The sequence below is a fragment of the Chryseobacterium jejuense genome (assembly GCF_900100075.1).
Taxonomy (GTDB): Bacteria; Bacteroidota; Bacteroidia; order Flavobacteriales; family Weeksellaceae; genus Chryseobacterium; species Chryseobacterium jejuense.
Window position 1 is genome coordinate 807,401 of the sequence record NZ_FNEG01000001.1, and the last position, 230,686, is coordinate 1,038,086.

A 230,686-nucleotide genomic window follows, 5' to 3' on the forward strand; every position below is an offset into this window, starting at 1 on the left:
TCTACAATAAGTCCCGGTCTGTAAGAATACTTGTCATACAGTTTACCATGTTTGTTGTAGTACGCTTTTTTCAGCTGATACATGGCTTCATTCATATTATATTCAATGTCCAGATCAGAGAAGTCTTCACCATATTGTTCAGGTGTTATCTCGTTGAATGCCTGGAAGTAGTTCCAATCCGAATCAAATTTATATTTACCGTCAATAATATCAAAACCCAGCATATCTGATTTCGTAAACTGAGTATGGTACTCTTCACTTTCTTCTCCCACACAGCCGTCATAGATTTCTTTTACAGAAACAATATGAAGCCATTCATTTTTAGAAGGCTCAAGCAGTTGAAGATTAAAAGAGCAAATAGGGAGGAAGTATTTCTTATGGTTTTCCAGGTCATCATAAAAAACATCTTCATAATCCGGGAAAAGTTTGATGAATTCACTCATAGAGTTGAAATTAATTTTTTAATAATTTAGTGTGTTCAAAAATACAATTAATTACAAGGATTCAGGAGGATTAAAGTTTGATTTCACTCAAAATCTTACTTAACAGATAATTAAATTGTTCAAGCTCAGCCGGACTAAGTATTGCCGTAGTTTGCTGGGTAATTTTTTTGCGGAATGTTTCAGAGTTTTCAACTACAAATTTCCCTTTTTCAGTAACGGAGAGTATGAATTTTCTCCGGTCATTCTCATCCTGTTCCTGAGTAATAAAATCATTGCTAATGAGAGGTTTCAGTTGCTTTGAAACGGCTGCTGGGGTGATTTTGAAAACAGAAGAGATCTCTTTTCCAGTTGTTCTTTTTTTTCGCAGAACGAATTCAATGATGTTATAATGGGAAGCCGTTATACCATTGATATCTCCTCTGTTCATATGAGCGAGAATAAGGCATTGGAAATCGGTAAACGTATCAAAAAATTCTTTTTCAATGGGTTTCATGGAATGAATTTTGATTAACTTAGTTAACTATTAACAAAGTTAATAATTTAAAATGGAAAACATAGAAATTACCCATGCAAGACAGAATAATCTCAAAAATATTTCCATAAAAATTCCAAAGTATAAGATCGTAGTTTTTACGGGAGTATCAGGTTCAGGGAAATCTTCACTGGTATTTGAGACGATAGGAGCCGAGGCCCAGCGGCAGATTAATGAAACACAGAACAGTTTTATCAGAAACCGGCTGCAGCATTACGGGATTCCGGATGTAGATAAAATTGAAAACCTGAATGTTCCAATTATTATCAATCAGAAAAGATTGGGTGGAAATGCACGGTCTACTGTAGGAACTGCGGCAGATGTTTATGCTTCTCTGAGGCTTTTATTTTCAAGAATGGGGCATCCCTTTGTAGGGTATTCTAACGTATTTTCATTCAATAATCCGCAGGGAATGTGTCCCGAATGTGAGGGGTTGGGGTTTGTACAGACAGTAGATATTAATACCCTGATTAATCAAAAGAAATCATTAAATGAAGGAGCTATACAGTTTCCAACATTTCAACCCGGAGGATGGCGTTTAACAAGATATACACAGTCTGGCTATTTTGATAATGATAAAAAGTTGAAAGATTTTACTTCCCAGGAGTTAGACATTTTGTTATACGCAACAGAGCATAAACCTAAACATCCGGATGAAAATTGGGGGAAAACTGTAAAATATGAGGGAATTATTCCCCGGATTGAAAAAACATTTCTTAAGAAAGACTCCAAAGAAAACCTGACAAGAAAAGATGCTTTGCATAATGTGGTGGTCACAAAAGCCTGTCCATCCTGTCAGGGAAAACGGCTAAATGAAAGGGTTTTAAGCTGTAAGATAAAAGGCAAAAATATTGCAGACTGTACAGCACTTTCCATTGATGAGCTGCTGGAGTTTATCAACAGTCTGGAATCAGAAGCTTATGAAGTCATTATTAAAGAACTTTCCGGAAAGCTGCAGAACATCATGGATATCGGTTTACGGTATCTTACACTGGGGCGAAGTACCAATACACTTTCAGGAGGCGAATCTCAACGAATAAAAATGGTGAAAAGTTTGGGGAATAGCCTGGTAGACTTACTCTATATCTTTGATGAACCAAGTATCGGTTTACACCCTAAAGATCTTGAGAATATTAATCACATCATACAACAGATCAAGGATAAAGGCAATTCTGTTTTGGTAGTGGAACATGATCCGGATCTTATTAAAAGAGCAGACTGGATCATAGATATGGGGCCGGGCTCAGGAAAAAATGGGGGCGAAGTGATCTATGAAGGGAATTTTATTAATTTAAAAAAATCTAAAGGAAAAACAGGGGCTTATTTTAAGAAAAAAACAACTGTTAAAAGCCTGTGCCGAATGCCTAAAAGTTATCTTGAGATAAGGAATGCTAATTTACATAACCTTAAAAATATAAGTGTTAGTATACCGGTAGGAGTTATGACGGTTGTTACTGGTGTAGCAGGTTCCGGAAAAAGTACTTTAATTAACCATGTTCTTCCCACATTTTATCAGGATTTAACCGTGATAGACCAATCGCTTCTTACAGCAAGTAGCCGCTCAAATCTTTTAACCTATTTAAACCTCTCTGATACTGTTCGAAAACTGTTCTCAGAATGTAATCATGTTTCGGAAAAGCTATTTAGCAGGAATAGTGAAGGTGCCTGTAAAAACTGTAAAGGATTAGGAGTGGAAAAAATAGATCTGGCTTTTATGGACGATATAGAACAGCCATGTGAAGTATGTGGAGGCTCCGGTTTTGATCCGAAAGTTCTTCAATATCAATATCATCATCAAAATATTGTAGAAGTGATGAATATGACGGTATTAGAGGCAAAAGATTTTTTCACAGATAAAAACATAGCCAAAAGTATTGATCTTCTGATAAAACTGGGGCTGGATTATCTAACATTAGGGCAACGGATGGATAGCTTTTCCGGAGGCGAAAGGCAGCGTTTGAAGCTCAGCAGAGAACTGAAGAATACAAATCAGATTATTGTGCTGGATGAGCCAAGTACAGGGCTTCATCCAAGTGATACTCAAAAACTGCTGTCTTTTTTTAATGATCTTGTAGACCAGAATAATACATTAATTGTTATAGAACACAACCTGGACATCATTGCTCAGGCCGACTGGATCATTGATATTGGTCCCGGTGCCGGAAAATTTGGCGGAAAAGTTCTGTTTGAAGGAACACCTGAAAAACTATTGAAAAATAACATCTCATATACTGCAGAATTTCTGAGAAAACATATTGAATAAAAATAAACCATTAAGATCTTAAAGAGGAGAAGAAAAATTAAGATTAAATAATTTGATTTCAGGTATATTTCTACCTTCAAGCGAAGCTTATCTTAATCCTTCTTAAACCTTTATTAATCCTAATGGTTTGTGGGTATTATCTAAACAAAAATTTAACTACGAATATTCATTAATTCTGATGCAGAATCCTTGTGCTATTGGTGAGAACATTTGTGTTATTTGTATTTAAAAAAATTACTGTTTTGTCTTTATAGCGGCTTGAATTCTCTCCTCAATAAGCCTCCAGTCATACATGTGAAAAACCCGGCCGTTGCTCATGGCTACAAAAACTCCTTTTGGGAATTTTGGACCTAAATTTACATTCGTTACTTCCGAACCATCACTTTCAAGGGTAGAAACAGGAATGGCAGCAATTCTTCCTTTTGCCGGATTTTCTCTCAGATAAACATTAAAAGAATCATTCTGTTGGTCGGAAACCAAAATATATCCTTTACCTTTCGGAGTAGGATAGATGGATATCCCTTCCACATCAGAGGTGAAATCGCCCTTTCCAAAAACAAGGAGTTCTTCATTTCCTTTTGCCGGATCTGCATAATATTGGTGAACACCAAACTGTTCATCAGAATAATAAATATATCCCAATTCATCGTCTACTGCGATACTTTCTATCTCTTTTAAACCGCTGTATTTTCCAAACTTGCGGACAACATCTCCAGTGATACTTCCATTCTTTTCAGAAAGTTTATATTGCCATAAATAGCCGTCTTTGGGTCCGGATTTTCTTCCTGCAATCACAAAAATTTCTCCTGTTTCCGCGTTTTTATACATGGAAACTCCCATTGGTGCACGTTCTGTTTCTCCTTCGAATACCGATATTTCGCCAACCTCTTTCAGTTCAGGAAGAGAATACAGCTTTACTTTATTGGTTTCGCGTTCTGTAACCGCTGCGATGTCTGTCTTTTTACCATTTAAAACAAAACCATATTCAATATCCACGTTATTGGGGCGTTTCAAGCCTAATACTTTATGGGTGATTTTACCATTCAGATCAAAGGCATACAGCCCTCCATCAGTATCTTTATCTGTCCCGATGATGATACTTTTTGATACATCTTTGGGATTGATCCATATGGCCGGATCATCAGTATCATGCACCACAGTTTCTGTAATAACGGTTGGCTTTAATTTTTCTCCTGCTTGAGTCTGTCCTTTGCAACTCATTACAAAAGGAACAACAGCAAGTGCTGCGATATAATATGTTATCTTCTTCATGTTCTTAAAAATCGAATTTTACTCCTAAGGTAAATCGTGGTCTGTAATATTCAGCCTGTGCCGTTCTGCTTGGAATACCCTGGTAATATCTTAACGGCTGATTGGTGAGATTATTGGCTTCTGCAAAAACTCTTAACTGGCTTGTAATTTTGTAGGAAGCATTGGCATCCAGGAAAAACTGTTTGTCATAATAACGGTCATCAAAAGATTTCCCACCCAGTTCGTCAATATAGTGAGACGCATAGTTCATAGAAACTCTTGCAGAAAAACGTTTGTTTTCCCATGAAAGTGATCCGTTGAACATATGAGGAGCAGCGCCCGGAAATCCTACATCCGTTCTTTCAATACCTTCTTCATTGGTAATTCCTTTAGCCTTTGAATGGGTATAAGTATAGTTTACATAGATTCCCATACCTTTCCAGAACGCACCCGGAATAAAATCCAATTGTCTTTGTAAAGCGACTTCAAAACCATAGATATTTACATTATCTCCATTGCGCTGCTGGGTAAATTTCCAGTTGCTTTCTCCTGCCGGAATAGGATTGGATTGCCCTGCGAAATCGCTTGCAAAGTCATTCGCAGTATAATTTCTTCTTGAAAAAGTATAAATGAAGTCTTTCAGATTTTTGTAGAAAATACCTCCGGAAAGGATTCCCACAGACTTAAAGTACTTTTCTGCCATGAAATCGAAATTGTAAGCGTAGGTAGCCTTCAGGTTAGGATTTCCTGCTGAAACAATTTCATCTTCTGAAATAACATTCAGATAAGGAACCAATGAATAATAGTTCGGACGGGCAAGGGCAGTGGTAAATGCTGCACGGAGTACAAGATCCTGAACCGGAACATATTTGAAAGACAAGTTCGGAAGTACATTGGTGTAGGTATTGGTATTATTTATTTTTCCTACCAGATCACTCTCATTCATGACGTAGTTTCCGGTATAATCAATCTTGGTAGTTTCCACACGTGCTCCTACAATCATGGAAAGTTTATCATTGAAATCCTGGTCCCAACGGATATATCCTGCATAAATCTGTTCTTTTGCACTATAGTTGTTGGAAAGGAATTTTGAAGGTTTCGATTTCCCATTGAATAAAGCGGGATTAAACAGATCCAATCCACCTAAATAGGCAGGATCAACAAATGCTCCCGGAACATAATTTCCCGGCTGAAAGTTATGCCCGTCAAGATATTGTGTAGGTACAGACAGAAGGCTTCCCATGCTGCTCGTAGGTGTAAATGCATAAAAATCATTCTCTCTTTCTTTCTCTTTCAAACGGAGCCTTGCACCGGTACGAAGTCTTCCTTTTTGACCATCAATTACAGAAAACGGGAAACGTACATTCACTTTAGCTCCAAATTCCTTTTCCTGAGTATAGCTATTAGCATCAGAAAGATCGCTTAGTTTATAGCTTCCCAGGTTGTCTGCTGCAAGAAGATTGAACATAGGAGTTCTCGGGTTGCTAAGGTCCGGAGAGAAGTTCATCTTACTGTTCTCAAATTCGATATATCGCTGATGGGGTTTATCTTCACTTGCAAGAGCATAATTCATAGACCAATCGAGGTCAACTTTGGAACCCAATAAATGTTCTCCTCTTAAGGCGTAATTCTGAACTTTTTGCTTTTCAAGGCGGGTATTGTCATTAGCGGCATCTCCGCCTTTGTTTTGCCTTGTGATGCTGCCTTTCCAGTCTATAATTTCAGATTCATCTCCATTGTAAACCGGTTTTATTTTGTAGCCTAATGCAAATCTGTTTTCCTTGTCATTTCTGAAGTTGTACATCGCAGAAGCATAGATCTTGTTTTTGGAATTAAATTCATAATCCATATTCAAGTCAAAACTATGTCTGATGCGGTGTTCATTGTAATGACGAACTCCCATTTTACTTACATAAACAGTTTGAGCTCTGTCATTAGCCTGGCTCCATACAGGCTCTATATTGTCTGAACCAAAATTATTGTTGTTATAGGAAAAACTGAATACGGCTCCTAGTTTTTTATTCAGGAAACGGTTTCCATAGACCAATCCTGCAGTATAATTTCCTTTTTCACGGATGGGATTGTATCCGCCAGCTAATGTTGCAGAGATCCTTTGTCCGTTAGGAGAAGCTCTGGTAATCAGGTTCACTGAACCACCAATGGCATCGGCATCCATATCAGGAGTAAGGGTTTTATTAACTTCAATGGTAGAGATCATATCAGAAGGAATAAGGTCCATCTGAACATTACGGTTATCGCCTTCAGCAGAAGGAATCCTGTCTCCATTTAAGGTCACAGAGTTTAGATTGGGAGCAAGACCTCTGATGATAAGGTTTCTGGCTTCACCCTGATCGTTCTGTATCGTAATCCCAGGGACACGTTTTAAGGCATCTCCGATATTGGCATCAGGAAAACGTCCGATTTGATCGGAAGAGATCACATTCGTGATGTTGGAGTTGTTCTTTTGCTTGTTTAAAGCTCTTGCCTGATTCTTCAACGTAGCTCCGGAAACCACAATTTCCCCAATACTTGTTTCCTTTTTGTTGAAAATAATGTTCTGTTGGGTATTTTTTTCAGATGAGATAATCACATCATACTGATGCGTACCATACCCCAGATAATCTACCTTCATCGTATAAGTTCCAGGTGGAACATTCAGAAATACAAAATTTCCATGTTCATCGGATGTTGTATAGATGTTACCCGGATTTAAGGAGATCTTGGCTCCTGGTAGGGCAATTTTAGAGTCGTCATTGATGTTTCCGGAAAGAGTTCCGGTTTGTGCATAGAAAAATAGAGAAGCACAAAACAAAGCAGATGTAAAAATTTTCTTCACTTTCTTGTCATTAGATAAAAATCACAACAAAATTAAACGTCTGTTTGGGATATGCTTTGAAGTTAAAATTAACATTGTTTTAAGATTTGTTAATACTGGAGCAGGAATGCAGGGATTTATCAAACTTCAGAACCTAAATCTTTTTCTGTATGATTACCCTCCAATAGTAAAGTCAGTTCATCACATCCTATAATCTTACCTTCCTGAATGGTGAACTCTGCCAGTACTTTATGCCGTACAATACTGCCGTCTTTTAATACTGATTTTGCAGTATGATGGGTAAAAATGGTATTCCCATTTTCAGCGTAGTTAAGAATATCAATCTTTTGTTCAGCAACTTTTTCTTTGAGTTTTTTGATGTGCAGAATGAACTCATCATAATTGAGCTGGTGATGATCTACCAATTGGATATAGTCTTTTGAGAAATATTTTTCAATTAATGATAAATCAAATACCGGATTTTCTAAAATACTGCTGAAAACCTCTTGGATAATATGTTTCATAGGATATTATTATGACACAAAATTATACCTAAAGTTGATGAGTAAACGATAACATTTGTAAACAGTTTATTGAAAAAATAATCCTACAGATTCTTGAGGTAGCCACGCATTTATAAGTAAAATTGTGCACATCTGATTTCACAGATAAAATCTATGTATCTATTTTTCTGAACCACATAGATAGGCTTTATTGTTATGATATTTTTATAATTAGCTACTAATGCACGAATGAATTTTTCAGGTATTATTATTCGTGCATTCGCGGCCTTTAAATTATTTAGTTTCTATAGAAGGAATATTGGTGATAACCTGCCATTTTCCATTTTCATTTACACAGGTAATGAGGGATGAAAACCGTAATGTTGAACTCTCAAGAGAAACCTGTGCATAAGCGATATTATTTTTCTGTTCCAGAGAATGATAGGTGATTTGACGGGGCTTTCCACCAAATATTTTATCACGTACCAAGCCGATGTATTCCTGTTTGGGAATAATGAAGATTCCCGGTTTGTCAAAAAAACCATCCTGAATATTCTGATAATTTTCGTGAAGGATTTCTTGCAAAAGGGCTGTATCACTATTGTCGCCACCTTTAATAAATTGTTGAATGGCCTGTTTAATCTGTTCCATAATTAATTGAGGTGTTTTAAAATTTCAGATTGTTGTAAAGCGATTTTCTCTGCATTGCTGATCTCATCTACCACAGTGCCATTCAATGGGAAATAACAGATATCAGTAATTCCCATATGATTGAATAGCAGGGTCAGATGGTTTTCCAGAGGGTTGTGTGTTCCGGGACTCATACCACCCATTGAAGAAATGATATATGCTTTTTTATTTTCCAGTAATCCTTTAAGGGAAATATTTCCTGTAAAGGTTTTTTTCGTTCTGATAACGCTGTCAAAATACGCTTTTAATGAAGAAGGAATGCCATAATTGTACATGGGACAGGTAATCAGAATTTCGTCACATTGGTATAACTCATTAATCAGTTCATCGGATAGATGAATGCTTTCTGTATCAGGGTTTTCACTGAAGAAAGCATTGACCGTCTGTTGGGTGATATGAGGAATAAGCTGTCTGGTAACATCTCTTTCCTTAATAATTCCATCAGGATTTTTTATTTTCCATTGTTGAATAAAATAATCGCCTAATGTTCGTGAGTAAGATTGCTCTGTTCTTAAGCTGCTGTCGATTCTTAGAAGTGTGTTCATACTTTTTTATTTAAAGACACAGCAGATTCTTGAAACGTGACAGATTATTGCAATCTTTTTAGTTTTTCAGGGTCTACAATAGAATAAATTTCACGGATCATTCCCTCAGCATCAATATCCAGGATATGACAGTTATAAATACGGCCGTCCTGCCAGAAACAAATTGCAGGCTGATGATTGAAAATATGGAAAGTATAAGGTTTTTTTCCTAAAAACTGCTGTTGTACATACGCCAGAAGCTGTGCTGTAGCAGATTTTCCAACTTCTACAGCTTTGATAACACGCACACGTTTTCCTCCGTCTGCGGACAGTCTTATCTCATCAATAAGCAACTTTTCAATATTGGGAATATCACCTTCACTTAAGGCCAGTTGATATTGCTGAAGAATATCAGTGTGAATAGAGGTATTGACGCTGTCCGGTTTGTATTTTATATCCTGTAATTGCTTTCCTGCACGGCTTAACAGCTTTCGGGAATTTTCTACTGAAATATCAAGGGTTTCTGCAATTTCCTGATGAGAATAATCAAAGGCTTCCTTTAAAATGTATACTGCACGTTCTCTGGGATTCAGTTTTTCTAAAAGAACAAGCAGGGTATAGCGGGCAGTTTGTTCTTTAATCAGTTTATTTTCTGCATTTTCAAAAGAAAGAGGTTCGGGAAGCCATTCGCCATACACCATTTTTTTACTGTGCCTGTTTTTAAAATTAATCGCATGATTAATGGTGCTTTTGATGAGAAAATTGGCCTCATTCCTGATCTCAGATTTATCCAAAGAAATATATTTTTCTATTACATCCTGTACCAGATCCTGAGAATCTTCATAAGAACCGGTAATATTATAGGCATAGGTAAGCAGCCTGCTGTAATTTCCCTGCATGATATTTCTTTTTAAGACAAACTTAGTGAAGAAAATGTGACAGATAAAAGATAAAAGATAAAAGATAAAAGATAAAAGATAAAAGATAAAAGATAAAAGATAAAAGATCTTGTCGTTAAACAACTATTGGGCATACAAATATCCACATCAATAGGGGCGGGCTTTAGCCCGGCCGCTGAATAATTAAAATAATCAAATTCCATTGGCTTTAGCCAAAACTTATTGTATTTAAACCATTAAGGGAATTGAAGAAGTTAAGTTTCATTAAGAAGATCAACAGATCTTTAAGAGAGTTGCTTAATAATCTTAAAGGCTTATAAACTCTTAATGGTTTTAAAAATTTAAGATATATATCCATAAATAATCAGCGCAATCTGCAAAATCAGCGAGAGAAAAGATCTTTATCAAAAACCTAAAATATACATGCTTCAGTCTAATTGTAAATTATTTTCCCCAATTTGCATATCAGAATTATCAAAATCAAAAATTACCTCAATATGAGCACATTTCCGGAGATCTTAACAGATGAAAATGCCAAAGAAAGACATCCAGACTTTAAAAAAGCATTATTTGACCTTAACACTAAGAATGTTACCGCTGAAAACTGTAGTCATCTGATCCGGATTTATACAAATACCAAAGAGATTTCTTACCGTAATAAAATCCTGAAATTGCTTTATAACCATCAATACCCTGAACTTCAACCATTCTTTGAAATGGCATGTAAAAAAGAAAGGTATCTTGATATGAAAGTACATGCTCTGCGTGGATGGGCACAGTTCGCAGAAGAAAGAGAAATCGTAAAATTGGTTGATAAAATGAAAATTTCATTGGCAAAAACTGAAAAAACAACTCCCTATAATTACCAGGAATATGAGCTGCTGAGAGGAAAAAATGCGCTTCCTTTTCTAGTAGAAAAATACAATTATGCTTCATTCAAAGAGTTTCTAACACAGGTGAATGAACAATACGAAAGAATGCCGGATGCCTTTAAAGGACATATTACAACCGATGAACATGGGGAAATTGTTCTTTTGAGAAGCCCCGGTGAGGGTTCAAAAATGATAAGGGATTTTTTTGATGGTCTGAAATCCAACACATAAAAAACCGCATTGAAAAGATTTCAATACGGCTCATGGTTATCAGTTGGTTTGAATGAATTTCTGATTCGTTTTACTCATTGTCTACTCTGATCCATTTTCCATTTTCAATGCCTTCGTAGAAATGGTCATTATGGTAGATGATAGCACCCTGAATATGGGATTTATTGGTGGGAAGGGTAAGCGTTTCCGGTAAAGCATTGCTATTTCGGATCATAAATACTTCATTTCCTTCTTTAATGACAATTCCTGTTCCTGAGATAAGTCTCGTTACTCCTGCATCTGAAGGTGGATTGAGTACTGTTATAGGATTTAGTTCAGACAGACGTCTTGCTCCCATATCAGAAGTACAGCCTCGAAGAATATTATCCATGAGCATCATTACACCTGGAGTAGGACAATCCGGATTGATGTTCACTACAATTTCTTTATTGCTGATGGTAACAGGACAAGCTTCTCCGGTAGCAAAACGGATACTTTTAAGACGGTATACCACCGTTCCTGTCTGGCCTTTAGAATGAAGAATAATTGCTTCTCCGTTTGGTGCAGAAGTTATCGTCTGATCCGGACCATTATTAACGGTATAGGTGAAAATATACGTTTGAGCAAGCGAACCTTTAAACTTTACCTGCATATCTCCTGAAGACTGTTTTGCTGCACTCATAGATGAAGAGGTGGTATTGTCTGCCGGTAAAGCAATAGAGGAGATGGTGAAGTCTTCTGTAATATTACATCCGTCCTGGCTATATGTTACATTTACTCTGTAATTTCCCGGTTGTGTAAAGGTTACTAAACGCCCTGTACCGATCACTCCTGAATTAGGATTATTAAGCTTAGTCCAGGTATAGGAAGCATTAGGATCCGTACCGAATAAAGTAGAAGCATCATAGGTTTTAGGGAATTCTGATGCACATATCGCTTTGTTTCCTCCAAACCCTGCGGCCTGAACATCTGTAGGAATGATGGAAAGATTGGCTGTATTTCCCAGATCCTGGCTATTTCCATAAGCACTTACAGCACGGGAGAAATTCATATCTCTGATGGAAGCATAAAACATGGTGTATGTTGCTGTAGGATCGAGATTAATTGTATTTTGTCCTGCTGTAGACCTTAGTACAGAAATTCTGTTACATGGAGTTCCGGTCATAAAGAGATTTTCAGTAACAGTTTGGTTGTTATCAACCTGATAAGATCCTGGATTGAAGTACAGTGTTTTGTACTTACCTGAAGAACTCAAAGTACTTACACTATTGGCAGTAGTACTTCCAAGAAAGGTCATTTTGTTGAAATTCCAGACTCTTGTTCCTGTATTTACAATTCCGTCCTTCCAAACTGTTAGGTCTCCAAAATTGAAAGCTGTGGGAGTATTGGTAGTAAAATATCCCATATCGGCTTTCGCAGCCTCAGCATTTAAAGTGAGTGGATTATTACCCGTAGTAATAAAGAAATAAGGACTGTAAAAATTATAGTACGGAATAGATGCCATATAATAATTGGCAGTACCAGAACTGTTCGTTCTTGTACCTGTAAGAACAGACTGCCCAAGATCCACAACCGGATTATTGTTAATAGATTGATTCCAGCTAAAATTCACCAATGTCATAGGATGGCTATTGGTTTTGAATCCTGCCGCATTAAGAAAGTTAATATCCCCCTGATAAGGACTTTTCAGTTCAAAATAATCCTGAGCATTTACATTCAGATGGGTGAAGGCTCCTTTTGTATCAATATACCGTGTTTTTCCGGTAGTAGTTCCCTGAGCCATAATGATATTTCGGGTCAGGCCAAAAGTGGACATCGGAACTATAATTTTTACATCACTCTGTAAACTAAGATTTCCATAAACGCTTAGGTAATAAGGATTCCCACCATCTGTAGTAAAATCTAGAACAGGCTGGTTAGTTGCATTATTGAAAGTAATATTATTAGCTTTTGAAAGATAATTTCCCCTGATCTGTATTTTATTCAAAGTAGATGTAAATCCTGAATTTTGATCAAAGAAAACATTATCAACTGCAGTCGGAATATCACATGCTCCTACAGGAGTTCCACCTGAAGTTAATGACCAATGCTGAGGATCTCTCCATTGTCCCTGTCCTCCAATCCAGTAAAGATTTCTTGAAGTAGAAGGAATAACATCCAGGAAATTAATTCCATTATTTCCGCCAAGGTCCGTACTTGATGTAGCGGTATAGGTTTGTCCACTAGAAGAAGAAATATACTTTATCTGCACTTTATCCAATACATAATTGGATGGATTAGAGCTGTAATTAGGAAGTATTAACGTTCTTAACGGCGAGCCTGATGAAGCTAAAGTAATACGGTCTAAACAGTCTCCCAGGATCTTTAATGATTGATTAACCTGTAGATTACCTTCTAAAGAAACATTATTATTCTTCTCTATGGTTAGATTATTGACGGACATAGGGGTTTTAAGAATAATTGAAGGGTTTACTTTATCAATTCTTGGGGCTATTGCTGAGTGGATGATGAAATTATTGATGACCCCACCAGGAAAATTAAAAGAAATAATATAATCCGTATTAGTTGTTGTATTGGTGTATTCTATTCTTTCAAAATAATGATTTACATTACTGAAGGCAATGTCAAAATCAGAACCACCGGTAGATCTGAATAATTTGATCACACTGTTAGCCGTATTTACAACAGGTTGCTTGGTATTGATTGCAAAGCCGTTATTGACCGTAAGATCTGCATTATCCATTATTAGTTTTGAACCGTTTAGATTAAGGCTGTTGATGTTCATTACAGTACCGCTTATATCCAGGCTGTTACCAGAAATATCAGTTTGGGTGATATTTGAGCTGCTGCTAAGGTCATTCTGTGACGTTCCTCTGTTTATTTTCCACAGGGCATCGCCTGAAAAATTTAAAGAAGTTGCAGCTCCATTGGGAGTTACACTTTTTAAAGTTCCTGTAGGTTTACTAATGTTGACCAACGTAAATCCACTGAAGTATCCGGCATCATAGTATCCAGGATGCAGCACCATATTTCCGTTAACATTCATTTTGTAGTAATTGTTATTTCCTGCAAAATAAGATCTTGCCCCGGGAGTTAATCCACTGAATGTAATATCATTTACTGAAACATCATTGGTCATCTGTATGGCTGTAATGCCAGTAGTAGAGAAACCTGAGTATTGGTCAAAGAAAACATTATCGTTAATGGTAGGAAGACCGCAGTTTGCTGTTGTTCTGGTGCTTGAAGGGTCCAGAGACCAGTGGCTGAGATCGTTCCAGTTTCCATATCCGCCTTTCCAGTAAAAGTTTTTAGAAGTGGTGGCCTTGAAATTAATCCCTGAATTATTCCCATTGTCAATAGAATTGTTGGCATTGATAGGTTTAGCACCTGCAACAGGAGTGACGTAACCAGCATTAATTCCTGAGATATTCATCCTGTTCAGCTCAACAAATCCATTCCCATTAATATTGTTCCCAAAGATCAGATTATTTCCACCCTGACCTGTTAAATTGAGGATAAGATCACAGTCTGTACGATTGAATAACCAACTGTCAGTAATCGTCAATTTTGCCGTAGTATCAAAAAAAGCAATATTGGAAGCTGCATTGATGGCTACATTTTTTGTCTTATTAATTCCAAAAAGCCTGATATCACCACTATTTACCTGGAAGGTATCAGTATTCAGATACTGTATGCTTCCGATACTGCTTCCTTCCTTATAGGTTTTACCAAAAAAATGATTGGTATTTCCTGAGCTATAATATCGTCCATTATAATTTTGGAAGTATACAGAAGTATTAGGTGCGGTAATGGTCTGTTTGGTTAAAATATTCAGGATACCCTGACTCAATAAAGCATTATCAATATTAACATTGTTCCCGCCCAGCCAAAGTTCACCAGCTTTTATCTTTCTTCCATCTGCATAAAGGTTACTGGTTAAAGCATTGTTATCAAAATTGAAAACACCGCCCACTTCTACATCATAGGGAGTTCCTGAATTAGAAGGCATGAGATAGAAATTATCACTCCCATAGATAGCCAGTTGATAAACTTTCTGACCTTCAAAACTCATATAACGATTGGCTGCTGGATCTGTTGCATTATATTTAAGAAAATTAACTGACACAGGAAGGGACATATCTTTCTGAAGATAAAGATGACCATACAGAGTTGTGTTAATATTCAAAACAGGATTGGCAGGAGCATTACTCCAGGTCATATTTCTTATCATGGCAACGGTTCCTCCATTATTGATGGTATTGTTTCCTGAGGTAAACCCTGAGTTTTCATTAAAGATCACATCATCATACATGATAGGAGTACAGTTGGCAGAAGGCCCTCCTGATGTGAATGACCAGTGGGACGGATCATTCCAGTTCCCTCCGCCACCTATCCAGTAATAGGTTTTTGCAGCGATCCCGGGGTAAGTGATACTCCCTGTATTATTTCCGCCATCTATACCTGCGGTTACAGCGGCGGCTCCTGTAAGTTTTACAGCAGCAAAATTATAGCCATTAAAAGAGGCTGTTCCGTTTCCATTGATAGTACCCGGAAGAATCAGGTTTATGGGTAATGTAGGTTCTACAGCCCCAAATTTTGGGATGCTTCCGTTGCATGGAATATTGGTGATAAGAGTTTGATTAACCTGAAAAGAGGCATTGGCAACAGTCTGCCGAAAATTGTACTGTCCGCCATTCAGGATAAGATTATTAATATCAAACTGTGTGGCTCTCAATATATTATTTCCCTTCCCAAGGGTCATATTCTTTACTTCAAATCGGGTTCCGGCAAGGTCAGCGCTTCCATCGCCCAAAACCATATCATTGCCTTTAAATAAATTGGCATTAATGACACAGGTATATAAATTAATTTTGTTAATATTAAATTGAGTTCCGGTAAAACTACCCCCTGCAGTACCTACTCCTGTTACCTCATCTACTGTAAGAAGATTTCCGCCTGTTACTTGGGAAAAGCCTGAAGCCGTTAGCACTATTTTTTTGATATTCTGAGTAGTTTGTATAGTCAGCATAGGAAATGAAATAGTAGCCTGAGTAAGATTAGCAGCTGAATTTAAGGTCATCGTACTCGTGGTAGTTACCGTTGAAGATCTGAAATTTGAGGCTGCTGTAGAACTATGGCTGAATACCATAGCATTGATATTTTTATGATCAGTATCTAAAAAAGCACTGTCATTGACATTGAAAAAGAAAAAGCCATTGCTCGTAAAATTTTTAACAAGCTTAAAGGTTCCGTTTCCATTAAGATTAAAATTAGATTGGTAACTGCCACTCAGATAGGACGGATCAATCATATTATCAGAAATGTCAATCAGATTGGGTGTCGGATTGGAGCTGTCTGAAAAGAGATTCATTGTAAGACTATACAATGCAGTGGCATTAGAGTTCCATTTCAGATTTCCATAGATATTAAAAACACTTGCTGATGGAAAATTCAGCTTGGTAGTAAATGAATCATCTATAATAAAATCTTTACAGGTAGCTGATGACGGAATTGTTAATGTACCTCCAATAGCAGGAAATCCACTTCCTGAAGTAATATAAACATTATCATACCGCGAAGGAATAATAGTGGCAGTCTGTCCTGATGCTGAACCTATACGCCAATGGTTCAGATCACTCCAACTACCAGCGCCGCCTACCCAGTAATAATTATTCTGGGCAAAGATACTCTGGCTGATCAGAAAGAGCAGGATGAGATATAATTTAATTTTCATGTTTTTTTTGAATTACAAGATTAATAATGAGCTGAGACAAAATGCACAGCTTCAATGAGATTGAATGTGTCAAAACCATTACTGTCGCAGGTTATTTTGACGGTTTCAGGTTTTGTACCTCTCTTTGTAATTCTTCAATTTTTTTACCTTGTTCTTGAACAGTTTGTAATAGGATGGGAATTAATTCATTATAATTAACAGATTTATAGCCATCATTATCGGTACTCACGATGTTTGGAAGTACTTTTTCCACTTCCTGAGCAACAAGACCATACTGAAGCTGGGCATTTCCACCTTTCTTTTTTCCGGTTTCATTCCAGAAATAAGAGACTGGTCTTAGCTTATTGATAATTTCGTGGGAAGATTGTAAGGCTATGATATTTTGCTTCAGCCTTTCATCAGAATTGTAATCTATAGCACTGGCCTTTACGGTTCCGGCAACATCCAGTTTAGCAGAGGCAGAAGGGGAGGTTCCAATCCCTACACTGCCAGTTCCGGAAAAGACAAGGTTTTTCCCATTAAGATCTACATTTCTGGAAGCTAAAGGGGTAGTGATAGAGCCATCTGCGGTATAAATATTAGAATTTACCCCCATACTTTCCCAATCAGTTCCATTCCAGAAATAATAACCCGGTTGCGTAATTTTTGAAACTTTTGCAGTGGGAGAAATTGGTCTGGCAGTGGCATAAATCATCAGCGATTCGGTTCCGGGCTGGATGCTTGCTGTCATCGTTTGAATCTGATCTCCGGTAAGTCTGGGAATCATAAGACCTTCAGCCTGTGAACTGCCATCTGTTTTAGCGGTGATGTCTAAGGTAGCTTTAGGATCTGGAGTGTTCATCCCGATTCTGCCTCCGGTTTGGGAGTACATCAATGAGCTGATGGTGATGCTTCCAACAAGGCACAGTCTGAACATTGCAGAATGAGTTTTCTGCACAAAAGTAGAGTTTTGCATAGTTTTTTAATTTTTTTTAGTTGGGTATATTTATTTCTTCCTTAGTGTGAGGGATGAAGTATATTTTTAATAATAGTTTTGGAGGTTTCAATGAGTTCGTTTGACCGATAGAGCTGGCTGGTAAGTATAGAGCTTTCAAAGAGGAGATAAGCATGTGCTGCTACTGCTTCATTCTTAATTTCATCATTGAAGAATATTCTCAGCTTATTTTTATGATAGCGGAGAACAGAATGAATTTCCTCTTTATCAGAAGGTATTTCAGATAAGATATTCCAAAAGCTGCAGCCTCTGAAATCCTCTTTTTCATTCATATAGATTAGGAAATCAAAAGACTTAAGGATCTTTTCTTCAGGAGTAGAAGTACTGGAGATGAATTTTTCCAATTCAGATACCCAATAATCATATCTTATGTTGAGAAATTCAATACACAGCTCATCTTTTGACTTGAAATGCTGATAAAAGCTAGCCTTTGAAACCTTGGCTTCTTCAATAATCTGATTAATGCCGGTACTGTTAAAACCTTGTTGATGAAACAGAAGCAAGGTCGTGTTTAATATTCTTTCGCGAGGTCGAGACATTCGTTGATAATTTTCACAAATGTAATTAAAAAATGAACAGACTGGTATGTTTGTTAAAAAAACATATGTTTTACTTTATTATTGATGTTAAAATGATAAAATTCAGCCATGAAATTTCAATGCTGTTCCACTTATCCAGATTTAAATGGGATATTTTAAATTCAATAGATGATAGAATTCATAGGTGTTCTACCCATCAAATAATTGTATGATCCTGAAGATTAGAAATAGGAGAATTATTATACAAACTCCATTGTATAATAAAGTTGTATAAGAAAAAACAGTAGGGTAAAGAACCATACTACATAAGGATGATAACGGAAATTTTCCTTCAGAATATGATGAAGAGCTTTGAATAATTTTATCAGCCCAATGATTGCTATAACAAAAAATATAATGAAAACAATAAAAAAGGTGTAATCCCTGGATCTATAATTGCCAGAGCTTGCGAGCTTGTCAAGATGATCCAGATAAGATTGTACATTTACGGTCTGCCCAAGGAACATCGCTGAAAAAATCAGGATAAAAATAGGAGTAGAAGTATAAACGGTAGTATAGATAAAAGAAAAAAGTAAGGTACGGAAAGCTGCAGTATTCACTTTTTCTTTTTTATACCATAACAATACAACACTGAATACTACTGCTGTAAAATTGTTTGTCAGGAAAATAAATAAGGCTTTTTCTAACATGCTCAATCCCTTAATCTTCGAAAGAAAATTCTGCTCTCCGCCATAATCCATTAGAAGAACAGAAACAATCACTGAGGTATATACCGAAAGCTTAATAGGCGACAGATAATCATGAAAGCGTTCTGTTTCTTCCTTTTCCATTTCATGAATGGGCAGGTAATAGCAGCGGCGGGAGTCCTGAAACAATTTAAAAATAGTTACCGGCACCAGCAGTATCTCAATAATAATCTGAATACATAGCTTTTCAAAGCTATCAATTAATTTTTCGAACATATACAGGCATTAAGGGAACGGGTTCACGATGCAATTTAATCATTTTTAAATTGCATACCATATAAAACCAGTGAAGTAGATGTAATTTATTTCGGAAGTCCCTTTTTCAAAGCTATATTCGCTCTTTCAACAGCTTTTCTTTCCTTCCAGTCCATATATCTTTTTTTATACCTTCCTTTCATGAAGTTGTCAAAATTTCTTTGAACAGCAAGATTCCATAGAGAATGTGCTTTTACAGCCCAGCTTTTATCCCATGCACGAAGAGAAAGAGAGAATGAACCATCCAGATATTTCATCCAGTGCCACCAACCGGTTGGCATGAACAGGGTATCCCCATGCTCAAGATAACATTCAATACCTTCAATACCGTCAAGGGCCGGGAATTTTTCAAAATCAGGATTGGCAATATCATAGTCTTCCAGGGCATATGTTGCATAAGGAAGCTTATACAAACGGGTTTTCCACTTATATTCGAAGAGAAGAACATGTTTTCTTCCGTTGAAATGAGTATGGAAGATATGTGGCATATCAATATCATAATGAAGGAACGTTACCGAACCTTTACCACCGAAGAACATACTCGGATATTTATCTAAAAATCCACCCATCAGATTCTTGGGCGGGATATAATCATCCAACAATTTAGGAGCAAACTTAATGGGATCAAAAAAGAAAATTCTAAGATCTGTAGGTTCTCTTTGAATCAGGTCAACGTATTCACCAAATGGCATTTTGGTTGTGGGAGTGTTGATGGGAGCTGCAGGATCAGCCTTAGCGCTGTCGTATAAAGGAACAACAACATCACCAACTACTTCTTTCATATACTCCATGGTCCATTTCTGATATGCAGGCCAATTTCTTGCCATGTTTTTGATTACCACTGGCTTGCGAGGCTTCAGATATTTTTCACGGAAATCTTCTTGTGAAATGTCATCTACAATATCAATTGGTTTAAGGAGTATGCCCATTCGTTTTAAATTATCCTGCTAAATTATTAATAATTTATGATAGTAAGTGAAAATAATTTCGTTTATCTGGAATTAATATAAATAAATAAAATAACAGGATCAGGTATTTTTTTGTAACGTCTTTATTGATAGAGTTATTTGTCTGTTTTTTGTGTAAATATATTCAATTCCAAGAAAAAATATTAGGGTATGATGAGATCATTATTTAAAGCTTTATGAAAGCGAATAAGTAAAGCTGTTTATGCAATAATAAAAGAGAGTGCAAGAAATTCTGGATCTTGTGGAATTTATGAAATATTGATCTTAAATTAGACCTTGGTAATTTGAAATATAATTGAATGATGAGAAAAATATAATAAAGCCTTTTATTTTCAACATAATACTGCTGTCTGTATTAGCATGTGTTTTAGGGCTTACAGACAGTGCTTTCCAGCAGGTTTATCCTTCTCATACTATTTTATCTTATGGAATTAACTCTCTGAAATACTTTCTGTTTTGGGTACTCCCTTATTGGTGGTTCATTATCATAGTAGGTGCTGTAGTATTGACTTTTTTATATGCGGTATTTAGAAAGATAAAGAGTAATTTTGAATGAGAAATATTAAAATATGCATTTGGAGAAAGGAAAGGTATACATTATAAACGATATCAATTCTGGAAAATTAGCTCATATGAAAGATGATGTTAAAAATCATTTTGATACGTACACATTCTTGAATTTTCCGGATAAGAATTCTTTAAAAATAACTAACTGTTATAAAAAATTAAAGAATCACATTATTGAAGAGGCAAAAAGAGAAATCAGCCATATCATTGAAGAAGATTTTGGGCTAGAAGATGCTGAAAATTCTGAAAAAGCGATGATTATTTCATACCTCTTATTAAAAGAATATGATGTTCTTGCAGTGAATACGGCAGGGATGTCATTTTACTCGATAGATTATTTTAAAGAAAAGTTCACGAAAATAACAGTTTTTTTAGATCGGATATTAATATTATATAGCGATAAATGATAGTTAAAGGTTTATTATCTCAAAAGTGGTTCTACATTGTAATGATAGGTCTGTTGATCATTTTTATTCAGAATAGTAAGTTGATCCTGCATATGCACTTTACAATCAATGTGCTGCTATTCATGATTCCTTTTCTCTCCATATTTTTTTATTTATTATTAAAGGGCAGAAAAGATAAAACATACAGTTTAAAGGAAAACTTGATTGATGCCGGAGGAATTGCATTTTTTATATTGTTTATTCTGAAAATAATGATCAACTTTTATATTAAAAGCTATTCAGAAGATCAAAAGATACTAATAATGAGGCTTCCTGTTAGTAATTTGACTTCAGGCAGACAGGATCTTATCTACTTTGAGTTTGAAGGAGAGAAATACAGCCTGAGGTATTCTAACCGAGATTTGGAAAAGCAGGATGTTATTAATAATTATAATATAGAATTAAGCTATAGCCCTTCAGTTTTTGATACCTATGTTGTTAAGAATTATAGGATTGTACACAAATAGATTTTTATGATTTTCCCTACGTTGAATAGACGTATAGTAGTGCCAAAAATTATTGTGATGATTATAAGGAGATATTGGAAATAAATAAGAATGTATAAGTTTATTAAGAAACATGAGCTTGAAGCTTCCGTCATAGAAAGGAACTAGGTTGAAGCTCAAACTATGGAGAAGTATTGGATAGCAGCTACTTTTCTTAGTAGTTTTAAGAAAAAAAAAATAATGCAAGAAGAAGTATATCTATTTATTGGAAATGAAGCTAAATTTCCATCCGGTGTTTTTACAACTATAGAAAATGCAAAACAATGGATCGAAAAATATTCTTTAAGCGGAATAGTAAACAAATATCCTTTAGATGAAGGACTTTATGACTGGGCGATAAAAAAAGATTTTTTTACAGCTAAAAATGAGCATCAGAAAGGGGCAAAGTTTATTCAAAGATTTACAAGTGCATCAATGGATCATTGGCATTTTGAAAATGGTCAACAGGTATAACCGAATATAATGTTTTGCATCACAATCCCAATTCTTATATTTGATGTATGAAAAAAGTACGTCTGTTAGCATTATTTTTAGTTGTTTTCAATACAGGTTACCATGCACAAATGAAATCTTTGCCCAAGATTGAATCTGGGGTTTCGTATGAGCTGGCTCAGTTTAGAAAAAGTACATTAAGTGAGATTAAATATGAACTCAGTCTGAAAATTCCTGAAAACAAGTCGGAAAGGATTTCCGGAGCTGAAGTTCTTCGTTTTCAATATAAAAAACAAAACGAATCTCCTTTGCTGATTGATTTTAAAGAAGATCCTTCATCACTTTTATCCGTATCAGTGAACGGGCAGGTGATAAAACAGGTATTGGAAAATGAACATGTGGTTATTGATGCCCAATACTTAAAATCAGGATCCAATCAGATTAACTTTAATTTTTTAGCAGGAAATGGTGCGCTGAACAGACGTGACGGATACCTATATGCTCTATTTGTACCGGATCGTGCCAGAACCATGTTTCCATGTTTTGACCAGCCTAATCTGAAGGCTAATTATTCTCTAACGTTAACTATTCCTGAAAAATGGAGTGCAATATCCAATGGGAAACTGAATGATACCACTGTAGAACAAGGACAAAAGACGTTGAAGTTCAATCAGTCAGACCTGATTCCTACCTATCTGTTTTCTTTTGCGGCCGGAGATTTTAAAAATCATACGGAGAAAATCAGTCAGCAGGATTCCAGAATCCTATACCGTGAAACCGATACTGCAAAAATTAAGAACAGCATGGACTCTATTTTCACGCTGTATCGTAATTCTCTTGCTTATTATGAAAAATGGACAGGCATCAAACATCCTTTCCAAAAGCACGGAATGGCGGCTATTCCGGATTTCCAATTCGGGGGAATGGAACACCCTGGTACTATATTATTTCAAAATTCTACGTTATTTTTAGATAAAAATGCGACACAAAACCAGCTGAATAACCGTTCCAATTTAATTGCCCATGAAGTAGCTCATCTTTGGTTTGGAGATCTGGTAACAATGGATTGGTTTAACGATGTTTGGATGAAAGAAGTTTTTGCCAATTTTATGGCAGATAAAAGTACCGGAGCATCTTCAGATAGAAGTATTTATGATCTGAAATTTTTAACTACTCATTTCCCTGCAGCTTATTCTGTAGACCGTACATTGGGAGCGAATCCTATCCGTCAGATTTTGGATAATCTGCAGAACGCAGGAATGATGTATGGCCCAATTATTTATAACAAAGCTCCGATTATGATGCGACAGCTGGAATTATTGATCGGAGAGGAGGATTTCAAAAAAGGAGTAAGTGAATACCTTACAAAATATGAATATAATAATGCAAGTTGGCCGGATCTTATTGCTATCCTTGATAAGCATACCCCAAAAGATCTGCAAAGCTGGAATAAAGTATGGGTGAATGACCCCGGGAGACCTACTATTGATTATAATGTAAAATATAAAGGTGACAAAATAGAACGATTTACCATTGTTCAAAAGCCGGAATATGGAAAAGAACAAAAATTGTGGCCGCAGGAATTTGAAATCAGCCTTTTTTATGCCGACAAAATTGAAAAAGTAAAGGTAAAACTGGATGGTAAGCAACAGGAAATTTCAGAATTAAAAGGAAAAGCAAAACCTCTGTTTATCTTACAAAATTCCTCTGGAATAGGATATGGAGTATTTAAAACAGACAGAACAGTCATATCAAACTTTGCTTTGATAAAAGATCCTATCAACCGTGCCAGCGCCTATATTTCGTTATATGAAAATATGTTGAACAGTTCCGGAGTTGAAACGCAGGAAGTATTGAGTTTCTTTACAGAACAGCTCCCTAAAGAAACTACAGAACTGAATCTTCGTTTGATTACAGGTTATATTTCTTCTATGTACTGGAATTTCCTATCTGAAAATACCAGACTGAAGGAATCCGGAAATTTGGAAGACAGGCTATGGAAAGCATTACAGGTGCAGACGGCAAAAAATAACAAAAAGATTATATTTGATGGTTACCAGAGTATTTTCCAGTCTAAACAGGCATATGATAATCTGTACACGATCTGGAAGTCTCAGACGCCACCACAAGGAGTATCACTTAATGATGAAGACTTCACCAACCTTGCTCTTGCGCTGTCATTAAGAAATTCAAATAATAACGAATTGTTGCAGGAACAGCTGACAAGAATTAAAAATCCGGATCGGGTAAATCGTTTTAAAATTATTATGCAGGCTGCTTCATCAGATCAGAAAGTGCGTGACGACTTCTTCCAGGGATTGATGCAAAAATCAAACAGAGCTAATGAATCCGCTGTTGGTTCAGCATTGGGCTATCTGCATCATCCATTAAGACAAAAGACTTCTATCCACTATCTTCCTAAATCTTTGGAGATTTTACAGGAAATTCAGAAAACCGGAGATATATTTTTCCCGGATAACTGGCTTCGTTCTACGTTCAGCAGCTATCAGGATCCAAAAGCTCTTGAAGTGGTGAATCAGTTTCTTCTGAAAAACCCTGATTATAATGCTATTTTGAAAAATAAAATTCTACAGGCTACAGATAACTTGAGAAGAGCTCAGGAATTAATAAAGAAATAGAAACGTATTCATTAAGAGAAAAACAAGATGAAGTATTATGCAGATGTAAATAATGATTACTTAGCAAAATATCTTGATTCCGGGATATTGGACCAATTTACAAGTTCATGGTTCTTTTATGAAAAAAATGAAGAATTCAGGCTTGAAGAATTATTGGATGCAGAAGGAAATGTTTTCTCTTTTTTATGGGAATACTCAGATGATTCTTTGTTAGAAAAGATAGATCAGTGGAAGAGAGCCTTGAAAAGAAATCATATTGAGTTTTCTTCAGATGTGAAAATCCGTCACCAAGACTACTTATTTTCAGAAAAGAAAGTGTATCTAGATATCGTTAAAACTGATTTTAAAGGCGCTGATGAAGCATTTAATGACTTTTCTGCATTTAATATTGCCAGAAATTTAACCCAGTTTATTGTTGATGAAAACATGCAGATAGATGATCTGAATTTAAGTTTTCTTGACGTTGATGATCCTTCAATCCGATTTACAAACTGTATAAAAATGACAGATTCCAAATGGCTACGAGCCATTGTTCTAAATGGATATCATCACAGAGGAGATCTGATAAAAGTATTCATTCACAAAAAGGATGATCGTTTCTTACCTGAAGAGAATCAACTTAAGTATGAGGTTTTTGAAAATATATATGTAGCCAATTCTCTTTGCTGGAAGTAGTTTTTTGTATTTAATGTATAATACTGCTTGGGAGCAAAGTCCTCCCATTTTTCAAAAAATGGTTATCTTCGGCTTCATAAAAAAAATGATATGCAAGTATATGAAGGGATTTCTGTGGGGTTGTATCTGTTATTAATGATAGGTATAGGCATATATTCTTATAGAAAATCAACAAACAACTCGGAAGAGTTTTTAATTGGAGGAAGAAAAATGGGACCTGCTGTTACAGCATTGTCTGCAGGGGCTGCGGATATGAGTGGCTGGCTGCTGATGGGAGTTCCGGGAGCAATGTATCTCTCCGGTATTTCCAGCTCTTGGATTGCGATAGGGCTAACACTTGGAGCATTTCTTAATTACATTATTGTGGCACCAAGGCTAAGGATTTATACTGAAGTCGCCCAAAACGCCATTACATTGCCCGTATTTTTTGAAAACAGGTTTAAAAATAAAAACCATCTTTTGAAGATTACTTCTTCTATCTTTATTTTGGTATTTTTTACCCTGTACACCTCAGCAGGAATGGTATCCGGTGGAAAACTTTTCGAATCAGCTTTCGGAATGGATTATACTGTAGGATTACTATTGACAAGCTTAGTTGTAGTTTTATACACCTTTTTAGGCGGATTTCTGGCAGTAAGTCTTACGGATTTTGTACAGGGAACCATTATGGTGTTGGCATTGGTTATAGTGCCTATTGTAGCCATTATTCAGATTGGAGGTGTAGGAGAGACTTTATCACTAATTGAGGCTAAAGATCCAAAATATCTGGATTTATTCAGAGGAACGACTACTGTGAGTATTATGTCTTTACTGGCGTGGGGATTAGGATACTGTGGTCAGCCACATATTCTGGTTCGTTTTATGGCTATTGATAAGCCAAAAGATCTGGTGAAAGCAAGAAGAATTGGGATTACATGGATGATCTTTACCGTTGCAGGAGCTTTAGCTATTGGTTTGGTAGGAATTGCTTATCTGCAAAAGTTCGATATAGAAACTATGATGAAATTCGATGGATCAAAGACAGAAGCAGAAACTATTTTTATTTACTTCTCCCGTATTTTATTCCATCCGTTTATTGCAGGATTCCTATTGACGGCGATTTTGGCAGCAGTAATGAGTACCATTTCTTCGCAGTTATTGGTAACATCAAGTTCATTAACAGAAGATATTTATAAAGCTTTCCTGAATAAAAAAGCAACACCAAAACAGCTTTTAATGGCGAGCAGAATTTCTGTTTTATTGGTCGCAGTAATTGCCGGGCTTTTATCATTAGATCCAAAAGACAGTATTCTTAACCTGGTAGGAAATGCTTGGGCTGGTTTCGGTTCCGCATTCGGACCATTGATTCTTTTGTCTCTTTTGTGGAAGAAAACAACATGGCAGGGAGGTTTCGCTGGAATGTTGGTAGGTGGAGTTACGGTGCTGGCATGGGTATACCTTCAGCATCCATTGAAAGACTGGTATGAAATCATTCCGGGATTCATCCTTTCTTTAATAACTAATATCATTGTTTCTCTAGTAACCTATAAACCTGATACAGTTATTGAAAGTGAATTTAATGAGGTTAAAAAAATTATGCAGGAGCCATAATGATAACCATAATCTAATATAAAAAACAAACCCTTGCCAATAAGCGAGGGTTTTGTGTTTTTTATGAGGTAGGAAGCTGGGAGCTGGAAGAGGGAAGTTATTAAAGTCTTGGAAGTAAAGGTGATCTTCTTATTTTATGCAGAGGATTTAATTTGTTTACTTTCATGAATTATAGGCAGAAGAGTAACTTCCAGCCTCCCGCTTCCCGCTTTCTTATTCTATGATACAACTTGACTTTTTGCACTGTACTTTGTAAACTCTTCACGGTCATGATATCCGAAGACTTCTACTTCCGGATGCTCTTGCATCAGGGTTTTTATTTTCTCCATAGATTCAAGGCGTTTGGTGTTATCATCGGCTCTGGCTTCAGCCAACTGACCTGCTGGATTTTGTTTGTCTTCAAGTTCTGCTCTCAGATAATAGGCATCTCCAATGTAAAAGAACCATTTTTCTTCCCATTCTAGAGCAATTCCGCAGTGTCCTAGCGTATGTCCAAACAGCGGAATGAGATAAATTGGGGTTTTCAGGGAAGTATTCACTTTTCTGGCTTCAAATCCAAACCATTGTTCATCAGCTATTCCATATTCTTTAATGGAAGGGTTATGATCTAAATGACTTTCAATATACCGTGGATTATCACTGTAGAAATTGATAAGTTCTTCTGCGGAAACATGTACGGTGGCATCAGGAAAATCGGCAAGTCCTCCGGTATGGTCGGCATCCAGGTGGCTCAAAATACAATCTTTTACATGGGTCGGGTTTAATCCCAATTTCCGGATTTGATGAAAGGCTGTAACCTCCATGTCAAATTGAAACCCTGCAAGCTCAATTAATTCATTACCAATCCTTTCGTTTGGGTGTTCCACATCCTTTATTCCCACTCCGGTATCTATCAGCAGCAGATTGTCATCCTCTTCAATCAACAGGCAATGTCCAATGACATCATCATTCATAGGGATGGCTATTCTCACACAGTTGAGGTGATGTATTCTCTTCATATTTTCATGGATATTTTAAGGTTAGAATTTCATTGACAAATTACAAATTATAAGTAGAATATCCTTTTCAGTTTCTGATGAATACGGTGTCTTTTAGCTGTATTGATGGTCTATTGTGAAAAGGTTCCGGGATTTTGAAGGGAATTTAATTATCTTTAAATAATCATAAGTTAAAATGAAAAAGAATATACTCCCTATTTGTTTTTCTCGGATAAAAGTCTCAACTTTCAGCTCTTTACAACCAATCAGAATAAATTGTATCTGATAAAGCGTATTCGATAAACTTTATAAGATATCAGTAGACCTTTTTGAAAGCGTAACAATAAAAAAGTATTATGCCTCAGTTTTTCCACGATAAAAGATTGTATTATACCCCAATTGAATTTGCTTTAAGCCATATTGGCGGAACCTGGAAGATGCCTATATTGTGGAGATTACAGGAAAAACCACTTCGTTTCAGTGAGCTGAAAAAGGATATTCCTCATATCACAGACAAAATGCTGGCCAGCCAACTTCGGGAGCTGGAAAGTAGGGAAATGATTCATCGTGAAGTCTTTCCTGTTGTTCCTCCAAAAGTAGAATATAGCCTTACTGAAAAAGGGAAAAAAGCAATTCCTGTTATTGAAACCATTATGACGTATGGATATGATCTGATCCAGGATGCGGGAATTACCTTTCCACCCAAGGAATAGCTGATGCTTCATTTTTCATTTTCATAAAAATAAATTAACTTTACAGATATTCCTTGTAGATTCACTATTTCTTAGAGTTTCTATCGGAATTGTACCCTTATTCCGGAAATATTCTGGGTTTATATATCCTTTTTCGGACATTCTTCTATACCTGACTTTACAATCTCAGTATTCTTTCCTATTTACCAATGTAAGCAGAAATGACTTTTCTGATGTAATTTTCTCAATACAATCCTGAAAAATTATGTAATCCCATTAAAAATTGAAAATGAATAATAACAATACAAATCAAAAACTCTATATCCTTACCGGAGGTCCTGGAGCTGGCAAAACCACTTTGCTTAACGGGTTAAATGATATTGGATTCATAACTGTAGCAGAAGAAGGGCGAAGAATTATTAAAGAACAGCTTAGTTCCCATGGAAATGGGCTGCCATGGATTGATAAAGGCCTTTTTGCAAAATTGATGTTTGATTCTTCTATAAAAAGCTTCCAAAAAATAGTCCGGATTTCTGGGAATGATCCTGTTTTTTTTGATCGTGGAATATTAGATACGATTGGCTATCTCAAGTTAGAAAAGCTTCCTGTTCCTGAAGAAATGGACATAACAGCCCGTGAAATGATGTATAACAAAAATGTTTTTATCCTTCCGCCCTGGAAAGAAATCTATGAAAATGATCCTGAAAGAAAGCAAACTCTGGAAGTGGCTGAACATACCTTTGAATGTATCTATGAAACCTATCTGGAATATGGTTATCACGTTATTGAAGTTCCAAAAGTAACCGTAGAACAACGAATTAGATTTATTCTTGATCATATTGAAAGAATGCAATAAAATACAAATTTTACAAGGCTATTTTTTGTAATTTTAAAAGACTTATATCTGTCAAAAAAATAGTAAAACAATGGCTTATCCATTTGAAAAAGAATTAATAGATCTTGCAGAATATGATCTTGCGGTAAGAGAAAGATTGTCTGCTGAAGGAAAGTTAGCAAGAGGGTACCACCCGGAAATGGAAGCTGTGCATAAAAGCAATGCCCAAAGGCTTCGGGAAATCATAAGTGAAATAGGATTTCCAACGATCTCTAAGGTCGGTCAAAAAGCAAGTGATGCTGCATGGCTTATCATTCAGCATTCTATTGGTGAGCCTAAATTTATGAAGGAATGCTACAGGATGATGATGGAAAACAGTCATGACATTAATCCAAAAAATAGGGCATATCTCCATGATCGCATCCATGTTTTTCAGGGCAAACCTCAAAAATATGGAACTCAGCTTATTGCCGGTGGAATTCCTTTTCCAGTGGAAGACAAAGAAAACCTGAACAGAGAAAGGGAAGAAGTCAATTTACTTCCATTATCAGAAAAAGAAATTAATCAAATTCCAGATCTGGAAGAAATTCCTGAAATAGACAGCAGAGATCAGGAATATATCTCTTGGAGAAAGAAAGTGGGATGGATGTAAGGTTCAATGTTCAAAGTTTGGGTTAAGATGATGATTTGAGTATTTTTGATTACTCATTACTCATTACTCATCGGTCTATATCCTAAAAAAACGGACCGAAGCCCGTTCTATTGCATATTTGAGATCACACTCTGGGTTCGAAATCTATAATTATAATTTTCTCAACCAGTTTTGTTTATTTGAAGAGGCTTGAAATAAGTAGCCCCGCCAGATATAATCCAATACCATACATAAGATGTGCTTGAAGACTCCGCAGTCTGGCAATGGTAGGGTTAGGGAGTTTAGAAGCCGCAATACCAAAACCAAAAGCAGGCTGCATCATGAACCATGGAGCTATGGTGGTGGCAAGGCCAATAAATACAGGTGGAAAAGCCGTAGGATGCACTAGCCAGTCTTCACCCCAAATGAAAAGTAATAGATAAGCGAATACAATCCCGATGGAGTAGTGAGCTATCCATCCGATAGCTTTTTCTCCCTCAATAGGAGTGGCCTGTATAATATTAGGATGGCTGAAAGTTCCATCTTTGAAATGTCCGATCCAACGTCCTAAAATACGATAGTCGAGGGATGGGATATTCCAGAATTTCTTGATGAGAAGAGCGTACACATCCATAAAGATAGTCGCTCCTACACCAAGTAACACAGCATCAATTAACACATTCATTTTTATTCAGATTTATTTTAAACTGATTAGTTTGTCTTCTAATACTGATTCCGAAAGCACTCCAGAGCTGCGCCAAACCTCTACATTGTTTTTTAACACCACAAATGTAGGAACAGATCTGATCCCGTATTTAACGGCTAGTTCCTGTTGTTCATCCACATCCACCTGATGTACATTCAACCAGTCTTCCAGTTTTACTTTTAATGTATTCACTACGGGCATCATCATTTTGCATGGATGGCACCATTCAGCATAAAACTGAAAAAGCATCAATGAATCAATTTCCTGTACGTTCTGATTTCTCTCTGTCATTGTTATAAAATTTATTGATACAAAATTAGAGTTGCCTTATGCAGTTTTGCTGACACAAATCAGGGTGAAAATGGTACAAATCAAAGATTTTTAAGAGAGGGAAGCTGGGAGCGGGAGGCTTGAAGTTACTAGAGTATTTTATAACGGGTTGTATTTATTGATTGTAAATGATTTATATTTTTAACCTGTTATTTTTCGCATTAGCATTTCTAGAGGACCCTGTTTGAATTTTTTGCCCCAAATCTTACTGAAATACATACTGAGAAGAAAAAATACTACAGAGTACAGCAGAATATAAAGAGGTTCCAGCATATTTTTTCCATCCATCACTTCCGAATAGTTTTTCCCCTGAAATAAAGCCAGTACAATAAGTCCGATGCTTAAATGAGATACATAATGAGTAAGCGTCATCTGCCCGGTTCTTGCCAGATCTATCGCCCATGATTTTTCAGAAATGTATTGACTGATCACCATAAAACCTGTAATAAGCATCATTCCAAACCCAATTGTATTCAGGAGAAAAGGCAAAACAGGCGGAATATAATCTGCATAGATGAATTCGCGGGTTTCTGTACTCAGATTCATAAAACTACTTCCATAGCGAATTCCTTCAACAAGGAGATATAAAATAAGACCTGTAATGAAGATCTTTTTTTGAGTCTGCTTCAAGTTCCAGTCAAGTCGTCCCAGATAAAGCCCGATTGCAAAATAAGCAAACCATGGAAATATAGGATTCCAGCCATTGTAAAATGTATTTCTGATAAATCCGGAAATTGTCCAGAAATCCGAATATTCAAGAGTCACCAGATCCCATCCGGTTTCAAACGGAATCATCAGCAGCAAAAGATGAAATATCACCATAACAATTGCAGCAGCAATCAGATAATACTTTTTATCCATAAATACCAGCAACGCACCTATACTCATATAACCACCATAAAGATGGAGAATATCCGCAGGCCACCACAAACAAAATAACATCCCGAATATAAAAAGGAAGGCTGCTCTTTTAAGGATGGTATAACGGAGCCTTTTCCTGTCTTCCGGAGTATACTCCGGAAGCCTGTTGGTCATCAGTGCTACACCCATTCCTGCAAGGATCACAAATACAGTGCTGGAATGTCCGCTGAAAAGAACCAAAAACTTTCCAAGAAGAGAAGAATCGTCATGACTCCCGAATACCATATTAAAATTGACAATAAACATCCCGAAAATAGCATACGCCCGGGCCAGATCAAATCCGATGATTCTTTTTTTCATACTGCATGATAATTTGCAGCAAAAATCAAGATTAAGGTTGGGGATTCCTTTGATAAAAGTCAAAAAATAAGGGAAGGTTGGGAAGGTATTGAGGTTTATGAATCTATGATTAGCTTCAATTAATTCAAAAGATGTACATAGGTATCAAACCTATATAGAACTTCCAGCCTCCCGCTCCCAGCTTCCATCTCATTCACTTTTTCGCCCGGATTCTGCTCAGTGTTTCCAAAGAAATTCCGAGATAAGAAGCAATATGGGTAAGTTTAAGGTGATGAAAATATTCCGGAGATTTTTTCAGAAGTTCTTCATATCGCTCTGTTGCATTCAGGGCATGGAAGTTAAAAAGTCTGTCCTCCAGCCAGATGATGTATAATTCTGTCAGAAGAATATCATATTCCATTAATAAAGAAAACTTTTGTTTTGCGATTTCAAAGGCTTTATAATCTACCGATTCTACCATTACATCACTAAGACATTCAATAACCTCTTTACTGGGATTCTGATTGATGTAGCTTTTAAAGGAAATGGCAATATCATCTTTAAAGAAAAACTCTGTAGTGAGTTCCTTTTTATCAGCGTAAGTAAATTTTCGGGCAACCCCATCAAGAATGAGATGGCTTTTTCTGCATACTTCTCCTTGATTTAAAAGAATATCTCCTTTTTTAAGCTTTTCTGTAATGGTTATTCTGTCAAGAGCTTCAAGTGTTTCTTTGTCAAATCGGGAAATAAGAGCCTGAATTTTTTCAATATGTTCTGTCATAGTAGTAAGCGTTCCCCAGTTATAATTTCTCGATAGATTCAGGTGAAATAAAATTCCATTTGGCAAATAAGCTCAAATTCAGTTTTTTAGCCAGTGCAACAGATGCTGTATTATCCAGCTGACAGCGGTATTGTGGTTCATAACCCTCTTCTAATGCTGCTTTTGAAATAATCGCGACAGCCTGTTTAGCATATCCTTTTCCTCTGAACTGATCTAATGTAATAACACCTATATCAGATAATTGAGTATCCTGCCAAGGGTACATACTTGTTGCAGCAACCAGTTGATTATTTTCGAAAATTCCATATACTTTCCAATGATCAAGTTCTACAAAAGCGCCATCCAGATCTTCTTCCGTAGATAAAGATTCAAACATAGAAAAATGTTCAGCATCATCTTCTGTTAAAGGACGGGTGTTCTCCGATGAACCAAGATTTAGAATGTTGGCTTTCTCCTCTTCAGGGAAATAAAAAATATAGTCTGCTCCGTATAGAAAGATTTCTTTATCCTTTAAAGTATTGACAAATTTTTCAAAATCAAGAGCAGTAAGATTGGTATTTTTGAAATAACGGGCCGCTTTTGAATTGATAGTTGCCCAACTGATTCCGGATGGAAATTCCAGGGTCATAATCTGGCTGTCTTCCTCCAGATCATCATTCAAAAATAAAATGAAAGTAGAATTGTTGCAGAGAATTTCTCCCTGAAACTGATCTTTCCAGTATTCCTGAACAATGGGAGAGGTGATTTTGCTGGTGTGCATTCTGTTTAATTGGATTAATGTTTATGGTTTTTACGGTATTGAAGTGGGGTAATACCGGTTTGTTTTTTAAAAAAGCGTCCAAAGTAGGAATCATCCGTAAAGTTAAGCTCCATGGCAATCATAGATACGGTATCCGTGGTTTGGATAAGTCTTGACTTGGCTTCCTGGATCAGCTGCTTCTGAATAAAATGACTGGCAGGAAATCCGGAAACCTCTTTTATCACATCGTTAAGGTGGTTGGGATGTACATGCAGAAGTTCAGCATAGTCTGAAACCTGCTTTTTATCCATAAAATGCTGGTTGATTAGTAATTGAAACTGTGCTGCCAGCTGGTCTTTCCTGGATAAAGAGAAGGCATCGGGAGAGGTTTGTTTATTGTAAATACGTTCTGCTTCCAAAAGGATAACATTCAGAAACATGCGGGTTAGAAGATCATCATTGAAGGTGGTTTTTTGACATTTTTCGCTGTTTAATTTCCAGAAAAGATGCTCCATCATTTGGGTTTCCCTTTCTGAAAGCTTGATGAACGGTTCCTGATTGACCTGAAAGAAAGGAAACTGATTGAGCTTAATCTGATGTTTAATACACAGCAAAAAATAATCGGCATCAAACATGCAGAAAATTCCTTTCACATCATTGCTCCATCGCTCCACGGCATGAAGCTGATTTTCTCCGATGAAATAAAGGGTTCCAGGTAAGAAGTGATAGAGATTATGGCCAATATTTTCCTCTATTTCTCCTTCTGTAAGCAGGATAACGCTGTAAAACTTCCGCCTTGTCTGTTTTCCTTCTATAGGTTTTTGTCCTTTTTTAAGTTCTTCCAGTTTAGCGATTTCCAGAAAGCCGCTTCCATGGGTATACGTAATATTACTACATTCTTCGCAGAAGGAAGCAGGGGCATCATTCAGATAAAAATCTTTAAAATCCTGTTCATTTTTTAGTTCCCTGATCTCAGATTGTTTCATATTCAATTATTAGTTTTCCTGGAAGGTTCAGTTGCCCTAAAGATAGGTATACATCCCGGTTTTTGTATAGTAAAAGCATCTATAAATTCCATAGAAAGTTTGAATAAGGCCGCCATTCCTCAGGAATGGCGGCCTTATTATATACTATTTGAAAAACAATTACTGCTCGTTCAGCAATGATCTTGGATCAAATACTACTTTTAAAGAATGGATCTTGCCATCCGTAATCTGATACCATCCTGAAGCCTCTATGGTTTTATTTCCCATATCAATCATATACCAGAACGAAACATCTTCCCCTGCGGTGAAGGTTTTCATAATCTGATACTTAAATTTCATCTGCCTCATGTCTTTCATATACACTGAGGCTCCCTCTCTTGTTCCCAGGACACCTAGAAATTTAAACTCAGGATCAAGGCAGCTTTCTGCTTTGTCGAAATCTTCCTCATTTAAATACTGAATAAACTGTTCTGCGACATTTTGGATTGTATTGTTCATAATATTGTTTTATATAAGCAAAATTAAAGGATCAGGAGCGATCTTCTTTGTGATGATCGTCACAAAATAATTGTAAATCTAATTTTTTTCAACATTCATAATCACAATAGGAGGACGGTGGATATGTTGTTCAAAATCAGGCCGAAGTTGTAAAAGTTCTTGAGCAGGGCTTGGCTCTTCCAGGTTTTTTAAGATAAAACCAGCTTTTAATAGGGCATTGACAATCGTACTTAATTGATGATGATATTTTTCTACATTTTTTACAAACCAGTCCTGTTTTCGGAGGGTCTCTTCAGAATAATGGTTGATTGGCCAATATTTTTCACCATTCAACTCTTGCCAAGGCTTTAATGCGGCTGTGCAAATGGGATGTTCCATCGAAAATAAAAATTGTCCGCCAGCGTTTAATCCATCATATATTTTTTGAAAAAGAGTATCCAGATTTTCAATATAGTGTAAGGTCATTGAACTTATAACAAGATCAAATCTGTTGATACCAAAATCAAAATCTTCCAGTGCTGAACATACCCATTCTACAATAGAAGATGAAGTTCTGCTTTGGGCTTCATTCAGCATTTTCTGTGAAATATCCAATCCTGTAATTTGTTTTGGATTTTGTTTCAATAACTCCCGAACCTGATGGCCCAGACCACATCCCATATCCAGAATGGTTTTATCCTTAATAGGCTGCATTAATCTCTTTATTACCGGTTGCTCCAATAAATCATTCAATCCTTTGTCTCCGTCACGGAGGGCTTTATATCCGCTGAAAAACTCTGGGTTGTCATAAATATTCTGCTTCATAGTATGATCTTAAAATTATTGTGATAAAAAATTATCTTTATTACGTTTTATAAAGTTTTTCTGTAATAGTATTTTTCAAAACCTTTGGGAAAATCATGCTCAGTTCCTATTTTCTCAAAACCCAGTTTTTCATAGAACTCAGGAGCCTGAAAACTGAATGTATTTAATGCAACATACTCACAGTTTCTTACCCTGGCTTCCTCTATGGCTGCATGAACCAATTGCCTTCCCAACCCTCTGTTTTTGTACTCTTCAGAAACAGCCAATTTTTGGATTTCCAAAGTACCCCAGATGGAACGGCCATACAAACCTCCTACTACCTGTTTGTTGTCATTGATTATGATTTCCAAAGGCTTGTTGATGCTATCAATTTCTTTGGTGTGTTTTAGATTATGCTTGTAAAGAAGCTCAGATACTACATCATAATATTCTTCTGTAATCTTGTCTTTCTGGGTTAGTTTCATAGATAAATAGTAATGTAATGACTTTAGATTAAGTCGGATGGATTAAAATTCCGTTTAAATTACAAAAAAGTCTGTGACAGAAGCTTGAAAAATTGCAATTAAAATGTATGAATGTATAAAAAGAATGATCATCGATAAAATTTTTACATGTAAATAACAAAACCCTGCATTTCTCTGAAGTACAGGGCTTTTTAATAAAGTGTTCTGAATTTAAATATACTTGAGGATATCATCAACTAAATGATCAATTTCATTAATGTTATCGTTAACACATTGCTCTGTAGTATTGGTTTTGATACCGTTTTCCAATTTGGATTTTAAGCCTAGGATAGGGAAATACATAAAAAAAGGAATTTTTGAAACGATATGGGGATCTAATCCTTTATGGTTTGAATTATATTTCTAAAGATAGTTAATTTTGTAATTTTAATGAATAATCTATTGCAATTCAGTGTTTTAATGGGTGTTTTTTTAGCGTAGCCAATTCAAGTTAAATATGTAAATTTGGCCATTACACCTGTAACTATGAATATGAGAATACTTTATAACCGATTAAACTGGATCTTAATCCCTTCATTTATTATCATTTGCAGTTGTTCAAAAGAAAAAAAAGAACTTTCCCAAACTAAAAATGAAGCTGTTTCTGCAAAAGCAAATACAAATGACTCTGTAGAAGTTTTACATACAGTTGTTGACACAAAAAAGGATCCTGCTGATTTTGTTCCAAAAGGGTATAAAATTTTTGAAAAATCCTATGGTGATCTCAATAAAGATGGATTGGAAGACTGTATGCTCATCATCAAAAAAATAGATGCTGCTAATATTGTAAACCATGAATCCCGAGGGAAGCTGGATATGAACCGTCGTGGTATTATAGTACTTTTTAAAAATCAGAATGGTTATCAGCTGGCTGCTGAAAATGACAGTTGTTTTTCCTCTGAAAATGAAGATGGAGGCGTTTATTATTCTCCGGAACTTCTTGTAGAAGCTGAAAAAGGAAACCTGATTGTTCATTATGCCCATGGGAGATATGGATATTGGCGGTATATATTCAGGTATCAGAATGCTGGCTTTGAACTGATTGGATATGATGAAAGTTCCAATAATGGGCCATTGGTAAACAGTGCAACCAGTATCAATTTTTCAACAAAAAAGAAACGGAAAGATACCAATACCAATGAGGAAGCAGTAGGCGGAGACGAAATATTCGAAACCACCTGGACCAATATCAAAATTACCAAATTGCTTACCCTTACGGAAATCAAGGATTTTGACGAACTGGAAATGTCATATTAAATCTGATATCTGAAATTAATGCAATTCACAACCATACATAAGTTAAAAATTAGACTTTTGTCATTCTGAGAGCAGCGAAGAATCTCTTTAAATTATTTTACGGCAAGCAGAGTAATTCTGTCCCGAGCATAGGAGATCTGTTCTTTTTCCTTTTCCTGATCCGGATTGTTCTTAAGGTACAAATGATAGTAGGTTACAGCATTTTTAGGCTGTTTCAGATTAAGATCATATAAAAGGCCTAAACGATAATAAATAATATTGCTGGCGCCAAAGGTTAGTCCTCTTTTATAAGCTGTTACTGCATCATTGTACTGGTTTTTAGCTTCGTAAATTCCTGCCAGCGCAGCATAATAAAGAGTGGTGTGGTCTGAAATGGCTTCATCAATTGTTTTCTGGGCGTAGATTGCAGCCCTATTATAATCTTTCAGTTCGCGATAACTTAATGCCATGTAATATAGTGTTCCTTCATTCTGCATTCCCAGATCTTCCAACACTTTATAAAGCTCAACGCAGCGCTGGTAATTTTTTACATAGAAATAAGCTTGCCCCATTTCATTCATGACATTAGCATCCGCATGAACTTTTAATAACTTCTCACCAGTTTCAATAACCTCGTGATATTTACCCAAACGGTTGGAGATAGGGAGTTGGGTCTGTTGCAATGTAAAGTTTTCCGGATCGGCAGCGATGGCTGTTTTCAAAACATCATAAGCTGGCTGAAACTGCTTGAGACCATTGTAAACCATGGCCAGATCATAGGCAATATCAGGATCAGTAGCATTCAAACTGTTGGCTTTTTTAAGGTATTCAAGTTTGGTTTCAGGAGTATCCGTATAAGCTGCCATTTGTTTGTAAGCAGTGAAGTTTTGGCTGTCTAGCTGAATAATCTGTTGAAGATACGTTTTGGCATTCGTAATATTTCCTCTTCTGGAATTGATATTGGCCAGACTGAAAAGAACAGGAATACTGTTGGGTTGAAGGGTATTCACTTTTGTATAGCTTTTTTCTGCATCCGGAAGTTTCCCGGCCATCATTTGGCAATAAGCGATTTGCGTCAATGCTTTTATATCCTGTGTATCAGCAGGATAAATACTTTGTAGATACTGGGCAGCATCTGCATACCGTTGATTCTCATAATATTCAAGCAGCTTCTCTGTATCAATTTTCGGGGTCTGGGCCATTACCGTTTTGAAACTTAGGCCAATAAGAAGGATAGAAAGCCATATTTTCATCATTATTAATTTTTATACCTAAAATATTAGTTATTTATTATACCTGCAAATTTTATCCTCACTTGTTAGTGATTTTTTTGAAATTTTAACAAACAAGTGTGATAAGAGAAAAATAAATAGTTAGGATTTCTTATATTCACAATAGACAAATCATTAATATAAACCTTTAGAAATGGAAATTACATCTGTAGCATCATTCATAGATTATTATGAAAAAATCAGGGCGAGAACCAACAAAATTATTGAAATTGTCCCTCCAGAACATATTGATTTCTCTTATAAACCGGGAAAATTTACCATCGGGGATCAGATAAGGCATATTGCAACTATAGAAAGGTATATGTATGGTGAAACCATTTCAGGAAGAGAAAGTGCTTATCCGGGATGTGGAAAAGAACTGGCAGACGGCTATGAAAATAGTGTAGCTTTTTTCAATGAGATGCATAACCAGACCTTGGAAATTATTAAAGGGCTTTCAGATGAAGATCTTAACCGTAAATGCCTTACCCCAGCCAATAATCCAATCTCTATATGGAAATGGCTTAGAGCAATGGTAGAGCATGAGATCCACCATAGGGCAGAACTCTATATTTACCTCAATCTTTTGGATATCAAGACGCCTCAGATTTTTGGTTTTTCAGCAGAAGAAGTTCAGGATTTAAGTGTGAAGCTTTAGATTTCAGCATTATCAATGGTCTGGAGTCATTAAAATGATGACGGGTAATTTGTATATTGCCGTTCAAAAATTAATAATGACCAAACCCTTTATAATTCCTTTATTGCTGCTGGTAAATTCTGTATACGGACAAACAGATATTGAATTAAAACCGGGCGATACGTTAAAATATTCTCCACAATCTCATAAGCTGGGATGGGTTACTGTTCAGTCAAACAATGCTAATGTTGCGGTAGCCCTGTTTATGAATGGTAAAAAAATAAAGGAACAGGATGACTCCAGAGGGATAAAAAGTGTGGAAAGGCTTTTTTATACTCCTGAAAAAGGAAAGAAATATGAACTGAAGGTTTGGGCAAAATCTTACGTTGAAAAAACAAAACCTTCTACAATTTCCATTACAGAATCCAAAACGGTTCCTATCCTGGATGAACAGCTTACTTCAGCTCAGTTTGTGGAAGACTTACGGGTTTTCCGTTCCATCAGAGAAAAGGCAAATTCAGGATTGTATGTTTACAGAAGCAGACAGCAGATAGACAGCTTATATCAAAAAGCAGAGGAAGCAGCAGCGAACAGTAAAAATATTTTCGATTTCTATAAGATAATAGCCAAAGTTACAGGTTTTGAAGGCAGCTGCCATAATTATACGGATCTTCCTAATCATGCTTCTTATTATTTGACTCAGAAGCCCGAATACCTTCCCATCACTCTGAAAAATATTGATGGCCATTTGCTGCAGGATTCAAAGGATAATATAATTCCGCTTGCTGCCGAAATTATTTCCATTAATGGGATTCCTGCCAAAGAAATGATTAATCGTTTTTCCCAATACTATTTTTCTGATGGTTTTTCTATGCCTTACAGGGAAACAGCAGGCTTTGAAAGGGGAATGCTGGATAAATTTTATATAGAATTCGGAACCCATCAAGAATACAGCATCAAATATCAGTGGAATGGCCATACTCATGAGGCTACTTTACCAGGAATTTCATTGGAAGCTTTTAAAAAACTTCAGGAATCAAGACATTCACTTACCCTGGATAAAAAACTGATGGCTGAAAAATACAGCCTTACCAAAGAAAGTGATAAGGTATACCGTTTATCAGTAAGAGGATTTGATTTTGCAACAGGTAAAGAAGATCCGGCGTATAACAAATTCAGTGCTTTTCTTGAGCAGATGATGGATACTTTGGAACGCGATAAAATAACCAATCTTATCATTGATCTGAGAGGAAATACAGGCGGAACCGGAGCACTTTATGAAAAAGTTTTTACTTATCTCACCCAAAGGCCTTTCCGAGACAGTCATTATGCTTATACCTGGTTTAACGAAGTCCCCATGGAAGAAAAACTGGTAATTACCCCTCTTTTCCTTTCCAATGGAGTGAAAGATAAACAGGGAGTCAATGCTTACCTTAAACAGCTTTATCCTAAAGAGACTCAGGGCAAATATTATTGGGCAGACGATAAAAATCCTTTAATTTTACCTAATGAAAGAACTTTTAAGGGACAGCTTTATCTTCTGGTAGATCAACGTGTAGCTTCCGCAGCTTCTCATTTGGCCTCTTTAATAAAATCCTATACCAACGCTATTGTGATTGGCAAAGAAACGGTTGGTGGATATTACGAACATAACGGTCATCTTCCGTTAGTGTATGAGCTTCCCAATACTGGTATTCAGACAGGATTTTCTATCGTTCATGTTATTCAGGATGCTCAAAACCTTCCGGATCAGAAAAAAGGGCAGGGGATTATTCCATACTATGAAATACAGCCAACCCGTCAGGAATTTTTAGATCAAACAGATGTTTATCTGAAAAAAGCATTGGAACTCCAGAAACAACATAATCAATAAAATAAAATGGCTGCAGAGAATTAATCTGTAGCCATTTTATTTGAATATCTTGAAAAAGGTTGATTATTTCCCATGTTAGTGTGAAAATTTAGTTTTTTATAAATGTATTTTTTCTTTGGTATGATTTTAAAATAGAGGTGTTTACTGGTTTTTATATATCTAAAATGATAGAAATATAATGCAAAAGTCGTAGAACTACTACAAATTTTCAGATTGAGGTCTTAAAATTTTTTGAATATAAATAACCGCTTTATATTTGTTTTACCATCACACAGAACAAAGTATTATTAACGACTAAAATTTACAGACTATGACAGTAATTAAAAAGGACTCTTAATATTCTAAGTGGGAAAAGAACAAAAGCTATTCGGTTAGTATCTGATCCCCAACATTTACAATTATCCATTCATTTTAAACTATTTTCTGAAGCCTTTGTTTCAGAAGGTATTTGTTAATGCCGAAAAAGAACTGAATTAAAAATACTAATAATATGGACATTAATCATTTTAAGGAAACAATTAAGCCTTTTTTCTGGGTAGAACATGCGGGTAGCTTTTCGGTATGTCTGGATGTTGGAAGTTATAAGCAGGAAGTCTTTAATACCAGAGCAGATGAAGGTTTTGAAGGAAATGGCTACGACTGGGGTTCTTTAGCTCAGGTTTTTCTGGCTGAGAAAAGACCGGATCTAGGCGAAAGTATACGATTTGATCCTGAAGGAGGAATGTTTTGTGCTTATTCTTCAGAAGGAAATAAGTTACAGGATTTTATTCTGGATTTTAAAAAAGCCTGTGAAGATGAAGCTGTGATAACAGATTTGTTTTCAAGAGCAGAACTGGATTGATTCTCAATTAAAAGATAATACGCTTGCTTTTGGGGATGAGGTCTATCGGTATCTAATAAAAAAGAGATAGCCGGATTTGGCAAACAATATTTTAAACCAATCTAATAAAAAATAATATGAAGAAAATATTTTCAGAACTCAAAGGTTTTGTCATATACAGCCCGGAGCTCTTAGCAAAATATCTGCAGGATCATAATCTGCCGGGAAATAATATCCTGAAATATTTTGTAGAAAATGAGCATGGAGATGTAATAACAAGATCAGGAATTGCTATTCCAGTGATAGGAGTAGAAGACGATTATTATTCATTCTGCATTTCTGCTAATGAAGATCGGGTATTGGGAAATGAAGAGGTTGCTGCACAGTCTGATGGCTGGATATTTCAGACTTCCAATAACGAGTTGAGAGTGGTTGGCATTGGTTATTTACGAGATATTTCTACCATTAACGATGAAAACAGTATCCGCCTGAATTTGGAAAACGGATGGTTTTCATTAAAAATACGTGCCGGCAATAAAAATGGAGAAAGACTTTTTGAACTCAATACAAGGAAACAGGAAAACCAACCTGATTTTAATGGAGATCTTACTGCAACGTATTATTTTAATTAATCATAATAGGTTTACATTGTCCTGGTATTTTTAATATTGGGACAGCGTTTTTTAGTTTAGCAACTGTTCAAAACCTATTTATATTATTTTTTGAGGGAAAATTCATACAAAGGAATTAAAAACCAAATAATCCGCTAAAAATTATAAAACAATAAATAGCAAACGCTAAAGCAAGATTAATAGCGGTTTGTTCGTATTTTTTCTTAGCATATAACACAATAGATTCAATAATAGTATAGATTAAGGTGGCATATCCTAACACCATCATGCCTAAGTACAGTATATATCCAGTTCCCCAATCCGTATTCTGTTCTTTAAGAAACCATTGGGAAAGAATGGCAGTAAGAAGGAAAAGGCTAAGAATTCCGAGTCTTATTAATAAATGTCTTTTAAGTTTGTTTTCCGAGGCAATAGGGCGATAAATCAGCATATAGGCTCCGCAAACATATACAGCTAATAGAATCAGACCAATGATGGAACGGATCTGATAGGGCACAGGTAACATATTGTTTGTAAAAATGAAACCTGCTATTAAAAATGCGAGGAAAAAATATTTGATTTTTTTGAAATCCATATATCGTTAATTAACCTAGTCATGGTATACTGTGGTTTCTCAAATGTATTTAATATTTTCCTTGTGTACAACTATTATATTTTCAAAAGGTTATATTGTTTCTGAGATTGTGTTTTAGCTTTGGTAAATAATTTCATTTGAATGCATGAGTCTGCAACAAAAAATAAATGCTATCCCAAAAATGAATAGTTTTATAGCCTTGAAAATAATTGTATCATTCAAAACTTAAAAATAAAAATGAATAAATTACTTCTTTTAGCAGGTATCATTCTTTCCATGAGTTTATATTCTCAACAAAAAATTAATTTTGAGCGGGCCGGTTATTATTTTGATTTTATAGAATTGAGTTTTGAAATGGAGGATAAACCCAATGACAAGTTTCATTTAATAAAATTTGATACCATTACGGCCACAGATAATAAAGGAAACCTTTTGATAGATAACCATAATGTCTTTAACATCTATAGAAGGGCTAATATTCTGGCGCGGTATGAAGCCCCCAAAAAACAATTGAAAAGTGTAAATGCTAAAGGAGTCGTCAAGTATTTTCAACCTTCTAGGGAAAACAATTCTTACTTTATTCTGGGAAAAGTAAAAGAGGTAAAGAAAGATGCGAATCTTATTGACAAGAATGTTCTTGCTAAAAGTTCAGGGCTTTATTTTGGTCTTGTATCTGTAGAATCAGCCAATAAAATTTTTAAAGACTTTATCAACTACAAGGCCAGTAAGGGTGAAAAGATAGATTTTAATGTTTATGATCTTATGATTGCGAAAACAAATAATAAAGAGCATGATATTATACCTGTAGTACCCACAATAGATGATGGACTGGATTTCAGTTACAATACTATTACACTGAAAGACCCTAAAACCGGAACTATCTATACATTCTATAAAATTAAACAATCAATGACGGCTGAGGAAAGGGGAAATATTCCTTTGGAACTGTTCATTGAAAACGAAGAATCTGTACAGAAAATCCCTTTCGATTTTAAAAATTTTCAGGTAAAACAGTAAATTACTGTTTCCATTCATTTTTTAGGGTAATTGTATATCACTATATAAGATAAAAATTATATTTTAGAGGAATAACCATGACAATCTTTTTATGTACAGACTCTATTTCATTTTTGTTCTTATTCTCATATTTATTTTTCAATGGACCAAAGGGCAGAGAAAGTCTGTTAGGAATGCAGCTGATATAGCTGACGGGAGCAATAATGCAAATGAAAACTGTATGGGAAGTGAAAACTATTGTTGTAACTATGCTGTAGTGAAAACCAATAATTATCTGGATGAAAACCATGAACAGCTTGTGAATAGTTCAATACCTTCAGATGGTAATATTTATTTTGGTCCCATATTAATTATCATCAGCCTGTTGGTTTTGAGAGCGCTTTCAAAAAGAGTGGAAGAATAAGCACATGATCGTTCTAAAACTGCTTTTAAAAAAGATTCAAAAGATGTGAACTTTGTTATCACTTAATCATATTATTTATTCTTGGCTCCTTTTCTGTTTTTAATCCAGCTGATTGCATATTCAACAGGTTCAGCAGAACGTGAAAATGCAGTATTGTGGCCTAAATCCGGATACAGTTTATATTCATATTTTTTTTTATCAGCGATTAATCCATTAAGGTATTCAATAGATAGGTTAACCGGAACTTGTATATCTTTACCCCCGAAAATCCATAGTCCAGGAATTGATAATTGAGAAAGCGTATCAAGAGGATCGGTATCTGTAAACTCATATCTATCCGGATCGGTCATGATGTGTTTCCGTGCATCTTCTTCCGTATGGGTATCCCAAAAACTTGAATTTCCATTAGTATAAAACTGAAAACGAAGTTGTTGTTTAACCGGAATAAGAGCTCCACTGAATATCGTCATGAATTTGATTCTCTTATTTTTTTGAGCTGCTAAAGGAATGATCCAGCCTGCTTGACTGCCACCCATCAGGCCAATTTGTACCTTATTGTTTCGTAAATCCTCAGATAATGCATTTACAGCGGCACTTGCATCTAAAGATAATAGATTAAGATTTAGAGAATCTACATTATTGGTACCTACCTCCGGTCCTGCATACACACCTCCGGATTCACCAACGCCACGTTTATCATAAGTTAAAACAGCAATACCGTTTTTAGCCAAAAGTGTTGCGAATTCTATCATTCTTTTCTCTTGCCCGGACCCATGCACAAGTACAACCGCACCAGAAACATTATCAGGTCTAAAAATTGTTCCGGAAAGTGATATTCCTTCGCTGCTAAACTTTACATCTTTAGTCGTAAAATGAGTTGGAATTGCTAATAATGGAGTATTACTACAAAGGCATAAAACCAGAAGAAAATTTATGAAAAAAAATCTAGTATATGTAGAATTATTGAGAACAGTCAGAATGCTATGTTTCATTTTATTATTAGTTTATTTTTTCTCTACTAACTTGTAAAGATGTGCTGGGTTATATTTTGTGAAGCTAATGTACAGAATTTGATTAGATTAAGGAAATGTAAATAGAATTTTACAAGATGTTATATTCAAATGCTTTTTTTACTCATAGGTTAAAGTCTTCAATAGTATGACAATGAATTATGAAAAAAAATACTGTAATCAGCAGGTTTTAAATTTTTTGCAGAGAATGAGTTTTTTTTATTGAACTTATCATTCCTCTTTTAACAATTTTGAATGCGATAAAATAATTATTTTACAAACAATATAGTCTCTGGAATTAGAATACAAAGAGAAAATGTGAGTGTTTTAAAAATTATCTATGTTCACAGTAAATTTTAGATTAAAAACAACAATATAAGCTTTGCTAGCGATCTGGGAAAAAAAATTATAATGAAATTTTGTCTACCAATTCGGAAAGAGAAATATCAAGAGCATAAGCAATAATAGAAATTGTAGATAGGCTAGAAGAAACTTTACCATTTTCGATCTTACTCACATACTGTCTGTCTTTTCCGATCAGATCACCAAATTCTGTTTGCGAAAGTTTATTTTTTTTGCGGAATAATTCAACCTGTTTGCCCAATGCTACAGGTATCCTTGTTTTTAATTCCTTGATTTTATTTTCGTCAACATTTCTCACTTATGCAAAGTGAATCATAAAATACTACATTTTTGTAACCTTATAATACTACATTTTGTATATTTGTGAGCAACTATTTTTATTAAAGTCCTTAAATTTCAATTGAAATGTTGTAGAAAAATCCCTGTCTATAAGTGTTTAATGATATGTAGTAGAAGAAATTAAAAATATGGGGTTTTCCCCATTGTGTGAAAATTGGAATGCTTTTATTTTTGGCAGATCAAAATACAAATGACTATGAAAAATATTTATTTGAAGCAGCCCCCCTTTGCTATAGGGTTTCTAAAAGGTTTATGGCATTATGTCAATACCATTACAATTTTAACAGTTGGATTATACTTTCAATACGTCCTGTATATTTTGGTACTAAACCTTAGATTATTTCAGAATAAAATTGAATAAACATATTTTACGTCATGTTTTGGCGCTATGCCTTTGTTACTTTGAATAGAATATTATAACATCTTAAATTATATAATATGAATACATTAGAACTATCAGGTTAATATATTTTGACCAACCTGAAGAAAAGGGTCCTTCCCAAAGACTCTAAAATTTTAAGCAACCAAAAAACATTAAATTTTATGAAAAAGAAAATTGCAAGTGCATATCTTATATGCTTTGCCACGGGTCTTTTTGCCCAGGAAATTCTCTGGCAAAAAGATATAAAATCCTCAACTCAGGATTTTCTAAGCCAGGTCACCACTACCATCGATCAACAGTATCTCATTACAGGAAGCTCAATACAGAGCGACAAACTCCAACAAGGAAACAAACAGAATAACGGGTACGATTTCCATCTGATTAAATTGAATCAGCAGGGAGAGCAGGCCTGGGAAAAGTATTTCTCAGGAAATAATCACGATTATTTATCAGGGGCAGTAACTACCCAGGACGGAGGTTTTCTTGTAGCCGGAACCACCTATTCAGGAAAAGGATTGGATAAGAAAGATGATTCCAATGGCGGATCAGATATCTGGCTCATCAGGATCAATGAATTTGGAGATGAACTGTGGCAGAAAACGTTGGGAACTTCAGCAGATGAAGAAGCCAAAGCGGTCATTCAAAGTACAGATATAGGCTTTTTTATAGCCGGAAATGTCCAAAACTCATCCAAAGGATATGGTTCTAAAGATGTCTGGATCACCAGACTGGATAAAGATGGAAAAGAACTCTCCCAACAGATTTTAGGCGGAAAAGGTTTGGATGAAGTTGAAAAAATGATTCCAACAAAAGATGGGGGAGCCTTACTGGGAATTTACTCAAGAAGTTCCGAGGTTGGTAATGCGGGAACTGGAGTTAGAACTCCTGAAAAACCTGCTACCCACAACCTGCTAACTGCTACCTCCAAACAAACTGAAAACTTTGGCGAAGGCGACTACTGGATCATCAAACTGGACAAAACAGGAAAAGTAGAATGGGAAAAGAACTTTGGGGGTAAAGGAGACGACCATGTAAGAACGCTGGCTTTAACTGCAAACGGCTATATCATCGGTGGAGAATCCAGATCCGAAAGATCCGGAAACAAAACCGTAGGAATTGAAGAAGGCACAGATTTATGGTTGATCTCTTTGAACGAAAGAGGTGATGAGCAGTGGCAAAAATCCTACAATTTCAAAAATCGGGATATTCTGATGGGAATGAGCGTAATCCATTCTGCAAATGATAGATCTTCAAAAGGAATTTTATTAGGTGGTTACACCCAAGCAGAAGGAAGAATAGAAAAAGATGATGAAACCTTCTGGATGTTGTATTTAGACGGCAACGGAAATGAACAATGGAGAAAGCACGTGAGTGGTGAATCCAGACAGAAAGAAGAGAGACTTTCAGACTTAAAACTGAATAGAGATGGTTCTATTGTTTTAGCAGGAACCAGCGCCAAAGAACTGGGAAAAGAAAATTGGAAGATTGTCAAATTGGGAGATAAACAAGTGAATGATCTGATTGAAAAATATGATATTAAGATCTATCCAAACCCTGTATCGGATTATGCGTATGTAGAAATCGGCTTTGATTTCAAAGAAGCTGATATTATGCTGTATGATATGAGCGGAAGACAGCTTCAGAACTTCAAAACCAAGAATAGAGTGACAAAGATCAATACCCAGGCTTTGGTACAGGGAGCTTATTTAGTGACTATAAAAACAGATAATAATAAAACAGCGAATGCAAAGCTGATTAAGAAATAAAAAAACATCAATCATGAAAAAAGTAATACTTCTGGCAGCTTCATTGTCAGCCATGATGACTTTGGGTCAAGCTTCTTTAGATCCCGGAACAAAAAATGATATTCAAAAGATATTTCCCACTACCCCTGAAACATACAGCATGTTCAAAGCAGGAGACTTCCCGGTAGATTATAGGACTGGGAAACTGAATGTCTCAGTTCCATTATATGAAATTAAAACCCGGTACGGAGTAACGATTCCTATTAGCCTAACTTATAATACAGGAGGAATTAAAGTCGATGAAACTTCAGGAGTGGCAGGACTAGGCTGGTCTTTATCCGTTCCGAATAGTATTTCAGTAGAAATGCATGGAAAGGATGATCTTGAAAATGGAGTATGGTTCCCCCAGCAACCTGGAGATTATGCTACCGGGGATTTAAATACCTTTCCACCAGATGTTTTCTACAAAATGACCAGTATTAAAGAAGGGGTCATGGATTCTCAACCCGATATTTATCATTATAACTTACCTACTGTTTCGGGTTCATTTATCAAAGATGCAACCGGAAATTTCAGAACCATTCCTTATGAGGATGTGAAAATTTCCTATGTGGATAATAAATTTATCATCATAGATTCTAAAGGTGTTATTTATACATTATCAGAAGGAAACTCAACCAATACTATTAGTACAGGCAGCTTTGGTGAGTCTTATACTTCTTCATTTATTCTTGAAAAAATTAAATTCCCCAATAATGAGGAAGTAAGCTTTAGGTATGGAAAAAAAATGTCTTATAGCAATATTACTTATAGTTTTACAGATATTTATATTCCTATAGAACAGAATATTGCAGATTGTGCAAACTCCAGAAAGAGTCAGCATGTAACAACCAATAATATGTACATGGATGATTTGCTTACCGAGATTATTCACAATGATGAAAAACTCACTTTCAGTTATGCCAATACTATTCAGGGTGTACAGGGTAGGAAAGATCTGGATGGAGCGGCGTCCGGTACTTATGCACTCAATGAAATTGTAGGAACGTACAAAGATAGAGTCATTAAAAAAATGGCTCTTGAACATAGTTATTTTGAGACTGATGGTGGAGATCAGCCTTATAAAAATTTCAGACTGAAATTGAATAAAGTCAAGAATCTGTTAGATAATACAGAATATTCTTTCGAATATGATGAAAGTGGTAAGCCGTTTTTGGGAAGTTTTTCTCAGGATATATGGGGGTACTATAATGGTCAGAGTAATTATGGACTGATTCCTAATATGCAGTATTATAACAGGAATTATACACAAGGCGGAAATCGTAATGTATATCCGGCATATTCCCAGGCTTACGTGCTTAAAAAAGTACAATATCCTACCAAAGGATCTTCTTCATTTACTTATGAAAATAACAATGTTTGGCAGACGCTGATTGTTCCACAGGAGGAAACAACTCCAAAATCAAATGTAATTGGCGTATTGAATACCGGGGGAGCTTCTACAGAGAACACTTCATCTGAGTTTTACCTTAATGAGAATACGAATGTACCAGGAGAAAAGATAACATATCTTGTGGATTGGATAAACAGCTGTGCCAATAATATGCCGGGAAATCCGGGATCCATACAGAATAGCAATGGATATGGTTACCTGGAAGAAAAAGGGCCAACGGGGGGCTGGAATATAGTAGCACAATTTCAGAATGATGCTCAGGGTCCCATTCTCGAAGCCCCGAATTCCCATAATCCTGCCTATAAAAAAAGATTGAGAGTGATGTTACAGTCCAATGATCCGGAAGCAGGTTGTTCCGTGTCATTTTCTGTTTCAATGAGACGGGTTTATAAGACTACGGTTAATCAAAATGCAATTGTTGGAGGATTAAGGATAAAAAGTATTAATGACTTCGATGGCCAGACCAATTATACCAAAAGAACTTTTGAATATAATAAACCTGGTAACTTAAGTACTCAGTCTTCAGGACGTATTGCATCCCCATTGGAGTTTTTAAAAACCCATTATAGCGTGACAAAACCTTTTGGATCTACCCAGCAAATTATGTGTAGTAATTACGCTTTAAGTGCAGATCAGGCTGTTAACTCAAGTCTTTCAGGAAGAGATGTGGTTTCTTATGAATATGTGACGGAACATACTTTAGGAAAGGGTAAAAAGATGTATCAATTTTCTGCCATTGGAGATAATTTAGATATAACAGTTCCTGATATGGGCTGGAACCCTTATCAGTTTCTGAACAGGAATGTATTGAATGAAAAATCATATTCAGAGACCGGAGCACTGCTTCAGGAAAAAAGCTACGAGTATGAAAACATCCTGCTGAAAAATCCATTGTCTTCAGATCATATTCCTAATTCACCTTATAGCTTGGCTCTTTCTACGTCATTTGCTTTCTTTGAATTGAATAGTCAGACTTTCAGTAAAATTAATAATTTTTATGTTGTAGAATCCGGTAAATGGTTATTGAACAAGGCTACCCATAAAACGTATCTTAATAATACCCTTACTTCGGAAACAAATAATACGTATTCCATTAGTGATATTAACAAACCTGTTAATCTTGTAAAGACTGAAACCCGTTCTTTTGACGGCTCAGCAGCAGAGGCTACTTTCCAGTATGCAACAGATCAGAACAATACCGATATGATATCGGCCAATATGCTAGGTATTCCAATCCAAACGGAGGGTACAGAAAACGGAAAGGTGATTGCCAAGAACAAAACCGTATATGCTAAAAACTTAGCTACCAATAATATGATCTTGCCGGTAGCCACTCAGAAATTTGATAAAGACAATCCAGCTTCAGCAAAAAATACGGTTGATTATAACCAATATGATGTCTACGGAAATGTACTGCAATATACCACAAAAGGGAGCACTCCAACAGCTATCATATACGGGTATAACAACAGCCTTCCGATTGCAAAGATAGAAGGAATTACTTATGAGAAAGCGATGAGCCTGGCTGCTGATATTATTGCAAAATCTAATGAGGATACGGATGCTGGTAAAGAAGGATTATTGATGAAGGCCTTGGATGACTATAGAAATCAGGCTGCTTTTGTGAACTCCAGTGTTACTACCTATACCTACGATCCGCTTATTGGGGTAACGAGTGTTACACCACCTACAGGGCTAAGAGAGTTTTATAAATATGATACAGCAGGCAGATTGCAATCTGTAGTGGATGTTAATAACAATATTCTGAAAGAATTAAAATATAACTACAAAAACTAACACAAACCATGAAAAAATATTTGCTTATTAAAATGATTTTCCTGTTTGCTTTCCTACCGTTAAAGGCGCAGGATCTTACGCAGACAGAGAATTATGTGTACAGCAGGGTCTATCTGGAGCCTGTAGTCTCTTCCAGCAGTACCGCAAAACAGATACAGCAGGTAAGCTATCTTGATGGTCTGGGAAGATCTAAACAAAACATTGCCATTAAAGCAACTCCTTCTGGGAAAGATATAGTCACCCCGGTGGAATATGATGCTTTGGGAAGACAGGTTAAAGATCTGCTTCCATTACCACAGCAGGCTACTCAAAATGGAGGATTATTTACCGCTCCGGATATGACGGGAGCTGTCTCTGTCTACGGAAATGCTTCTAATTACTATGCGGAAAGAAAAGTAGAAAACTCACCCCTTCAACGGCTTCAGGAACTCGCTGCTCCCGGAGATCCATGGAAGATGGGATCCGGGAAAACCCAACAATATCAATATGAATCCAATACCCACTCTGAAGTAAAGAAATTTGTAGTGAATACCTCATGGGCTACTGTTTCAGGAGTGGCAGTTGGTACGCCGGCATTAAGTCTTTCCACAGAAAATACAAATTATGTATCAGGGGGCTTTTACAAAGCCGGGACTTTGTATAAAAATACGATAACCGATGAAGATGGCAATAAAGTAACCAAATTCACTAATGGCAAAGGACAAGTTATTTTGGTAAGGAAAAATGATGGAATCCAAAATGTAGATACTTATTACGCTCACAACGAGTATGGGCAGCAGGCTTTTGTCATTCCGCCTTTGGCTGTAAAAGCGATTGAAACAGCAGGAAATGCAATACCTGCGGAAGTACTGGATAATTTATGCTATCAATACCGCTATGACAATCAGGACAGGCTGGTAGAGAAAAAATTTCCGGGGAAAGGTTGGGAATTTATGGTGTATGACCAGCAGGACAGATTGGTACTCATCCAGGATGCTAACCTGAGGACAACCACCAATAATTTTGGAGTGAAAGGCTGGATGTTTACCAAATACGATCTATTTAATAGGATTGTATACACCGGATTCTTTGCCAATACCTCTACGAGGCAAGTCATGCAGAATGCCTTGAACAGTATGACATCCCAGAATATAGAAAATAGAGCAGACAGGAGTCCTATAGTGCAAAACGGGGAAAATATTTATTATACAAAAAGTGCCTTTCCTACAGGAAGTATGACTATTCTCTCAGTTAGCTATTATGATTCTTATCCGCCGGGTATTAATGTTCCTGCAAGGCCTGATAATATCTTAGGACAAAATACTCTTGTCCCATCTGCAACGACTATGACCGTTAATGGAATTACTACCAGTAGAACTAGTAATGGGCTTCCTACAGCCAGCTATGTAAGGAATATAGAAGATACCGGCTGGACTAAAGATTATTTCTGGTACGATACAGAAGGCCGATCTATCGGAAGCCATTCTATTAATCATTTGGGAGGCCTGACTAAAGTAGAAACTGAGCTTGATTTTACGGGAGTTCCTAAACAAACCATCACTTACCACAAAAGAAAAGATAATGAGATAGGGATAACCGTAAAAGAACGTTTTGAATATGATACTCAAAACAGGCTTATAAAGCACTGGCATCAGGTAGACAGTAGGTCTGAGCAACTATTGGTTGAAAATTCATACAATGAATTGTCACAACTCATCAATAAGAAAGTAGGGAATAATCTTCAAAGCATTGATTATGCCTACAACATCCGTGGCTGGCTGACAGATATCAACAAAAACCAGATGTCGGTAGCCGATTTGGGAGGAAAATTATTTTCTTATAAAGTAAAATATAACCAGAAAGACGGTATCGAAAACCCTGATCCTGCACAATTCTCAGGAAAAAATGTAAAAGCAAAGTATAATGGGAATATTGCAGAGATAGACTGGAGAACCGTTGAAACGATAGGGGTAAATCCTTCTTTAACACCAAAAAGATACGGCTATTCTTATGATCCGATGAACAGGTTATCTGCCGGATATTACCAGAACCCAAATAACCCTTACAGCAAGGAGAATACGGAATCGATGGACTATGAGCTCAGTGGGAATATTAAAAATCTGTACAGGACCGGGGTAATAGGCAGCGGCAGCAATACCGCAACACTCATCGATAATCTTGAATATATCTACACAGGGAACAACCTTACTAAAGTCAATGATTATGCCCATAATCCGACAGGCTATGGAGGTGGGGGAAATATAATAAGCTACGATGGAAATGGAAATATGCTCAGTATACCGGATAAGGGGATTTTCTCTATCAAATACAATTACCTGAGCCTTCCCAACTCAATGGAACTCAATAAAAACGATATTGAGAATATAACCATTACTACTAAGTACGGAGCCGACGGAACCAAGCTGAGAAAAGAGAATACCACCATTCTTTCAGGATACAACGGTACCATAACTACCAAGAAAACTACGGATTATCTCGATGGGTTCCAGTATTTGGTAACTCAAAGTCTTAATACTGGCGGAGGTATTGAAACACTGATGGCTTCTTCTCTTTCAAGAAGAGCGATGGAACCGGAGGCTTTTACCCCTATTATACAAGATCCAACCATTCAGCCTATTGGTGGAAGGTTAACTGCCGACCTTAAAACTCCTGACCTACAATTTTTCCCGACAGCAGAAGGGTTTTATGATTACCAAAAAGATCAGTATATTTACCAGTACACAGACCTCATGGGAAATGTGAGGGTGAGTTTCGGGAGAAACAGCGCAGGTGTTCTTGAAATTGTCGATGCCAATGATTATTACCCTTTCGGGATGAATCATCTGAAAACGGGTAACGCTTTCTTTGGAATGGGTTCATATAAGGCCTATAAATTCTTAGGAAACGAATTGCAGGAAACAGGGCTTTATGATATGAATGCCCGTTTCTATATGCCGGATCTGGGAGTTTTTGGGCAGCATGACCCATTGAGTGCTTCAACACTGGATCCTTATGGATATGCTTACAATAATCCTATCCTTTTTGCAGATTCAACCGGATTGGAAGGAGAACCTGTAAATGGAGGCTCTGGTCCCGGTGGGCCAGCAGTCATAGGTACAGTAACAAGTCCAATTGATGTGGGGGAAGTGGTAATTACTGTTAAGACGAGTGCTATGGATAAAATCTTAACAGCACCATCTATTCATTCTTTTACATATGGAGTTGGCTTAACTTCAAAAATGCCTCCATTAAAAAAACAAGGGGTTGATCCAAGATTTGCAAACTGTTCTCAATGTAATGATGGACCATTAAGGTATATTGGTGGGGCTGGAGATCCTTGGGGTGTTTGGGAAATTTTAGGTATTGTATTATCTTCCAGTGAAGATTCTAATATCAAAATGGCGGCATTACCTCTTTTGGTAATGACGAGAAATACAGATGATGCATTAAAACTTTTAACTGTTGAAAAAGAAATTTTAAAAAAGCCCTATAGTAAAAGCCGACCGTCATATGGCAAAGATCAAGTAGATGAGGTTTGGGAAGCAGCAAAACAGAAGAATGGCAAAGTCTATGATCCCAATACAGGAGAAGAGCTTATTTGGGATAAAACAGTAAAACCTAGGTCATGGGATATGGGGCATCTACCAGGACATGAATATAGGACATTGCATCAAAAATATATGAGTGGACAAATAACAAAAGAGGAGTTTTTAAAAGAATATCGAACCTCTAAAAATTATCAACCAGAATCAAAATCAGCAAATAGAAGTCATAAATATGAACAAAAATAGCATTAATGAAGTTTTTCATATGGTCGAACTTAATAATTTAGAAGACCTGAAGGAGATTGTAAATGAGAGCAATGTCAATCTTTTTGTAAATGAATTTGGACAAAATCTTTTACATATGGCGATTACAAGAAACTCTCCTGAGGTATTTAACTACCTTTTATATTGTGATATAGATGTAAACAAATTGGATAATGATGGTAAAACTCCATTACATTACAGTACAGCTTATAATAATTTTGATTTTACAAAATTATTGTTAGACTCTAAAGGAATTGAAAAAGGTATAAAAGATCGATACGGTAATAATCCGATGTGGGTTGCAGTTTTTAATTCACGTGGATACTATGATGTAGTTAGATTATTAATGGAGCATGGGGTTGATGCTATCTCTAAAAATAATAGTGGTAGATCTGCATCGGATTTTGCAAAACAAATTGAAGATGAAGAATTAATAGAAATTCTTGGATCCTAATGTTAACAATTTAAAAAATTCATGAAGGTGTCTAAAATGGACACCTTCTTTTTAGAAGTTATCCCAAAAATATATGCGATTTGAAAATGATTATATACAAAGAAATTGCAATAGATGTAAACAATAATAATGTTGAAACCAAAGGTTTAAATTCCTATTTGAATAAAGAAATCAGGTTGCCTATCAGAGATCAACACAAAGAAGATTATGTAGAAGTTATTAAATACATTGTTGATTATATCATGGATAGTAAAGCGATTATTTCTGAAAATCAAAATATAGGATATTATTCATGGCTTTTACAATTTAGATTGGATGAAGAGAACTATTATGATTTATATGAAGCAAACTCCGATGGTAGCGACTTTAATAAAGGCTGTGATACAGCAATTTCAATTGTAAGGCAACAAGGGGAAATGTGTTGGCAACAAAATCTTATTCCTCTTTTTCCAAATTTCAATCAGTCGGTAGTTATATCAGATGGTGTTTACGAAGGAAAAGATATTGAAGGAATTAGATATGAAGCACCTCAGAATGAGAGTGGGTGGTATCTTATCACAGATGATTATAATGAAGATATTAAGTCATTAAAAGTTGTGCATTTTTATCATGTCGCTTTTGCACGACCTGATATTTTGAAATATTTAGCTATACCATTTGGCCATAGATTTCGAATGGGAAATGGGGATATTAGTGTTTCTAAAGATTAAATAACATAATAGAGGGTGCTGAGTGAAGCACCCTCATTTTTTATTTTATATTGAAATTAAATATTCTATTCTTAGAACGGTAAATGGTCTTGCCATTTTTCTTAAATGGTTTGGTAAAGATTTTTGCAAGATTCTTACCGTTTTTTTGAAGACTATCATTGTTGAAGAATTAGATTTAACAAAATTCTTAAACAGCAAGCATCGCGCTTGTGTCAGACTAACGGCGGACACGGGCAAGATGCCCACACCAGCAAGGAAAATTATAAAAAATCTTTAGAATTCAATCCTGAAAATACTAATGCCCAAGACATAATTTTCAAAATCAATAATCTTATCAAATAGTAAATTACAATGAGCGTTTGTAAGTCAGGTACTTACGTGTTTTTTTGGAGAAGTAAAATAGGATATTGAGCTTGGTTATTATTACATAACCAACCAGTAGTGAGATATTGGTAAATAAAAAAGGGTTAAGTTTATAAACTTAACCCTTTTTTGCGGAGAGTGAGGGATTCGAACCCCCGGACCTGTTACAGTCAACAGTTTTCAAGACTGCCGCAATCGACCACTCTGCCAACTCTCCCTAAACTCCGATGGTATCGTTGTTTTCAGTGGTGCAAATATAGAAAAAATTATAATAAGTCCACAAATAAAAAACAAACTAAAATCTATCTGTCGGGTTATCAGTAATATTATTTTTATTGATGCTCTGAATTGAGGTATTCAACCTTAATTTCAGTCCTGTTTTACCTCATTTTTGTCGGTTGCAAAACATTATATCAGAAAAAGCTGAATGGCTGAAAGATTAAACTTGCTATAAAATACAAGCACAAATTATTTCTTTTCGGTTTTAAATGATATTTTATATTCTCCTGTAGCAAAAGGGTAGCCATCTTCAGATTTTGTGGTTCTGTCTGTGATATAAAAATCGTATTCCGTATCAGAATTTAAGTCAGCTGTTTCTAAGGTTAGAATGGTTTTAGATTCATTTAAACCTACAATATTTTTTAGCGGAAAATGTTCTTTTCCATTTTTTGAAAAGTTAATAGATACTTTTTCATTCATTGGTTTTGAGAATACAATCTGAATTTTTTTAGTATCCACATTTACATTCTGGCTGCCATTTTCAAATTCAATGATCTTTGTTAATTGGGGCTGATGGTCTTTATATTCAGAAAGTATTTGTTCAGCGCTTTTTTTATCTTCAAAATAATCTGATGCTGCTAAAAACTGACGTACATCACCTTCACTATTGAAATCTAACTCAATAATGTTCTTAATTGCAGCTTTCTTATCTGCTGAGTTTTCATAATATCTTTTGGATATCACATATCCTACGAAATACCCAAGATCAGGGTTTTTAGCGTTACCATTATAAAACCAGTTCTCCAATTTTTTACTAAACATGTCACCTTTAAAATCCGACCTTACTTTTTCGTAATTTTTAAACCCATAATCAAGATAATGAGCTGTGAATTTTTTGTTTAAAGCGAGTTCTGCAATAAAATCACAGGAGCCTTCTTTGATAGCCTTTGATAAAATATTGATTTCACCATCTTTCTGAAAAGTATGGATGAATTCGTGTACCGTTACCTGTTCCAGCTGTGAGGGGTTCGTGAACAAAAACATTTTCCGGAGATTTTCATTTTCAAATTCCGAAACAATAGTATTCTGATTTCCTGTTATTTTTTCTACGCCTAGTAGTAAATTTTCTTTATGGGTTGTTCCGCCGGATTTCAGCGCTCCAATGGTATAGTAAATATTTCCTTTGGAATTATTGGGGTAAAGTTTTCCCAGTTTCTTGAAAGCAGTATTGATGGTTTTAATTTTTTTTGCATCTATGAAGGTATTGGGTCTGATGGAGTTCCAAAAATTAGGGTATTTCTCAATTGCATTTAAATAATCCTCTTTTCCAAATTTTTTAATTTCCATGAATGCTTTTAATCCATCTGTTTTCTTGGTAAGGAAAAGGGTTTCAAGAATTTCGCTTTTATGACTTTTATTTTTCTGGATACTGTCATAAGCTACCCAAAAGTTATTGATATCTGTACTAATAATTTTTTGAGCGTTTGAACAATTGAAAAATGCCAAAACGGCTAATGCAGGAAGTATGCGTTTTATAGATTTAGCTTTCATGGGCGGGTTGGCATTCAGTTTTTATAATGAAAAAAGGTACAAATCATTTGATTCGTACCTTTTTCTGCGGAGAGTGAGGGATTCGAACCCCCGGACCTGTTACAGTCAACAGTTTTCAAGACTGCCGCAATCGACCACTCTGCCAACTCTCCCTAAACTCCGATTATATCGTTGTTTTTAGTGGTGCAAATATAGGGAGTTTTTAATTTCTGACAAAATATTTTTCAATAAAATTTCTTTTTTTTTGAATAGGCCGATGGGTGGGGCTTTCAGATGAATCCATTTTAAAATTGAGAAGATTTTAAAATGATTGTTAACTAGTATTTTAAGTGACGGAAAAAACAATAATAAGATTTTTGATGATGAATGTATCTTTTATAATACAAAAATAAGGATGAAGATACGAAAGGTAGAAAAGGTTCAGAGTCTGGTAGAAAATCAATCCTTCACAAGAAAAAAAACTGTAATTTTATCAGGAGTAATCATAGAGATGGGGGTTGAAAATTTGAATTGTAAGCCTTAACTCTATTGCTATTCTCTTTAATCTGTTTCAGGTTAATAACTATTCAAATTGAGTGTATGATTGAGTTTCAGCAATGTGTCCTTGAATCGTTTTATAAAAAAATGGGACTACACAGAGTCAGCCTTACCGATCAGGAGGAGGTTAATTCTGAAAAGTATAAGTCTTATATTAAAATTGTATACTTACCGGAAGCCTATACGGTTACTGTAGATTTTAAACGGTACACAACAGATACTCCAACAGTTTTTTTTATCAATAGTAATCAGCATTTCCATATTGAAAAGACAGGTACAGAACCTGGGCTTATGATTTATTATAACCGGGATTTTTATTGCATTCAGATCCATGATGCAGAGGTAGCTTGTGATGGCCTTTTGTTTAATAATCTCAGCAATATGCCGATGATTACTTTAAACTCCACAGATGCTATTGTTATCACCCACATTTTAAAGGCTATACAAGATGAATTTAGAATAAAACAAGCCCAGCAGGAGGAAATGTTAAGAGTATATCTTAAACAAATCATCATCCTTTCTACAAGGATATGGAGTGTAGAACATCTGGACAAAGTAAATGATGGTATTGATTATGACACAGCATTCTATCGTCAGTTTAGCCTGTTGGTGGAAAATCATTACAAAGAAAAACATACGGTTGCAGACTATGCGGATATAATGGGTATTGCTCCCAAAACGCTTACTCATAGACTGAAGAGAATGAATATGTCTCAGCCCAACGAAGTCATCAAGGACCGCATTATCCTTGAAGCCAAAAGGCTGCTGATTCACACTGCGATGAGTGCTAAACAAATTGCTTATCAGTTGGGATATGAAGATCCCGCTTACTTTAACAGGTTATTTTCTTTAAAAGTGGGGGAGACCCCTTCAAATTTCAAAAAAAAGTATAACGAGGGAAAAAAGTACAATTAATATGGTTTTTTGTGTCTTACAAAACTACTTCATGGGAAGTAGCTTTGCAATATCAATTTATCATTAAAGTTCAGAACACTCAAGCGGTATATTTTTAAATGCTTTAGGTTCTTTTTATTAACATTAAATACAAATATCATGGCACAGCAAAGACCTTACAAAGGAGAAAATGATCCTCAGATTTTTACTGAAGTACGCACATTTTTACAGGCATTAAATTCTGGAGACGGAACGCCTATGGAGCTTTTAAGCCCGGAAGAAGCCCGTCAGATTCTGATAGGAGCTCAGAAATCAGTTGAAGTTGACTATTCAGGAATTGAAGAAACTGAACAGGTAATCAGTCAGAATGGCTATGAAGTTAATATTCACATTACCAAGCCTAAAGGAAGTCAGCCTAATGCACCGGTATTTATTTTCACTCATGGCGGAGGATGGGTGTTGGGAGATTATCCTACCCACCGCAGGCTGGTAAGAGATTTGGTAGTTGAAAGTGGGGCAGTAGCAGTATTTCCAGACTACACGCCTTCTCCAGAAGCAAAATATCCGGTGGCTATTAATCAGATTTACGCAGTAACACAATGGGTTGCTGAACATGGAGCGGAAATTGGTGTTGATGGGAAAAACCTTGCTGTTGTTGGGAATAGTGTAGGGGGAAATATGACCGCTGTAATAGCATTGATGGCAAAAAATAACAATGGCCCGCACATTAAACTACAAGTGTTACTATGGCCTGTTGCAGATGCTGATTTTGAAACTGTTTCCTATAATGAATTTTCTGAAGGCAGATTCCTTACAAAAAATATGATGAAATGGTTCTGGGATAATTATTTACCAGATACAGAGAAGCGTAAAGAAATATATGCTTCACCGCTGCAGGCTTCCTTAGAACAATTAAAAGGATTACCTCCGGCTTTAGTTCAAACGGCAGAAAACGATGTACTTCGCGATGAAGGAGAAGCCTATGCAAGAAAATTAAATGAAGCAGGAGTAGAAGTAACCCTTACAAGATATAGCGGGTTAATTCATGATTATGGATTATTAAATCCTTTAGCAGATATACCAGCTATACAAACGGCAATTTTGCAAGCTGCTGCCGTTATAAAAGATAAACTTAGTCAATAGATTATCAAAATAGATTTAAAACGATCCAGTTCAAAATGAGCTGGATCGTTTATCACATATGCTGTTAAATATTTTCTTAGATTCGATGAATATGTTTACCATTTGTTTTTTCTTTGAAATACAAAATAAACTATAATTGCACTAATAGCTATTAATACTGAAGCCAGGAAGAAGGGTGCTCCCGAAAATCTGAAAGGAGCTTCGTCATGCGTAAAATAATAAAATAAATGAGTCATTATCGGAGGTCCTATGATAGAAGTGGCACTCACTAAACTTGTTAATGCTCCTTGCAGCTCACCCTGTTCATTAGAAGGAATGTTTTTAGTAATGACTGATTGCAATGCCGGGCCGCAAATTCCCCCTAGACTGTATGGAATAAGGAAGATAAACATCATCCATCCTTGAGTAGCAAATGCAAATAATAACAATCCTGCTGCATAACATAGTAAGCCATAATATATGCTTTTCTCTTCTCCTAATTTAGGAGCTGTCCATCTTATCAGAACGCCCTGAACCAATCCTAATAATAGACCAAGTACACCAAGGGAAATTCCTACCATCCGTTCAGTCCAGCCAAATTGATACATTGTAAAGAAATGCCAATTGCTTTGCACAGCATGAATTCCAATATAAATTAGGACCAAAGCAATGATTAAACCGGAAATATTATGATTTTTTCCTAAAAATAGGAACGATCCAACAGGATTAGCACGTTTCCAGTCAAAAGGTCTACGTTTATGTTTATCAAGGCTTTCTGGAAGAATAAAGTATCCATAGAGAAAATTGAGAAAACAAAGACCAGCTGCTGCATAAAAGGGAATTCTTGCTCCGTAATGCCCCAGTAGTCCGCCAATAACCGGACCGATAATAAGCCCCATTCCCAGAGCTGCTCCAATCATACCAAAATTTTTAGCCCTATCTTCATCAGTTGAGATATCAGCAATATATGCACTTGCTGTAGATAGGCTGGCTCCAGTAAGTCCTGCAATGATTCTTCCTAAAAATAACCAACCAATAGAAGAGGCCAGTGCTAGGAAAATATAGTCTACAGCAAACCCTAAAAGAGAAATTAAAATAACAGGCCTTCTCCCGTACCGATCACCGAGGTTCCCTATCAGGGGAGAAAATATAAATTGGGTGAAAGCATAGGTAAAGCCCAGCCACCCTCCATATTGAGCTGCTTCAGTGATGTCCCCTTGGATAAGTTCTTTAATCAGCTTAGGGACTACCGGAAGGATGATTCCCCATCCTGTAATGTCTATTAGCAAGGTTACAAATATGAACCCAATTGCTGTTTTTTTTGTTGAATTTTTCATGGTGTAAAAGTAAAATCAGGAGAGCTGAATTTCTTTTACACTTTCATGGTGCTTATCTACAATTTGTAAGGTAATATGATGGAGTTAATAGATGTTTTTCGGAAATATATCTTTATAATAGCCAAATGGATGTAGTTTATAATCTGTTTCTAAAAGCTAATGGTGAAACCCCAGTAATCTTTTTAAAAAACCTACAGAAAACACTTGAATTTTCAAAATTTAACTCATGACCAATCTGTTTGATGGATAAATTCGTTGATTTGAGTAAGGTTTTAGCATGTAGAATCATGGCATGGTCAATCCATTGCAATACAGATTTTCCTGTTTTTTGTTTCAGGAAAGTAGACAGGTATTGTGGTGTTAAATGAAGTTTTTCTGCATAAAACTTAACACTTCTTTGTTGGGTGGCATATTGGGAGATTAATAGATAAAAGTCATCAATAATTTCATGAGTACGGTTCTTCGTGAAATTCTTCTGATCTGCCAAACCGGAATAAGCTTCGGAAATCATACACATCAAGACAATCACAAGGTGACGAAGCATTTCTGTTTTTCTTGGGCTGGGATTTTTATGGTAGATATTTTGAATTAATGCTATCAATTCTTTTTGCAATCCTATTTCTTCAGGTTGAAGCCTGATAACCGGCTGCCATCGTATCTGACGGTTCATAACAAATTCTCGAAGAATAGGAAATGCCGCAATAAAATCTAAGGAAAGCCCAATAGTTACTATTTCTGCATCTTCACTCAGAGATTGGGTATCAATCATTAATTGTGGTTGTAAAACTGCAATATCATCTGCATTGAGTTCATACTCAGTGAAATGAATCTGAGCTTTCATAGATCCCCGTATCATAAATCCTAACAATAGACCATCAAATACGCGGCTGTTCTCTGTATATTCCTTTCCAGAATGATTCTGTTGATGCAGAATAACAATGCCTTCCATCTTGTTTGAAGGGTCAATATTGTACAGCTTATAGATATTGTCAGAAGTTAAGAATAGAGCCATATTCAAATTTCGGAAAAAATGCACATTTATTGCAAAAATAATGGGTTGATATTTAATAGGATATTACAAATTGTATGTAATTACCATTAAAAAGTAAATAAATGTCAGTGTTTGGCGGAAAAAATAGCTGACTTATGATGTTTTTCCATTTTTCATCACAAAAAAACAAAAAAAACTAATCACCTATTCTCACAGACATCTTTAAAGGGCATCTTTACAATCTCAGAATAAATCAGACAGAAGAAGGCATTTTAATTCTTCGGCCGTTTCTAAGATGTACAGTTTGGAAAATAGCTATTTTTGCTAAAAAGTATTCATCAACATAATGATAACAGCAAGAGAATTTATTACTAAAGAAATTGATAGACTGAGCAGCTTAATAAGTAACGGAATAGATAAAGAATCTAATCTGCAGTTAAAGAAGGAGCTATCAGATGCTATTCATTTGCTGGAGATGTTTGACTACTATCAGATCAGTAAAAAGACGATTGATATGATTTTGGAACTTCCGGATTCCCGTACCGGATATTCCGATTACAGAATTATGAATGACTGTGAATCGGATGATCCAGCTCAATGGATTGAACTTAAGATAAACGATAAAAAGATCAAACTGTCTGAAGGTGATATCATTATTAAAAAGAAATAACCATCAGATTTTCCATTATTCTAATAAACTTTTACGGTTGTTATTGAAGATGTCCGGAATATTGCCCTCTATCAATAAGTCAAAAAATTTACCGTAACCCTTTTCTATTTTATATTCCAGTTCATTTTGGTAGAGTGGGAAGAGAGTGTGTAGGGTAATGATTCTGTCATCGCTGGTGATCTGCATAAAATCATCATCAAAAGTGGCAGAAGGTAATAAAATACAGCTTGTAAACTGAGTATTTTCGTCATAAGGCTCAGAAATATCACTCCAGGCCTGTAGAGAATGACCTTCTGTTAGGAACGTATCCTGATGATGTGGAAATCTTGCCATATCTTTTATCATGCCGATGATCCAGTCGTTTTTTCCTTCACTAGGAAATATTTTTTCAAATTTCAGATCCTTAGGAAGCAATATTAAAAGTTCAGCAAAAGTATAGTCTTCTTTGTTGGGGATAGTATCAGGAACCTGCATTTCCAGCAAACTCATACCGGAAGTTATCAGGAGATTAAAGTCTTCATCTTCAGGTTGAATAAAATAAACGTCAAGATGAAAATCAAGAGACAACATCTCATGAAAAACAGTCATTTCCTCACTTTTGAAATGTTGATCCAGGTGTTTTTCCAACGCCTCGACATTTTCATAATAATGCTTTTTATTCTGTATTTTTTTGATGAGTTCCTTGTCCATATTCGTTGTTTTTAATCTCTTTGCGTTCTGCGTTTAAATACTGTTTTTTCTTCTAACTTGTTGTTATTTATTATATTTCCCTGGTTGTCCCAAGTGACCTGCTTCACTCTTAAGTGTAATTTCCCTTTTATGACTTCCAGTTCTATATAATCATTTTGATGTTGTTTAGCAGGGATAATTAATAGGTTTCCTTTCACCAGGGCTTGTAGGGTTCGGGGAGGAGCTTCACCGGTGCCAATATCTTTGAAAGTTGCAAAATCCTTTCCCGGTTCAAAATCAATGACTACAGAATTGGTGAAATATTGGGCCTTATACATCCAATATCCCTTAAAGGCATCTTTCGTACTTTGGGGAACTTTATGGGTTTGCGCATTGAATATTCCCGTTAATGGAAATAATAAAATAAGACACAGCTTTTTCATCATTTTCAGGCATAAATATTTTCAGGATTAGGCCGTCTTTTCCAGTAACAGAAGTGTTTCACTGTTTGGAATATTATATCTTTAAATATAGCACTATTTTTCAAACCCAACTTCAATCAGTATAAAAATTGACTGCTTTACTGTAAACAGGCTCAGCATGCTAATTAATTGATATCAAAATATACTTAAGCTGGCAGATTGAAAGTAGAAAACAATATTTGTATACATTTGTTGCCGGGATTGAAAATCTTACATCAATAATAGAACAAAATAATTACACTATGGAATTCTCACCATTTAATAGTATCGTTAAACTCTGTATCAAGGGAATGATCATGGAAGAGCAGGACAAACCAGAAGAAGCCGAAAAGTTATTTGAACAAGGCTGGGTTGAAGCAACAGACGATGTTGAAAAATTTCTTGCAGCTTATTATATCGCCCAACATCAGAAAATATCTTCGGAACGGTTAAAGTGGTTTGAAACGGCCCTTCAATATGTTCTAAAGGCGAATGATAACACTGCAAAAAGTGCTTTTTATTCTTTGTATATAAAGATTGCTGAATGTTATGAAGAACTTTCAGATCCGGAGAAAGCAAAAGAGTATAATGAGCTGGCCATCTCTGTAAAAGATAAAATCTTCGATAAAGGTCCCTTTTATCATGGAACAAAGGCGGATTTGCAAATAGGTGATGAGTTAATAGCTGGAGGTAATTCCAATTATAAGGCCGAACTCAAAATGAACCATATTTACTTTACGGCATTGGTAAACGGGGCAGGACTGGCCGCTGCATTAGCGAAAGGAGATGCGCCTGAACGGGTATATATTGTAGAACCAACGGGTGTTTTTGAAAATGATCCGAACCTGACCGATAAAAAATTTCCTGGTAATATGACCCGTTCTTATCGTTCAGAGGCTCCCCTGAAAATTGTCGGAGAAGCGGTAGAATGGAGTAAACCAAGCCCCGAAGAACTTCAAAAATTCCGTGGAAAACTGGATAATAATAAAGGTGAAATAATCAATTAACCGGATAAATCAGTTATATCAAAGTAAAAAGCGATGAGACATAAGTTTCATCGCTTTTATATTATTAAGGTAAGTTAATTCTTTTACCCTGTTCCGGGAAAATATATTTTACCTTTAAAGGGTTGTTTTTCAGTAACTCTTGTTTAATAATCTCAGGATTGTTTCCTGTAGGTTTTCTGTGGGTAACCACGATATTAAGACCTTCCAGATCTTTACGTCCTGTTTTTTCCTTCAGTTTTTCCAGTTCTTCTGTTAAAAGGTTAGGTGTAAGGTGGCCAAAAAGTAAATGTTCAGGCTGGCTGTTTGGGAAAGAAACTTCGATCAATATCGTATTTAGTTGCTTTTTCTGTACCAATGGTGCTACATTTTTCCAAAGGCTGTCCATACGGTCAGATTTCTCAATTCTGTCTGCTCCGGTATCACCCAGATAAAGAAGATAATGGTCTTCATTTCTTACAAGAGCAGCGCTGCTTTTATATGGGTTCACGTGGCTCAGCTCATATCCTGTTAAGAAAAAAGAAGTTTTCTGTGTTGGGATTTCCACTCCGTCCTGAAGTTCATTATAATGATACTTCCCAAGGATAGGCTTCTGACCCTGATCAGCAAAATTGATCCAGGTATCTGTAATAAAATAATGATTCTGCAGAATTTGAACTACCTGCGGGATGGCGAAAATATCTTTTTTAGAATCAGCCGGAGAGTTGATGATAAGACCCGCTAAGTGGTCTAAATGACCGTGGGAAATAAAATATCCTTTAATTTGATCCTTCAGAACCTTTTCTTCCGGGCCATTAAGGCTTTTCTGTTCAATAGCCTTTCTGATTCCGGTGTTTACCGTTCCTGCATCAAGGCAAAGAAAAGTATTATCCTGGGTTGCCCCTACCAAATAAGCAGATAAATTATCTTCTTGTTCCCCTCCATAAATTCCTAATGGAATAACGTCAAAATTTTGTGCCTGGCAAGCCATATGTAACAAAAGCGCCAGTAAAGAAAATGCTGTTTTTTTCATTATATTAAAAAGTAAAAACCTAACCTTTGCGGTATGATAAGGCAAATTTACATTATTTTTCTCCGGTTTCGCCTATCAATAACCGTTCATTATTGATCTGAAGAAGAGCTTGGAACTGAAAATAGGAAATTATCGGGTTGAATCAAAGGTTCCATTTTGCATCCTCCAATTTCCTACTTATTCATTCTAATTTTAATATCTTTAGACCCGAAAAATCATCAAAATAATTACTATGAAAATACAACCATTCACCTTAGTTCTTGCAGTACTTTTTCAATTTTTAAGCGGTACTGCATTTTCGCAAAAATCTGCTGCTCTGAATTCTTTACTGGATAAAAATTCTGAATTTATTTTTCCACAGACAACGGATAAAATCTCGAAGGCATTGAATGCAAAAGCTGTATTCTATGAAGATGCTAACGGTGAAAAGTATGCTAAATGGCTTACAAAATCAGGACTGGAACTTTATACAGATCTTGGAGGAAATAATGGTATTAATGAAATGTTTTTTGATATACCTGATCATAAACCATTAATCGTCAATGGCCTGCCTTATGGTCTTGTCATGAATAAGACAACATTAGAAAACGCAAAACTTCAATTCAAAAAATATGATGCAAAGATTCAAAAGCTTGATGATGGTAGTGAATTTCCGGAAGGAACAAAACTTATTTTCAAGAGAGGAAAGCACTTTACAACATTGTTTTTTGATAATAAAAATCTTTTAAAATCCATAGGAATCACAACTGAACTTGTTGATCCTGCAGCCAACTAACAGAATTCTGCAAAGATTTTTAATTTGTAGAAGGTAAAACTTTTGTAAGTTCGCAGAACTTCAAAAAAACTAAAAAACAATAACCATGGCAGAGAAAGAATTAAATGAGTTAACCGATCAGGAGCTATTAGAGAAAAAGAGGAAATCCAAATCCGATAAAATAACCAATGCCGTTCTTATAGGGCTTTTTATTGGGGTTGCTGTATATAGCAGTGTAACCCACGGAATCGGATTTTTCACATTTTTTCCGTTAGTCTTTGCTGGTTTTTTGGGCGTTCAATGGAACAGACGTAATCAGGCGTTAGAAAAAGAGTTGGAATCCAGAAATCTGAAATAAAGATTAGGATAAGAAAACAAGCCTGCCCATGTTAAACACATGGGGCAGGCTTTTATTTGATTAAGCTTTCATACGTGAAAATTCTGTCCTCTTCCCTGAACATATTGGATAATAGGACCAGATCATGGGTTCCGTATTGCAACGCTTTTTCTTCAAGCTTTGATTGTATGGTATCCGGAGTACCCATAACAACCTTGTCCAATAGAGTATTGAAGAGTACTTGGTCTTCACTCTCATTAATAAGAGCTTCTACTTCTTCTGAAGGTTTTAATACACTTGGGGCTAAAATTTTTCTCGATTCAAGAAATTGATACACCATTCCGAATGCGTTATAACGCGCCTGTTCTGGGGTCTCTGCAACAGAAACTGAGATAGCCACTTGAAATGAAGGTTGGTTTCTATAGCCAGACTGATTAAATTCTTCCTGGTATATTTTCTGGATCTCAGTATTGGATCCGTCTGCAATGAAATCAGCCATGGAGTAGGATATCCCGTATTTAGCTGCTTCTTTTGCTGAGTTTTCTCCGGAACCCAGCCAGGTGATTTCCGGGAGTGTGGAAACATGAGAAGGCTGAGCAAACAGATCGGTATCCTTATAGTTTTGTTCTTTTAGGTAGGCTATAATTTCTTCCAGCTTTTCATTGATATTATTAAGGATTGGAAGTTTATGACCATTCAACGCCAATACAGCATCTTTCAGTCCTCCGGGAGCTTTTCCAAGGCCCAGTATAAAACGATCAGGGTAAAAGGTAGCGAGCATTTTAGCCCATTCAGCAATTTTAAATGCAGAATAATTACGAAGCATAATTCCGCCTGTGCCCACCTTAATGTTTTTTGTGTTGGCAAGAACTGTTGCAGCCAGAATTTCCGGGCTTGAACTTCCATAGGCTTCCACACCATGATGCTCTGAATACAGAATGCTGTGATAGCCTAATTCATCAGCCATTTTTGCTAATGTCATGCTGTTTTTGAGTGCCAGAGCAGCATCGCCGCCTTTCATAATGGGAGTCTGATCGAGGATGCTTAATTTCAGTTCCATTGTCATAATTTATCGTCTATCAATTTAAGACAAAAAAAGGGAGACCTTCAAAAAGATCTCCTATTTTTTATGATGAATTTTATGCTTAATTTAGTTGATCTCCACAAACAGTTCTTCCTTTGATCTTCTCACTCTGTCCAGTTTTCCCCACCAATCTGTTTCCTCATCTTTATAGCCCAGAGCCATTAAAACTGTGCTTTTTAAACCTTGTTCAGGCAGATTAAGCAGTTCATCTACAGCTTCGTTGTTAAATCCTTCTATGGGCGTTGCATCCACTCTAAGATCTGCAGCAGCCAATAGTCCAAAACCTAAAGCGATATAGGTTTGTTTGGAAGCATTCGTAAAATGTTGATCTTTACTTTGTTTTTCCAGCATTCCCAACAGATTTAAACGATAGTCGTCTGTAGCAGCATTGGGAAGATTTCTTACCTGATTGCTGAATTCAAAAAATGAATCCACTCTTTCTGTGGTATATTCATCCCAGGCAGCAAAAACGAGGATATGAGAAGCCTGTACAATTTGATCCTGACCACAGGAAATAGGCTGTAGTTTTTCTCTCAGCTCTTTATTTTTGATAACTAAAACTTTAAAGGGTTGTAATCCTGAACTTGAAGGAGCAAGACGAATGGCTTCCAATATCTGTGCAAGCTTTTCATCTTCAATGGTTTTCCCATTATAACCTTTGGTTGCAGATCTCCAGTTGAGTGTTTCTTGTAGTGACATAATTGTATTATTTACTTACTGATTGGTGATGCAAAGTTATATCATAAATGGTTGCCATAATATATCTGTTACCCAAAGGTAACCAGTTACCTAGAAGTAACCAGGTGTCATTATTTTTGAAAAATCATCTAATTTTGTACTTTAATTATTCAATATGAAAAAGGAGAGAGTAGAGCTAGGTCCGGAGTGTAAAAATCATATCCGTGGTGTAAAAGATACCGTCTATTTGTTGGAAGGAAAATGGAAAACCATTATCATCAGCCATCTGTATTTTGAAGGCAGAATGCGTTTCATGGATCTGAAAAGACAGCTTGAAGGGATTGCTGCTAAAACCCTTTCAAAGGAACTTAAGGATCTGGAGATGAATAATCTCATCATCAGAACCCAAAATAATACAATGCCTGTAACAGTAGATTATGAACTTACAGACTTTGGAAAAAGTCTGCATGATATTATTGATACCATGGCCAAATGGGGAATAGAATACAGAGAACAGCTGCTTAAAAATTAAAAAACAGCACAGATCAAAACCTGTACTGTTAAAAACAAAAATTTCAGCGGCATACAATCCTCTTCATTCTATGTATTTACTATCCCCTCAGATAATAAAATATTTTTAATTTCTATTCTTTACCAGAAGCCATCCTGTATAAGTGACAGGTTCCTGGATATCTTTTTCTTTCCATGATATTTCATACCAATAGGTTCCACTGTTAACAGGAGTTCCTCCAATGGTACCATTCCATTTGAAGTTCTTGCTTTTATCTGATGCATACATAAGTTGTCCATACCTATTGAAAATACTGAATTTCAGGTCTTGTAAATAAGCAAGCTCATTGTAATCCAGCGTATCATTGATGCCATCTCCATTAGGAGTGATTGTATTGATGAGATTAGGAACAACAATCTGGATCTGAACAGCTTTACAGTTATAAGAATCTTTTACATAAAATGTATTTTTACCGCGAGGCAGATCTGTAAAGACATTGGAATCCTGCCATATCATTTCATCTCTGGAATACTGATAAGGTGGAACACCGTCTCCTACGATAAGAGTGACTGTATTGTTCTTAATATCCACCCGTTTAATTTTGGGAGGTGGAACAGGCAGTACTTTTACAAACTGCTTGGTCTGGCAGCCGTTATGAGTAAGGATAACCCAATAACTTCCAATAGGAGCTGTTATGGATTGGGTTGTTTCTCCAGTGCTCCACTCATAGGATGTATATCCGGGACCAGCATCCAATGTAGCACGTGCACCTGGACAGATGTACTGATCCACCAGAAGGTAAGAAGGTTTTGGTGGAATAACTTTCAGGGTTATTTTAGCAAAATCGAAACATCCATTAGCATTAATGACTTTAACATATACGGTTGTATTTTGAGAGATAAAAGCGTCAGGTGTAGTAATTTCATTAAGATCATGGATAGCGTCATCCAATGTTGGATAGTACTTTTTAGTTACCGGAACTGTAGTTGTAACAATAGCATTATTCAGGTTAAATGTTCCTGTACTGGGTTTATTGGGTAGTGAACATCCGGTAAGCTCTGCATCTGTTACCACAGGTTTAGGATGGTATTCAAGAGTGATCTTTGCAGTGGCTGTGCATCCTTCTACTGTAGTAACTTTTACATAAACACTGGCTGGCATTGATGACGGATAAGCATTTGCAGAAATAATTTCGTTGGTACCGGCAATCAGATCTGCCATACTTGGATAGTATTTTCTGACTGCATTGGCAGGGCCGCCAACATTGGCTGTTGTCAGATCAAAGAAACCAGTTCCATTGGATTCGCAGGTTTTTACCGTTGTATCTGTTAATGCGAGTGGTTGTACCGTTACATTTACCTTTACCTGTTCACAATCTGTAAATTCAGGGTCATTTCCACAGAATTTATAAGTGAAGGTATCCGTTGTGGTTCCTGCATTGGCGGTATAAGTTAATATACCCGTCGCAGGATCTACTGTTAAAGTCCCGTTAGCCGGAGGAGTAATAATCTGCACTGTTCCCGGAACAGGAGTTTGTGTTGAATTGGTAAAAACAGGCGTTATTTTAGTAGGCGTTTTTGCACTACATATATTTAATGCTTTTACAGTATTCACCAGACAGCTTTGCACCTTGTAAGGATAGGTTGTAAGAGGCTTACAAGTCCCTTTTGTAATAGATACGGTATAATTACCGGCCTTTGTAGGAATATAAGTATTTGAATTAGCCCCAGGAATAGGGTTTCCGTTGAGATTCCATTGATAATGGTCAAAACCATCTTCCACCTTCAGAACAATTCCGGGCATACAATCTCCGGAAGTTTTACTGATAACAGGAATGGAGTTAAATCCGGCAAAATAGCCACCATATCCTAAATTTCCACTTCCTCCTGCAATACCCGCAGTAACGGCTTTGGTAGAAGTTACGGTAATATTTCCGGTGATATTAGGAATAGAGTAGGAAACCCAATCATTGGTTCCCGTTACAGGAAAAGGACCCTCTGTTGCTGCGGGATTTATTCCATTTACAGCTACCGTAGCACCTGTCTGGGTTAAGATATTAAGTTTTACAAAAAGAGGCGGATTAAAGGTCGTATAATAAGGAAGTTCTCCTATTTTTCCAATTTCATCAATCACATTCGGAAGAAAACAATTGAGAGGCGGGATATAATTAAATCCTTCTGTAGCATCATTGTCTTCAATACCGGATAAAAGCTGATAAACATATATATTTTTGGAAGATTTAATATACATATTATGATGAGCAGGCCCATTGAGTACATAGTTCATCGCGCTTACACGGTAATATTGTCCTGCATTTAAGGTAGCTACAGGAGTTGGATTGTTATTCAGCCTTATTTCCGTATTATTTTCAGTAGCAACAATCACCGCACCTTCAATTTCCGGAATAAGATTTCCTCTACCTTTGATAATGACAAATTCATCGCCGAGACGTTCCACAGGAACCGATTGGTCCATAATAATATCTTCTCCGTTATAAGGCGGAGCCATCCCAAATTGTCCGTGATAATTTCCATTAGTAACAGATACGGGTTTGGTAGCTTCTATTTTAGCCCCGATAAATCCATCCTTATTTCCAGGTTTATTAGCATTTCCTGCAAATATATAAGATTGCCCTTTGTTCAGGGTTATGGTGATGGAAGGATGGGTAAGCCCATTAAAATTATTATAAAACCAGGTCGTCATAGCATATCCTGAAACTTTAACCTGAGTATTATCTTCAGTCGCCAAAATAGCGCAGGAGAAGTTTTGTGAACTTTGATTGTTCATCAAAGGAGCATATACTGCATAAAACAATTTGCCAATTCCGGCTTTCCCTTTAGAGGTCAGAATTTCTCCATGATTGACTTCTGAAAACCGATAAGTGGCAAAAAAAGGAAGATCTCCGTGCAGATAAAGTCCACGTGTCTTTACACTCATAGCATCAGTAGTATTCTGTCCCACCATAAGGTTAAGAGGAACATCAAATGTCTGCGGATTTCCTTTACTGATGGTTACTGTTCCTATCACCGTATTATTATTGTAAATGGAAACCGGGAAGGGAACATTGCTGTCTGTAGATAGATAGAGAGCCTGTTTGGGAGATCCGTTACTACCACTTGCCACCATTGGAGCAAACCAATGATCCGTATCTCTTTGGGCCCAAATTACTGCAGAAAAAAGTGACAGTATTAAAGTAAATATGATCTTTTTCATAATGTATAGAAAAAATGAGTTAAATAGATCATCAGGAAGAGCTGTATTCTTCACTGATGATATTGAACGTAAGTAACAGTTGAATTTTTTAGGAGTTTTTTAATAGAATCCATCCAGTATATTTAATGATAGCATCCTGTAATGCAGGTTCCTTCCAGGTGATTACATACCAATAGGTTCCCGAAAAGACTTTCTTGTTTCCGGATCTGCCATCCCAGGTATAATTATTAAAACGGCTTCCGGTGAAGACGTTATTTCCATATCTGTCATATACACTGAATAATAAATCTTTTTTATACCCAAGATCTGCATAGGAAATAGTATCATTGATGTTGTCACCGTTAGGAGTAATGGCATTGATAATATTGATAATGATTAATTCTACTTTTACAGGATCACAATTGTAACTGTCTTTTACATAGAATGTATTTTGTCCGTTTGGAAGCCCTGTAAATACATTGGATTTTTGCCAGTTTACCTGATCTAAAGAATACATATAGGGAGGATTTCCGCCAATTACGGTAAGAGTTGCCTTGTTGTTCTCAATATCCACATTGCTGATGACAGGTAGTGGAGCTATTTTTACACTAACATTCTGTTTTGTAAAACAATGATCGTGTTCCAAAATCACCCAATAGTCTCCTGGGCCTGCGGCTATAGAAGATGTAGTGGCTCCGGTGCTCCATTGATAGGACTGATAACCCGGTCCCGCATCTAAATTTACAGTAGAACCAAAACATACTAACTGATTTTTTAGAAGAGCAGAAGGTTGTGGCGGAGTGACCACAAGGTTTACAATGGCAATAGCTGAACATCCCGAGGCATTAATCACCTTAATATATATTGTGGTATTAGAAGATGGATAAACGCTTGGATTAATAATTGCATTGGTTCCGTACTGGGCATCCTGCATTGTTTTGTAATACTCTTTGGTAATTCCCGTTTCATTGGTGACCTGTGCTTTTGTAAGATCAAAACTTCCTTTATTCGGATCTGAATCTGTATGACAAGACGTTAATGAAGTATTCTGTACTACAGGAGCAGGACTGAATTGTAAGCTGATTTTTGCCTGAGCAGAACATCCCTCCAGTGTGGATACTTTTACATATACATCCTTAGGTGCGATAGAAGAATAAGCATTTGCCGAAGTAATTTCATTGGTTCCAGCCTGAAGATCAGCAGAAGTAGGATAGTATTTTTTGATACCTCCAACTGGTCCACCCACATTGGCCGCCGTAAGATCAAAAAGTCCGGTTCCATTATTGTTACAGGCTGTAACAGTTGTGTTGTTTACCGTAACAGACTGAACCTTTATATTGACTTTCACTTCTTCACAATCTGAAAATTCAGGGATATTGCCGCAGAATTTATAAGTGAAAGTATCTGAAGTAGTACCCGTGTTAGCAGTATAAGTTAATATACCTGTTGCCGGATTTACTGTTAATGTGCCATTTGCAGGCGGAGTAATGATTTTTACACTGCTTGGCAGAGGAATCTGCGTTGATGTAGTAAATGTTGGTGTAATGGTAACAGGAGTATTAGTAGAGCATAGAGTCAGAGACTTTGTCGTGTTGGTTACACAACTGAATACTTTATAAACAGGCGTTGTAGCAGGCGGACACGTTCCACCCACGGAAACCGTTGCCGTATAATTTCCGGATTGTGTGGGAGTATAGGTATTGGTGTTGGCTCCCGGTATTGGACTTCCATTAAAGTTCCATTGATAAGAAACGTAGCTGTCATCCACTTCCAATACCATATCTGGAATACAGGAACCACTTTTTTTAGCAATAACAGGAATAGAGGAGAAGCCTGCAAAATATCCGCCATATCCCACGTTTCCGTCTCCGGCAGCAATTCCTGCGGTAACTGCTTTGGTAGATTCAACAGTAACATTTCCGGTGACATTAGATAATGAATAAGAAACCCAGTTGATATTTCCGGTTACCGGAAATGGCCCTTGTGCAGGTAACATAGGATTTCCGTTAACAGTTACAGTTGCTCCTGACTCCGTAATGATGTTTAGCTTAACCGCTGGAGTAATCGTTGTATAATAGGGTAGAACATTAATCATTCCAATCTCATCAATCTTTTTAGGAAGAAAACAACTTAATGGTGGAATATAATTGGCACCAATGGTAATTTCTACAAATGAAGTTGAGGTTCCGGCCATCAGCTGATAAACATATACTTTTTTGGTAGTACGAATCCGCATATTATAATGTCCAGTGCTGTTTTGATTGACGTATGAAGAAGAACCAATACGATAAGACTGTCCCTCATTTAAAGTAGCAATAGGCGTTGTACTGTCATTGACGTACACCTGTGTACTATTCTCTGTTGCTATAACAACAGCACCTTCTACATCTGAGGCAATGGGTGCCATTCCTTTAACAAGAACAAATTCGTCACCCAAACGTTCCACAGGAATTGACTGATCCATCATAATATCACTACCATTATTGGAATTAACGATCTGACCGTTAAAATTTCCGTTGGTTACTGTTACCGGTTTATTGGATTCAATTTTAGCGCCTATAAAACCTTTTTGATTGGGAGTTTGGTTACCAATACCTTCCACGATATAGGATTGTCCTTTGTTTAAAGTGAAAGTCATGGTAGGGTTAGTAGCTCCGGTAGATCCATTGGAAAACTGAACAGATGAGCTGTAATTGGAAATGTTTACAGAAGTATTATCTTCTGTAGCTAAAACGCCACACGTAAAATTATTGCTGGCCGCCAAAGTAGCCAAAGGTCCATAAGAAGCATAAAACTTGGTGCCAATTCCGGCTTTGCCTTTGGAAGTAAGGATCTCACCATGATTTCGGGTAGAAAATCTGAAAGTACAGAAGAAAGGTTTTTCACCTTTTACATAAAGTCCGCGGTTGGTTACCTTGAAAGCCTCTGCTTGTGATGCCGTAATCATATGGTCCATAGGAACTTCAAAAGACTGTGGATTTCCCTTACTGATGGTTACCGTTCCTATCAGGGTATTATTGTTGTAAATATTGACCGGAAAAGGAACATTGGAATCTGTAGAAAGAAATAAAGCCTGCTTGTTGGAATCATTTGATCTGGACATCATTGGGGCAAACCAATGTTCCGTATCTCTCTGTGCCGAAATATTACCTACACTAAGAAGAAATATAAGACTGAATAAAAGCCTTTTCCATACTACAGACCAAAAGCATGTCTGAAGATAAATGTTTTGAATCATAAGGGGATTTTTGTTTTTAATATCAGGAGGCTGCTGTTTTTAGAATTTCAGGAGTTCCTGATTTTGTTTTTAGATCATAAGAACATCTAACTGTGTTTTTTGAAAAAGAGGGAGAATAATAAGTAGATTTTTTTCATATAAAGTATAGATATGAAGCCTTTAAGAAAACTGTCTCAAAAACGGCGAAAATAAACCCGCCGCTTTTGTATGACAGTGACAACATATTATTTTTTTACAGCCTTTATTGTTTTAGCTGTTCCGTTTTTAAAGATCACTTTAATCAGGTAAACTCCTGATGGAAGCTCCCTAAGAGAAACCGAAGCTGATGGATTGATAATTTCTCTTGTTAATTTTCCTGAAATATCATAAACCGCCATTGATGACACCTTTTGATCTGCGGAAATATTGATGGTATCTGTAAATGGATTAGGATATACCATAAATTCCGGTGCTACAGAAGCTTCAGCTGTTCCTAGGGATGCTGTTTCCCAGTATAGGTCATCAATATAATAAACAGCTTTGGCACTGGTTTCAAAATCACTGCGGATAGCAAGTCTTGCATTGAAAGGAGCCGTATTAGGAATGCTTACCGTATAATAATTGGTATTGTAAGAAGTATTGGTAACATCCAGCTGTTGGATTAAAACAAATGAACTGGCATTAGCCGGGTCTGTTACATATCCTACCTTCAGTTTTCCTGTTGCTAAAGTACTGTATGCTTTAAATCTCAACTGATGAGTTCCTGCATTTACATTACTGAATTCCGGTAACACAGCAATAGCAATATCTCCACTAGAGATAGATCTAAGACTGATATGTCTGTTTCCAGATGCTGCAGGTGTGTTTCCATCAATATTACATGACGCAATAACCCCTACAGTTAATTTTCCCCAACAAGGAGCATTCGTGATTAATCCGTTGTTATAAGAGTCAAAGTTTTCGAATAAGTTGGCAACAGGAGCACAGGCCGTCAGTATAGAAGTGATAGAGCTCCATGGGCCCTGATTTGTACTGCTGCATCTTGGCCTTACCCAAATATAATAAGTCTTGGCGGAAGCAAGGTTGGCTATAGTATAAGAATTTCCTGCTACATTGGTAATACTAGGCGAGGTAGTTGTTGTTGGTGGAGTATTATTCAAGCTGTAATAAATATCATAACCTGCAGGAGCCGAAACAGAGGCAGTCCATGCCACATCCACAGATGAACTTGTGATATTCGATGTGCTAACATTGCTAACAGGAAGACAGGTTGGCTTAGGCTCCCAATACACTTCATCCCAGTATATGTTGACAGCTGGTACCCCATTATGTCTTATAGCAAGTCTTGCATTAGCGGGTACCGTATTAGGAATTATGACATTGTATTCATAGCCGTCATATATCTTATTGCTGATATTAACTGACTGTACTGTAGTAAAAGTTGAAGTATCTGTATCATTCGTAATATATCCTATATTCAATATCCCTGGATCACTGCTTACTTTAGCTTTAAATCTCAACCAATGAGTTCCGGCATTTATATTACTGAATACCGGTAGAATAGCAATGGAAGGATTAGCAGAACTCGAAGCACTTTGAGTTACTCCTTTAGAATTATTTGCACCAGCCCCATTGCTGATAGTCATATAACCTGTTCCAAGCTTTTCCCAGCAGCTGGCATTAGCCCCGCTAGCAACACTTTCAAAGTTTTCAAATAGTGAGGTCATAGGATCACACTTTGTTTTGAATGTTCCTCTTAGAGACCATGCACTTTTATTGGAAGCATCACACACTGATCTGGCGTAGATATAGTAAGAGGTAAAAGACGCCAATCCACTAATGGGTGCTGAAGTCTGGGTACTTGTTCCAGATGCCGGTGTAGATACCGAAGGGGGAGTAGCCGAGGACGTATAGTAATACTCATATCCGCTTCCCGGTAAGGCAGAAGGCTCAGTCCAGGAGATAACCGCTGTAGAATTGGTAATATTAGAGGCTGTTAAGGCTGATGGAGCCAAACAGGTGGGAACAGTATCAATTTTTAGACTGAAATCCACAAAACCACCATAGTTATTAGGTCCACATGGGTTTACAGGACTTGGTAAAGAAGATCCGGATTGCACTCTTATTCTATATATTCCCGGAACCTGACTTGGCGGAATAAAAAATTGTTCATCAACAGTATTGAAGTTAGAAGGTGATATTGGGTTTTCATAAAAATCATCAAAATCACCATCCGCATTCCAATCTACCCATACATAAGATTTGACTCCTCCCATGCTGTGTTCCAGATGTACATCTACTGTTCCTCCCGGATAAGAGTTCACCATCTGGGCTGAATTGTCTACATAAGCCTGATAAGAAGTGGCATCATAATAAAGAGCTCCCTGGTCAGAAAAAATAGCGTTTTTCAGGTAATTGGCCTGGCTTGATGCTCCAGCTGTAGGAGTGCAGTAGGTCTGGGCACTCAGTTGCCAGGATGGAAGGAGTAATGCCATCCATAATAGGTATTGCTTTCTCATTTTTATAGTTTATATGTTAAAAGAATTTATCATTGTCAAGGGTTATTTTTCAGTGAAAATCCAATTGAAATTGTAGGATAGGCTGATAAAAAAGAGAGTATTTTTATCAATATTTATTCAGTTAAAATCTAAAAAAGGGATATTTTGTTTTTTTTAATGATAACCTGTTATAAGTATTATTTTCTTCAATGAAAATGCAGATAAGTCTAATATTTTGAATCTGTTTTATGCTTGGAGCAATATTAACGTTATATTTGCGCCTGGTAAAAGAATAGGCTTGCAGAATTCATTGAATTTACAAGGATTTAAAATGTAAGATGCTGTTAATCAATAGATTGTTTTTATTGATTAACAGTGGTGATAGTGTTGGGAATATTGGAGAAAAGCAAACGAAAAACAGGTGGTTTCCGGAAAATGATAAAAAAAAATAATACACTGATATTGTTTTTTATACTGCTGTGTCCCTTTTTTATGAAAGGTCAGTCTGGACCTGATTTTAGTATTTTAACCGATAAAGCTTTTCAAAAATTATATCAGAATCCTGAAGACTGTATCAGATATTCTCAAAGCCTTTTGATTAGTGAGAAAAATATTGAACATAAAGTTGTTCTCCGGAAAATCATTTCATGGGCCTATGCAATGCAGGGGAATTATGTGCAGGCTATTACTACTTCCAATCAGAAAGAAGAAGATGGTCAGGATGTAAAACAGTCTCGTTTTTCAAGATTATTTGGAGATTTTAATCTCGCAGATCAATACCAAAACTTAGGGCTGTATGATCAATCCAGGAAGATTATTGAAGGCATTCTGGCAGATCCTAATCTTCAAAACACACGGAATTTGCAGGAAAGAATGACGCTTTCAAAACTCTATCAGCTTCAGGCGATTAACGATGGTGTTTCCGGTAAATATAATGAGGCTCTGAAAAATTTTGATAAAAGCGATCAGTACCTCGATCATAACAATGAAGAAAACACAATTATAAGACAGGAAAATAGTATTTTCCGTTCGTTATCTTTAATGAGGAGCAATAGGCTGGAAGAATCCAAAAAACAGCTCGATCTGGTCATCCATGAGATTGAAAGTGAAGGAAAATCTCCTTTTCTGGCGGCCTTTGCCTATGAAGTACTTTCACGCTATTATTTTCAGAAAGAAGAGTATACAACAGCCATTTCATATCTGGAAAAAGGGTTTGCAAAGATTGAAAATATGCCGTACAATGACATGAAGCTCATTTTTTATGAATTGTTCACCCAAAATTATCTGGCACTTAATAACACTGAAAAATACTCCCATTACAATAATCTTTATACAGATTTAAAATCAAAGCTGGATTCCAATAGAAAAGAAGGAATACAATATATTGCTAAGCTGCTGGAAATTTATCACAAAAAAAATATTGAGTATCAAAAGCAAAGTAAATTAAGACAAGTACAGCTGATTATTGGTAGTATTTTGCTGCTTATTATTGGAACGTTGGTTTGTTTTTATTATGAATTAAGAAGAGCTAAAGACTTGAAAAAGCAACTCGTGTTTTTTGAAAAGCAAAAGCAGGTAATGGTTTTGGCAGCGCATACTACAGCTTCTAAAGAACCTCTTACAAAAGGAAATAAAGTACAGGATAAAGACTTAACGAAACTCTCGGAAGAAAAAGAAAATGAAATTCTGGAAAAGCTTAAAGAGTGGGAAAACTCCGGGAATTATTTAAGTAAAAACATGTCTATTTCTATTCTTTCTGCAGAAACAGGAATCAATCCCAAATATCTATCTGAGGTTATCAATAGCAAAAAAGAAAAGAATTTCAACGGCTATATTAATGATTTGAGAATTAGTCATATAGCATATCTTCTAAGAACAGATCCCGCTTATCTTAATTATAAAGTAAGCTATCTTGCAGAATATGCAGGTTTTTCTTCCCATGGAGCATTCACCAATGTATTTAAATCCATTACAGGAATGTCTCCCAATCACTACATTCAGGAAATTATAAAGAATAAAAAACCATGAATAGAGTTGCCCGATTTGTTTTTTTTCTGTTTTTATTCTGTCAGATTAGTCTTTCCGGACAAAAGATTTCTGATGATTCCCTGATGAAAAAAGCCAATCAGGAAATCTATAATAATCCGGAGAATGCCATCCGAATCGGGAAAAAATTGCTGCAGAAAGAAAAAGATGTTAAAAGACGGGTTAGAATTTATCTCGTTCTTTCTACAGCAAATATTGCTAAAAGAGACTTTGATGGATCTTTAAGGTATCTGCTGGAAGCAAGGGAATTGGTAAAGAAAACTGATGATCCGGTTATAAAAACTAGAGTGTTAGTGGCTATTGCATTCCAGTATCAGCAGATGGATTTCTACAGTAAAAGTTTAGAAACAATAGACGAAGCAGGAGAATACTTATCCCAGTTTCCCGAAGGTGATCTCGATAAATATTTTGAAACAGCAAGAAGTTATGCTTTGCGTGGAATGATCCATAAAAGCCAGTCTAATCCCGAGATTGCTCTACAGGAGTTTCTGATTGCAGTTAAAAATTTTGATAAGATAAAAGAGAAAAAGACCTATTTTAATCAAAGTATCGTCTATTACAATATTGGTTACTGCTATCTCTTTCTCAATCAGCTGAAAAATGCAGAGCTGGCCTTCATGAAGTCAATGGAATTTGCCCGCCTTATCAAGGCCAATAGTTTGGAAGCTTTTGCGCTGAAGGGATTAGCTGAAATGAATAAATATAACCATCAGAATCAGACTGCATTAGATCAACTGTTAAAAGCACAGCATTTATCACAAGATATAGGGGATCTTACCTTGAATGAGGGAATTTATAAAGAAATGTCTGATAATTATTTAGCCATGGGGAACCAGCAGCTTTATAAATTCTATAATGGAAAAGCTTTTGAGGTAAATGCTAAAAGAGAGCAAAACGAGCTAAGTTCCATTAACCACGCGATTGATGTTCATAACAAAGAGATGGCGAAAAAAAGCAGAGAAATTATTGATGATTACAATATCCTTACTACAGCTGTGATAATGGCAGGTTTACTGATGACAGGTTTGTTGCTTTATGCTGCTTTGAAGATCAGAAAAAAGAACAGGAAATATCAGGATGAAATTCAGAAACTTATTCACTTTTAATGTGATGAGGTTGAGAGGACGAACATAGGTACTTCTTAAGATGAGGAAACTATCTCTTAATAAATTAATAAGACAAAGCTTTATTAATCGTGTTTTTAAACTTTGATGGACTCACTTTGGTGAGTAGCAGTGATTCGCAGCCATTAAAAGAGGCAAAACGTTTTACAGCCTCGGCAAAAGAGGGCAGCCAAAGTTCCGGAGCAATGTCTGTATTCTCAATATGCAGATGGATCAGTTCAAATTTTTTATCCTTTCTATGAGCTTTGCAATCCACTCTTCCTATAAATGTGTTTCCAAATAAGATAGGCAGGCAGAAATAGCCATATTGTCTTTTTTCCTTGGGAACATAACACTCAAGACGGAAATCAAAATCAAAAATCTGCTTAACACGGTCCCGATGAATAATGGAATTGTCAAACGGCGACAACAACCTGACATCTGATTCTATGATATCATCAGATCTTTCAAGTAAATCACTTTGGATAAAAACAGAAGAAAACCCTTCAACAGAAACCTTTTGAATGTCACCTTTCTCAAGTAAAGATTGTAAAACGAGATTCACATTTTTTTTCAATAGATCACCTTTCCTGAGATGGGTTATCTGTTTTAAACTTGTAAAACCATAAGCACGAAGAGTTGTTTTTACCAGATATTCAGCAAGTTCAAGTGGGGTAGGTTCTGTTATATTGATAGATGATGGTAATACCCTTTCTGCAAGATCATAAGTTTTTTGCATACCGTGACGACCGCTTATCATCAGATCTCCCTGCATAAAAAGCCTTTCAAGAGCCAGTTTTGCAGGCTTCCAGTTCCACCAGCTTCCGGTTTTATCCTTTTTACTTTCAAAATCTCTTGCCATTTTAGGACCTTCGGCTCGGATAGTGTCTACTACATAGTCCATGACCTTTTTGTCTGCATTATAATAATGAGAGTCGCTTTGTTTTATATGAAACATTTGAGGCAATACATATCGGAAATCCTGCATTGGAAGATAGGAGGCAGCATGAAACCAGTATTCAAATACTTTACGTTCCTCCACCAGCTCTTCCAGATAATTGGTCTGAAAATCAGGAATTCTTGTCCATAAAGTATGATGATGTGCCCTTTCCACCACAGATAAGGTATCAATCTGTATATATCCAAGATGCTCCAAAGCGGTAAGCACGGCATCTTTTCCAGTTCCGAAAGGAGAGATGTGCGTTAATCCCTGACGCTCTAATGTGATAAGCTGTAATGTTTGTAACGAAGGTATATTTTTCATATCAGTAGGATTACAAATGTATTGAATTAAAAGAGACAAAACTGTCATCATTCTGTCTGATTTTTAGCTTTTCAGGGAATTGAAGTTCTTTGTATTTTAGCTTTATTCCCAATCTGACAAACACGCACGAATGAATCTAAAAGTGAAATTCTCTTTTTTCGAAATATATGGAATAAAACCCTACATGAAAATTAATTCATGCAGGGTCTGTTTTTAATTCAATATTTAAAATATTGTTGATTTTTATAAAAATGAATTAATTTTTAATAAACAATTGTTTTTCAGTTATTTAAATTGTTAGCTTTGATGGTCAACGTATCTGTGACGTATGTATTTATCAACTTGTAGTGTATCTGTAGCGTATTGATTTTCTTGGGCTGAGTGTGAAATAACTCTAATCTTGCATTAAAATTTTAAACAATCAGGATGTCTTCAGAGAAAACAGCTAGACTTATAAAAAAGTATGCATATGACTCTTTTATCGTACTGTTTTTATGAGGAGATCTGCTCAAATATGCATTGGAAAAAGATCAAAAATAAATAACATCTACTTACAGTTGGAAAAGGCAATTTCTCACAATTATGTAAAAGAAATTTTCTTGACTAAAAACCATTTTAACAATCAATTTAAATACAATAAACACAGAATGAAAAAGTATTTTCTTCCATTATTTGTAATGGCTTATTCACTCAACTATTCACAGGTTGGCATCAATACATCTAATCCTCAGGGAATTTTTAATATTGATGGAAAAAAAGACAATAATGCCACAGGAAGTCCTACTGCAGGACAACAAGCCAATGATTTTGTAGTAAGCTCCGACGGAAGTGTAGGAGTGGGAACTACATCACCTGATCTGTCGGCAATATTAGAACTCAATGTCAGTCAGCTGGCATCAGGAAAGCAAAAAGGTTTTCTGGGACCAAGAGTAGCTTTAAAGGCTTACAACGACTCTTCTACAATTCCCAATCCTGCTACCGGACTATTGGTTTATAATTTGGGAACACAATCTACATTTACCTATGCCGGATATGTATATTGGGATGGTGCCCAATGGAGACCTTTGGATGGACGTTCATTACAACAAGGAAGCTTGGGAGCCTTAAGATGTATCGATGCTAATCTCGATCCGTTAACATATACTGCCGGAACTCCTTTTCAGGGAACAATGAGTATTCCTTATGCTGGGGGAAATGGCGGAATATATGCAGCACAAACACTAGGACCTGTAAACGGACTTACCGCAACCATTGCACAAGGCAATTTTGCACAGGGATCAGGTACTTTAATCTATACAATTTCCGGAACACCTACAGTATCCAGTCCTAATACAACAGTATTTCCTCTTTCCATTGGCGGCCAGACGTGTAATGCGGAAGTGGGTGGAGGTAAAAAGCTTAGTCCCGGAGAGTATCAGTTCTTCACCTATGAAGTTCCGGCAACCACAACCGGGTTATTAAGTACAATGATTCCAAATTCACCTATTTTAGGCGGAAAAGTTAGGCTGGATATTAGCTTTTTGTCCAGTTCAAATACAGGGTCGGGTGGTGTGACTTATAATCCGAGATTAGTGAATGTATCTTCCAGCAATGTTAAAATGTGGTATTCAGCATTATCCAGTGTAGACCGTTTTCGTAGAGCCAATATTTTAGTAGCTCCGGGAGGGTATGTAGAAACAGATAACGGAATTTATCTCAACTGGGGAGATAATATGAACAGCGGTTCCACTCCTATAAATTCTACCAGCAGCTCTGATGATTCTCAGGAAATAGAAACCATAGATTTGGCTATTGATGGAGTTTGGTATAGATTAACCGTTTTTGTTTACGTAGATAACTTAAATGATACTATTGCTGCCAATAACATCAGACGTGTTCATATTACAGCACAAAGAATGTCTTCTTAATGTTGAGCCCCGCCGGAACCTTTAAAAATGAGTTAATACTGATGTTTTTACAGAAAATCTATTTTCAAAACATCTGATTTACCCCTTGAAACAAAACACAAACTGATTATAAATACTGCTTCTCTTCCGAGACTTTGGCAGTATTTTAAAAGAAAAAAAGTATGAATTATAAAAACATTCATATAGGAAACCTGATAGAGAAAGCTGTTTCCGAAAGCAATATAACGTTGTCCCGCATCTGTAATTTTTTTCACTGTACAGAAAAAGAGGTTCATAAAATGTATAGCAGCAGCAGTTTGGATACTGAATTTTTACTGAAATGGAGTAAACTGTTGGAATATGATTTTTTCAGAATCTATTCCCAGCACCTTATTCTCTATGCTCCAGCTTCACCCAAAATGAAGAACGCTTCATCTGAGGAGAAAAAAACAGCATTACCCCGGTTTCGCAAAAATATTTATACCCGGGAAGTGATTGATTTTGTTCTTGAACAGATAAAAAATGGAGAAATGACCAGAGAAGAAATTGTGATACGATACAAAATTCCCAAAACAACCCTTCATAAGTGGATTAATAAATACAGCCAGTAAATGGTATAAGATAAGTTCTGAAAGTCTTTAAGATGAATCTATTATTGATCTTACATCATCCAAAGATCCAAAATTACGATATGAAAAATACAGTATGGAATAACGATACAGAATTGATTGGCTTAACCAAAAAGGAAATCGTAGCCATGCTGGGGAATGGGTTTAACTTTTATCCGGATAATCGGTGGAGCTACATTCTGAAGAGATATTGGTAGGGTAGAAAAGAAGTCTTGTATATAGACTTTGATACTGCCGGAATAGTAATCCGTCAATATATTGAGTCAAAATATGGAAAAATATAAACAACCTGATTTTAAACAGATTTATACAGATATCATTACCAGTAAATATCCACATAAGTATGACTTGTGTGAATATCTATTGTCAAAAAATGAACTTTTAGCCTTAGATATCCTGAAGCTTAATACCATTATTTTCGGAACCTCTGAAAAAAGCAACAGCCAGTACCGCTCTTATAAAAGAACTGATATTCTGAGAATTCTCGATTATCAGAAAGAAAATAAACTTAACAATACTCAACTAGCCCTTCATTTTAAGCTGAGCAGAAATACGGTGTCAAAATGGAGAAAAATCTTTTTGGTATAAACAGATAATGATATATAAGGCAGTCAGTGATTTTTTAAGGTGGAGTTATCAGATTACTTTTCATAAATGTATATTTTAATCATAATCGAATATTTAAATAAAATATAAAATCATTTTATTTATTTTTGTATTGAATTTCATGTTTTTGCTAAATATTATAAATTATGTTTCGTAAAGTCTGGGATTGTATCGTGAACAGACATATTGCTCCCAATACAGATCCGCTTGAGTTGATTGAAGCTCAGAGAATGAATTTATTTGCGTTTTCTATTGGAGCTGTTTTGATCTTTAACGGCTGCAGAGATTTGTTATTTGGATTAAAGATTAACTTTTATGTTCTATTGGTATTGGGGATCTTTTATCTCTTTCTTTTCTTTTTTACAAAAGTGAGATATAACCATTTTGTCACATTGTTTAGCTTGGAACTTTTTATGTTTCTGATCTTCTTTTTTTCCTCTACTACAGGTTTTGAAAATGGTTTGTCATTATATTATTTTGTCATTATGCTGGCCTCACTGTTTATTTTCAATTCTAAAAAAACAGTCTGGTATAATCTTATTGTGTATCTCACTGCTCTTATTTTTTTCAGCATCAGTCATTATTATGATTTCAGGATATTTACCATTGAAGGAGCAGATAATGTGCTGTTTTCAGAAAATCAAAGATTGATTACCTTTTTACAGGTGTTCTTAGGAGTTAGTATCCTTGGATATTTTATCCTTACAAAACAGTTCAAAATTGTAAAATTATATCAGCAGGCTCTAAGAAGTGAAAAGATTATTGCTGATATGAGAACAAAACTCAACAGTAAAGATCAGATAGATCTGGAAGGCATTGTAAAGCTGGCCATGAATGATGATATTGCCTTTGTTCCTAAAGTAAAACAGATGTTTCCTGGTTTATATGATAATCTGATGGAACTTAATGCTGATATGAGTACTGATGAATTTAAGTTGTGTGCCTTAATTAAACTAGGTTTCACCACAAAAGATATTGCAGAGTACAACCACTTAGCAGTACGAACCATTCAGACCAGAAAAAGCAGACTCAGAAAATCATTTGGAATTTCCGCTGACGTAGATTTATACAAATGGATTGATACGGTATAGACGGGGTAATACTTAATAAAATCTTAGTTACCTTAATACAGCTCGTTTGCTAAACGCAGTGGCCTTACAACCGGGAAATAAGACTTGTCAAACATTCTCTTGCGAACTTTGTGTTTAAATTCCATTAGACAATAATCACTGTTCAAAGATCAATACTACAGTTCCGATAATAATCAATAAAGCCCCAATAGCTGTTTTTAAAGTAAGAGATTCCCCAAGAAATATAACAGAGAGAATAATCGTTAAAGCGATGCTTAATTTATCTACAGGAGCCACCTGAGTGACTTTACCAGCTTGTAGAGCTTTAAAATAAAATATCCATGAAAGTCCTGTTGTAAGCCCGGAAACTACAAGGTAGATAAGATTATGACGGGAAAGGGCAGGGATTCCTTTGTATTCACTTCGTGCCAAAACAATTCCCCATGCTACCAACAAGATAATCACACTTCTGATGGCAGTGGCAAGGTTCGAGTTCACTCCTGTAATCCCTATTTTGGCAAAAATAGCAGTAAGTGAAGCAAAAAATGCTGAAAGAATTGCATATATCCACCACATACTGTAAAGTTTTAAATGATTAGATAAAATAATAACATGCTGAAGTCTTTAATCTAAGCTACAAAATAATATTGGTTTTTTCTTTCACCTCAATGTCTGAATTAATTGCAGTCTCAGTCCTCTTCATACTCATTCTCCATATCCTCATAAGAAGTGTAAGACCAATTAATACCGGGCAGGTCTAGTATGTTCTCAAATCTTTCTTCCAGAGATGTCCCCGCAAAAACGGCATTGCACTGTTCCGATTCATCAAACAAAAGGCTGATAACTTCAAGATAATCATTTGTATAAACCTTTTGCCTTTCCCAGGAAATCTCAGGGATTTCAGCCCAGTGTTGTTGTATTAGTTTTATCGTTTCAGAAGGCACTGGCGAAAAAGAATTGGCATTATAGAGAAGCCCGCCAAGAGTTCCGTTGTATACAGACATAAATAGGAAAAAATCTTCCAGAGTTTTGGTCTCCTGATGCCAGTCAGATTCCTCTACGGTGTCATAATCTCCCCATACAGAGGGATTTTCAAGAAAAAGATCTGTCTCTTTGATTCCCCATTGCACAACCCCTTGATTCTCTTCAAAAAAAACGAGGTGCCTGTCTTCTGTAAAATAAATGTCATCAGGGTTCAGAAGCCTGTTGTGTGAATGATTAACGGTTTCATTTTTACCTATCCATAAATAATAGTCACGAAGAACAGTTGGAAATTTGATATTCAGAGACTGTTCTGCTGTTGTAACTTCTGTTTCTGAAAAACCGGAAGTTTCCTCTCCTGATAATTGATACAAAAGTCTTATTTTTTCGTGATAATTCATTTCCATGATCAATACTTTAGGGATAGTAAAGCAAAGGTGCAGCTTTTTATTGGAATCATCATGCCCTTCTCTAAAATTGTCATCGTACTTCCTGCCTCACCAGCATACTTCATCAAATCGATTCTCTTCTTAGCTTCCTTAAAATTCAACATACTTACAATTCAACTTTGTGTTTATGAAAAATATTGAAAATTATATTAGTTTTGATGGTGAAGTATGTGTTATTATTTTGATTTTAAATAAAAAATTAGGTAAAAACTTGTTTTTTGTTCAGAATTAACTAATTTTATCCTAACCAAGTAAACAATTTGTTTTGAAAACAACTCTTACACCTGTTATCGCTTAATATTAGCCTTCACAAACCATAGGCTAATTATTCTTTCGTTTGGATAACTCTATCCGAACAGGTTTTCATTTAACCCTATTATTTTATTGCATTGCCCATAAGGCAACTGTATCTGCTATTTCTGCTTTTGACAATTTATTGTTCAGAAGGGAATAGGAGCGTGTATTTCTATTCAATACTCTGTACAGACTCTTGCAATGCGTAAATAATAGGTAAAAAAATACTAAAGAATAGTAAGCACAAATTATAATGAGTATAGAGTATACCTGGGTAGTAAAAGCCCAAAACACACCCCTTTTAAAAAAGAAATGCAACCATTGCGACAGCGAAAGGTTTTATTGTAGTGATAAATTCAGGCTGAATGCCCAAAAAAAGAATATCGATATCTGGTTAATTTACCGATGCGTAAAATGCAATACCCGATACAATATGACAATATTTTCAAGAATCAGAACCGAGTCTATAAGCAAGGAAACCTTCAACAGGCTTTCTCAAAATGATGCAGATCTGGCCTGGGAATATGCGTTTTCCCGTGAAACAAGACGGAAAAATAATGCAGAGGCAGATTTAGACAGTGTAGAATATGAAATTCAGTGGGATGAGACTCCGATAGAGCAGATGATGGCTTCAGACAGTGAGATATTGAGTTTTAAAATCAAATGCCCCTTCGAATTTAATCTCAGATTGTCAACGGTGATAAGAACCTGTTTACAACTTTCATCAGGCAAAATGAATCAATTGATTGAAGCAGATGCCATTTTTGTTCATGAAAGACCTTTGCAGAAAAAGCATAAAGTTCAGAACGGAGATGTAGTGAAGATTCATAAAGATATATTGAAGAGTATATTATGCAATGAGGAGAAACAGGTTGAAGTAAGCGTAAAGGAATAAATCTCCATAAAAGATTAAGCTATATAATATTTTGCCACTAATTCACGAATAAAAAAGAATTCGTGAATTAGTGGCAATTAAAAATCTGCGTTATCTCCAGAATCTGCGAGATAAAAAAAGGGTTTTCAAAGATATTCTTCATTCAGAATGGTCTTTTGAAGAAAGTCTGGTCTATTTTAATGGTAAGCTCTTGTATGAATTACTTTATGAAGAAAACTCATCCAGCATATCCGCCGAAGGAACAAAAAATAAAGTTCCTGTCTGAGCAGTACTGAAATCCAGAATTCGGTCGTAATTTCCTGCAGGATCACCAATGAACATATTCGTTAGCATTTTTTGTACCGTACTGAAAGTGCTTGCATAGCAGATAAAATAAGTTCCCATTTCATTAGTGGAAACATTTCCAAAAGGCATATTGTCTCTCACCACTTTAAAATCATCACCTACATTGGCCAAAGCGATATGGGAATTTTTAGGTTTTACATCATCATCCATTTCAATATCCTGTTCTTTGGATCTTCCGATCACTTTTTCCTGATCCTCTACAGAAAGGGATTTCCATGCATTCATATTATGGATGTATTTCTGAACAAAAAGGTAACTTCCTCCTTCATATTCAGGGTCTGTATCTCCAACAATAGCAAAATAATCACGGTCTTTTCCATGTGGATTTTCCGTACCATCCACAAAGCCTAAAATGGATCTGCTGTCCCAATAACGGAACCCTTGAACTTCCACAACACAATCAGCAATTTCTGTCATGAAATCCGAAATGGTGGAAGCCATATCATAAGCCAGACTTTTTTCATCAGAACGGATATGAAAATGAAGATCTCCTCTCGTACTCACCGCAGTATGCTTACTCCCTTTTATTTCTTCAAATTTTTTAAACTCTTTAGGCAGTGGGCTGGGCAGTTCAAGTTGTAACCAAGCCTCATATCCAATCCCAAGAACACAACTTGCTTTAGAATTTGGAAAACGATCAAGAGCCGAATTATTAAGATTGGTGACTAAAGCACAGATTCTTTGGAATACAGATTTAATTTTAGAAGGATCACCATCCTCTTTGAAATTCCAGACCAGAAAATAAGTATTGTTGTTAGGATAATCGGTGACATTTTGAGAGCTCATATTTTTTGGTGTTTCGTTTATGGACATTTTTACTGTTTCTAATCAATCAAATTTAATAAATCATAACGGTAACCCATTACTTTATTCTTGGAATAAACAATTTATGACATTTTTTTCACAAATTACTGTAGAGACTTTTAGATTTTCTATCATTAATCAAGCCGTAAAATGAGTATTATTGTAATGAAATTAACCATCAATAAAATAATATGGGCCATTGGGAGATTTTTCTGTTGTTTTTGATAATTGCTTTCGTGTATTCATCGGTAGGATTTGGTGGTGGATCCAGCTATCTGGCTGTATTGGCTATGTATAGCCTGCCATATCAGGAAATCCGTTTAACAGCATTAATCTGTAACGTTATTGTTGTTGTAGGAGGTGTATATATTTACATTAAGAATAAACAGATCAGTTGGAAAAAAGTACTCCCCATAACGCTGGTAAGTGTTCCTATGGCTTATTTGGGAGCCATACTGAAAATAAGTCAGGAAACATTTTTTCTGATCTTAGGAATCACGCTTATCATAGCTGCCATCTTATTATGGATTAAAACAGAAACTAAAAACGAAGAAAAGGTCTCGCAGGAATCAAAATCTGCAATCGTAAGAAATAGTTTTTTAGGAGGTGGAATTGGTTTTTTATCCGGACTGGTAGGAATTGGAGGAGGAATTTTCCTTTCCCCTTTATTGAATCTGATGAAATGGGATACCCCAAGAAAAATAGCAGCTACTTCCAGTGTTTTTATATTGGTGAATTCCGTGTCTGGTATTTTCGGACAATTATCAAAACTGTCTGTAGATATAGACTATTTCAGGATTTTAAGCTTATGTCTGGCTGTTTTGATAGGTGGACAAATCGGATCCAGAATGTCATTGAAATGGAATCCTCTGGTGATAAAAAGAATGACTGCAGTCCTGGTTTTGGTGGCAGGAATAAATGTTCTCACGAAATATTGGTAAAACCTTAGTTTAAAATAAAATGAAACTTAAAATATTAGCTTTTGGAATAACGAAAGATATTTTCGGAGCATCAGAAAAAGAATTGGAAGTGCAGGACGGTCTGAGTGTTGGGCAATTAAAAGATATACTTGAAAAAGACTTTCCACAATTCATAAAGTTGAAATCCTATTTCATCGCAGTGAATGAAGAATATGCTGAAGACGATCAGATTATTATAGGTACAGATGAAGTAGCGATCATCCCTCCCGTGAGCGGAGGATAAAATGGATAAGCCTCAAAAATCATTCGTGCGTTCGTAGCATTTTTTCCACAACGAATACACGAATAAAATAGCTTGTGGAACTATAGCTCAAAATGACAAGAAATGATTGACATCAGAATAACAGAAGATATATTAAACATAACAGAATGCCTTTCCCTAGCTCAGGATTTGAGTAGTGGAGGCATTGCAACCTTTATAGGAACTGTCCGCAACATTACTCAAAATAAGCCAGTGGTCCGTTTGGAATATGAATGTTACCAATCCATGGCTACAAAAGAAATTAAGAAGATTGTAGATCAGGCCATAGAAATGTTTTCTGTACGGAATATTGTAGTTCATCATCGTACCGGAATATTATTTCCTGGTGATGCAGCAGTAATCATTGTGGTAAGTGACGGACATCGTGATGCTGTTTTTGATGCTTGTCGCTATGTTATTGATACTATAAAGCAAACCGTTCCCATATGGAAAAAAGAAATTTTTGAAGATGGTGAAGAATGGGTTTCTGCTCATCCATAATTGAAATCCGAAAATTCGTATATTTACTATAACAGATTATTCAGATATGAAAACCAATACATTAGAAAATAAATCTGTACAGAAAATAGATATTGTTAAAGTAAAAGAAGACAGAAGTTTTCCTTATACAGACGATATTTCTGTAGAAGAACCGCTGGAGATCCGGATTTCCTATGGCCCCAAAGACCAAAGGATCAGTAAAAACATATCTGTAACCATGAGGACTCCCGGAAATGATGCAGAACTGGCAGCCGGTTTTCTATTCACGGAAGGAATTATTTCAGGATACCATCAGATTCAAAATATAGATCATCCACAAGCAGAATGCTCCAGAAACAGGGAAAATATCATTGAGGTTGAACTGACTGAAGATTTTGTTCCTCATCTAAAAAATGTTGACAGAAATTTTTATACCACATCCAGTTGTGGAGTATGCGGAAAAGGCTCTATAGAATCCATAAAAACGGTAAGCAGTTTTCAAGATATCAAGCGTGAAGAACTTACTTTATCATTTGATATTTTGTATCAGTTATCCGGCAACTTACAGTCTTTTCAGAATAACTTCAGTGCTACAGGGGGAATTCATGCCTCCGGAATTTTTAATTTTGATGGACAGCTATTAGCTCTACGGGAAGACGTAGGAAGACACAATGCGTTAGATAAATTAATTGGCCATGCATTATTTACAGGACAACTCCCCCTAAAAGATAAAATTTTAGTGTTGAGTGGAAGAGCAAGTTTTGAGCTTATTCAAAAGGCCGCTATGGCAGGAATTACAGTGGTGGCGGCAATAGGAGCGCCATCCAGCCTTGCAGTAGATGTAGCAAAAGAGTTTGATATGACGTTATTGGGATTCCTTAGAGATAACAGGTTTAATATTTATAACCAAAGCAGCTTCCACAAAATCATTGAAAAATAACTGCTACGGATGCGTGAATAAGAATAAACCCAGCGCTAAAAGCCTATGTATCTATGTGGTTAAAAAAACTACCACATAGATACATAGATAAAGTGAATTAATAATTAAAAATAAACAAATGAAAATAAGAATAAAAGACAACTCCATCAGATTTCGTTTAACTCAATCCGAAGTTTCAGAATTAGGAAAAAACGGAATTGTTTCAAGCTTTACCGAATTTGTGGATCGTCCATTTATCTATGTCATAGAGAAAACAAATGAGACTACATTATCTGCAGCCTTCATTGAAAATAAAATGGTAATGAAAATGCCGGAAGCCATGGTAGAAGAATTTGTATCTACAGATATTGTAGGTTTTGACGGGCAGTCAGGTCTGGTAAAGCTTCTGGTAGAAAAAGATTTTGTATGTATAGATAATACGATGGAGGATCAAAGTGACAATTACCCGAATCCCAATCTTAAATGTTAATCACTTTACAAAATAAAAGGTTATGGAAGACAATAATAAAAAGAAAGTAGAAGAAGAAATCAGCAGAGAACCCAATGCTGAAAATCCATTCACTTTACTTGACCTTAAGTTGACGCACGTAGAAAAGGCTGCTGCTGGAGTTCCGGCAGTAATGGCTGCTTTTAGTGATTTATTTGAAGAAAAAACAGCTGTCCGCGGAATGAGAGCCCTATTCAAAATGAATCAGATAGGTGGCTTCGACTGCCCAAGTTGTGCATGGCCGGATCCTGATGATGAACGTTCCGTTCTTGGAGAATATTGTGAAAACGGAGCAAAAGCCCTTGCAGAAGAAGCTACTACCAAAAAAGTAACTCCTGAATTTTTCAGGGAGAATTCCGTATATGATCTGGCGAAATTAGATGATTATCAGATCGGAAAAATGGGAAGGCTTACTGATCCCATGTACTTGGCTCCAGGTGCAACCCATTATGAACCTATCAGCTGGGATAATGCTTTTAAAAAGATAGCAGAACATTTCAATGCGTTGGAATCTCCGGATCAGGCAGCCTTTTATACATCTGGCAGAACCAGCAATGAAGCATCATTCGTTTATCAGTTATTTGCCAAAGAATTCGGAACGAATAATATGCCCGACTGTTCTAATATGTGCCACGAAACCTCAGGTTCTGCGCTTCGCCCAACCATAGGAATCGGTAAAGGAACAGTAACTCTGGAAGATTTTTATGATGCTGAAGTGATTGTGATTATCGGACAAAATCCGGGAACCAATGCGCCAAGAATGATGAGCGCTCTGGCAAAAGGGAAGAAAAATGGAGCTAAAATTATAGCCATTAATCCATTACCGGAAGCTGGTTTGATGGGGTTCATTAACCCTCAGAGTGTAAGGGATATTCTTACAGGAGGTGTACAGTTGGCTGATCTTTATTTGCCTGTAAAGATTAATGGAGATATGGCTTTGTTGAAAGCTTTGGAACTTCTTTTAATTGAATTTGAGAAACAAAATCCGGGTCAAGTTTTTGATGAAGATTTCATTAAAAATAAAACAGTAGGATTCGAGGATTTCATGAAACAGTTTGACCAGTATAAACTGGATGAATTGGCTGAACTTTCAGGAGTATCGAAGGAAGCTATCCACCAGGCTGCAGAAATGATGGCTTTCAAAAAGAAGATTATTGTCAGTTGGGGAATGGGGCTTACCCAGCAGCCGAACGGCGTTGATATGATCCGTGAAATACTGAATATTCTTTTACTGAAAGGAAGTATTGGTAAACCGGGAGCCGGAGTTTGTCCTGTAAGAGGTCACAGCAATGTTCAAGGGAACAGAACAATGATGATTGATGAAAAACCTACCAATGAACAGCTTGATCGTCTTGAGAACTTCTACGGTTTCAAAGTTCCCCGTAAACATGGGTATGATGTTGTAAGAGCTATTAAAGCCATTCATGAAGAAAAAATAAAAGTAATGTTTTGTATGGGAGGAAATTTTCTTTCTGCAACTCCGGATACTACATTTACAGCCAATGCTTTAAGAAAATTGAATTTATTGGTATGTGTTTCCACCAAATTAAACAGAGGCCATCTTGTTCATGGAAAAGAAGCTTTGATTCTTCCTACCTATGGTCGTAGTGACAAAGATATTGTGAATGGAGAAATACAGATCATTACAACAGAAAATTCAATGGGTGTTGTTCAGACTTCAAAAGGAATGTTGGATGCCGTTTCAGATAACCTCATCAATGAAACCCAGATCGTATGCCGTATGGCGATGGCTACGTTAGGAAGCCGTTCTGTAGTAAACTGGCAGCGTTTTCACGATAGCTATGATGCAGTAAGAGATGATATTGAACAATGTATTCCTGGCTTTACAGATTACAACGTACGTGTCAGACAAAAAGGAGGGTTCTATCTTCCCAATGCAGCAAGAGATGAACAGAGCTTTGCTAAAGAATTTGGCGGACGCGCTCCGTTTACCTTAACAGAAATCCCTAATAATACTTTGGCTTCCGATGAATACATGATGGCTACAACCCGTACTCACGACCAATTTAATACAACAATTTACGGTTTAGATGACCGTTACCGTGGCATTAAAAATGAACGCCGTGTCGTATTCATGAACCAAAAAGATATTGAAAAAGCAGGATTTAAAGCAGGCGATAAAGTAGATCTTTTCAACTACGATGATGGTATAGAAAGGGTTGCTCCTCTGTTTATTATTGTTTCCTATCAGATTCCTGAAAAGAATACAGTTACCTATTTTCCGGAAACCAATGTGTTGGTTTCTGTAAATAATGTAGTGAAGGAAAGTAACATGCCGGCTTCCAAGTATGTGAAAATCAAGATTAAAAAACACGATCCTGAAGTCTATAAAAAAGTAGATGAAATGTTGTATCAGGGAGCCATTCAAAGACCATAATTATTCTTATATTGTTGTATGAAAAAAATACTGCCTGTCGCGCTATTATTGCTTTCTGGCTGGGCATTCTGCCAATCCGGGTTCAAACTGAAAGTGAGTGGCGAAGTTCCCACACCTTTGGAGTTGAGTCTGAATGATTTATCAAAAATGCCAAGAAAAGAAGCCTCACTTAAAGATAAGGATGGAAGCGTTCATGTATACTCTGGAGTATCCATCCGGGATATTCTTGTAAAAGCTGGAGCTCCTTCAGGAAAAGAACTTCATGGCGAAAATATATCAAAATATCTGCTGGCAAAATGTACAGATGGTTATCAGGTTTTATTTTCATTAGCCGAATTGGATGCTTCCATTGCAGATAAAAACGTGATTGTAGCAGATACCATGGACGGAAAACCTTTGGCAGAGTCAAAAGGTCCGCTCCGTATTGTTGCAGAAGGCGAAAAGAAACCTGCACGCAGCTCGTATCAGCTGGAATCATTAGTGATAGGACAGATCAAAAAATAAATTTTAAAATTAAGGCTTTACAAAAAACGGTATGATTATAAGGAAGAAGGAACATTGGTTTAAAATGCTTTTTGTCTGGCATGGTTCAGTATTACCTGGGCTGCTGCCACGTCTTTTTTTGCTTTTTATCTTATCGTTAGGGGTAGTCTATCTGCGTGGAGTAATTTTTTCCTTTAAAATTCCGCTTAATCCGGCACCATTAACATTATTTGGCTTTGTTCTGGCCTTATTTTTAGGGTTCAAGAATAACGCTAGCTATGATAGATTCTGGGAAGGACGGAAATTATGGGGAGCGTTACTGAATACAGCAAGATCATTAACCCGCCAGGCATTAACCTTGAAAAATGCAACAGAAAGCAGCCTCTCTGTCTCTGAATTTATCAAATTATTAGGAGCTTTTATTTTCGCCTTGAAACATCAGTTGAGAGGTACCGATGCTCATGAAGATTTAAAAGAAAGATTAAATGAAGATCAGTTAAAAATAGTTTCTGCAGCAAAATATAAACCCGCTGTCATTATGAGATTATTGGCAGAATGGGTTCAGAAAGCAAAAGAGGAAGGAAGTATAGATACCATTCAGCAAGCTCGTTTTGATGAGAATTTCGATAAACTCTCTGATATTTTGGGTGGATGTGAAAGAATTGTTTCCACTCCGCTTCCTTACAGTTACCGTGTTTTACTGCACCGTACCGTATATATTTACTGTTTCCTTTTACCGTTCGGATTAGTAGATTCGTTGAGATGGTTCACGCCGCTTATTGTGGTGTTTGTAGCCTATACATTTGTGGCATTTGAAGCCATTGCAGATGAAATTGAAGAACCCTTTGGTACTGAAGCCAATGATCTGGCTCTGAATAGTATGTCTGTAATGATTGATGAAACAATTCATGAAATGGCAGGAGAGGAATTTACTGTTTTCAAGAAAGAAAAACACACCATCATAGACTGATGTAAACCTATGGAATCTTTGGGAAAAACTGTTATTTATGCGATTGGACACTCTACCCGTTCTTTGGAAGAATTTATGGAGATGCTGAAATCATTCAATATTGAAGTTTTAGCTGATGTTCGGAGGTTTGCAGGTTCAAAAAGATATCCGTGGTTCAGTAAAGAAAATCTGGAAAAAGTATTACCTGAAAATGCTATTGAATATATCCATTTTGAAGCATTGGGAGGCCGGAGAAAAGTACAGCCCAATTCAATAAACAGCCGTTGGAAAAATGAATCTTTCCGTGGATATGCTGATTATATGCAGACTGAAGAATTTACCCAAGCCATTGAAAAACTTGAAACAATAGCAAGAACAAAAACAACTGCTTTTATGTGCTCAGAAGCTGTTTGGTGGAGTTGCCACAGATCTATGATCTCAGATTACCTTAAGGCAAAAGGGTGGGATGTAGAGCATATTATGAATATGGGTAAAGCAGAAGAACATCCATACACAGCTCCCGCAAGAATCAGTAACGGGAAAGTGTTCTATTCGGATGCCAGTCTGTTTGATTAAATAGACACTTTAAAGAGGTCATTGCGAGCAAAGCGAAGCAATCTTACCTGCTGGAAATTATTAGTTTTTTATTTTCCTGTTTGCCATTCAGGATATAATATTCTAAAAACGAAGTTGAGATTCCTACTGAGTGACAAAGCACTGTATTGATTTCCATTTATGTAAACAAAAAATGATCTTATTCAACTAAAAATTCTTAGCATTCGTGGATAATAAATTCTATGTATCTATGTTGTTTATATTTTTTACCACATAGGCACATAGGTGATGGGTGAAGATATATAATTAATTACTTACTTCTAAAGTGAACTTAAGGGTTCACAATAAAAGCTTTTGTATTTTTTGTGGTTAAAAAAAGTTATCGTTGTACTTCACCAATACCATTTTTCAACGAAAACACTTCCTTCTCAGGAAATTCTTTTTTAATTTTTCTAACAGCTTCCATACTTCGTTTACCGGATTGACAGTAAATCACGATAGGGTTTGAAATTGAAGAAATAAAAGGGTAGTGTTCATCCAATTCATCCAAGGGAATATTTTTTCCACCAATATTAAAGCTCTGGTGTTCTTCCTTTGTACGGGCATCTATGATTTCAAAACTTTCCCGATTCGGCATAAACTCTTCAAAACTCATAAGCTGAACAGTCTGAGGGAGGCCTGAGATCTGTACAGAAGTTTTTCTAAGCTTAATAATCTGATTTTTACCACTCATTACATTCATCATCCAAAGCTTACCTACTAAAGATTCTTCAGATCGGATGAGGTATTTTATAGCTTCATTGGCCTGCATACAGCCCACAATTCCGGCTAAAGTAGGAATTACACCACCTTCTCTGCAGTTAGGAATCTGAGACTCTTCTGCATTGGGAAAAACATCGCGATAATTAGGAGAATAGCTGCCATCCTTTTGTAAAACATTCCAGATACTAACCTGGCCTTCATGTTGATAAATAGCTCCATACACTAAAGGTTTTCCGGCTAAAACACAAGCATCGTTTAACAAGCATTTCGTTTCAAAATTATCTGTTCCTTCAATAATGAGATCAAATTCTGAAATTAGCTCCATCACATTGGAAGAAGTTATTCTTAACTGATAGGGAATAATAGAAACAGAAGGGTTTTGTTGCTGTAATCTTTTGGCTGCAACATCTACTTTATAAGCGCCCAGATCCTCAGGACCATATAAAATCTGACGATGGAGATTGCTTAAAGAAACAATATCATCATCCGCAATACCAAGAGTTCCAACACCGGAAGAAGCAAGATATTGAGCCGTAGGGCAGCCAAGTCCGCCCATTCCTACAATAAGAACTCGGGCATTTTTCAACAGCTCCTGAGATGCCATCCCAAATCCAGGTAAAGCAATCTGACACTGATAACGTTCAAATGATGTATTCATAATCGTCTCTTAATTTTTTTGCCCTAATTTTTTACTAATTTATATCCTTTATTCTTCAAATTATTCGTGCATTCGTGGCAATTATTATATTCTCGCAGATGATGCAGATTTTCCACAAATACTTGGCTATTCAGCATTCAATTTTATCGCAGATAAAATCTTTGCGCCTTAGAGCACATAGCGGATAAACAATTTGCGTCTTTGCGTTTTCCAACAACACAGTAATCTTAGAAACTGAGATTACTTCGCTTTGTCCGCAATGATAATCAAAGGTTTGTTTTCAATTATAGCCTATGTATCTAAGTTATAATACATATTTTTTTGACGAGCCATGATGAAATATTTATTCGTGCATTCGTGGCCAAAGATATCAGCTTTTTAGGATTTGTTGTGCTTTCTCAGCATCTTCAGGCGTATTCACATTCATTAAAGCATCCGGGTTATCCGGTTTTAAAATCAATGTATCACTATTGATTAAAACCTTTCGCGGACAAGTATTCCCGATTCCAAGGAAATTAAGCAGCAAAGGATAACTTTTAGGCTCCCAAATCGTAATTAAAGGTTCAGGCAATCCATCAAAAGGACTTTCATAAGTGGTAGCAGCTTTTTCCGGATCTCTTGAGTGTACTAAGAACTCCAGAGATTTTGGATCGAGTAGAGGAAGATCACAGGCGACTACTAACCATGCTTTATCTCTTTGAGACCGCAATGCCGAAAGAATTCCTCCAAAAGGCCCCATATTCAGGAAAGTGTCGGTAAGGGCTTTGTAATCAGGATTAAAGTTCTCTAACTGATCCTGTCTGCAGGAAATGAAAACCTCATCACAAAACGGAGCCAGAAGATCTGCTGCAAAATAGCGCTGTTCCTTTCCATGCCATTGAAGAAGGTCTTTAGCTTTTCCCATTCTTACGCTTTTCCCGCCAGCGAGAACAAGACCATTGATTTTGGGAATTGTATTAAGCTCTTCTGAAATCATTTTTTCCACCTGATTTTTCTATTAATTTAATTTCTTTGATAACAATATCATGACTCAATGCTTTGCACATATCATAAATAGTGAGTGCTGCCACGGAAGCTCCGGTAAGCGCTTCCATTTCTACTCCGGTTTTGGCTTCTATGCTAGCTGTGCATTCGATGACAATTTCGTTTTGATCATTCAGCTCTATCTGTAAATTACAGTTATCAAGTCCGATGGGATGACAAAGAGGAATGAGTTCACTTGTTTTTTTAGCCCCCATAATTCCTGCAATAATCGCAATCTGGAAGACAGAACCTTTTTTTGTTTTGAAATCGTCTTGTTGTAGGGCTTTCAATACATTTTCAGGTAGAGAAATAATAGCTTGGGCAACGGCTTTTCGATGCGTTACCTTCTTTCCGCCAACATCTACAATAGCTGGCTGTCCGTTTTTATTAAGATGGGTAAACTCTGACATATTATTCTTTTAAACCACAGAAATGAATTTTTATTAACCACCAATGCACAAATGTGTTTAAACACTTTTTGCATTACAATTTATATGTCTATGTGGTAAAAAATAACCGCATAGTTTTTAGAAGCTAATTAATTTTATTCGTGCATTCGTGGCATTTTATACGTTATTTTAATCATTATACTTCCATACTCTGTATACTTCTCCTTTTTTGAAGCTATTCTGCTCCAAAGGAAGCTCCATAAAAGCATTCGTATCCGCAAGATGAGAAAAATCTCCGGATCCGTTTGTATGAACCGATTCAGCAGTGAGCTGTCCCAGTTGATTGGTTCCCAGTTTTACCTGAACAAAATACTGAAGGGCAAAAGGAACTTCAATATCATTCTGTAACACTGCAAATTGAGGCGAATTGCCTTGTATTTCCAGCGACTTTTCCAACCATGGAATAAAATACCGATGCAGACACATAAATACCGAAACTGGATTTCCTGGAAATGCAAAAACCAATTTTTGGTGCTGATTTTTACCAAACCAGAAAGGCTTTCCCGGTCTTTGTTTTATTTTGTGAAAAAGCTTTTCTATTCCCAGTTCTTCACAAACTTGAGGCAGATAATCAAATTTCCCCATAGATACTCCTCCGCTGATCAAAAGAACATCATATTCATGAATGCAGCGGGAAATTTCTTTTTTAATTTCTTCATAATCATCATTGAGATGAAGGATATCTGCTTCAAGATGATATTTTTTCAAAGCAGACTTTATAGTGATCCCGTTTGAACGTCTTAACTGATAGGGAGAAGGAATAGATTCCGGACTTACCATTTCATCTCCCGTAGAAATGATGATGATCTTAGGCAGCTTTTTTACTGCAATAGTGGTTTTTCCAACGGAAGAAGCTATTCCAATGATAGCTGGACTAATAATCTGATTGGCTTGTACTAAGATGTTTCCCTCTTTTTTATCTCTGCCTTTCAAATGAATATTCTGTCCTTTTTTTATGTCAATACTAACATTTGCCATTCCATTATCTATTGAGATATCCTCATATCGGATAACGGTATCTACTGAATGATCTAAAGCTGCACCGGTCATAATTTCTATACATTCGGTTTCCGAATCAATAGGTATTGAGGCTTCTCCAGCAGATTGTATCGCTTTTACAGGGAAGGAACGACTCCCTTTTTCATAAGCAGCATAGCGGATGGCAATTCCATCTACAGTAGGCCGGTCAAAAGGAGGTAAATCCCGGTCTGCAGTAAGATCTTCTGCTAAAACTCTTCCTAAAGCATGCTCATAAGCAATATCTTCTATTCCAAAATCTTGCGTTTGGGAAAGTATAATGTCTTCTGCCTGTTGTACGGTAATCATTTCCATAGTTATCCTCCGATTGTGGCCATCGACTGATGAATAGATGAAGCGTTAAGACTCTGTTTTTCAGCTTCCCATCCGTCTTTGGGTTTATGATGTATACTGTTGATTATTATATTTTTTAATTCGTTATCGGTGACTCCTGAACGAGTCATATCTTTTAAATTGATTCCGCCGCCTTCATACAAGCAGGTTCTTAACATTCCGGAAGGAGTGATGCGTATTCTGTTACAATCTCCACAGAAAGAACGTGTATACGCCGCAATAATGCCGATGTTTCCTGTAAAACCGGGGATTTTGTAGTTGTATGAGGTAGAACTTTTAGGATCTGCCATCTTTTCTATTTGCGAAAAATGACCTCTGATATGATTATAAATTTGCGGATAATTCCACTTCGGAACTATATCAGCATTATTATTTCCATTGAAGGGCATTTCTTCAATAAAACGCACATCCACCGGAAGATTTTTTGTAAGCTCAACCAAAGGAATAATATCTTCAATGTTTTGATTCTCCATCACAACAGTATTGATTTTTACTTTGATCTGGTGGTTCAACAAACTATCTAATGTTTTCATCACTTTATCAAAGCTTTTACGGCGGGTGATTGTAAAGAAACGATCTTCATCCAGTGTATCAAGACTGAGGTTAACAGATTTTACACCAAATGCTTTAAGCTGTGGAATGTATTGTTCAGTAAGAAGTCCATTGGTGGTTAAGCTGATGTCGGTAAGCCCATGAAGCTGTGATATTTTTTCAATAAGGCTGATACAGTTTTTTCTGACAAAAGGTTCACCGCCTGTGATTCTAATTTTATCTACGCCAAGATCTGTAAAAACAGAACATATTCTGAGCATTTCCTCATCAGTCATCAGATCATTCTGTTTAATCCATGGAAGTCCGTTTTCCGGCATACAATAAGTACACCGAAGGTTGCATCTGTCCACAACGGCGAGCCTTAGATAGTTGATATGTCTTCCGAATTTGTCTGTTAACATTTGAGTATAGGAACAAGATCCTTACACAAATATACTTATTGTTTTAACGATAAACTAAAAATATACTTGTTGAAAAGTAAGAGCAAAAAAAAGCAGATGTCATGTCTTAAAAGTAAGATATATAGAGGGATAGAGTCTGGTTTTATGCCTTTTTTATATTCTTATTCAGAGTAAATGGTGTGAAAATACGATATTCTTATCACGGTTTCTGATATTTCTGAAAGGAGAAGAAGAATGTATCTTTGCACGCCGCTAAAAACAACAGGAAATAAAAATATATTGTCTAGTCAAAGAAAACGATATATGAGGGATTTTCATAAATTAGTATTGAAAAGATTAGTATGATAATAGATAAAGAGTTGATTAATAAAAAATCAGTAGAGGAAGTGTTTAACAAAGGAATTGACGTTGTTTTTCAGGATGAGATCAGTGGTGATTCACTTAACTTTTTTCCTGATAACTGTTTTACCATTATCTTACTGGATCAGTGTGAAGGCGGAAAATGTACAACCGGTCTGAATCAATATGGTCTAAAAGCCCAGCAATTATTCATCCATCTTCCTAAAAGAGAATACAAATGGGAACTGGCTCCCCATACGGTTGGAAGAAGATTGATTATTAATGATGAAATTCTTAAGACCTTTTCTCCGACCCTTAAATTCACTTTTTCTTCTTACAGCAAATATGAGATGATAGAGCCTGATGAGGAAACCTATCACAGATTCAGTCTTGAATTTAATGCGATCAGGAAAGAAATTGCTGCCGATGTTGTATTTCCGGAACTTATCAATGCAAGAGTAAGGCTTTTAGCGCTTATTATCAACTTATGGGTAGAGCATGCTTATGGCAATAAAGCACTCAGCACACCCGACAATCTTCCTTTTCGTTTTCATATGCTGGTGGACAAATTTTATAAAACGCAAAAGAATGTCGCTTTTTATGCAGATGAGCTATGCATTACTCCTAATTATCTGGGAGTGATCTGTAGAAAACAATATAAAATTTCACCTCTTGAGTTTATTAAAGAAAGAATTATTCTTGAAGCTAAAAATCTACTTCACAGTTCAGATAAATCCATTAAAGAAATAGCTTTTGAACTGGGATTTCAGAACTTTTCTCACTTTTCTTATTTATTCAGGGTGAAAACAGGATCTACTCCTAAAAATTACAGGAAAAAATTGGAAGAGGCTAAACCAGATTCAGAATAAGCATCAAACATGCATCACGGTACGGAATACATTAACAGCATTCCCCGTAATTCTGATGATTTCAGGAATATGATTTTTTATGGTGACTTCAATCTTTATTTGCCCGATTCGATTGATGGTTTCTCCTTGTCTTCCGATAAATTCAAAAGTTTCATCAGTAACTTTTACAATTTTATTCTGAATAAGATAACCCCCTAAAGGTCCATTGGCATTGCCCGTAACAGGATCTTCCTGAATACCGATGGCCGGAGCAAACATTCTTCCGTATGTTAAAATATCTTTATCATCAGAGTCAAAAGTAAATACAAAATACCCATTACATTTGATTTCTTTACTGAGATGGGCAAGAGCTCCAAAATCCGGATTCAAATGATTGAGTAATGTTCTGCTGTTAATGCCAATCATCACTTTAGAATGGCCTGTAGAAGCAATCTGGATGGGGCATTTTTCATTCAGATCTTCCTTTTTTAAGTCCAAGGCATCCACAATTCTTTGTTGTATTGATGGCTCAAAAGCAGGTTCCAGATTAAAACTTCCCTGAGTCATTGTGATTTGATAATCATCATCTACTTTTAGAATGTCAATAGGTAAAACTCCAACCTGAGTATTAATTTTAATGGTACAGGAATCTAGCTGGTCTTCTATAGCTTTGGCATAAAGTGCTCCAATGGTGGCATGTCCGCAAATAGGAACCTCTATAGTTGGAGTGAAGTAGCGTACGTGATAATCAAAATTGTCCTTCTGGTCAGGTTTAAAAACAAATGCTGTTTCTGAATTGTTGAGTTCCCTTGCAATAAGCTGCATCTCATCTGCTGTCAGCTTCTCAGCGTTGAGTACAACGCCGGCAGGATTTCCTTTAAATTTTTCCTTTGTAAAAGAATCAATTTGATACACGATTACTTCCTTCATTATAACTTATTAAATTCAGGATAAAGATAAGTATAAATGAAATGATCTTGTTTGTTTTTGCCCACTAATACAGGAATAAAATCATTTTGTTGGAAAACGCAAAGACGCAATTTTTTTACCTGTATTATGCTTTAACAAGGCGCTAGGATTTTATCTTCGATAAAATTGAATGCTGCATAGCCAAATTATTTTATAAGATCTTCGAAATCTGTATCATCTGCAAGAATATATTAATTGCCACGAATGCACGAATTTTTTATTGCTTATGTGCTAATTTATTTCCTGTACATTCAAATTATTCGTGCAGTAGTGGCATTTATTTAATCATCATTAAGCCATTCTAGGAAGTTCTGAACTCTTACACGGCTCACAATAATTTCATGAGGACATTCCGGTTCAAATTCAATGGCTAATCTGCTGTTGACAGCCTTTTTTATTCCTTTAATCGCTTTAATATTGGCAATGCAGTTTCGGGAAATTCTGAAGAATGCATCCTCTGTAAGCTGTCCTTCCAGCTGATCCAGTGTGTAATTAATAATATATCTTTTATTATCAAAAGTATGGAGCATTACTACTTTCTCTTCACTGTAGAAGTAGGCGATGTTTCTGGATTCCACATAGAGATATCCGTCACGGGAATGAACAAGAAATCTGTTTTTTATCTTTTTCATGAGGGAAGACTCCACCATTCGGATGCCTATTTCTTTTTGTTCTTTGTCAAAATGCAGGTTTTCAAGTTTGATGAGGGCACGTTCCAGATCTTCTTCAGAAATAGGTTTCAACAGATAATCTATACTGTTGACTTTAAAAGCTTGTATTGCATATTCATCATAAGCTGTTGTAAAAATAATGGGAACTTCCACTTTAATAGGGTTAAAAATTTCAAAACAGCTGCCATCTGATAAACTGATATCCATCAAAATAAAATCAGGTTGGTGTTCCTGTAGAAACTCAACAGATTCCAGTACACTTTCTGTTCTTCCCAATAACTGATAATCGGGACGAAGATGGTCTACCATTCGTTTCAATTCAGAAAAAGCCAGGCGCTCATCTTCAACAATTAAATATTTTTTCATTCTACGAAAGGTATTTTTACAATAAAATCATTCTCTTCTTCAATTATTCTGAGTTTTTTATGATAACGGTCGTATTGGGTATTCAGAAAAGATAAACCAATGCCTTCTCCTTTAGTGATATCATTGCGTAAAAATATTCTATTTCTAAAAGATATTCCATTTTCATTCACAGAAATATAGATTAATAAAGGATTGGCAGCAGAGCTTACATTGTGTTTAAAAGCATTTTCCAGAAGAAGCTGAAAACTGAAAGCTACCAATTTGCGGTGTTCCCAATGCTCAATAGGTTCAATTTCTATTTTAAAGCCATTTTCAAATCTTATTTCCATCAGAAACAGATATTGCCGGAAGAAATGCATTTCCTCCTGTAATGTATTCAGAGGCTTTTTACTTACGGATAAGACCTGTCTGTATACTTGTGATAAGGCTTTGGTATATTTATTCGCCTGCTCCTGATTTTCATAAATGAGAGAAGACAAAACATTCAGAGAATTGAATAAGAAGTGAGGATTCACCTGCGCTCTTAATGCATTATACTGATACATCAGCATATCCCGTTTAGCTTTCTCGGTAACTTTAATCGCCTTACGTTCCGCTTGGAAGTAAAACAGCAGATCAATAACCAGAAGGATAGGTAAATTGGCTGTAATATTGAGAATAAGGCTTGTTTTATAAGATAGCGACTGTCGAATTCCCACATCCATTACCTCTGTAACCATGAAGCTGAAGATGATATAGAGAAGAGCACATAACAGGATGTTACTTACAAACAGAGCCGAAGCATGTCTGTATAAACTGCTGTGCAGAGGAGTAATCTCATTAATCACCTTAATCAAAAGATAATCCAGAAAAGTCATAACCAGAACAATAGGATAGAAGATGGCAAACTGAAGCAGAAAATTATCCCATAAGCTGCTTTTTGAAAGAATGCTGCTCTTCAAAATGGTATTGAAGAAAATGATTTGGTATATGGTATAGAGAGTGGTTACCAAAAAATAATAGAGCGGAAGCACATATCTTTTGGTTTTCGTTTCCTGACTGGGGAAAATTTCAGAAAGATCCATATTAAGTTCAGTTTATAGAGTAAGTTGGGTATTTCTTATTTATGCTTTTTTGCAAAGTTATATTTTATCCCTGCAGAAATATAGAATGAAGGATCAAAAGTTGCATTTCCCCATTTAAGAAAATTGGAAGGCTCTCTGTCACGATAGCGATCTGTACGTCCAAAGTTGGCACCAAACATCCCACTTATTGTCCAGTTATTGATGCTATATTCAGGTTCCATGCCTAAGCTTACATAATGATGATCGAAGTATTTCTTTTGTCCGTCAATCTTAGCAAGAGAAAAGAAAAACTTGGGACGGTTCACAATACGCAGAGCAAATGTCTCATTAAACCTGTAACCCACAGAAAATTTAGGAGTATAACTCAATTCCGCATGATATTCCATTCCGCGGGCTTTTTCACTGTGGTATTGGAAGTACGGGAAAGGAATAAGCATAGGCTTGTCAAAAGCATTATTTCCAACAAGGGCAACTCCAAGTTTTATTTTGGGACGAAGCTGCCATATGAAAGAAGAATAAACATTCACCACAACATGATCCATCTCTAATTTTTTCAGATCAGTATGAGTAGAATAGACACCCGCAGAAGCTCCACCAATAAACATAAGCTTTTCGTTTAACGGAGTCATATACATTACCCCAAGATCTGCAGAACCCATTTCTTTGGGGAGGGCTTCAGCTGCTATTCCATCATTACTGAATGAGGTATAGGAAGCATTAAGGGTTGCAGCCCATAGGGAAGGTTGTTGGTAGTTTGAAGGCTTTATACTTACAGGAACCGTTGCAGTAAAAGTAGTGGTGACTGCAGAACTTTTACCTTCAGTTTTATCTCCGTTATCATTGATGTACTTTTGCTGAGGCAGATATTCTGATCTTAATTCTATTTGTGCAAAAACATTAGCTGCTTGGGCGAGTGCAGCAATAATCATCCATTTTTTTCTCATTTTTTCTTTTTTTTGACACCACAAAGAAACTTTAATATTTGTTCAATTTACTGTTGTTCAATGTGTTGAAAGATATGATGTAGAATTAAATAGATGAAGTGTAGTTTTTCTAAGATGAATTTTAGCTTGTGAAAATGAAAATCTCCTAATAAATCGGTTTTTAAGAAATTAAAGACTCAAAATAAGGCTGAAAATGCCACGAATGCACTCATAAAATCATTCGTGAATTCGTGGCAAAAATAGGTGGTATTCAATTGTATTGCAGATAAAATCCTTGCACCTTAGAACATATTGCAAAGAGAAAACTTAGGGTCTTAGCACTTTCCGACTAATCCCATTTATTAGCTGTAGAAATTGCATATTTTCCGGCTCCTGCAAAGAAGAAACTTATTCCCACCAACATATAGATCACCAATAATTCCAAAGCCCAGCCCCCAAAATCATTAAGTTTAAAAATATTAGTCGTTTGGGCAAGAACAGTTGCCGTAAAGCAGTTGGCTGCAAAGATTAAACCTGCCAAACGTGTTCTGAATCCCAGCATCAACATAACAGGAGCAATAATTTCTCCAGCAAACACTCCATAAGCAAAGAAGGAAGGTAGACCGTGCATCGTCATCATATCCTCAATAAATCCAATCCCATGGATCAATTTGTTAACTCCATAAATTGACATGGGAAATCCAATGGCGATTCTGCTGATTAATAGTCCTAAATCAATGTTCTTTTTCATTATAGTATTATTTAAAAATTATATTTTACAAATGCCCCAACGTTTTCAAGGGTCTTTTTTGCGTTGTTAAACTGGTCGAAGTTGGAAGCCATTCCATACATTATTTTATCCTGTTTTACTCCCAGACGTATAAACTGTAACCCTCTAGGATAGCCGTTATCATCTATATTCCCAATGGCTAAAACACTGAAATACCCCTGTAGGTTCTCCTTCAGATAAGGGGTGTATTCAAATGATACAGATTGTTCAAGAGAAAATCCTTTTTGGTAAGTTGTTCCGATAGAATAGGAAAGGGAATAAGTAGGTTTTGCGATCCTGTATTGTACAAAAGCACTGAAGAATGCTCCCGGATTTTTCATTCCTAATGCAGCATTGACGCTGAATCTTTTGGTAAGATTGTAAGCAAGAGTATTTCGTATAAAGAAGATGTTTTCCTTGTCTTTGGTATATTCTGTATCAAATAAAGTGAGATTGTTGAGCTTTAGCCGATCATTAAAATAATAATTGACGTTGTGCATATAGGTATAGGAGCGGTGTCCTAAAACAAGATCCGGGGTATAATTTAGTTTCTGTGCATTCAGCCTTAGAGAGACTGATGCAAGAGCTGTTATGGCGATAATTTTTGCCTTCATATTGCACTCATTAAATTTCTGAGAGCAAAATTATTCAGGCACGAACGGAATAAACTTAATATATCTTAAGAAACGTCAGACAGGTGTTTTTTTCTTAAATAACTCAGGTATTCTACGGTGATTCCCAGGTAGGAAGCAATCATGTATTGAGGAAAACGCTGTTCGATATTACGATAAGCCGTTACAAAGTTTCTGTATTTGGTATAGGCATCCACTCTTGAATGTTCAAACGTTCTTTCCTGTAAAGTAACATAAGCAGATTGCATTTTCAGACGCCAGAATTCGGAGATGGAAGGAATTTCTTTGTATAAGAGTTCAAGGTTGGTTTTACTGATCTGAACGATCGTAGCATCTTCATTAGCCTGAATAAACATTCTTGATGGCTGTTCACTTAGATAGCTGTAAAGATCATTGATCCACCAGTTTTCAATACCAAGCTGAGTGATATTTTCTTTACCTTTTTCATCAATATGATAAGCATACAGACTTCCTTGGGCAATAAAGCGCATATGTCTTGAAACTTGTCCTTCCCGAAGCAGATACTCTTTCTTTTTAAGCTGAATAAATTCCAGTTTTTGAGTCACAATATTAATTTCTTCCTCTTTTAAAGGCACAATTTCCTGAAAATGTTCTGTCAGCTGCGAAATAATAATATCTGTATCCATAATGAAGTTGTGAAATAGCCTGCTTTGTGTACTGACAGGCAGATAATGTCCAAATTTACATAAATATTATCGCAATTGTCAAGAATGATGAGTACTGAAACTGAAGATTGAATGCTTAAATTTTGCTATCTTAACTGATGTAATTGCAAATCATTGAAATATGAATCATTTTGATAACGAATTTCAAAAATATCTTGCAGAACTGGTTGAAACAGGTTTTGAATTTGTGAATAATAATTCAGAAGAAGTAGATGCTGTTTATGTCGTTGGATTAATAGAATCCGGTTATTTTTATAAAGTATTTTATGAAATCAATGGGTATTTGGTGAAGTCTCATAAAGTGAATGAAGTGTCTGATATGCAGTATGACATCAACCATGAAAAAGCTTTTGAGATGCTCAATACAGGCAATCAGATTTTAAAAAGTATTGAAGAACTATTTAAAAATGATGGGCGGGAAGTTCCGGTTATGTTGAAGCTATCATATCATCCTAAAACCGATAAATTTAAGAGTGATTTCAGCTATGATAAAACTTTTACCGGGGATAAGGCAAAAACAGCGCAGGATGTATATGAAGAATGGTTTAGCCAAATAGAAAAATTAAATGGTTAATATTCTAATTTTGTCATCATTAAAAGATACGGATGTCATCTCGGGGTTGAGGTGACTTCTTTTTATTACAGAATTCTCAATTAATTTAAATTTTTATAAGGTTATATGTAGTCGATTTTTATCTAAAAGGGAAACTCTTCAATAAAATTGGAATACTATTTGTAATGCAATAGCAAAACTTAAAATGAACGGAATTTATTAGCAATCAAATGTTTATGCTAAGATTTCAAATGATTGAAATTTAACAATGATTATCTTTAAATAACTAAAAACATGTTCCCACCTCAATTAAACAGAATATTTTATTCATATAATCTTCTCCTTTTATTTCTGCTGTGTTGTGCCGGACCAGCTTATGGTCAGGGAGCATTTTCTCATCAAAAGTTTGACAGTATTCTGTTGAAGAAAACAGAATCACTCCGTATTCAGGGAGATTATGAAAACCTTGTTCGTCTTAATAAAGACTATCTGAATCTGGCAGAAGAGCAAAACTATAAAGAAGGAATTATTCTTTGTTATATCAATATTTCCAATATTTCTGCAACCATCGGGAATTATAAAAGAGGACTGTCTTATCTTTCTCTGGCTGAAAAAGAACTTAAAACGGTTAATAGTTCAGTTTTAAAAGCAAGACTTTATCAGGAACATGCTCAGCTGAATGGGGTAATTGGTCTTTATAAAAGTGCTTTGGATTTGAATACGAAAGGACTATATTATCTTAAAAATATTTCAAACCAAGACAAGAGGAAATTTTACCTGTACAGGCTTTATGCCAACAGGGCTGATTTCCTGTATAAAGCGAATAAAGCAGATTCTGCATACATCTATTTACAGAAAGGAAAGAGGATTGATGGACAGGGGGTTCTGTTGAATACACTTTTGGCCAAACATCATTTAATGTACACCAAAAGAAAAGATTCAGCTTTGATCTATCTTCAGAAAGCTTCAGGGAAAATTGTCAATACTGGTAAAGTGAATGTTCAGAGTGGATTTGTGGATCTTACTTATGGAGACTATTATTTTGCGTCGGAAGATTATAAAACAGCGTTGGAATATTACAGTAAAGCATTGGATTATTACAGCAAAACCAACAGGTTGTATAATATTCCGGGTGTTTATGAATCTATAGCCAAAACATATCGAATGCTGAATGAGCCTCAGAAAGAAGAAGAGGCCATGCAAAAGTATAGAGAGGAAAAGACAGCACTGGAAAATATTCAGAATGAAGCCATCAATATTTCTATAGACCATATGTTAAGTGATAAAGACGAAGAATCTAATGGTTTTCAGAAGAAAATTTACTTTTATATTGGCTTTATAGCCATCTTATCACTGGTTATTTTTATCTTATTGTATAGACATAACAGAGCATTAAGGCAAAAGAAAAACCAATTCAAAAGTGAAGCTCTGTCCCTGAAAAGCCGAATTAATGATTCTTTTGATGAATTAGTAGGATTGGCAAAAAAGAATGATTCTACATTTCTGACAAGATTTCAGGAGATTTATCCTAAGTTTTGCCCGAGACTTCTGGAGATCAATCCAAGACTTGGTGCCTCAGAACTGACATTTTGTGCCATGATAAAGCTTAATTTCACTTCAAAGGAAATCGCCGAATATACGTTTATTCAACATAAATCTGTGCAGCAAAAAAAGCATAGATTACGAAAAAAACTGAATGTTCCTACCGAACAGGAACTGTTTATTTTCTTTGATTCTTTATAAAACCAAAGTCAAAACAAAAAACATTTTTTCTGAAAAAAAGAAAGAATAATAGCAATTGATGTAATTTTTAAATTGCTGTACAATAGGCAGCAGTAAGGAATGTTGTATGTATGTGGTAGGTGAATGTTGATGGGAATTCGGGTTTCCTTTCTGTTTTTTATTACTTAGCATCTACAAATCACCCTTTATTTATTATACTTTTTTATATAATGATTGAATAAGTTTCTTAAAATCTTAGTGTTGAGTAAATTTTAGCTTCTATTATATTTATACTTCCTATTGTAAAGACTGTTTTATAGTACCGCTCAGTAATTATAAGACTAAAATAACTTCCATCCTCAATCTTCCAGCTTCCATTCTCTTAACTTTAACCAGACCTCACAAATAAAACGATTCAAACCTCTTCATTTTTTGTTGGCCTGTTTTAAGACATTATTTTCATAGATATTTATCTATAAAAGCCTTTATTTAGGGGGTAAACAGCAAATGTGGTATGAATGTAGTATGATAAAATTGTGATTGTTTTTAATAAGTTTTTAAAATTTGCAAAACCAAAGGAGGGGCAAAAAATTGAAACCTAAAAAAATAATAAAGATTCTAAAAACACAAAGATCGGCCCCTCTTTATTATGGGGAAATTAAGATGAAAAAATGTTGGTGAATTATAAGGAAAATTTAATTTCCAACTCAAATAAGTGTGAGAAAAAATAAGTAAATTCATTCAATTAAATTAAACATATATGAAAAATGTAAAACAATTTATTACAGCAATGGCAGTTGTAATGTTCGCTTCAGGAGTTTCAGCTCAACTTTCTCCAAAAGGTGCCGGTTCAGACAAAGATAAGCATGGCTGTAAAGGTTCTGCAGGGTATACATTCTCAGTAATAAAAAATGACTGTGTAAGAGTTTTTGAACAAAAGATACAATTGAAAGAAGTAGATAATAAAAAATCCTATACTTCTAATGCTGCAATAATTCTTAGCGAAGATGGAAAAAAAGCAGAATTGTTCCTGCCTTCATCCGATGGAAGCTTAGTGCTTGATAAAATTGCTTCTAAAAAAGCTGTGACTTATAAAAAAGGACAGTATACATTGACAAAAAATAAAAATGCTTATACTTTAAAACTAGCTAACAAAGTAGTTTTTAAAAGCTAAAAGACAATCTTCATTAGTATTAAAGCACAATTGATTTTTAGATATGTGCTTAAAGGCTGTCTCAAAGCGAGGCAGCCTTTTATATTGTTGAAACTCTTCTCTTATTTATCCTGCCCAATGTCCAGCCTGTCAAACTTTCCTTCAGGATTCTTATGAAATATGAAGAATACAGGAAACGTCCCCCATTGTCCTGCTTTAAAATTCCCGTGAATCTCCTTACCATCCTTTTCAACACGATCTATACTAAGGAACACCTCTTTGCCGAGTGCATTGGCAAAAAAGGATTTAAAATCCACCTTATTGCCATCATCAGTCATAGTTGGATTTTCAGTGAAGAAACTGTACCAGCTTTTATCTCCTGCCTGAAGGGCTTCTATAGCCTGTTTTACCTGAAGGTCTGTAATTTTTGATATATCCATGGTCTGTTGCTTTTTTGAAGTTGATGTTGAGATTTGTTTTTCTTTGACGGTTTGTTGGCCACAGGCTGTACACGAAAGTCCTATAGCCAATGTTATTACAAAATTGGAATATTTCATATCAAAGTTAATTTTTAAGAGGATGTTGGAGATAAATAATCAGCAGATTAAGAAAAAGGAAAGGAAGCTCTATGAGTACTCCTTTAAAATCTTTATCCATAAGATGAAAACAGATAATCAGCAAAATACCAGCAGCCATCAAAAAGTTTCCCCAGACAAATGTTTTGGGAAATAGAATCAGGATGGAAGCAAGAATGGTAACCGCTCCGTTAATCATCAGTCCGGTTTTATCAAAGCCCCATTTTCCAAACATAGCGGTCATTTCCGGCTTTCCAGAGAACATGGCAATTCCCTGTTTAAAGCCCATAAATACTGCAGCAAGGATGAGAATAGAATTAATAATTTTTACAATCATGTCAGGTGTTTTTTATATTAATTAATGCATTGAACTAATACAAATATGCACGAAATGAATGACTTATATATGGTGAATTTTTCGGAATTTTAAAATATATTGATGAGGTAAGCTTTATCTAAAATTATCTATTATCTATTATCCATTGCCCATTGCCATTATGAATTGTTCATCTTCATAAAAAGAAAACCACAGTTTATATTTTTAGACTGTGGTTTTCAATAATTAAGAACTATATTAACTATGATTCTGTCTTCAGGTATCCGAGGTGCAATGCCGGCTCTTTCCCGAATAAGCAGGAAAAAATGTTCTGAAATTCATGAATATATCTACATTTAATGGCATTACCATAAATTTTCAATCCTTCCAGTATTTTTCTGGAACTCAGATCGATATCGTATTTTATAAAAGCTTCCGGCCTTTCATATCTGATACTTTGGTCTGAACTGTACGTTTTTGAAAACCCCAGTTTCTCAAGCCATTCTTCTGTTATTTTAATAGGTCTGATAGCGTTGGCCGGAACCGAAATACCGTGAATGTCATTTTCAATTTTAACAAAATAAGCCTGTTCTACATTCTGAAAAATCTCAGTGATCGTATAAATCTGATTTTTGTACTCGACTAAGTTTTTGATTTTAAGATCTGCTACGTTCATAATATTTTGATTTTTAGTGGATGATATGGTGCGTTATAAGTATCAAATATTATGCCTCGCATTATATTGTAAGGCAGTGTTTTCGTGAAGATTAGGTTAAATTTTCAATAGAAAAAATTAAGAATATGTTAAAACGAAAAAATATAACTGTTTCATTTTCTCCATAAAATTAAACCGGTGAGATACACAGTATCAATTCTTTTTGTCTTTGGGAGAAGTATTGGCTGTTGCCAGAAGTAGGGCGGCCACTACAGAAATAACCAGAAAAGCAATGAAAACGTTCCAGGAATAGGAATGAAGAAGATAGCCGGTACCACTTCCCAGAATACTGGATCCAAAGTAATAGAACAGCCAGTAAATAGATGTTGCTGAAGATTTACCGCGTTTGGCATACAAGGCAGCCATCTGACTGGCCATGGTGTGGGCCGCAAAAAAGGAAAAAGTAAATAATCCAAGGCCAAAAATGAGAATATAAAGATTTTCAGATAGTAATAATAAAGCGCCTACCAGCATGCTGAGAATAGAACCTTTAAGAATTGTATTTGCCGGAATTCTTTTAGAGAGTCTTCCCACAGTCATCGTCCCGAAAACTCCAAAGATATACATGAGGAATATAAAAGCGATGATAAAATGACTTAATGAAAATGGCTGAGCTTCCAATCTGAAGGTAAGATAGTTGTAAACACTCACAAAAACTCCCATCACAAGGGCTGCAATAAGATACAACCGAAGCATATAAGGATTGATAAGGAAAAACTTCATTTGCTTTACCTTAAGGTGATAATCTGTTTTCTGTGGATTGAAAAATTTGGATTCAGGAAAAAGCTTCCAGAATATAGCACCCAAAATCAGACTCTCTATTCCAATCACCAGAACTGCATTACGCCAGCCAAATTCTCCAGCCAAAATGGTTGCCAGAATTCTTCCGCTCATTCCACCGATAGTATTTCCACTAAGATACATACTGATGGCAGTACCTATGACCGCTGCACTTACTTCTTCTGTAAGATAGGCGAGAGCAACTGCAGAAACCCCGGAAACCACAAATCCTTTAAAAATTCCGATAGCAATCAGGAGACTGAGACTCGGAATCCATGTTGAAATAATGGTTAATAGGGCAGATGAGACCAATGAAAAAGTCATCAGACCTTTCCTTGAATAACTGTCGGCTTTAAAAGCGAAGAACAATAATCCCAATGCCATTCCGATTGTAGATGATGAAACCAATAGAGAGGTGTCTCCCACAGATACATTAAAATGCTCCGCAGCCATGGGCAACATTGGCTGAAAGAGATAAAGCTGTGCGAATACCGACAGTCCGGAAAAGAAAATACAAAGTTTTATATATCGGAAACGTTGGCTTCCCTGATCTGCTTTTTCCAATGGATTCATGATTTTTTGCAGTTACAATGCAATGATTTTGTAGAAAATAAGGTCCTGTAAATTTCCTGATTATTTTTTAATTGTAAAAATCATTATCTCAATCACTACGATAGGAGTTGATTATAGAGTAGGGAAGCCGGAAAAGAGGTGCTGGAAGTTTGTAAACATATGATTTGAAAACTCAGAACAAATTAAATCAAGAGCTTTTTCCAGTTCATAAAATGAGGTGATATTGATTCCGAAGACTTAATGGCCTCCCTCTTCCAGCTTCACACTTCCTGACCTATCCATCAATGCATCATTTCATACACCTTAATTAGCTCTGCAATATTGGCTACATCAAGCTTCTGGAAAATCCTTTTTTTGTAGGTACTCACCGTTGACATCTGAATGTTGAGCCTGTTAGCAATTTCAAGGTTTCCGTTTCCGTCTGCTAAAAGCTTAAATATTTCATATTCCCGGGACGACAACTTTTCAGCAGGATTGCTTTTTTTATTCTGAATGATAAGTCCAATCAACTCTGCAGGATAAAAGTAACCTTTTTCAATAACAGTTCGTACTGCATTTTTAATTTCTTCCTCACTGCTTTGCTTGTTCAGATAGCCCTCAGCACCTTCTCGGATATACTGTATGGCTACATCTTTGTCATATCCTGAAAATACGAGGATCTTAATATCACTCTGTATGGCTTTAAGTTCAGAAATCATCTTTTTATATTGAGTTCCGGGCATATCAATATCTAAAATAATAAGACTGTAATCATAAGATTCCAGCATCTTCTTTACCTGCCCGTAGTTTTCTGCAAAATCTATCTTCAGTTCCGGAAATCCGGTTTCCAGGACCAGTGCAGTACCTGCTCTGACTACATAGTGATCATCAGCTATTAAGATTCTTTCATTCATAGTAAATTAGTTTTTATTGAGCATTAATTCCACAATGGTTCCCTGAGGCTGGTTATGCCTGAAACTGATTTCAGCATTTATTTTTTTTACCAAATGAATAACCATGTGCAGGCCAAGGCCTTTTCCTTTAAAACTTGGAGTGTCCAATTTAGGATTTCTGAATAAATTCATATACATGTTAATCTGTTCATCCGGCATTCCTGTTCCTGTATCAGAGATGATTATGGTGATTTTCTGATTAATTTCGATTGCGTTAAGGTGTATTTCTCCATCAAAGGTATTTTTCACCGCGTTATCAAGGATATTGTGGATGATAGCAGTTAGTATACTTTCATTAACATGAGAATACATATTGTTTTCCGCAGTATTGATAATTTTTGTTCCTCTTTCTTTTGCAATTTCACAGAAGAGTTTTTTCTTGATCTCCAAAATCCTGTTAACAGGATATTCTTCTTCTTCAAAAATATTTTCCGCTTTGTAAAGCTCGGTATATTCTTTTAAATTCAGAGTAAACTGATAAAGCTGTTCCGAAGACTTATAAATACTGTCAAAATACTTTTTCTGAAGTTCTAAATCATCAGATTCATGAAGCTTCTGCGAAAGCATTGCGATAAATCTGATAGGCGTGGTAATATCATGACTGATGGTCTCTACCAGCTTCTTCTGGTATTCGGTTTCCTTCCGTAAATCACTTTTTACCACTTCAAGATTAAGGGATGTTTCCTTTAACTCCGAATTTTTATTGTGAACAATCTGTTTTAATACCCTGTTTTTTATTCTCAAAAAATTAGTCATCAGCTGAACAATCACAATAATGACAAGCAAAATGATGATGGAAGCAGTAACGCGGAACAGTAATGTCTGATAAAAAAGCGGTTGGATGTTGAAGCGGATAGCCTTTTGTACAAATTTTCCCTCTGGTGAAACCAGCATTCTTACACTCAGTGTATAATCGCCTGGAGCTAAATTACTGATGGTGTATTTCAGTTCCTTTCCGGTAGTGATGGGTTCCCAGTCTGAGTTTTCCTTTCCAGAGATTTTAGCCTCTAAATAAAGGTTTTCCAGATTGGAATAATAGGGAACATCAATAAAAACTTCTGCGCTTCTATAATTGTTTTTAAGGTCAAGAATGTGATGGAAATACTGAGGTTCAGAATTCCCAATTCTTACCCTTTCTATGTAGATTTTATTGGGATCAGGATAGAAGGTACTAACACGGTCCGGATTGAAAAATACGAATCCGTCCATTGATGGAAACACAAAGTCTCCATTTTCCAATGCATAGGCGTTAGGTTGTGAACTGCCATTGAATTCATTGGTAAGGAACCCATCTCTTTTGGTGAAACGATAATAATACACAGGTTTATTCCCATCCTGTGCATGCTGCAGCAGTTGTTTCTTAGGAACCTTGAAAAGGCCGTTATTGGAAGATATCCAGTAGAACCCGTTTCTATCCTCCAGAATATAATGAGCAGACATTAGATTGTTACTTCTGTCGGTCGGCATTTTAATGAGCTTTTTGTCCCTGAGAAGATAGAAACCACTCTTATTGGTCATCACCCAAATCAGATTATCTTTTGTTTTGATAATGCTTTTAACATGAATATTTTTGTGAATAGGAGTAATGGTTTTGCTTCCCAATACTATAGAATACAGACCATCACTGTTACCCACTAAGATCTCCTTTTCATTGTAGTGAAAGAAAGTATTCACAAAACTATTAAACTCATAAGTATAGTCCGGTTTTGTGAACGTATCTTCCTTAAAGATCTGAAGCTGACTTTTTGATGAATCCGAAAATGAGGCTCCATAAAGATTTCCACTCTGTAAGAAAGCCTGAAACCCTTGTTTTATAAAAGTAGAATCCTTCCTTTTATAACCGGAATCTTTGTAAAACTTAATGACACTGCTTCTTTTCCGGATCAATATATTTCCAGCTTTGTCATACATCATCAGATAATTGTCATTATTACCAAAAGGATATTTATTCACAATTCCATCTCTCCCGAATTCTGTTCCGTCTTCCGCAATAATCGTATTCTTACTGAAGGGTAGGGAAGCATAGTAAACGTTGTTGGAGAAGTCCTCCTTGTTCTTGGCTACATAGAAGTCAGACAGTTTCAGAACATTTAAGCCATTGTTCAGGGTTCCAAGATAAAGCTTGTTGAATTTCCACCCATAAAACATAGAACAATAAGAGTGACTGCCTATTTCATTGTATTTTACGAGAAATTTAAGAGAAGGTTTCTTTGGGTTGCCTACTACAATGTAAATATCATTATGATTAATGGCAAAAGTCTGATTGGTAATTTGCTGCCAATAAATCCTCGTATTGGGATCATTAAAGAGATTCTGTTCATTATGAATGGATACTTTCCCATTGTCAATAGAATACGTCTTTCTATTCCTGACGTCATTAATAAAAAGAACCTCATTGAATACGAACATATTGTTCAGATCCTTATTAGTAAAGGGAATGGATATTTTTGTTTCGTTCCCCTTATTGTCCTTATATATGATGAGGTTGTTTTCAGTAAAATTATAGGTTGAATTTTTGAGCTTTACAAAATACTGGATGTCATTGTAAAAATTACAGGCCAGGATATTATTTGCAACCCTGTGCACAAATTCATTTCCTGCTGTGAAGGTTATTTTATCACTCCTGTGAAGCTGTGTCAGCTTAGGGAATCTGTTTTTGATAATAACCTTGTTTTCCTGGAAATCATTAAGTACAGTAATGCTGTCCTGAGAAGGATCACCAATAAATTCGCCAAAATGAAGATTGTTGATTTTAAAATTGTTGAAAGTAATGAAGGAGCTCCCGTCATACCGTACAAGACCGTTTTCCGTAGAGATCCAGATAAAGCCATACTTATCTTTAACAATGGCCTTTGCACTGCTTTGTGGAAGTCCATTGTCAATATTATACCAGGTAGAAGTATAGCGTTGTCCGTATATGTTGAAATATAAGCAAGTGAAAAACAATGCCCAAACTCTCATGTAAAACTGATATGTGTCTCTTGCTAAAGCAAGAAACGGTTAATAATAGTTTTTGTACAAGTCGAAGTTTTTTTAATAGGTAGGAACGATTGGGAATAAACTTTTGTCATTAATTTTTTGTCTCTGTGTTTAATGAGTTAAAATGGTTTCGTTTGATGCCGTAAAAATAATGAAATTATACAGATAAATCAGCATATTTTGATTTGTTTTAACATGAGTTTTGTCGGTATTTGTTGATGATAACAATGATATTAGTCGGCTTTTTTGTAGTAATATTTCTACACTGAGTGATAATTTATTTTACGAAATTGGTTATAATGAGACTTTATTGATGTCTGAATTTGTTTAAAAAAAAGTTTATGATCTCTAAAATTTGAGCATTTTATAATAGTAGATGTGAGATTTCGGAGGGTAATGTGCTATGTATTGTTGTTGAGACACAAGAAGATAAAATTTGTTGATTGATAGTTGGGGTAATATTTTGTGAATAGTCTTTATCTATAAGATTTTTGTAGTAAAAATTTTACAAAAAAATGATGTTTATTCTACAGCTTTTTTTTGACTGAATAAGGCAGTATACCTACTTTTGCAAACAGTTCCCACAATGATGAAAAGAGATTGTTTTCTGCAATAAAGGTTCTAAGAACACAAACGATTTATCTCAAAAAAAACAAAGGTCTCTTCAAGAGGTCTTTTGTTTTTTCTGATGAAATTAGAGTTTGATTAAATGCAAATACAATATTAAAAATTCATCTGTTTTTTTAAGGATAAAAAAAGTAGAGTTATTGTCATTTTATACTTGTCCGAAAAGTTCACCATATAGATTTTAATTCGTATTTTTATTTTTATAATTTTAATTAATTATAAGAAAAGAAACAACAAGATGAAAAGAAGCGAAGAAATTACCCATCAGTATTTTAGTTTTTTAAAAAATCATGTCCAGCAAGTGATTTCAGGAGATGTATCTGAATTTATGGAGGTAAATGAAATTGCTGGAAAGCTGGCTGTTTCTCACAAACATCTTACTGATACCATAAAAAAAGAAACAGGACAGCATCCATGCTACTTTTATGATAATGAAATTATCCAGAAAGCTAAACATATGCTTGTGGATTCCAATTATTCTGTTGCGGAAATTGCCCGTATATTTACGTATGATCCCTCCAATTTTTCAAAATTTTTCAAAAAAATGACAGGCGAAACACCAGGTGATTTCAGAAAGGCTTCGGGAAGATAAGTTTTAAATTCTTTCAAAAAACCTGATAGATAGTATGGTTTTATATAATTTATTTCTTTATTTTGTGATTAAATATAAGAAGTGCAGTTGTTAGTACGGTTTCTGAGAGTAATGTTATTCAATTTGTAAATCATTGAAAAAAATAATCTTTTATAAATGAGAAGGTTGTAATAAATAAGGCGTTTTTTTTACGGTTTATTTATTAATATTTATTTATGAGTTTCTTTTTTTATTAAATTTAATCTTAGAAAATTGATTAAATCAAAAATCTAAAATTTTAAAAAAAGGCAGATATATATAATAATTTGGTTTCAATAGCATGATGTCTTTAATATTTTTTTAATTTCATAAATCTCTTGAACCCCCTTTATTAGTTATATATTTGTTATTTGAACCACACTAAATAACTAACTTAGGATGAGTATTGATTTTGCTACAGCAACATTTAAAGATTTTGAGAATATCCCTGATTACGATATTGCTCAAAGAGCGGATTATTTTTATGAATTTCTAGACGATATGAAAGCTAGAGGGCACATGAATTACAGACTGAGAAATACCTCAGGAACGAATGCAACATTAAATATTAATATTGCAGATCAGAATAAACAGTATGTAAGCTTTGTATCCAGTGATTATTTAGGATTTACACAGCACCCGAAAGTAAAACAGGCTGCTATTGAGGGAATAGAAAAATATGGAACAGGAACCGGGGCAACACCACTTATTGGGGGATATTTCGATTACCATTATGCATTGGAAAAGAAAATTGCAGGTTTTTTTGGAAGAAATGAAGATGAAGCAGTTATATTTACTACCGGATATACAGCTAATAGTGCCACTTTGCAGATACTGTTACAGAAAGAAGATATTGCCATTCTGGATAGTGCAGTACATGCCAGTGTACACGAAGGATGTGTTTTTACAAATAAAAAAACGTTTCCACATAATAATTTGGAAGCTTTGGAACACATTTTGAAGATATCAGAAAATACGTACCGTACGAAACTCGTTATTGTGGATGGAGTCTATTCTCAGGATGGTGACACTTCACGTATTAGCGAAATATATGATCTTGTTAAGAAATATAATGCTTACCTTATGGTAGATGATGTGCATGGCGTCGGCATTATGGGAAAAACAGGAAGAGGAACTCTTGAAGATCCGCATTTGCTTGATAAAGTAGATTTTATTACAGGTACTTTCAGTAAAACTTTCGGAAATTTAGGAGGTTATGTGATTACCAATAAAAAGATCGCCTCTTTCCTTAAGTTTCAATCCCGACAACAGATTTTCTCCGCTACCGCTCCACCTTCCTCCGCCGGAATCGTTACAGCCATCGAATTGATTGATGAAGAACCGATTTGGAGAGAAAGATTATGGAACAACATCCATTATTTAAAAAAAGGTCTTGATGACTTAGGTCTTGATACCGGAATTACCTGCTCAGCTATTATTCCTGTGAAAATTGGAGATCAAAGTAAAATGTGGGATATTGGTAGAATGCTGATTGAAGAAGGAGTCTATACCAATCCTATTATGTATCCGGCTGTAGCCAGAAAAGATGCAAGAATCAGGATGAGCGTAACGGCAAGACACGAGAAAGAACATCTCGACAAAACACTTAATGTCTTTGATGATATTAATAAAAAAATGCATATTGCAAAAAAATAATAAATTATGCCTAGAAAAGTAGTGCAGGGCCCAATTAGGGACAAGGAAAAAACCAAACAAAAGCTGCTCGCAGCAGTTGGTAAAATTTTAAGAGTAAAAGGTTACTCAGGATTAAAAGTAAGTAAAATTGCGGCAGTAGCTGGCTTCGACAAAAAGCTTATCTATGAGTACTTTGGAAGTACTGATAAACTTATTGATGAGTATATCAAATCTCAGGATTATTGGAGCAAATTCAGTCCAAACATTGAAGAAGAACAACAGTCAAGCAAAGGTCAGGATGCTTTAACAAAAGGTATTCTAGCTCAGTTTGAAAATTTGAAGAAAAATAAAGAACTTCAAAAAATTATTCTTTGGGAACTTTCTGAAAGCAAACCAATCCTTAGAAAACTTGTTCAGGAGAGGGAAGATGTTGGAAAAGTACTGTTCGAAAATATTACGGATCCTTATTTTGGAGAAGATGCAAAAAGATTCAGAGCTATTATTGCTTTAATTGTTTCTGGTGCTTATTATCTAAACCTTTACCCTGCCTATAATGCAAGCGAATTCTGTGGTCTTGATATGAAAACTGAAGAGGGCAGAGCTGAAATAGAGAAAGCAATTGTTGAAATTGTAGATTTTGCTTATCAGAAAAAGAAATAAAGAATTAATTAAAAGTTTTCCAATTAAGACAGAATTATACTTCTTGTGGATAATTTGAAAACTTTTAATTTTCAAATTAAAACTATATTTCTTATTTTTGACCAATGGAAAATTTTATAGTATCTGCAAGAAAATATCGTCCTCAGGAGTTTGACACAGTGGTAGGACAATCCCATATTACGGATACTTTAGAACATGCAATTGAAGAGAGCCAACTTGCTCAGGCGTTGCTTTTCTGCGGTCCTCGTGGTGTGGGTAAAACTACTTGTGCCAGAATTTTAGCAAGAAAAATCAACGAGAAAGACGGCTCTGTTTCAGAAGATGGCTTTGCTTATAATATCTATGAATTGGATGCTGCATCCAATAACTCTGTAGATGATATCAGAGAATTAATAGACCAGGTACGCTTTGCTCCTCAGGTTGGTAAATACAAAGTATATATCATTGACGAGGTTCACATGCTGTCTTCTGCCGCTTTCAATGCTTTCCTTAAAACATTGGAAGAACCGCCTGCTCATGCCATTTTTATCTTAGCTACTACGGAGAAGCATAAAATTATTCCAACCATTCTATCCCGTTGTCAGATTTATGATTTTAAAAGAATCACTATCGAAGACATTCAGGGACATCTAAGAAATATAGCTCAGAAAGAAAATATCCAATATGAAGATGACGCCCTGTACCTGATTGCTCAAAAGGCTGATGGTGCATTAAGGGATGCGCTTTCTATCTTCGACAGGCTTTCTACTTTTTCCCAGAGAAATATTACACTAGCAAAAGCCGCAGAAGTACTGAACATTCTGGACTACGATCAATATCTGAACATTGTGGATCTTGCCAAGGAAAACAAAATTCCTGAAGTTCTTTCCGCTTTTAATGATATTGTTAAAAAAGGTTTTGATCCTCATATTTTTGTTGCCGGATTAGGAAATCACTTTAGAGATTTAATGATGGCTCAAAACGCTTCAACCATAGATCTGATTGAAGTAGGGGAGAAAACAAAATCTAAGTTTGTAGAGCAAGGCCAGAAATGGAGTGCACAGCTGCTTATTGACGGGATTGAAATCTGTAATCATGCAGATATTAATTACAAGAATTCCAAGAACCCAAGACTTACTGTTGAGATTGCACTAATGCAATTGTCTTCGCTGACTGCTAATTCAGACGTTACTAAAAAAAAAAATTCCTGATACTGGCTCCGTTTCTCAGTGAGAAACAGGAAGTGAAAATCCCTGAAAAAGTTCAGGAGAAAAAAGAATCCGTTAAAACAGAACAAACTGTACAGACGGAAAGTGTTCAGACTGCTGTCATTAGCAAAACCTCAAAACCTTTATCCAGACCAGGAGTTTCTTCAGGCTTCAGCATTAATTCTTTTCTAAATAAAGAAGAGAAAACTGAGGTTGTAGAAGATGTTGTGGTGAGAACCGATAATTTGCCCAAAAACCATTTTACTGATACAGATCTTCAGGCAGAATGGAAAATTATGCTTAAACAGCTGCAGATAAAAAATAATTTTGTTTTTAATGCCGTGAAAACTTTTAAGCTGGAGAAAAAAGAGGAGAGTAAGATCAAAGTTTTGTTCCCTTCCGACTCGGCAAAAGTAGAATTTGATAAAATAAGTGGAGAATTTTTTAATCATTTCAGAAGAAAAGTTCAAAATTATTCTATTGAGGTAGAATACGTGCGAGACGTTGAAAATCTGAAGATTGCAGTAGTGACTAAAAGAAAAATTTACGAAAAATTCATAGAAAAAAATCCAATTTTGAAAGATCTTGATGATTTAATGAAGTTTGATTTGACATAATTTTTATATATTTGTCAAAGTTTTCTGCGAGAAATAACTTTTCGACAAAAACAAATTATAGTAAGAAACGCTAAAACAAAGACATTTCCAGAACAAAATGGAAAAATTATCTAATACATATCTGTCTTTCTTTGCACCCGCTAATTATTTTAGCGGTTATTTTAGCTTTTCTGCTTCTTATTTTAGAAATTTTAGAACGTATTACCGATTTTATTGGTACTGTTAATAAAATTTCTTTCCAAAAAATACAGGAGAAGTAGAGCCCTTTCATTTTCCTGATTCCTTTAAACAAGTTTGAACGGCATTTTTTTGAAAAGAATTATAAATTAATTTTATAATCAAAGGGCTATTGCTGTGAACTTAACAAAAAATATAAAAACAATAAAATTTAGAATATGAATTTAAAAGATTTAAAAAACGAGTGGATTAATGAGCTTACACAGCCCTTAATGATTGCAGGACCTTGTAGCGCTGAAAGTGAAGCACAGATGCTTGAAACTGCCAGAAGAATTAAAGAATCAAACGCTCAGGTGTCAGTATTCCGTGCAGGAATCTGGAAACCTCGTACTAAACCTAATGGGTTTGAAGGAGTAGGAGTGATCGGTTTGAACTGGCTAAAAAAAGTAAAGGAAGAGTATGGTTTCAAAACAGCAACTGAAGTTGCTAATGCACACCACGTATTTGCAGCATTAGAAGCTGATGTAGATGTTCTTTGGATTGGAGCGCGTTCTACAGTAAACCCTTTTACGGTACAGGAAATTGCAATGGCTTTAAGAGGAACAGATAAGCCTGTATTTGTGAAAAACCCTGTAAATCCGGATCTTGCCTTATGGGCTGGAGCATTAGAAAGACTTTTAGGACAAGATATTAAAAACCTGGGAGTAATTCACAGAGGATTCTCAACATACCAAAAAACAAAATACAGAAATAACCCGAACTGGCAAATTGCCCTTGACTTCAAAAGCCAGTTCCCGAATATTCCAATGTTAATTGACCCGTCTCACATCTGCGGAAACAGAACAGGATTGGCAGATATTACACAGGAAGCGCTTAACGTTGGTTACCAAGGGGCTATTATTGAAACTCACTCTAATCCTGATGAAGCGTGGAGTGATGCTGCACAACAAATTACTCCTGAAGTATTGGCAGAATTAATTGGTAATTTAAAAGTAAGAAGTACAAATCTTGCAGGTTTCGAAGGAGAAATGGGAAGACACAGAACCCTGATCTCTGATCTTGATTTCCAGTTAATTGAGCTTCTTTCTCAAAGGATGAAAATTTCAGAAAAAATCGGGAAACTTAAAAAGGAAAACGATATTGCAATCTTCCAGCCGGAACGTTGGAAAGTAATTACAGAATACGCAACTCAAAAAGCAAAAGAAACAGGAATGTCTCAGGATTTTATTGAGAAAGTATTCAAAGCGATTCATGAAGAATCTATTGAGGTACAGAACAGTATCATGATTGATAAGGACTAAATATCAGATATAAGATAATAGGAGTAGGGCTTTGGGAAAAAGAATTTAGGTAATTGAAACATTTGTTTTCACCTATATTCTAAACCCTAAGCCCTAATTCCTTATATTTGCACCATATTATTTATGAAAGGAAAAATCATTAAATCTACAGGCAGTTGGTACCAGGTTTTGGAATTGGAAACAAATAAAATTTTCGAGGCCAGAATCAGAGGGAAATTCAAATTGATTAAAACAAGGCTTACCAATCCGCTTGCTGTAGGTGATTTTGTAGAGTTTCAGCTTGAACAGGATGATATTGCTTGGATTACGAAAATTGAATCACGAAGGAATTACCTGATCAGAAAATCTGTTAACCTTTCAAAAGAAGCCCATATTATTGCGTCTAATATTGATTTGGCATGCTTTATTTTTACGTTGAAACATCCGGAAACTTCATTAGGTTTTCTGGATAGATTTCTGGCGTGTTGTGAAGCCTACAATATTACACCCTTAATTCTTTTCAATAAGATTGACGTTCTTCATGAAGAGGAAATCGAAATTGTAAAAGATGTTGAGTTCATTTATCAGGAAATAGGATATGATACGTTGGAAATTTCATCGTATTCAAAACTGAATCTGGATCAGCTTCAGGAAATGCTGAAAGATAAAACTTCTGTATTTTTCGGACATTCAGGATGTGGGAAATCTACATTGGTGAATGCATTACAACCCGGACTAAACTTAAAAACATCTGAAATTTCAGATACCCATTTAAAGGGAAAACATACTACGACCTTTGCACAGATGCACTTCTGGCATTTTGGCGGAAATGTTATTGATACTCCTGGTGTTCGTGAATTTGCAATGATTGATATTGAAAAAGAAGAAGTACAGCATTATTTCCCTGAAATATTCAAAAAAAGAGAAGAATGTAAGTTCCACAATTGTCTTCATATCAATGAACCGAAATGTGCTGTAATTGATGCTCTTGAAACAGAAGAGATTCAGCATTCCCGTTATGCTACTTATATAAAGCTAATGGATGAAGCGGAAGAAGCGGCTCAAAAATAATTGTAAAAATTTATATCTATAAAAAAATACCTTCATATCATGAATATGGAGGTATTTTTCTTTAGATATATTTTGGTAGAAAACAAACCTAACAGGTTTTTAAAGCCTGTTAGGTTTATCTTCTAGTAAATAATTCTTCTTATCTCATTTTTCATCTCAGGTATAAATCTTAAAAAAAAGAAAAAAATAATTTCAGGAAACTATTTTTAATCATTTTTTGAAATGAAAAATAATTAAATTTTAGAATAACTCTACTTTTTGTCACTGAGAATTTATTGTATAACTCCACTTTTTCGTGTCAGAATTTATGGAAATAAAAAAATAGTAAGAAAATATCAATTATTTCATTGATTGAAATAGAAGCAATACTATATTAATATACTTTTATATGGTTTTTGATTTTATCAAATCGATAAAGAAAACACGTATTTTTTACAAATAAAAAACCCAGCCGAAGCTGGGTAAAAACTAATAACCATGAAAACTCAAATTAAACATGAGAATCGTAATAGAATTAACAATTACTGTGCCAAAGTTTGGTTCACGATTTCTTAATAAAAGTTATTTTTATGTTAAAAAAAAATTAAAATAAAAATCAAAGATATTTTTTGTAATTTTGCACCATTAAAAAAATATACATTTATGTCTAACATTACATTCACTATGATTAAGCCTGATGCAGTTGCTGACGGACATATCGGTGCAATATTGGGTAAGATTGCTGAAGGAGGTTTTAAAATCAAAGCTTTAAAATTAACTCAGCTTACAGTTGCTGATGCAAAAAAATTCTATGAAGTACACGCTGAAAGACCATTTTATGGAGAATTAGTAGAGTTCATGAGTTCTGGTCCTATCGTAGCTGCAGTTTTAGAAAAAGACAATGCGGTTGAAGATTTCAGAACATTAATCGGTTCTACTAACCCTGCAGATGCTGCAGAAGGTACAATCAGAAAAATGTTTGCTAGAAGCATCGGAGAAAATGCAGTTCACGGTTCAGATTCTGACGAGAATGCATTAATCGAAGCTCAGTTCCATTTTTCAGGAAGAGAGATTTTCTAAGAAAATTTCTTACAAAATAAAAGATCCGGAGAAAATTTTCTCCGGATTTTGTTTTTTATATGAGTCCTTATTTTTGGAAGGTCTTAAAGGTTGTTTTCAATAGCTCCCACATTTTCTCTGTACAGCTCAATAGGTTTATTCAATAAGACTGCTATGACGGTCATTTGTTTATCCAGTCTTTCTTTTGGAATATCAATATAAATAATTCCCGGGCGGTCACTCCAGTACAATTTATTGTAAATCGTATGAGTAAGCATGCTGCCATCACCTACAATTCTTATTCTGGCTATGTTATTTTTTACTCCTTTTAGAGCAATAGGACCGGTTGGGGTTCCTTCTACAAAAAGATAAAGAGTTTGTTTGTCTTTTGATAAAGCACTCATTCCGGGGAAATGTCCTTCCGGTAATCCTTTTCCTGTCTCAAATAAAGCCTCTGCATGTTTGCTTATCCATTGCAGCGTTTCCATATTTGTTGTAGAGGTTTTCTTAATTTTCATGTCAAGCCCATCATTGGTCAGCCCATCATGGGTCACTAAATTATTATCATAGTTCAGAGCATTGGCTATATCATAAACAGCTTCCTGAGTATTTTTAATTTCCAGTATTTCGGGAAGGGGATGTTCACTCTTCTTGAAATCTTTTAGAAATACAGGCGGATTCTCAAAAGTAACTTCTGCTACGGTAACATCTTTATCAAATTTTACATTAGAGAAGTTCAAAGTAAGTGTTTTTTCAGCACTATAATCTATGGTAACAACTGCGGATGGATCTCCAATGATTTTTGCTGAAAGAGGTTTTGTTGCCAATCCATAGATCTTTGTGAAGTTTTTGGCTTCATCAAGATAAAGAAATAAAGATTTTTTAGAGGTTGACAAAGATGATTTTCCTTTGTAATTTTCAAAAGGAATTCCGCGGGTTGTTTCGTAGATGGCATCCTTATTTTTGAATGTCCAACGTCCGAGATTTTTAAGAATCTCAATTTGTTCTTCCGGAATGGAGCCGTCTGATTTAGGACCGATATCAAGTAAGAGATTTCCCCCCATACTTATTACATCTGCCAGAGTTCTTACAATCATATTAGGGGTCTTATAATTTTTGTCATAAGGCTGATATCCCCACGAATCATTCATCGTGTAGCAAAGTTCCCAATAGGGATTTTGTGGCGGAATTATAGGAATACCCTGTTCGGGAGTATCATAGTCTCCATGAGTATTGAGTCTTGAATTGATGATGATATTAGGATTGTATTTTTTCAGTAAATCTAAGGTTTGAGAGGCTTTCCATTCCTCAGATGTATGTTCCCAGTCTCCATCAAACCAAATAAGATCCGGAGAATATTGAGAGGAAAGCTCACTAAGCTGGCTATGATAGTAGTTGATGAAATTCTGCCAGCGTATCGGCTCATTTTTTATTTCGTACCGCTTTTTTGTTCTGGTATTGATGTCATAATACGGGTGACTCCAATCCGGCAATGAGAAATAAAGTCCTGTTTTTAATCCTGATTTTTTCAACGCAGAAACAAAAGGACTTAAAACATCTTTTTGGGCAAGGGCGTTTTGAGGAATGCTTGTCGCTTTTTCTGCCTTTGAGTTCCATAATGAAACCCCGTCATGATGTTTGGTAGTAATGACAGCATATTTTGCTCCGGATTCTTTAATGAGATTTACCCATTGCTCTGGTTGATATTTTGTAGCTGAAAAACCATTCAGCTGTTTCATATAATTTTCGTGATTAATATAATTATTGAAGAATGACCAGGATTCAGAGATTCCGTTGACGGAGTAAATTCCCCAGTGAATAAAAATACCCAGTTTTGCATTTTTAAACCATTCCATTTTTTTGCTGTTTTCAACTGTTTGAGCCTGTGCATCGATACTGTGGGCAGATAATATCAATCCAAGGAAAACGGCTTTAATCAGACTGTTTTTCATATATAGATTTATTTTACCATTAAATATAAATAAAGAAAATAGGATAGTATTAAATAGTTTCTAATATTTGCTAAATAATTGTTATTAAAACGTTTTTAATTATTGTATTTTTATAAATGGAACGTTTATTGTAAAATTCTTCTAAAAAGTATTATGAAAATTCCAGCATTATTAATGGCTAGTTTATTAGCGGTAGGAGTTTCTGCACAAACTACAAAACCGGCTACAAAAACTACAAAGCCTGTAAAGAAAGTTAAAAAAGTAGCTCCGGCTCCAGAAAGTCCGGAAAAACCTAAACCAACTACACCCAAAGCTGTGGTTAAGAAAGACACTGTTGTGCTTAATCATTTCTCTTGTCCGGCTTGTGGAATGGGATAAAGTATGGGAAAGCCGCTGCTAGGATTATCCATGATGGCAGAAGCGGAATTTGTTTCTGCTGTTTTGCCTTTACTGCAAAGCAATTCTGTTGAAGTGCTTGAATGGTCATTTGATACATTCTATAATGTAGAAGAACCAGATTGGTTGAGTGAGCTGCTTGACTTTTACTCTGAAAATAATCGTTTGATTGGACATGGGGTCTATTATTCTCTATTTGATGCCCGATGGACCGACAGGCAGGAGATTTGGCTGAAAAAATTACAAAAAGAGTTTCGTAAAAGAAACTATAACCACATTACGGAACATTTCGGTTTTATGAACACTGAAAATTTCCATCAGGGTGTGCCATTACCGGTTTCTCTACACCCTAAAACACTAAAGATTGGAAAAGACAGGCTTTACAGATTACAGGATGCTGTACAGGTTCCTGTCGGAATAGAAAACCTTGCGTTCTCATTCTCATTGGATGATGTGATGGAACAGGGAGTATTTCTTGATAAATTAACAGAAGATACCGATGGATTCCTGATTCTTGATCTTCACAACATCTATTGCCAGTCCTTTAATTTCGAAGTTGAAATGCAGGAGATCATCAAATTATATCCACTGGATAAGGTGAAGGAAATTCATCTGTCAGGAGGAAGCTGGCAGGAAAGTGTATATGGAAAGACATTAGTACGAAGAGATACTCATGATGACATAATTCCTGAAGATATTCTGTTTGTGTTGCCTTCAATCTTGTCTCAGTGTAAAAATCTGGAATATGTTATCATTGAAAGGTTGGGAAATACCATCAATACAGATGAAAAAAAGAAGAATTTTCTGGATGATTTTACAAAAGTCAAAAATCTCATTGATTCATCAGATTTTGGAACGGAAAATAAAGATCCCTGGACGAAAAAAGAAGTTCGATTTTCAGAAAATCCTTTGGAAGATCTGATGCTTCACGAAGAACAAACATTGTTGACAAAATTGTTGTTTGATAACGCCGGACCTGAATCAATTAAAAATCATGATTTCCATTACTTTAAGACAAAAAACTGGGATCCGGAGATGATTCTTACCGCTCAGAATATCATTAAAAAATGGAATCCCTATTAAATGATACCTTTCTAATAACCACAAGCTAAATTATATGAAAATGACAACCGTATTATTAATCATCACAGTTGTACTTACAGCGCTTATAGCTGGACTTTTCTATGCTTATTCGTGCTCTGTAGTGCTGGGATTAGGTAAATTATCTGATGCTGAATATCTGAAGGCTATGCAGAATATCAACCGTGAAATTCTTAATCCTATCTTTTTTATGAGTTTTATGGGGGCGGCCATTCTTCTTCCTGTATCTACTTTTTTCTTGCGGGGAGAGCAACCTGTCTTTATTTTTCTTTTATTGGCTACATTAGCTTATCTGATAGGTGTTTTCGGGGTTACAATGGTTGGAAATGTTCCTATGAACGACCAGCTTGACCAGTTTGACATTTCAGGCTCTACGGCTGAAGCAATCAAACAAATGCGTGATAATTTTGAAAACAGATGGAATTTCCTAAACAATATAAGAACTGCTTTTTCGGTAATCAGCATAATATTAGCGGTTTGTGCCTGTATCTGGCATAAAGAATTATAGATAAAGCCTTATGGTAGGTGGAAATACTCAAATCAAAAATTCCGTATTTCTACGGATTGATTGTAGTTAATTTTTTATAGATCTTTGTGTTGTTACTAAGAAGAAATTTAAACATTACAGAATTTTGGAAAAAAATTAATAACCAAGGCGACTCAAATTCAAATTGAAAAAGGCAGCTCTATTCGAGCTGCCTTTTGTGTATTTAAATTGATGTCTTTTTTAGATTTTCAAAAGCTCAATAGTTCTTTCAGGACTTTCAGTAGAGAATACTGCATTTCCAGCAACCAAAACATCAGCTCCAGCTTCGAAAAGCTTAGAGGCATTATCAAGGTTTACTCCTCCGTCTATCTCAATAAGAGCAGTAGAGTTGTTGCTTAAGATAAGGTCTTTTGTTTCAGCAATCTTTTTATACGTGTTTTCAATGAATTTCTGTCCTCCAAACCCTGGATTCACGCTCATCAATAATACAAGATCCACATCTGCAATAATATCTTCAAGCATTAAAACTGGAGTAGATGGATTCAAAACAACACCTGCTTTTGCTCCTTTACTCTGAATGTGGTGAATGGTTCTGTGAAGGTGGGTACATGCTTCATAATGTACAGAAATAAGGTCAGCTCCATGGTTGATAAATTCATCAACATATTTTTCAGGCTCCACAATCATTAAGTGAACATCCACGAATTTTTTGGCATGCTGCTGAACGGTTTTCATTACCGGAAAACCAAATGAAATGTTAGGGACAAATCTCCCGTCCATTACATCAATGTGGAACCAATCTGCCTGAGATCTGTTCAGCATTTCAATATCTCTTTGCAGATTCCCAAAGTCTGCGGATAAAAGGGATGGAGCAATAAGCTTCGTTTTCATTTTTACTTTTTACTTAATATTAGATGTTAGAATAAAGAGAAAAGAATAAAGACATTTGATGTGAAATCATTTGTGACTTTAAGTCTTTTCTCTCCAATCTTTGTTCTTTCTTCTATTAATGATACTTCAGCTTCATTTCCGGTTTAATCTTCAGAACCGTTTCGTAGATTAGTTTAATAACATTTCCTACGTCTTCTTTAGATACCATTTCTACCGTTGTATGCATATAACGCAAAGGTAAGGAAATTAAAGCACTTGGTACACCACCGTTAGAGTGAGCGAAAGCATCCGTATCTGTTCCTGTAGCTCTGCTTGCTGCTGCTCTTTGATAAGGAATCTTTTTGGTTTTTGCAGTGTCAATAATCAGTTCTCTGATGGTATGATGAACGCTTGGAGCAAAGAATACTACTGGTCCTGCACCACATTTTTGGTCTCCTTCTTTTTTCTTTTCGATCATTGGAGTAGTGGTATCATGGGTTACATCAGTTACAATTGCAATATTGGGTTTGATGGTATCGGCAATCATATCTGCTCCGTATAAACCTACTTCTTCCTGTACAGAATTGGTAATGTAAAGACCAAACGGAATAGATTTTTTATTTTCCTTTAAAAGTCTTGCTACTTCAGCAATCATAAAACCTCCGATTCTGTTGTCAAGAGCTCTGCATACAAAGTATCTGTCATTCATTTCGAAGAACTCATCAGGATAGGTAATCATACATCCAACAAAGATTCCCATGTCTTCTACTTCTTGTTTGGTAGTAGCTCCACAGTCGATGAAGATATTTTCGATTTTTGGAGTAGGTTCATTTTGATTGGATCTTGTATGGATAGCCGGCCACCCGAATACACCTTTTACAATTCCTTTTTCTCCGTGAATATGTACTACTTTAGATGGAGCAATAGTCTGGTCTGAACCTCCATTTCTGATTACATAAATCAATCCATCATCCGTAATATAGTTTACATACCACGAGATTTCATCCGCATGCGCTTCAATCACTACTTTAAATTCTGCTTCAGGGTTGATGATCCCATAGCATGTTCCGTAATGATCCACTTCAATCTTGTCTACATAAGGTCTGATGTAGTCCATCCAAACCTCTTGTCCTTTGTGTTCGTATCCGGTTGGAGATGAAGTGTTTAAATATTTCTCTAAAAATTTTAAAGATTTCTTTTCAAATTTCATAAAAAGGAATGATTTTTGCGTTTAATTTTTGTTCTTATAAGTGTAAAAATAATGAATTTTAGTAAGATTATCTGTCTTTTTATGTTCTTTTTTGGAGTCAGCGTTTTTGGACAGAATGATACTGTGGTAGCTAAACCATTGAATCAATACCCCGCTGAATCTTTGAAAGTAGATGAATTTGGTAATAAATATTATTACGACGAGCAACAGAAAGTTAAGATCTACGAAGTGAATGGAGAGCCTGTGGTAGTAATGGACGAATTGGTTCTGGTTAATAAACCTAGGTTTAATAATCAATTGGATAAAAATTACTACTATTTCTTAAATAAGAAACTCTACAGAGTATATCCATTATTTGTAACTGCTTTGCAACAGTACAGAGATATTCAGGTAGACATGAATGATCTGGATAATAAAGCCAAGAGGAAATTTGTAAGAGAAAGACAGAATATGCTTGCCGATCAATATGAAAAGCAGTTAAGAGATCTTACCACTACCGAAGGACAGGTTTTTGCAAAACTGATGAACAGAGCAACCGGTAAAAACGTTTATGAGATTATTAAAGAGCTAAGAGGCGGATTTAGTGCCTTCTGGTGGAATTTAAAAGGGAAGATGGCTGATATTGATTTGAAAGAACGGTATGATCCTCATAAAAACAGAACAGATGAATTCGTGGAATCACTATTACAGTCTAATTGGAATTCAGGGTATTTGAAACCTTATCCGGGAGCAAGTGATTTTAAAGTAAAGAAATAATAAAATAAAATTCCTGTAAGTGCACTTACAGGAATTTTTCTTTTAATTTATCGAATACAATTTTGTCTATAGGAAGTGGGAAAGGATTATCCGGTCTGTCAATATCAATCCATTCTGTTTTTTCAATACAAGGATCCAGAATAAGGAACTCTTTCTCATCAACAATATTTACGATATAATATATAGTAAGAAGTTGTTCATTTTCTTTGAAACGGGAAACCAGAAAGTTTTCCTGTGTGTAGAAGTGCTCTACGATATCCACTTTTACATTCAGTTCTTCATCAAATTCACGATGCAGGCATTCCAATGTTCCTTCACCATACTCCAATCCACCACCTGGAAATTTCATTAAAGGTTCGCCGGCATATTCCTCAAATAATGTGAGTACTTTCTTGTCTTTTACTGCACAGCCATACACTCTAATGTTGATCTTGTCTATCATATATATAATGTATAATATTTTGTATAGCTAAGATAATGAATTTTTATGAGGCATATAAGGATACAAGACCGAAAAAAACAAATTTGTTTGGTTGCTTTTTACCCTATTATAGTTTAATTGCATTAATCATTTCTCTCTTCCCCGGAGGTCCCTGTTTTTTCTCGACCTGAAAGTTGAGTTCCTGAAGGATTCGTCTCACACTTCCTTTAGAAGAGTAGGTTGTTAATAGTCCGTTAATGGCCATTTTGTCAGCTACCAGTTCAAATAATGGTTTTTCCCAGAGGTCCGGCTGTACTCTTGCTCCGAAACAGTCGAAATAAACCAGGTTGATTTCAGGCAGATTGATGTTCTTTAAATCAAAAAAGTCACATTCTATCTTTTTAAGGTTGAATCCACTAATGATTTCAACTGGCTTTTCCCAATCTGCCAGATGAATTTTCTGATAAATATTTTTGAACTCAGGGTTATCAAAATGTTCAAAGTAAGCTAAATCCTTAACTTCGGATTCATTTATGGGGTATTTTTCAAGCGAAAAATAATTGATGACATGATTTTTGTCAGTTTTTAAATATTCATTAATTGTTACTAAAACATTCAAACCTGTTCCAAAACCTAGTTCTAAAATATTAATTTCGCAATCATTGACTAGGTTTAGTCCGTTTTTGATAAACACGTGTTCTGCTTCCTGAAGAGCACCGTGATGCGAATGATAGTTTTCATTTAAATCATTGATAAACAATGTTTTACTTCCGTCGTTTGTGGTCTTAATCTCTCTTTTCAAGCTAATTTTTTGTCAAATTTACTCTAAAATTTTTATATTTAGAAAATTATGTTAAATTTGTAGAACATCGTAAAAATTTTAAAAAATGATAATTCAAAAAACTGAAAACTCCAGAATTTCTACATTTGACCCTAACAATTTTTCATTTGGTGGTACTTTCATAGATCATATGATTATATGTGAGTATGAAAACGGAAAATGGGGTGATGTAAAATTAGTTCCTTACGGTCCAATACCATTTACACCTGCCATGATGGGAGTAAACTATGGACAAGCTTGTTTTGAAGGTATGAAAGCCTATAAAGACAAAGATGGGCAGGTTTTCCTTTTCAGGCCAGAAAAGAATTTTGAACGTATCAACAAGTCAGCGAAGCGTCTTGCAATGCCTGAGGTGACTGAGGAAATGTTTTTAGACGGATTAAAAGCATTAGTAGATATTGATAGAGATTGGATCCCTCAGGGAGAAGGAATGTCTTTATATATCAGACCATTGATTTTTGCAACAGAAGAAGCTTTGAAAGCTAGAGTTTCTGAAAAATATATGTTCGCTATTGTAGCAACACCAGCAAAGAGCTATTATTCAGAGCCTGTATCTGTAAAAATCTCTGACCATTATTCAAGAGCAGCAAACGGTGGAGTAGGTTCTGCTAAAGCGGCTGGTAACTATGCAGCTTCTTTCTACCCAACTCAATTAGCTATTGAAGAAGGATATGAGCAAATTATTTGGACTGATGATGCAACTCACGAGTATTTCGAAGAGAGTGGTACTATGAACGTATTTGTAAGAATTAACGATACAATTTATACACCACCAACCTCTGAGAAAATTCTTGATGGAGTTACAAGAGACAGCTTCCTTCAGTTGGCTAAGAAAAGAGGAATTGAAGTAAAAGTTGAACCAATTGCTGTAAAAACAGTTATTGAAGCTTTGAAAAACGGAGAACTTAAAGAAGTATGGGGAGTAGGTACAGCTGTTGTAACCACTCAGTTCCAGGCTTTAGGATATGAAGGTGAGAAATTGTCACTTCCAAGATTATCAGACGAAGAAAGCTTTGCTGCGATCCTTAAGAAAGATTTAGTAGATCTTCAAAATAACCTTTCCGAAGATCCATTCGGATGGAGAGTAGTTGTAGATCATGCACTTGAAACAGTTTAATAGTATTTTAAATACCTATAGAAAAAGCCGGGAATTTTCCTGGCTTTTTTCTTTTAAACCAATTTTTTCCTCATCGGAAAGCTAAGAAGTCAATATAATAATTAAGGCTATTTTAAGGCGAAGCTATCTTAATTTTCTTAAAAACTTAAATCTGTCTTGATGGTTTAAATATTATTTTACACATTATTGTTATATTGCCGAATAATACATTGCTACATTTCTCCATCAAGTTTTGTAATTGATTCATGAAATGTGTATTTTCGCAAAAGTTTATGAAAAAATTACTCTTCATATCAGCTATAAGTCTGTTGAGCTGCAACAGAAATGCCCAGACGGCACATCCACCTGTAGGTGGTGTTTTAAGCCAGAAAGACCTGGATGTTTCTAAAAACAGAATGAAAAACCTGAATACCATCGAAAGAGGTCAGATTCAGGATTGGATTAATGGACAAAGCGTAAAGTTTTATCCAACGCAGCTTAATTACTGGGTTACAGCAGATGGTTTTGACCGTAGAGAAAGAAGAGCAGATAATACGCTGATTTCTTATTCTTATGAATTGTATGATTTTGACCAGACTAAGATCTATGATCAGCCTTTTGAAAGAAGAGATGCCAAGTTTGGGCATTTTGATGAACTGAAAGCGGTGGAAAATGCTTTGCGTTTTATACATGATGGAGAGGAAGTGACGCTTTTGGTGCCGTCTACTTTGGCTTATGGAACTTTTGGAGACGAAAAGAAAATAGACAACGATATACCATTAATCATAAAATTAAAAGCTTTATAATACATGAAATTGTTTAACAAGAATATAATTCTGGCAGCGGCAAGTGTTTCGCTGATGAGTTGTACCCCAATTTATAAAAAAATGAACGTAGACAAAGAAACTTACGAAGGTCTTAATGACGGACTTTATGCCAATCTTCAAACTACAAAAGGTAACCTTATTGTAAAATTTGAGGACAAGAAAGCACCAGTAACTGTAGCCAACTTTATCGGTCTTGCAGAAGGAAAAATCGATAACAAAGCTAAGGCTAAGGGAGTTCCTTACTATGACGGAACTATTTTCCACAGAGTAATCAAAGATTTCATGATCCAGGGAGGTGATCCTCAGGGAACAGGAATGGGAGATCCTGGATATAAATTCGAGGATGAAAGAAACGACCTTAAGCACACAGGAAAAGGTATTCTTTCTATGGCGAACTCTGGACCAAATACAAACGGTTCTCAGTTTTTCATTACTGAAGTAGCTACTCCTTGGTTAGACGGAAGACACACCATCTTCGGAAAAGTTGTAAAAGGTAATGATGTTATTGATACTATCGCTAATGTTGAAAAAGGAGCTCAGGATAAACCTAAGACAGATATCGTTTTAGAGAAAGTTTCTATTTTCGGTAAAGGTGACGAGTACAAAAACTACGATGCAGCTAAAACTTTCAACGAAGGAAAAGCTAAAATTGCAGAAAACAATAAGGCTTTCATTGCTAAAGAAGAAGCTGAAAAGAAGAAAAAAGAAGAAGAATTCAAAGCAAACCAGGAAAAATTAGTTGAAAACTTAAAAGCTGGAATGCAAAAAACTGAATCAGGTCTTTACTATAAAATCACTAAAACTGCTGACGGAAAAGCTCCAAAAGCAGGTGATAACGTTTCTGTACACTATGCAGGGAAGTTAGTAGACGGAACTGAATTCGATTCTTCATTCAAAAGAAACGAGCCCATTGATATTCCAATCGGAATGGGTAGAGTAATCAAAGGATGGGATGAAGGAATCCTGTTATTGAAAGAAGGAGAAACTGCTACTTTATTAATTCCGCCAGCAATGGGTTACGGAGAAAGAGGAGCAGGAGGAGTGATTCCACCAAACTCTTGGTTAGTTTTCGATGTTGAGCTTGTAAAAGTAAAATAATTGAATCTTTAAGATATGAAAGCCGCCCTGTAAAGGGCGGCTTTTTTGTTTCTAATTTATAGTGATTTTGCCTGAATTCTAAAAATACCTACTTTAGTAAAAAACTACTTCATGAAAAAGATCCTTTATACTATTTTCATTTTTTCCAGTTTTAGTCTTGTTGCACAAGGAAAAAAGTTTTTTGAAAGCGGAGAAGTTCAATTAAAATCAACAGTTGAAAAACTTAACTTACAATATGCTGCAGATTTACCTTTTGTAAAAGTAAATATCAACGGAAAGCAATATAATTTTCTATTTGATACTGGCGCTCCTACCGTTATTTCTACGGCAATCTATACTGAATTAGGGCTTGAAAAGAAATATAAAAGCATGGTAAAGGACTCGCAGAAGAATAAACAGGATCAGATTTTTACAGTATTGCCTGAAATGATTGTGGATCAGGTGTCTTTTAAGAATATAGGGGTTGTGGTGATGGATCTTAAAGCGGCAGAGTTTGGATGTTTAAAAGTTGATGGGATTCTGGGAGCTAATCAGATGGCTAAACTTTTCTGGAAAATAAACTATGCTGAAAATACATTGGAAGCCACTCAGGATCTTTCCAGGTTTGATCTCAAAGGATTTGATTTCGTGATTCCATTCAATACAAAAGATCAGAAAACTCCAATTGTTGAAGCTAAAATAATTGATAAGAAAATAGACTTTACTTTTGATACCGGATTTTCGAGAAACTTGAAAATTTCCGATGGAAATTATAATCCAAAAAAAATATCAGAGAAAGTAGAAGTGTTTGGAAATAACAGTGTAGGTGCGTTTGGAGCTGGAAATTCTAAATCCGGATATATTTTCAAGGCTTCAGATGTGCTTTTGGGGAATAAAAGCTTCACCAATGAATTGGTTATGACGGGAAGCTCAAATCTGCTTGGAAATAGCTTCCTCAAAAATTTTGTGTTTGTTTTGGACTGGGTGAGTCATAAAATTTATTTAAAACAAATTAGAAATTCTTCCAGTGAATTGGAGTCTTTCGGTTTTGGGTATCGCTTTATAGATAACAAACCAGCAGTTGTGTATGTTTTCCAGGAAGAAAATTTTCCTTTAAAAGTAGGAGATTCAATTCTCAGTATTAATAATATAGACCTTGACAATCTTGATCATGAGACTGCATGTCATTATTTCTTAAATAGAGTAGAAAAGGATGCAGATGTCATTAACATGAGAATAAAAAGAAAAGGGGAGGTTATGAATGTGAACCTGAAAAAAAGAATATATCTGAAAGATTAGATTACATCTATTGTCATGAGTATAAAAATATCGTGGAAATACGGATTTATGAGCAAATAATTATTCTTATCTTTATCTCCAACCAATGAAATAAAAATTAGAAAATATGTTTGATCTGAATTACGATTTAATAAAACAGGAAATAGAGGCTGAAGTTTGTAAAGAACATAACTTACATCCGGAATTTGTAAAAACAGATGACGGATTTGGAATTAAAGCCTGTTGTCAGCCTTTTCATGCAGAGCTAGTAGCAAAATCTGAAAAAATGGTAGAGGAGGAGACTACTCAATTCCTTGAGAAAATGATGAAAGATATTTTTAAAGAATAACTTATGAAATTATAGAACAAGCTATAAAAAAACCGCCCCCAAAAGGGCGGTTTTTCAGTAAAAGAGTGAAATAAAAGTTATATGTTTCTACCGGATCCTTTCTTCATCCCTGTTCCTGCAAGGGAACTGATGAATACAAGACCAAAGCCGATATAAGCGGCAAAGGCGGTAAGATATACGATTAAGCTGTTAAAACTTGGTTTTGAACTGTATACCAGTACAGAAAAAGCAGCAAAACTCAGGACCAATAACAGGCTCCAGATATGCATTTTTGCAGCATCTTCATTTCTCTTAAAAATCATTTCAAAAAAGGCTCTCATCATTACTAACATTTTAAGGGTTATACATTAATTAATTGAGAATAAAGCAGGTATAATTATCATGGTATAAAGAAAGCATACTTCTTTACTGGGCTAAGGTTCATGATAACTTTGCCGTTTATTCAATACTATGATACCGGGCTCTGAAGTCCGGGATAAATAATCATTTTTGAATCAATAAATGATTCGCGGTTTATTTGATGATACCAGTTAGATACGGGGCATAAATCTGCTGTGAAAAATCAACCGGAGGGCTAGTTAATCACATTCCCGTATCTTTTACGGCATCGTAGAAAAAAAAGGATTCATATACGAGATATGAACTTTGAATCAGTGGAAAACTGAAAATCCACAGAAAACCTTTTTTCTCATCCTTAGTGCTTTTTTAATTTTTTCTCATAAAAGGAAATGCCAATTTCATGCCAAAGTGATAATTCTACGATTAACAGATGGAAATAAGTTGTTTTATTTTGTTGTTTTTCAGTTGTTTGTGTTTCTTATTTCCTTAAACAAAGAAAAATTAATTTAGATTGTAAAATTCTTAAAATTGATAACAACTAATTTTTTCAAGAAAGGCTGGAGATTTTTATGTGTTTTTTAGAAGTAATCTCTCGCAGATTATTCAGATTAAGCAGATTTTGATTTCTGTAAGAATGTCAACTAACAATATTCAGTAGCTTATTTAGATTCCTACGGAATGACAAAGAGACTGCTAGAGGCTTTTAATTAAGGAAATTTTTTAATTAATTTTAATACCATCACATAGTGCCATTTGTGAAATCATTCGTGGTATTTGTGTTAAAAAATAAAACCCATCAAATCTTATAAGACTTAATGGGTTATTTTATATCAAACTTCGTATTTCACTACCAATTCTTATCAATCATATAAATAATATGGGCCATGGCTACAGAACCCAATAAAAGTTCTCTTCTGTTAACTTTTTCAAAAGTGTCTTCTTCTGTGTGGTGAATGTCAAAATAACGCTGAGAATCCGGCATTAGCTCAGCAGCAGGAACTCCCATGTCATGAAGTGGATAAAGATCTGTTCCTGAGAATTTTTCTTCAAAGTTATATACTCCATAAGGCAGGAATAATTTTGACCAGCTTTGAATTTGCTTCCTTTTAGCATCATCCATATCCAAAGCGATACCTCTAGGTGCAAAACCTCCGGCATCTGATTCTATTGCAAAAAGGTGCTTTTCATTGGTTTCTTTTACTGTTTTACCATATTGAATACCACCCTTTACCCCATTTTCTTCATTGGCGAAACAAACGACTCTGATGGTGTGATTATTCTGTATTCCTAATTTTTTGAATGTTCTCAAAACTTCAATGCTTTGAACGATTCCGGCACCGTCATCATGAGCACCTTCTCCTACATCCCAGGAATCAAGGTGTCCGCCTACCACAATTACGCTCTGGTCTTTTTTACCTGTAATTTCACCAATCACGGAGTGGGAGAGTTTCTCGCCTTTCATTCCACAGTTAGAATTAAGTTTTGCCGTGATTTTTTGATTCTTTAATAAAGTTTCCAGTTCATCAGCAGTGGTACTTCCGATGGCAACAGCAGGGATTTTAGAAATGTTTTCTTCATAACGCATTGCTCCTGTGTGAGGAACATCATCAAAGGCTGAAGAAAGAGAGCGGATAATGGCAAATTTACCGCCTTTTTTAGCGGTTAGTGATGCAGCAGTTGTTCTATACTTCGCAGCGTCACCATACCCTTTAAAAGTCTCTATGAATGATTGCTTGAAAGCATAGTTGAAGAACAGGATCTTATCTTTTACCTGTTCCGGAGAAAGTTTATTGTATTCATCCATAGATTTTACCATGATGATTTCTCCTGAAACATCTTTTCCAGCTGTTCCTTCGGAATTTCCAAGGGAAAGCATTTTAAGACTTTTCCAGCTTCCGTTGGAAGTTTTGATGTGAAGGGATTCTTTTCCTCTTACCCAAACCGGGATCATTACATCCTGAAGCCAAACTTTGTCTGCTCCGGCATCACGAAGCTTTTGTGCAGCCCATTGTACGGATTTTTCATACGCTTCAGAACCACTTAAACGATGGCCTATATTTTTAGTAAGTTCACGAAGATCGCTGTATCCTTTTCCGTTATTTAAAACTTCAAGGGAGATCTTGCTGAATTGTATTGAATCTTCTTTGGTTTGGCCAAAAACAGCCATTCCCAAGCATAATAATGAGGTTCCTAATATCTTTTTCATGGTTACCAATTTTTATCAATCATATAAATAAGTTGTGTCATCACCGTGGAGCCTAGAAGTAATTCTCTTCGGTTGACTTTTTCAAAAGTATCTTCTGCAGTGTGGTGAATGTCAAAATAGCGTTGTGGTTCCGGAACGAGTTCTGCTGTTGGAACACCCATTTCATGCAATGGCGCAATATCCGAACCTGAGTATTTTCCTTCAAAGTTATAAACACCATAAGGCAGAAATAAATTAACCCAGCTTTTGATCTGGTTTCTTTTCACGTCATCCATTTCCAGGGAGATTCCACGGGGAGAAAAACCTCCGGCATCAGATTCTATGGCAAAAAGATGTTGTTCATTGTTGTCTTTTGCTGTTTTTCCGTATTGTTTTCCACCCTTGGTTCCGTTTTCTTCATTGGCGAAACAGACTGCTCTGATGGTATGGTTGTTTTGGAGTCCTAATTTTTTGAATGTTCTTAATACTTCAATACTCTGAACGATTCCTGAACCATCATCATGTGCACCTTCGCCTACATCCCAAGAGTCAAGATGCCCGCCCACTACAATTACATTTTTGTCTTTCTTGCCTGTAATTTCTCCAATAACGGATTGGGAGAGCTTTTCCCCTTTCATTCCACAATTGGAATTAAGTTTTGCAGTGACTTTCTGATTTTTCAATAAAGCTTCCAGTTCATCTGCGCTCGTATTTCCGATGGTAATTGCTGGTATTTTGGTGATATTTTCTTCATATCGCATATTTCCTGTATGGGGAACATCATCCAATGCCGAGGACAGAGATCTGATGATAGCAAATTTTCCGCCTTTTTTAGCGGTTAATGAAGCTGCAGTTCGTCTGTAGGCACCTGCTTCCCGATAGGAAATAAAAGTCTGCACATGTCCCTGATTGAAAGGGTAATTAAAGAAAATAATTTTATCTTTTACTTTTTCAGCAGGAAGCTTGTCATATTCTTCAAGAGATTTCACCATAATGATTTCTCCCGAAACATCTTTTCCTTTTGTTCCTTCAGAATTTCGCAGGGAGAGCATTTTAATATTTTTCCAGTTTCCGTTGGATGTTTTAATGTGTAAGGATTCTTTCCCTCTTTCCCAAACCGGAATCATCACTTCCTGAAGCCATACTTTGTCTGCTCCGGCATCACGAAGTTTTTGTGCAGCCCATTGTACAGATTTTTCATATGCTTCTGAACCACTTAGTCGGTGACCGATTTTTTTAGTGAGTTCCCGAAGTTCTTCATATCCTTTTCCGTTATTTAAAATTTCGGTGGAAATTTTATTGAATTGTATAGAATCTTCTTTAGTCTGCGCTGATATGAAGGCTGTTCCTAAAGTTAATATTGAGATGGTGATTGTCTTTTTCATATTACCAGTTTTTATCAACCATAAAAATCATTTGTGTTATGGCAACCGCTCCTAGAAGAAGTTCTCTTTTATTTACTTTATCGAAAGTATCCTGTTCGGAATGGTGATAGTCGAAATATCTTTGGGTATCTACCACAAGTTCTGCTAAAGGAATATCCAGCTTTTTTAAAGGAGAAATGTCCTGAATAGCATCTGTTTGGTCGAAATCATAAACGCCATAAGGAAGAAAATATTCTTTCCATGGAGAAACCAGCCTTCTTCTCTGAGGTGACATATCCAAAGAAAATCCTCGCGGAGAATAACCTCCCGCATCTGTTCCTAAGGCAAATATGTGTTTTTCTTCTCGCTTCTTCACATAAGCAGCATACATTTCACGGCCTTGTCCTCCGTTTTCGCTGTTGGCGTACAGAACTACCCGAATGGTGTGGTTATTTTCATAGCCAAGTGCTTTCAATGTTCTTAAAACTTCGATACATTGAGCGACTCCTGTTCCATCATCAATAGCACCTTCACCAACGTCCCAGGAATCAAGCTGAGCACCTAAAACAATCACTTTAGAATCTTTTTTACCCTGGATTTCAGCAATGATATTAGGGTTTGTAGTGCTGGCTTTTGATTCAGCAGTCATATTGATTTTAGCTGTTATTTTTTGCTTTTTCAGCGTTTTTTCTAATTCATCTGCTGATCTTACCCCGATTGATAAGGCTGGAATTTTCACTTTATCATCCGGTTCATAGTAAATCATTTTGGCGTGCGGGGTATCGTCATTAGCCGTTGTTAATGATCTTATGATTAAAGCTTTTGCGCCTGTTTTAGCAATGACGGAAGCTGATATTAGTTTTGATTTGGCCGTTTGTAAATAGGAATCACTTGTATTAATGATTTTCGGATCCATCGGGACATTCACAAAAACTATTTTGTCTTTTAGTTGTCCTATAGACATTGCATTCAGCTCTGATGTGGAATTAATTAAAACAATTTCACCTGTCAGATCTTTTCCGCCTGTACCTTCAGAGTTTCCAAAAGAAAGCATTCTGATGTTTTTCCAATCTCCATTTTCTGCTTTTATATGTAAAGACTCTTTCCCTCTGATCCAAATGGGAGCTTTGGCTTCCTGTCTCCAGATCATATTGATGCCAATTTCCTTGAACTTTTTTTCTGCCCATTCTACTGCTTTAGTATACCCGGGAGTGGCACTGAAACGTGGTCCGATTCCTTTCGTAAGTTCTCCAAGATTTTCATAAGCCCTGCCATTGGTCATGATCTCGTCTGAAATCTTTTTGAATTCATCGTGATAATTTAATTTTAGAGGAATTGCTGTTCTGCCGGCAGGTTTTTTCTGGACTTTTTTTTGAGAAAATAAAAATCCACTCAAAAAGAGTGGAAGTATAATGAATATTTTTTTCATTTTTTATTTACCTTTCTTTTTCCAACCATAAAAGTAGGAAAAAAATGGGAATTTATTAAGGTTTCATGTCGTACATTACCAGTGCCGTAATTAATTTTGGCTCAATAAATGTACATTTGGGAGGCATACTTAGTTTTAAGTCTGAAATTTTAATCATATCATTAAAACTTACAGGATAAATTCCGAAGCCAGCAATTCCTTCTCCGTTGTCTACTTTTTCTTTTAAGATATTTATTCCGTTGATATTAGATGTGCCCTTTGTGTAAGAGATCTGCTCTGAGCTATCCGGATCTTCTATTTTTAAAATACCCTTGAAGATATATTTGTCCAATAAATGGTGATCCAGATTATCTAAAGACATTTCTTTGGAACGAAGATCATGTTTTACGTGAAGAGAGTAGAACTTACCACCCAGATACATTGAAATGTGGAATTTCTGAGAAGGGAAATATGGTGTTTCGCCTTTTTCGTGAATTAAGAAATAGTGTTCAAGCTCTTTTAAGAATTGTTCAGTGGAAAGACCATTCAGATCACGCAAAATTCTGTTGTAATCGTGAATCTTGATCGACTGGTTGGAAACGATAAAGCTGTATACAAAGTTATACTGCTCTGTACCGTTATGTCTTTTGTTTTTATCCTTATGTTTTTTCGCGTTCAATGCAGTAGAGCCAATTCTATGGTGTCCGTCTGCAATATAGAATGAATCGATCTGATCGATTACTTCTTTAAACTGCTGAAGCTTTAAACGGTTGTCTATTCTCCAGATTTTATGTCTTATTCCGATGGTATCTACGTGATTGAAGATCGGAACATTCTTTTCCTCATGGTTCATCAGCAACTCAATTTTTGAGTTGGCAGGATAGGTAAGTAATACCGGTTCAGCCTGAAGATTTACTTTTTCAAGGTAATGAGCTAGTTTTTCTTTTTTCTGAGGAATAGTACTTTCGTGCCTTTTGATTTTTCCGTTCCAGAAATCTTCAATACTGGCAAGACCCAAAAGTCCTCTGAAAATTTGCTTATTTGGATATATTTGTTCGTAAAGATAATAGGCAGAATTGTCCTGAACAAGTTTCTTTTCGTCCAGAAGTTCTTCAAATGTGGAGCGGATCTTTCTCAGATTTCGGTCTACATCCTTAGATTTACTTACAACATATGGTTTTATCATGTTGATGTAAGTATTTTCAACTTGTGCTTTTTCTGCAATTTCTTCCTGGGTAAAATTATCCAGTGGATGGGTAGGGAAGGTATCCTCAAAATCTCTGTGAGGTCTGATTCCACGGAAAGGTTTAAAAACAGGCATATTTATCTTATAGTTTCTTTTTGTAGCTTAATAATTTGTTCTGCAAGCTCGATACCGATTTTCTCTTGCGCATCTACCGTATTTCCGCCTACATGCGGAGAAAGAGATAGAGCTGGATTCATTAGTAATGGAAGTTCCGGATTGGGTTCGCTTTCAAAAACGTCCAAGGCAGCTCCCGCTACTTTTCCTGAATCAATAAAATCAATCAGCGTTACTTCATTTATCACACCGCCTCTTGCAGTATTTACAATATAAACTCCGTCTTTCATTTTTTCAAATTGAGGAGTGTCTATAATGTATTCATTTGTTTTCGGAGTATTGATGCTGATAAAGTCTGATTCTTTAAGGAATGCATCCATATCATTGGTAGAAGTGATTTCAAAGTTCACCGATTGCCCATCGAAGAAATTCAGCGTAAGAACTTCTGTTTTTGGACTTCTTGTGAGAACCTGAATCTTCATTCCTAAAGCGATTCCTATTTTAACGACTTCCTGGCCAATGCTTCCGAAGCCAATTACTCCTAACGTTTTTCCTGAAAGTTCATAAGCATTGCTGAATGACTTTTTCATGGCATTGAAGTGGGTTTCCCCCTCCAAAGGCATCAGTCTGTTTGATTCGTGAAGGAATCTGGCTAATGCAATGAAGTGTCCGAAAACCAATTCTGCAACAGATTTTGAAGATGCTGTAGGAGTATTGATGATTTTAATCCCCTTACTTTTTGCATACTCAACATCAATATTGTCCATTCCAATGCCGCCACGGCCTATGATTTTAAGTCCCGGGCATGCATCAATCAGGTCCTGCCTTACTTTTGTTGCACTTCTTACAAGAAGAACGTCCACTTTATTATCGTTGATAAAATTAATAACGTGATCCTGAGCCACTCTATTGTCCAGAATTTCAATTCCGGCTTCTTTTAAAGCTCGTTCTCCTGCTTTTGAGATTCCATCGTTTGCTAAAACTTTCATGTGTTATTGGATTTAAAGATTGAAAGATTTAAATATTTCAAAATTTTAAAACTGGAGCGCAAATTAATAAATTTAAATTAACTGCTTTTAAATCTTTCAATCTTTGAATTTTTTTATGCTTAAATTATTTGATAGATTTCATTACATCCACCAATACCTGTACACTTTCAATAGGTAGGGCATTGTATAAACTGGCTCTGTATCCACCAAGGCTTCTGTGTCCGTTTAATCCACTGATGCCTGCAGCTTTCCATGCATTATCAAATTCTTCTTTTTTGCTTTCGTCTGTTAATTTGAAAGAAACATTCATTAATGAGCGGTCTTCTTTTACACAGAACGTTTCAAATAATGGGTTATTGTCAATTTCGTCATACAGAAGCTTAGCTTTCGCTTCGTTTCTTTGTTCTGCAGCAGCAATTCCTCCATTGTTTTCAAGGTACTGTAGCGTCAATAAAGATGCATAGATGGGGAATACCGGTGGAGTATTGTACATAGACTCTTTGGAAATGTGCTGAGAATAATCAAGCATAGACAGCATGTTTTCTCTTCCTGTTTTTCCAAGGATTTCTTTTTTGATGACCACTAAAGTAACTCCTGCAGGTCCCATGTTTTTCTGAGCTCCGGCATAGATTAAGTCAAATTTCGAAAAATCCAGTTGTCTTGAGAAAATATCAGAACTCATATCACATACCATCAGTGTGTCCACTTCAGGGAAAGATTTCATCTGAGTTCCATAAATAGTATTGTTAGAGGTGCAGTGGAAATAATCATATTCTGAACCTACTGTATAATTTTTAGGAATAAAAGAATAGTTTTCTTCTTTTGAAGAACCTACTACATCTACTGTTCCTAATTTTTTTGCTTCTTTGATGGCTCCTGCTGCCCATGTTCCTGTATCCAGATAAGCTGCTTTTCCGCCTACTTTCATCAGGTTATAAGGTACCATAGCAAACTGCATGCTTGCTCCGCTTCCTAAATAAAGTACCTCATAATCATCACCAAGGTTCATCAGCCTTTTTACAATTGCACGTGCTTCGTCCATTACTGCAACGAAGTCTTTACTTCTGTGCGAAATTTCAAGAAGAGATAATCCAATACCGTTAAAGTCTAAGATTGCCTGTGCTGATTTTTCAAATACCTCTTGTGGTAAGATACATGGCCCTGCGCTGAAGTTGTGCTTTTTGTTCATATTTTTATTTTTTGGTTGCGTAAAGAATTGAAATCCTTTAGTTTAATTTTTCGGGTTTTATTAGATTTTTGATTAAAAAAAGCCGCCTCACACATGATGAGACGGAATTTTTTTTATTCGCCGTGTAGGAATGCTTTTTTGTTAAGCAGAGCCTCTTCAGATTCTACATGATCCTCATCTGGTACGCAGCAGTCTACCGGACATACTGCAGCACATTGTGGTTCTTCATGGAAACCTTTACATTCTGTACATTTATCGGTTACAATGAAATAAACATCATCACTTACAGGTTCTTGTGCTGAATCAGCATCCACAGTAAGTCCTGAAGGCATTGTAATAGTCCCTTGAAGGGAAGTTCCATCAGAAGCCTTCCAATCTACAGCTCCTTCATATATTGCATTGTTTGGACATTCCGGTTCACAAGCGCCACAATTAATGCATTCATCAGTTATTTTAATAGCCATCGCTAATTTTTTTTAAATTTGCACAAAATTACAAAATATTCCCCAATTTTAAAGTAATTATGAATACCGAAAATCAAGTTTTAGGACTTATTAAATTAAGTGATTATATAAAAGCGTTTTTAGCGAAGAAAACGGAGGATCACAATGAAGATGATGTAAATATTGAATTATTGTTAAGGAAATCTGAAATAGAAAATCCGTGGTTTACCATTGATAATCAGAAATTTGCTTTACAACAATGGGCTGATCTTCTTACTGAAGAAAATATTAAAAACTGGCTTAAAAATTATTCAATCTCTAAAATTTCAAAGAGAGTAGGATTAATTTTAGCAGGAAATATTCCTTTGGTAGGGTTTCACGACGTAATTTCCGTTGTGTTAAGTAATCATATCCCTTTATTGAAGTTGTCTTCTAAAGATAGATATCTGATTCCGTTTTTATTAAAAAAATGGAAAGAGTTTTCTAACGATCAGGTTCAGTTTGAATTTGTAGAAAAATTAGCAAATTTTGATGCAGTTATTGCTACCGGAAGTAATAATACGGCAAGATATCTTGAGTATTATTTTAAAAACCATTTAAGTATTATCCGTAAAAACAGAACTTCTGTTGCTGTTTTAAAAGGTGATGAAACTGAGGCAGAACTTCAATTGTTGGCCAATGATATTTTCCAATACTTCGGTTTGGGTTGCAGAAATGTAACGAGAATTTTCATTCCTCAGGATTTTGTGATCGACAGGTTATTTGAAAGCTTCTTAGGATTCCAGGATATTATCAATCATAATAAATATGCGAATAATTATGATTATAACAGAGCGGTTTATCTTTTGAATCAGGATAAATTCTGGGATAATAATTTCGTGATGCTAAAAGAAGATGATAAGCTATTCAGTCCGCTTTCTGTGATTAATTTTAGCCGATATGAATCATTGGATGATGTTACAAACTTTATTGCTGAAAATGAAGAAAACATTCAATGTGTTGTTGCTAAAGAAGGGTTGGTATTAAATTCAATTTCCTTTGGTGAAGCACAAAATCCGGGTCTTGACACTTATGCAGATAATGTGGATACGATGAAATTTTTGGAACTGGTCTGATTTTCGTATCTTCCATGACCTATTTCACCAAATAATAAAACGAATAATTATGAAAAAAATATTTTTAGGTCTGGCTATTGTGGGCACACAGTTGATGTTTGCCCAGAAAGTTACAGGACTGAAGGTTGAGAATAACCAAAAGAAAGAGCAACCGGCTACTATAAGTAAGGATAAAGTTACTCTTTATGATGATAATTTTCAGACATTTATCAAAGCTTTGCAGTCTTCTGATTATAAAGCTGTGAACGAAGTGCTGTCTGATAAGGTAAAAGAAATTGTCACAGAAGATGTCCTTAAAAAAGTAAAGGATGGTATTGATGTCAATAAAAAGTTTGAAATTTTAAAAGTAGGGTATTATGTAACGATGGACGGCTCCAGTCATCCTAATATTAAATACAAATATGCCGGAGATTCCTCATCAAAAGAAGTGATAAGTGCTGTATTTGATGATGATGGAAAGCTCCTTGGGGTGTTGCCTGCTAAAAAGGATAAATAAATTTCGATTAATCAAAAAAAATATTAACTATGATGACAGATGTTTTAGTCGCTCATTCTACAGATGTGGAGAAAGCGAATTTTTACAAGAAGACGTATTTGCATGTTGCATTATCGATTCTTGCGTTTATTGGAGTGGAGACTGTTTTGTTGAAAACTGTACCTGTAGAGCTTATTGCAATGATGTTTCAGGGGAAATTTACCTGGTTGTTAATCATCGGGGTTTTCTGGCTGGCTTCTATTTTGGCTTCTAAATGGTCACTTTCACAAAGTCAATCTACTCAGTATCTTGGTTTAGGGTTTTATATTGTACTGGAAGCGGTTATCTTCTTACCATTGCTTTATATCGCAACTAATGTTGCCGGTGGTGGTAATATTATTTTCCAGGCAGCTACTTTAACGGTTGCTATGTTTGCAGGTATTTCTGCCGTTGCTTTTACTTCCAAAAGAGATTTTTCTTTTTTAAGAAATATCATCATTATCGGAGGGTTTATCTCTATTGGATTAATCATTGGCGGAATGGCTTTTGGGTTTAACCTTGGGTTATGGTTCTCTGTAGGAATGGTAATTCTTGCTTCTGCAACCATTTTATATCAGACTAGTAAGCTGAAAGATTCTTATGCTACCAATCAGTATGTTGGTGCTGCATTACAGCTTTTTGCTTCTATTATGCTTTTATTCTGGTATATTCTGAATATTCTGATGAGCAGAAGAAGTTAATTAAAATATAGTTAGCTTTAAATAATAGTCCTGGTGATTCTTTCATCAGGATTTTTTATTTCTGAGATGTGGATTGTTTTTATTTCTCTCGCAGATTATGCGGATGGAGCAGATTAAATTTTTGTTTACGTTAAACGTGCAATTCTATTATCCTTGTCAAGGTTCCAAACCTTGACAAGGATAAGTTAAAAATTTTGCTATTAGAGCAAAAGAACATTGGTGGAATTAGCGTTTAAAAAGATCTGTATATATCAATTTATTGTAGAATTTAATTGACTACGTCGAAATAATATTCATCGACTAAAAGGAGATAATCTTCGATTTCTGAAAGTAACGAAGTGGAATGATAATGAGATTGTAAAAAGTGCTTTAGACACAGATAACACTATTGTTACAGTTAGTACTTGTGCGAAAATATTTGTGTAATTAGTGTTTAATCAAGTTTGAGCCCAAAAAATCCAGATGATATTTCACCGGGATTTTATTGGATATTCTTTAACCATTCAATGCTGAGTATCGTTTCAGTGAGACTTGGTAGTCCCTGAAGTTTTGTTTCAGTTAAAAAGTAGAGAATAAGCTAAAGAAGAGGGAAGTATAATGTTGAGGAAAACCTCAGTTCTTTTCTTTCGTGTTTTTGTAGAATATTAAATGATAAAAACTACTTATCAATAGATCCTAAAACCTTTTGTGCAAAAGAGTTTAGAGCATCTTTTTCGCTCATTCCGTTCTGTACGTTAGCGTGAACTTCCAAAGCTCCGCAAATGTTGGTAATAAGCTCGCCTGCAACATTTAAATCCTCTTCACTTGTTCCTCTGAACTCGCAGAAGCTTTCAAGAACTTCTAATGTTTTTTCTAGGTTTTCAGGAGTTTGATTCTGAAAGAATTGTCTGATTACTGGTAATTTCATTATGCTAATTCGTTAAAAAGGTTAATTAAACTTTCAGCCTGGTTAGATTGAACCTGGTTTACCAATTCACCGTTTTTAAAGATAGCGAATGTAGGTAAGTTGTCTACTTTTGCTAGTTTTCTGCTTTCAGGAAGTTTTTCAGCATCTACATATAAGAAAGGAATAGAATCGTTCTCAGATGCTAATTTTTTGAATTTTGGCTTCATGATTCTGCAGTTTCCGCACCATGTTGCACCATATTGAACAACTACTTTTTCGTTGTCGTTTACTATATTTTGTAATGTATCTTCGGTTAATTCTGTGTACATAAGTTTATTTTTAAAAAAATAAACAATGTAACAATCTAAAAATTTACCAATCTAACAATTCAAAAAAACTTTTAAAATTGTTATACTGTTAGATTGTTACATTGTTATATTAAAATATTAATTTTTTGCTAAATATTCTGCTGTAGAAGTTCTGTCTGCTTTCATTGCATCTTTACCTTCTTCCCAGTTTGCAGGACATACTTCACCGTGTTTTTGAACGTGAGTGTAAGCGTCAATTAATCTTAAGAATTCTTTTACGTTTCTACCTAGAGGCATATCGTTTACCGCTTCGTGGAAGATTTTTCCAGTTTCGTCGATAAGGTAAGTTGCTCTGTAAGTTACGTTAGAACCTGTGAAAACTTCTTCTCCTTCTTCATTGTATTCGAAATCCTGATCTACAATACCTAAAGTGTTAGCTAATTGTCTGTGAGTATCCGCTAAAAGTGGGTAAGTTACACCTTCAATACCTCCGTTATCTTTTGGTGTGTTTAACCAAGCGAAGTGTACTTCGTTGGTATCACAAGAAGCACCGATTACTTTAGTGTTTCTTTTTTCGAATTCACCTAAAGCCTCCTGGAAAGCATGAAGCTCAGTAGGGCATACGAAAGTGAAATCTTTAGGGTACCAGAACAAAAGAACTTTTTGTTGGTTGTTAGTTGCTTCTTCAAGGATGTTGATTCTTAAATCGTCACCCATTTCAGACATTGCGTCGATTGTTAAATTCGGGAATTTTTTTCCTACTAAAGACATAATTTTCTGTTTTTATATTTAAATTTCTAATGCAAATATAGAGAAGTTTTATCTATCGAACAAATGATTTTCGATAAATAAAATCTATAATTGTTTTTGATCTGTTGTTAAAAGAAAAAGCCCTGAAACCAGAGCTTTTGCTTATTTTAATAACCAAATATTTCGGTCAGATTGAGTTTTTTTACCTCACCTAATTTCTGCATATCGGCTTCATTTACTTTGTCTTGTGCTGCCACAATACAATATGTGTAGTTCTTGTTTTTCATTTCTTTATCATGGAAGGCATTGATGTCTGCAAAAGACAGTTTTGGGGCCTGTTCGTAGACGTTCTTTCTTATGTCGAAATTGTTTCCAAGCCTTTGGGCTTTCAGATAGGAGAAAATAATACCATCCTGAGAAATTCTTTCAGAAGCGATTGATTTTTTCAATCCGCTTTTTGTAGCTTCAAATAACTGCTCAGATTTCGGTAGAGTCATTAAAAGCTCATTCATGGCAGCTGTAGACTCGTTGAACTTATCTGCCTGAGTACCTACGTAAGCCATAATCATATCTTTATCTTCTTTATTGTCTGGCTGCTGAAAAGAAGAACCTGTTTCATAAGCTAATGCCTTGGATTCTCTGATCGTCTGGGAAACTATAGATCCCAGACCTTCTCCGAAGTAGTTGTTGAATAAACTTATGGTAGGAGTAATTGTTGCGTTGTATTGTTCTCCGTTTCTTACCCAGAAAACTTCAGCCTGTACCATATCATAATGAGCAAATAATACTTTATTTTTATCTGTCGGGATCTGAACGAATGTTTTAATATTGGGAATATCTTTCAATATAGGGGGAAGCGTGTGAATGGGGATTAAAGACGCTGCTATTTCGTTTCCTGATTTCGGACCGTAGTAAAGTATTTTATGTTTAAAATTAAAAAGATCATGGAGTAGATGAATCAAATCTTCCGCTTTCAAAGCATCCAGCTCAGCATCGCTTAAAACATTGTTGAACGGGTTCTGAGGACCATATCGAGCATAATTACGAAGTCCGGCTGCAATATGATCTTTGTCCTGTTTGACATTAGCTCTTGCTTTCTTCATTCTGGCTTTGTAGGCATCAAAGGCTGTTGGATCTGTCTGACAGTTTTTGATCAGGTCCTCAAATAAAGCAATGGTCTTATCAAAATTTTCATTCAAACCTTCAAGCAGGATATAAGTTTCATCAGAACCAACATTCATTTCGAAGCTTGAGGCCAGTTGATAGAATTCTTTACTGATGCTTTCAGAAGATTTATTTTGGGTTCCCAAATACTCAAGATATTCCGCTGCAAGCGGAAGAATTTTACTGTTCCACTTTTCTGTATCAAAATAATAGTACATTTTGAAGAGTGCATTGTCCTTATTTTTTACAGAAAGTATATCTACATTACCTAATTTATTTTTAGCAATGTCCTTATCATAATTTAACCAAACCGGTGAAATAGGATTTTCAGGTATTTGTTCAATTTTTTCAATGAATGGAGACTGGTCTTCTTTGTTGATAGAAATCGGAGTGATTGTTGGTTTGCTAATTTTCATAGTCCTTCTATCTTTGCCTAATTTTTTGTAAACCAATACATAATTGTTATTCTGCAAATACTTGGCTGCAAAATCCATAATATCTTTTTTTGTAAGCTTAGAATATTCATCAATATATTCTAGATTAGCTTTGTGATCTACACCCATAATAAATTCCTGATTGAGAATAGCTCCTCTTGATGAATATTCTTCATACTGTTCAATAATAGCTTTCTTTTCGTTGTTTATGATAGCCTGGAGTAAATCCTCGGAAAATTCTCCTTTTTTTAATTTATCAATTTCCTGAAGAAGAAGGCTTTTTACGTCCTCTAAAGATTGGTCTTCTGTTGGGGTTCCCTGGAGAAGTAAAGCAGAATAATCTTTTAAGAGAAAGGGGGTTACACTGGCTTCTAACAGCTTCTGTTTGTTTGTCAAATTGAGGTCAATTAATCCTGCCTGTCCGTTGGCAAGTATCTTTCCGATTAAAAACATTAGTCTCGCATCTTTAGTGGAAGCTCCCGGAAATCTAAACCCAAGCATTACATTTTCCATATCAGGTCCTATAACTTCTTTTACAATGGGTATAGTAATTGGTCTTTCCTGTCCAACTTTATATTCAGGAATTGCTTTGGGTTTCATATAAGAGAAAGCCTTGTCTATTTTTGCTATCACTTCATCCGGATTGAAATCCCCTGACATAACGACCGCCATGTTGTTGGGAACATAATAATTGTTATAATACTCTCTGATGGCATTCAGGGAAGGGTTTTTCAAATGCTCGATGGTTCCGATGACTGTCTGTTTTCCATAATTGTTATTGGGGAAAAGGCTGGCAAACATCGTGTTAAATACTTTATCTCCATCATTGTCAATTACCCTGTTTTTTTCTTCATACACGGTTTCAAGCTCCGTATGAAAAAGTCTTAGGATAGGTTCTCTGAATCTTTCTGCCTGTACAGCAAGAAACTTATCAATAACATTGGCAGGAATATCTTCAGTGTATACCGTTTGTTCATAAGAAGTGAAGGCATTGGTGTCTTCAGCCCCCATTTCTGCCATCATTTTGTCATATTCATTGGCGATTGCATATTTAGAAGCTTCTCCGGAAATCCGGTCAATTTTTTTGTAGATTTCCTTCCTTTTAGCTTTATCTTTGGTCTGGTTGTAATTTTCGTATAAAACATCGATCTGGTCTAAAAGAGGTTTCTCTTTTACCCAGTCTTTGGTACCAAACTGGTTAGTCCCTTTAAAAAGCATATGTTCCAGATAGTGGGCAAGACCGGTATGGTCTGCCGGATCGTTTTTACTTCCTGCTTTTGTTGTAATATATGTTTGTATTCTGGGATTTTTGTCAGTAGGACTTAAAATAACTGTTAATCCATTTTTTAAGATGTAGTATCTTGCTGAAGCGGGGTCGTTGGTAACATACCTGTATTTATAGCCATTGGAAGTAGCCTCTTTCCACTGAAAATCTTGTCCGTGAGCATGGCTTATGGAACTTGCAGCAGCAATACTGGTTGCGATTGTTAATTTCTTTAATAGGTTCATTGTGTTTGTATTTTAATTATTAATTGAATTGTTCCGGTAGGTTTTAGTACTGCTAGCCATCTGTCCCTGTACTTTTTTTGCAAGCTTTTGCCGGTCCTTTAGGACAGAAGGAATATTCGAAGCCAAAACTTTTTGCTTTTTATTTCCAGTTTTATCAATGATATTAATCCTTAAATAAAACAGTAATCATTTTAGCAATAGTGTCAATTATTAAGTTTTCTGACGCAAAAATATATGAATGCTTATCTATCGAAAAAATGTACATTGATAAATAAAGTATATAATTGTTTATAATTTGATAGAAAAAAGCTCTAATTTTAGAGCTTTTTCATTAGGTTAATAACCAAATATTTCATTTAGACTGAGTTTTTTCACCTCACCTAATTTCTGCATATCGGCTTCATTTATTTTATCTTGTGCAGCCACAATACAATATGTGTAGTTTTTGTTTTTCATTTCTTTATCATGGAAGGCATTGATGTCTGCAAAAGACAGCTTTGGGGCCTGTTCATAGACGTTCTTTCTTATGTCGAAATTGTTTCCAAGCCTTTGGGCTTTCAGATAGGAGAAAATAATACCATCCTGAGAAATTCTTTCAGAAGCAATTGATTTTTTCAATCCACTTTTTGTAGCTTCAAATAATTGCTTAGATTCCGGAAGAGTTGTTAAAAGCTCATTCATTGCAGTAACGGATTCATTGAATTTATCTGCCTGTGTTTTTACCTCAGCTTTAATGACATCTTTGTCTTCTTTATTGTCTGGCTGCTGAAAATAAGAACTTGTTTCATACGCTAATGCTTTGGATTCCCGGATGGTTTGGAATACGATTGACCCCATTCCGTCACCAAAATAATCGTTGAACAAGCTTACTGTAGGGGTAATGGCTGAGTTATACTGCCCTCCGACTCTTATCCAGGCAACTTCAGCCTGAACCATTTTGTAATGTGCAAACAATACTTTGTTTTTATCCGTCGGGATCTGAACGAATGTTTTAATATTGGGGATATCTTTCAATATAGGGGGAAGCGTGTGAATGGGTGTTAAAGACGCTGCTATTTCGTTTCCTGATTTCGGACCGTAGTAAAGTATCTTATGTTTAAAATTAAAAAGATCATGGAGTAGATGAATCAAATCTTCCGCTTTTAAAGCATCCAGCTCAGCATCGCTTAAAACATTATTGAACGGGTTTTGAGGTCCGTATTGAGCATAACTACGAAGTCCGATTGAAATAAGATCTTTGTCCAGCTTTGCACCATTTCTCATTGTTTTTTGTGCTTCTTTGTAGGCGTCCAAAGCAGCCTGGTCTGCCTGGCAGTTTTTAATCAAATCCTCAAATAAAGCAATGGTTTTATCAAAATTTTCATTCAACCCTTCAAGCAAGATATAAGTTTCATCAGAACCAACCTTCATCTTGAAGCTTGAGGCCAGTTGATAGAACTCTTTACTGATGTTTTCAGAAGATTTATTTTGGGTTCCCAAATACTCAAGATATTCAGCTGCAAGCGGAAGAATTTTACTGTTCCATTTTTTTGTATCAAAATAATAGTACATTTTGAAGAGTGCATTGTCCTTATTTTTTACAGAAAGTATATCTACATCACCTAATTTATTTTTAGCAATGTCCTTATCATAATTTAACCAAACCGGTGAAATAGGATTTTCAGGTATTTGTTCAATTTTTTCAAGGAATGGAGACTGGTCTTCTTTGTTGATAGGAATCGGAGTGATCGTTGGTTTGTTAATTTTCATGGTCCTTCTATCTTTGCCTGGCTTTTTGTACACCAATACATAATTGTTATTCTGTAAATACTTGGCTGCGAAATCCATAATATCTTTTTTTGTGAGCTTAGAGATTTCTTCAATATATTCTAGACTGGCTTTGCGATCTATATCCCAAATAAATTCATGATTGAGAATAGTTCCTCTCAAAGAATATTTTTCATAATATTCAATAATGTTTTTCTTTTCGTTGTTTATGATAGCCTTGAGTAAATCCTCGGAGAATTCTCCTTTTTTTAATTTATCAATTTCCTGAAGAAGAAGGTTTTTTACTTCCTTTAACGATTGATTGTCTGTTGGGGTTCCCTGTAGAAGTAAAGCGGAATAATCTTTTAAGAGAAAGGGAGTTACACTGGCTTTCAATAGCTTCTGTTTGTTTACCAGATCGAGGTCAATTAATCCTGCCTGTCCGTTGGCAAGTATCTGTCCGATTAAAAGCATTAGTCTCGCATCTTTAGTGGAAGTTCCCGGAAATCTAAACCCAAGCATTACATTCTCATCAGGTGCTATAACTTCTTTTATAACAGGGGTTGTAATTGGCTTTTCCTGTCCAACTTTATATTCAGGAATTGCTTTGGGTTTCATATAAGAGAAGGCCTTGTCGATTTTTGCAATCACTTCATCCGGATTGAAATCCCCTGACATAACGACTGCCATGTTGTTGGGAACATAATAATTGTTATAGTACTCTCTGATTGCTTTTAAAGAAGGGTTTTTTAAATGTTCTACCGTTCCGATTAGAGTCTGTTTTCCATAATTGTTATTGGGGAAAAGGCTGGCAAGCATCGTGTCAAATACTTTGGCTTCATCATCGTCGATGTTCGCGTTTTTTTCTTCATACACGGTTTCAAGCTCCGTATGGAAAAGTCTTAGGACAGGTTCTCTGAATCTTTCTGCCTGTACAGCAAGAAACTTATCAATAACATTGGCTGGAATATCTTCAGTGTATACCGTTTGTTCATAAGAAGTGAATGCGTTAGTTCCATCAGCTCCCATGCCTGTCATCATTTTCTTATATTCATTGGCGATTGCATATTTGGCAGCTTCTCCGGAAATCCGGTCAATTTTTTTGTAGATCTCCTTTCTTTTAGCTTTATCTTTTGTCTGGTTGTAATTTTCGTATAAAACATCGATCTGGTCTAAAAGAGGTTTCTCTTTTACCCAGTCTTTGGTACCAAACTGGTTAGTCCCATTAAAAAGCATATGCTCCAGATAGTGGGCAAGACCGGTGTGGTCTGCCGGATCGTTTTTACTTCCTGCTTTTGTTGTGATATATGTTTGTATTCTGGGATTTTTGTCAGTAGGACTTAAGATGACCGTTAATCCGTTTTCTAAAGTATAATATCTTACTGATGCGGGGTCGTTGGTAACATACCTGTATTTATAGCCATTGGAAGTAGCCTCTTTCCACTGAAAATCTTGTCCGTGAGCATGGCTTATAAAACTTGCAGCAGCAATACTGGTTGTGATTGTTAATTTCTTTAATAGGTTCATTGTGTTTGTATTTTAAATATTAATTGAATTGTTCCAATGTATTTTTAAAATGGTATTAGTGCTAGTGGTTATCTGTTCCTGTACTTTTTCGCAAGCTTTTGCCGGCCTTTTAGGACAGAAGGGATATTTGAAGCCAAAACTTTTTGCTTTTTATTTACGGCTTTATCTAGGATGTTGATTCTTAAATAGTAACCACTTTAGAAATAGCGTAAATTATTCAATTTAGATTTTTTTTCCTATTTAAAGATAGGTTTTTTTTTAAAAAAATTTGAATTTTTTGATACAAACATAGAAAAATTCACCTATTGGACGGACGATTGTTGTTAAATAAAAAGCCCTGAAAAATTTAGAGGATTTTTATTTATCTGGTCCTGAAAAAGGTTGACTAAAAATCGATAAAAATAGTCATCCTTATGAATTTTAAAAAAAACATCCGCCCCTGCACAAGAATACAGCAAAGCATTCAAAAGGCAGGTTGTCTCCGAATATGAACGGGGATTATTTACAAAATTACAATTACAGATTCAATACAATATTTGAGGTGATTCACGTATTTCCAGATGGTTAATAAATAGGGTAACTTTACTTATAAAAAACAACTAAGTAAAGGCAGACCTATGAAAGATCCCCATAAACAAAAGATTAAGCAGCTTTATCGAAAAAGGACGAAGAGCTCAAAGTATTTAAGGAATTTATAGAAATTGCAGAGCGTGAGCTAAAGATTGAAATTGTAAAAAAGTCTGGTTCCAATCAATCCAGGAAATAAGGCCTGATACCAATCTTCCACTGCAAGATATCTTCCGATTGTTTGGATACAGTAAGCAAGCTTATTACAAAAGGAAGAAACAACCTGATTCTAGAAATCATCAAGACAGGATTATAGAATTGGTGTTATCAATTCGTAAAAAGATGCCTAAAATAGGTACTCGAAAACTTTACGTCTTACTTAAGAATGATTTTGAAAAAGAGAATCTTCAAGTAGGGAGAGATCAGTTGTTTAAGATTTTAAGAGCCAATTTATCTTTTAATCCCCAGAAGACATAGCTATTGTAAAACAACGAACTCCAGACATTGGATGAAGAAATATCCCAATATCATCAAAGAGAAGGAGCTGGAATGTTTCGAGAAGGGATGGGTTGCAGATATTACCTATCTAAAGGCTAAAGAGAGAAATTATTATCTCCATTTAATTACTGATGCTTATTCAAAAAAAATTGTCGGCTATGAATTGAGTGATAATCTACAGACAAGTTCTACATTGAAAGCATTAAAACAAGCCATAAAGAATCGAGTCTACAAGCATTCTTTAATTCATCATTCAGATAGAGGTTTACCGTATTGTAGTAGAGGATATACTTAAATTCTCATTAGCATGACCGAGAACTCGGATCCCTATGGAAATGCCATAGCGGAAAGAGTGAATGGTATTTTGAAATATGAGTTTGGATTGATTGACATCTTTGAAGACTTTAAAAATCTCTCACAACAGCTTGATCAATCAATCTATTATTACAATAATGTAAGACCTTATTTTTCTTTGAATTATAATATTCCAAGCCAAGTGCACATGAAAAATAATGTAAAATTAAAAACCTATAAAAAACAAAATCAGAATAGGAAAATTCCTACTCTGATTTAAGTATAGTTGAGTTATTAAACTAGTCAACTTTTTTCAGGACTAGTCAATTTTAGTAACCAAATATTTCAGTGAGATTGAGTTTTTTCACCTCACCCAGTTTCTGCATATCGGTTTCATTTACTTTGTTTTGAGCTGCCACAATGCAATATGTGTAATTTTTGTTTTTCATTTCTTTATCATGGAAAGTATTGATGTCAGCAAAAGACAGTTTTGGTGCCTGTTCATAGACGTTCTTTCTGATATCTGAATTATTTCCAAGCCTTTGGGCTTTCAGATAAGAGAAAATAATACCATCCTGAGAAATTCTTTCAGAAGCGATAGTTTTTTTCAATCCGCTTTTGGCTGTTTCAAATAATTGCTCTGATTTTGGCAGGGTAGTCAAAAGCTCATTCATGGCAGATGAAGCCTCATTGAATTTATCAGCCTGAGTTCCTACATAAGCCATAATACTGTTTTTATCTTCCTTCTTGCTTGGAAGAGCAAAGTAAGAATAAGTAGAATACGCTAATGCTTTAGATTCTCTGATCGTCTGGAAAACAATAGATCCCATTCCGCCTCCAAAGTAGTTGTTGAATAAACTTACAGTAGGAGTAATGGTTGAGTTGTACTGTTCAGAGTTTCTAGCCCAGAAAATCTCAGCCTGTACCATGTCATAATGCGCAAATAAGACCTTGTTCTTATCGGTCGGGATCTGTGTAAAGGTTTTAGCCTTTGGAAGTTCCTTAAGCGCTGCAGGAAGTTTGTGGATAGGTTTTAAAGAAGCAACAGTTTCTGCTCCTGTTTTAGGTCCATAATACAGTACTTTATGCTTGAAGTTGAATAAATCATGAAGGATATTCACAAGATCTTCAGCTTTTAAAGCATCCAGTTCAGGATCACTCAAAACATTGTTGAATGGATTCTGTGCTCCGTATTGTGCGTAGCTTCTTAATCCGGCCATAATGGTTGCTTTATTTTGCTTGGCATTAGCTCTGGCTTTCTTAAGTCTTGTTTTGTAGGCATCTAATGCTGCTTGATCTGCTTTAGAGTTTTTAATCAGATCTTCAAATAAAGCAATGGTTTTATCAAAGTTTTCGTTTAAACCTTCTAATGAAACATATGTTTCTTCATTGGCTGCACTAACTTTAAAGCTTGATGCTAATTTGTAAAACTCTCTGCTGATAGTTTCAGATGATTTATCATTGGTTCCTAAATACTGCAGATATTCTGCTGCCAACGGAAGCATTTTGTTGTTCCATTTTCCGGAATCAAAGTGATAATACATTCTGAATAGAGCATTGTCTGTATTTTTTACAGAAAGTACATCTACATCACCCAGTTTATTTTTAGCAATGTCCTTATCATAGTTTAACCATACTGGAGCAATTGCTTTTTCAGGCATTTCATCAATCTTTTTCAGGAAAGAGGATTGGTCTTCTCTGTTTACTGAAACAGGAGTGATGGTTGGTTTGTCAACCTTTACAATACTCTTATCTTCACCTTTTTTCTTGTAAACCCCTACATAATTATTGTTCTGAAGATATTTGGAAACGAAATCCATAATATCTTTCTTGGTAAGCTTAGAGATTTCTTCAATATACTCCAGGTTTGCTTTATGATCTACTTCAGAAGTAAATTCATCCATTAAGAGGCTTGCTCTTGAAGAATATTTTTCATCCTTTTGAATAGTATTTTTCTTTTCATTGTTAACGATCGACTGAATAAGATCATCAGAGAAATCTCCTTTTCTTAATTTATCGATTTCCTGAAGAAGAAGATTTTTCACTTCATCCAAAGACTGTCCCTCAGTCGGTTTCCCTTGAAGAAGCAATACTGAATAATCCTTTAAAGCATATGGGAATGCGTAAGCAGCCAATAGCTTTTGTTTTTTTACAAGATCAAGGTCAATTAACCCAGCCTGTCCGTTGGTAAGCATGCTTCCTACGAAATTTAACAGCCTTGCATCTTTGGTGGAAGCACCGGGAAATCTGAAACCAAGCATCACGCTTTCAGAATCAGGACCTATCACTTCTTTTATTACAGGAGATGTAATTGCTTTTTCCTGTCCTATAACATATTCAGGAACCTGTTTAGATTTCATGTAAGAGAAAGCCTTGTCAATCTTGGCAATCACTTCATCCGGATTGAAATCTCCGGACATAATGATTCCCATATTGTTAGGAACGTAATAATTGTTGTAGTATTCTCTGATGGCATGTAGAGAAGGATTTTTCAGGTGCTCAATAGTTCCGATGGTAGTCTGCTTTCCATAATTGTTATTAGGGAAAAGATTGGCAAACATCATATCGTAAACCTTGTCTCCATCATCGTCCAGCGATCTGTTTTTCTCTTCATATACTGCTTCAAGCTCTGTATGGAACAATCTAAGAATAGGTTCTCTGAATCTTTCTGATTGTAGCGTAAGGAATTTATCAACAACATTAGAAGGAATATCTTCTGTGTACACTGTTTGTTCAAAAGAAGTGAAGGCGTTAGTACCGTCACCTCCCATACCAGCCATCATTTTGTCGTATTCATTGGCAATCGCGTATTTAGCAGCCTCTCCGGAAACCCTGTCGATTTCTTTATAGATCTCCTTTCTTTTAGCTTCATCCTTTGTCTGATTGTATTTCTCGTAAAGAGCATCAATCTGATCTAAAAGAGGTTTTTCTTTAGCCCAATCTTTAGACCCGAATTCGTTGGTTCCTTTAAAAAGCATGTGTTCCAGATAATGGGCAAGACCTGTGTGATCTGCAGGGTCTGTTTTACTTCCTGCTTTGGTGGCAATATATGTCTGGATTCTCGGTTCCTTGTTGGTTGGACTCAGAATAACCGTTAATCCGTTTTTTAAAGTATAATATCTTGCCGCAGTAGGATCATTGGTAACAAACTTATATTTGTACCCGTTGGAAGTAGCTTCTTTCCATTGATAATCCTGTCCGAAAGCATGGCCTGCAAAGCTTGCTGCTGCAATACTTGTGACGATGGTTAGTTTTTTAAACAGATTCATTGTTTTGGTTGTGTTTTATTTTAGTTTTTAAATTCTTAATTGAATTGCGCTAACAAATCTTTGATTCTTCTCATAGCTTCTCTTAATTCCTCTTCAGAAGCTGCATAAGAGAATCTGATACATTCCGGACTTCCGAAAGAGAATCCTCCAACACATCCTACATGAGCGTTTTCCAATATGAACATAGCGAAATCATCAGAGTTTTTAATTTCAGTCCCATTCAACGTTTTTCCGATATAATGCGAAATATCCGGGAAGAAGTAGAAAGCAGCCTTTGGAAGCAATACTTTAAATCCTGGAATTTCCTGGATAAGTTCATACACAAGATCTCTTCTCTTTTTGAAAGCGTCAATCATGTATCTGTATTCTGATGGATCGGTTTTTAAAGCCACGATAGAAGCTCTCTGCGCTACAGTATTAGCACCGCTGGTCATTTGTCCCTGTACTTTTTCACAAGCTTTAGCTAACCATTCAGGACATGCAGAATATCCGATTCTCCATCCGGTCATGGCGAAAGCTTTTGACATTCCGTTAATTACTGCGGTCTGTTCATATACTTCAGGGAACTGAGCAATGGAAGTGGTTTTTGTTTCATAGTTGATGAATTCATAGATTTCATCTGAAATAATAGTCACATTAGGGTATTTAGCAACCACTTTAGCAATAGATTTCAATTCATCGTAAGTGTAATATCCTCCTGATGGATTACACGGTGAGCTGAAAAGGATCGCTTTTGTTTTATCAGTAATCGCTTCTTCAAGTTGTTCAGCAGTTACTTTGAAATCTGTAACATAAGAAGTAGGAAGCATTACAGAAGCTCCACCCATCATTTTAACCATTTCATCGTAGCTTACCCAATAAGGTGCAGGAAGTAAAACTTCATCACCATCATTGATAATAGCTGCTAAAACGTTTAAGATAGCCTGTTTTGCACCATTTGAAACACAGATCTGAGTAGGTTTGTACTCCAGATGGTTATCTCTTTTTAATTTATAAGCAATAGCTTCACGCAATTCCAGAAATCCAGGAACAGGAGAATAGTGGCTGTAATTTTGATTAATGGCATCGAATGCTGCCTGTTTGATATTATCCGGTACATCAAAATCCGGTTCACCAAGGGTTAAGCTGATCACATCAATTCCGTTCGCCTTCATTTCCCTTGCTTTATTAGACATTACAAAAGTCTGTGAGTATCCTAGTCTTTTTACTCTATCTGAAAGTTTGTCCATTGTATTTTTTTGAATTTTAACAAATATATAATAAAAAGGCCTTGCAGGAGAAATAAAAAAGGGGCAGGTTTAAAGATTTTTATCAGGTTTCAAAGGTTTCACTATATTTGGAGTTAATGTTGTTTTTTGATACAATTTGTGTTGGAAACAAGATTTTAAAAAAACTTAATTCCATGAAAAAGATATATAAACTCTTATTTTTAGCATTAGCCTGTACCGTATCTGCCCAGAATTACCGCTTTGTGTATGAATACAAAATGAGATCTGATATTGATCATAAAGATTCCCAGATTACAGATTATATGAATCTGGATTCAGACGGGAAGAAATCTTATTTTTATAATGCTGTTAAATATGAAAGAGATTCTATTTATCTGGCAGATAAAGACCTTAAGGCACTGTTTAAGAGTAAAAATTATGACAGAAATTTAGGTTATATCATTGAAAAGGACTATTCAAAAAGAGAAGCCAATTTATATGATAAATATAAAACGGTAAATCTTGTTGTAGCGGATTCTGAAGGTCCAAAATGGTCTGTACAGAAAGAATTTTTAAATATCAATGGAATGAATTGCCAGAAAGCCGTTACCCAGTACAAAGGAAGGGAATGGGAAGCTTGGTTTTCCAAGGATTACCCTATCAGCGATGGGCCTTATAAGTTTAATGGTCTACCGGGGCTTGTCGTTAGAATTAAAGATGCAGATAATGATCATGTTTTTACTATGATTCAGGTGAAAAAAGTGAATTCGATATTTAGTTTTGTTCCTAAAAACAATAAAAAAATGACTGACCAGGAATACCGGAAACTTTTGAAAGATGACATATTTAGTCCTGAAGATATTGAAAGTATCAATATAGACGGGCAAGCAGGGAAAATGGGAATACAGTTGAAAGATGGATATGTTACTCAATTGGAACTGAGCCAGATTAAAAAAGCAGGGAAGGGAAATGAAGATGCGGAATTGGGAAGACTGCTCAAAAAAAGTAATAATCCTATTGAAAAAGAAACGGTAAATTAAAAAGAAACTTGTATTATTTTTTGAGATACTCTTTCTGAAAATTTGAATAAAGCCAATAAAAACTTATTTTTGCAGATTATAATAATTCACATGTCTACATCGTTACTATTAAAATATTTTCCGGATCTTACCGAAACACAGCTAGAACAGTTTGCAAAGCTGGAAACCCTGTACAATGAATGGAATGAAAAGATCAACGTAATTTCCAGAAAAGATATGGAATCGTTGTATGAAAAGCACGTTCTTCACTCGTTAGGAATTGCTAAAGTGATGGAATTTGCTCCCGGAACGAAAGTATTGGATATCGGAACCGGAGGCGGTTTTCCAGGAATCCCATTGGCCATTCTTTTCCCGGATACAGAATTTACCCTGATTGACTCTATTGGGAAGAAAATTAGCGTAGTGAATGCTGTAGCGGAAGGAGTGGGACTGAAAAATGTAACAGCCATCCACGGAAGAGCGGAAAAACTAAAAGAAAAATTCCACTTTGTAGTCAGCAGAGCGGTAACTCAGATGCCAGAATTCTTAAGATGGCTGAAAGGAAAATTTGAAAAAGAACAGTTTAACCCTAAACATAACGGGATTTTATATTTAAAAGGTGGAGATCTTGCTGAAGAACTTGCCGGACTTAAATGTGAAATTTTTAATCTGAAACACTATTTTGATGGAGAATTCTTTGATACTAAAAAAGTAGTTTATGTATCAAAAGGAAATTTTAATTCCTAATTTTATTTAAATTAGGAATATTTTTGCTAAATATGCATTGATAATCAGAAAATTAAAAGATTATGAAAAAGCTTCTAAATATTGGATTTTCAGCATTATTGTTTGGTTTTGTATTGGTTTCGTGTAACGATGATGATTATCAAACGATCGAATCCATAGATAAGGTCAAAATAGACAGTGTAAAGATTACCAATGATACTATGGATATCTTTGCAATACAGCATATTAAAACATATTCCACTTATTCATCTCAGTGCCAGGGCTTTTATGCCTATGATTATATTTATGAGGGCAATTTTAAAAGAACTGTGACCGCCTATAAGTATATTTCCAATGGTCCTTGTGCTCAAAAAAGCTATTCAGCAGTTAATCAGATTAATTTCAATCCACAGAGAATAGGGAAGTATACTTTTACTTTCTGGAACGGAGGAAATAACTGGATTACAAAAACGATTGTAGTGAAATAATGAAATTGACCTTTGTATTCTGTCTGTTGGCAGCCAATGTTGTGTCTGGACAGAAAATGATCTGGAAGGAAGAACAAAAGCTGGTATGGGATAATTTTAAAAGTCCTGTCAACAGAAGAAATAATCCGGATGTTGCAGCGTATACCAATTGTGGTTGGGAATATTCTGTGGTGAAATCCAGCAATCCGAAGTCACCGGTGAAGATTGAAATAAAGACGATATTCAACGAAGATAAATCGTGGAAAGACGTTAAAAAAATCAATGATTATATTTTGCTGCATGAGCAGAAACACTTTGATATTGCAGAACTTTTTGTAAGGAAATTCAGGAAATCTGTTGCTGAAAAGATCAGAAATTCCGGTGATTACAACAGGTTATTTAAATCAATTTATAATACAATATCCATTGGATATAAAAGCTTCCAGATGGCCTATGACAAAGATACCCGTCATGGAATGGATGAAGTAAAACAGGCAGAATACAATGCTGCCATCTCTCAAGAATTAGAAAACCTTAAAAGCTACCAAGCCCTTTGAAATTCCTCAATAAGATTATTCACGAACTGTTGGCACAAAACCCGGATCTATCTGCGTTTAACATCATTCTGCCCGGAAAACGTCCCATTGTATTTATCCGGCAGATTCTTGAAGAAAACAACTATTCCGGATTTCTTCCCAACTTTTTTACCATTGAGGAGCTGATTAATACGATTGCCGATAAACAGGTGATCCAGGGAATTCCACTTTGGCTTTTTTCATTTGATGTATACCGAAGCCTGAACCTGATTCCACGAGATAATTTTTCTGACTTTTTGAAGTGGTTTCCGACCCTTCAGAAGGATTGGGATGATATTCTGAAGTTTTCAGACAGCGATCAGGCGGTTCTACAATACATGTTTGATGAAGAGAGGATTAAAGAATGGGCACAGGATCTTGGTGAAGATGATGATGTACCAAGGAAGAAGTTTCTTAATTTCTGGCAGAACATGAATGTCTTTCTACCTGAATTAAAAAGCAGGCTGCAGGAAAAGAATTGGGCGACCTCAGGAATGATTCACGAGGCTGCTAAAGCGAGTATCTCTGATTTTGCAAAGGATACCTCGGATCAGTTTGTATTCTGCGGATTTAATGCCTTTACGCCTGTTGAAGAAAAACTGGTAAGAAGTCTTTTGCGATGGAATAAGGCTCAGTGCTTTTTTCAGGCAGACCGTTATTATTTTAATGACGAAAGACAAGAAGCTGGAAAATTTCTCAGAAACCATAAAACATGGAAGGAATTTGATGATAACAGAGCTTTCCAATGGATAGAGGACGATTTTAATCAACCTAAAAAGATCAAAGTATATGAAGTTTCCGGAAATGTAACCCAAACCAAGGTGCTGCCGGAGATCTTTAAGGAAATCAACAATAAAACGTATTCCAATACAGCGGTAGTTCTGCTGGATGAAAATCTTCTTCCTGCGAGTCTGGATGTGATGCATGGAGTAGATAACCTGAATATCACGATGGGATTCCCATTGAAGAATCTGTCTTTCTCCAATGCAGTAAAACGACTTTTCTATCTGCAGAAACAGTTAGAAAAAAATAAAACTTCGTATTACTACAGAGATGTATTTCCTATTCTTGAAGAGCTTCCAAAATCGGCTAAAGATGAGTTGATCATCAATGATTTTAAAACGAAAATAGAAGAGAGGAATATCGTGTATATTTCTAACAAGCTTTTGAGTGAGCTTCTAGGAGAATTGTCTTATTTCAAACTTCTTCAAAAGGCTGCAAGTACAACTGCTTATCTGGATATTCTGATTTCATTTTGTCATCAGGTAAAATGGTTGGAAATAGATGATATACAATACGAAAACGTATCTCACTTCGAGAATGCCTTTAGGGTTATTAAGAACCAGTTGACTCCCTACAATATTGAGATTAAAATGGAAACGTTGGAGATTCTCATCAACCAGCATATCAATTCTGAGAGTATCGATTTCCAGGGTGAACCTTTAAGAGGATTACAGATTATGGGATTGCTGGAAACACGTCTTCTGAATTTTGAAAATGTGATCCTGCTTTCGGTTAATGAAGGGAAGCTTCCATTAGGGAATTCGCAGAATACTTATATTCCTTTTGATATCAGAAGATTCTTTGATCTTCATACGTTTTTGGAAAACGATAGTATCTATGCCTATCACTTTTACAGACTGATCCAGGATGCGAAGAATGTTCATTTGCTGTACAATGCTTTAAGTTCGGGAGTGAATACAGGGGAAAAAAGCCGCTTCATTACCCAGATCGAAATGGAAAGTTCTCATGAGATTGAACACCTGATTATTGAGAATTCTTCAGAACCCATTACCACAAAACCAATAGAGATTTCCAAGACGGAAATCGTGAAGGAGCGACTTCAGAAATGGAAGGAAAGAGTGTCAGCTTCTCATCTTACAAGCTACTTGTATAATCCTATTGATTTTTACTTATCGAAAATCCTGAACACTTCAGAATCGGATGAAATTGAAGAAGAATTATCCGTGAAGAATTATGGGAACTTAGTTCACTATTCACTTCAAGAAGTTTATGAAATTTTAAAGGGTAAGGTTTTAAAAGAAAGTGATTTAGAAAAGTCAATTAAAGCAATAGATAAGTATATAAATATTGCGATTGAGAAGTTGAAACATCAGCCTGAATTCTATGAAAAAGGGATGAACTATATCCACAAAGCCATCGCAAAAAAGGTGATTGAAAATGTACTTAATCATGACCTGGATCTTATCAGGCAAGGAAATACATTAGAGATTATTGACATCGAAAGAAGGTTCGAAAATGTGGAGTTTTATCTTGACGGGAAGGATAAAATTTCTTTCATGGGATTTATCGACAGAATTGATAAACTGAACGGAACGTTAAGGATCATTGATTATAAAACGGCTAAAATTAAAAACCTTCATGTAAAAATTGATGAAGATAATGTAGAACAGTATTTTCATAACAGTGACAGAAAACAGGCGCTACAGCTTTGTATTTATCATTATGTGATACAGCATCTTCCTGAGTTCTGGGGCTATCCAATTGAAACAGGCATCTGGAGCTTTGCAGAGGCTAAAAAAGGAATGGTTTCTCTTGTTTTCGACAAAGGAGACATTGATGATGCCATGAGGTCTGTTAAAAGCCTTATTCTTGAAATTCTGAATCCGGATATCAACTTCGTGGAAACAGTGAAGTCTTATTAAGTTTTTGCTAATTTTCTCGCTCCTTTCTTGCAGAATTTAGAAATGGTCCACCTAATGTTGTGTTTAAATATTTTTTTAACGCAACGCTATAATGATTCTAATGTTTTATTTTGAGGAACAAAGAATAGCGACTTTATCGCTGATGAAGCGGCACGGTTATGCGTACGCTTAGAAAGAATCAATGAAGTTGATTCCATCTTTGCTTCCTTGAAATATTGCAATTGCATTATAAAATCTTTGCGTTAAATTTAAACGGCAATACTATTTTTTTTCAATAAACTTTGATGGTCATTAAGCGTTTTGTTAGTAATAAATACTTTTTTAAGTTCTTCTTGAATAGGGAAATAGATGATATTTTTTGTCGGATTTTGTGGTATAATTGTATCTTTACGGTAAAATTTTCATACATATAAAAACAGGCTTTCTCATGAAAAAACTCCTGATTTTGGGAACTGTCATTTTTTCTCTATTTCTTAAGTCTCAACAGATTAACGATTCCCTGAATACCAGATTACAACATGTAACCAAAGACACAAAGTTTGGTTTAGCGCTGAGTGGAGGTGGTGCAAAAGGATTTGCCCACATCGGAATTCTGAAAATGATAGATTCCCTTGGAATTAAGGTGGATTATATCACAGGAACCAGTATGGGTGGTATTTTGGGTGGGTTATATGCTATGGGATATAATGCTGACCAATTAAAGAAAACCATTTATAAAGTTGACTGGAATAGGATTCTGAGCAATAAGATTCCATACAGTAAGGTGAATATCAGTGAAAAGGATGAATATGATAAATATATTCTGGAATTTCCTGTTGTAAAAGGGGTTCCAACGCTTCCCAGCTCTTATATTGAAGGGCAGTATATGGGTGAAGTTCTGAATACACTAACCTTTAACGCGAAGCATATCAATGATTTCAGTAAATTAAGAATTCCGGTAGAGCTCACTTCCTCAGATATTGAAAACGGAGGTCTCATTATGCAGAAAAAAGGATCTCTGCCGCTTGCCATTCGGTCTACGCTGGCTATTCCTGCTGCTTTTGCTCCCGTTTATATTGATGGAAAACTATTGGTAGATGGTGGATTAGATCGTAATTATCCAGCCAATGAAGTTCGGCAGATGGGTGCAGACTTTGTGATTGGTGGCTATACAGGGTTTAGGCTTTTTACGAAAAAAGAGATTGAAAACCCGATGAAAATGATTTATCAGACCCATGCCATTCGTTCAGTGGAAGATTTTAAGCATCAAAAGGCTTTATCCAACATTCTGGTAGACTTTGTGGATCCTTTGGGGGATATTACCACAAAAGACTTTGCAAGGTTCAGAAAGATCATTAAAATAGGGGAAATAGAAGCCAGAAAACATCTTCCGGAATTTATTGCCCTCGCAGAAGCTCAAAAAAAGCTGGGGATTAAGTACGAACATGAAATGATTGAGGAAGTAAAACTTCCCACCACAAAATTCACGTTCAGTGAAGAAAACGGAACACCTCTAACCGATGAAGTTGAAATTGCTGTAATTAAAAAGGAATTGGGATTAACGGAAGGGAAGTATTATAATGTGAAAACGGTGAATGAAGCAATAGACAGGGTATTTGGAGTACGTCAATATGAAAAAGTGTATTATACCTATACAAACGAAGGAGATGGACTTGTGATGAATATTTTCGTTAAAAAAGCTAAGAAAGGAGCCTTTAAGTTAGCGCTTCACTATGATACGGAACAATCGGTGGGAATTATTGTGAATTATACTTACCGAAATATTCTTGCCAATAGATCCAGATTTCTGGCTACCATCGATATTTCAGAACGTTTTAAGGCAAGATTGGCTTACCAGCGCTTTCTGGGTAGTGGCGATCATTGGTGGATAGATCTTGAAGCCAAAATGGTTCATCTTAAAAGTAATGATTTGATTTTCAGATCGTATGGATATGATGACGGGGACTACGCTACAAAGTTTCCTAACCACATGTATAGGAATATTACCGGAAAAGTAGCACTGAATTATAATATTACTCCTAATGCTTTTATCTCTTTGGGAACAGAATTCAGTACAGAAAGGATGTATACCTTGTTGGATAAAATAGACCAGGCGAAAGTTGATAATTTTAGTAAAAAGCTCTATAATCACAGTAATTTTAATGCTTTTCTGAAGTTTGAACAGAATAATCTGAATAAAAAATACTTTTCTACCAGAGGAAATCACCTACAGATAAGCACAAGACTGTATTTTGGAGATCAATATAAATTGTATGATCTTCAGGTGGTACAGCCTCAGTTATATCCAATTTTAAATCCCGAAACACCTGGTTATTCAGTACCTAAGAACCTGCTGTCATTTACGTTGAATGAAAATTTTGCGCATCCTATTACAAGAAGGCTGGCTGCCAAGATTAATCTTTTTCTGGGAACAAGTTTTGGTGCATACAGCGAAGAAACCGTCCCATATTTTTTCCTCAATCAGAAGTATAATATAGGGGGAAGTGAATACAATTATGATTTGCTAAATCCTGAGTTTAACGGCCTTCGTCAAAAAGAATTACCAATGAACTCTATAGCTAAACTGGGAGTATCTCTTCAGTATAGAATTATGAAAAGGTTATATTTAACACCTTCTTTCAGCTATGGGAAAGTAAGTGAGGAGTTTTCTCCTTTCAATGATAGTTTTGCAATGTTCGGGTATGGAGTGAACCTTGGATATGAATCTCTTATAGGCCCCATTAATCTTAATATTTCCAGAAATAACCAGCTTGATTTTTCAAGAATATATTTCAGTATTGGGTTTAAGTTTTAAACCGATATTAGTTATAAAATAAAAAACTCCTTATTTAAATGATCAGTTTGAATAAGGAGTTTTTATTTGTTTTAAATCAGTGTTTTAGAATTTGATATTTTACTGCCTTGGAATTTCAGGACGGGGCATTTTGTAATAACTTCCAGACATACTTTTCAGAAAAGCAACAATAGCATCTATTTCCTGGTTGTTAAGCTGTAATGGTTTCATCTTTTGATCGGTTACGGGAAATTTAGGGTCAGCTTTCTTTTCTTCAGGGCTAGGGTTAATCATCTGCATTCCGCTGTTGTATAAATTAACCACACCATGCAGATCATCCATTAAACCATTGTGCATCCATGGAGCAGTGTAACTCAGGTCTCTTAAAGATGGCGTTTTAAATTTACCTACGTCATTGGGGTTATTGGTGATGTGGTACAATCCAAGGTCTTCATATTCACGTTGATAATAGGTAAGCCCAATGTTGTGGAATGATTCATCAGTTAGATATTTACCATAATGACAATTCATACATCTTGCTTTGGTGCGAAAAAGGTGCATCCCGTAGATTTCTTTATCACTCATAGCTTTATGATCCCCTTTAATAAATTTATCCAGTTTACTAGGCTGACTGCTGATGGTACGCTGGAAAGTAGCCAATGCGCTGGCAATCTGATTAAACGTAATTCTATCTGTGTGGTAAACCTCTTTAAAAAGCTGCCTGTATTCTTTATATTTTGAAAGTTTTCCGGCCAGTTTCTCAGGTTTCATATTCATCTCGTTGTGAGCGGAAATAGGGCCTACAAGTTGTTCTTCCAGTGTTTTAGCTCTTCCATCCCAGAAATAAGAAGTCCTGTCTGCAATATTATAAAGAGATTGTGTATTTCTTTTCCCCAGCAGATGATCGTTGCCTAATGCAACTTCCTGTCCATCACTCCAACCTAATTCAGGATTATGACAGCTGCTGCAGGAAACCTGGCTTGAAGATGATAATTTGGGATCAAAGAACAATTTTTTACCCAGCATTACATCGGGACGTTCCTGGGTTTCATAATAATTGGAATCCCATTCTATGGCTTCAAACTCTTTCCAATCCACATCAGCATCTATGGAAGGTTTTGGCCAATATTGTATAGACTTTTTGTATTGTGCTGCCACTTCTCCATAATCTGTGGTATAGCTTCGTAGGGTATGCTGCATGCAAAATAGAGCTACAAAGCCTATCAGCAGTATTAATTTAATATCTGAAAATTTCATGTTTTTATTTAAAAAATGCCTCCTATGGTTGCTGCAAAAAGCATATTATTACTGTTTTTAAAATTGCTGTATATCATTTTACCGCCTACATAAGCATTCTTAATAACCGGAAGATTGAAATGAAAATTAATATCAAGTTTGGCCTGCCAGAAGTCTGCAGACTGAAAGCTGTAGTTTTCCTGTAGCATCTGTTGGATAGCCGGCTTGCTGAAACTATTGAATATAGCATCTTTTTTATAAACATCTGTAACGGAGACTCCCATAGAAACAGAAAGAGCAAGCTTGTCTGTAAATATTTTCATCCATTGATAATCCGCACCATAGATAAGTTTATTTAAATCAATGATAGAAAGTGGAGTAGTATATTTTTCCTTTTCCTGTATGAAACCAAAATAAGGAAGCAGAGATGATTTTGCATTCTGATGTTCCATTTCTAAGATGCCTTTCAATACTACATTCGTTACCCGATGACTGTATTTTTCAGCAGATCCAATCTGTATGTAATTTCTTGAGTTATCATTTAAAAACAGGTTTTCAGTTCCTTTTCTGTTGATATGGTTTCCAATCGCAGAAATTCCCCAGGAGATTTTTCCTGTTTCAAAAAACTTACCTAACGAGAAATTGAATTGTTGTTCATTAATCTTTGAGGCATTAAGATCTGCGTATTCGGTCAGAAGTTTGTCGAGGTTGAACTGTTTAATTCCGGCAGTAAGATACCATGATCTGTTTTCTGCTTCGAAGATCTGTAAACCACCACCATAAGTCCAGCCTTCATAATAAGCCTGACGAAGCTTTCCTGAAAGCAATTCGTTGTAGTTTCCCAACCCATTCATATTGTAGATCATAGGAAATCCCTGATTGCTTACAAAGCTCAGATAATGTTTTTGAGTGTATTTTTCAGCTTCTACATAAGCCCCGATTTTAAATTTCCCAAACATCATTTTATGAGCTCCCAATGCTAATGAAAACGTTGCTGCAGTATTCTTGGGCCTGGGATCAATATCCCGGTAGCTTAAACTGGCTTTATAGCTTCCTGTAACCCCCAGAGTATATGAATTGATTTGCTTAGAATATCCACCGGAAAACGAATAGTTTTCAAACTTCATATCGCCGCCTACACTGTCTGCAGCTACATAAGGGTAGATAATGTCATAATCAGCATTTTCATTCCATACTACCTGCTTGTTTTTTCCTTGTGAGTAGGAAGCATTCCCCCAAACCACGGTTTTCGGATCCAATATCTGATGAGTGCTGGCTTGCGCTCCCCAAAGATTTTTTCCGTTGCCTTTTTGCTTTATTTCATTAGGAGTATCATTGTTTTGAGTGAATATATTAAAAACTGTAAGCTGATACTTTCTTGAGCCTAACATATTGGCCGGGTTGTTGTTGATGCTGTTTTTGAGCATTCTATCATAGCTGTATTCTTCCCGGATTGTCTTCATGATCGTATCATTGTCCTGAGCGTACATTTCAGAACTAAGAAAAAGAACCGGCAGGATAAGTATGGAGTGAAAATGTTTCATTTTAGTTGAATAATGAAGGTTTTACACCGTGTTCAAAATCCGTAGTGGAATTATTGGTGTCTTTTAAAATATCTTTCCCATCTGCATTTTTTCCAATAACTTTTCTACGGACTGCTTTTCCAAAACGGTTTTTATCCCCGTCAAAAGAAGTTACAGAAGTCCATCCCATGTCTAAAGAAGGAGACGTTACCAACCATTGGAAAGAATCCTGTACACTTAGGTTTATGGCATCTGTGATCCATTCGTTTGGAATCTTAACAGCCAATCCATCCATAGGATAAACATCTCCTCCGAAAGTGAGATTATAAGTATAAGTGTATGAATTCTGGCTGATTAAAGACTCATTGGTCGTTCCCTGTGGCATACGTGCTAAAGCATAAGCGTAATATCCCTGTGTGTGAATCACCATTTTTTCAAATACATTTACCATTTTAGGAACTGCAGGATTATCAATATCATCAGAGTCTTCCTTGAAAATTTGAAAATTAGCGTGAGACAGATTGATGGATAAAGAATTAAACTCTTTATGGTTGATGGCATCTTCTGCAATGATGATAGATGCTCCTGGCAAAACAGGGTAAGTAGTTCCATTTCCGGGGATTCTGATGATGGCGCCGGCAGAGAATGTTGATCCCATGATATTCGGGCTGTAATCCTGTTTTTCATTAGTCATGAAAGCAGATTGTATCAATAGCATTCCATCAGCATATAATGTTTTATCTGTATTATTGGTTATTTTAAAATATTGGTCACCAAAATACATAGCTCCTTGTGGGGTTTTAGTTCCTGTAAAGAATACCTCTTCAAGAATAAGGTCACTGCTTCCGGCTTTCATTGAAATATCGATGGTTTTAGTCTGTTCAGTACCGTTGATAACCACTCCGGTCTGTAATCCGCCTACTTTCGCTTCGGTAGCTGTTGAATTGTCTGTATATACAATGCTTCCTTCCACGGTAATGTTATACGTTCCCATAGGAAGAACTGTTTTCAGGGAATTCGTGTTCTTAAGCTCCTGAGTGGTCGTAAAGCCAGTATTCAGTTCCTTAAAGTTTACGGTAAGATTTTTATATTCTTTTACCTGAATATTTTCAGGAACTACTTTCAGCTGTAGGTTTAAAGTAGTTTGTGCCTGTGCTTCCGGTGCATCGGAATCGGACGAACATGCTGCGAGACTTAGTACAGCACACGATAGTAATAGTGTTCTTAATAAATGTTTAAACATAACGTATTAAATTGAAATTGTTATAAATTGAAATTGATCTCCATCCCGAAATAGGGGTCATTGATACCTTTTCTGTTAATCGTAAATCCATTCACGCTGTATGGGGCATAATAACTGAAAAGCCTGTTGGCAAACATGGAAACGATAACCGTCTTATTTCTGAAACTTTTGGTTACCTTAAGATTAAGATTGGCTTCCAATGGTCTTCTGTTGGTAGTATATCGATCTTCATTCTGGGCAATCATAAGTCTTTCCAGAATCGTTCCTCTGGCCGTATCAGGATTGAAGGGGAGTACATTGCCATTTTGATCCACATAATGACTGGGAGCTCCGTTCATAGGATCTAATTTCCTCATCGAATACCACGAAAATTGGAAAGATGTAGAGAAGATCAGATCCAATTTCGGAATATAAGTATCCATCATCAGGTTGGTATTCAGAATTTCGTTTGCTGAATTAGGCTCCATGCCATTGTAAAGTCCGAGATAAGGATAAGGTTTTCCGTTAATCAGTACATCAGGTCTTTTGTAGACTGGGAGACTGTTTCCATACTTTGTACGAAACCATGCACCACTCAAAGTAAATCTTGTATTGATGACAGGAATTCTGTTGGAAGAATACTGAAATTCTACCCCTTCTTTATCTATTTTGCTTCCATTTCGCTGGGCAGCATACATGAAGTTTTCCATCACATTCTGATAAGGAAGAGCATTGATATCCGGTGGGGAAGTTATTGCGTCGTGATTAAGAGCTGATGCGTCGTATTTTTTATATTGATAGAGAGCATATTCGTTCATTGTACGGAATGCATTGTGCATTCTTTCCTTAAAAACAGTTATGGATAGCTGATGAAGTCCCAGACTGAGATCTACTCTTGCTTCAAACTTTTCATTAACAGCGGGTTCTATTTCCGGGTTCTGAGGATTATAGATAAGGGTTTTATAGTTCACTCTTCTATAATTTGGATTAGAATGGAAATAGTTCAGCTGTTGACTATCTTTATAAATCAATTCAGGATACAGAAGATTTAGGTCTGGAAATAAACTCTGTTTACCATAGCCTAATGTTAATGCCAATTGAGCCTTTTTATCCATGATTTTGAACTCCGGAAGATTCCATTGAAAGTTAACTCTTGGATCCAGATACACCTTTCCGTTCATTTTAAAATGAGTTGGCAGATTCAGCATTGAATTTCCTCTTAATCCTAATGCCAATGTAAGTTGATGTTGGCCAAGATTTGCTGTGCTGATGGTTTCCAAAAACAAAGCAGAAGTAGAATAGGCCGGAACCTCGCGGTAGGCACGTGGTCTGAAGGTTGCTTTAGGATCTATAGGCTTATAAACATTAAATAATTGTCCCTGGCCCCAGTTTTTACTGAATTGCCAGTCGAATCCGGCATTAATCTCATTCTTAATTCGTTTAAAATTCCATTGAAAATTATTAACCATTTTGACAAAAATATCCAGTGGTTTTCCATCTACCGTATAATCAGAAATATATTGGGCTTCAGGATAATATCCATCATATTCACCTTCAACTCTTGAAAGCGGGAAAGCCGTTGCGTTTTCCAACTGAATAAATTTGGTCTGTTTTATTTTATCAAACCTTTGATTAATGGTAGCTTGTACTTCTGTTGATCTATAAAAAGAGGGTTCATTTTTCGTGTAATTCAATACATTCGAAAGGCTTATAAGATGATTATTAACTTCATATGAATTTAACTGAGATAAATCCACATCCGGATCAGTCTTTGAACCATCTAATGAACCTGTATAACTAAGATGAGTCTGCCATCTGAAGCTGCCAAGGCTCTGTTGTTTTTCTTTTATTAGCCCAAAATTTGCAGTAATCCTTTTATAGTTTTCAAGCTTGTCCCTTGGGTCAGATTTTGCATTCAGATAATCAATTCCGGTATTAATTTTTAGGTTTCGCTCATTATCTTCAAATCCTTTACTGATTGAAAATAGCTTACTGTAACCATCTGCTTTAAACCTGGATTTCCAATGAGTGTATCCGGATTTATTGGTGATTTTAACGATTCCCGAAGTTAGATTCCCATAAATGACAGAAGGAATTCCACGCATAATTTCCACTTTTTCAATCTGGTCTGTAGAAATACTACGCATATCTACACCGCTTGTTAGATTAAGCCGTCTTTTCAGACCGTTATTGCTTTTATCTAAAAAATCATAGGTATACTGAAGATTGGCACTGGAGTTCAACGGGGCACCATCTACCAGAAATGTGGTTCCCATGGCAGAAGTATTGTAATCATTACCAGGATTACCGGTTTCCCGAAGACTGATTTTGTTCACCTGATTGAGAAGAGGATCTCCGGATCGCCCTCCGGGAAGAAGCTCCAGAAGATCAGTAAAACTGGAAGGTTGCAAATGCTGCATAGCGCGTTGGCTAATCACTGAAGAAGAAGTTAATCCTTTACTTTCTTTGGCCGTAATAATTACTTCTTCAATAGAGTTGATTTTGTCTGCCAGCGTAAAAGTAAATACTTCAGGTTTTGTGATGATAATCTTACCTGAATATTGAATGATACCATTTTTACGGATTTCAACAGTATATTGACCTGGAAGAGCAGATATAATGGCGAATCCTTTATCATTGGTAGATGTGGAGTATATATTTTTATCGGATAGAACTTTAATTTCTGAACCATTTGCCGGTTCGGAATGGTTATTCCTAACTTCAAATGACACTGTAGCAGACCTGTCTTGCGATTGGGCTGTTGAAAATGTAGCGAGAAATAGAAATGTGAAAATCTGTGTTTTTAAAGGGAATCGTGGATCGTTATGTACCATCAGCATTTTTCTTCCGGCAAAGGTAGGAGGCATTAAATAAGATATCTAATTTTATTTAGAATAATTTAAAATAATTGATAAAAATCATTTTGCTTGCTTTGTATTCATTTCAATTTTCAGATTTAGAAATTAAGGTTAAAATGCTTATTTAATGAGTTTTTATGAATCTTTAAATAAAGCTTATTGAGCTTTTATTCTAATTTGTATTGTTAGAGTTATTTCTGCTTGATGAATGTGTGGTCCGGTAATTTGTGATTATTGTAATGCAAAATTTTATTTTCATGATACTTGATTTTTACGGAAGAAAAGCTGGAATCAACTTTATTGATTCTTTGTAAACATATGTGTAACCTCATAGTTTCATCAACAACAAAGTTGGATCTCTTTGCTTCCTTAAAATATAACAATCTGCTAGATAAAAGCTTTGTGTAGAAAACAACAAAAAAGCACCCCATTGCTGGAGTGCCAAAATTAACTTGAAAATGATATATAAAAAGGATTGATGCTAGAGTTTAACTTTTTTATTGATTGTTTTTCCGTTGGCAAGAGTCATTTGTACTACATATACTCCCGGTTCCATACTTTTCGATTCAAATTGCTGGGCATTTACTTCTTGCTGATGAAGCAAAGCTCCGGAAATGCTGTAAATACTGATCGTTTTAATATCATTATTAGCTCTGGCCCGGATTTGCTTGTTCAGTGTAAAAATGTCTGTACTGTTTTCCAATCTGCTGCCTCCAAGATTCTTATTGAACTGCAGATTATAATATGGTGTAGCTACTTCGAATGTGTATTTCTGAGGATCCAGACTTTTTAAATTGATCCCACCGTTTTGCTTATATTGATCTTTGGAAATGGTTGTAACCAAATTTTTATTCTCATCAAAAATATGAACAGCTGAAAGTTCATCCCCATCTATCTTTAGTTTTAAAACCGCATTATTTTCGGATTGTACAATTTCATTTTCCGCCACTTCTTTAGGGGTGTTTTTAATGTATGGAAGCATCTTTTCCTGATTATTTTTCGATACTTTTAACAGATATACACCATCATTTAAAGAAGATAAACTACGGTCATTTGCAGTTCTGCTGGTTGCTTTCTCTTTATTGAAATCATTAACTTCAACCAACTGCATATTTCCAAGATCAGGTTTTATCTGAGATGAAAATAGAGTAGGTGTTTCTGATGAAGCTTCTGCTGATTGTTTCCCAAAAATAGATCCCACCGCAGCCCATTGATTAAAAAGTCCACCGCTTCTTAAGGTATTAAACTTAGCATTAGAAGCAAGAACGAATGGAACAATACCACCCACATGGCCAATAGGTCCCCAGTAGAAAGAATCCAGTTTATATTTGTTAAGATCCCACCATGCATAATAACCACGCTGTACATCAATAGTTTTGGAGGTGTTTTCCGGCGGAATGGCAAGGTCGACAGTAGAGTGACCTAAAGTCATAGGTGTTTTATTGTACCAGTCATAAACATCTTTTGGCTTTAGACATTGTCTGAATTTATGATTGGGGTTATTGGTGACCTCATTAACAAAATTAGTTGTGAAGAGTTTTCTCCATAGAAATGGTCCCCAGAGTAAACCGCCGTTATCCTGAACAACGTGATAGTTATATTTGTCAAGATATTCTGCTGAAATAACTTCTGAAATATCATTCGTATAGGTTTTATATCCTATATTATTACAGCTGTGGAGCACATTGGCAAGAAATGAGGTAAATGGGTAAATATCCTTTTCTAAAACACCTTTCTTTAAAGTGGTTTCGGACATATCATAAGGACCGTCACCCATATAAGCATATTTAAACTTTAAATTGCCAGGATTGGAGACATTTAATCTTTTTAAAGTAGACATGGCTGCATGTGCTCCTTGTGAATAGCCTGCCAGGAAGTATTCATCGTAACGTTTTATTCCCTGTTGTGCCAATACCTTATTGGCTGCCGTAACAAAATCAATAGTGGCGCCAGATTCAGTAGCATAATCTACATATGGATGTACGCCATCTCCGTCTCCCATCCCTACATAGTCAGGAGCCATTAAAATATAACCGTTGAGTACATAAGAAAGTTCCACCACGAATCCTGCGGTTAATGTTCCTTTAAAATTAGAAGGAACATTATGTCTGCTATCAGTAGTCCCATGGTCTGAAACTACTGTTGAAAGCTTCATATTAACATTGGGATACATGAGAAGACCTGTTGCTTTTACAAGGATGTTTTTTTCATTTTTGGTGTAATAAGTTATTTTATATCCTTTTAAACCTACATTGAAGCCGTTCAGATAACTTACAAAATCAGGAGCGTTTTGTTCACCAAGATTATTAGCAATGAAATTAACTACTCCTTGGGGAGTTAAGTCCAGTTTTTGCTCAGCACTTATAAGATCTCCTGCCTGTTGTGCTAAATAGAAAGGTGCAGTGAGCCCTAACAAAAAAGTTGTTATTTTCTTCATACCGTGGATTTTTACTACTGTTAATGTAGTATTTTTATTAATTCCTCAAAAATATTCAGACATTAATAACTATTCATCGAATATTAAATTCTCTGAAAGGTGAGTAAAATAAAAGAGTCTGATCCAAAGACCAGACTCTTAACTCTATATTTTTCTTTCCTTAGAAAGCGTTGATACCTGTAATATCTAAACCGGTGATTAACAAATGAACGTCGTGAGTTCCTTCATAAGTAATTACAGACTCCAGATTGGCTGCGTGTCTCATCATTGGGAACTCGCCCATGATACCCATACCTCCAAGGATCTGTCTTGATTCTCTAGCGATATCAATAGCCATTTTTACGTTGTTACGTTTAGCCATTGAAATTTGTGCAGGAGTTGCTTTATGAGCATTTTTAAGATTTCCTAACTGAAGACATAATAACTGAGCTTTTGTAATCTCTGTTAAAAATTCAGCTAATTTTTTCTGTTGAAGCTGATAAGACCCGATTGGTTTGCCAAACTGCTTTCTTTCTTTAGAATACTGAACTGCTGTACAATGACAGTCAATAGCTGCTCCGATTACTCCCCAAGAAATTCCATATCTGGCTGAGTTCAGACAAGATAAAGGTCCTTTCAGTCCTGTAACACCCGGAAGTAGGTTTTCTTTCGGAATTTTTACATCATTAAATACCAATTCTCCTGTTTTGGAAGCTCTTAAGCTCCATTTATTGTGTGTTTCCGGAGTAGTGAATCCTTCCATTCCTCTTTCAACAATTAATCCTTGTATTTTTCCTTCTTCATTCTTTGCCCATACCACAGCAATGTCGCAAAGAGGGGAGTTGGTGATCCACATTTTTGCACCATTCAAAAGATAGTGGTCTCCCATATCCTTGAAGTAAGTTTCCATAGAACTTGGATCAGAACCGTGATTAGGCTCAGTTAATCCAAAAGAACCAATCATTTCTCCAGCAGCTAATTTTGGAAGATATTTCTTTTTCTGTTCCTCAGAACCGAACTCATTAATAGGAAACATTACCAAAGAGCTTTGTACTGAAGCAGCAGAACGTACTGCAGAATCTCCTCTTTCTAACTCCTGCATGATAAGACCATATGAAATCTGGTCTAACCCAGAACCTCCATATTCGACCGGAATATAAGGTCCTAATGCCCCGATTTTTCCTAACTCTCTCATAAGGCCAGGAAGATCAGTATGATTTTGTGCTGCCTGGTCAATCTGCGGCATTACATAACTTTCAACCCAATCTCTTACAGATTGGCGGATCAGTTTGTGTTCTTCAGTAAGTAAAGCATCAATTCCATAATAATCAGGGATGCTTGTAAGAGGATAATATGACATGATTTTTTGATTTTGTTAAAAATAACATTTTTCGTGGTGTTTAAGAAATTTTTTTGAAAACTTATCTAAATGCTGGTTTTCAAATAGATAATATGGATTTTTCCTGTTTAAGGGATAAAATTCATATTTTAAACCTCCTCATCATTGGAGATAGGATACTGATTAGTGGAATTATGAACCTCAGTCTTGAATTTATACAGGTACGGAGCCTTGTTAGCAGAACCATCATATAATTTTTCCAATCTGTCAAGGATATTAAGGCTTAAAATTTTTCGTTGGAAATTATTTCTTCTGAATTTCTGTCCTAAAATTGTCTCATAAAGAGCCTGAAGGTCCTTCATCGTAAATTTTTCAGGAAGAAGATTACTGGCTGCTACTTCAGTGTTGATATTCATTCTCAGATATTCCAGCCCGGTTTCTATAATTCTGTCGTGGTCAAATGCCATCTTGGGAAGATTGTTCACTTCAAACCATTCGCAGCTTTCATTAAAAGCATCGGGAAAAGTATTCGTAAGCGAAAAATCGATAAGACTGCAGTATCCTACCGTAATAAACCTTTGAAAGATCCAGTGATCTTCAGGTACTTCAATCCCTTTATTTCTAAGGAGGATTTGGTGAACATTATTTTCTGTACGATCAATTCTTCCAAACGTATGGAATTGCTTCAAAAATAAATCTTTAAGATGCGTTCGTTCATACAAAACCCGCTCTGCAGCTTCCCGAAGGTCTTCATCATTGAAAACAAAACCACCCGGAAGTGACCACAGATCCAGATCATGATATTTTAATAACAGGACTTTCAAAATATTATTGTGAAAGCCGAATATCGTACAATCTACAGAAAGATGAGCAACGAAATCCTTTGTGTCGATCAGTTCCTGAAGCGTTTCTTTGCTTTTTGTGTCTTTGATTTTCATGATTGTAAAAATAAAACTATTTTCTATATTTTCTTTTTTGAGACGTTAAAATACATCAAACTAATCACAAAAAGAAGAATTACAGAGCATAAAATATATAATGGATAAAAGTTTAAAAGCTGCTTCCCAAAGAGTATAGCCATAATAATAGAACTCACCGAGCTGCCCAGGGAAGAAAAAATAACAATAAGTGAAGTAAACAGATTGATCTTTTCTTTATCAACCACAGCAATCATTTTTGAATTGACAACAGGGTAGAGTGGTGAAAGAAATAAACCTATCACCGGAAACAAAAAGAGAATGAGTCTTGAATCCTCAGAATCAAAATACTGAATTCCTAAAATCGTAAGCAATAAAGCGATGATAAGAGAGATGCATGTAATATAATATTTTGATAATGAATATCTACGGATAATATTGGCTGTAACGGTTCTTCCTGCATAGGAAAAAAGAGCAAGGAAGGAAGTGGCCTGAAGGGCAAAAAATGAATTGACTTTCAGATGATTTTTGTAAAAAGAGGGCAGCCATGAATTAAACCCCTGTTCTACAAAAACAATAAAGAAGATCACAGCAAGAAATAAACCTACAACAGGTGTTGTAAATCCTGATAATTCTGTGAATATACTTTTGTTTTCCGATGGCTTAGACTCTGTTATTTCTATTTTTGAAAGAAGGAATATGGTGATGGCAGATAATACCGCAATGAGTAAAAACCCAAACCTCCAGAATTCGGAATAGGAGCTTGAAATAAGCCATCCAAAACCTGTATTCACCACAAAAATCCCAATCATAAATGAAGCTTCCACGCTGTTCATGGTTTTCGCCAAAGATTTTTCATCCCCAATATTGTTCCTGATGATTCCAAATACGCATATTTTACCAATGGCAAAACAGGCTCCAATGATGGCAAACCATACTTTATAAAACCAGAACTCTTCAATAAACGGAAGAAGACAAGAACAGAATCCTACTATGGCCAAAGCTGCAATTAAAGCTTTTTTTGTTCCTGTTTTATTGATGAAACTCACTGCAAAAAGAGAGATGAAAGCAATAGGCAGGTCTTTGAAGGATTCCAGAAATCCCAGTTCTCCATAGGTAATATTGGCATCTGCAAGCTGAAGGATAATAAGTCCCATACAGTTTAATACCATTGAGAAAATAAGGAAGGTCAATTTTAGCGGGAGAGAAATATTAGAAAGCTTAGTGGTCATTTCGGGAGTTAACTTTATTGAATTTTTATAGCTTTTTGTGAATAATTAATGCGAAGATATGGCTTTTAACCCTCAATAATAAACGAAATTTTAAAATATTTATTAATATAATGTTAATTAATTGAAAAAAAATATATTTTTATTGTCTCAATTTGAGAATTAAAACAAATAGCTGTATATGAATGTAAGAATATCGAGAAGTCTAGGAGTGATTGCCGTCCTCTATTTTACGGCTAACTTCGGTGCCCAGACCAAAAAGGACACGATTTCTAAAGAGAACAAAATAGAAGAAATTGTAATGATAGGGTATGGAGGAGTTAAAAAACAAAATCTTACAAGTGCTGTTTCTACGGTAAAAGCTGATGCCTTTGATGACAGGCCCATTTACAATGTAGGACAGGCTTTGCAAGGGCAGGCTGCGGGAGTCAATGTCATTCAGGCTTCAGGAAAACCGGGAGCCGGGATAGAGGTTAAAATCAGAGGGAACAATTCTCTTTCTTCATCAGTAAGTCCATTGTATGTGGTGGATGGTATACAAACCAATGATATCAACGGAATCAATACGGATGATATTCTCGATATGACCATTCTTAAAGATGCATCTTCCACTGCGATTTATGGGATCAATGGTTCTTCTGGAGTAGTCATTATTACCACCAAAAAAGGAAAACAAGGAAAACCCCAGCTTAATTTCAATGCCTATTGGGGCGTTTCAAAAGCGGTAAAAAATATTGATGTTCTGAATTTAGATCAGTATAAATCTTTACTTTCGGATATTAAGGCAAATGGTGGTTCGGATTACCTTTCTACCGTTAATAATCCAAGATATGCCGGAATTGATACAGACTGGAGAAAAGAAGTTTTTCAAACCGGTTTTGATCAGAACTATAATGTCAATTATTCCTTCGGAAATGAAAAGGTAAAGGCGTACACAGCTATAGGCTATCAGGATATATCAGGAATCATTAAGCCTTCCAAGTTCCAGAGAACGTCTGTGAAAATGAATTTGGATGCTGTTCTTGCTCCATGGCTTAAGCTGAATTCCACCGTTAATTATTTCTTTACTTCATTGGCCAACACCAATGATAATTTAAGTACAGCCAGAGGCGGGGTGGTTCTGAGCGCCTTTAATACTCCTAGCTTTTTACCAGTCTATGGAGATCAGATTAATTTTAATCCTACGGACAGTGTTGTTTACGATCAGACAACAGGACAGCTGAATGATGGTTATAAGCCTGGACAGTTTGCTCCCAATCCGTATCAGTCTTCATGGGAAAATCCGGTGGCTTATCAATCCAGAAAGGATAAAACTCTTACGCAGCGTTTTTTAAGCAATGTAGGGCTTGAAGTAAAGCTGCTGGATAATTTGATATGGAAACCAAGCATCTCATTTGACATGACTGATTCCAGAAATACCAAATTTACAGACGGATATCAGACCAGTTACGGAAGATCAAAAATGGGAATTGGTTCTCAGGAATATTATCTGTATCAGGAATATAATTTTGAAAACACTTTAGCGTATACTTTAAAAAGAGGTGCTCATGATCTTTCCTTATTGGGAGGAATGCAGATCGCCCAGAAAAGCATCAGAACCCAATATTTTTCCGGGGAGAAATTTCCAGAAGGCACGGTGAATTTTTCCTATGATGCAGCATCAACTCAGGGAGGAGATAACCATAAAGAGATAGGAAGAAACCTTTCTTTCTTTGGTCGGGTTTTGTATACTTATAATGGCAAATATTCCTTAATGGGAGTCTTCAGAGAAAATGCCTATTCCGGATTAGCTTCCGGGAAAAAATGGGGATTCTTTCCGGGAGTGTCAGCTTCATGGCTGGTATCTAAAGAAGATTTCCTTGCAGACAATAAAGTCATCAGTGAGTTAAAATTAAGAGGAGGCTGGGGACAAACCGGGAATGTCTCAGGAGTACCGGCATATTCACACTTTAATTTATTTGATCCTTATTGGTCAAATGGGGTTCCAGCCTATAAAATATCACAGTATGACAGTGATATCACCTGGGAAACAACTACTGATACGAATGTGGGATTAGATTTGGCCTTTCTGAATAATCGTATCAGATTTACCGCAGATGCTTACAGAAGAAAGACAACCAACCTTATTTTCCCTTATACAATGGGGATTTTAACGGGACCTATTTATAGAAATGCAGGATCACTGGAAAACAAAGGGTTGGAATTTTCATTAAATACAGTAAATATTAAGAATGAAAATTTTAGCTGGAGCAGCTCATTTAATATTTCATTTGCTAAAAATAAAATTTTAGCATTTGAAAAATATCTCAACACTGTTGACGCCATCAATATAGAGAGTGTGGGAGGAAAGGTAATTCGTTTTCAGCCTGGTCAGCCGTTAAGTACATTCTATGGGTACAAAGTGGATCGGGTAGATCCTAATACAGGAGATTTGTTGTATAAAGATACGAATGGAAATGGCTATCTGGATGTAGATGACAGAACAGCCATTGGAAATCCAAATCCAAAATATACTTTCGGTTTCAGCAATAATTTTACCCTGAAAAACTGGTATATGGACATTTTGATAACAGGTTCTGTAGGAAATGATATCTATAATGCTACTCGTTTTGACCTTGAAATGATGAACGATTATAAAAATCAGTCTACGGCTGTATTGAACCGATGGACAACGGTGGGGCAAATTACAGATGTACCCCGTGCCAATTCAGCATCAGCACAGATGATCTCAGATAGATTTGTAGAAGATGGATCTTATCTGAAACTAAAAGCAGTGACATTAGGATACAATTTTATCAATCCTATTAAAGGAGTCAACAAGCTTAATGTATATGCAACCGGACAAAATATTTTTACCATCACCAATTATTCAGGGATGGACCCGGAAGTGAATGCATTCAGCCCCAACAGAGGGACTTCAGGAGCTGAGAGAGCTGTTTTTGGAATTGATTATGGAACCTATCCTCAGGTAAGAACGTTTATCATTGGATTAAAAGCTAATTTCTAAATTATTTACAATGAAAATCAATAAAGCAATATATTATCTATTCGGAGCATCGGTATTGATGACCAGTGTTTCCTGTAGTGATTTTTTAGATACGGAGCCTATTACAGAAGATGCTGTTTCCATTGAGACTCCATTAAAATCAAAAGATGATGCAGACAAAAGAATGAATACCATTTATACCGCTTTCGGAAACGAATACTGGCAGTTGGATTATTTCTTTAACGGAGATGCTCAGACTGAAATATCTTATGCCGGAGCAGATAATGTTCAGAACTTTCAGCAGGATGAATATCGTATTCTTTCCACCAATCCCAATGTAGAAAGAGACTGGAAATACATATACGGTTTCATCAACGATTGTAATATGATTCTTAATTATGTAGATGAGATTAAGGATCCGGCTCTTACCTCCGCCAGAAAAGCAGAAATGAAATCTGAAGCTGCTATTTTCAGAGCTTTGTATTATTTCCATGCTGTACAGTTATGGGGAGATATCCCTTTGGTAACTAAAGCGGTTATCGGAGTAAACGCAGATAACTTTGATGAAGTATACAGCCAGATTTATCCAGCGAGAAAGCCGGTTGCTGAGGTCTATAATCTGATTATTTCAGATTTGGAAGGCGCTTTGGCCAATGCTCCTGCAAGCAGTGAAAAGTACAGAGTGAATAAGAATTTTGCTTATGGATTATTAGCAAAAGCCTACGCTACCAAACCCAATCCTGATTGGGCGAAAGTAAAACAATATACCTCCAATATTTCAGGAGTTAGTCTGCTTCCGGTTTATGATCAGCTTTTTGATGGAAATCATGAAGCCAATGCGGAATCAATCTTTGAAGCTGATGGAAATGCAGGAACAGTCTGGGCCTGGGGATCATCCATGTTTTATGGTACCGACTGGAAGAAATTCAATGTTCCTTCCAATGATCTGGTCAAGGCATTTAATGATGAAGGAGATACCCAAAGGTTAAATAGTTCTGTGAAGTTTTTACCCGTATCCTGGTCAGATAAATATTGGACACAAAGCAACCATTATCCTTTCCTGTATAAGATGAGAAAAACAGATGGAACCCAGAATTTTTACATTCTGAGATATGCTGATATTATATTATTACAGGCAGAAGCGGGAGTAAGAACAGGTGATTTTACAGGAGCAGCAGGATATCTTAATCAAGTAAGAACCAGAGTAGGATTAGCTCCGGTAACGATTTCCTCTGAGACCGATGGAATTGGAAAAGTTCTTAATGAAAGAAAGCTTGAATTAGCATTTGAAGGGCACCGTTGGTTTGACCTGAAAAGAACCGGAGCTGCACTTTCTGTTCTTTCTCAGCAAAAAGATGGAAACGGAAATATACTTCCTTACGCAGGAAATATTAATCAAAACAGATTGTTATGGCCTATTCCTCAAGGACAGAGAGATAATAATCAGAATCTAACTCAAAATCCGGGGTATTAAATATGGAGTTTCACAACTTATATAGTTTCTTTAAAGGTACTGCACTGTTATGTGGTGTAGTACTTTTTCCTTTGTCATGCGCTTCTATTGCTCAGAATAAAGGAAACGAGGTGAATTACTGGCTTACCAAAGGTGATGAAAGTGTAAAGCTACAGTTTCAGGCTCCGGTTAAGTTTGCCAATACTGCGAATAGCTTGCAGAATATTGAAATTGATGATACCCAAAAGTTTCAATATATTGATGGTTTTGGATATACATTGACAGGAGGAAGTGTTGAGGTCATTAATCGTTTATCTCCAACTAAAAGAAAAGCTTTACTGAATGAGCTTTTTGGAAATGATCAAAATTCTATTTCCATCAGTTATCTGAGATTAAGTATTGGAGCTTCAGATCTTGATGGTGAAGTTTTCTCCTATGATGACCTTCCAGAAGGGCAGACCGATGTCTCTCTTTCCAAATTCAGTCTGGCAAAAGATAAAGCTTTGATTGCTATGCTGAAGGAGATTTTATCCATCAATCCTAAGATTAAAATTATTGCTGCACCTTGGTCTGCACCGGTTTGGATGAAAGATAACGGGAAATCAAAAGGAGGAAGCCTAAAACCTGAATTTTATAATACCTATGCCCAGTATTTCGTAAAATATATTCAGGGAATGCAGAAAGAAGGAATCACTATTGATGCCATCACTCCTCAAAATGAACCTTTACATCCGGGAAATAATCCGAGTCTGTATATGCCGTCGGATAAACAAAGAGATTTTATTAAAGGCCATTTAGGACCTGCTTTTAAAGCCAATAATATCAAAACCAAGATTGTTGTATATGATCACAACTGCAACAAACCTGAATATGCTCTTGATATTTTAAAAGATCCGGAAGCGTATCAATATATAGATGGTTCAGCTTTTCACTTGTATGAAGGTGATATTTCAGCATTAAGTACAGTTCATAATGCTTTTCCTGACAAAAATTTATATTTTACAGAACAATGGACTGGCTCAAAAGGAACTTTTAATGAAGATTTGAACTGGCACACAAAAAATGTAATCATCGGTGCGATGAGAAACTGGAGCAAAATCTCTTTGGAATGGAATCTTGCCAATGATCCGGAATACAAACCACATACAGATGGTGGATGTACAGAATGTAAAGGAGCAATTACGATTTCGGACAGTGAAAACTTTACCCGAAATGTAGCCTACTATATCATTGCTCATGCTTCGAAATTTGTTCCTGCGGGCTCTCAACGTATTGCTTCTTCACAATCAAAATATTTATCCACAGCAGCATTTAAGACTCCAGCGGGAAAAATAGTATTAATTGTTCAGAACGATAATAAAGCTGTTGAGAATTTTAATATTAAATTTGCCGGGAAAACGGCTGCTGTAGCCATTCCCGGAAGTTCAGCAGCAACCTATATTTTTTAAAATAAAATCATGAGAAAACTAATCGTAAGTTGTTTTGTAGTAGGTATTGTCATTAATGTCAGTGCTCAGAGAAATTATTGGAAAAAGCATGAAGGAAAAACAGCTAAGGTAATTTTGACCCATTCGAAAGTGAATGAAAGAATGGCAGACAAAGGTGCTGTAAAATTTGAGCAGTTCGGACAGCCAAAAGAAACGGAAGCCTGTATTTTTGTAGCTCCTGATTTTAAATACCAAAAGCTGATCGGAATTGGAGGTGCTATTACAGATGCATCCGCAGAAACATTTTATAAAATGCCAAAGAATAAGCAAAAGGAAATTCTGGATGCTTATTTCGGGAAAAATGGATTGGGATATACTGTAGTTCGTACGAATATGAATTCCTGTGACTTCTCCAGCGATTCTTATACATATGTTGAGGATAATGACACCTCTTTGAAAACATTTAATCTTGCCCACGATGAGAAGTATAAGATTCCAATGATCAAAGAGGCTCAAAAGGCAATTGGAAATAATTTCACCTTTTATTTCTCTCCCTGGAGTCCACCAGCCTGGATGAAATCTAATAAAAGCTTATACAAAGGAGGAAGATTGGAAAACCAATACTATCAGACCTGGGCAGACTATTATATTAAATTCATAAAAGAATACGAAAAAAGAGGAATTAATGTCTGGGGATTAACCGTTCAGAATGAACCTATGGCTACCCAATCATGGGAATCCTGTATCTATACAGCAGAGGAAGAAGGGGAGTTCCTAAAGAATAACCTCGGGCCAACTCTTTGGAAAAATGGTTTTAAAGATAAAAAAGTAATGATTTGGGATCATAACAGAGACCTGATCTATCAAAGAGCAACCACTACACTCAGTGATCCTGAAACTTCAAAATATGCCCACGGAATCGGCTATCATTGGTATGAAACCTGGAACAACAAAACCCAGCTCTTCGATAATCTGGCAGAAACCCACAGAGCTTTTCCTGATAAATTCCTTGCTTTTACAGAAGGCTGTAAAGAACAGTTTGCGATGGACAGAATTTACGATGTAAGCCTGGGAGAACTGTACAGCAAGAATATGCTGAACGATTTCAATAAGGGAAATGCTTTATGGACAGACTGGAATATTCTTCTGGATGAAACCGGAGGTCCAAACCATAAAGGAAATTTCTGTTTTGCACCCATCATTGCAGATACGAAAACAGGAGAGGTATTTTATACTTATGAATATTACTACATTGGACACGTTTCAAAGTATATCAAACCTAATGCACAGAGGATAGGTTCATCTTCCAACAGAGCAGCATTAACTTCTTCAGCTTTTATGAATGAAAATAGTCAGCTGGTAACCGTAATCATGAACGATTCAGACAATGATATTGAAACCAATCTTTGGATTGAAGGCATGGCAGCAAAGCTGAATGCACCTGCCCATTCTATACAGACCGTAATTTTATAACATCATATTAGTATTATTTTAAACAGAATCGGCGGCCTCAAAGAGGCCGCCGATTTGTTTTATCGTATATTCAATACTATTATTCAGTATCATATTTACCAATCACTTTTTGAGTAACACCTGAACTGCTGAAACCTCCATCATGGAAAAGATTCTGCATCGTTACTTTTTTAGTAAGATCAGAGAATAGAGTTACACAATAGTCTGCACATTCAAGAGCCGTAGCATTTCCTAGTGGAGACATATCTTCAGCATAACCAAGGAATCCTCCGAAACCTTTCACACCACTACCTGCAGTAGTCATAGTAGGAGACTGAGAAACTGTATTTACACGTACTTTTCTTTCACCCCAATAGTTCCCGAAAGTTCTAGCGATGCTTTCCAGATATGCTTTGTTGTCAGACATATCATTGTAGTCTGGGAATGTTCTCTGAGCTGCAATATAAGTAAGCGCTAAGATGCTTCCCCACTCATTCATACAGTCTTTCTCCCAAGCCACACGCATTACTTTATGGAAAGAAACCGCTGAAATATCCCAGCCTTTTTCCAACCAATCGTAGTTCATTTCCGTATAGTGTTTTCCTTTTCTTACATTGATAGACATTCCGATGGAATGAAGGATAAAGTCGATTTTACCAAATTTTGCAACAGCAGCATCAAAAAGTTTCTCAAGATCTTCGATAGAAGTAGCATCTGCAGCAATTACTTCAGAACCTGTTTTTTCGGCTAAACCATTAAGTTCTCCCATTCTCAAAGCGATAGGAGCATTAGATAAGATGAATTCTGCACCTTCCTCATGACATCTCTCAGCAACTTTCCATGCGATAGATTGTTCATTAAGGGCTCCAAATATAATTCCCTTTTTGCCTTTAAGTAAACCGTATGACATAATTTTTTAATGTTTATTGAAATACAAATGTAGCAATAATTGTGGTTATGACATAATAAAAATGGAGCCTTATCAATTATAAGACTCCATTTTCTTGAAAATATTTATATGACTGAAATTTTAATTCGTTTTCTTGTTCCATTCTGCCTTCACATCTTCTGCTGCATCTTTGGTTTTTTCCCAAGCCTCATCTGCTTTATCCTTAATATCTTCCCATGCATCGGTAACATTAGCTTTTACCCTGTCTAGCCAATCTTCTTGGCTGGCCTCTTCGTCATTATTTCTTTTCTCACTGATATAATCTTTGGCCTTGTCTGCCAATTCATTGATTTTCCATTTGGCTTTATCCGTTGCATTCTGTAAAGAATTTTCTACATTGTTTACTGCATTTTCCGCTTTGTTGTAATCTGAATTGTTCATAATACTATAAATTTGGTTTGATGGTATTGAATAAACAATAACCATTCCTAAAATCCGGCTCCTTTGTTAAATTTTTCATAATATTTTGTTATACTTTTCTAAATCCATCTTACCTTTATGTTGTAAAAATTGATAATTATGGAAAAAATACGCTGCGGATGGTGTGAAAAAGATGATCTCTATAGAAAATACCATGATGAAGAATGGGGCAGACCTGTTTATGATGATGAAACGATATTTGAATTCCTTATTCTTGAAAGCTTTCAGGCAGGATTGAGCTGGTATACCATTCTTTCTAAAAGAGAGAACTTCAGAAAAGCTTTTGACCATTTCGATTATATGAAGGTTGCTGTTTATTCAGATCAAAAAATAGCAGAGTTGATGAATAATTCCGGGATTATAAGAAATAAACTTAAAATATTGGCTTCGGTAACCAATGCCCAGAAATTTATGGAGGTTCAGAAAGAATTCGGAAGTTTCTCAAAATATATATGGGGCTTTATAAATGGAACTCCAATAGATAATAAGCCAAAAGCTTTATCAGAAGTACCAGCTACCACAGAAATTTCCGATAAAATTTCCAAAGATTTGAAGAAAAGAGGGTTTAAATTCGTGGGTTCAACGGTTATTTATGCTCATATGCAGGCCACTGGGATGATAAATGATCATATTGAAACATGTTTCATTAGAAAGTGATAAATTGTATTTTGTTTAAAATTCGGTAATATTTTTTAATAATTAAATATCTGTTTATTTTGAATAATATAGTGTTTTAAACCGCCAAACGATAATAAATGAATGGTGTTTAACTTATTGTTAATTAGTAAATTTTTCAATTCTATGTGAGTAGTTGCAGCTTTAGTCACATGAGTGTGTCTTAAATTATTGTATTTTCAATAAAATTATGTATTTATTAAAAAGTTTGTATATTTGCACCCTCAAAAACATAGGTGATGCAAAGAAATTATAAACTAAGATTTAGTCTTCTCTTTTTACTCTTTACGTTTTTTACATATGCTCAGATTGGGATTGGTTTACCAAGCCCGGATACTTCTGCTATGCTGCATGTAAGTGCTAAAGATAAAGGAGTACTTCTTCCAAGCATTGCTTTAACTTCAGATACAGATGCTATTACAATACCTTCTCCGGCAGATGGACTTATTGTTTGGAATAACGGAAAAGCTGCGTTAGCAGAGACTGGGTTTTATTATTGGTTTGCATCCAAATGGAACAGGCTTTCCACTTCTTCCAATACGACCAATAAAGTTGATAATGGAACAGGCTGGAATACAACAGGAGAGAATGCAGGAACATATAGCGGTGCTAATACTGCTTTATCATTAGGAACAAAAACAATGGATGACCTGATCTTTAAAGTAAACGCTGCCACAGCGGGAAGATTAGGGGTAGATAATTCTGTAAGTTTTGGGTTGGGTGCTAATGCCGGCCAGAACGGAATTGCTATCGGAAGTTCAAGCTCTGCTTTTCAGGGGATCTCCATTGGTAGTGCGGCGGCTGTTTCAGCAAATGATGCATTGGCGATAGGAAATAAATCGACAGCAGGTGCTTTTAAGTCAACAGCAATTGGGTACAATGCTCAAACCAGCAAAAATGAATCCACAGCAATTGGTAATAATGCCTCAGCAGGAGGTTTCCAATCTATTGCGGTGGGATATAATGCTAAGACAAATACAAACAGCGAAACAGCTTTAGGGTATAATGCTGTGACCAATAAAGAAAACTCTACAGCGGTAGGTTCAGGGGCAAATGCTCTGGGACAATTTTCTACTGCGATAGGATATGGAGCAACTACCTCACAGGCCAATGCTATAGTGTTGGGGAATAATAATGCGAATGTAGGCATTGGCACGGGGGCTCCAAATACTTCTACAAGATTAGATGTAAGCGGACAGTATAAGCTTGGTGAAAAAGGCAGTGTACAGAAAAACCAGATCAGTTTTGAAGTATGGCCGGGAGTTTCCATCAATAATATGCCTCCGGGAAAATCTACAACATTAGAAATTGCAATTCCATCAGGGTTTCAACCAGGCTCAACCAGAGCTGTAGTAGTTGTTTCGCCGGCTGGGGATTTTGCAGGGAATTCAACATTCTCTATTTCTAATCCAAGAATGACTTCTACTTCCAGTATCGTAATTAATCTTACCAATATTTCAGGAAGTGCCAACAGTCTTAACTCAGGTCATTTTTATGTGATGATTAATGAGTTTTAAATTTGATAATAAGTTTTATTATAGTTGATATGGTGTTAAAGGACCTCCGGTTTCGGAGGTCTTTTTTATTTCTGCAGTAAGCAAAGTAATAATGTGAATTTTATGCTTCTGTTGCTATTATTTATAGGATTGATGAGCTATAAAAACGCTTGTAAAGACACTTTTATGATTTTAATATCAATGCAACAATACCCCATACCAATCCGACAATAGTCTGAAGTATCATAAAAGAAACAGGAATCATAAGACTTCTGAAGAATAATGAGGTTTTGGAATATCCGGCTTGGGAGAAAAACTGAAAATAAAACCATACACCATATACAAGGCTGAATGTCATATATGCCATAGTATAGATATTCATCACAATAGCTGAATTTTTAAAGAATAGTATTATAAATGTAAGCACTACTAATGCAATCATGTCTGCTGCCGTTTTATACGAATTGAGAACAAGGTGTTCAGAATAATTAAATCCTGCTTTTTTAAACCACAGATAACTGAAAATAGCCATGAAGGGTATAGTAATCAACAGATAAATTTTGAAATAAGACATCATCAGTTCCTGTAGTGAATTCATCATGGCTTTCGCATTATCAGAAACTAAAACACTATAATCCATTCCTGAATAATGGGAAAGTAAAGTTGAAATGGTTGCTGTTAACAATAAAAGAGTAACGAAACTGAAATAATTAACTCTCTTTCCCAGAATATACTCACGTACACTGTTCCCCGGTCTTGTAAACAATTCTTTTATAGTAAACAAGACTCCTTTATCCACATGCCATACTCCGTGTATGAAATCATGCTCTATAAAGTGTTTTAAAGAGTATCTGTGGGTGCTGGTTTTTTGTCCGCAATTCCCACAGTATTTTGTAGCAATAGGCTGGCTGCAGTTTAAACAGGTATCATGCATTTTGTAAAGTTTTTTAAGTTAGACTAGCGAGACTTAATTTCGTTACATACATCCTTCTGACTTTTCCAGATGATCAAAAAAATAGGAAGAAAAGCGATAGGCATAAAAGTCAAAGCGCTTACCCCTTTTTTGATTGTTGCATAAATACAAGTTCCAACCATAATTCCTAAAAGAATACTGAAAAAAATAAGTATTACTGTTCGTTTCTTTTTTTCTGTTGTTAGTTCTTCAATAGATAATTCTGACAGCTTAGTATTACCTGTCTGTTTTAAGGTTTTCATATTCAAAGTTAGTTTTATAGTTATTAGGTTTTTGCTAAATTAATAAAAAACAGAAATGTTAGAGTTATCCTTATCAAAAAAATGAATGAATAGTTGTAAATATACCCTAAAGTGTAGTTGATTCATATTGAGTATTAAATTTAAAATAATATTGTGAGCAAAAATATTGTGCACAAAATAAAATGATTATTTTTGTCCTTTAAAAAATGAACTATGATTGCTCTGTCAGAACATTTATGCTTTAAGACCTATGCGGTTTCAAGATATATTACGGGCTTATATAAACCTTATCTGGATGAGATTTCATTAACATATCCTCAATATCTGGTCATGCTGGTATTGTGGGAAAATGGTGAAATGAATATCGGAAAGATAGGAGAACATCTTCATCTGGATAACGGAACACTTACTCCCTTATTAAAAAGGATGGAAAAAAACGGATGGGTTAACAGAACTCGAAGTTTAGTGGATGAAAGGGTAGTGCTGATTAGTCTTACAAAAGAAGGAAAAGCATTACAAGAGGAAGCTAAGCGTATCCCGGAATCGGTTCAGGGGTGTTTTCACCTTGATGAAGATAAAAAGCAGCAGTTAATGTCTGGTCTGGATGAAATATTATCAACACAATCTACATCAAAAATATGAAAAAAATAGGAATCATTGGATACGGCTGGTTGGGAGCCAGAATTGGGGCATCTATTTCGGATCAATATAAAATATATGCAACTACTACAACCAGTGAAAAAGCAGATGAACTTAATGCTAAAGGAATCAATGCTGTAGTGGCTAGCTTTCCGGATTACCAGCTCAGTGAACCCTATCCTCAATGGGAAGTTTTGAAAAATCTTGATGTTTTAATTATTACAATTCCAATCTCAGAAAAAAGCTGTTGTGTAAGCTCTTTATACAATAGAATTCAGAATTTATCATCTTTCATCGGTGATTTTAAAGGGCAGCTATTTTTGATGAGTTCTACAGGAGTTTATCCGGATGTCTCTAAAGAGTTTAGTGAAGAAGATCTTCCATTTGAAAAAGTTTCAGGTGAAAGAATGGTGAGAAATAAGTATCCACAGGTAAATATTCTGAGATTGGGCGGCCTCATGGGAGATAACAGGTTTCTTAAAAATTATAACGTAAGTAATTTAGACTTTGCTGTTAACCATATTCATTACAAGGATATTGCTGGCATTCTCTTAAAGATGATCGAAAATGGAACGGAAACAAGTTTATATAATGTAACAGCTTTGTTACATCCATCAAAAGCTCAGGTTATCAATGCTCAGAAAAATATAGAGAATGGGGAAGAGCTGGAAGAAGTAAAGGGTAAGAAAATTTTATCTTCAAAACTGGTTTCGGAACTGGAGTATGTTTTTGAATATCCTGATCCGAGGAAGTTTCATGAGATTTAATTTGAACCATTAAGAAAATTAAAAAGATTAGATTTCAATAACGATCAAGTAGATCTTTTTAATTAAGTTTTGGCTAAAGCCAATGGCGTTTTGATTTTTTTTGAATGGGCTAAAGCCCATTCCTATTGAATTTGATAAAATAATACTGTAAGATAATTTTAAACAACATATTAATGCGCTTATTTTTTTTCGTAAAAATATCAATAGAGGCGGGCTTTAGCCCGCCTTTTAAATTCATGCCTAATCAATCCATTGGCTTTAGCCAAAACTTATAAAAAAAGCCTCTGGATTTATTTCCAAAGGCTTTTATTCATATAGAAATGGATGGCACCATTTGTTTTATTTAATGATTCTGTCAAGAACCCAAGTAATTAGGTTTTTTTCAGAATTATGGTGGTCTTTAGAGAACTCTCCACGTCTTCTGTTGGCTACTACGTTATTAACGGTAATAGCTTTGTGACCTAATAATTTTGAGAATGCATAGATGGCAGATGTCTCCATTTCAAAGTTGGTAACACCAAGGTCATTCAATGTTTCAAGGAATTGATCATCTACAGCTTTTAGACGAAGCTGTCTTCCCTGTGGCGCATAGAAACCTGGGAAAGTAGCTGTATTTCCGTGGTATTTAGCATCTTTGTAGTATTCGCCCATTTCTTCTGCCCAGTCTGAGAAGTAAAGCATTGGCTTAATCTTTTCGTAAGGGAATCTTTCCATAAAGCTTTTAGAGAACTCATTCTCGAAACTGTAGTCCTGGTAGAAGTGCATTAAACCATCTAATCCTACTACGTTTTGAGTAACCAGCATATTGTCTACCTCTACATCAGGGTTCACACTTCCACAAGTTCCCATACGGAATAATTCAAGAGCTTTGTGCTCAGTTTTGAATTCCTTGTTTTGAAGATCAATATTTACAAGAGCGTCAAGCTCATTCATTACGATATCAATGTTCTCAGTTCCGATACCGGTAGACATTACCGTGATTCTTTCACCACGAAGTGTTCCTGTATGGGTGTAAAACTCTCTTTTATTTTTTTTGATTTCTACGGTGTCAAAAAACTTTGAAACCTTTGCTACTCTGTCCGGGTCACCCACAAGGATGATTTTATCAGCAATATCTTCGGGTAAAAGATTCAAGTGGTATACACTTCCGTCTTCATTCAGAATAAGTTCTGAAGCAGCAAGTTTGTTTAGCATAATTTATATTTTTTGTTTTTAATCTATGAAAATTGCTTCTTTATAAGGTGAAGCCATAAGTTGATAAATAGAATCATATTCTTCAATAATCCTTTTTTGACCACCCATCAGTTCATACACTGTAACAACTGTTTTTTCAATGTCTTTGGGATCCTTTCTTTGTGAGGTAATCTCATAAAAATGATTGTCTTTTTTAAGCACCGAGATTAATTCTTCTTTGGTCGAATTATTGGAAGCCATCATTCCTGGGAAATCTATGACAATGTCTTTAAGTTCTGTATAAGTTTTATAAGGTTTGGTTACTCCATTGGAATATACATAAACATTGGGAACAGGTTTATCCTTTTCAAGACGTACTAAATAGTAATCATTTCCCTTTTTCTCTGCATATACAGCCATTTCCTGCTGTTTTTCTGCCTGCTTTTTCTTCTGTGAAAATGCAGTAAGCGAAAGGAAACTTGTTGCAACAGCAAATAATAGTTTTGTTTTCATATTCCTATTTTAGTTTTGATGTGTTGAATTTAATTAAAAAAATCCTCTCCCAATAACCTCTCGACATTATTTTACCGGTATTTTAGAATAAACCGCTCTTAAAGAATAATGAATCTGATTTCGGGGTTTAAAATTAGTGAAAAATATTGTATCAAAAATATAAACATTATTTAATCTGCTATTAAAATTGAGATAACATCAGATGAATAGCTTTGCCGCTAAAAATTAATGAGATCTTATCCACTGCTTTTTATCGTCCTTTTAATAGGAATTGCAGTCATGTCTTTTAAGCCTGTTTACAAAGGAAAAGAAAGCGAAAATACATTTGTTAATAAAGGGTTATCTGATTTTAAAAGTAAGCTTGAACAGCTGAAATCGGATGTCCGTAAGTTCTCTGAAGATCGTATTTCTCTTGAAGAATTGCAGACATCATTAAAAAACACAAGAAATTCATTTAAAGAAATTGAGTTCTATATTGCCTATCATTATCCCGAATTCACCAAAACTCATCTGAATGCGGCTCCTTTGTTTCATATTGAGGCCGCAGGAACATCAGCCTATACACTTCCTCCTGAAGGATTGCAGGTATTGGATGAACTGATATTTTCCGAAGAAGCAGGAGCTGAAAAAGAAAAGATTAAGACAATTACTGATTTTTTATACAACAGCTATTCCGGTTTCTATCTGAGTGCCATGAAAAACGGGATGAGTAAAGGGAATAATAAAACATTGCCTTTACGTATAGAATTAATCAGGATCTATTCACTGGGAGTAACAGGTTTCGACACTCCAGGTTCTCTGAATATTTCTGAAGAAGCCGGCCATTCATTTTCAGGAATGCAAAAATATATCAATGATGATCCTTACTTTAAAAACTATAATACCCAAAAAGCAGATCATACCTTAACGGAAGCCATTAGCTATCTTTCAAAGAATAAAGATTTTGAAACCTTTGACAGAATTGAGTTTTATAAGAAATATATTCAACCACTGTATGAAGAATTAGGGAGTTGGGACGGCAGATCTGATGATCTGAAAGAATTCTCAGGCTGGAATGTCAGCAATAAAAACCTTTTCAGTAGTGATTTTTTAGATCCTTATTTTTATACATTACTGAAATCTTCAGAAGACAATCCGGATCTTCGAAATCTTGGAAAATCAATTTTCTATGACCAGAATGTAAGTGGTAACGGAAAAATGAGCTGTGCAACCTGCCACCTTCAGGAGAATGCTTTTACAGATCTTAAAGCTAAGTCACCAAGTAATGTGGAAGGAAAAACCGTGTTGAGGAATTCACCTTCTTTATATAATGCGGTTTTTGCAAAAAGATTTTTCTATGATTTACGTGCTTTTTACCTTGAACAGCAGGCTGAACATGTAATTTATAATGAAGATGAGTTCAATACAAGCTACGAAAGCATCATTCAGAAGTTAAAAACAAAACCTGAATATAAAAAAGCATTCCGTGCTGCTTTTAAAGATGGGAAAATCAATAAAGAAAATTTTTCAAAGGCATTAAGTTCTTATGTTGCCTCCTTATATTCTTTTGACAGTGATTTCGATCGTTTCATGAGAAATGAAAAAAACGTTTCTGAAGAGGTGAAAAAAGGATTCAACCTGTTCATGGGAAAAGCCAATTGTGCAACCTGTCATTTTGCTCCTCATTTTTCAGGGTTGGTACCACCGTTTTTTAATGAAAATGAGTCTGAAGTTTTGGGGATCACTACAAAACCAATACAACAGCTTCCTCTAGAACTTGATCAGGACCTTGGAAGAGGAAACAGCCTGGTGAAAAAAGAAAAATCATGGATCTATGATTATTCATTCAAAACCGTTACCGTAAGAAATATTGCCCTTACAAAACCTTATTTTCATAATGGTGCGTTCAATACTTTAGAAGAAGTTCTTGATTTCTATAATGAAGGTGGAGGAGAAGGGTTAGGAGTAAAGATGAAAAACCAGACGCTAGCAGCCGATAAATTAAACCTTACACAAACAGAGATGAATCAGATTATTGCCTTTCTGAATGCCCTTACTGATGTGAGTAAAGCGAAGTAGGTGAGATTCGTGGTGCGAGATGCGGGTTCGTGTAAAGTTGAGGTTATAGATATAATTTCCTTCAAATAATTAATTAGAGGTTTGAGTCATTGATGAGTGAGAATAATTCTTACTACTATAAATGACTCAAACCTCTTGTCATACATTCATATCACTGTGTTTATACGCTAACCAGGTCTATGTACTTTAAAACCTTCTACTCAATATCTCCAATACTCATACTCCGCACCACGCACCACGCACCACGCATCTCGAACCTCGAACCTCGAACCTCGAACCTCGGCAATTTAACAGAAACTTAATCCCCTTAACATTAGGTTTTAAATTAATTAATATTCTCCCGTCTATATTTAAAATCCTATTAACAGAATGGTCGTCTTTAAAAAATAGTTTTGCAAGGTCTAATAAATCAAACTTAAAAATGAAGAAAAAACTACTAACAATTGGGGCGTTAGCTCTGCTTGCTGGATCTACCATTCAGGCACAGACCACTATTTTTGATAAAGGAACATCCTGGAGTTACAAGGACCTTGATCAGGCTCAGCCTGATGTATGGAAAACACAAAACTATGATATCTCTTCCTGGCCTGTTGGTAATGCACCATTAGGATATGGTGATCCTGTTACTACAACTATCCATGCTGGAGCTACCGGCTTAATTACAGCTTATTTTGCTAAGGATTTTACAGTAAACTTATCTGCACTTACCAATAATATGGAACTTGGGGTAATGAGAGATGATGGTATTGTAGTTTATCTTAACGGTGAAGAAGTAGTAAGAGATAATATGCCTGCAGGTGCCATTACATTCAATACCTTATCCAGTGCAACAGTTGATGGTGCTGCTGAAAATGTGTATAATATTTTTTCTATTCCAAAATCAAAATTTATCAACGGAGTTAACAGGATTTCTGTTGAATTACATAACAGAAGTGCAACCAGTTCAGATATTAGAATTGATGCGTATCTGAAAACTACAGGTACTACCACTCCTACACCAGTTGTATGTAACGGAGCACACATTAGCTGTTTTACCTCTATTGTTCCTACAGCACAAACCAATAAACTTATTATTCCCGGAGAGCACAAATATCAGCTTATTTTAAAAGAAGGAGATAGCTATACAGAAGGCGGAGGTATGGTAGGTGGTCAGAACGACTTTACAGCGTATGTGGGTAAATCAGGAAGCAGTACAAACGGTTACCTTTCAGTAAACCACGAAACCAATCCGGGTGGGGTTACTATGGCAGAGGTTAATTATAATTCTTCTACAAAACTTTGGCAGTTAACAAGATCAAGAGCAGTAAATTTTTCAGATCCTGGTTTAGTACAAACAATCAGAAACTGTTCAGGAGGAATTACTCCTTGGGGTACAGTAGTAACAGCGGAAGAATCTGTAACTGCTAATGATACAAACGGAGACGGATACAAAGATTACGGATGGCTTGTAGAAATTGACCCTGCAACAGCTCAGGTTATTTCTAAAAATGCAGACGGTTCTAAAGGGAAACTTTGGCAGATGGGAATCATGAACCATGAAAATGTGGTTATCAATAACGCTGGAACTATTGCATATTATGGAGAAGATGGAGGAACTCACATGGTATATAAATATGTGATGGATACGCCAAATGATCTTTCTTCTGGAAACCTTTATGTATTGAAGTTAGATCAAGGATTAACAGCAGCAGGAGATCCGGCAGGAACTACAGCAACATGGGTTCAGGTACCTAATAAAACTAAGGCCGATCAGAACAATACAGCATCACTTGCTCAGTCTTTAGGAACTAGATTTAATGGAGTTGAAGACGTAGATATCAGTCCTTTGGATGGGAAAATTTACTTCACAGCAAAAGGATTGGATAAAGTTTACCGTTTACAGGATAACGGAACAACAGCTTCTCAGGTAGAAACATTTGTTGGAGGTGCTAATTCTGTATATTCTTTCGAAACAACACAGGGAACAAAATCTGAAGCTTGGGGTGATGGAAATGATAACCTTACCTTTGACGAACTTGGAAACCTTTGGGTACTTCAGGATGGTGGTAAAAACTATATCTGGGTAATTGCTCCGGATCATACACAGGCCAATCCGAAAGTAAGGCTGTTTGCTTCTATGCCGGCAGGATCTGAACCAACAGGATTAACTTTCACACCTGACCATAAATTCGGTTTCTTCTCTGTTCAGCATCCGGATTCTACCATTTCTACAGATGTTGATGCTACAGGAAACACAATTGACTATAGAGGGAAATCTGCTACAGTAGTTATTGCACTTAAAGGAAATCTGGGAACACAAGGATCTTTAGGAACTATTGAAAATAAAGCTACTGAAAATACAGTAACCGTAGCTCCAAATCCTACTTCAGGAATTGTGAAGATCAATTCACCAAAAGGCTTAAAAGATATTTCGGTAACCGCTTATAGCATGGATGGAAAAATTGTTTATACAAAGAAGTTCAATGGAACTAATAAATCATTAGATCTTGACTTTACACAGCAATTAGAAGGATCCCGAGTTTTGATTCTGAATGTTGAAGCAGAAGGAGGTTTCCAGCAGACAGTGAAACTTTTAAAGAAATAAATTATTTATAATTCTGTCTGTCGGTAACTTTTGTTGCTGGCAGACATTTTCTGTTTATGAAATCACTATGATTTGCAAACACAAACATAGATTAAGAGCATGCAATTGCATATGACCTTTAAAAAACGATAAACATTTTCATATGAAAAAGCTTTTCTTACTTATTTCGATTTTGTCACTTTCTCAGGTTAACGCTCAGATTGATCCTGTTAAATATCCCACTTTTACTAATATTGAAGACGCTTTGAACAATGAAAAAGCTGTTTACAGTATGAGCTTCAGAGAAAAAGGATTGTTCAACCTTCCTCCTCAGATTGTAAAACTGGATTCCCTGTTCTTTTTAAATATAATGGCGAATAAGTTCGAGAAAATGGATCAGGCTCTATTTAAGCTAAAAGAACTGGAATTTTTGAATGTGAACGAAAACAGCATCAAATACATTCCCGATGAAATCAGTCAACTAAAAAAACTGACAACATTCTCTATGAATCTGAACAGCCTCACAAGCATCAATCCGAATGTTGGAAAGCTTCAGAACCTTAAGGCAGTTCATTTTGATGCTAATAATCTTAATACCTTTCCTGAAGCTCTAATGGAAATTCCAGCTTTAGAAGAAATAAATTTACAGGGAAATCAGATTAGTTTTATTACTGATCGATTGTATCAAATCAAAAATCTAAAATTTTTAAATCTGGCTAATAATCAGATCAATGACATGGGGACTCTGTCATTTCCAAAAAAAATAAAATATCTTGAATTACAGCAGAATGCAATTATCAGGCTTCCGGAAAATCTTTTTAAAGCTCAGGAACTTGAATTTCTGAATATAAGTGACAATAATATCACAGAGATTTCACCCGGAATAAAAGGATTAAAGAGTATTGTCAGTATGAATCTTGCCAATAATAATCTAAAAGATATTCCTGTAGAAATCAGCCAGCTTAAAAAGCTGAAAACTCTGATTCTTATAGGAAATCCTATCGAAAAATCTAAAATTGAAAAATTAAAAGCGATGTTGCCGGAAGCCCAGGTCTATTTCTAGACCTATCCGCCAACCCGTTTGGTTTTATAACCCATATCTTTAAGGATAGCCATTATTTTATCACGGTTGTCTCCCTGAATGATAATCGTTCCGTCCTTTTCAGAACCGCCTATTCCTAAGGTGGTTTTTATTTTCTTTGAGATTTTTTTCAGATCCTCTTCATTGCCTTCCCAACCTTCAACAATTGTTACAGGTTTACCGTTTCTTCCTTTCTTCTCAAATTTGCATACCAATGGCTCTTTCTGCTTGAATTCTTCTTCAGGCATTTCAAAATCCTGCTCTTCATGTTCAGGAAAAAGATTCTTCAATTGATCACGTAAGTCCATGCAGCAAAATTAAAAAAGATTTATGAATTTATAAAGGATCTATTTCTGAAATTATAAACCCTTTCTAGAAAAAATATTCATGTAAAGCTAAATATCAAGGAATATGCAAAGCAAAATAAAATGAGTTTTGATGATTATTTTAAAGGATAAGCAGCATAAGATAATTTATAAACCTGTGAAATCAGCAAGATCTGAGAGAACAATACAGCTTGCAGATTATCCAGATGATGCAGATTTTGTTTTTTTACTCTGAAGAAATAAAAATCAGAACTCCAAATTCTTCTATTCATCGGAAATTCGATAAATTTGTATACTAAAGTTTTACAAAATGTCAAAAAAAGCAATATTAGCAATTCTTGACGGATGGGGATTGGGAACAAACCCGGACGTTTCTGCCATAGACAAAGCAAATACACCATTTATAGATAGTTGTTATCAAAAATTTCCACACACAACCCTTGAAGCAAGCGGTTTAGCGGTTGGTCTTCCTGCCGGACAGATGGGGAATTCCGAAGTAGGTCACATGAACCTTGGAGCCGGAAGAGTTGTCTACCAAAATCTGGTAAAACTGAATATGGCCGTTGAAAACGGAACATTAGGACAAGAAAAAGTGATCCAGGACGCTTTTGATTATGCTAAAAAGGAAAATAAAAAAATACATTTCATCGGATTGGTGTCCAATGGAGGAGTACACTCACATATCAATCACCTGAAAGGGTTATTAACCGCAGCCAAAGAATTCGGTTTGAATGACAATGTCTTTGTACATGCATTCACAGACGGAAGAGACTGCGATCCACATTCTGGATTAGGCTTTATTGAAGAGCTTCAGAACCATATGGAAGCAACCACCGGAAAACTGGCTACTGTGGTAGGAAGATACTACGCAATGGACAGAGATAAAAGATGGGAACGTGTAAAATTAGCTTACGATGCCCTTGTAGAAGGAGTTGGATTCGAAACTAGAGATGCACTGGCTGCTATTAAAGATTCATATGCTAATAATGTAACAGATGAATTCCTTAAACCAATTATTTTAGTAAATACAACTGCTACAGGAAACGTGGTGCCGGTCGCAAAAATTATCGAAAATGATGTGGTGATCTGTTTCAACTTCCGTACAGACAGAGGAAGAGAAATTACAGAAGTTCTTTCCCAAAAGGATTTCCCTGAATATTCTATGAAGAAACTTAACCTTAACTATATTACATTAACCAATTATGACAAGACATTCCAGAATGTTCAGGTTGTTTTTGATGAAAATGTTTTAACAGAAACCATGGGTGAAGTATTGGAGAAGAATGGAAAAACTCAGATCAGAATCGCTGAAACTGAAAAATATCCACACGTTACCTTCTTCTTCTCAGGAGGAAGAGAGGAGGAGTTCAATGGGGAAAAAAGACTCTTATGTCCAAGCCCTAAGGATGTTCCTACTTACGATTTAAAGCCTGAAATGTCAGCTTACGATATCACCAATGCTATTGTTCCGGAACTAGAGCAGGGAACTGCTGATTTTGTATGTCTGAACTTTGCCAATACAGATATGGTAGGACACACGGGTGTTTTTGAAGCCGCTGTAAAAGCTGCAGAAACAGTAGACGCATGCATCGAAAAAGTAGCCACTGCTGCTTATGAAAACGGATATACAGTATTCATTCTTGCAGATCACGGAAACTCAGATGTAATGCTGAATCCGGACGGAACACCTAATACACAGCACTCAACCAATTTAGTTCCTTTTATTGTGATGGATAAAGACCATACATGGAGCTTAAAACCAGGAAAACTGGGCGATGTAGCCCCTACAATCCTGAAAGTAATGGGCGTTGAAATACCAAATGCAATGACAGGAGATATTTTAGTTAACTAAAATTCAATAATATTGTTAAAAAAATGCCGTTATAACTATATATCGGCATTTTTTTATGATTTATGTCAGATAAGGTATGACTTGCATACTTTATTATGCGTTAAATAATAAATAAATCATATCTTTGCTAATTAAAAACTGAATAGTAAAATGTATCAAAAGCTTGTTAGGAAAGAAGTAATGGGATTATTGGAAAAGGAAGTAGGTTCTTTTCTTGATAAATTTTTAACGCCAATTGAAAAAATTTGGCAGCCCTCAGATTACCTACCAGATCCTTCAAGCGATGAATTTAAACATGACCTTGAAGAAATTCAGACTTTTGCCCGTGAAATGCCTTATGATCTTTTCGTAACACTAATCGGAGACTGTATCACAGAAGAAGCACTTCCATCTTACGAATCTTGGTTAATGGGAGTTGACGGTATCAATCAGGAAGAAAAACTAGGTTGGGCTAACTGGGTGAGAGCCTGGACAGCAGAAGAAAACAGACACGGAGATCTATTGAATAAATATCTTTACCTATGCGGTAGAGTAAATATGAGAGAAGTTGAAATTACTACTCAATACCTTATTAATGATGGATTTGATTTGGGTACAAGTATGGACCCATACAGAAACTTCATTTACACCAGTTTCCAGGAAACAGCAACCAATATTTCTCACAGAAGAGTAGGAACATTGGCCAAGCAATCAGGAAACGGAAAACTTGCTAAAATGTGTGGTGTAATTGCTGCAGATGAGGCAAGACACGCAAAAGCTTACAAACATTTCGTAGCTAAAATCCTTGAAGTAGATCCATCAGAAATGATTCTTGCATTCGAAGATATGATGCGTAAGAAAATCGTAATGCCTGCTCACTTAATGAGACAGTCAGGACAGAAGGCAGGAGAACTTTGGGGACATTTCTCAGATGCTGCACAAAGATGTATGGTATATACAGGTAATGATTATATCAATATTATGAAAGATTTGTTAGATGAATGGAAGATTGAGCACGTAAAAGGTCTTACAGAAAAAGCAGAAAAAGCTCAGGAATATCTGATGAAGCTTCCTGCAAGACTACAGAAGATCACAGACAGAGTTTCTACTCCGGATCTTCAGTTCCAGTTTAACTGGGTTAAGAGCTAGTAGCCCATATTATTATTTTAAATTATAAAAGTATTGAGTGCCTTTCTTTTTGGCACTCTTTTTTATTTCTTATCTTTGCAAAGCTAAAAAAAGAACAAAATGTTAAATAATAAAAAGATTGCTGTTGACTTTGACGGGACTATTGTTGATGACGCTTATCCGGGAATCGGAAAGGCAAAGATCTTTGCTTTTGAGACTCTGAAAAGATTACAGTCAGAAGGATTCAGACTTATTCTTTGGACATACAGACACGGGCAAGCGTTAGATGAAGCAGTAGAATTCTGTAAAAAAAATGGAATTGAATTTTATGCAATCAATTCAAGTTTCGAAGGAGAAGTTTTTGATTCAGCAAATCAATCCAGAAAATTGGATGCGGACTGGTTCATTGATGATAGAAATATTGGTGGATTCCCTGGATGGGGTGAAATCTACAATATCATTCAGGAAAGAATAGAATTCCGTGTAGAAGGAGGAGAAGTTTTAGCTTATTCAAAGCTTAAAAAAGAAAAGAAAAAAGGACTTTTCTGGTAAAATAAAAAAATAACAATCTAACAGTGTACTCATCCATCAATTGATCGTGTTACACTGATATATTAATACATTGGTAAATTAATACAATGATTCAATTAAAAACAATAGACGAACTGCGTCTGATGAAGGAGAGCGCCCGATTGGTTTCTAAAACATTGGGAATGTTGGCAAAAGAAATTAAGCCGGGAATTACGACTTTATATTTAGATAAATTGGCACACGATTTTATTAAAGATCACGGTGCTGAACCTGCATTTTTAGGATACGGAGGCTTCCCGAACTCTCTGTGTATTTCTCCAAATGAGCAGGTAGTTCATGGTTTCCCGAATAATGAAGTAGTAAAAGAAGGAGATGTTCTTTCTGTAGACTGTGGAGTTATTTTGAACGGATTTGTAGGAGATCATGCTTATACCTTTGAAATCGGTGAAGTAAAACCGGAAGTTAAAAAACTATTGAAAGTTGCTAAAGAATCCCTTTATAAAGGAATCGAGCAATGTATCAGAGGAAAAAGAATCGGAGATATCTCTCACGCTATCCAGGCACATTGTGAAAAAGAAGGATATGGAGTGGTAAGAGAGCTTGTAGGACATGGTTTGGGAAGACAAATGCACGAAGATCCACAAGTTCCTAACTATGGAAAACAGGGAAGCGGTAAAGTAATCAAAGACGGTTTAGCAATTGCTATTGAGCCGATGATTAACCTTGGAACTGAAAAAGTAAAATTCCATAACGATGGCTGGACGGTAACTACTTTAGATAACCTGCCATCTGCACACTTTGAGCATGATGTAGCCGTAATCAATGGTAAGCCGGTATTGCTTTCCACATTTGATTATGTGTATGAAGCATTAGGAATCGTAAGTGACGAAGAAAAGCCTTTCCAACTGGATTTTTAATGAAAAAGATAACTAAGCTTTTACTGAACAAAATTCCACGTCCAATGCTTATTAAAATGAGCATCTGGGCAAGACCGCTTATTTATCAGTTTTTCAAAGGAGATCAGTTTTATGATCCTATTGATGGAAGATCTTACCGCAAGTTTCTGCCGTATGGCTATGGAAAACAAAGAGAAAATGCTCTTTCACCTGGGACGTTAAGTCTGGAAAGACACCGTCAGATGTGGCTGTATCTTCAGAATGAAACCGATTTCTTCATTAAAAATTATAAAGTACTGCATATTGCTCCTGAACAGGAATTTTTAAGAAAATTCAAGAGAATGAGCAATCTGAATTATATTTCTGCAGATCTCTATTCTCCCATTGTAGATGTGAAGGCTGATATTCTTGATTTACCTTTCGAGAATGACAGTTTTGATATCGTTTTCTGTAACCACGTGCTGGAACATATTGAAGACGATGCAAAAGCGATGAGTGAATTGTACAGGGTGATGAAACCCGGTGGATGGGGAATTCTTCAGGTTCCGATGAAAAATTCACTGGAAAAAACCTATGAAGACTTTACCATCAAAGATCCGAAAGAACGCCAGAAACATTTTGGCCAATACGATCACGTTCGTTGGTACGGAATGGATTATTTCGAGCGCTTAAGAAAAGCAGGTTTTGAAGTAGAGCCTAATTTCTATTCGCAGAAATTTCCCGAAGAAGAAATAAAGAAATTTGGGTTAAGAAGCAATGAAATCTTACCTATAGTCTATAAAAAATAAAAAAACCGTCTTCAAATTTTGAAGACGGTTTTCATTTTAAAGTATTGATAGATGTTTATGCAATTGTTAGTGTGATGAAGACACTGCTTTTAGTCCTACAACAGAACCAATAAGAGTTACAATAAAGAAAACTCTCCAAAAGCTTACAGGATCTTTAAAGAAGATAATTCCCATTAAAGCTGTTCCTACGGCTCCAATTCCTGTCCATACCGCATATGCTGTTCCAATAGGCAGCGTCTGAGTAGCTTTGATCAGAAGAAGCATACTGATCGTCATGGTTATCAGGAAACCTGTATACCACAAATACATCTCAGTTCCTGATGTTTCTTTTGCCTTTCCTAAACATGATGCGAAGGCAACCTCAAATAATCCTGCGATAACTAATATGATCCAATTCATTGTTAAATTTTTCTACTGCAAATTTCTGCATTTGAAAGGAGAAAAAATTTTACAATTGTTAAAAAATGATATTTTGGTAAGGAAGCTGGAGGCTGGAAGAGGGAAGCTGCGGTAGTCCGAACCGGATTTTCTGTTATTTTTATCAATGAATATAAAGCTGTTATCTATTTACTTTTCTTTCAATAAATAATCATCAATACTAATATGATATACCCTGTAGTATCAATAGGAGCGGACTAAAGTCCGCTTTCAAAATAAATGTTTATTCCATTGGCTTTAGCCAAAACTTAAAAAATCTTTTATGGATGTTGATGTTTAGTCGTTAAGCAGAATAGTACTTCCATCCTCCATCCTCCATCTTCCAGCTCCCATCCGTAGTTGTCTCTTTTTTAATAATAAGCAGCATTGATATTACAGACCCTATAATATCAATAGAAGCGGACTTTAGTCCGCTTTTAAAATAAATGTTTATTCTATTGGCTTTAGCCAAAACTTAAAAAATCTTTTATAGATGCTGAAGTTTAGTCGTTAAGCAGAATAGTACTTCCATCCTCCATCTTCTAGCTCCCATCCATAAAACACAATATTATTTAATCTCCGCCCGTATCCTGCTCAAACTCACCTGCGTAATGCCAAGGTAGGAGGCAATATGGCCAAGCTGAACTCTTTTAAGCAGATCAGGTTGATATTGAATAATATCCTTGTATCGCTCCAGAGAAGTTTTGAATTGTCTTGAAATAATCAGTTCTTCAGATTTTATCATCTCTGCTTCCGCAAGCTTTCTTCCCCAATTGGCAATATGAATATCCTCATTAAAGAGTCTTCTTAAATTCTCAGTTTCCAAAATGTACAGATCACAGTCTTCAAGCAGCTCTATGCTTTCATAGCCGGGTTTGCTTTCCACATAGCTCTTCATAGAAAGAACGCACTGGCCCTCACTTCCGAACCAAAATGTAATATCATTGTCCGAAGTAGAAGAATAGGCACGGGCAATTCCTTTACGGATAAAATAAATAAAAGGAATAACCTTGTCTGCTTCCATCAGACAATACCCTTTGGGGTGTGAAACTTCAGTGATATATGCTTTTAAGCTATTTTTGGAGGCTTCCGGAAGGATATAAATCTGGTCAAGAATCTGGTCTATATTCATAAAAGATGAATTCTAATATTCAAAAATATCAGTTTTAGGCAATGCAATACAAAATTATTTTGTGGTTTTTTGTGATAAAGGAATACAAAGAGCTGCCAATGGATGTGTAACTCCATTAAAGGAGGGTCATGTTAAATTTCGATATTTTCTTGCAAACCCATGAAAATGTATGGTTTTCAAAACGTAAGTGTTCTTTCTTGCAGTATCATTGTAAACTTTCTAAAGTGAACTTAGGTGTTAAAAGCTTTTGTGACTTTGTGGTTAAAATAGATAAGTTTAAAAGACGAGTGCTAGAATCTCTTCAAAAATCTTTTGAAATGTACTCCAAAGACAAATAACTCGCTTTTTTTCTTTTAAATATTGAGATTAACCGTAAAGACCAATTTTGTTTTAGTAACTTTGCAGTTCGTAATATTATTTTTATGCACAAAGCTGGATTTGTAAACATAGTTGGAAAGCCCAATGCCGGAAAATCAACACTTCTTAACCAATTAATGGGAGAGAAGCTGGCGATTGTAACGCAGAAAGCCCAGACAACCCGTCACAGAATTTTTGGTATTTATAATGAAGAGGACCTTCAGATCGTGTTTTCCGATACTCCAGGAGTATTGGATCCTAAATACGGATTGCAGGAAAAGATGATGGATTTTGTAAAGGATTCCCTTCAGGATGCCGATGTATTTCTGTTTATTGTTGATGTAACAGACAAAGCCGAACCTTCAGAGTTCTTAATTGATAAATTAAATAAAATCCCTGTTCCTGTACTTTTATTATTAAACAAAGTAGATCAGACAGATCAGGCAGGTCTTGAAACATTGGTAGAAACTTGGCATAATAGGATTCCAAAAGCGGAAATCCTTCCCATTTCTGCCTTGAATGCCTTTAATACGGAAGTTATTTTACCTAAATTAAAATCTTTATTGCCTGAAAGCCCACCTTATTACGATAAGGATCAGTATACAGATAAACCTGAAAGATTTTTCGTGAATGAGGCTATTCGTGAAAAAATCCTTTTGAACTATGATAAAGAAATTCCATATTCTGTAGAGGTTGTGACTGAACAGTTCAAAGAAAAGGAAGGAATTATTTTCATTGATTCTATTATTTATGTAGAAAGAGATACCCAAAAAGGAATCATTATCGGACATAAAGGAGAAGCAATCAAAAAGGTAGGTACAGAAGCAAGATTAGACCTTGAGAAGTTTTTTTCCAAGAAAATTCACTTAAATTTATTTGTGAAAGTGAAAAAAGACTGGAGAAAGAATGACAGAGACCTTAAAAATTTCGGTTACAGATAGACTAAAAATGCTGTAAAGCCCGTTGTATTAAAAGATTTTTATTACCTTAGTCTAAATTTTTTAGTAAATGAACTATAATAATTCAAATTCGAGCTCTATACCAAAAGATATTATTTTATTAGCAGTGAGAGTATTTGTGGGTTTTGCAATGCTTTCTCACGGATACCCTAAGCTCCAAATGTTATTGGCAGGCGGTAAAATTGAATTTTTTGATTTTCTGGGAATGGGGCCACAGATTACCCTTATTCTTACAGTACTTGCTGAATTTGTATGTTCAATTCTGCTAATATTAGGACTTTTCACAAGGGTTTCCTTGGGTTTTCTGATCTTTACAATGGTTATTGCAGGATTTGTAGTTCATGGCGCTGATCCTTTTGAAAAAAGAGAAATGAGCCTTATTTATCTTTCAGTATATCTTCTTCTGATGATTATCGGAGCCGGAAAGGTTTCTGTAGATCATATGATTGAGAGAAGAAAACGAGCTTCAGACTGGTAAAAACTTTACAATATAATAAGACAAGAGCACCTTTGGGTGCTCTTTTTTATTGGAGTTATTTTTAAGAATGTCTTTGTTATTAGGGATTTCAGATGGAATTTTACACTTATTTATCTCAAAAATCACTACATTCGTAGAAAATGAATCTATATGAAGATAAAACTGACAATCTGCCTTCTGGCATTTCTCAATTTTTATGATGCACAGGAGAATATTACTTATCAAAAACCTTCTGCCGAAATCCTGAAACTGGCAGATTATGAAAGACCACCGGCTGTTTTAATGAACAACAAAAAAGATTGGGTGGTTTTTACTTACCGTTCAACATATAAAACACTGGATGATCTTAACCAGCAGGAAATGAAACTGGGTGGTTTAAGAATCAACCCGGTTACGAATATTGCAAGTACTACGACGTATTTCAACAACCTTAAAATAAGAAAGTTCAGCGATAAAAATGAAGTTCAGGTGAAGAACCTGCCTACAGGAGCTAAAATTGCTTACGTACAGTTTTCACCGGATGAAAAGAAGCTGACTTTTACCAATACAACCAATAAAGGAGTAGAGCTGTGGATGGTAGATCTGGAATCTGCTACTGCCAAAAAGATTACCGGCGACATCCTGAATGCCAATTTAGGAACTCCATATCTTTGGTATAATGATTCTCAAAGCTTATTAATCCGAACGCTGCCTCAAAACAGACCTGCTTTAATTGACTCAGGAAAAGATCTTCCGACAGGGCCCATTGTTTCCACAGCAGATGGGAAAGTTTCTCAGAACAGAACCTATCAGGATCTTTTGAAGAACCCACAGGATGAGAAGAACTTTGAAACATTGGTAACTTCAGAGGTATTCAATGTAGATCTGAACGGAAACCTTAAAAAGGTAATGAATCAGGATATGTACACAGGATTAAGTTTTTCTCCTGATGGAAATTACCTGTTATCTTCAGTCATTAAAAAGCCATTCTCTTATATTGTTCCTTTGAGTAGATTCCCTATGGCTACAACCGTATATGATACGAAAGGAAATACGGTAAAAGTGGTGAATGAAATTCCTCTTAATGAAATTATGCCAAAAGGTTTTTCATCGGTAAGAACAGGAAAGAGAGAGATGTCATGGAGAAGCGATGTTCCGGCAACGTTAGTCTTTACAGAAGCTCTTGACGGTGGAGATCAATACAAAACGGCAGAATACAGAGATGAAATCTTCACCTGGGAAGCTCCGTTTACTGCAGCTCCTAAATCATTTTTTAAAATCAAACAGAGATTTGAGGATGTAGACTGGACGAATGATCATTATGCATTAGTTTCAGAAGAATGGTATGATACAAGAAATACCAAAACATTCCTGGTTGATCTTAATAATGGTAACTCAAAAGTTATTGATGATAGAAACTCTCAGGATGTTTACAGTGACCCGGGTGAATTCAATACAGTGAAAAACCAATATGGCAGATCTGTTGTTGATTTAAAAGGTGGTAAAGCTTACCTGATAGGAGATGGGTTTACAAAAGATGGACAGCATCCGTTTATTGATGAGATGGATATTCAGTCTTTAAAGAAGAAAAGAATATATACTTCTAATCTTAAAGGAGCGAAAGAAAGCATTGTAGATATTTTAAATCCTTCAAAGGGAGAGATTTTAACAACGCAGGAATCATCAAGCCAATATCCCAACTTCTACAAAAAGAATATTAAATCCAATAAAGCTGAAGCAGTAACTCATTTTGCAAATCCTTTTGAAAGTATTAAAGATGTTCACAAAGAAGTCATTACTTACAAAAGAAATGATGGGGTTACTTTAACCGGAACTCTGTATCTGCCTGCAAATTATGACAGAAAAGCTAAAAAAGAAAAATTACCTTTATTAATCTGGGCTTACCCGAGAGAATATAAAGATAAGAATACTGCAGGACAGAGTACACAAAACGATAATGACTTTACTTTTCCTTATTACGGATCTTTCGTATACTGGGTAACTAAAGGATACGCTGTTTTAGATAATGCAGCATTCCCAATCATCGGAGAAGGAAAAACAGAGCCAAATGATACCTTTATTACTCAATTGGTAGCGGATGCTGATGCAGCTATTAATGCAGTAGACCAGTTAGGATATATCGATAAAAAGAAAGTAGCTGTTGGGGGGCACTCTTATGGAGCGTTTATGACGGCTAACTTATTGACGCATTCCAACCTTTTTGCTTGTGGTATTGCTAGAAGTGGTGCTTACAACAGAACGTTGACGCCATTTGGTTTCCAGAGTGAGCAAAGAAACTATTGGGATGTTCCGGAGATCTATAATACCATGTCTCCGTTTATGAATGCAGACAAAATGAAAACACCATTGCTTCTGATCCACGGTGATGCAGATAATAATCCGGGAACTTTCACTCTGCAGACGGAAAGATATTTCCAGGCACTGAAAAACCTTGGGGCACCGGTAAGAATGGTTCTTCTTCCAAAAGAATCCCACGGATATCAGGCGAAAGAGAATATATTCCACGTTTTATGGGAGCAAGATCAGTTCCTAGAAAAATGTCTGAAAAAATAATAGAAAAATGCTGTCTCAGAAATGGGACAGCATTTTTATTTTTATGGAATGATATGCAAAGCTCTAAGTTATTGTAAAAGAATAAGGAAATCTAACTTTAAATGAAGCTTTTACTTACTATTTTAGGAGCTTAATCAATCTCAATGATTAAAGAAATGATAAGATCTCATTAATAGCTTTCAATTCCATAAAGTTTTCATGCTCCAGGTTCACCTCATGCTGTTCATGGCTCCATGTAATATGATAAGGAATATGAGCAGCTGATCCACCAATTTCCAATACAGGCAAAATATCCGATTTAATGGAGTTTCCAAGCATCAGGAAATTTTCCGGTTGGCAGTCAAGATGCTTTAGCAGTTTTTTGTAATCATTTTCCTTTTTATCACTCATAATTTCGATATGGTGGAAATAATCCTGTAATCCAGAATTTTTCAGTTTACGTTCCTGATCCAGTAAATCTCCTTTTGTAGCTACTACAAGCCTGTATTTTCCTTTTAAACTTTCAAGTGTTTCTGTAACTCCATCTAAAAGCTCAATCGGTTTCTGAAGGAGTTCCTGACCCAGTTCAATAGCTTTATTAACCAATTGTAAGGAGGCTGTATTATTTGAAACTCGCCCAATAGTTTCAATCATACAAAGCATAAATCCTTTTACTCCATATCCGTATAAATGGAGGTTTTTCATTTCTGTTTTAAAAAGCTCCTGAGATACGGAATGGTGAGGAAGATAATCTTCAAGCAATGCACAGAATTCTTTTTCTGCTTCTTGGAAGTAAGGTTCGTTAATCCAAAGAGTATCATCTGCGTCAAAAGCTATAGTTGTGATGTGATTATTCATTTTAGTTTTGTAAATTTCTGCTTCAAATTTCTATATAAAAAACAAATCAGCAAAGGACAATTGTCCCAGAGACCTATGTTACGAACAAATCAGTCATTTTTAAGCCATCTTGAAAAGCTTTATAGCCAACGAACCGGAGAAAATATTATTCTGGAATCATTTTCTAAAGGACAGAAATTATTGATTCAGGATCAATCCGTTCCTAAAGTCATGCTGATTAAAGATGGAATTACGAAATGTTACTTTGAGGAAGAAAATGGAAAAGAATATATCGTTGAATTTTTAGGAAGCGGTGAAATCCTCGGTGAAGTAGAATTGATTAAAAACATTCCTTGCCTGTGCGGTATTGAAGCATTAACGGATGTTGTGACTTACACCATAAGTCTACCATATTTTAATGAATTGATTCAAAAAGATCTTGTCTTAAATAACTTACTACTGAATTCCTTTGCAGAAAGAATTATTAATACGTCAAGTAGAGCTTCATACCAGCAGCTTTATACGGTAGAACATACGCTTACTCAATTGCTTAAAATGCAATCTAAACAGAATATTCAGATATCCAAAGAAGATATGGCTGCATATCTCGGAATTACAGTAAGAAGCTTAAATAGAATCCTGAAGGATCTTAAATAAAAGTTGTTGGAAAAAGTAAAGGCGCATTTTTCATTACTATATTCTATGTGTCTATGTGGTAAAAATAAAATTTCTATTAACCACATAGGCACATAGATTTTACACATTAATAGATTATTCGTGCATTCGTGGCCATAATATATGCAGTATTCAATTTTATTGAAGATAAAATCTTTGCGTCTTAAAAATTTCCAATATCAAATTTTATTACACCTTTGAGAGTTTTTCAAGGGGTGTTTGTGTGTTTTTTTTACTTTGAAATTGAATTTTCGGTAAAAATTGATAGGGTGTTTTTAAAATTTATTATTTTTGCACCGTAAATATTAAATATAATAACCCATGGAAAATATACAATTCAGAAATGCCGAATTAGCCGATTTAAATAAAATTGTAGCCATTTACAATTCAACCATCGCCTCAAGAATGGTGACAGCAGATGTAGAAGAAGTTTCCGTGGAAAGTAAAGTACAATGGTTTAATGAGCATAATCCTGAGACCAGACCCCTTTGGATAGTAGAAGATGGTGGTGGACAGATTGTAGGATGGGTAAGCTTCAGTTCATTCCATGAAAGATCTGCTTACAGTGGAACCGTGGAGGTGAGTATTTATCTGGATGAAAGCTGCAGAGGAAAAGGGTATGGCAAAACAATTCTTCAGTATTGTATTGACAATGCGGGGAAATTTGGAGTGAATAACCTGGTTGCGCTTATTTTCCTTCACAATGAACCAAGTTTAAAGCTGTTCAGACATTTTGGATTTGAAGATTGGGGAACACTTCCTGATGTAGCTGTTTTGGATGGCATTGAACGAAGTCTGAAGATTTTAGGGAGAAGAATTAGATAAATTTTTAATTATTTACCATGAATAGAATATTTGCAGCTTTATTAGTATTGTTTCTTTTTATTAAAGGGAAGGGACAAACAGAAAATATTAATAGTGGGAAATACCATCCTGCAAAAGAGCATTTTGAAACCAAATATATAAAACAAGAATATTCAAAGTATCCAAAATATCAGATTACAATAGAAAAGGATAAAGTTATTATAAATGTGATTAATAGCATTGAATTTCCTGAAAATCTAGATAATAGATTTAAACTGCTTATTGGAAGTGGATTATTAAATCCAATGATTATCAATGGAAGCCCAATTATAAAGATTTTGGCAATGGATGAATTGCCTTTACTGAATGTAAACCCCCAAACCAAAAGATTTAAATTCTGGGTATTCCGCACCAATGAGTTTCTGAAAAGTGAAATTTCAAAGGCTCTATTAATAAATAGTGCTAATCCTGATGAGTATTATTTTGAACTTTATAATGAAAACGCTGATAAAAATACAAGTTTTAATGATTTTATTGAAGGTGCAAAGCTAACCTACCTTGGCTATGGTGGAATTATAATATAAAATATTCATAATCACAATAATCTGTGAGAAAAATAAAAGACTGCTTCAGTAGAAGCAGCCTTTTTTATTTAAATATTATGCATTCTGCTTAATTCGTTTGGCAGACATATTCAGGAATCGTTTAACAAGGAATACGGCAGAAACCGTTAATCCTAGTCCAAGAGCGATCCACATTCCGAAAGCTCCCATTTCCAATGTTACACAGAAGAAATATCCTAAAGGAATGGTAATCACCCAATAGGCGATGAAAGTATAAATAGACGGGATTTTCACATCCTGTAAACCTCTTAACATTCCCAAGGCTGTTACCTGAATTCCATCAGAAAGCTGGAATAAAGCGGCGATAATCATCAATTTTGAAGCTAATGTTATTACTTCCACTTCTTCTTTTTTCGTGAAGAAGGTAGGTAAGATGTTTTTTCCCAGAATAAATACCAATCCGCAGATGCACATAAAGACAAATGCAATCTTTAAGTTATTGATCCCAACTTTTCTCAATTCAACAAAGTTTTGCTCTCCTAATTTTCTTCCGATCATTACTGTAGAAGCCACACTAAATCCAACGCAAAGGTTGAAGGTAAATGAAGCCATACTTAATGCGATCTGGTGAGAAGCAATATCATGAGCAGAAATTAATCCGCAGATGAATGCTGCACCAGCAAAAGCAGTCACTTCGAAGAACATCTGTAAAGCTGTAGGTAGTCCTAATCTTACCATTTTATCAAACATAGCTTTAGAAAAGTCCTGTACTTTCAAAGAGAAATCTTTGATATAACGTCTCGTTCTCTCTTCCTTCAGCAATACAAAATAAAGGAAAACTACCATGAAGATTCTGGAGATTAAGGTTGCCAAAGCAGAACCTTGTACTCCCATTGGAGGAATTCCCCAAAGCCCTTTGATAAACACGTAGTTTAGAGCAATATTGATGATGTTAGCAATAATAGTCGCCTTGGTAACCCCAATGGTATAGGATAAACCTTCTGAAACCTCACGAAGCGTCTGGAAGGCCATGATAGGAATCATACTGACCACCATAATACTTAAAAAGCCTATTGTATCAGGAATGATCTTGTCTGGCTGCCCGGAATGATAGAGTAGAGGCATTACTGCAAACAATACCAGCATAAGAATAACACCCACAGCCATATTGATCACAAAACCATGACTGAAAACAGAATTAATAGTAGCGTGATCCTCTTTTGAGTGTGCTTCAGAAACCAATGGCGGTATGGCAAATGAAAAACCAAGAGCCAATACGAATATGGAGAAGAACACAGCATTTCCTAATGAAACAGAGGCTAATGCATCTGCTCCTAATAGCTTCCCGACAATAATATTGTCAAATAAATTCACTGAAACTTGCCCTACCTGAGTAAGCATTACAGGCAGAGCCAAAGTCAGGCATTCTTTTGTGTAGTTTTTGTTTAAAAATTTCATAATATTTTAAGATTCATATCGTTTATCATTCATATAGTCCAAAAAAAAAATTTGCAGTAGTTGTACTGCAAATTTTTATAATATTGTAATAATAGTTGTATTATTTCCTTACAAAACTTGCAACGTCACTTTCAGAAACAGTATTTCCACCAAGAATAATCAATCTTTCCACAACATTCCTTAGCTCTCTGATATTTCCAGTCCATGAAAGCGCTTTTAAAGCATCAATAGCTTTATCATCAAACTTTTTCATAGCAGTACCATGCTCATCAGCAATCATACCGGAGAAATGTTCAACCAATAATTTGATATCATCTTTTCTGTCATCCAATGGCGGAACATAAATTTCAATTACAGAAAGTCTGTGGTAAAGGTCTTCTCTGAATTTCCCTTCCTCAATTTCTTTCTGCATATTTTTGTTGGTTGCTGCAATTACTCTTACATCAACTTTTATTTCTTTATCACTTCCTACAGGAGATACTTTGCTTTCCTGAAGAGCTCTCAATACCTTAGCCTGAGCGATAAGGCTCATATCTCCAATCTCGTCAAGGAAAATAGTTCCTCCGTTAGCTTGCTCGAATTTTCCCTGCTTATCTTTAATTGCACCGGTAAAAGAACCCTTTACGTGTCCGAAAAGCTCAGATTCAATAAGCTCAGATGGGATAGCGGCACAGTTTACTTCTATCATTGGTCCTCTAGCACGCTCACTTTGGTTGTGAATAGCATGAGCTACCAATTCTTTTCCGGCACCGTTTGGTCCTGTGATTAGAACTCTGGCGTCAGAAACAGCAACCTTTTCGATCATATCCTGAATCTTCTGCAAGGCAGGAGAGGTTCCGATCATCTGGTACTTCTTGTTTACTTTTCTCTTTAACGTTTTATTTTCAGTCTGAAGATTTTTGTTTTCTTTCTTCAGCGTTTCTTTAACCAAAGCATTTTTTACGCTGGTAATAAGCCTGTTGATATCAATGGGCTTGGAAATAAAGTCGTATGCACCCTCTTTTAAGCATGAAACGGCAGAATCAATGTCTGCGTGACCTGAAATCATGATAAAAGTAGTTTCAGGTTTTAATAACAGACTTTGCTTCAAAAGCTCGGTTCCTGAAAGTTTAGGCATCTTGATATCAGAGATCACCAACGCGAAATCTTCTTTTTCTACCTGTTTGTAACCTTCAAGGCCGTCTTCGGCGATAACAAATTCATAATCTGTGAGTTCGTCAGAAAGAATACTGTGAAGTACTCCTGAGATTGCTTTTTCGTCTTCTACTATAAGGATTTTTTGCATAGTCGCAAATTTAGATTTTTTGTTTCAATTATTAGCAAAAACCATACCTAAAATTCTATTGGGAATAGTCTCTTCTTCCGAAAATTGCAGATCCAACCCGCACAGAGTTAGCGCCACATTCAATCGCAATAGGGAAATCGTCACTCATTCCCATCGATAAGGTTTTTAAAGGTTTTAGTTGATTTAATTCATCAAAAAGCGCCTTTAAGGTTAAAAATTCTTTTCTGATCTGTGGCTCATTGTCTGTAAAAGTTGCCATTCCCATCAATCCGGTAATTTCAACATGTGGAAAACTTCCATCAATATAGTGTTGGAAAATAGCTTTCGCTTCTGAAATTTCAAGCCCGAATTTACTTTCTTCTGCGGCAATTTTCACCTGCAGCAAGACTTTAATAGATTTGTTGTTCTTAGCAGCTTCTTTGTTGATTTCAGCCAATAGTTTTTCAGAATCTACACTTTGGATTGTATCTATGAATGAAGCGATATACTTTACTTTATTCGTCTGCAGGTGCCCAATCAGATGCCATTGAATATCCTGAGGAAGGAGAGGAGCCTTTTCCATAAGTTCCTGAACCTTATTTTCTCCAAAGACTCTTTGTCCAAGATCATAAACCTCCTGAATAGCAGAAACCGGATGCGTTTTTGAAACGGCAACCAGTTGTGCATCCAAAGTAAGCTGATGTTGTATCGCTTTATAATTTTCTTTAATACTCATACATGCAAATTTCTGAAATTTAAACTAAGGTTCAAAGTTTAAACGTATAGAAAAAACAGTTTTTAAATCCTTACACTAGTTCAATACCTCATTAATTTTTGGATACTGAGAAATTTTTCTGAAAACAAACTTGTTGCTTTTTTGTAATTTTTCAATAAACAGATCCAATTCATTAATGGAATCAGTATCTCTAAGATATTGGTCGTGAGTAAGGAAAACAAGGTGTCTTGACGTTTTTTCAAGATCATTAAGGAAGATACTGTCTACTTTTTTAAGCATGGCTTCATGGCTTCCTTTCAAGGTCATTTTGTGGCTAGGTCTCCATTCAAGATCCCAACCAATCACTTTATAACCCGCTCTTTTAAGACCATCCGCCGCTGCAGTAGAACTTTTGATATCAGTTACATTAATATTGTTAAGTCTCCAGATATTTCTTCCCGGTGTTCTTGCTATTTTATCATGAAGTTTCAGACTGTCTTTGGCAATATCAAAATCGCGTACAACAGCATCTGCAGTTTTATAAAAATCAGAATATTTATTGTGAGCATGTGTGAAACTATGGTTAGCTAATTCAATCAGAGGATTTTCTTTCAGAAGCTTAAAATCTTTTTTTTGCTTTGTGCTTCCATAAGCGTGCCTTCCTACTAAAAAAGCAGTGGCACAAACATTTCTTTTGTCAAGGATCTTTAAAAGGTTTTCTGTTCCCTGGTTGGGGCCATCATCAAAGGTAAGGTAGATGACTCTTTTATCCGGATCTACACTTTCATTGTCCATTTTGGGGGCAGTTTCTGCGGTAGGATGTTCCTGTGAACTTGCGGTGTCGTT

Annotated in this window: 202 protein-coding genes, 2 tRNA genes and 1 pseudogene (2 of these 205 cut by a window edge); 100 read left to right on the forward strand and 105 right to left on the reverse strand. The window is 35.7% G+C overall.

Annotated elements, in window-relative coordinates:
• Both BLS98_RS03635 and BLS98_RS03640 read right to left on the reverse strand, forming a co-directional pair.
• Window positions 1-443 carry the 5' portion of a hypothetical protein gene (locus tag BLS98_RS03635; RefSeq protein ID WP_089733676.1) on the reverse strand. Its footprint begins 319 nt before the window's first position, so the window shows 443 of its 762 coding nt (coding positions 1-443); the start codon lies at window positions 441-443; its stop codon lies beyond the left edge, outside the window.
• 70 nt (window positions 444-513) lie between these two features.
• Window positions 514-936: a MarR family winged helix-turn-helix transcriptional regulator gene (locus tag BLS98_RS03640; protein WP_089733678.1), complete on the reverse strand. Its 423-nt coding sequence runs from the start codon at window positions 934-936 to the stop codon at window positions 514-516.
• Between the two features lie 52 nt (window positions 937-988).
• Here BLS98_RS03640 and BLS98_RS03645 point away from each other — a divergent pair, with 52 nt between their 5' ends.
• Entirely contained in the window at window positions 989-3,238 is a 2,250-nt protein-coding gene (locus BLS98_RS03645) for an ATP-binding cassette domain-containing protein (RefSeq protein WP_089733680.1), read from the forward strand.
• Window positions 3,239-3,472: 234 nt separating this feature from the next.
• On the opposite strand, the gene BLS98_RS03650 is transcribed toward BLS98_RS03645, so the two are convergent.
• The 6 genes from BLS98_RS03650 to BLS98_RS03675 form a co-directional block, all read right to left on the reverse strand.
• Window positions 3,473-4,510, reverse strand: coding sequence for a phytase (locus BLS98_RS03650; RefSeq protein ID WP_089733682.1), 1,038 nt, complete (start codon window positions 4,508-4,510; stop codon window positions 3,473-3,475).
• 4 nt (window positions 4,511-4,514) lie between these two features.
• Complete coding sequence (locus BLS98_RS03655; RefSeq protein WP_089733684.1) at window positions 4,515-7,325, reverse strand: TonB-dependent receptor; 2,811 nt, start codon at window positions 7,323-7,325, stop codon at window positions 4,515-4,517.
• A 119-nt stretch (window positions 7,326-7,444) separates the two neighbouring features.
• On the reverse strand, window positions 7,445-7,828 hold the full coding sequence (locus tag BLS98_RS03660; RefSeq protein ID WP_089733686.1) for a nuclear transport factor 2-like protein: 384 nt from the start codon (window positions 7,826-7,828) through the stop codon (window positions 7,445-7,447).
• A 273-nt stretch (window positions 7,829-8,101) separates the two neighbouring features.
• The gene (locus BLS98_RS03665; protein WP_089733688.1) at window positions 8,102-8,458 is read right to left on the reverse strand and encodes a nuclear transport factor 2 family protein; all 357 of its coding nucleotides are present in this window, start codon (window positions 8,456-8,458) and stop codon (window positions 8,102-8,104) included.
• 2 nt (window positions 8,459-8,460) lie between these two features.
• Window positions 8,461-9,042: an FMN-dependent NADH-azoreductase gene (locus BLS98_RS03670; RefSeq protein WP_089733689.1), complete on the reverse strand. Its 582-nt coding sequence runs from the start codon at window positions 9,040-9,042 to the stop codon at window positions 8,461-8,463.
• A 44-nt stretch (window positions 9,043-9,086) separates the two neighbouring features.
• The gene (locus BLS98_RS03675; RefSeq protein ID WP_089733691.1) at window positions 9,087-9,920 is read right to left on the reverse strand and encodes a sigma-70 family RNA polymerase sigma factor; all 834 of its coding nucleotides are present in this window, start codon (window positions 9,918-9,920) and stop codon (window positions 9,087-9,089) included.
• Between the two features lie 497 nt (window positions 9,921-10,417).
• Between BLS98_RS03675 and BLS98_RS03680 the strand changes: the two genes are divergently transcribed.
• Window positions 10,418-11,023: a hypothetical protein gene (locus tag BLS98_RS03680; protein WP_111994800.1), complete on the forward strand. Its 606-nt coding sequence runs from the start codon at window positions 10,418-10,420 to the stop codon at window positions 11,021-11,023.
• 70 nt (window positions 11,024-11,093) lie between these two features.
• Here BLS98_RS03680 and BLS98_RS03685 read toward each other — a convergent pair whose 3' ends face one another.
• The 5 genes from BLS98_RS03685 to BLS98_RS03705 all read right to left on the reverse strand — a co-directional run bounded on the left by BLS98_RS03685 (window position 11,094) and on the right by BLS98_RS03705 (window position 20,199).
• A complete protein-coding gene (locus BLS98_RS03685; RefSeq protein WP_089733695.1) occupies window positions 11,094-16,736 on the reverse strand; it encodes a hypothetical protein in 5,643 nt (1,880 codons plus the stop codon).
• A 91-nt stretch (window positions 16,737-16,827) separates the two neighbouring features.
• A complete protein-coding gene (locus BLS98_RS03690; protein ID WP_089733697.1) occupies window positions 16,828-17,691 on the reverse strand; it encodes a tail fiber domain-containing protein in 864 nt (287 codons plus the stop codon).
• A 41-nt stretch (window positions 17,692-17,732) separates the two neighbouring features.
• Window positions 17,733-18,269 (reverse strand): TetR/AcrR family transcriptional regulator, encoded by a 537-nt coding sequence (locus BLS98_RS03695; RefSeq protein ID WP_089733699.1) that lies wholly within the window; start codon window positions 18,267-18,269, stop codon window positions 17,733-17,735.
• A gap of 239 nt (window positions 18,270-18,508) precedes the next feature.
• Window positions 18,509-19,231, reverse strand: coding sequence for a hypothetical protein (locus BLS98_RS03700; RefSeq protein WP_089733701.1), 723 nt, complete (start codon window positions 19,229-19,231; stop codon window positions 18,509-18,511).
• Window positions 19,232-19,317: 86 nt separating this feature from the next.
• Window positions 19,318-20,199, reverse strand: coding sequence for a cupin-like domain-containing protein (locus BLS98_RS03705; protein WP_089733703.1), 882 nt, complete (start codon window positions 20,197-20,199; stop codon window positions 19,318-19,320).
• Window positions 20,200-20,813: 614 nt separating this feature from the next.
• Here BLS98_RS03705 and BLS98_RS03715 point away from each other — a divergent pair.
• From BLS98_RS03715 to putP, 6 genes are all read left to right on the forward strand, one after another.
• Entirely contained in the window at window positions 20,814-21,212 is a 399-nt protein-coding gene (locus tag BLS98_RS03715; protein WP_139166072.1) for a hypothetical protein, read from the forward strand.
• Window positions 21,213-21,514: 302 nt separating this feature from the next.
• Window positions 21,515-21,718 (forward strand): hypothetical protein, encoded by a 204-nt coding sequence (locus BLS98_RS23015; protein ID WP_139166073.1) that lies wholly within the window; start codon window positions 21,515-21,517, stop codon window positions 21,716-21,718.
• Between the two features lie 162 nt (window positions 21,719-21,880).
• Window positions 21,881-22,210, forward strand: a complete 330-nt coding sequence (locus BLS98_RS03725; RefSeq protein WP_089733712.1) for a DUF7710 domain-containing protein — start codon at window positions 21,881-21,883, stop codon at window positions 22,208-22,210.
• Between the two features lie 47 nt (window positions 22,211-22,257).
• The gene (locus tag BLS98_RS03730) at window positions 22,258-24,828 is read left to right on the forward strand and encodes a M1 family aminopeptidase (protein WP_089733714.1); all 2,571 of its coding nucleotides are present in this window, start codon (window positions 22,258-22,260) and stop codon (window positions 24,826-24,828) included.
• Between the two features lie 27 nt (window positions 24,829-24,855).
• On the forward strand, window positions 24,856-25,503 hold the full coding sequence (locus BLS98_RS03735; RefSeq protein ID WP_089733716.1) for a hypothetical protein: 648 nt from the start codon (window positions 24,856-24,858) through the stop codon (window positions 25,501-25,503).
• A gap of 90 nt (window positions 25,504-25,593) precedes the next feature.
• Entirely contained in the window at window positions 25,594-27,093 is a 1,500-nt protein-coding gene (putP, locus tag BLS98_RS03740) for a sodium/proline symporter PutP (protein WP_089734429.1), read from the forward strand.
• A gap of 218 nt (window positions 27,094-27,311) precedes the next feature.
• On the opposite strand, the gene BLS98_RS03745 is transcribed toward putP, so the two are convergent.
• Window positions 27,312-28,091: an MBL fold metallo-hydrolase gene (locus BLS98_RS03745; protein ID WP_089733718.1), complete on the reverse strand. Its 780-nt coding sequence runs from the start codon at window positions 28,089-28,091 to the stop codon at window positions 27,312-27,314.
• 335 nt (window positions 28,092-28,426) lie between these two features.
• Between BLS98_RS03745 and BLS98_RS03750 the strand changes: the two genes are divergently transcribed.
• The 3 genes from BLS98_RS03750 (at window position 28,427) to BLS98_RS03760 (ending at window position 30,249) form a co-directional block, all read left to right on the forward strand.
• Complete coding sequence (locus tag BLS98_RS03750) at window positions 28,427-28,783, forward strand: winged helix-turn-helix transcriptional regulator (RefSeq protein ID WP_089733720.1); 357 nt, start codon at window positions 28,427-28,429, stop codon at window positions 28,781-28,783.
• 268 nt (window positions 28,784-29,051) lie between these two features.
• Window positions 29,052-29,618, forward strand: a complete 567-nt coding sequence (locus BLS98_RS03755; protein WP_089733721.1) for an AAA family ATPase — start codon at window positions 29,052-29,054, stop codon at window positions 29,616-29,618.
• 70 nt (window positions 29,619-29,688) lie between these two features.
• A complete protein-coding gene (locus BLS98_RS03760; protein WP_089733723.1) occupies window positions 29,689-30,249 on the forward strand; it encodes a DUF6624 domain-containing protein in 561 nt (186 codons plus the stop codon).
• Between the two features lie 175 nt (window positions 30,250-30,424).
• Here BLS98_RS03760 and BLS98_RS03765 read toward each other — a convergent pair whose 3' ends face one another.
• The 9 genes from BLS98_RS03765 to BLS98_RS03805 form a co-directional block, all read right to left on the reverse strand.
• Window positions 30,425-30,913: a DUF2938 domain-containing protein gene (locus BLS98_RS03765; RefSeq protein WP_089733725.1), complete on the reverse strand. Its 489-nt coding sequence runs from the start codon at window positions 30,911-30,913 to the stop codon at window positions 30,425-30,427.
• Window positions 30,914-30,925: 12 nt separating this feature from the next.
• Window positions 30,926-31,225, reverse strand: a complete 300-nt coding sequence (locus BLS98_RS03770) for a thioredoxin family protein (protein WP_089733727.1) — start codon at window positions 31,223-31,225, stop codon at window positions 30,926-30,928.
• 180 nt (window positions 31,226-31,405) lie between these two features.
• On the reverse strand, window positions 31,406-32,485 hold the full coding sequence (locus BLS98_RS03775; RefSeq protein WP_089733729.1) for a DUF418 domain-containing protein: 1,080 nt from the start codon (window positions 32,483-32,485) through the stop codon (window positions 31,406-31,408).
• Between the two features lie 193 nt (window positions 32,486-32,678).
• Window positions 32,679-33,245: a Crp/Fnr family transcriptional regulator gene (locus BLS98_RS03780; RefSeq protein WP_089734431.1), complete on the reverse strand. Its 567-nt coding sequence runs from the start codon at window positions 33,243-33,245 to the stop codon at window positions 32,679-32,681.
• A 19-nt stretch (window positions 33,246-33,264) separates the two neighbouring features.
• Window positions 33,265-34,005, reverse strand: a complete 741-nt coding sequence (locus tag BLS98_RS03785; protein ID WP_089733731.1) for a GNAT family N-acetyltransferase — start codon at window positions 34,003-34,005, stop codon at window positions 33,265-33,267.
• A 14-nt stretch (window positions 34,006-34,019) separates the two neighbouring features.
• The gene (locus BLS98_RS03790; RefSeq protein ID WP_089733733.1) at window positions 34,020-34,970 is read right to left on the reverse strand and encodes a helix-turn-helix domain-containing protein; all 951 of its coding nucleotides are present in this window, start codon (window positions 34,968-34,970) and stop codon (window positions 34,020-34,022) included.
• A 159-nt stretch (window positions 34,971-35,129) separates the two neighbouring features.
• Window positions 35,130-35,468 carry a nuclear transport factor 2 family protein gene (locus BLS98_RS03795; RefSeq protein WP_089733735.1) on the reverse strand — a complete coding sequence of 113 codons (339 nt, stop codon included), beginning with the start codon at window positions 35,466-35,468 and terminating at the stop codon, window positions 35,130-35,132.
• 78 nt (window positions 35,469-35,546) lie between these two features.
• Window positions 35,547-36,272 (reverse strand): class I SAM-dependent methyltransferase, encoded by a 726-nt coding sequence (locus BLS98_RS03800; RefSeq protein WP_089733737.1) that lies wholly within the window; start codon window positions 36,270-36,272, stop codon window positions 35,547-35,549.
• 47 nt (window positions 36,273-36,319) lie between these two features.
• A complete protein-coding gene (locus BLS98_RS03805; RefSeq protein WP_089733739.1) occupies window positions 36,320-36,736 on the reverse strand; it encodes a GNAT family N-acetyltransferase in 417 nt (138 codons plus the stop codon).
• A gap of 531 nt (window positions 36,737-37,267) precedes the next feature.
• On the opposite strand from BLS98_RS03805, the gene BLS98_RS03810 reads away from it, so the two are divergent.
• The gene (locus tag BLS98_RS03810; protein ID WP_181575107.1) at window positions 37,268-38,032 is read left to right on the forward strand and encodes a hypothetical protein; all 765 of its coding nucleotides are present in this window, start codon (window positions 37,268-37,270) and stop codon (window positions 38,030-38,032) included.
• A gap of 92 nt (window positions 38,033-38,124) precedes the next feature.
• Here the strand turns inward: BLS98_RS03810 and BLS98_RS03815 are convergent, their stop codons facing one another.
• Window positions 38,125-39,267: a tetratricopeptide repeat protein gene (locus BLS98_RS03815; protein WP_111994802.1), complete on the reverse strand. Its 1,143-nt coding sequence runs from the start codon at window positions 39,265-39,267 to the stop codon at window positions 38,125-38,127.
• Window positions 39,268-39,436: 169 nt separating this feature from the next.
• On the opposite strand from BLS98_RS03815, the gene BLS98_RS03820 reads away from it, so the two are divergent.
• The 4 genes from BLS98_RS03820 (at window position 39,437) to BLS98_RS03835 (ending at window position 43,244) form a co-directional block, all read left to right on the forward strand.
• The gene (locus BLS98_RS03820; protein ID WP_089733743.1) at window positions 39,437-39,940 is read left to right on the forward strand and encodes a DinB family protein; all 504 of its coding nucleotides are present in this window, start codon (window positions 39,437-39,439) and stop codon (window positions 39,938-39,940) included.
• 76 nt (window positions 39,941-40,016) lie between these two features.
• On the forward strand, window positions 40,017-41,792 hold the full coding sequence (locus BLS98_RS03825; RefSeq protein ID WP_167356163.1) for a S41 family peptidase: 1,776 nt from the start codon (window positions 40,017-40,019) through the stop codon (window positions 41,790-41,792).
• Between the two features lie 490 nt (window positions 41,793-42,282).
• Window positions 42,283-42,633 (forward strand): immunity 51 family protein, encoded by a 351-nt coding sequence (locus BLS98_RS03830; protein WP_089733746.1) that lies wholly within the window; start codon window positions 42,283-42,285, stop codon window positions 42,631-42,633.
• 116 nt (window positions 42,634-42,749) lie between these two features.
• The gene (locus tag BLS98_RS03835; protein WP_089733748.1) at window positions 42,750-43,244 is read left to right on the forward strand and encodes a hypothetical protein; all 495 of its coding nucleotides are present in this window, start codon (window positions 42,750-42,752) and stop codon (window positions 43,242-43,244) included.
• Between the two features lie 115 nt (window positions 43,245-43,359).
• Here BLS98_RS03835 and BLS98_RS03840 read toward each other — a convergent pair whose 3' ends face one another.
• Complete coding sequence (locus BLS98_RS03840) at window positions 43,360-43,818, reverse strand: hypothetical protein (RefSeq protein WP_089733750.1); 459 nt, start codon at window positions 43,816-43,818, stop codon at window positions 43,360-43,362.
• A 237-nt stretch (window positions 43,819-44,055) separates the two neighbouring features.
• Here BLS98_RS03840 and BLS98_RS03845 point away from each other — a divergent pair, with 237 nt between their 5' ends.
• Window positions 44,056-44,835 carry a hypothetical protein gene (locus BLS98_RS03845; RefSeq protein WP_089733752.1) on the forward strand — a complete coding sequence of 260 codons (780 nt, stop codon included), beginning with the start codon at window positions 44,056-44,058 and terminating at the stop codon, window positions 44,833-44,835.
• A 91-nt stretch (window positions 44,836-44,926) separates the two neighbouring features.
• On the forward strand, window positions 44,927-45,238 hold the full coding sequence (locus tag BLS98_RS03850) for a hypothetical protein (protein WP_089733754.1): 312 nt from the start codon (window positions 44,927-44,929) through the stop codon (window positions 45,236-45,238).
• Window positions 45,239-45,309: 71 nt separating this feature from the next.
• Here the strand turns inward: BLS98_RS03850 and BLS98_RS03855 are convergent, their stop codons facing one another.
• Together BLS98_RS03855 and BLS98_RS03860 are read right to left on the reverse strand one after the other, a co-directional pair.
• The gene (locus BLS98_RS03855) at window positions 45,310-46,230 is read right to left on the reverse strand and encodes an alpha/beta hydrolase family protein (protein ID WP_089733756.1); all 921 of its coding nucleotides are present in this window, start codon (window positions 46,228-46,230) and stop codon (window positions 45,310-45,312) included.
• Between the two features lie 424 nt (window positions 46,231-46,654).
• Window positions 46,655-46,909: a helix-turn-helix domain-containing protein gene (locus tag BLS98_RS03860; RefSeq protein WP_228425314.1), complete on the reverse strand. Its 255-nt coding sequence runs from the start codon at window positions 46,907-46,909 to the stop codon at window positions 46,655-46,657.
• A gap of 584 nt (window positions 46,910-47,493) precedes the next feature.
• Here BLS98_RS03860 and BLS98_RS03865 point away from each other — a divergent pair.
• From BLS98_RS03865 to BLS98_RS03885, 5 genes are all read left to right on the forward strand, one after another.
• Window positions 47,494-49,098 carry a T9SS type A sorting domain-containing protein gene (locus BLS98_RS03865; protein WP_089733758.1) on the forward strand — a complete coding sequence of 535 codons (1,605 nt, stop codon included), beginning with the start codon at window positions 47,494-47,496 and terminating at the stop codon, window positions 49,096-49,098.
• A gap of 13 nt (window positions 49,099-49,111) precedes the next feature.
• Window positions 49,112-52,327, forward strand: a complete 3,216-nt coding sequence (locus BLS98_RS03870) for a hypothetical protein (RefSeq protein ID WP_089733760.1) — start codon at window positions 49,112-49,114, stop codon at window positions 52,325-52,327.
• An 8-nt stretch (window positions 52,328-52,335) separates the two neighbouring features.
• Window positions 52,336-56,097, forward strand: a complete 3,762-nt coding sequence (locus BLS98_RS23495; protein ID WP_089733762.1) for a DUF6443 domain-containing protein — start codon at window positions 52,336-52,338, stop codon at window positions 56,095-56,097.
• Window positions 56,084-56,569: an ankyrin repeat domain-containing protein gene (locus tag BLS98_RS03880; protein WP_089733764.1), complete on the forward strand. Its 486-nt coding sequence runs from the start codon at window positions 56,084-56,086 to the stop codon at window positions 56,567-56,569. The genes BLS98_RS23495 and BLS98_RS03880 overlap by 14 nt, the downstream gene beginning before the upstream one ends.
• A gap of 86 nt (window positions 56,570-56,655) precedes the next feature.
• Entirely contained in the window at window positions 56,656-57,279 is a 624-nt protein-coding gene (locus tag BLS98_RS03885; RefSeq protein WP_089733766.1) for an immunity protein Imm33 domain-containing protein, read from the forward strand.
• 495 nt (window positions 57,280-57,774) lie between these two features.
• On the opposite strand, the gene BLS98_RS03890 is transcribed toward BLS98_RS03885, so the two are convergent.
• From BLS98_RS03890 to BLS98_RS03900, 3 genes are all read right to left on the reverse strand, one after another.
• Window positions 57,775-57,859: transfer RNA gene (locus BLS98_RS03890), tRNA-Ser, on the reverse strand.
• A 251-nt stretch (window positions 57,860-58,110) separates the two neighbouring features.
• The gene (locus BLS98_RS03895) at window positions 58,111-59,412 is read right to left on the reverse strand and encodes an Ig-like domain-containing domain (RefSeq protein WP_089733768.1); all 1,302 of its coding nucleotides are present in this window, start codon (window positions 59,410-59,412) and stop codon (window positions 58,111-58,113) included.
• A gap of 67 nt (window positions 59,413-59,479) precedes the next feature.
• A tRNA-Ser gene (locus tag BLS98_RS03900) sits at window positions 59,480-59,564 on the reverse strand.
• 472 nt (window positions 59,565-60,036) lie between these two features.
• Here BLS98_RS03900 and BLS98_RS03910 point away from each other — a divergent pair.
• Complete coding sequence (locus tag BLS98_RS03910) at window positions 60,037-60,864, forward strand: helix-turn-helix domain-containing protein (protein WP_228425316.1); 828 nt, start codon at window positions 60,037-60,039, stop codon at window positions 60,862-60,864.
• Window positions 60,865-60,915: 51 nt separating this feature from the next.
• Window positions 60,916-61,986: an alpha/beta hydrolase gene (locus BLS98_RS03915; RefSeq protein ID WP_111994804.1), complete on the forward strand. Its 1,071-nt coding sequence runs from the start codon at window positions 60,916-60,918 to the stop codon at window positions 61,984-61,986.
• Between the two features lie 95 nt (window positions 61,987-62,081).
• On the opposite strand, the gene BLS98_RS03920 is transcribed toward BLS98_RS03915, so the two are convergent.
• Window positions 62,082-63,302 (reverse strand): TCR/Tet family MFS transporter, encoded by a 1,221-nt coding sequence (locus BLS98_RS03920; RefSeq protein WP_089733777.1) that lies wholly within the window; start codon window positions 63,300-63,302, stop codon window positions 62,082-62,084.
• A 136-nt stretch (window positions 63,303-63,438) separates the two neighbouring features.
• The gene (locus BLS98_RS03925; RefSeq protein WP_089733779.1) at window positions 63,439-64,314 is read right to left on the reverse strand and encodes a helix-turn-helix domain-containing protein; all 876 of its coding nucleotides are present in this window, start codon (window positions 64,312-64,314) and stop codon (window positions 63,439-63,441) included.
• A 325-nt stretch (window positions 64,315-64,639) separates the two neighbouring features.
• On the opposite strand from BLS98_RS03925, the gene BLS98_RS03930 reads away from it, so the two are divergent.
• Window positions 64,640-64,963, forward strand: coding sequence for a hypothetical protein (locus BLS98_RS03930; RefSeq protein WP_089733781.1), 324 nt, complete (start codon window positions 64,640-64,642; stop codon window positions 64,961-64,963).
• Window positions 64,964-64,978: 15 nt separating this feature from the next.
• Here BLS98_RS03930 and BLS98_RS03935 read toward each other — a convergent pair whose 3' ends face one another.
• Entirely contained in the window at window positions 64,979-65,653 is a 675-nt protein-coding gene (locus BLS98_RS03935) for a suppressor of fused domain protein (protein ID WP_089733783.1), read from the reverse strand.
• An 11-nt stretch (window positions 65,654-65,664) separates the two neighbouring features.
• Window positions 65,665-66,078, reverse strand: a complete 414-nt coding sequence (locus BLS98_RS03940; RefSeq protein WP_139166075.1) for a hypothetical protein — start codon at window positions 66,076-66,078, stop codon at window positions 65,665-65,667.
• Between the two features lie 608 nt (window positions 66,079-66,686).
• On the opposite strand from BLS98_RS03940, the gene arr reads away from it, so the two are divergent.
• Window positions 66,687-67,100 (forward strand): NAD(+)--rifampin ADP-ribosyltransferase, encoded by a 414-nt coding sequence (gene arr / locus BLS98_RS23710; protein WP_317040615.1) that lies wholly within the window; start codon window positions 66,687-66,689, stop codon window positions 67,098-67,100.
• Window positions 67,101-67,164: 64 nt separating this feature from the next.
• Here the strand turns inward: arr and BLS98_RS03950 are convergent, their stop codons facing one another.
• Window positions 67,165-68,109: an MBL fold metallo-hydrolase gene (locus BLS98_RS03950; RefSeq protein WP_089733790.1), complete on the reverse strand. Its 945-nt coding sequence runs from the start codon at window positions 68,107-68,109 to the stop codon at window positions 67,165-67,167.
• A gap of 232 nt (window positions 68,110-68,341) precedes the next feature.
• On the opposite strand from BLS98_RS03950, the gene BLS98_RS03955 reads away from it, so the two are divergent.
• Together BLS98_RS03955 and BLS98_RS03960 are read left to right on the forward strand one after the other, a co-directional pair.
• Entirely contained in the window at window positions 68,342-68,884 is a 543-nt protein-coding gene (locus BLS98_RS03955; RefSeq protein WP_089733792.1) for a hypothetical protein, read from the forward strand.
• Between the two features lie 85 nt (window positions 68,885-68,969).
• On the forward strand, window positions 68,970-69,221 hold the full coding sequence (locus tag BLS98_RS03960; RefSeq protein WP_089733794.1) for a hypothetical protein: 252 nt from the start codon (window positions 68,970-68,972) through the stop codon (window positions 69,219-69,221).
• Between the two features lie 52 nt (window positions 69,222-69,273).
• Here BLS98_RS03960 and BLS98_RS03965 read toward each other — a convergent pair whose 3' ends face one another.
• Together BLS98_RS03965 and BLS98_RS03970 are read right to left on the reverse strand one after the other, a co-directional pair.
• Entirely contained in the window at window positions 69,274-70,260 is a 987-nt protein-coding gene (locus BLS98_RS03965; RefSeq protein WP_167356164.1) for an MsnO8 family LLM class oxidoreductase, read from the reverse strand.
• A gap of 90 nt (window positions 70,261-70,350) precedes the next feature.
• A complete protein-coding gene (locus BLS98_RS03970; protein WP_089733798.1) occupies window positions 70,351-70,983 on the reverse strand; it encodes an NAD(P)H-dependent oxidoreductase in 633 nt (210 codons plus the stop codon).
• Between the two features lie 154 nt (window positions 70,984-71,137).
• Here BLS98_RS03970 and BLS98_RS03975 point away from each other — a divergent pair, with 154 nt between their 5' ends.
• Complete coding sequence (locus BLS98_RS03975) at window positions 71,138-71,494, forward strand: winged helix-turn-helix transcriptional regulator (protein WP_089733799.1); 357 nt, start codon at window positions 71,138-71,140, stop codon at window positions 71,492-71,494.
• Window positions 71,495-71,599: 105 nt separating this feature from the next.
• Here BLS98_RS03975 and BLS98_RS03980 read toward each other — a convergent pair whose 3' ends face one another.
• The 3 genes from BLS98_RS03980 to BLS98_RS03990 form a co-directional block, all read right to left on the reverse strand.
• Window positions 71,600-74,686 carry a T9SS type B sorting domain-containing protein gene (locus tag BLS98_RS03980; RefSeq protein WP_089733801.1) on the reverse strand — a complete coding sequence of 1,029 codons (3,087 nt, stop codon included), beginning with the start codon at window positions 74,684-74,686 and terminating at the stop codon, window positions 71,600-71,602.
• A gap of 88 nt (window positions 74,687-74,774) precedes the next feature.
• Window positions 74,775-77,903, reverse strand: a complete 3,129-nt coding sequence (locus tag BLS98_RS03985; protein ID WP_089733803.1) for a T9SS type B sorting domain-containing protein — start codon at window positions 77,901-77,903, stop codon at window positions 74,775-74,777.
• Between the two features lie 224 nt (window positions 77,904-78,127).
• On the reverse strand, window positions 78,128-80,401 hold the full coding sequence (locus BLS98_RS03990; RefSeq protein WP_089733804.1) for a fibronectin type III domain-containing protein: 2,274 nt from the start codon (window positions 80,399-80,401) through the stop codon (window positions 78,128-78,130).
• 471 nt (window positions 80,402-80,872) lie between these two features.
• Between BLS98_RS03990 and BLS98_RS03995 the strand changes: the two genes are divergently transcribed.
• Together BLS98_RS03995 and BLS98_RS04000 are read left to right on the forward strand one after the other, a co-directional pair.
• Window positions 80,873-82,408: a helix-turn-helix domain-containing protein gene (locus tag BLS98_RS03995; RefSeq protein WP_228425318.1), complete on the forward strand. Its 1,536-nt coding sequence runs from the start codon at window positions 80,873-80,875 to the stop codon at window positions 82,406-82,408.
• Window positions 82,405-83,532 carry a hypothetical protein gene (locus tag BLS98_RS04000; protein ID WP_089733808.1) on the forward strand — a complete coding sequence of 376 codons (1,128 nt, stop codon included), beginning with the start codon at window positions 82,405-82,407 and terminating at the stop codon, window positions 83,530-83,532. The genes BLS98_RS03995 and BLS98_RS04000 overlap by 4 nt, the downstream gene beginning before the upstream one ends.
• Before the next feature lie 64 nt (window positions 83,533-83,596).
• On the opposite strand, the gene BLS98_RS04005 is transcribed toward BLS98_RS04000, so the two are convergent.
• A complete protein-coding gene (locus tag BLS98_RS04005) occupies window positions 83,597-84,793 on the reverse strand; it encodes a winged helix-turn-helix domain-containing protein (protein ID WP_089733810.1) in 1,197 nt (398 codons plus the stop codon).
• A gap of 647 nt (window positions 84,794-85,440) precedes the next feature.
• Here BLS98_RS04005 and BLS98_RS04010 point away from each other — a divergent pair.
• The 5 genes from BLS98_RS04010 to BLS98_RS04030 all read left to right on the forward strand — a co-directional run bounded on the left by BLS98_RS04010 (window position 85,441) and on the right by BLS98_RS04030 (window position 89,005).
• Window positions 85,441-86,700, forward strand: coding sequence for a hypothetical protein (locus tag BLS98_RS04010; protein WP_139166076.1), 1,260 nt, complete (start codon window positions 85,441-85,443; stop codon window positions 86,698-86,700).
• Window positions 86,701-86,861: 161 nt separating this feature from the next.
• Complete coding sequence (locus tag BLS98_RS04015; protein WP_089733813.1) at window positions 86,862-87,290, forward strand: transposase; 429 nt, start codon at window positions 86,862-86,864, stop codon at window positions 87,288-87,290.
• Between the two features lie 80 nt (window positions 87,291-87,370).
• Window positions 87,371-87,505, forward strand: coding sequence for a hypothetical protein (locus BLS98_RS23650; protein WP_262487344.1), 135 nt, complete (start codon window positions 87,371-87,373; stop codon window positions 87,503-87,505).
• Between the two features lie 73 nt (window positions 87,506-87,578).
• Window positions 87,579-87,896 (forward strand): transposase, encoded by a 318-nt coding sequence (locus BLS98_RS04025; protein WP_089734435.1) that lies wholly within the window; start codon window positions 87,579-87,581, stop codon window positions 87,894-87,896.
• Window positions 87,897-88,060: 164 nt separating this feature from the next.
• Window positions 88,061-89,005: a helix-turn-helix transcriptional regulator gene (locus BLS98_RS04030; protein WP_228425320.1), complete on the forward strand. Its 945-nt coding sequence runs from the start codon at window positions 88,061-88,063 to the stop codon at window positions 89,003-89,005.
• A 135-nt stretch (window positions 89,006-89,140) separates the two neighbouring features.
• Here BLS98_RS04030 and BLS98_RS04035 read toward each other — a convergent pair whose 3' ends face one another.
• On the reverse strand, window positions 89,141-89,560 hold the full coding sequence (locus tag BLS98_RS04035; RefSeq protein WP_089733819.1) for an EamA family transporter: 420 nt from the start codon (window positions 89,558-89,560) through the stop codon (window positions 89,141-89,143).
• A 113-nt stretch (window positions 89,561-89,673) separates the two neighbouring features.
• Window positions 89,674-90,372, reverse strand: a complete 699-nt coding sequence (locus BLS98_RS04040) for a hypothetical protein (protein ID WP_089733820.1) — start codon at window positions 90,370-90,372, stop codon at window positions 89,674-89,676.
• A 589-nt stretch (window positions 90,373-90,961) separates the two neighbouring features.
• Here BLS98_RS04040 and BLS98_RS04045 point away from each other — a divergent pair.
• Window positions 90,962-91,603, forward strand: a complete 642-nt coding sequence (locus BLS98_RS04045) for a DUF1062 domain-containing protein (RefSeq protein WP_089733822.1) — start codon at window positions 90,962-90,964, stop codon at window positions 91,601-91,603.
• A gap of 204 nt (window positions 91,604-91,807) precedes the next feature.
• On the opposite strand, the gene BLS98_RS04050 is transcribed toward BLS98_RS04045, so the two are convergent.
• Entirely contained in the window at window positions 91,808-92,734 is a 927-nt protein-coding gene (locus BLS98_RS04050; RefSeq protein ID WP_089734439.1) for a Dyp-type peroxidase, read from the reverse strand.
• A 209-nt stretch (window positions 92,735-92,943) separates the two neighbouring features.
• Here BLS98_RS04050 and BLS98_RS04055 point away from each other — a divergent pair, with 209 nt between their 5' ends.
• The 9 genes from BLS98_RS04055 to BLS98_RS04095 all read left to right on the forward strand — a co-directional run bounded on the left by BLS98_RS04055 (window position 92,944) and on the right by BLS98_RS04095 (window position 100,286).
• Window positions 92,944-93,693 carry a sulfite exporter TauE/SafE family protein gene (locus BLS98_RS04055; protein WP_089733824.1) on the forward strand — a complete coding sequence of 250 codons (750 nt, stop codon included), beginning with the start codon at window positions 92,944-92,946 and terminating at the stop codon, window positions 93,691-93,693.
• A 19-nt stretch (window positions 93,694-93,712) separates the two neighbouring features.
• Window positions 93,713-93,955, forward strand: coding sequence for a MoaD/ThiS family protein (locus BLS98_RS04060; protein WP_089733826.1), 243 nt, complete (start codon window positions 93,713-93,715; stop codon window positions 93,953-93,955).
• A 102-nt stretch (window positions 93,956-94,057) separates the two neighbouring features.
• Window positions 94,058-94,474, forward strand: coding sequence for a molybdenum cofactor biosynthesis protein MoaE (locus BLS98_RS04065; protein WP_089733828.1), 417 nt, complete (start codon window positions 94,058-94,060; stop codon window positions 94,472-94,474).
• Window positions 94,475-94,520: 46 nt separating this feature from the next.
• Window positions 94,521-95,393 carry a formate dehydrogenase accessory sulfurtransferase FdhD gene (gene fdhD, locus BLS98_RS04070; RefSeq protein ID WP_089733830.1) on the forward strand — a complete coding sequence of 291 codons (873 nt, stop codon included), beginning with the start codon at window positions 94,521-94,523 and terminating at the stop codon, window positions 95,391-95,393.
• Between the two features lie 118 nt (window positions 95,394-95,511).
• Window positions 95,512-95,862, forward strand: coding sequence for a DUF7009 family protein (locus tag BLS98_RS04075; protein WP_089733832.1), 351 nt, complete (start codon window positions 95,512-95,514; stop codon window positions 95,860-95,862).
• Between the two features lie 22 nt (window positions 95,863-95,884).
• Complete coding sequence (locus tag BLS98_RS04080; RefSeq protein WP_089733834.1) at window positions 95,885-98,278, forward strand: FdhF/YdeP family oxidoreductase; 2,394 nt, start codon at window positions 95,885-95,887, stop codon at window positions 98,276-98,278.
• A gap of 18 nt (window positions 98,279-98,296) precedes the next feature.
• Entirely contained in the window at window positions 98,297-98,782 is a 486-nt protein-coding gene (locus tag BLS98_RS04085) for a molybdopterin-dependent oxidoreductase (protein WP_089733836.1), read from the forward strand.
• A 31-nt stretch (window positions 98,783-98,813) separates the two neighbouring features.
• Entirely contained in the window at window positions 98,814-99,731 is a 918-nt protein-coding gene (locus BLS98_RS04090) for a bestrophin family protein (RefSeq protein ID WP_089733838.1), read from the forward strand.
• 9 nt (window positions 99,732-99,740) lie between these two features.
• On the forward strand, window positions 99,741-100,286 hold the full coding sequence (locus BLS98_RS04095; protein WP_089733840.1) for a DUF488 domain-containing protein: 546 nt from the start codon (window positions 99,741-99,743) through the stop codon (window positions 100,284-100,286).
• Window positions 100,287-100,644: 358 nt separating this feature from the next.
• Here BLS98_RS04095 and BLS98_RS04100 read toward each other — a convergent pair whose 3' ends face one another.
• The 5 genes from BLS98_RS04100 to moaA all read right to left on the reverse strand — a co-directional run bounded on the left by BLS98_RS04100 (window position 100,645) and on the right by moaA (window position 105,481).
• Window positions 100,645-101,685, reverse strand: coding sequence for a HesA/MoeB/ThiF family protein (locus BLS98_RS04100; protein WP_089733842.1), 1,041 nt, complete (start codon window positions 101,683-101,685; stop codon window positions 100,645-100,647).
• Window positions 101,686-102,055: 370 nt separating this feature from the next.
• Complete coding sequence (locus tag BLS98_RS04105) at window positions 102,056-102,661, reverse strand: NTP transferase domain-containing protein (RefSeq protein WP_089734441.1); 606 nt, start codon at window positions 102,659-102,661, stop codon at window positions 102,056-102,058.
• Window positions 102,642-103,118, reverse strand: coding sequence for a cyclic pyranopterin monophosphate synthase MoaC (gene moaC, locus BLS98_RS04110; protein WP_089733844.1), 477 nt, complete (start codon window positions 103,116-103,118; stop codon window positions 102,642-102,644). Before moaC ends, BLS98_RS04105 begins: the two co-directional genes overlap by 20 nt.
• 168 nt (window positions 103,119-103,286) lie before the next feature.
• Window positions 103,287-104,483, reverse strand: coding sequence for a molybdopterin molybdotransferase MoeA (locus BLS98_RS04115; protein WP_228435996.1), 1,197 nt, complete (start codon window positions 104,481-104,483; stop codon window positions 103,287-103,289).
• Between the two features lie 8 nt (window positions 104,484-104,491).
• Window positions 104,492-105,481: a GTP 3',8-cyclase MoaA gene (gene moaA / locus BLS98_RS04120; RefSeq protein ID WP_089733848.1), complete on the reverse strand. Its 990-nt coding sequence runs from the start codon at window positions 105,479-105,481 to the stop codon at window positions 104,492-104,494.
• 341 nt (window positions 105,482-105,822) lie between these two features.
• On the opposite strand from moaA, the gene BLS98_RS04125 reads away from it, so the two are divergent.
• Window positions 105,823-106,689, forward strand: a complete 867-nt coding sequence (locus BLS98_RS04125; RefSeq protein WP_089733850.1) for a helix-turn-helix domain-containing protein — start codon at window positions 105,823-105,825, stop codon at window positions 106,687-106,689.
• A gap of 3 nt (window positions 106,690-106,692) precedes the next feature.
• Here BLS98_RS04125 and BLS98_RS04130 read toward each other — a convergent pair whose 3' ends face one another.
• The 7 genes from BLS98_RS04130 to BLS98_RS04160 form a co-directional block, all read right to left on the reverse strand.
• The gene (locus BLS98_RS04130) at window positions 106,693-107,598 is read right to left on the reverse strand and encodes a PhzF family isomerase (RefSeq protein WP_089733852.1); all 906 of its coding nucleotides are present in this window, start codon (window positions 107,596-107,598) and stop codon (window positions 106,693-106,695) included.
• 320 nt (window positions 107,599-107,918) lie between these two features.
• The gene (locus BLS98_RS04135; RefSeq protein ID WP_089733854.1) at window positions 107,919-108,674 is read right to left on the reverse strand and encodes a LytR/AlgR family response regulator transcription factor; all 756 of its coding nucleotides are present in this window, start codon (window positions 108,672-108,674) and stop codon (window positions 107,919-107,921) included.
• Window positions 108,671-109,738 carry a sensor histidine kinase gene (locus BLS98_RS04140; RefSeq protein ID WP_089733857.1) on the reverse strand — a complete coding sequence of 356 codons (1,068 nt, stop codon included), beginning with the start codon at window positions 109,736-109,738 and terminating at the stop codon, window positions 108,671-108,673. The genes BLS98_RS04135 and BLS98_RS04140 overlap by 4 nt, the downstream gene beginning before the upstream one ends.
• Before the next feature lie 35 nt (window positions 109,739-109,773).
• Window positions 109,774-110,682, reverse strand: coding sequence for a DUF6268 family outer membrane beta-barrel protein (locus BLS98_RS04145; RefSeq protein WP_089733859.1), 909 nt, complete (start codon window positions 110,680-110,682; stop codon window positions 109,774-109,776).
• Between the two features lie 328 nt (window positions 110,683-111,010).
• Window positions 111,011-111,412: a DoxX family protein gene (locus tag BLS98_RS04150; protein WP_089733861.1), complete on the reverse strand. Its 402-nt coding sequence runs from the start codon at window positions 111,410-111,412 to the stop codon at window positions 111,011-111,013.
• Window positions 111,413-111,423: 11 nt separating this feature from the next.
• Window positions 111,424-112,044: a hypothetical protein gene (locus tag BLS98_RS04155; RefSeq protein WP_089733864.1), complete on the reverse strand. Its 621-nt coding sequence runs from the start codon at window positions 112,042-112,044 to the stop codon at window positions 111,424-111,426.
• 65 nt (window positions 112,045-112,109) lie between these two features.
• Window positions 112,110-112,709: a Crp/Fnr family transcriptional regulator gene (locus BLS98_RS04160; protein ID WP_089733866.1), complete on the reverse strand. Its 600-nt coding sequence runs from the start codon at window positions 112,707-112,709 to the stop codon at window positions 112,110-112,112.
• A gap of 160 nt (window positions 112,710-112,869) precedes the next feature.
• On the opposite strand from BLS98_RS04160, the gene BLS98_RS04165 reads away from it, so the two are divergent.
• The 3 genes from BLS98_RS04165 to BLS98_RS04175 all read left to right on the forward strand — a co-directional run bounded on the left by BLS98_RS04165 (window position 112,870) and on the right by BLS98_RS04175 (window position 116,197).
• The gene (locus BLS98_RS04165; RefSeq protein ID WP_089733868.1) at window positions 112,870-113,322 is read left to right on the forward strand and encodes a hypothetical protein; all 453 of its coding nucleotides are present in this window, start codon (window positions 112,870-112,872) and stop codon (window positions 113,320-113,322) included.
• A 273-nt stretch (window positions 113,323-113,595) separates the two neighbouring features.
• On the forward strand, window positions 113,596-115,044 hold the full coding sequence (locus BLS98_RS04170) for a helix-turn-helix domain-containing protein (RefSeq protein WP_089733870.1): 1,449 nt from the start codon (window positions 113,596-113,598) through the stop codon (window positions 115,042-115,044).
• A gap of 739 nt (window positions 115,045-115,783) precedes the next feature.
• Window positions 115,784-116,197: a hypothetical protein gene (locus BLS98_RS04175; protein ID WP_228425322.1), complete on the forward strand. Its 414-nt coding sequence runs from the start codon at window positions 115,784-115,786 to the stop codon at window positions 116,195-116,197.
• A gap of 101 nt (window positions 116,198-116,298) precedes the next feature.
• Here BLS98_RS04175 and BLS98_RS04180 read toward each other — a convergent pair whose 3' ends face one another.
• The 6 genes from BLS98_RS04180 to BLS98_RS04205 form a co-directional block, all read right to left on the reverse strand.
• Window positions 116,299-116,733 (reverse strand): hypothetical protein, encoded by a 435-nt coding sequence (locus BLS98_RS04180; RefSeq protein WP_089733872.1) that lies wholly within the window; start codon window positions 116,731-116,733, stop codon window positions 116,299-116,301.
• A 7-nt stretch (window positions 116,734-116,740) separates the two neighbouring features.
• On the reverse strand, window positions 116,741-117,088 hold the full coding sequence (locus BLS98_RS04185) for a DoxX family protein (protein ID WP_089733874.1): 348 nt from the start codon (window positions 117,086-117,088) through the stop codon (window positions 116,741-116,743).
• A 241-nt stretch (window positions 117,089-117,329) separates the two neighbouring features.
• Window positions 117,330-117,743: a hypothetical protein gene (locus BLS98_RS04190; protein WP_089733876.1), complete on the reverse strand. Its 414-nt coding sequence runs from the start codon at window positions 117,741-117,743 to the stop codon at window positions 117,330-117,332.
• A 192-nt stretch (window positions 117,744-117,935) separates the two neighbouring features.
• Entirely contained in the window at window positions 117,936-119,135 is a 1,200-nt protein-coding gene (locus tag BLS98_RS04195; protein ID WP_089733878.1) for an MFS transporter, read from the reverse strand.
• Between the two features lie 281 nt (window positions 119,136-119,416).
• A complete protein-coding gene (locus BLS98_RS04200) occupies window positions 119,417-120,028 on the reverse strand; it encodes a response regulator transcription factor (protein ID WP_089733880.1) in 612 nt (203 codons plus the stop codon).
• A gap of 6 nt (window positions 120,029-120,034) precedes the next feature.
• Complete coding sequence (locus BLS98_RS04205) at window positions 120,035-123,028, reverse strand: sensor histidine kinase (RefSeq protein WP_089733882.1); 2,994 nt, start codon at window positions 123,026-123,028, stop codon at window positions 120,035-120,037.
• An 883-nt stretch (window positions 123,029-123,911) separates the two neighbouring features.
• Between BLS98_RS04205 and BLS98_RS04210 the strand changes: the two genes are divergently transcribed.
• From BLS98_RS04210 to BLS98_RS04245, 8 genes are all read left to right on the forward strand, one after another.
• On the forward strand, window positions 123,912-124,265 hold the full coding sequence (locus BLS98_RS04210) for a helix-turn-helix domain-containing protein (protein ID WP_089733884.1): 354 nt from the start codon (window positions 123,912-123,914) through the stop codon (window positions 124,263-124,265).
• A 417-nt stretch (window positions 124,266-124,682) separates the two neighbouring features.
• The gene (locus tag BLS98_RS04215) at window positions 124,683-125,939 is read left to right on the forward strand and encodes an aminotransferase class I/II-fold pyridoxal phosphate-dependent enzyme (protein ID WP_089733886.1); all 1,257 of its coding nucleotides are present in this window, start codon (window positions 124,683-124,685) and stop codon (window positions 125,937-125,939) included.
• A gap of 6 nt (window positions 125,940-125,945) precedes the next feature.
• The gene (locus BLS98_RS04220) at window positions 125,946-126,578 is read left to right on the forward strand and encodes a TetR/AcrR family transcriptional regulator (RefSeq protein WP_089733888.1); all 633 of its coding nucleotides are present in this window, start codon (window positions 125,946-125,948) and stop codon (window positions 126,576-126,578) included.
• Between the two features lie 104 nt (window positions 126,579-126,682).
• Window positions 126,683-127,768 (forward strand): DNA polymerase III subunit gamma/tau, encoded by a 1,086-nt coding sequence (dnaX, locus tag BLS98_RS04225; protein WP_089733889.1) that lies wholly within the window; start codon window positions 126,683-126,685, stop codon window positions 127,766-127,768.
• A 32-nt stretch (window positions 127,769-127,800) separates the two neighbouring features.
• The gene (locus BLS98_RS23545) at window positions 127,801-128,382 is read left to right on the forward strand and encodes a hypothetical protein (protein WP_228425324.1); all 582 of its coding nucleotides are present in this window, start codon (window positions 127,801-127,803) and stop codon (window positions 128,380-128,382) included.
• 395 nt (window positions 128,383-128,777) lie between these two features.
• On the forward strand, window positions 128,778-129,860 hold the full coding sequence (locus tag BLS98_RS04235; protein WP_089733891.1) for a chorismate mutase: 1,083 nt from the start codon (window positions 128,778-128,780) through the stop codon (window positions 129,858-129,860).
• A 123-nt stretch (window positions 129,861-129,983) separates the two neighbouring features.
• The gene (gene rsgA / locus BLS98_RS04240; RefSeq protein ID WP_089733893.1) at window positions 129,984-130,910 is read left to right on the forward strand and encodes a ribosome small subunit-dependent GTPase A; all 927 of its coding nucleotides are present in this window, start codon (window positions 129,984-129,986) and stop codon (window positions 130,908-130,910) included.
• A gap of 642 nt (window positions 130,911-131,552) precedes the next feature.
• Window positions 131,553-131,969, forward strand: a complete 417-nt coding sequence (locus BLS98_RS04245; protein ID WP_034707297.1) for a nucleoside-diphosphate kinase — start codon at window positions 131,553-131,555, stop codon at window positions 131,967-131,969.
• 83 nt (window positions 131,970-132,052) lie between these two features.
• Here BLS98_RS04245 and BLS98_RS04250 read toward each other — a convergent pair whose 3' ends face one another.
• The gene (locus BLS98_RS04250; RefSeq protein ID WP_089733895.1) at window positions 132,053-133,900 is read right to left on the reverse strand and encodes an alpha-L-fucosidase; all 1,848 of its coding nucleotides are present in this window, start codon (window positions 133,898-133,900) and stop codon (window positions 132,053-132,055) included.
• Between the two features lie 153 nt (window positions 133,901-134,053).
• Here BLS98_RS04250 and chrA point away from each other — a divergent pair, with 153 nt between their 5' ends.
• The 3 genes from chrA to chrI are packed head-to-tail and all read left to right on the forward strand — an operon-like array spanning window position 134,054 to window position 135,905.
• The gene (gene chrA, locus BLS98_RS04255) at window positions 134,054-134,278 is read left to right on the forward strand and encodes an MNIO class RiPP chryseobasin precursor ChrA (protein WP_089733896.1); all 225 of its coding nucleotides are present in this window, start codon (window positions 134,054-134,056) and stop codon (window positions 134,276-134,278) included.
• Window positions 134,279-134,281: 3 nt separating this feature from the next.
• A complete protein-coding gene (gene chrH, locus BLS98_RS04260; protein ID WP_089733898.1) occupies window positions 134,282-135,379 on the forward strand; it encodes an MNIO family chryseobactin maturase in 1,098 nt (365 codons plus the stop codon).
• Window positions 135,380-135,419: 40 nt separating this feature from the next.
• Window positions 135,420-135,905, forward strand: a complete 486-nt coding sequence (gene chrI, locus BLS98_RS04265; RefSeq protein ID WP_228425326.1) for a chryseobasin maturation helper ChrI — start codon at window positions 135,420-135,422, stop codon at window positions 135,903-135,905.
• A gap of 219 nt (window positions 135,906-136,124) precedes the next feature.
• Here chrI and rpe read toward each other — a convergent pair whose 3' ends face one another.
• Complete coding sequence (gene rpe / locus BLS98_RS04270) at window positions 136,125-136,775, reverse strand: ribulose-phosphate 3-epimerase (protein WP_089733902.1); 651 nt, start codon at window positions 136,773-136,775, stop codon at window positions 136,125-136,127.
• 115 nt (window positions 136,776-136,890) lie between these two features.
• Window positions 136,891-137,964 (reverse strand): chryseobasin maturation metalloprotease ChrP, encoded by a 1,074-nt coding sequence (gene chrP, locus BLS98_RS04275; protein WP_089733904.1) that lies wholly within the window; start codon window positions 137,962-137,964, stop codon window positions 136,891-136,893.
• 51 nt (window positions 137,965-138,015) lie between these two features.
• On the opposite strand from chrP, the gene BLS98_RS04280 reads away from it, so the two are divergent.
• Window positions 138,016-138,720 (forward strand): DUF4294 domain-containing protein, encoded by a 705-nt coding sequence (locus BLS98_RS04280; protein ID WP_089733906.1) that lies wholly within the window; start codon window positions 138,016-138,018, stop codon window positions 138,718-138,720.
• A gap of 25 nt (window positions 138,721-138,745) precedes the next feature.
• On the opposite strand, the gene BLS98_RS04285 is transcribed toward BLS98_RS04280, so the two are convergent.
• Window positions 138,746-139,162 carry an NUDIX domain-containing protein gene (locus tag BLS98_RS04285; protein WP_089733908.1) on the reverse strand — a complete coding sequence of 139 codons (417 nt, stop codon included), beginning with the start codon at window positions 139,160-139,162 and terminating at the stop codon, window positions 138,746-138,748.
• 106 nt (window positions 139,163-139,268) lie between these two features.
• Window positions 139,269-139,943, reverse strand: coding sequence for a tRNA (5-methylaminomethyl-2-thiouridine)(34)-methyltransferase MnmC2 (gene mnmD, locus BLS98_RS04290; protein ID WP_089733910.1), 675 nt, complete (start codon window positions 139,941-139,943; stop codon window positions 139,269-139,271).
• 85 nt (window positions 139,944-140,028) lie between these two features.
• Between mnmD and BLS98_RS04295 the strand changes: the two genes are divergently transcribed.
• The 5 genes from BLS98_RS04295 (at window position 140,029) to BLS98_RS04315 (ending at window position 144,609) form a co-directional block, all read left to right on the forward strand.
• Complete coding sequence (locus tag BLS98_RS04295; protein WP_076552338.1) at window positions 140,029-141,099, forward strand: branched-chain amino acid aminotransferase; 1,071 nt, start codon at window positions 140,029-140,031, stop codon at window positions 141,097-141,099.
• A gap of 272 nt (window positions 141,100-141,371) precedes the next feature.
• Window positions 141,372-141,884, forward strand: a complete 513-nt coding sequence (locus BLS98_RS04300; RefSeq protein ID WP_089733912.1) for an FKBP-type peptidyl-prolyl cis-trans isomerase — start codon at window positions 141,372-141,374, stop codon at window positions 141,882-141,884.
• Window positions 141,885-141,965: 81 nt separating this feature from the next.
• A complete protein-coding gene (locus BLS98_RS04305) occupies window positions 141,966-143,003 on the forward strand; it encodes a peptidylprolyl isomerase (protein WP_228425241.1) in 1,038 nt (345 codons plus the stop codon).
• 111 nt (window positions 143,004-143,114) lie between these two features.
• On the forward strand, window positions 143,115-144,281 hold the full coding sequence (locus BLS98_RS04310; RefSeq protein WP_089733914.1) for an aspartyl protease family protein: 1,167 nt from the start codon (window positions 143,115-143,117) through the stop codon (window positions 144,279-144,281).
• Window positions 144,282-144,387: 106 nt separating this feature from the next.
• Window positions 144,388-144,609 carry a hypothetical protein gene (locus BLS98_RS04315; protein ID WP_045496073.1) on the forward strand — a complete coding sequence of 74 codons (222 nt, stop codon included), beginning with the start codon at window positions 144,388-144,390 and terminating at the stop codon, window positions 144,607-144,609.
• Between the two features lie 77 nt (window positions 144,610-144,686).
• Here the strand turns inward: BLS98_RS04315 and BLS98_RS04320 are convergent, their stop codons facing one another.
• From BLS98_RS04320 to BLS98_RS04355, 8 genes are all read right to left on the reverse strand, one after another.
• A complete protein-coding gene (locus BLS98_RS04320; RefSeq protein ID WP_139166077.1) occupies window positions 144,687-144,932 on the reverse strand; it encodes a hypothetical protein in 246 nt (81 codons plus the stop codon).
• Window positions 144,933-145,795: 863 nt separating this feature from the next.
• A complete protein-coding gene (locus tag BLS98_RS04325; RefSeq protein WP_089733918.1) occupies window positions 145,796-147,154 on the reverse strand; it encodes a M20/M25/M40 family metallo-hydrolase in 1,359 nt (452 codons plus the stop codon).
• A gap of 2 nt (window positions 147,155-147,156) precedes the next feature.
• Window positions 147,157-148,518 (reverse strand): M28 family peptidase, encoded by a 1,362-nt coding sequence (locus BLS98_RS04330; protein WP_089733920.1) that lies wholly within the window; start codon window positions 148,516-148,518, stop codon window positions 147,157-147,159.
• Window position 148,519: 1 nt separating this feature from the next.
• Window positions 148,520-149,926, reverse strand: a complete 1,407-nt coding sequence (locus BLS98_RS04335; protein WP_089733922.1) for a M28 family peptidase — start codon at window positions 149,924-149,926, stop codon at window positions 148,520-148,522.
• 55 nt (window positions 149,927-149,981) lie between these two features.
• Window positions 149,982-151,226 (reverse strand): DUF1015 domain-containing protein, encoded by a 1,245-nt coding sequence (locus tag BLS98_RS04340; RefSeq protein WP_089733924.1) that lies wholly within the window; start codon window positions 151,224-151,226, stop codon window positions 149,982-149,984.
• A 2-nt stretch (window positions 151,227-151,228) separates the two neighbouring features.
• A complete protein-coding gene (locus BLS98_RS04345) occupies window positions 151,229-152,194 on the reverse strand; it encodes a D-2-hydroxyacid dehydrogenase (protein WP_089733926.1) in 966 nt (321 codons plus the stop codon).
• 124 nt (window positions 152,195-152,318) lie between these two features.
• On the reverse strand, window positions 152,319-153,383 hold the full coding sequence (serC, locus tag BLS98_RS04350) for a 3-phosphoserine/phosphohydroxythreonine transaminase (protein WP_089733928.1): 1,065 nt from the start codon (window positions 153,381-153,383) through the stop codon (window positions 152,319-152,321).
• Between the two features lie 113 nt (window positions 153,384-153,496).
• The gene (locus BLS98_RS04355; protein WP_089733930.1) at window positions 153,497-153,847 is read right to left on the reverse strand and encodes a 4Fe-4S binding protein; all 351 of its coding nucleotides are present in this window, start codon (window positions 153,845-153,847) and stop codon (window positions 153,497-153,499) included.
• A 59-nt stretch (window positions 153,848-153,906) separates the two neighbouring features.
• Between BLS98_RS04355 and BLS98_RS04360 the strand changes: the two genes are divergently transcribed.
• From BLS98_RS04360 to BLS98_RS04370, 3 genes are read left to right on the forward strand one after another with little or no spacing between them, the layout of a single operon-like run.
• Window positions 153,907-154,941: an acyl-CoA reductase gene (locus BLS98_RS04360; RefSeq protein WP_089733932.1), complete on the forward strand. Its 1,035-nt coding sequence runs from the start codon at window positions 153,907-153,909 to the stop codon at window positions 154,939-154,941.
• 49 nt (window positions 154,942-154,990) lie between these two features.
• Window positions 154,991-155,437 (forward strand): peptidylprolyl isomerase, encoded by a 447-nt coding sequence (locus BLS98_RS04365; protein WP_089733934.1) that lies wholly within the window; start codon window positions 154,991-154,993, stop codon window positions 155,435-155,437.
• Window positions 155,438-155,466: 29 nt separating this feature from the next.
• Window positions 155,467-156,156 carry a Bax inhibitor-1/YccA family protein gene (locus tag BLS98_RS04370; protein ID WP_089733936.1) on the forward strand — a complete coding sequence of 230 codons (690 nt, stop codon included), beginning with the start codon at window positions 155,467-155,469 and terminating at the stop codon, window positions 156,154-156,156.
• A gap of 658 nt (window positions 156,157-156,814) precedes the next feature.
• On the opposite strand, the gene BLS98_RS04375 is transcribed toward BLS98_RS04370, so the two are convergent.
• The 5 genes from BLS98_RS04375 to BLS98_RS04395 form a co-directional block, all read right to left on the reverse strand.
• On the reverse strand, window positions 156,815-157,063 hold the full coding sequence (locus BLS98_RS04375; RefSeq protein WP_039365335.1) for a DUF6952 family protein: 249 nt from the start codon (window positions 157,061-157,063) through the stop codon (window positions 156,815-156,817).
• On the reverse strand, window positions 157,063-157,371 hold the full coding sequence (locus BLS98_RS04380) for a thioredoxin family protein (RefSeq protein ID WP_034698499.1): 309 nt from the start codon (window positions 157,369-157,371) through the stop codon (window positions 157,063-157,065). The genes BLS98_RS04375 and BLS98_RS04380 overlap by 1 nt, the downstream gene beginning before the upstream one ends.
• Window positions 157,372-157,488: 117 nt before the next feature.
• Window positions 157,489-158,121 carry a peroxiredoxin gene (locus tag BLS98_RS04385; RefSeq protein WP_089733937.1) on the reverse strand — a complete coding sequence of 211 codons (633 nt, stop codon included), beginning with the start codon at window positions 158,119-158,121 and terminating at the stop codon, window positions 157,489-157,491.
• Between the two features lie 146 nt (window positions 158,122-158,267).
• Window positions 158,268-161,207: a M16 family metallopeptidase gene (locus BLS98_RS04390; protein WP_089733939.1), complete on the reverse strand. Its 2,940-nt coding sequence runs from the start codon at window positions 161,205-161,207 to the stop codon at window positions 158,268-158,270.
• Between the two features lie 336 nt (window positions 161,208-161,543).
• A complete protein-coding gene (locus tag BLS98_RS04395) occupies window positions 161,544-164,480 on the reverse strand; it encodes a M16 family metallopeptidase (RefSeq protein ID WP_089733941.1) in 2,937 nt (978 codons plus the stop codon).
• 417 nt (window positions 164,481-164,897) lie between these two features.
• On the opposite strand from BLS98_RS04395, the pseudogene BLS98_RS23020 reads away from it, so the two are divergent.
• Window positions 164,898-166,119, forward strand: a pseudogene (locus tag BLS98_RS23020) (IS3 family transposase).
• Between the two features lie 49 nt (window positions 166,120-166,168).
• On the opposite strand, the gene BLS98_RS04415 reads toward BLS98_RS23020, so the two are convergent.
• Both BLS98_RS04415 and BLS98_RS04420 read right to left on the reverse strand, forming a co-directional pair.
• The gene (locus BLS98_RS04415; RefSeq protein WP_089733949.1) at window positions 166,169-169,108 is read right to left on the reverse strand and encodes a M16 family metallopeptidase; all 2,940 of its coding nucleotides are present in this window, start codon (window positions 169,106-169,108) and stop codon (window positions 166,169-166,171) included.
• A gap of 35 nt (window positions 169,109-169,143) precedes the next feature.
• Window positions 169,144-170,337 carry a pyridoxal phosphate-dependent aminotransferase gene (locus BLS98_RS04420; RefSeq protein ID WP_089733951.1) on the reverse strand — a complete coding sequence of 398 codons (1,194 nt, stop codon included), beginning with the start codon at window positions 170,335-170,337 and terminating at the stop codon, window positions 169,144-169,146.
• A 173-nt stretch (window positions 170,338-170,510) separates the two neighbouring features.
• Here BLS98_RS04420 and BLS98_RS04425 point away from each other — a divergent pair, with 173 nt between their 5' ends.
• The 6 genes from BLS98_RS04425 to BLS98_RS04450 all read left to right on the forward strand — a co-directional run bounded on the left by BLS98_RS04425 (window position 170,511) and on the right by BLS98_RS04450 (window position 178,563).
• A complete protein-coding gene (locus BLS98_RS04425) occupies window positions 170,511-171,356 on the forward strand; it encodes a GLPGLI family protein (protein ID WP_167356165.1) in 846 nt (281 codons plus the stop codon).
• 90 nt (window positions 171,357-171,446) lie between these two features.
• Window positions 171,447-172,082, forward strand: coding sequence for a 16S rRNA (guanine(527)-N(7))-methyltransferase RsmG (gene rsmG / locus BLS98_RS04430; protein WP_089733955.1), 636 nt, complete (start codon window positions 171,447-171,449; stop codon window positions 172,080-172,082).
• Between the two features lie 62 nt (window positions 172,083-172,144).
• A complete protein-coding gene (locus BLS98_RS04435; RefSeq protein WP_089733958.1) occupies window positions 172,145-172,549 on the forward strand; it encodes a hypothetical protein in 405 nt (134 codons plus the stop codon).
• Entirely contained in the window at window positions 172,549-173,085 is a 537-nt protein-coding gene (locus tag BLS98_RS04440; protein ID WP_089733960.1) for a DUF922 domain-containing protein, read from the forward strand. The genes BLS98_RS04435 and BLS98_RS04440 overlap by 1 nt, the downstream gene beginning before the upstream one ends.
• Window positions 173,082-175,769 (forward strand): PD-(D/E)XK nuclease family protein, encoded by a 2,688-nt coding sequence (locus tag BLS98_RS04445; protein WP_089733962.1) that lies wholly within the window; start codon window positions 173,082-173,084, stop codon window positions 175,767-175,769. Before BLS98_RS04440 ends, BLS98_RS04445 begins: the two co-directional genes overlap by 4 nt.
• A gap of 427 nt (window positions 175,770-176,196) precedes the next feature.
• Complete coding sequence (locus tag BLS98_RS04450) at window positions 176,197-178,563, forward strand: patatin-like phospholipase family protein (RefSeq protein WP_089733964.1); 2,367 nt, start codon at window positions 176,197-176,199, stop codon at window positions 178,561-178,563.
• Window positions 178,564-178,662: 99 nt separating this feature from the next.
• On the opposite strand, the gene BLS98_RS04455 is transcribed toward BLS98_RS04450, so the two are convergent.
• The 8 genes from BLS98_RS04455 to BLS98_RS04490 form a co-directional block, all read right to left on the reverse strand.
• Window positions 178,663-179,799 carry a cytochrome-c peroxidase gene (locus BLS98_RS04455; RefSeq protein WP_089733966.1) on the reverse strand — a complete coding sequence of 379 codons (1,137 nt, stop codon included), beginning with the start codon at window positions 179,797-179,799 and terminating at the stop codon, window positions 178,663-178,665.
• A gap of 8 nt (window positions 179,800-179,807) precedes the next feature.
• Window positions 179,808-181,322, reverse strand: coding sequence for a DUF6850 family outer membrane beta-barrel protein (locus BLS98_RS04460; protein ID WP_089733968.1), 1,515 nt, complete (start codon window positions 181,320-181,322; stop codon window positions 179,808-179,810).
• A 1-nt stretch (window position 181,323) separates the two neighbouring features.
• On the reverse strand, window positions 181,324-182,544 hold the full coding sequence (locus BLS98_RS04465; RefSeq protein WP_089733970.1) for a DUF4876 domain-containing protein: 1,221 nt from the start codon (window positions 182,542-182,544) through the stop codon (window positions 181,324-181,326).
• Window positions 182,545-182,564: 20 nt separating this feature from the next.
• Entirely contained in the window at window positions 182,565-185,390 is a 2,826-nt protein-coding gene (locus BLS98_RS04470; protein WP_228425129.1) for a TonB-dependent receptor plug domain-containing protein, read from the reverse strand.
• Between the two features lie 472 nt (window positions 185,391-185,862).
• Window positions 185,863-187,818 (reverse strand): T9SS type A sorting domain-containing protein, encoded by a 1,956-nt coding sequence (locus BLS98_RS04475; RefSeq protein ID WP_089733972.1) that lies wholly within the window; start codon window positions 187,816-187,818, stop codon window positions 185,863-185,865.
• A 160-nt stretch (window positions 187,819-187,978) separates the two neighbouring features.
• Window positions 187,979-189,157, reverse strand: coding sequence for an acyl-CoA dehydrogenase family protein (locus BLS98_RS04480; RefSeq protein WP_089733973.1), 1,179 nt, complete (start codon window positions 189,155-189,157; stop codon window positions 187,979-187,981).
• 128 nt (window positions 189,158-189,285) lie between these two features.
• Window positions 189,286-190,074, reverse strand: coding sequence for an NUDIX hydrolase (locus BLS98_RS04485; RefSeq protein WP_089733976.1), 789 nt, complete (start codon window positions 190,072-190,074; stop codon window positions 189,286-189,288).
• 23 nt (window positions 190,075-190,097) lie between these two features.
• A complete protein-coding gene (locus BLS98_RS04490) occupies window positions 190,098-191,285 on the reverse strand; it encodes an MFS transporter (protein WP_089733978.1) in 1,188 nt (395 codons plus the stop codon).
• Between the two features lie 178 nt (window positions 191,286-191,463).
• Between BLS98_RS04490 and BLS98_RS04495 the strand changes: the two genes are divergently transcribed.
• The 4 genes from BLS98_RS04495 to BLS98_RS04510 are packed head-to-tail and all read left to right on the forward strand — an operon-like array spanning window position 191,464 to window position 198,621.
• The gene (locus BLS98_RS04495) at window positions 191,464-194,289 is read left to right on the forward strand and encodes a SusC/RagA family TonB-linked outer membrane protein (RefSeq protein ID WP_089733979.1); all 2,826 of its coding nucleotides are present in this window, start codon (window positions 191,464-191,466) and stop codon (window positions 194,287-194,289) included.
• 10 nt (window positions 194,290-194,299) lie between these two features.
• Window positions 194,300-195,742, forward strand: coding sequence for a RagB/SusD family nutrient uptake outer membrane protein (locus tag BLS98_RS04500; protein ID WP_228425131.1), 1,443 nt, complete (start codon window positions 194,300-194,302; stop codon window positions 195,740-195,742).
• A 2-nt stretch (window positions 195,743-195,744) separates the two neighbouring features.
• On the forward strand, window positions 195,745-197,169 hold the full coding sequence (locus BLS98_RS04505) for a glycoside hydrolase family 30 protein (protein WP_089733981.1): 1,425 nt from the start codon (window positions 195,745-195,747) through the stop codon (window positions 197,167-197,169).
• Window positions 197,170-197,178: 9 nt separating this feature from the next.
• Window positions 197,179-198,621 carry a glycoside hydrolase family 30 protein gene (locus tag BLS98_RS04510; RefSeq protein ID WP_089733982.1) on the forward strand — a complete coding sequence of 481 codons (1,443 nt, stop codon included), beginning with the start codon at window positions 197,179-197,181 and terminating at the stop codon, window positions 198,619-198,621.
• 79 nt (window positions 198,622-198,700) lie between these two features.
• On the opposite strand, the gene BLS98_RS04515 is transcribed toward BLS98_RS04510, so the two are convergent.
• Together BLS98_RS04515 and BLS98_RS04520 are read right to left on the reverse strand one after the other, a co-directional pair.
• Window positions 198,701-199,510, reverse strand: a complete 810-nt coding sequence (locus BLS98_RS04515) for an enoyl-ACP reductase FabI (RefSeq protein WP_089733984.1) — start codon at window positions 199,508-199,510, stop codon at window positions 198,701-198,703.
• Between the two features lie 120 nt (window positions 199,511-199,630).
• The gene (locus BLS98_RS04520) at window positions 199,631-199,930 is read right to left on the reverse strand and encodes a hypothetical protein (RefSeq protein WP_089733986.1); all 300 of its coding nucleotides are present in this window, start codon (window positions 199,928-199,930) and stop codon (window positions 199,631-199,633) included.
• A 138-nt stretch (window positions 199,931-200,068) separates the two neighbouring features.
• Between BLS98_RS04520 and BLS98_RS04525 the strand changes: the two genes are divergently transcribed.
• Entirely contained in the window at window positions 200,069-200,626 is a 558-nt protein-coding gene (locus tag BLS98_RS04525; RefSeq protein ID WP_089733988.1) for a DNA-3-methyladenine glycosylase I, read from the forward strand.
• A gap of 257 nt (window positions 200,627-200,883) precedes the next feature.
• Window positions 200,884-202,161, forward strand: coding sequence for a hypothetical protein (locus BLS98_RS04530; RefSeq protein ID WP_089733989.1), 1,278 nt, complete (start codon window positions 200,884-200,886; stop codon window positions 202,159-202,161).
• Window positions 202,162-202,324: 163 nt separating this feature from the next.
• Here BLS98_RS04530 and BLS98_RS04535 read toward each other — a convergent pair whose 3' ends face one another.
• Together BLS98_RS04535 and BLS98_RS04540 are read right to left on the reverse strand one after the other, a co-directional pair.
• A complete protein-coding gene (locus tag BLS98_RS04535) occupies window positions 202,325-203,074 on the reverse strand; it encodes a DUF3667 domain-containing protein (RefSeq protein ID WP_089733992.1) in 750 nt (249 codons plus the stop codon).
• 23 nt (window positions 203,075-203,097) lie between these two features.
• Window positions 203,098-203,355, reverse strand: a complete 258-nt coding sequence (locus BLS98_RS04540) for a hypothetical protein (RefSeq protein ID WP_089733994.1) — start codon at window positions 203,353-203,355, stop codon at window positions 203,098-203,100.
• Window positions 203,356-203,568: 213 nt separating this feature from the next.
• Here BLS98_RS04540 and BLS98_RS04545 point away from each other — a divergent pair, with 213 nt between their 5' ends.
• Window positions 203,569-203,997, forward strand: coding sequence for a MarR family winged helix-turn-helix transcriptional regulator (locus BLS98_RS04545; protein WP_089733996.1), 429 nt, complete (start codon window positions 203,569-203,571; stop codon window positions 203,995-203,997).
• On the forward strand, window positions 203,994-204,761 hold the full coding sequence (locus tag BLS98_RS04550) for a Rossmann-fold NAD(P)-binding domain-containing protein (RefSeq protein WP_089733997.1): 768 nt from the start codon (window positions 203,994-203,996) through the stop codon (window positions 204,759-204,761). Before BLS98_RS04545 ends, BLS98_RS04550 begins: the two co-directional genes overlap by 4 nt.
• 339 nt (window positions 204,762-205,100) lie before the next feature.
• On the opposite strand, the gene BLS98_RS04555 is transcribed toward BLS98_RS04550, so the two are convergent.
• Together BLS98_RS04555 and BLS98_RS04560 are read right to left on the reverse strand one after the other, a co-directional pair.
• Window positions 205,101-205,955 (reverse strand): nucleoside phosphorylase, encoded by an 855-nt coding sequence (locus BLS98_RS04555; protein ID WP_089733999.1) that lies wholly within the window; start codon window positions 205,953-205,955, stop codon window positions 205,101-205,103.
• Between the two features lie 18 nt (window positions 205,956-205,973).
• Window positions 205,974-206,447: a hypothetical protein gene (locus tag BLS98_RS04560; RefSeq protein ID WP_089734001.1), complete on the reverse strand. Its 474-nt coding sequence runs from the start codon at window positions 206,445-206,447 to the stop codon at window positions 205,974-205,976.
• A 228-nt stretch (window positions 206,448-206,675) separates the two neighbouring features.
• On the opposite strand from BLS98_RS04560, the gene BLS98_RS04565 reads away from it, so the two are divergent.
• From BLS98_RS04565 to BLS98_RS04575, 3 genes are all read left to right on the forward strand, one after another.
• Window positions 206,676-208,505: a cytochrome-c peroxidase gene (locus tag BLS98_RS04565; RefSeq protein ID WP_089734003.1), complete on the forward strand. Its 1,830-nt coding sequence runs from the start codon at window positions 206,676-206,678 to the stop codon at window positions 208,503-208,505.
• A 421-nt stretch (window positions 208,506-208,926) separates the two neighbouring features.
• Complete coding sequence (locus BLS98_RS04570; protein ID WP_089734004.1) at window positions 208,927-211,089, forward strand: alkaline phosphatase PhoX; 2,163 nt, start codon at window positions 208,927-208,929, stop codon at window positions 211,087-211,089.
• A gap of 142 nt (window positions 211,090-211,231) precedes the next feature.
• The gene (locus BLS98_RS04575) at window positions 211,232-212,131 is read left to right on the forward strand and encodes a leucine-rich repeat domain-containing protein (RefSeq protein WP_089734006.1); all 900 of its coding nucleotides are present in this window, start codon (window positions 211,232-211,234) and stop codon (window positions 212,129-212,131) included.
• Between the two features lie 2 nt (window positions 212,132-212,133).
• On the opposite strand, the gene BLS98_RS04580 is transcribed toward BLS98_RS04575, so the two are convergent.
• The gene (locus tag BLS98_RS04580; RefSeq protein WP_045496184.1) at window positions 212,134-212,457 is read right to left on the reverse strand and encodes a translation initiation factor; all 324 of its coding nucleotides are present in this window, start codon (window positions 212,455-212,457) and stop codon (window positions 212,134-212,136) included.
• A 134-nt stretch (window positions 212,458-212,591) separates the two neighbouring features.
• The gene (locus tag BLS98_RS23195) at window positions 212,592-212,747 is read right to left on the reverse strand and encodes a hypothetical protein (protein ID WP_167356166.1); all 156 of its coding nucleotides are present in this window, start codon (window positions 212,745-212,747) and stop codon (window positions 212,592-212,594) included.
• Window positions 212,748-212,785: 38 nt separating this feature from the next.
• Here BLS98_RS23195 and gpmI point away from each other — a divergent pair, with 38 nt between their 5' ends.
• The 5 genes from gpmI to BLS98_RS04605 all read left to right on the forward strand — a co-directional run bounded on the left by gpmI (window position 212,786) and on the right by BLS98_RS04605 (window position 217,649).
• Window positions 212,786-214,327 (forward strand): 2,3-bisphosphoglycerate-independent phosphoglycerate mutase, encoded by a 1,542-nt coding sequence (gene gpmI / locus BLS98_RS04585; RefSeq protein ID WP_089734009.1) that lies wholly within the window; start codon window positions 212,786-212,788, stop codon window positions 214,325-214,327.
• 150 nt (window positions 214,328-214,477) lie between these two features.
• Entirely contained in the window at window positions 214,478-215,455 is a 978-nt protein-coding gene (locus BLS98_RS04590; protein ID WP_089734010.1) for an acyl-ACP desaturase, read from the forward strand.
• 99 nt (window positions 215,456-215,554) lie between these two features.
• Entirely contained in the window at window positions 215,555-215,986 is a 432-nt protein-coding gene (locus tag BLS98_RS04595) for a BT0820 family HAD-type phosphatase (RefSeq protein WP_089734013.1), read from the forward strand.
• An 86-nt stretch (window positions 215,987-216,072) separates the two neighbouring features.
• Complete coding sequence (map, locus tag BLS98_RS04600; RefSeq protein WP_045496192.1) at window positions 216,073-216,882, forward strand: type I methionyl aminopeptidase; 810 nt, start codon at window positions 216,073-216,075, stop codon at window positions 216,880-216,882.
• A complete protein-coding gene (locus BLS98_RS04605; RefSeq protein ID WP_089734015.1) occupies window positions 216,882-217,649 on the forward strand; it encodes a class I SAM-dependent methyltransferase in 768 nt (255 codons plus the stop codon). Before map ends, BLS98_RS04605 begins: the two co-directional genes overlap by 1 nt.
• A 66-nt stretch (window positions 217,650-217,715) precedes the next feature.
• Here BLS98_RS04605 and BLS98_RS04610 read toward each other — a convergent pair whose 3' ends face one another.
• Complete coding sequence (locus BLS98_RS04610; RefSeq protein WP_045496196.1) at window positions 217,716-218,048, reverse strand: DMT family transporter; 333 nt, start codon at window positions 218,046-218,048, stop codon at window positions 217,716-217,718.
• A gap of 586 nt (window positions 218,049-218,634) precedes the next feature.
• The gene (locus BLS98_RS04615) at window positions 218,635-219,198 is read right to left on the reverse strand and encodes a Crp/Fnr family transcriptional regulator (RefSeq protein ID WP_089734017.1); all 564 of its coding nucleotides are present in this window, start codon (window positions 219,196-219,198) and stop codon (window positions 218,635-218,637) included.
• Window positions 219,199-219,620: 422 nt separating this feature from the next.
• Here BLS98_RS04615 and era point away from each other — a divergent pair, with 422 nt between their 5' ends.
• From era to BLS98_RS04630, 3 genes are all read left to right on the forward strand, one after another.
• Window positions 219,621-220,496, forward strand: coding sequence for a GTPase Era (gene era / locus BLS98_RS04620; protein WP_045496198.1), 876 nt, complete (start codon window positions 219,621-219,623; stop codon window positions 220,494-220,496).
• A gap of 67 nt (window positions 220,497-220,563) precedes the next feature.
• Window positions 220,564-220,992: a DoxX family protein gene (locus BLS98_RS04625; RefSeq protein ID WP_089734019.1), complete on the forward strand. Its 429-nt coding sequence runs from the start codon at window positions 220,564-220,566 to the stop codon at window positions 220,990-220,992.
• A gap of 150 nt (window positions 220,993-221,142) precedes the next feature.
• A complete protein-coding gene (locus tag BLS98_RS04630) occupies window positions 221,143-223,545 on the forward strand; it encodes an alpha/beta hydrolase family protein (protein WP_089734021.1) in 2,403 nt (800 codons plus the stop codon).
• Between the two features lie 147 nt (window positions 223,546-223,692).
• Here the strand turns inward: BLS98_RS04630 and BLS98_RS04635 are convergent, their stop codons facing one another.
• Window positions 223,693-224,382 (reverse strand): HAD family hydrolase, encoded by a 690-nt coding sequence (locus BLS98_RS04635; protein WP_089734023.1) that lies wholly within the window; start codon window positions 224,380-224,382, stop codon window positions 223,693-223,695.
• A gap of 75 nt (window positions 224,383-224,457) precedes the next feature.
• On the opposite strand from BLS98_RS04635, the gene BLS98_RS04640 reads away from it, so the two are divergent.
• The 3 genes from BLS98_RS04640 to BLS98_RS04650 all read left to right on the forward strand — a co-directional run bounded on the left by BLS98_RS04640 (window position 224,458) and on the right by BLS98_RS04650 (window position 226,424).
• Entirely contained in the window at window positions 224,458-225,018 is a 561-nt protein-coding gene (locus tag BLS98_RS04640) for a Crp/Fnr family transcriptional regulator (protein ID WP_089734454.1), read from the forward strand.
• Window positions 225,019-225,357: 339 nt separating this feature from the next.
• Window positions 225,358-225,861, forward strand: a complete 504-nt coding sequence (locus BLS98_RS04645) for a GNAT family N-acetyltransferase (RefSeq protein ID WP_089734025.1) — start codon at window positions 225,358-225,360, stop codon at window positions 225,859-225,861.
• A 17-nt stretch (window positions 225,862-225,878) separates the two neighbouring features.
• A complete protein-coding gene (locus BLS98_RS04650; RefSeq protein ID WP_089734027.1) occupies window positions 225,879-226,424 on the forward strand; it encodes a hypothetical protein in 546 nt (181 codons plus the stop codon).
• Window positions 226,425-226,499: 75 nt separating this feature from the next.
• Here the strand turns inward: BLS98_RS04650 and BLS98_RS04655 are convergent, their stop codons facing one another.
• The 4 genes from BLS98_RS04655 to BLS98_RS04670 form a co-directional block, all read right to left on the reverse strand.
• A complete protein-coding gene (locus BLS98_RS04655; protein ID WP_089734029.1) occupies window positions 226,500-227,861 on the reverse strand; it encodes an MATE family efflux transporter in 1,362 nt (453 codons plus the stop codon).
• Window positions 227,862-227,961: 100 nt separating this feature from the next.
• Window positions 227,962-229,146: a sigma-54-dependent transcriptional regulator gene (locus BLS98_RS04660; protein ID WP_089734031.1), complete on the reverse strand. Its 1,185-nt coding sequence runs from the start codon at window positions 229,144-229,146 to the stop codon at window positions 227,962-227,964.
• Window positions 229,147-229,201: 55 nt separating this feature from the next.
• Window positions 229,202-229,861, reverse strand: a complete 660-nt coding sequence (locus tag BLS98_RS04665; RefSeq protein ID WP_089734033.1) for a YggS family pyridoxal phosphate-dependent enzyme — start codon at window positions 229,859-229,861, stop codon at window positions 229,202-229,204.
• 75 nt (window positions 229,862-229,936) lie between these two features.
• Window positions 229,937-230,686, reverse strand: partial view of a polysaccharide deacetylase family protein gene (locus BLS98_RS04670; RefSeq protein WP_089734035.1) — the 3' portion only. It continues 111 nt past the right edge of the window; only the last 750 of its 861 coding nucleotides appear in the window; the start codon falls outside the window, past its right edge; its stop codon occupies window positions 229,937-229,939.

What these genes read in the sequence shown, in the direction of transcription:
- BLS98_RS03880 (WP_089733764.1), top strand. Translation starts at nt 56,084, where the DNA reads ATGAACAAAAATAGCATTAATGAAGTTTTTCATATGGTCGAACTTAAT.
- BLS98_RS03785 (WP_089733731.1), bottom strand. Translation starts at nt 34,005, where the DNA reads ATGCACACCAGCAAAATCACCTCTCCCATTGTTCAGGAATACTGGAAA.
- moaA (WP_089733848.1), bottom strand. Translation starts at nt 105,481, where the DNA reads ATGTTAACAGACAAATTCGGAAGACATATCAACTATCTAAGGCTCGCC.
- BLS98_RS04590 (WP_089734010.1), top strand. Translation starts at nt 214,478, where the DNA reads ATGTATCAAAAGCTTGTTAGGAAAGAAGTAATGGGATTATTGGAAAAG.
- fdhD (WP_089733830.1), top strand. Translation starts at nt 94,521, where the DNA reads ATGAAAACCAATACATTAGAAAATAAATCTGTACAGAAAATAGATATT.
- BLS98_RS03840 (WP_089733750.1), bottom strand. Translation starts at nt 43,818, where the DNA reads ATGGATTTCAAAAAAATCAAATATTTTTTCCTCGCATTTTTAATAGCA.
- BLS98_RS03845 (WP_089733752.1), top strand. Translation starts at nt 44,056, where the DNA reads ATGAATAAATTACTTCTTTTAGCAGGTATCATTCTTTCCATGAGTTTA.
- BLS98_RS04390 (WP_089733939.1), bottom strand. Translation starts at nt 161,207, where the DNA reads ATGAACCTATTAAAGAAATTAACAATCGCAACCAGTATTGCTGCTGCA.
- BLS98_RS03780 (WP_089734431.1), bottom strand. Translation starts at nt 33,245, where the DNA reads ATGACAGAACATATTGAAAAAATTCAGGCTCTTATTTCCCGATTTGAC.
- BLS98_RS04085 (WP_089733836.1), top strand. Translation starts at nt 98,297, where the DNA reads ATGAAAAAAATACTGCCTGTCGCGCTATTATTGCTTTCTGGCTGGGCA.
- BLS98_RS03790 (WP_089733733.1), bottom strand. Translation starts at nt 34,970, where the DNA reads ATGAAACAATCTGAGATCAGGGAACTAAAAAATGAACAGGATTTTAAA.
- era (WP_045496198.1), top strand. Translation starts at nt 219,621, where the DNA reads ATGCACAAAGCTGGATTTGTAAACATAGTTGGAAAGCCCAATGCCGGA.
- BLS98_RS04060 (WP_089733826.1), top strand. Translation starts at nt 93,713, where the DNA reads ATGAAACTTAAAATATTAGCTTTTGGAATAACGAAAGATATTTTCGGA.
- BLS98_RS04185 (WP_089733874.1), bottom strand. Translation starts at nt 117,088, where the DNA reads ATGATTGTAAAAATTATTAATTCTATTCTCATCCTTGCTGCAGTATTT.
- BLS98_RS04575 (WP_089734006.1), top strand. Translation starts at nt 211,232, where the DNA reads ATGAAAAAGCTTTTCTTACTTATTTCGATTTTGTCACTTTCTCAGGTT.
- BLS98_RS03935 (WP_089733783.1), bottom strand. Translation starts at nt 65,653, where the DNA reads ATGGACAAGGAACTCATCAAAAAAATACAGAATAAAAAGCATTATTAT.
- BLS98_RS04160 (WP_089733866.1), bottom strand. Translation starts at nt 112,709, where the DNA reads ATGGATACAGATATTATTATTTCGCAGCTGACAGAACATTTTCAGGAA.
- BLS98_RS03755 (WP_089733721.1), top strand. Translation starts at nt 29,052, where the DNA reads ATGAATAATAACAATACAAATCAAAAACTCTATATCCTTACCGGAGGT.
- BLS98_RS03775 (WP_089733729.1), bottom strand. Translation starts at nt 32,485, where the DNA reads ATGAAAAAAAGAATCATCGGATTTGATCTGGCCCGGGCGTATGCTATT.
- BLS98_RS04475 (WP_089733972.1), bottom strand. Translation starts at nt 187,818, where the DNA reads ATGAAGAAAATAACAACTTTTTTGTTAGGGCTCACTGCACCTTTCTAT.
- BLS98_RS04190 (WP_089733876.1), bottom strand. Translation starts at nt 117,743, where the DNA reads ATGAACGTAGCAGATCTTAAAATCAAAAACTTAGTCGAGTACAAAAAT.
- BLS98_RS03680 (WP_111994800.1), top strand. Translation starts at nt 10,418, where the DNA reads ATGAGCACATTTCCGGAGATCTTAACAGATGAAAATGCCAAAGAAAGA.
- BLS98_RS04135 (WP_089733854.1), bottom strand. Translation starts at nt 108,674, where the DNA reads ATGAAAAAATATTTAATTGTTGAAGATGAGCGCCTGGCTTTTTCTGAA.
- BLS98_RS04425 (WP_167356165.1), top strand. Translation starts at nt 170,511, where the DNA reads ATGAAAAAGATATATAAACTCTTATTTTTAGCATTAGCCTGTACCGTA.
- BLS98_RS04140 (WP_089733857.1), bottom strand. Translation starts at nt 109,738, where the DNA reads ATGGATCTTTCTGAAATTTTCCCCAGTCAGGAAACGAAAACCAAAAGA.
- BLS98_RS04180 (WP_089733872.1), bottom strand. Translation starts at nt 116,733, where the DNA reads ATGAAATATTCCAATTTTGTAATAACATTGGCTATAGGACTTTCGTGT.
- BLS98_RS04045 (WP_089733822.1), top strand. Translation starts at nt 90,962, where the DNA reads ATGAGTATAGAGTATACCTGGGTAGTAAAAGCCCAAAACACACCCCTT.
- BLS98_RS04520 (WP_089733986.1), bottom strand. Translation starts at nt 199,930, where the DNA reads ATGAACAATTCAGATTACAACAAAGCGGAAAATGCAGTAAACAATGTA.
- BLS98_RS04170 (WP_089733870.1), top strand. Translation starts at nt 113,596, where the DNA reads ATGTTCCCACCTCAATTAAACAGAATATTTTATTCATATAATCTTCTC.
- chrA (WP_089733896.1), top strand. Translation starts at nt 134,054, where the DNA reads ATGAAAATTCCAGCATTATTAATGGCTAGTTTATTAGCGGTAGGAGTT.
- BLS98_RS23195 (WP_167356166.1), bottom strand. Translation starts at nt 212,747, where the DNA reads ATGAATAGAAGAATTTGGAGTTCTGATTTTTATTTCTTCAGAGTAAAA.
- BLS98_RS03800 (WP_089733737.1), bottom strand. Translation starts at nt 36,272, where the DNA reads ATGAAGCAGAATATTTATGACAACCCAGAGTTTTTCAGCGGATATAAA.
- BLS98_RS03885 (WP_089733766.1), top strand. Translation starts at nt 56,656, where the DNA reads ATGATTATATACAAAGAAATTGCAATAGATGTAAACAATAATAATGTT.
- BLS98_RS04155 (WP_089733864.1), bottom strand. Translation starts at nt 112,044, where the DNA reads ATGAAGGCAAAAATTATCGCCATAACAGCTCTTGCATCAGTCTCTCTA.
- map (WP_045496192.1), top strand. Translation starts at nt 216,073, where the DNA reads ATGATTCAATTAAAAACAATAGACGAACTGCGTCTGATGAAGGAGAGC.
- chrH (WP_089733898.1), top strand. Translation starts at nt 134,282, where the DNA reads ATGGGAAAGCCGCTGCTAGGATTATCCATGATGGCAGAAGCGGAATTT.
- BLS98_RS04305 (WP_228425241.1), top strand. Translation starts at nt 141,966, where the DNA reads ATGAACGTAGACAAAGAAACTTACGAAGGTCTTAATGACGGACTTTAT.
- BLS98_RS04340 (WP_089733924.1), bottom strand. Translation starts at nt 151,226, where the DNA reads ATGCCTGTTTTTAAACCTTTCCGTGGAATCAGACCTCACAGAGATTTT.
- BLS98_RS04280 (WP_089733906.1), top strand. Translation starts at nt 138,016, where the DNA reads ATGAATTTTAGTAAGATTATCTGTCTTTTTATGTTCTTTTTTGGAGTC.
- BLS98_RS03965 (WP_167356164.1), bottom strand. Translation starts at nt 70,260, where the DNA reads ATGGAACTGAAATTAAGCATCCTCGATCAGACTCCCATTATGAAAGGC.
- BLS98_RS04570 (WP_089734004.1), top strand. Translation starts at nt 208,927, where the DNA reads ATGAAGAAAAAACTACTAACAATTGGGGCGTTAGCTCTGCTTGCTGGA.
- BLS98_RS04130 (WP_089733852.1), bottom strand. Translation starts at nt 107,598, where the DNA reads ATGAAGGAAGTAATCGTGTATCAAATTGATTCTTTTACAAAGGAAAAA.
- BLS98_RS04205 (WP_089733882.1), bottom strand. Translation starts at nt 123,028, where the DNA reads ATGAGAGTTTGGGCATTGTTTTTCACTTGCTTATATTTCAACATATAC.
- BLS98_RS23650 (WP_262487344.1), top strand. Translation starts at nt 87,371, where the DNA reads ATGAAAAATACAGTATGGAATAACGATACAGAATTGATTGGCTTAACC.
- BLS98_RS04055 (WP_089733824.1), top strand. Translation starts at nt 92,944, where the DNA reads ATGGGCCATTGGGAGATTTTTCTGTTGTTTTTGATAATTGCTTTCGTG.
- moaC (WP_089733844.1), bottom strand. Translation starts at nt 103,118, where the DNA reads ATGTCAGAGTTTACCCATCTTAATAAAAACGGACAGCCAGCTATTGTA.
- BLS98_RS03850 (WP_089733754.1), top strand. Translation starts at nt 44,927, where the DNA reads ATGTACAGACTCTATTTCATTTTTGTTCTTATTCTCATATTTATTTTT.
- BLS98_RS04485 (WP_089733976.1), bottom strand. Translation starts at nt 190,074, where the DNA reads ATGAAAATCAAAGACACAAAAAGCAAAGAAACGCTTCAGGAACTGATC.
- BLS98_RS03670 (WP_089733689.1), bottom strand. Translation starts at nt 9,042, where the DNA reads ATGAACACACTTCTAAGAATCGACAGCAGCTTAAGAACAGAGCAATCT.
- BLS98_RS04315 (WP_045496073.1), top strand. Translation starts at nt 144,388, where the DNA reads ATGTTTGATCTGAATTACGATTTAATAAAACAGGAAATAGAGGCTGAA.
- BLS98_RS03835 (WP_089733748.1), top strand. Translation starts at nt 42,750, where the DNA reads ATGAAGAAAATATTTTCAGAACTCAAAGGTTTTGTCATATACAGCCCG.
- BLS98_RS04080 (WP_089733834.1), top strand. Translation starts at nt 95,885, where the DNA reads ATGGAAGACAATAATAAAAAGAAAGTAGAAGAAGAAATCAGCAGAGAA.
- BLS98_RS04370 (WP_089733936.1), top strand. Translation starts at nt 155,467, where the DNA reads ATGATGACAGATGTTTTAGTCGCTCATTCTACAGATGTGGAGAAAGCG.
- rpe (WP_089733902.1), bottom strand. Translation starts at nt 136,775, where the DNA reads ATGAAAACGAAGCTTATTGCTCCATCCCTTTTATCCGCAGACTTTGGG.
- BLS98_RS04645 (WP_089734025.1), top strand. Translation starts at nt 225,358, where the DNA reads ATGGAAAATATACAATTCAGAAATGCCGAATTAGCCGATTTAAATAAA.
- BLS98_RS04470 (WP_228425129.1), bottom strand. Translation starts at nt 185,390, where the DNA reads ATGCCTCCTACCTTTGCCGGAAGAAAAATGCTGATGGTACATAACGAT.
- BLS98_RS03765 (WP_089733725.1), bottom strand. Translation starts at nt 30,913, where the DNA reads ATGAATGTGTTAATTGATGCTGTGTTACTTGGTGTAGGAGCGACTATC.
- BLS98_RS04535 (WP_089733992.1), bottom strand. Translation starts at nt 203,074, where the DNA reads ATGCATGATACCTGTTTAAACTGCAGCCAGCCTATTGCTACAAAATAC.
- putP (WP_089734429.1), top strand. Translation starts at nt 25,594, where the DNA reads ATGCAAGTATATGAAGGGATTTCTGTGGGGTTGTATCTGTTATTAATG.
- BLS98_RS23495 (WP_089733762.1), top strand. Translation starts at nt 52,336, where the DNA reads ATGAAAAAATATTTGCTTATTAAAATGATTTTCCTGTTTGCTTTCCTA.
- BLS98_RS03695 (WP_089733699.1), bottom strand. Translation starts at nt 18,269, where the DNA reads ATGTCTCGACCTCGCGAAAGAATATTAAACACGACCTTGCTTCTGTTT.
- BLS98_RS04380 (WP_034698499.1), bottom strand. Translation starts at nt 157,371, where the DNA reads ATGTACACAGAATTAACCGAAGATACATTACAAAATATAGTAAACGAC.
- BLS98_RS04420 (WP_089733951.1), bottom strand. Translation starts at nt 170,337, where the DNA reads ATGGACAAACTTTCAGATAGAGTAAAAAGACTAGGATACTCACAGACT.
- BLS98_RS03815 (WP_111994802.1), bottom strand. Translation starts at nt 39,267, where the DNA reads ATGATGAAAATATGGCTTTCTATCCTTCTTATTGGCCTAAGTTTCAAA.
- BLS98_RS04560 (WP_089734001.1), bottom strand. Translation starts at nt 206,447, where the DNA reads ATGAAAACAAAACTATTATTTGCTGTTGCAACAAGTTTCCTTTCGCTT.
- BLS98_RS03940 (WP_139166075.1), bottom strand. Translation starts at nt 66,078, where the DNA reads ATGATGAAAAAGCTGTGTCTTATTTTATTATTTCCATTAACGGGAATA.
- BLS98_RS04095 (WP_089733840.1), top strand. Translation starts at nt 99,741, where the DNA reads ATGGAATCTTTGGGAAAAACTGTTATTTATGCGATTGGACACTCTACC.
- BLS98_RS04660 (WP_089734031.1), bottom strand. Translation starts at nt 229,146, where the DNA reads ATGCAAAAAATCCTTATAGTAGAAGACGAAAAAGCAATCTCAGGAGTA.
- BLS98_RS04075 (WP_089733832.1), top strand. Translation starts at nt 95,512, where the DNA reads ATGAAAATAAGAATAAAAGACAACTCCATCAGATTTCGTTTAACTCAA.
- BLS98_RS04415 (WP_089733949.1), bottom strand. Translation starts at nt 169,108, where the DNA reads ATGAATCTGTTTAAAAAACTAACCATCGTCACAAGTATTGCAGCAGCA.
- BLS98_RS04440 (WP_089733960.1), top strand. Translation starts at nt 172,549, where the DNA reads ATGAAATTGACCTTTGTATTCTGTCTGTTGGCAGCCAATGTTGTGTCT.
- BLS98_RS04435 (WP_089733958.1), top strand. Translation starts at nt 172,145, where the DNA reads ATGAAAAAGCTTCTAAATATTGGATTTTCAGCATTATTGTTTGGTTTT.
- BLS98_RS04050 (WP_089734439.1), bottom strand. Translation starts at nt 92,734, where the DNA reads ATGAGCTCTCAAAATGTCACCGATTATCCTAACAACAATACTTATTTT.
- BLS98_RS04035 (WP_089733819.1), bottom strand. Translation starts at nt 89,560, where the DNA reads ATGTGGTGGATATATGCAATTCTTTCAGCATTTTTTGCTTCACTTACT.
- BLS98_RS04505 (WP_089733981.1), top strand. Translation starts at nt 195,745, where the DNA reads ATGGAGTTTCACAACTTATATAGTTTCTTTAAAGGTACTGCACTGTTA.
- BLS98_RS04595 (WP_089734013.1), top strand. Translation starts at nt 215,555, where the DNA reads ATGTTAAATAATAAAAAGATTGCTGTTGACTTTGACGGGACTATTGTT.
- BLS98_RS04210 (WP_089733884.1), top strand. Translation starts at nt 123,912, where the DNA reads ATGAAAAGAAGCGAAGAAATTACCCATCAGTATTTTAGTTTTTTAAAA.
- BLS98_RS03985 (WP_089733803.1), bottom strand. Translation starts at nt 77,903, where the DNA reads ATGATTCAAAACATTTATCTTCAGACATGCTTTTGGTCTGTAGTATGG.
- BLS98_RS04195 (WP_089733878.1), bottom strand. Translation starts at nt 119,135, where the DNA reads ATGAATCCATTGGAAAAAGCAGATCAGGGAAGCCAACGTTTCCGATAT.
- BLS98_RS04360 (WP_089733932.1), top strand. Translation starts at nt 153,907, where the DNA reads ATGAATACCGAAAATCAAGTTTTAGGACTTATTAAATTAAGTGATTAT.
- BLS98_RS04665 (WP_089734033.1), bottom strand. Translation starts at nt 229,861, where the DNA reads ATGAGTATTAAAGAAAATTATAAAGCGATACAACATCAGCTTACTTTG.
- BLS98_RS04625 (WP_089734019.1), top strand. Translation starts at nt 220,564, where the DNA reads ATGAACTATAATAATTCAAATTCGAGCTCTATACCAAAAGATATTATT.
- BLS98_RS04220 (WP_089733888.1), top strand. Translation starts at nt 125,946, where the DNA reads ATGCCTAGAAAAGTAGTGCAGGGCCCAATTAGGGACAAGGAAAAAACC.
- BLS98_RS04100 (WP_089733842.1), bottom strand. Translation starts at nt 101,685, where the DNA reads ATGAATACATCATTTGAACGTTATCAGTGTCAGATTGCTTTACCTGGA.
- BLS98_RS04450 (WP_089733964.1), top strand. Translation starts at nt 176,197, where the DNA reads ATGAAAAAACTCCTGATTTTGGGAACTGTCATTTTTTCTCTATTTCTT.
- gpmI (WP_089734009.1), top strand. Translation starts at nt 212,786, where the DNA reads ATGTCAAAAAAAGCAATATTAGCAATTCTTGACGGATGGGGATTGGGA.
- dnaX (WP_089733889.1), top strand. Translation starts at nt 126,683, where the DNA reads ATGGAAAATTTTATAGTATCTGCAAGAAAATATCGTCCTCAGGAGTTT.
- BLS98_RS04090 (WP_089733838.1), top strand. Translation starts at nt 98,814, where the DNA reads ATGATTATAAGGAAGAAGGAACATTGGTTTAAAATGCTTTTTGTCTGG.
- BLS98_RS04500 (WP_228425131.1), top strand. Translation starts at nt 194,300, where the DNA reads ATGAAAATCAATAAAGCAATATATTATCTATTCGGAGCATCGGTATTG.
- BLS98_RS03760 (WP_089733723.1), top strand. Translation starts at nt 29,689, where the DNA reads ATGGCTTATCCATTTGAAAAAGAATTAATAGATCTTGCAGAATATGAT.
- serC (WP_089733928.1), bottom strand. Translation starts at nt 153,383, where the DNA reads ATGAACAAAAAGCACAACTTCAGCGCAGGGCCATGTATCTTACCACAA.
- BLS98_RS04530 (WP_089733989.1), top strand. Translation starts at nt 200,884, where the DNA reads ATGCAAAGAAATTATAAACTAAGATTTAGTCTTCTCTTTTTACTCTTT.
- BLS98_RS04215 (WP_089733886.1), top strand. Translation starts at nt 124,683, where the DNA reads ATGAGTATTGATTTTGCTACAGCAACATTTAAAGATTTTGAGAATATC.
- BLS98_RS04335 (WP_089733922.1), bottom strand. Translation starts at nt 149,926, where the DNA reads ATGAAAAAAATATTCATTATACTTCCACTCTTTTTGAGTGGATTTTTA.
- BLS98_RS04355 (WP_089733930.1), bottom strand. Translation starts at nt 153,847, where the DNA reads ATGGCTATTAAAATAACTGATGAATGCATTAATTGTGGCGCTTGTGAA.
- BLS98_RS04345 (WP_089733926.1), bottom strand. Translation starts at nt 152,194, where the DNA reads ATGAAAGTTTTAGCAAACGATGGAATCTCAAAAGCAGGAGAACGAGCT.
- BLS98_RS03745 (WP_089733718.1), bottom strand. Translation starts at nt 28,091, where the DNA reads ATGAAGAGAATACATCACCTCAACTGTGTGAGAATAGCCATCCCTATG.
- BLS98_RS04460 (WP_089733968.1), bottom strand. Translation starts at nt 181,322, where the DNA reads ATGAAACATTTTCACTCCATACTTATCCTGCCGGTTCTTTTTCTTAGT.
- BLS98_RS04395 (WP_089733941.1), bottom strand. Translation starts at nt 164,480, where the DNA reads ATGAACCTATTAAAGAAATTAACAATCACAACCAGTATTGCTGCTGCA.
- BLS98_RS04245 (WP_034707297.1), top strand. Translation starts at nt 131,553, where the DNA reads ATGTCTAACATTACATTCACTATGATTAAGCCTGATGCAGTTGCTGAC.
- BLS98_RS04615 (WP_089734017.1), bottom strand. Translation starts at nt 219,198, where the DNA reads ATGAATATAGACCAGATTCTTGACCAGATTTATATCCTTCCGGAAGCC.
- BLS98_RS04635 (WP_089734023.1), bottom strand. Translation starts at nt 224,382, where the DNA reads ATGAATAATCACATCACAACTATAGCTTTTGACGCAGATGATACTCTT.
- BLS98_RS04325 (WP_089733918.1), bottom strand. Translation starts at nt 147,154, where the DNA reads ATGAAAAAGATATTAGGAACCTCATTATTATGCTTGGGAATGGCTGTT.
- BLS98_RS04385 (WP_089733937.1), bottom strand. Translation starts at nt 158,121, where the DNA reads ATGTCTTTAGTAGGAAAAAAATTCCCGAATTTAACAATCGACGCAATG.
- BLS98_RS03665 (WP_089733688.1), bottom strand. Translation starts at nt 8,458, where the DNA reads ATGGAACAGATTAAACAGGCCATTCAACAATTTATTAAAGGTGGCGAC.
- rsgA (WP_089733893.1), top strand. Translation starts at nt 129,984, where the DNA reads ATGAAAGGAAAAATCATTAAATCTACAGGCAGTTGGTACCAGGTTTTG.
- BLS98_RS04310 (WP_089733914.1), top strand. Translation starts at nt 143,115, where the DNA reads ATGAAAAAGATCCTTTATACTATTTTCATTTTTTCCAGTTTTAGTCTT.
- BLS98_RS04555 (WP_089733999.1), bottom strand. Translation starts at nt 205,955, where the DNA reads ATGCTAAACAAACTTGCTGCTTCAGAACTTATTCTGAATGAAGACGGA.
- BLS98_RS04605 (WP_089734015.1), top strand. Translation starts at nt 216,882, where the DNA reads ATGAAAAAGATAACTAAGCTTTTACTGAACAAAATTCCACGTCCAATG.
- BLS98_RS03925 (WP_089733779.1), bottom strand. Translation starts at nt 64,314, where the DNA reads ATGGCTCTATTCTTAACTTCTGACAATATCTATAAGCTGTACAATATT.
- BLS98_RS03995 (WP_228425318.1), top strand. Translation starts at nt 80,873, where the DNA reads ATGAAAGGTCAGTCTGGACCTGATTTTAGTATTTTAACCGATAAAGCT.
- BLS98_RS04655 (WP_089734029.1), bottom strand. Translation starts at nt 227,861, where the DNA reads ATGAAATTTTTAAACAAAAACTACACAAAAGAATGCCTGACTTTGGCT.
- BLS98_RS04235 (WP_089733891.1), top strand. Translation starts at nt 128,778, where the DNA reads ATGAATTTAAAAGATTTAAAAAACGAGTGGATTAATGAGCTTACACAG.
- BLS98_RS03920 (WP_089733777.1), bottom strand. Translation starts at nt 63,302, where the DNA reads ATGAAAAATTCAACAAAAAAAACAGCAATTGGGTTCATATTTGTAACC.
- BLS98_RS04465 (WP_089733970.1), bottom strand. Translation starts at nt 182,544, where the DNA reads ATGTTTAAACATTTATTAAGAACACTATTACTATCGTGTGCTGTACTA.
- BLS98_RS03960 (WP_089733794.1), top strand. Translation starts at nt 68,970, where the DNA reads ATGGCAGAGAAAGAATTAAATGAGTTAACCGATCAGGAGCTATTAGAG.
- BLS98_RS04320 (WP_139166077.1), bottom strand. Translation starts at nt 144,932, where the DNA reads ATGATGAGAGCCTTTTTTGAAATGATTTTTAAGAGAAATGAAGATGCT.
- BLS98_RS03660 (WP_089733686.1), bottom strand. Translation starts at nt 7,828, where the DNA reads ATGAAACATATTATCCAAGAGGTTTTCAGCAGTATTTTAGAAAATCCG.
- BLS98_RS04515 (WP_089733984.1), bottom strand. Translation starts at nt 199,510, where the DNA reads ATGTCATACGGTTTACTTAAAGGCAAAAAGGGAATTATATTTGGAGCC.
- BLS98_RS04040 (WP_089733820.1), bottom strand. Translation starts at nt 90,372, where the DNA reads ATGGAAATGAATTATCACGAAAAAATAAGACTTTTGTATCAATTATCA.
- BLS98_RS03700 (WP_089733701.1), bottom strand. Translation starts at nt 19,231, where the DNA reads ATGTTCGAAAAATTAATTGATAGCTTTGAAAAGCTATGTATTCAGATT.
- BLS98_RS04010 (WP_139166076.1), top strand. Translation starts at nt 85,441, where the DNA reads ATGAAAAAGTATTTTCTTCCATTATTTGTAATGGCTTATTCACTCAAC.
- BLS98_RS04115 (WP_228435996.1), bottom strand. Translation starts at nt 104,483, where the DNA reads ATGATTACCGTACAACAGGCAGAAGACATTATACTTTCCCAAACGCAA.
- BLS98_RS03750 (WP_089733720.1), top strand. Translation starts at nt 28,427, where the DNA reads ATGCCTCAGTTTTTCCACGATAAAAGATTGTATTATACCCCAATTGAA.
- BLS98_RS04455 (WP_089733966.1), bottom strand. Translation starts at nt 179,799, where the DNA reads ATGAAATTTTCAGATATTAAATTAATACTGCTGATAGGCTTTGTAGCT.
- BLS98_RS03705 (WP_089733703.1), bottom strand. Translation starts at nt 20,199, where the DNA reads ATGGGCATACTCCTTAAACCAATTGATATTGTAGATGACATTTCACAA.
- BLS98_RS04285 (WP_089733908.1), bottom strand. Translation starts at nt 139,162, where the DNA reads ATGATAGACAAGATCAACATTAGAGTGTATGGCTGTGCAGTAAAAGAC.
- BLS98_RS03810 (WP_181575107.1), top strand. Translation starts at nt 37,268, where the DNA reads ATGAGAATACTTTATAACCGATTAAACTGGATCTTAATCCCTTCATTT.
- BLS98_RS04630 (WP_089734021.1), top strand. Translation starts at nt 221,143, where the DNA reads ATGAAGATAAAACTGACAATCTGCCTTCTGGCATTTCTCAATTTTTAT.
- BLS98_RS03820 (WP_089733743.1), top strand. Translation starts at nt 39,437, where the DNA reads ATGGAAATTACATCTGTAGCATCATTCATAGATTATTATGAAAAAATC.
- BLS98_RS04150 (WP_089733861.1), bottom strand. Translation starts at nt 111,412, where the DNA reads ATGAAAAAGAACATTGATTTAGGACTATTAATCAGCAGAATCGCCATT.
- BLS98_RS03690 (WP_089733697.1), bottom strand. Translation starts at nt 17,691, where the DNA reads ATGCAAAACTCTACTTTTGTGCAGAAAACTCATTCTGCAATGTTCAGA.
- BLS98_RS23015 (WP_139166073.1), top strand. Translation starts at nt 21,515, where the DNA reads ATGAGGCTTCCTGTTAGTAATTTGACTTCAGGCAGACAGGATCTTATC.
- BLS98_RS04375 (WP_039365335.1), bottom strand. Translation starts at nt 157,063, where the DNA reads ATGAAATTACCAGTAATCAGACAATTCTTTCAGAATCAAACTCCTGAA.
- BLS98_RS03735 (WP_089733716.1), top strand. Translation starts at nt 24,856, where the DNA reads ATGAAGTATTATGCAGATGTAAATAATGATTACTTAGCAAAATATCTT.
- BLS98_RS04165 (WP_089733868.1), top strand. Translation starts at nt 112,870, where the DNA reads ATGAATCATTTTGATAACGAATTTCAAAAATATCTTGCAGAACTGGTT.
- BLS98_RS03770 (WP_089733727.1), bottom strand. Translation starts at nt 31,225, where the DNA reads ATGACAGAGAGAAATCAGAACGTACAGGAAATTGATTCATTGATGCTT.
- BLS98_RS04300 (WP_089733912.1), top strand. Translation starts at nt 141,372, where the DNA reads ATGAAAAAATTACTCTTCATATCAGCTATAAGTCTGTTGAGCTGCAAC.
- BLS98_RS03805 (WP_089733739.1), bottom strand. Translation starts at nt 36,736, where the DNA reads ATGAAACTAACCCAGAAAGACAAGATTACAGAAGAATATTATGATGTA.
- BLS98_RS03980 (WP_089733801.1), bottom strand. Translation starts at nt 74,686, where the DNA reads ATGAAAAAGATCATATTTACTTTAATACTGTCACTTTTTTCTGCAGTA.
- BLS98_RS03730 (WP_089733714.1), top strand. Translation starts at nt 22,258, where the DNA reads ATGAAAAAAGTACGTCTGTTAGCATTATTTTTAGTTGTTTTCAATACA.
- BLS98_RS04175 (WP_228425322.1), top strand. Translation starts at nt 115,784, where the DNA reads ATGAAAAATGTAAAACAATTTATTACAGCAATGGCAGTTGTAATGTTC.
- BLS98_RS03970 (WP_089733798.1), bottom strand. Translation starts at nt 70,983, where the DNA reads ATGTCACTACAAGAAACACTCAACTGGAGATCTGCAACCAAAGGTTAT.
- BLS98_RS04550 (WP_089733997.1), top strand. Translation starts at nt 203,994, where the DNA reads ATGAAAAAAATAGGAATCATTGGATACGGCTGGTTGGGAGCCAGAATT.
- BLS98_RS04105 (WP_089734441.1), bottom strand. Translation starts at nt 102,661, where the DNA reads ATGATTTCAGAAGAGCTTAATACAATTCCCAAAATCAATGGTCTTGTT.
- BLS98_RS04650 (WP_089734027.1), top strand. Translation starts at nt 225,879, where the DNA reads ATGAATAGAATATTTGCAGCTTTATTAGTATTGTTTCTTTTTATTAAA.
- BLS98_RS03675 (WP_089733691.1), bottom strand. Translation starts at nt 9,920, where the DNA reads ATGCAGGGAAATTACAGCAGGCTGCTTACCTATGCCTATAATATTACC.
- BLS98_RS04365 (WP_089733934.1), top strand. Translation starts at nt 154,991, where the DNA reads ATGAAAAAAATATTTTTAGGTCTGGCTATTGTGGGCACACAGTTGATG.
- BLS98_RS03930 (WP_089733781.1), top strand. Translation starts at nt 64,640, where the DNA reads ATGATAACAGCAAGAGAATTTATTACTAAAGAAATTGATAGACTGAGC.
- BLS98_RS04545 (WP_089733996.1), top strand. Translation starts at nt 203,569, where the DNA reads ATGATTGCTCTGTCAGAACATTTATGCTTTAAGACCTATGCGGTTTCA.
- BLS98_RS03795 (WP_089733735.1), bottom strand. Translation starts at nt 35,468, where the DNA reads ATGAACAATACAATCCAAAATGTCGCAGAACAGTTTATTCAGTATTTA.
- BLS98_RS03640 (WP_089733678.1), bottom strand. Translation starts at nt 936, where the DNA reads ATGAAACCCATTGAAAAAGAATTTTTTGATACGTTTACCGATTTCCAA.
- BLS98_RS03955 (WP_089733792.1), top strand. Translation starts at nt 68,342, where the DNA reads ATGAAAATACAACCATTCACCTTAGTTCTTGCAGTACTTTTTCAATTT.
- BLS98_RS04065 (WP_089733828.1), top strand. Translation starts at nt 94,058, where the DNA reads ATGATTGACATCAGAATAACAGAAGATATATTAAACATAACAGAATGC.
- rsmG (WP_089733955.1), top strand. Translation starts at nt 171,447, where the DNA reads ATGTCTACATCGTTACTATTAAAATATTTTCCGGATCTTACCGAAACA.
- BLS98_RS04330 (WP_089733920.1), bottom strand. Translation starts at nt 148,518, where the DNA reads ATGAAAAAGACAATCACCATCTCAATATTAACTTTAGGAACAGCCTTC.
- BLS98_RS04610 (WP_045496196.1), bottom strand. Translation starts at nt 218,048, where the DNA reads ATGAATTGGATCATATTAGTTATCGCAGGATTATTTGAGGTTGCCTTC.
- BLS98_RS03895 (WP_089733768.1), bottom strand. Translation starts at nt 59,412, where the DNA reads ATGAAAGCTAAATCTATAAAACGCATACTTCCTGCATTAGCCGTTTTG.
- BLS98_RS03855 (WP_089733756.1), bottom strand. Translation starts at nt 46,230, where the DNA reads ATGAAACATAGCATTCTGACTGTTCTCAATAATTCTACATATACTAGA.
- BLS98_RS04495 (WP_089733979.1), top strand. Translation starts at nt 191,464, where the DNA reads ATGAATGTAAGAATATCGAGAAGTCTAGGAGTGATTGCCGTCCTCTAT.
- BLS98_RS04525 (WP_089733988.1), top strand. Translation starts at nt 200,069, where the DNA reads ATGGAAAAAATACGCTGCGGATGGTGTGAAAAAGATGATCTCTATAGA.
- BLS98_RS04025 (WP_089734435.1), top strand. Translation starts at nt 87,579, where the DNA reads ATGGAAAAATATAAACAACCTGATTTTAAACAGATTTATACAGATATC.
- BLS98_RS04000 (WP_089733808.1), top strand. Translation starts at nt 82,405, where the DNA reads ATGAATAGAGTTGCCCGATTTGTTTTTTTTCTGTTTTTATTCTGTCAG.
- BLS98_RS04580 (WP_045496184.1), bottom strand. Translation starts at nt 212,457, where the DNA reads ATGGACTTACGTGATCAATTGAAGAATCTTTTTCCTGAACATGAAGAG.
- chrP (WP_089733904.1), bottom strand. Translation starts at nt 137,964, where the DNA reads ATGAAATTTGAAAAGAAATCTTTAAAATTTTTAGAGAAATATTTAAAC.
- BLS98_RS03685 (WP_089733695.1), bottom strand. Translation starts at nt 16,736, where the DNA reads ATGAAAATTAAATTATATCTCATCCTGCTCTTTCTGATCAGCCAGAGT.
- chrI (WP_228425326.1), top strand. Translation starts at nt 135,420, where the DNA reads ATGACAACCGTATTATTAATCATCACAGTTGTACTTACAGCGCTTATA.
- BLS98_RS04145 (WP_089733859.1), bottom strand. Translation starts at nt 110,682, where the DNA reads ATGAGAAAAAAATGGATGATTATTGCTGCACTCGCCCAAGCAGCTAAT.
- BLS98_RS03830 (WP_089733746.1), top strand. Translation starts at nt 42,283, where the DNA reads ATGGACATTAATCATTTTAAGGAAACAATTAAGCCTTTTTTCTGGGTA.
- BLS98_RS04125 (WP_089733850.1), top strand. Translation starts at nt 105,823, where the DNA reads ATGATAATAGATAAAGAGTTGATTAATAAAAAATCAGTAGAGGAAGTG.
- BLS98_RS04295 (WP_076552338.1), top strand. Translation starts at nt 140,029, where the DNA reads ATGATAATTCAAAAAACTGAAAACTCCAGAATTTCTACATTTGACCCT.
- BLS98_RS04005 (WP_089733810.1), bottom strand. Translation starts at nt 84,793, where the DNA reads ATGAAAAATATACCTTCGTTACAAACATTACAGCTTATCACATTAGAG.
- BLS98_RS03725 (WP_089733712.1), top strand. Translation starts at nt 21,881, where the DNA reads ATGGAGAAGTATTGGATAGCAGCTACTTTTCTTAGTAGTTTTAAGAAA.
- BLS98_RS03975 (WP_089733799.1), top strand. Translation starts at nt 71,138, where the DNA reads ATGAAAAAGGAGAGAGTAGAGCTAGGTCCGGAGTGTAAAAATCATATC.
- BLS98_RS03865 (WP_089733758.1), top strand. Translation starts at nt 47,494, where the DNA reads ATGAAAAAGAAAATTGCAAGTGCATATCTTATATGCTTTGCCACGGGT.
- BLS98_RS03825 (WP_167356163.1), top strand. Translation starts at nt 40,017, where the DNA reads ATGACCAAACCCTTTATAATTCCTTTATTGCTGCTGGTAAATTCTGTA.
- BLS98_RS04030 (WP_228425320.1), top strand. Translation starts at nt 88,061, where the DNA reads ATGTTTCGTAAAGTCTGGGATTGTATCGTGAACAGACATATTGCTCCC.
- BLS98_RS04200 (WP_089733880.1), bottom strand. Translation starts at nt 120,028, where the DNA reads ATGAATGAAAGAATCTTAATAGCTGATGATCACTATGTAGTCAGAGCA.
- BLS98_RS04540 (WP_089733994.1), bottom strand. Translation starts at nt 203,355, where the DNA reads ATGAAAACCTTAAAACAGACAGGTAATACTAAGCTGTCAGAATTATCT.
- BLS98_RS04640 (WP_089734454.1), top strand. Translation starts at nt 224,458, where the DNA reads ATGTTACGAACAAATCAGTCATTTTTAAGCCATCTTGAAAAGCTTTAT.
- BLS98_RS04480 (WP_089733973.1), bottom strand. Translation starts at nt 189,157, where the DNA reads ATGTCATATTATCCTCTTACAAGCATCCCTGATTATTATGGAATTGAT.
- BLS98_RS03650 (WP_089733682.1), bottom strand. Translation starts at nt 4,510, where the DNA reads ATGAAGAAGATAACATATTATATCGCAGCACTTGCTGTTGTTCCTTTT.
- BLS98_RS03870 (WP_089733760.1), top strand. Translation starts at nt 49,112, where the DNA reads ATGAAAAAAGTAATACTTCTGGCAGCTTCATTGTCAGCCATGATGACT.
- BLS98_RS04015 (WP_089733813.1), top strand. Translation starts at nt 86,862, where the DNA reads ATGAATTATAAAAACATTCATATAGGAAACCTGATAGAGAAAGCTGTT.
- BLS98_RS04490 (WP_089733978.1), bottom strand. Translation starts at nt 191,285, where the DNA reads ATGACCACTAAGCTTTCTAATATTTCTCTCCCGCTAAAATTGACCTTC.
- BLS98_RS04565 (WP_089734003.1), top strand. Translation starts at nt 206,676, where the DNA reads ATGAGATCTTATCCACTGCTTTTTATCGTCCTTTTAATAGGAATTGCA.
- BLS98_RS03645 (WP_089733680.1), top strand. Translation starts at nt 989, where the DNA reads ATGGAAAACATAGAAATTACCCATGCAAGACAGAATAATCTCAAAAAT.
- BLS98_RS04510 (WP_089733982.1), top strand. Translation starts at nt 197,179, where the DNA reads ATGAGAAAACTAATCGTAAGTTGTTTTGTAGTAGGTATTGTCATTAAT.
- BLS98_RS03910 (WP_228425316.1), top strand. Translation starts at nt 60,037, where the DNA reads ATGGGACTACACAGAGTCAGCCTTACCGATCAGGAGGAGGTTAATTCT.
- BLS98_RS03950 (WP_089733790.1), bottom strand. Translation starts at nt 68,109, where the DNA reads ATGAAAAAAACAGCATTTTCTTTACTGGCGCTTTTGTTACATATGGCT.
- BLS98_RS04250 (WP_089733895.1), bottom strand. Translation starts at nt 133,900, where the DNA reads ATGAAAAACAGTCTGATTAAAGCCGTTTTCCTTGGATTGATATTATCT.
- BLS98_RS03990 (WP_089733804.1), bottom strand. Translation starts at nt 80,401, where the DNA reads ATGAGAAAGCAATACCTATTATGGATGGCATTACTCCTTCCATCCTGG.